230 protein-coding genes, 6 tRNA genes, 8 pseudogenes, 1 riboswitch and 1 other annotated feature (2 of these 246 cut by a window edge) are annotated in these 221275 nt (G+C 63.7%); of the genes and pseudogenes, 140 read left to right on the top strand and 104 right to left on the bottom strand.

From position 1 onward, the window contains the following. The 4 genes in view from BT183_RS00505 to BT183_RS00520 are tightly spaced (at most 60 nt apart) and all read right to left on the bottom strand, a layout consistent with a single transcriptional unit that may run on beyond the window. On the bottom strand, nt 1-2384 hold the 5' portion of the coding sequence (locus BT183_RS00505) for an ABC transporter ATP-binding protein/permease (RefSeq protein ID WP_072338478.1). The gene continues 238 nt to the left of window position 1, outside the view; only the first 2384 of its 2622 coding nucleotides appear in the window; the start codon lies at nt 2382-2384; the stop codon falls past the left edge of the window. Continuing rightward, on the bottom strand, nt 2371-3357 hold the full coding sequence (locus BT183_RS00510; RefSeq protein ID WP_072338479.1) for an ABC transporter permease: 987 nt from the start codon (nt 3355-3357) through the stop codon (nt 2371-2373). Before BT183_RS00510 ends, BT183_RS00505 begins: the two co-directional genes overlap by 14 nt. Before the next feature lie 27 nt (nt 3358-3384). Continuing rightward, nucleotides 3385-4878, bottom strand: coding sequence for an ABC transporter substrate-binding protein (locus tag BT183_RS00515; RefSeq protein ID WP_072338480.1), 1494 nt, complete (start codon nt 4876-4878; stop codon nt 3385-3387). A gap of 60 nt (nt 4879-4938) precedes the next feature. Then, nucleotides 4939-6585: an ABC transporter family substrate-binding protein gene (locus BT183_RS00520; protein WP_143145590.1), complete on the bottom strand. Its 1647-nt coding sequence runs from the start codon at nt 6583-6585 to the stop codon at nt 4939-4941. Nucleotides 6586-6743: 158 nt separating this feature from the next. On the opposite strand from BT183_RS00520, the gene BT183_RS00525 reads away from it, so the two are divergent. Together BT183_RS00525 and BT183_RS00530 are read left to right on the top strand one after the other, a co-directional pair. Beyond that, nucleotides 6744-8081 carry an aminotransferase class I/II-fold pyridoxal phosphate-dependent enzyme gene (locus tag BT183_RS00525; protein ID WP_072338482.1) on the top strand — a complete coding sequence of 446 codons (1338 nt, stop codon included), beginning with the start codon at nt 6744-6746 and terminating at the stop codon, nt 8079-8081. Nucleotides 8082-8739: 658 nt separating this feature from the next. After that, a complete protein-coding gene (locus BT183_RS00530; protein WP_143145591.1) occupies nt 8740-9966 on the top strand; it encodes a hypothetical protein in 1227 nt (408 codons plus the stop codon). 1085 nt (nt 9967-11051) lie between these two features. Here BT183_RS00530 and BT183_RS00535 read toward each other — a convergent pair. Continuing rightward, on the bottom strand, nt 11052-11909 hold the full coding sequence (locus tag BT183_RS00535) for an outer membrane protein (RefSeq protein ID WP_143145592.1): 858 nt from the start codon (nt 11907-11909) through the stop codon (nt 11052-11054). Nucleotides 11910-12299: 390 nt separating this feature from the next. Here BT183_RS00535 and BT183_RS00540 point away from each other — a divergent pair, with 390 nt between their 5' ends. Together BT183_RS00540 and BT183_RS00545 are read left to right on the top strand one after the other, a co-directional pair. Continuing rightward, nucleotides 12300-12752, top strand: coding sequence for a LexA family protein (locus BT183_RS00540; RefSeq protein WP_210185428.1), 453 nt, complete (start codon nt 12300-12302; stop codon nt 12750-12752). Next, the gene (locus BT183_RS00545) at nt 12749-14011 is read left to right on the top strand and encodes a Y-family DNA polymerase (RefSeq protein ID WP_072338486.1); all 1263 of its coding nucleotides are present in this window, start codon (nt 12749-12751) and stop codon (nt 14009-14011) included. The genes BT183_RS00540 and BT183_RS00545 overlap by 4 nt, the downstream gene beginning before the upstream one ends. A gap of 15 nt (nt 14012-14026) precedes the next feature. Here BT183_RS00545 and BT183_RS00550 read toward each other — a convergent pair whose 3' ends face one another. Together BT183_RS00550 and BT183_RS00555 are read right to left on the bottom strand one after the other, a co-directional pair. Further along, nucleotides 14027-14215 (bottom strand): hypothetical protein, encoded by a 189-nt coding sequence (locus BT183_RS00550; RefSeq protein ID WP_072338487.1) that lies wholly within the window; start codon nt 14213-14215, stop codon nt 14027-14029. Continuing rightward, nucleotides 14202-14408: pseudogene (locus BT183_RS00555) on the bottom strand (SOS response-associated peptidase); the annotation flags it as partial. The pseudogene BT183_RS00555 and the gene BT183_RS00550, both read right to left, overlap by 14 nt. Between BT183_RS00555 and BT183_RS21230 the strand changes: the two are divergent. Then, complete coding sequence (locus tag BT183_RS21230; RefSeq protein WP_143145593.1) at nt 14344-14616, top strand: ATP-dependent DNA ligase; 273 nt, start codon at nt 14344-14346, stop codon at nt 14614-14616. The pseudogene BT183_RS00555 and the gene BT183_RS21230 overlap by 65 nt on opposite strands. Nucleotides 14617-15442: 826 nt before the next feature. Here BT183_RS21230 and BT183_RS00565 read toward each other — a convergent pair. Beyond that, nucleotides 15443-15639, bottom strand: a pseudogene (locus BT183_RS00565) (transposase); the annotation flags it as partial. 108 nt (nt 15640-15747) lie between these two features. Beyond that, nucleotides 15748-17367, bottom strand: coding sequence for a glycosyltransferase family 4 protein (locus BT183_RS00570; RefSeq protein ID WP_084603153.1), 1620 nt, complete (start codon nt 17365-17367; stop codon nt 15748-15750). Between the two features lie 194 nt (nt 17368-17561). On the opposite strand from BT183_RS00570, the gene BT183_RS00575 reads away from it, so the two are divergent. From BT183_RS00575 to BT183_RS00585, 3 genes are all read left to right on the top strand, one after another. Continuing rightward, nucleotides 17562-18407: an ABC transporter permease gene (locus BT183_RS00575; protein ID WP_143145594.1), complete on the top strand. Its 846-nt coding sequence runs from the start codon at nt 17562-17564 to the stop codon at nt 18405-18407. 47 nt (nt 18408-18454) lie between these two features. Next, complete coding sequence (locus BT183_RS00580; protein ID WP_210185430.1) at nt 18455-19108, top strand: ABC transporter ATP-binding protein; 654 nt, start codon at nt 18455-18457, stop codon at nt 19106-19108. A gap of 516 nt (nt 19109-19624) precedes the next feature. Continuing rightward, nucleotides 19625-19858 (top strand): glycosyl hydrolase 53 family protein, encoded by a 234-nt coding sequence (locus BT183_RS00585; protein WP_143145595.1) that lies wholly within the window; start codon nt 19625-19627, stop codon nt 19856-19858. Between the two features lie 366 nt (nt 19859-20224). Here the strand turns inward: BT183_RS00585 and BT183_RS00590 are convergent, their stop codons facing one another. The 4 genes from BT183_RS00590 to BT183_RS00605 all read right to left on the bottom strand — a co-directional run bounded on the left by BT183_RS00590 (nt 20225) and on the right by BT183_RS00605 (nt 23035). Continuing rightward, on the bottom strand, nt 20225-20479 hold the full coding sequence (locus tag BT183_RS00590; RefSeq protein WP_143145596.1) for a hypothetical protein: 255 nt from the start codon (nt 20477-20479) through the stop codon (nt 20225-20227). A 147-nt stretch (nt 20480-20626) separates the two neighbouring features. Next, complete coding sequence (locus tag BT183_RS00595) at nt 20627-20866, bottom strand: hypothetical protein (protein WP_143145597.1); 240 nt, start codon at nt 20864-20866, stop codon at nt 20627-20629. Between the two features lie 679 nt (nt 20867-21545). After that, the gene (locus BT183_RS00600; RefSeq protein WP_143145598.1) at nt 21546-21758 is read right to left on the bottom strand and encodes a hypothetical protein; all 213 of its coding nucleotides are present in this window, start codon (nt 21756-21758) and stop codon (nt 21546-21548) included. A 101-nt stretch (nt 21759-21859) separates the two neighbouring features. Then, the gene (locus tag BT183_RS00605; protein WP_072338494.1) at nt 21860-23035 is read right to left on the bottom strand and encodes a zinc-dependent alcohol dehydrogenase; all 1176 of its coding nucleotides are present in this window, start codon (nt 23033-23035) and stop codon (nt 21860-21862) included. Nucleotides 23036-23151: 116 nt separating this feature from the next. Between BT183_RS00605 and BT183_RS00610 the strand changes: the two genes are divergently transcribed. Continuing rightward, complete coding sequence (locus BT183_RS00610; RefSeq protein WP_072338495.1) at nt 23152-23421, top strand: hypothetical protein; 270 nt, start codon at nt 23152-23154, stop codon at nt 23419-23421. Nucleotides 23422-23735: 314 nt separating this feature from the next. Continuing rightward, on the top strand, nt 23736-24314 hold the full coding sequence (locus BT183_RS00615) for a cysteine hydrolase family protein (protein WP_280173896.1): 579 nt from the start codon (nt 23736-23738) through the stop codon (nt 24312-24314). A 15-nt stretch (nt 24315-24329) separates the two neighbouring features. Here BT183_RS00615 and BT183_RS20165 read toward each other — a convergent pair whose 3' ends face one another. Continuing rightward, nucleotides 24330-24722: a hypothetical protein gene (locus BT183_RS20165; protein ID WP_177282332.1), complete on the bottom strand. Its 393-nt coding sequence runs from the start codon at nt 24720-24722 to the stop codon at nt 24330-24332. Nucleotides 24723-25135: 413 nt separating this feature from the next. Here BT183_RS20165 and BT183_RS00625 point away from each other — a divergent pair, with 413 nt between their 5' ends. The 3 genes from BT183_RS00625 to BT183_RS00635 all read left to right on the top strand — a co-directional run bounded on the left by BT183_RS00625 (nt 25136) and on the right by BT183_RS00635 (nt 28195). Further along, the gene (locus BT183_RS00625) at nt 25136-26062 is read left to right on the top strand and encodes a manganese catalase family protein (protein ID WP_072341296.1); all 927 of its coding nucleotides are present in this window, start codon (nt 25136-25138) and stop codon (nt 26060-26062) included. Nucleotides 26063-26144: 82 nt separating this feature from the next. Further along, nucleotides 26145-26918: an exodeoxyribonuclease III gene (locus tag BT183_RS00630; protein WP_072338498.1), complete on the top strand. Its 774-nt coding sequence runs from the start codon at nt 26145-26147 to the stop codon at nt 26916-26918. Between the two features lie 152 nt (nt 26919-27070). Continuing rightward, nucleotides 27071-28195 carry an alpha/beta fold hydrolase gene (locus BT183_RS00635; protein WP_072338499.1) on the top strand — a complete coding sequence of 375 codons (1125 nt, stop codon included), beginning with the start codon at nt 27071-27073 and terminating at the stop codon, nt 28193-28195. Between the two features lie 199 nt (nt 28196-28394). Here BT183_RS00635 and BT183_RS00640 read toward each other — a convergent pair whose 3' ends face one another. The 5 genes and pseudogenes from BT183_RS00640 to BT183_RS21240 form a co-directional block, all read right to left on the bottom strand. Beyond that, nucleotides 28395-28715: a GGDEF domain-containing protein gene (locus BT183_RS00640; RefSeq protein ID WP_072338500.1), complete on the bottom strand. Its 321-nt coding sequence runs from the start codon at nt 28713-28715 to the stop codon at nt 28395-28397. Then, a complete protein-coding gene (locus BT183_RS21235; protein ID WP_425290536.1) occupies nt 28679-28939 on the bottom strand; it encodes a GAF domain-containing protein in 261 nt (86 codons plus the stop codon). Before BT183_RS21235 ends, BT183_RS00640 begins: the two co-directional genes overlap by 37 nt. A 60-nt stretch (nt 28940-28999) precedes the next feature. Next, a pseudogene (gene istB, locus BT183_RS00645) lies at nt 29000-29811 on the bottom strand (IS21-like element helper ATPase IstB). After that, nucleotides 29801-31320, bottom strand: a pseudogene (istA, locus tag BT183_RS00650) (IS21 family transposase). Before istA ends, istB begins: the two co-directional pseudogenes overlap by 11 nt. A 112-nt stretch (nt 31321-31432) precedes the next feature. After that, nucleotides 31433-31543 (bottom strand): annotated as a pseudogene (locus BT183_RS21240) (IS3 family transposase); the annotation flags it as partial. Between the two features lie 751 nt (nt 31544-32294). Between BT183_RS21240 and BT183_RS00660 the strand changes: the two are divergent. Then, nucleotides 32295-32438: pseudogene (locus BT183_RS00660) on the top strand (ATP-binding protein); the annotation flags it as partial. A 146-nt stretch (nt 32439-32584) separates the two neighbouring features. Here BT183_RS00660 and BT183_RS20630 read toward each other — a convergent pair. Beyond that, nucleotides 32585-32722 (bottom strand): hypothetical protein, encoded by a 138-nt coding sequence (locus BT183_RS20630; RefSeq protein WP_177282334.1) that lies wholly within the window; start codon nt 32720-32722, stop codon nt 32585-32587. A 111-nt stretch (nt 32723-32833) separates the two neighbouring features. Between BT183_RS20630 and BT183_RS00665 the strand changes: the two genes are divergently transcribed. Further along, nucleotides 32834-33340, top strand: a complete 507-nt coding sequence (locus tag BT183_RS00665; protein ID WP_072338502.1) for a hypothetical protein — start codon at nt 32834-32836, stop codon at nt 33338-33340. 14 nt (nt 33341-33354) lie between these two features. Here the strand turns inward: BT183_RS00665 and BT183_RS00670 are convergent, their stop codons facing one another. After that, entirely contained in the window at nt 33355-33552 is a 198-nt protein-coding gene (locus BT183_RS00670) for a hypothetical protein (protein ID WP_072338503.1), read from the bottom strand. A 316-nt stretch (nt 33553-33868) separates the two neighbouring features. Between BT183_RS00670 and BT183_RS00675 the strand changes: the two genes are divergently transcribed. Next, nucleotides 33869-34111: a hypothetical protein gene (locus BT183_RS00675; protein WP_072338504.1), complete on the top strand. Its 243-nt coding sequence runs from the start codon at nt 33869-33871 to the stop codon at nt 34109-34111. Between the two features lie 48 nt (nt 34112-34159). On the opposite strand, the gene BT183_RS20335 is transcribed toward BT183_RS00675, so the two are convergent. Further along, complete coding sequence (locus BT183_RS20335) at nt 34160-34399, bottom strand: hypothetical protein (RefSeq protein ID WP_143145599.1); 240 nt, start codon at nt 34397-34399, stop codon at nt 34160-34162. A 120-nt stretch (nt 34400-34519) separates the two neighbouring features. Next, nucleotides 34520-35221 (bottom strand): Crp/Fnr family transcriptional regulator, encoded by a 702-nt coding sequence (locus BT183_RS00680; RefSeq protein WP_072338505.1) that lies wholly within the window; start codon nt 35219-35221, stop codon nt 34520-34522. A gap of 122 nt (nt 35222-35343) precedes the next feature. On the opposite strand from BT183_RS00680, the gene BT183_RS21245 reads away from it, so the two are divergent. After that, nucleotides 35344-35580 carry a DUF6894 family protein gene (locus BT183_RS21245; RefSeq protein WP_425290537.1) on the top strand — a complete coding sequence of 79 codons (237 nt, stop codon included), beginning with the start codon at nt 35344-35346 and terminating at the stop codon, nt 35578-35580. 279 nt (nt 35581-35859) lie between these two features. Here BT183_RS21245 and BT183_RS00690 read toward each other — a convergent pair whose 3' ends face one another. The 3 genes from BT183_RS00690 to BT183_RS00700 form a co-directional block, all read right to left on the bottom strand. After that, nucleotides 35860-36048 (bottom strand): DUF3606 domain-containing protein, encoded by a 189-nt coding sequence (locus BT183_RS00690; RefSeq protein WP_072338507.1) that lies wholly within the window; start codon nt 36046-36048, stop codon nt 35860-35862. Nucleotides 36049-36111: 63 nt separating this feature from the next. Next, nucleotides 36112-36477: a DUF982 domain-containing protein gene (locus BT183_RS00695; protein WP_072338508.1), complete on the bottom strand. Its 366-nt coding sequence runs from the start codon at nt 36475-36477 to the stop codon at nt 36112-36114. A 131-nt stretch (nt 36478-36608) separates the two neighbouring features. Beyond that, entirely contained in the window at nt 36609-37274 is a 666-nt protein-coding gene (locus tag BT183_RS00700) for an SOS response-associated peptidase (protein ID WP_072338509.1), read from the bottom strand. Between the two features lie 274 nt (nt 37275-37548). On the opposite strand from BT183_RS00700, the gene BT183_RS00705 reads away from it, so the two are divergent. Next, nucleotides 37549-37848, top strand: a complete 300-nt coding sequence (locus BT183_RS00705; protein WP_072338510.1) for a hypothetical protein — start codon at nt 37549-37551, stop codon at nt 37846-37848. Between the two features lie 209 nt (nt 37849-38057). On the opposite strand, the gene BT183_RS00710 is transcribed toward BT183_RS00705, so the two are convergent. After that, a complete protein-coding gene (locus BT183_RS00710; RefSeq protein ID WP_280173922.1) occupies nt 38058-38324 on the bottom strand; it encodes a transposase in 267 nt (88 codons plus the stop codon). Between the two features lie 1398 nt (nt 38325-39722). Between BT183_RS00710 and BT183_RS00720 the strand changes: the two genes are divergently transcribed. The 5 genes from BT183_RS00720 to BT183_RS00740 are packed head-to-tail and all read left to right on the top strand — an operon-like array spanning nt 39723 to nt 48969. Beyond that, nucleotides 39723-41807, top strand: coding sequence for a sigma-70 family RNA polymerase sigma factor (locus tag BT183_RS00720; RefSeq protein WP_072338513.1), 2085 nt, complete (start codon nt 39723-39725; stop codon nt 41805-41807). A 2-nt stretch (nt 41808-41809) separates the two neighbouring features. Beyond that, nucleotides 41810-43315 carry an ATP-binding protein gene (locus BT183_RS00725; RefSeq protein WP_072338514.1) on the top strand — a complete coding sequence of 502 codons (1506 nt, stop codon included), beginning with the start codon at nt 41810-41812 and terminating at the stop codon, nt 43313-43315. Beyond that, nucleotides 43312-46164, top strand: coding sequence for a Z1 domain-containing protein (locus BT183_RS00730; RefSeq protein WP_143145600.1), 2853 nt, complete (start codon nt 43312-43314; stop codon nt 46162-46164). The genes BT183_RS00725 and BT183_RS00730 overlap by 4 nt, the downstream gene beginning before the upstream one ends. Continuing rightward, nucleotides 46148-47152: a PD-(D/E)XK motif protein gene (locus BT183_RS00735; protein ID WP_072338516.1), complete on the top strand. Its 1005-nt coding sequence runs from the start codon at nt 46148-46150 to the stop codon at nt 47150-47152. Before BT183_RS00730 ends, BT183_RS00735 begins: the two co-directional genes overlap by 17 nt. 2 nt (nt 47153-47154) lie before the next feature. Then, nucleotides 47155-48969, top strand: a complete 1815-nt coding sequence (locus BT183_RS00740) for an AIPR family protein (RefSeq protein WP_072338517.1) — start codon at nt 47155-47157, stop codon at nt 48967-48969. 3 nt (nt 48970-48972) lie between these two features. Here the strand turns inward: BT183_RS00740 and BT183_RS00745 are convergent, their stop codons facing one another. After that, nucleotides 48973-50541 carry a DNA cytosine methyltransferase gene (locus BT183_RS00745; protein WP_072338518.1) on the bottom strand — a complete coding sequence of 523 codons (1569 nt, stop codon included), beginning with the start codon at nt 50539-50541 and terminating at the stop codon, nt 48973-48975. 100 nt (nt 50542-50641) lie between these two features. Here BT183_RS00745 and BT183_RS00750 point away from each other — a divergent pair, with 100 nt between their 5' ends. The 9 genes from BT183_RS00750 to BT183_RS00785 all read left to right on the top strand — a co-directional run bounded on the left by BT183_RS00750 (nt 50642) and on the right by BT183_RS00785 (nt 59169). Beyond that, nucleotides 50642-51049: a very short patch repair endonuclease gene (locus BT183_RS00750; protein WP_425290550.1), complete on the top strand. Its 408-nt coding sequence runs from the start codon at nt 50642-50644 to the stop codon at nt 51047-51049. A 120-nt stretch (nt 51050-51169) separates the two neighbouring features. Next, nucleotides 51170-51439 (top strand): hypothetical protein, encoded by a 270-nt coding sequence (locus BT183_RS00755; protein ID WP_143145601.1) that lies wholly within the window; start codon nt 51170-51172, stop codon nt 51437-51439. Nucleotides 51440-51732: 293 nt separating this feature from the next. Continuing rightward, nucleotides 51733-52371 carry a hypothetical protein gene (locus BT183_RS00760; protein WP_072338521.1) on the top strand — a complete coding sequence of 213 codons (639 nt, stop codon included), beginning with the start codon at nt 51733-51735 and terminating at the stop codon, nt 52369-52371. Next, nucleotides 52368-52499: a hypothetical protein gene (locus tag BT183_RS21105; protein ID WP_280173897.1), complete on the top strand. Its 132-nt coding sequence runs from the start codon at nt 52368-52370 to the stop codon at nt 52497-52499. Before BT183_RS00760 ends, BT183_RS21105 begins: the two co-directional genes overlap by 4 nt. A 79-nt stretch (nt 52500-52578) precedes the next feature. Continuing rightward, nucleotides 52579-52800 (top strand): UvrD-helicase domain-containing protein, encoded by a 222-nt coding sequence (locus tag BT183_RS20900; protein ID WP_084603154.1) that lies wholly within the window; start codon nt 52579-52581, stop codon nt 52798-52800. Between the two features lie 327 nt (nt 52801-53127). Further along, the gene (locus BT183_RS21250; RefSeq protein ID WP_425290551.1) at nt 53128-53313 is read left to right on the top strand and encodes a hypothetical protein; all 186 of its coding nucleotides are present in this window, start codon (nt 53128-53130) and stop codon (nt 53311-53313) included. A 2864-nt stretch (nt 53314-56177) separates the two neighbouring features. Beyond that, entirely contained in the window at nt 56178-56366 is a 189-nt protein-coding gene (locus tag BT183_RS00775) for a hypothetical protein (protein ID WP_072338524.1), read from the top strand. Nucleotides 56367-56758: 392 nt separating this feature from the next. Then, nucleotides 56759-57373, top strand: coding sequence for a hypothetical protein (locus tag BT183_RS00780; RefSeq protein ID WP_072338525.1), 615 nt, complete (start codon nt 56759-56761; stop codon nt 57371-57373). A 923-nt stretch (nt 57374-58296) separates the two neighbouring features. Further along, nucleotides 58297-59169 carry a universal stress protein gene (locus tag BT183_RS00785; protein ID WP_072338526.1) on the top strand — a complete coding sequence of 291 codons (873 nt, stop codon included), beginning with the start codon at nt 58297-58299 and terminating at the stop codon, nt 59167-59169. A gap of 163 nt (nt 59170-59332) precedes the next feature. Here BT183_RS00785 and BT183_RS00790 read toward each other — a convergent pair whose 3' ends face one another. The 10 genes from BT183_RS00790 to BT183_RS21110 are packed head-to-tail and all read right to left on the bottom strand — an operon-like array spanning nt 59333 to nt 66300. Further along, the gene (locus tag BT183_RS00790; RefSeq protein ID WP_072338527.1) at nt 59333-59737 is read right to left on the bottom strand and encodes a CBS domain-containing protein; all 405 of its coding nucleotides are present in this window, start codon (nt 59735-59737) and stop codon (nt 59333-59335) included. Then, the gene (locus BT183_RS20345) at nt 59734-59895 is read right to left on the bottom strand and encodes a (Na+)-NQR maturation NqrM (RefSeq protein ID WP_143145602.1); all 162 of its coding nucleotides are present in this window, start codon (nt 59893-59895) and stop codon (nt 59734-59736) included. The genes BT183_RS00790 and BT183_RS20345 overlap by 4 nt, the downstream gene beginning before the upstream one ends. Nucleotides 59896-59903: 8 nt before the next feature. Then, nucleotides 59904-60866 (bottom strand): FAD:protein FMN transferase, encoded by a 963-nt coding sequence (locus tag BT183_RS00795; RefSeq protein ID WP_084603155.1) that lies wholly within the window; start codon nt 60864-60866, stop codon nt 59904-59906. A gap of 2 nt (nt 60867-60868) precedes the next feature. Continuing rightward, complete coding sequence (gene nqrF / locus BT183_RS00800; protein WP_084603156.1) at nt 60869-62089, bottom strand: NADH:ubiquinone reductase (Na(+)-transporting) subunit F; 1221 nt, start codon at nt 62087-62089, stop codon at nt 60869-60871. Further along, the gene (gene nqrE, locus BT183_RS00805; protein ID WP_072338528.1) at nt 62086-62688 is read right to left on the bottom strand and encodes an NADH:ubiquinone reductase (Na(+)-transporting) subunit E; all 603 of its coding nucleotides are present in this window, start codon (nt 62686-62688) and stop codon (nt 62086-62088) included. Before nqrE ends, nqrF begins: the two co-directional genes overlap by 4 nt. Next, on the bottom strand, nt 62685-63347 hold the full coding sequence (locus BT183_RS00810) for an NADH:ubiquinone reductase (Na(+)-transporting) subunit D (protein ID WP_072338529.1): 663 nt from the start codon (nt 63345-63347) through the stop codon (nt 62685-62687). Before BT183_RS00810 ends, nqrE begins: the two co-directional genes overlap by 4 nt. After that, on the bottom strand, nt 63344-64141 hold the full coding sequence (gene nqrC / locus BT183_RS00815; RefSeq protein WP_072338530.1) for an NADH:ubiquinone reductase (Na(+)-transporting) subunit C: 798 nt from the start codon (nt 64139-64141) through the stop codon (nt 63344-63346). The genes BT183_RS00810 and nqrC overlap by 4 nt, the downstream gene beginning before the upstream one ends. Beyond that, the gene (locus BT183_RS00820; protein WP_072338531.1) at nt 64134-64931 is read right to left on the bottom strand and encodes an RnfABCDGE type electron transport complex subunit D; all 798 of its coding nucleotides are present in this window, start codon (nt 64929-64931) and stop codon (nt 64134-64136) included. The genes nqrC and BT183_RS00820 overlap by 8 nt, the downstream gene beginning before the upstream one ends. After that, complete coding sequence (locus BT183_RS00825; protein WP_084603157.1) at nt 64928-66172, bottom strand: hypothetical protein; 1245 nt, start codon at nt 66170-66172, stop codon at nt 64928-64930. Before BT183_RS00825 ends, BT183_RS00820 begins: the two co-directional genes overlap by 4 nt. Continuing rightward, complete coding sequence (locus BT183_RS21110; RefSeq protein WP_280173898.1) at nt 66169-66300, bottom strand: hypothetical protein; 132 nt, start codon at nt 66298-66300, stop codon at nt 66169-66171. The genes BT183_RS00825 and BT183_RS21110 overlap by 4 nt, the downstream gene beginning before the upstream one ends. Before the next feature lie 35 nt (nt 66301-66335). Between BT183_RS21110 and BT183_RS00830 the strand changes: the two genes are divergently transcribed. The 3 genes and pseudogenes from BT183_RS00830 to BT183_RS00850 all read left to right on the top strand — a co-directional run bounded on the left by BT183_RS00830 (nt 66336) and on the right by BT183_RS00850 (nt 69353). After that, nucleotides 66336-66902 carry a hypothetical protein gene (locus BT183_RS00830; RefSeq protein WP_143145603.1) on the top strand — a complete coding sequence of 189 codons (567 nt, stop codon included), beginning with the start codon at nt 66336-66338 and terminating at the stop codon, nt 66900-66902. A gap of 157 nt (nt 66903-67059) precedes the next feature. Beyond that, entirely contained in the window at nt 67060-67866 is an 807-nt protein-coding gene (locus BT183_RS00835; RefSeq protein WP_072338534.1) for a universal stress protein, read from the top strand. A 385-nt stretch (nt 67867-68251) separates the two neighbouring features. Further along, nucleotides 68252-69353, top strand: a pseudogene (locus tag BT183_RS00850) (IS3 family transposase). On the opposite strand, the gene BT183_RS21255 reads toward BT183_RS00850, so the two are convergent. Then, nucleotides 69354-69581: a transposase gene (locus BT183_RS21255; protein WP_072338535.1), complete on the bottom strand. Its 228-nt coding sequence runs from the start codon at nt 69579-69581 to the stop codon at nt 69354-69356. It lies immediately after the preceding pseudogene. A gap of 1402 nt (nt 69582-70983) precedes the next feature. On the opposite strand from BT183_RS21255, the gene BT183_RS20360 reads away from it, so the two are divergent. Then, nucleotides 70984-71490 (top strand): hypothetical protein, encoded by a 507-nt coding sequence (locus tag BT183_RS20360; RefSeq protein WP_143145604.1) that lies wholly within the window; start codon nt 70984-70986, stop codon nt 71488-71490. A 393-nt stretch (nt 71491-71883) separates the two neighbouring features. On the opposite strand, the pseudogene BT183_RS20170 reads toward BT183_RS20360, so the two are convergent. Further along, nucleotides 71884-72912, bottom strand: a pseudogene (locus BT183_RS20170) (DDE-type integrase/transposase/recombinase); the annotation flags it as partial. Continuing rightward, nucleotides 72513-72632 (bottom strand) — a sequence feature (AL1L pseudoknot). It overlaps the preceding pseudogene by 120 nt. Nucleotides 72913-73613: 701 nt before the next feature. On the opposite strand from BT183_RS20170, the gene BT183_RS21115 reads away from it, so the two are divergent. After that, nucleotides 73614-74111 (top strand): H-NS histone family protein, encoded by a 498-nt coding sequence (locus BT183_RS21115; protein ID WP_084603158.1) that lies wholly within the window; start codon nt 73614-73616, stop codon nt 74109-74111. An 807-nt stretch (nt 74112-74918) separates the two neighbouring features. Next, a complete protein-coding gene (locus BT183_RS00870) occupies nt 74919-75920 on the top strand; it encodes a tyrosine-type recombinase/integrase (protein ID WP_244545229.1) in 1002 nt (333 codons plus the stop codon). A gap of 114 nt (nt 75921-76034) precedes the next feature. Here BT183_RS00870 and BT183_RS00875 read toward each other — a convergent pair. Beyond that, nucleotides 76035-76108 (bottom strand) — tRNA-Gln (locus BT183_RS00875). 329 nt (nt 76109-76437) lie between these two features. Between BT183_RS00875 and BT183_RS00880 the strand changes: the two genes are divergently transcribed. From BT183_RS00880 to gmk, 7 genes are all read left to right on the top strand, one after another. Continuing rightward, nucleotides 76438-76839 (top strand): DUF2147 domain-containing protein, encoded by a 402-nt coding sequence (locus BT183_RS00880; protein ID WP_177282338.1) that lies wholly within the window; start codon nt 76438-76440, stop codon nt 76837-76839. A 154-nt stretch (nt 76840-76993) separates the two neighbouring features. Next, nucleotides 76994-77947, top strand: coding sequence for an ACP S-malonyltransferase (gene fabD / locus BT183_RS00885; RefSeq protein WP_072338539.1), 954 nt, complete (start codon nt 76994-76996; stop codon nt 77945-77947). 12 nt (nt 77948-77959) lie between these two features. Beyond that, on the top strand, nt 77960-78697 hold the full coding sequence (fabG, locus tag BT183_RS00890) for a 3-oxoacyl-[acyl-carrier-protein] reductase (RefSeq protein WP_072338540.1): 738 nt from the start codon (nt 77960-77962) through the stop codon (nt 78695-78697). A gap of 211 nt (nt 78698-78908) precedes the next feature. Next, nucleotides 78909-79145 carry an acyl carrier protein gene (locus BT183_RS00895; protein WP_072338541.1) on the top strand — a complete coding sequence of 79 codons (237 nt, stop codon included), beginning with the start codon at nt 78909-78911 and terminating at the stop codon, nt 79143-79145. 36 nt (nt 79146-79181) lie between these two features. Then, on the top strand, nt 79182-80444 hold the full coding sequence (fabF, locus tag BT183_RS00900; protein WP_072341307.1) for a beta-ketoacyl-ACP synthase II: 1263 nt from the start codon (nt 79182-79184) through the stop codon (nt 80442-80444). Between the two features lie 134 nt (nt 80445-80578). Then, on the top strand, nt 80579-81688 hold the full coding sequence (mltG, locus tag BT183_RS00905) for an endolytic transglycosylase MltG (RefSeq protein ID WP_072338542.1): 1110 nt from the start codon (nt 80579-80581) through the stop codon (nt 81686-81688). A 105-nt stretch (nt 81689-81793) separates the two neighbouring features. Beyond that, nucleotides 81794-82432 (top strand): guanylate kinase, encoded by a 639-nt coding sequence (gmk, locus tag BT183_RS00910; protein WP_072338543.1) that lies wholly within the window; start codon nt 81794-81796, stop codon nt 82430-82432. 27 nt (nt 82433-82459) lie between these two features. On the opposite strand, the gene BT183_RS00915 is transcribed toward gmk, so the two are convergent. From BT183_RS00915 to thiB, 4 genes are all read right to left on the bottom strand, one after another. Continuing rightward, the gene (locus BT183_RS00915) at nt 82460-83092 is read right to left on the bottom strand and encodes an ATP-binding cassette domain-containing protein (protein WP_084603160.1); all 633 of its coding nucleotides are present in this window, start codon (nt 83090-83092) and stop codon (nt 82460-82462) included. Continuing rightward, nucleotides 83079-84653, bottom strand: coding sequence for an ABC transporter permease family protein (locus tag BT183_RS00920; protein ID WP_084603161.1), 1575 nt, complete (start codon nt 84651-84653; stop codon nt 83079-83081). Before BT183_RS00920 ends, BT183_RS00915 begins: the two co-directional genes overlap by 14 nt. A 44-nt stretch (nt 84654-84697) precedes the next feature. Next, the gene (locus tag BT183_RS00925) at nt 84698-85420 is read right to left on the bottom strand and encodes a tetratricopeptide repeat protein (protein ID WP_072338544.1); all 723 of its coding nucleotides are present in this window, start codon (nt 85418-85420) and stop codon (nt 84698-84700) included. 85 nt (nt 85421-85505) lie between these two features. Beyond that, complete coding sequence (gene thiB / locus BT183_RS00930) at nt 85506-86504, bottom strand: thiamine ABC transporter substrate binding subunit (RefSeq protein ID WP_210185431.1); 999 nt, start codon at nt 86502-86504, stop codon at nt 85506-85508. 68 nt (nt 86505-86572) lie between these two features. Continuing rightward, nucleotides 86573-86670: riboswitch (TPP riboswitch) on the bottom strand. Nucleotides 86671-86877: 207 nt separating this feature from the next. On the opposite strand from thiB, the gene BT183_RS00935 reads away from it, so the two are divergent. Then, nucleotides 86878-87567: a thiamine diphosphokinase gene (locus BT183_RS00935; protein WP_072338545.1), complete on the top strand. Its 690-nt coding sequence runs from the start codon at nt 86878-86880 to the stop codon at nt 87565-87567. On the opposite strand, the gene rsmA is transcribed toward BT183_RS00935, so the two are convergent. The 6 genes from rsmA to BT183_RS00965 form a co-directional block, all read right to left on the bottom strand. Continuing rightward, nucleotides 87550-88410 carry a 16S rRNA (adenine(1518)-N(6)/adenine(1519)-N(6))-dimethyltransferase RsmA gene (gene rsmA / locus BT183_RS00940; RefSeq protein ID WP_072338546.1) on the bottom strand — a complete coding sequence of 287 codons (861 nt, stop codon included), beginning with the start codon at nt 88408-88410 and terminating at the stop codon, nt 87550-87552. The genes BT183_RS00935 and rsmA overlap by 18 nt on opposite strands. Further along, entirely contained in the window at nt 88410-89414 is a 1005-nt protein-coding gene (pdxA, locus tag BT183_RS00945) for a 4-hydroxythreonine-4-phosphate dehydrogenase PdxA (RefSeq protein WP_072338547.1), read from the bottom strand. The genes rsmA and pdxA overlap by 1 nt, the downstream gene beginning before the upstream one ends. Nucleotides 89415-89500: 86 nt before the next feature. Next, nucleotides 89501-90388 carry a peptidylprolyl isomerase gene (locus BT183_RS00950; RefSeq protein WP_072338548.1) on the bottom strand — a complete coding sequence of 296 codons (888 nt, stop codon included), beginning with the start codon at nt 90386-90388 and terminating at the stop codon, nt 89501-89503. Between the two features lie 135 nt (nt 90389-90523). After that, nucleotides 90524-92773 carry an LPS-assembly protein LptD gene (locus BT183_RS00955; RefSeq protein WP_177282340.1) on the bottom strand — a complete coding sequence of 750 codons (2250 nt, stop codon included), beginning with the start codon at nt 92771-92773 and terminating at the stop codon, nt 90524-90526. A 26-nt stretch (nt 92774-92799) separates the two neighbouring features. Then, complete coding sequence (locus BT183_RS00960) at nt 92800-93873, bottom strand: LptF/LptG family permease (RefSeq protein ID WP_072338550.1); 1074 nt, start codon at nt 93871-93873, stop codon at nt 92800-92802. After that, nucleotides 93870-94958, bottom strand: a complete 1089-nt coding sequence (locus tag BT183_RS00965; RefSeq protein WP_072338551.1) for an LptF/LptG family permease — start codon at nt 94956-94958, stop codon at nt 93870-93872. The genes BT183_RS00960 and BT183_RS00965 overlap by 4 nt, the downstream gene beginning before the upstream one ends. A gap of 239 nt (nt 94959-95197) precedes the next feature. Here BT183_RS00965 and BT183_RS00970 point away from each other — a divergent pair, with 239 nt between their 5' ends. The 3 genes from BT183_RS00970 to BT183_RS00980 are packed head-to-tail and all read left to right on the top strand — an operon-like array spanning nt 95198 to nt 97483. Next, nucleotides 95198-96700, top strand: a complete 1503-nt coding sequence (locus BT183_RS00970; RefSeq protein WP_072338552.1) for a leucyl aminopeptidase — start codon at nt 95198-95200, stop codon at nt 96698-96700. A gap of 46 nt (nt 96701-96746) precedes the next feature. After that, entirely contained in the window at nt 96747-97040 is a 294-nt protein-coding gene (locus tag BT183_RS00975) for a hypothetical protein (protein ID WP_072338553.1), read from the top strand. Beyond that, nucleotides 97037-97483, top strand: coding sequence for a DNA polymerase III subunit chi (locus tag BT183_RS00980; protein ID WP_072338554.1), 447 nt, complete (start codon nt 97037-97039; stop codon nt 97481-97483). Before BT183_RS00975 ends, BT183_RS00980 begins: the two co-directional genes overlap by 4 nt. A 200-nt stretch (nt 97484-97683) precedes the next feature. Here the strand turns inward: BT183_RS00980 and ndk are convergent, their stop codons facing one another. Then, nucleotides 97684-98106 carry a nucleoside-diphosphate kinase gene (gene ndk, locus BT183_RS00985; protein ID WP_072338555.1) on the bottom strand — a complete coding sequence of 141 codons (423 nt, stop codon included), beginning with the start codon at nt 98104-98106 and terminating at the stop codon, nt 97684-97686. Between the two features lie 182 nt (nt 98107-98288). On the opposite strand from ndk, the gene BT183_RS00990 reads away from it, so the two are divergent. Genes BT183_RS00990 through BT183_RS01000 form a run of 3 tightly spaced genes read left to right on the top strand, consistent with a single transcriptional unit; the run spans nt 98289 to nt 99718 of the window. Next, a complete protein-coding gene (locus BT183_RS00990; RefSeq protein ID WP_072338556.1) occupies nt 98289-98765 on the top strand; it encodes a hypothetical protein in 477 nt (158 codons plus the stop codon). After that, nucleotides 98765-99235, top strand: a complete 471-nt coding sequence (locus BT183_RS00995; RefSeq protein WP_143145605.1) for a hypothetical protein — start codon at nt 98765-98767, stop codon at nt 99233-99235. The genes BT183_RS00990 and BT183_RS00995 overlap by 1 nt, the downstream gene beginning before the upstream one ends. 3 nt (nt 99236-99238) lie before the next feature. Next, nucleotides 99239-99718 (top strand): hypothetical protein, encoded by a 480-nt coding sequence (locus tag BT183_RS01000; RefSeq protein WP_143145606.1) that lies wholly within the window; start codon nt 99239-99241, stop codon nt 99716-99718. A gap of 25 nt (nt 99719-99743) precedes the next feature. Here the strand turns inward: BT183_RS01000 and BT183_RS01005 are convergent, their stop codons facing one another. Then, nucleotides 99744-100151: a hypothetical protein gene (locus BT183_RS01005; protein WP_072338559.1), complete on the bottom strand. Its 408-nt coding sequence runs from the start codon at nt 100149-100151 to the stop codon at nt 99744-99746. A gap of 94 nt (nt 100152-100245) precedes the next feature. On the opposite strand from BT183_RS01005, the gene BT183_RS01010 reads away from it, so the two are divergent. Together BT183_RS01010 and BT183_RS01015 are read left to right on the top strand one after the other, a co-directional pair. Beyond that, the gene (locus tag BT183_RS01010; RefSeq protein ID WP_072338560.1) at nt 100246-102135 is read left to right on the top strand and encodes an ABC-F family ATP-binding cassette domain-containing protein; all 1890 of its coding nucleotides are present in this window, start codon (nt 100246-100248) and stop codon (nt 102133-102135) included. 162 nt (nt 102136-102297) lie between these two features. Continuing rightward, complete coding sequence (locus BT183_RS01015; RefSeq protein WP_072338561.1) at nt 102298-102657, top strand: hypothetical protein; 360 nt, start codon at nt 102298-102300, stop codon at nt 102655-102657. Nucleotides 102658-102929: 272 nt separating this feature from the next. Here BT183_RS01015 and BT183_RS01020 read toward each other — a convergent pair whose 3' ends face one another. Beyond that, a complete protein-coding gene (locus BT183_RS01020) occupies nt 102930-103727 on the bottom strand; it encodes a potassium channel family protein (protein WP_072341315.1) in 798 nt (265 codons plus the stop codon). 204 nt (nt 103728-103931) lie between these two features. Here BT183_RS01020 and BT183_RS20365 point away from each other — a divergent pair, with 204 nt between their 5' ends. From BT183_RS20365 to BT183_RS01035, 4 genes are all read left to right on the top strand, one after another. Then, nucleotides 103932-104126, top strand: a complete 195-nt coding sequence (locus tag BT183_RS20365; protein WP_143145607.1) for a hypothetical protein — start codon at nt 103932-103934, stop codon at nt 104124-104126. A gap of 67 nt (nt 104127-104193) precedes the next feature. Then, nucleotides 104194-106284 carry a molybdopterin-containing oxidoreductase family protein gene (locus tag BT183_RS01025; RefSeq protein ID WP_072338562.1) on the top strand — a complete coding sequence of 697 codons (2091 nt, stop codon included), beginning with the start codon at nt 104194-104196 and terminating at the stop codon, nt 106282-106284. 236 nt (nt 106285-106520) lie between these two features. After that, nucleotides 106521-106961 (top strand): glyoxalase superfamily protein, encoded by a 441-nt coding sequence (locus BT183_RS01030; RefSeq protein WP_072341318.1) that lies wholly within the window; start codon nt 106521-106523, stop codon nt 106959-106961. 99 nt (nt 106962-107060) lie between these two features. Then, nucleotides 107061-107783: a glutathione S-transferase N-terminal domain-containing protein gene (locus BT183_RS01035; RefSeq protein ID WP_072338563.1), complete on the top strand. Its 723-nt coding sequence runs from the start codon at nt 107061-107063 to the stop codon at nt 107781-107783. On the opposite strand, the gene BT183_RS01040 is transcribed toward BT183_RS01035, so the two are convergent. From BT183_RS01040 to BT183_RS01060, 5 genes are all read right to left on the bottom strand, one after another. Continuing rightward, the gene (locus BT183_RS01040) at nt 107784-108299 is read right to left on the bottom strand and encodes a DUF2147 domain-containing protein (RefSeq protein WP_244545271.1); all 516 of its coding nucleotides are present in this window, start codon (nt 108297-108299) and stop codon (nt 107784-107786) included. It abuts the gene before it with no gap. Nucleotides 108300-108449: 150 nt separating this feature from the next. After that, complete coding sequence (locus BT183_RS01045) at nt 108450-108638, bottom strand: hypothetical protein (protein ID WP_072338565.1); 189 nt, start codon at nt 108636-108638, stop codon at nt 108450-108452. A gap of 50 nt (nt 108639-108688) precedes the next feature. Then, nucleotides 108689-109774 carry a glycosyltransferase family 8 protein gene (locus BT183_RS01050; protein ID WP_072338566.1) on the bottom strand — a complete coding sequence of 362 codons (1086 nt, stop codon included), beginning with the start codon at nt 109772-109774 and terminating at the stop codon, nt 108689-108691. Nucleotides 109775-109777: 3 nt separating this feature from the next. After that, nucleotides 109778-110989, bottom strand: coding sequence for an NADP-dependent isocitrate dehydrogenase (locus BT183_RS01055; protein WP_072338567.1), 1212 nt, complete (start codon nt 110987-110989; stop codon nt 109778-109780). 92 nt (nt 110990-111081) lie between these two features. Next, nucleotides 111082-111420, bottom strand: a complete 339-nt coding sequence (locus BT183_RS01060; RefSeq protein ID WP_244545230.1) for a TfoX/Sxy family protein — start codon at nt 111418-111420, stop codon at nt 111082-111084. A gap of 166 nt (nt 111421-111586) precedes the next feature. On the opposite strand from BT183_RS01060, the gene BT183_RS01065 reads away from it, so the two are divergent. From BT183_RS01065 to rpsD, 4 genes are all read left to right on the top strand, one after another. After that, nucleotides 111587-112198, top strand: coding sequence for a GNAT family N-acetyltransferase (locus BT183_RS01065; protein ID WP_072338568.1), 612 nt, complete (start codon nt 111587-111589; stop codon nt 112196-112198). 82 nt (nt 112199-112280) lie between these two features. Further along, entirely contained in the window at nt 112281-113075 is a 795-nt protein-coding gene (locus BT183_RS01070; RefSeq protein ID WP_072338569.1) for an RNA methyltransferase, read from the top strand. A gap of 66 nt (nt 113076-113141) precedes the next feature. Then, nucleotides 113142-114389: an MFS transporter gene (locus BT183_RS01075; protein WP_072338570.1), complete on the top strand. Its 1248-nt coding sequence runs from the start codon at nt 113142-113144 to the stop codon at nt 114387-114389. Between the two features lie 188 nt (nt 114390-114577). Continuing rightward, nucleotides 114578-115195 carry a 30S ribosomal protein S4 gene (gene rpsD / locus BT183_RS01080; RefSeq protein WP_072338571.1) on the top strand — a complete coding sequence of 206 codons (618 nt, stop codon included), beginning with the start codon at nt 114578-114580 and terminating at the stop codon, nt 115193-115195. 172 nt (nt 115196-115367) lie between these two features. Here rpsD and BT183_RS01085 read toward each other — a convergent pair whose 3' ends face one another. Next, a complete protein-coding gene (locus BT183_RS01085) occupies nt 115368-116045 on the bottom strand; it encodes an outer membrane protein (protein WP_072338572.1) in 678 nt (225 codons plus the stop codon). A gap of 308 nt (nt 116046-116353) precedes the next feature. Between BT183_RS01085 and BT183_RS01090 the strand changes: the two genes are divergently transcribed. From BT183_RS01090 to BT183_RS01100, 3 genes are all read left to right on the top strand, one after another. Further along, nucleotides 116354-117427, top strand: a complete 1074-nt coding sequence (locus tag BT183_RS01090) for a putative transporter (protein WP_072338573.1) — start codon at nt 116354-116356, stop codon at nt 117425-117427. 126 nt (nt 117428-117553) lie between these two features. After that, on the top strand, nt 117554-118414 hold the full coding sequence (gene ttcA, locus BT183_RS01095) for a tRNA 2-thiocytidine(32) synthetase TtcA (protein ID WP_072338574.1): 861 nt from the start codon (nt 117554-117556) through the stop codon (nt 118412-118414). Next, on the top strand, nt 118411-119232 hold the full coding sequence (locus BT183_RS01100; protein WP_072338575.1) for an inositol monophosphatase family protein: 822 nt from the start codon (nt 118411-118413) through the stop codon (nt 119230-119232). Before ttcA ends, BT183_RS01100 begins: the two co-directional genes overlap by 4 nt. On the opposite strand, the gene BT183_RS01105 is transcribed toward BT183_RS01100, so the two are convergent. The 14 genes from BT183_RS01105 to purC all read right to left on the bottom strand — a co-directional run bounded on the left by BT183_RS01105 (nt 119222) and on the right by purC (nt 130796). Continuing rightward, nucleotides 119222-120547, bottom strand: coding sequence for a multidrug effflux MFS transporter (locus BT183_RS01105; RefSeq protein WP_072338576.1), 1326 nt, complete (start codon nt 120545-120547; stop codon nt 119222-119224). The genes BT183_RS01100 and BT183_RS01105 overlap by 11 nt on opposite strands. Nucleotides 120548-120582: 35 nt before the next feature. After that, nucleotides 120583-121809 carry an MFS transporter gene (locus BT183_RS01110; RefSeq protein WP_072338577.1) on the bottom strand — a complete coding sequence of 409 codons (1227 nt, stop codon included), beginning with the start codon at nt 121807-121809 and terminating at the stop codon, nt 120583-120585. 92 nt (nt 121810-121901) lie between these two features. Continuing rightward, a complete protein-coding gene (gene grxD, locus BT183_RS01115) occupies nt 121902-122237 on the bottom strand; it encodes a Grx4 family monothiol glutaredoxin (protein WP_072338578.1) in 336 nt (111 codons plus the stop codon). Nucleotides 122238-122478: 241 nt separating this feature from the next. Continuing rightward, nucleotides 122479-122709: a hypothetical protein gene (locus tag BT183_RS01120; RefSeq protein ID WP_143145608.1), complete on the bottom strand. Its 231-nt coding sequence runs from the start codon at nt 122707-122709 to the stop codon at nt 122479-122481. 4 nt (nt 122710-122713) lie between these two features. Next, nucleotides 122714-123028, bottom strand: a complete 315-nt coding sequence (locus BT183_RS01125; RefSeq protein WP_072338580.1) for a DUF6665 family protein — start codon at nt 123026-123028, stop codon at nt 122714-122716. Nucleotides 123029-123036: 8 nt separating this feature from the next. Next, nucleotides 123037-123270, bottom strand: a complete 234-nt coding sequence (locus tag BT183_RS01130; RefSeq protein WP_072338581.1) for a BolA family protein — start codon at nt 123268-123270, stop codon at nt 123037-123039. 87 nt (nt 123271-123357) lie between these two features. After that, nucleotides 123358-123927: a hypothetical protein gene (locus BT183_RS01135; protein WP_072338582.1), complete on the bottom strand. Its 570-nt coding sequence runs from the start codon at nt 123925-123927 to the stop codon at nt 123358-123360. A gap of 88 nt (nt 123928-124015) precedes the next feature. Then, a complete protein-coding gene (gene purL / locus BT183_RS01140; RefSeq protein ID WP_072338583.1) occupies nt 124016-126232 on the bottom strand; it encodes a phosphoribosylformylglycinamidine synthase subunit PurL in 2217 nt (738 codons plus the stop codon). A gap of 88 nt (nt 126233-126320) precedes the next feature. Next, complete coding sequence (locus BT183_RS01145) at nt 126321-126953, bottom strand: Pr6Pr family membrane protein (RefSeq protein ID WP_143145609.1); 633 nt, start codon at nt 126951-126953, stop codon at nt 126321-126323. A 14-nt stretch (nt 126954-126967) separates the two neighbouring features. Then, nucleotides 126968-127627, bottom strand: a complete 660-nt coding sequence (locus BT183_RS01150; RefSeq protein ID WP_072338585.1) for a Pr6Pr family membrane protein — start codon at nt 127625-127627, stop codon at nt 126968-126970. A gap of 8 nt (nt 127628-127635) precedes the next feature. Next, a complete protein-coding gene (gene purQ, locus BT183_RS01155; RefSeq protein ID WP_072338586.1) occupies nt 127636-128301 on the bottom strand; it encodes a phosphoribosylformylglycinamidine synthase subunit PurQ in 666 nt (221 codons plus the stop codon). A gap of 100 nt (nt 128302-128401) precedes the next feature. Next, entirely contained in the window at nt 128402-129490 is a 1089-nt protein-coding gene (locus BT183_RS01160) for an acyltransferase family protein (RefSeq protein WP_072338587.1), read from the bottom strand. Between the two features lie 290 nt (nt 129491-129780). Then, nucleotides 129781-130023, bottom strand: coding sequence for a phosphoribosylformylglycinamidine synthase subunit PurS (purS, locus tag BT183_RS01165; protein ID WP_072338588.1), 243 nt, complete (start codon nt 130021-130023; stop codon nt 129781-129783). Nucleotides 130024-130031: 8 nt separating this feature from the next. Then, nucleotides 130032-130796 carry a phosphoribosylaminoimidazolesuccinocarboxamide synthase gene (gene purC / locus BT183_RS01170; RefSeq protein ID WP_072338589.1) on the bottom strand — a complete coding sequence of 255 codons (765 nt, stop codon included), beginning with the start codon at nt 130794-130796 and terminating at the stop codon, nt 130032-130034. 206 nt (nt 130797-131002) lie between these two features. Here purC and BT183_RS01175 point away from each other — a divergent pair, with 206 nt between their 5' ends. Further along, nucleotides 131003-131329 carry a DUF1476 domain-containing protein gene (locus BT183_RS01175; protein ID WP_143145721.1) on the top strand — a complete coding sequence of 109 codons (327 nt, stop codon included), beginning with the start codon at nt 131003-131005 and terminating at the stop codon, nt 131327-131329. Nucleotides 131330-131333: 4 nt separating this feature from the next. Here the strand turns inward: BT183_RS01175 and BT183_RS01180 are convergent, their stop codons facing one another. The 6 genes from BT183_RS01180 to rpe all read right to left on the bottom strand — a co-directional run bounded on the left by BT183_RS01180 (nt 131334) and on the right by rpe (nt 135991). Then, nucleotides 131334-132383, bottom strand: coding sequence for a YncE family protein (locus tag BT183_RS01180; RefSeq protein WP_084603169.1), 1050 nt, complete (start codon nt 132381-132383; stop codon nt 131334-131336). Nucleotides 132384-132577: 194 nt separating this feature from the next. Continuing rightward, on the bottom strand, nt 132578-133126 hold the full coding sequence (locus BT183_RS01185) for an RBBP9/YdeN family alpha/beta hydrolase (RefSeq protein ID WP_072338590.1): 549 nt from the start codon (nt 133124-133126) through the stop codon (nt 132578-132580). Next, entirely contained in the window at nt 133123-133533 is a 411-nt protein-coding gene (locus tag BT183_RS01190; RefSeq protein WP_072338591.1) for a GNAT family N-acetyltransferase, read from the bottom strand. The genes BT183_RS01185 and BT183_RS01190 overlap by 4 nt, the downstream gene beginning before the upstream one ends. 1 nt (nt 133534) lies before the next feature. Beyond that, complete coding sequence (gene purB / locus BT183_RS01195) at nt 133535-134851, bottom strand: adenylosuccinate lyase (RefSeq protein ID WP_072338592.1); 1317 nt, start codon at nt 134849-134851, stop codon at nt 133535-133537. 17 nt (nt 134852-134868) lie between these two features. Further along, a complete protein-coding gene (gene fosX, locus BT183_RS01200) occupies nt 134869-135318 on the bottom strand; it encodes a FosX/FosE/FosI family fosfomycin resistance hydrolase (RefSeq protein WP_072338593.1) in 450 nt (149 codons plus the stop codon). Continuing rightward, nucleotides 135311-135991 carry a ribulose-phosphate 3-epimerase gene (gene rpe, locus BT183_RS01205; protein ID WP_072338594.1) on the bottom strand — a complete coding sequence of 227 codons (681 nt, stop codon included), beginning with the start codon at nt 135989-135991 and terminating at the stop codon, nt 135311-135313. Before rpe ends, fosX begins: the two co-directional genes overlap by 8 nt. Before the next feature lie 168 nt (nt 135992-136159). Here rpe and BT183_RS01210 point away from each other — a divergent pair, with 168 nt between their 5' ends. Beyond that, nucleotides 136160-136897 (top strand): cytochrome c biogenesis CcdA family protein, encoded by a 738-nt coding sequence (locus BT183_RS01210; protein ID WP_072338595.1) that lies wholly within the window; start codon nt 136160-136162, stop codon nt 136895-136897. Between the two features lie 111 nt (nt 136898-137008). After that, nucleotides 137009-138196: a GNAT family N-acetyltransferase gene (locus BT183_RS01215; protein ID WP_177282344.1), complete on the top strand. Its 1188-nt coding sequence runs from the start codon at nt 137009-137011 to the stop codon at nt 138194-138196. Here BT183_RS01215 and radC read toward each other — a convergent pair. Both radC and map read right to left on the bottom strand, forming a co-directional pair. Further along, a complete protein-coding gene (gene radC, locus BT183_RS01220; protein WP_072338597.1) occupies nt 138191-138910 on the bottom strand; it encodes a RadC family protein in 720 nt (239 codons plus the stop codon). The two genes, BT183_RS01215 and radC, sit on opposite strands and share 6 nt — an antisense overlap. Nucleotides 138911-138915: 5 nt before the next feature. Continuing rightward, nucleotides 138916-139743, bottom strand: coding sequence for a type I methionyl aminopeptidase (gene map, locus BT183_RS01225; RefSeq protein ID WP_072341329.1), 828 nt, complete (start codon nt 139741-139743; stop codon nt 138916-138918). Nucleotides 139744-139905: 162 nt separating this feature from the next. Here map and BT183_RS01230 point away from each other — a divergent pair, with 162 nt between their 5' ends. The 9 genes from BT183_RS01230 (at nt 139906) to BT183_RS01270 (ending at nt 146054) form a co-directional block, all read left to right on the top strand. After that, a complete protein-coding gene (locus BT183_RS01230) occupies nt 139906-140679 on the top strand; it encodes a competence/damage-inducible protein A (RefSeq protein ID WP_072338598.1) in 774 nt (257 codons plus the stop codon). Between the two features lie 35 nt (nt 140680-140714). Beyond that, the gene (gene gpt / locus BT183_RS01235) at nt 140715-141209 is read left to right on the top strand and encodes a xanthine phosphoribosyltransferase (RefSeq protein ID WP_072338599.1); all 495 of its coding nucleotides are present in this window, start codon (nt 140715-140717) and stop codon (nt 141207-141209) included. Between the two features lie 42 nt (nt 141210-141251). After that, nucleotides 141252-141336 (top strand) — tRNA-Leu (locus BT183_RS01240). Nucleotides 141337-141638: 302 nt separating this feature from the next. Continuing rightward, entirely contained in the window at nt 141639-141974 is a 336-nt protein-coding gene (locus tag BT183_RS01245; protein ID WP_072338600.1) for a hypothetical protein, read from the top strand. 244 nt (nt 141975-142218) lie between these two features. Next, nucleotides 142219-143676: a M81 family metallopeptidase gene (locus BT183_RS01250; protein WP_072338601.1), complete on the top strand. Its 1458-nt coding sequence runs from the start codon at nt 142219-142221 to the stop codon at nt 143674-143676. A gap of 3 nt (nt 143677-143679) precedes the next feature. Then, a complete protein-coding gene (locus BT183_RS01255) occupies nt 143680-143976 on the top strand; it encodes an ASCH domain-containing protein (protein WP_072338602.1) in 297 nt (98 codons plus the stop codon). A gap of 70 nt (nt 143977-144046) precedes the next feature. Further along, entirely contained in the window at nt 144047-144229 is a 183-nt protein-coding gene (locus BT183_RS01260) for a CsbD family protein (RefSeq protein ID WP_072338603.1), read from the top strand. Between the two features lie 497 nt (nt 144230-144726). Next, nucleotides 144727-145725 (top strand): hypothetical protein, encoded by a 999-nt coding sequence (locus BT183_RS01265; RefSeq protein WP_072338604.1) that lies wholly within the window; start codon nt 144727-144729, stop codon nt 145723-145725. After that, on the top strand, nt 145722-146054 hold the full coding sequence (locus BT183_RS01270) for a hypothetical protein (protein WP_072338605.1): 333 nt from the start codon (nt 145722-145724) through the stop codon (nt 146052-146054). Before BT183_RS01265 ends, BT183_RS01270 begins: the two co-directional genes overlap by 4 nt. On the opposite strand, the gene BT183_RS01275 is transcribed toward BT183_RS01270, so the two are convergent. Continuing rightward, a complete protein-coding gene (locus BT183_RS01275) occupies nt 146018-146569 on the bottom strand; it encodes a dihydrofolate reductase family protein (RefSeq protein ID WP_072338606.1) in 552 nt (183 codons plus the stop codon). The two genes, BT183_RS01270 and BT183_RS01275, sit on opposite strands and share 37 nt — an antisense overlap. Nucleotides 146570-146639: 70 nt before the next feature. Between BT183_RS01275 and BT183_RS01280 the strand changes: the two genes are divergently transcribed. Further along, nucleotides 146640-147203 carry a TetR/AcrR family transcriptional regulator gene (locus tag BT183_RS01280; RefSeq protein WP_072338607.1) on the top strand — a complete coding sequence of 188 codons (564 nt, stop codon included), beginning with the start codon at nt 146640-146642 and terminating at the stop codon, nt 147201-147203. Here BT183_RS01280 and BT183_RS01285 read toward each other — a convergent pair. Next, entirely contained in the window at nt 147187-147750 is a 564-nt protein-coding gene (locus BT183_RS01285) for a gluconokinase (RefSeq protein WP_072338608.1), read from the bottom strand. The two genes, BT183_RS01280 and BT183_RS01285, sit on opposite strands and share 17 nt — an antisense overlap. Continuing rightward, a complete protein-coding gene (locus tag BT183_RS01290; protein WP_072341332.1) occupies nt 147719-148489 on the bottom strand; it encodes a glucose 1-dehydrogenase in 771 nt (256 codons plus the stop codon). Before BT183_RS01290 ends, BT183_RS01285 begins: the two co-directional genes overlap by 32 nt. Nucleotides 148490-148645: 156 nt before the next feature. Here BT183_RS01290 and gndA point away from each other — a divergent pair, with 156 nt between their 5' ends. Next, a complete protein-coding gene (gene gndA, locus BT183_RS01295) occupies nt 148646-150064 on the top strand; it encodes an NADP-dependent phosphogluconate dehydrogenase (RefSeq protein WP_072338609.1) in 1419 nt (472 codons plus the stop codon). A gap of 349 nt (nt 150065-150413) precedes the next feature. Here the strand turns inward: gndA and BT183_RS01300 are convergent, their stop codons facing one another. Continuing rightward, nucleotides 150414-150791, bottom strand: coding sequence for a VOC family protein (locus BT183_RS01300; RefSeq protein ID WP_072338610.1), 378 nt, complete (start codon nt 150789-150791; stop codon nt 150414-150416). 10 nt (nt 150792-150801) lie between these two features. Further along, nucleotides 150802-151923 carry a hypothetical protein gene (locus tag BT183_RS01305; protein ID WP_072338611.1) on the bottom strand — a complete coding sequence of 374 codons (1122 nt, stop codon included), beginning with the start codon at nt 151921-151923 and terminating at the stop codon, nt 150802-150804. Nucleotides 151924-152042: 119 nt separating this feature from the next. Here BT183_RS01305 and BT183_RS01310 point away from each other — a divergent pair, with 119 nt between their 5' ends. The 3 genes from BT183_RS01310 (at nt 152043) to BT183_RS01320 (ending at nt 154900) form a co-directional block, all read left to right on the top strand. Next, nucleotides 152043-152621, top strand: a complete 579-nt coding sequence (locus BT183_RS01310; protein WP_072338612.1) for a nitroreductase family protein — start codon at nt 152043-152045, stop codon at nt 152619-152621. A gap of 109 nt (nt 152622-152730) precedes the next feature. Continuing rightward, the gene (locus BT183_RS01315; protein ID WP_072338613.1) at nt 152731-153633 is read left to right on the top strand and encodes a hypothetical protein; all 903 of its coding nucleotides are present in this window, start codon (nt 152731-152733) and stop codon (nt 153631-153633) included. Nucleotides 153634-153697: 64 nt separating this feature from the next. Next, on the top strand, nt 153698-154900 hold the full coding sequence (locus tag BT183_RS01320) for a DUF2336 domain-containing protein (RefSeq protein WP_072338614.1): 1203 nt from the start codon (nt 153698-153700) through the stop codon (nt 154898-154900). 21 nt (nt 154901-154921) lie between these two features. Here BT183_RS01320 and BT183_RS01325 read toward each other — a convergent pair whose 3' ends face one another. Together BT183_RS01325 and BT183_RS01330 are read right to left on the bottom strand one after the other, a co-directional pair. Continuing rightward, nucleotides 154922-155764: an NAD kinase gene (locus BT183_RS01325; protein WP_072338615.1), complete on the bottom strand. Its 843-nt coding sequence runs from the start codon at nt 155762-155764 to the stop codon at nt 154922-154924. Nucleotides 155765-155811: 47 nt separating this feature from the next. Beyond that, nucleotides 155812-155887, bottom strand: a tRNA-Thr gene (locus BT183_RS01330). A gap of 76 nt (nt 155888-155963) precedes the next feature. Between BT183_RS01330 and BT183_RS01335 the strand changes: the two genes are divergently transcribed. From BT183_RS01335 to alaS, 5 genes are all read left to right on the top strand, one after another. Continuing rightward, nucleotides 155964-156428, top strand: coding sequence for a YaiI/YqxD family protein (locus tag BT183_RS01335; protein ID WP_072338616.1), 465 nt, complete (start codon nt 155964-155966; stop codon nt 156426-156428). A gap of 114 nt (nt 156429-156542) precedes the next feature. Then, nucleotides 156543-157817 (top strand): hypothetical protein, encoded by a 1275-nt coding sequence (locus tag BT183_RS20370; protein WP_143145610.1) that lies wholly within the window; start codon nt 156543-156545, stop codon nt 157815-157817. 135 nt (nt 157818-157952) lie between these two features. After that, a complete protein-coding gene (locus BT183_RS01345) occupies nt 157953-159080 on the top strand; it encodes an S-(hydroxymethyl)glutathione dehydrogenase/class III alcohol dehydrogenase (protein WP_072338618.1) in 1128 nt (375 codons plus the stop codon). Nucleotides 159081-159249: 169 nt separating this feature from the next. After that, nucleotides 159250-160323, top strand: coding sequence for a recombinase RecA (gene recA, locus BT183_RS01350; RefSeq protein ID WP_244545231.1), 1074 nt, complete (start codon nt 159250-159252; stop codon nt 160321-160323). 119 nt (nt 160324-160442) lie between these two features. Next, nucleotides 160443-163088, top strand: a complete 2646-nt coding sequence (gene alaS, locus BT183_RS01355) for an alanine--tRNA ligase (protein ID WP_072338620.1) — start codon at nt 160443-160445, stop codon at nt 163086-163088. Nucleotides 163089-163173: 85 nt separating this feature from the next. On the opposite strand, the gene BT183_RS01360 is transcribed toward alaS, so the two are convergent. From BT183_RS01360 to rlmB, 4 genes are all read right to left on the bottom strand, one after another. Beyond that, on the bottom strand, nt 163174-164076 hold the full coding sequence (locus BT183_RS01360) for a DMT family transporter (RefSeq protein ID WP_072338621.1): 903 nt from the start codon (nt 164074-164076) through the stop codon (nt 163174-163176). A gap of 33 nt (nt 164077-164109) precedes the next feature. Then, nucleotides 164110-165150: a glycerophosphodiester phosphodiesterase family protein gene (locus BT183_RS01365; protein ID WP_244545232.1), complete on the bottom strand. Its 1041-nt coding sequence runs from the start codon at nt 165148-165150 to the stop codon at nt 164110-164112. Then, the gene (locus BT183_RS01370) at nt 165141-166721 is read right to left on the bottom strand and encodes a COG3904 family protein (RefSeq protein ID WP_143145611.1); all 1581 of its coding nucleotides are present in this window, start codon (nt 166719-166721) and stop codon (nt 165141-165143) included. The genes BT183_RS01365 and BT183_RS01370 overlap by 10 nt, the downstream gene beginning before the upstream one ends. Nucleotides 166722-166829: 108 nt before the next feature. After that, nucleotides 166830-167582 (bottom strand): 23S rRNA (guanosine(2251)-2'-O)-methyltransferase RlmB, encoded by a 753-nt coding sequence (gene rlmB / locus BT183_RS01375; RefSeq protein ID WP_084603173.1) that lies wholly within the window; start codon nt 167580-167582, stop codon nt 166830-166832. A gap of 152 nt (nt 167583-167734) precedes the next feature. Here rlmB and BT183_RS01380 point away from each other — a divergent pair. After that, nucleotides 167735-167819: transfer RNA gene (locus BT183_RS01380), tRNA-Tyr, on the top strand. 22 nt (nt 167820-167841) lie between these two features. Here the strand turns inward: BT183_RS01380 and BT183_RS01385 are convergent. Beyond that, a complete protein-coding gene (locus BT183_RS01385; RefSeq protein ID WP_084603174.1) occupies nt 167842-169050 on the bottom strand; it encodes a helix-turn-helix domain-containing protein in 1209 nt (402 codons plus the stop codon). A gap of 148 nt (nt 169051-169198) precedes the next feature. On the opposite strand from BT183_RS01385, the gene BT183_RS01390 reads away from it, so the two are divergent. Continuing rightward, entirely contained in the window at nt 169199-171976 is a 2778-nt protein-coding gene (locus BT183_RS01390) for a beta strand repeat-containing protein (protein WP_177282346.1), read from the top strand. A gap of 27 nt (nt 171977-172003) precedes the next feature. On the opposite strand, the gene BT183_RS01395 is transcribed toward BT183_RS01390, so the two are convergent. Both BT183_RS01395 and BT183_RS01400 read right to left on the bottom strand, forming a co-directional pair. After that, a complete protein-coding gene (locus BT183_RS01395; RefSeq protein WP_072338626.1) occupies nt 172004-173167 on the bottom strand; it encodes a glycosyltransferase family 4 protein in 1164 nt (387 codons plus the stop codon). Further along, nucleotides 173157-174359 (bottom strand): glycosyltransferase, encoded by a 1203-nt coding sequence (locus BT183_RS01400; protein ID WP_072338627.1) that lies wholly within the window; start codon nt 174357-174359, stop codon nt 173157-173159. The genes BT183_RS01395 and BT183_RS01400 overlap by 11 nt, the downstream gene beginning before the upstream one ends. Before the next feature lie 86 nt (nt 174360-174445). Here BT183_RS01400 and BT183_RS01405 point away from each other — a divergent pair. Then, nucleotides 174446-174519, top strand: a tRNA-Gly gene (locus BT183_RS01405). A 13-nt stretch (nt 174520-174532) separates the two neighbouring features. Here BT183_RS01405 and BT183_RS01410 read toward each other — a convergent pair. Further along, nucleotides 174533-174784, bottom strand: coding sequence for a hypothetical protein (locus BT183_RS01410; protein ID WP_072338628.1), 252 nt, complete (start codon nt 174782-174784; stop codon nt 174533-174535). Between the two features lie 71 nt (nt 174785-174855). After that, on the bottom strand, nt 174856-175119 hold the full coding sequence (locus BT183_RS01415; RefSeq protein WP_072338629.1) for a hypothetical protein: 264 nt from the start codon (nt 175117-175119) through the stop codon (nt 174856-174858). 142 nt (nt 175120-175261) lie between these two features. Between BT183_RS01415 and BT183_RS01420 the strand changes: the two genes are divergently transcribed. The 5 genes from BT183_RS01420 (at nt 175262) to BT183_RS01440 (ending at nt 178747) form a co-directional block, all read left to right on the top strand. Continuing rightward, nucleotides 175262-175840 carry a helix-turn-helix domain-containing protein gene (locus BT183_RS01420; RefSeq protein ID WP_084603178.1) on the top strand — a complete coding sequence of 193 codons (579 nt, stop codon included), beginning with the start codon at nt 175262-175264 and terminating at the stop codon, nt 175838-175840. A 49-nt stretch (nt 175841-175889) separates the two neighbouring features. Beyond that, complete coding sequence (kbl, locus tag BT183_RS01425) at nt 175890-177104, top strand: glycine C-acetyltransferase (RefSeq protein WP_072338631.1); 1215 nt, start codon at nt 175890-175892, stop codon at nt 177102-177104. A gap of 2 nt (nt 177105-177106) precedes the next feature. Beyond that, entirely contained in the window at nt 177107-178159 is a 1053-nt protein-coding gene (tdh, locus tag BT183_RS01430; protein ID WP_072338632.1) for an L-threonine 3-dehydrogenase, read from the top strand. A 54-nt stretch (nt 178160-178213) separates the two neighbouring features. Beyond that, the gene (locus tag BT183_RS01435) at nt 178214-178621 is read left to right on the top strand and encodes an MAPEG family protein (protein WP_072338633.1); all 408 of its coding nucleotides are present in this window, start codon (nt 178214-178216) and stop codon (nt 178619-178621) included. Nucleotides 178622-178671: 50 nt separating this feature from the next. After that, nucleotides 178672-178747 (top strand) — tRNA-Trp (locus BT183_RS01440). Between the two features lie 31 nt (nt 178748-178778). On the opposite strand, the gene BT183_RS01445 is transcribed toward BT183_RS01440, so the two are convergent. From BT183_RS01445 to BT183_RS01450, 3 genes are all read right to left on the bottom strand, one after another. Beyond that, nucleotides 178779-179213, bottom strand: a complete 435-nt coding sequence (locus BT183_RS01445; RefSeq protein WP_072338634.1) for a hypothetical protein — start codon at nt 179211-179213, stop codon at nt 178779-178781. Nucleotides 179214-179389: 176 nt separating this feature from the next. After that, a complete protein-coding gene (locus BT183_RS20635; RefSeq protein WP_177282348.1) occupies nt 179390-179536 on the bottom strand; it encodes a hypothetical protein in 147 nt (48 codons plus the stop codon). A 171-nt stretch (nt 179537-179707) separates the two neighbouring features. Next, complete coding sequence (locus BT183_RS01450; RefSeq protein WP_072338635.1) at nt 179708-180703, bottom strand: glycosyl transferase family 90; 996 nt, start codon at nt 180701-180703, stop codon at nt 179708-179710. A 181-nt stretch (nt 180704-180884) separates the two neighbouring features. Here BT183_RS01450 and secE point away from each other — a divergent pair, with 181 nt between their 5' ends. The 8 genes from secE (at nt 180885) to rpoC (ending at nt 192900) form a co-directional block, all read left to right on the top strand. After that, entirely contained in the window at nt 180885-181079 is a 195-nt protein-coding gene (secE, locus tag BT183_RS01455) for a preprotein translocase subunit SecE (protein WP_072338636.1), read from the top strand. 41 nt (nt 181080-181120) lie between these two features. Beyond that, nucleotides 181121-181651, top strand: coding sequence for a transcription termination/antitermination protein NusG (gene nusG / locus BT183_RS01460; RefSeq protein ID WP_072338637.1), 531 nt, complete (start codon nt 181121-181123; stop codon nt 181649-181651). Nucleotides 181652-181823: 172 nt separating this feature from the next. Further along, on the top strand, nt 181824-182252 hold the full coding sequence (gene rplK, locus BT183_RS01465) for a 50S ribosomal protein L11 (protein ID WP_072338638.1): 429 nt from the start codon (nt 181824-181826) through the stop codon (nt 182250-182252). A gap of 2 nt (nt 182253-182254) precedes the next feature. Further along, on the top strand, nt 182255-182947 hold the full coding sequence (rplA, locus tag BT183_RS01470) for a 50S ribosomal protein L1 (protein WP_072338639.1): 693 nt from the start codon (nt 182255-182257) through the stop codon (nt 182945-182947). Nucleotides 182948-183279: 332 nt separating this feature from the next. Continuing rightward, nucleotides 183280-183804, top strand: coding sequence for a 50S ribosomal protein L10 (gene rplJ / locus BT183_RS01475; RefSeq protein ID WP_072338640.1), 525 nt, complete (start codon nt 183280-183282; stop codon nt 183802-183804). Nucleotides 183805-183888: 84 nt separating this feature from the next. Beyond that, nucleotides 183889-184260: a 50S ribosomal protein L7/L12 gene (gene rplL, locus BT183_RS01480; protein ID WP_072338641.1), complete on the top strand. Its 372-nt coding sequence runs from the start codon at nt 183889-183891 to the stop codon at nt 184258-184260. A gap of 202 nt (nt 184261-184462) precedes the next feature. Continuing rightward, complete coding sequence (gene rpoB, locus BT183_RS01485) at nt 184463-188620, top strand: DNA-directed RNA polymerase subunit beta (RefSeq protein WP_072338642.1); 4158 nt, start codon at nt 184463-184465, stop codon at nt 188618-188620. A gap of 89 nt (nt 188621-188709) precedes the next feature. Then, nucleotides 188710-192900 (top strand): DNA-directed RNA polymerase subunit beta', encoded by a 4191-nt coding sequence (rpoC, locus tag BT183_RS01490; RefSeq protein WP_072338643.1) that lies wholly within the window; start codon nt 188710-188712, stop codon nt 192898-192900. 88 nt (nt 192901-192988) lie between these two features. Here rpoC and BT183_RS01495 read toward each other — a convergent pair whose 3' ends face one another. Beyond that, nucleotides 192989-193459: a YbjN domain-containing protein gene (locus BT183_RS01495; RefSeq protein ID WP_072338644.1), complete on the bottom strand. Its 471-nt coding sequence runs from the start codon at nt 193457-193459 to the stop codon at nt 192989-192991. Nucleotides 193460-193885: 426 nt separating this feature from the next. Between BT183_RS01495 and rpsL the strand changes: the two genes are divergently transcribed. From rpsL to BT183_RS01655, 32 genes are all read left to right on the top strand, one after another. Further along, nucleotides 193886-194257, top strand: coding sequence for a 30S ribosomal protein S12 (rpsL, locus tag BT183_RS01500; protein WP_072338645.1), 372 nt, complete (start codon nt 193886-193888; stop codon nt 194255-194257). A 12-nt stretch (nt 194258-194269) separates the two neighbouring features. Then, nucleotides 194270-194740: a 30S ribosomal protein S7 gene (gene rpsG, locus BT183_RS01505; RefSeq protein WP_072338646.1), complete on the top strand. Its 471-nt coding sequence runs from the start codon at nt 194270-194272 to the stop codon at nt 194738-194740. Between the two features lie 11 nt (nt 194741-194751). Continuing rightward, a complete protein-coding gene (fusA, locus tag BT183_RS01510) occupies nt 194752-196842 on the top strand; it encodes an elongation factor G (protein ID WP_072338647.1) in 2091 nt (696 codons plus the stop codon). A 120-nt stretch (nt 196843-196962) separates the two neighbouring features. Continuing rightward, the gene (gene tuf, locus BT183_RS01515) at nt 196963-198153 is read left to right on the top strand and encodes an elongation factor Tu (RefSeq protein WP_072338648.1); all 1191 of its coding nucleotides are present in this window, start codon (nt 196963-196965) and stop codon (nt 198151-198153) included. A gap of 67 nt (nt 198154-198220) precedes the next feature. Next, nucleotides 198221-198529, top strand: coding sequence for a 30S ribosomal protein S10 (gene rpsJ, locus BT183_RS01520; RefSeq protein ID WP_072338649.1), 309 nt, complete (start codon nt 198221-198223; stop codon nt 198527-198529). 76 nt (nt 198530-198605) lie between these two features. Continuing rightward, nucleotides 198606-199307 carry a 50S ribosomal protein L3 gene (rplC, locus tag BT183_RS01525; protein ID WP_072338650.1) on the top strand — a complete coding sequence of 234 codons (702 nt, stop codon included), beginning with the start codon at nt 198606-198608 and terminating at the stop codon, nt 199305-199307. Next, nucleotides 199307-199927, top strand: a complete 621-nt coding sequence (rplD, locus tag BT183_RS01530) for a 50S ribosomal protein L4 (RefSeq protein ID WP_072338651.1) — start codon at nt 199307-199309, stop codon at nt 199925-199927. The genes rplC and rplD overlap by 1 nt, the downstream gene beginning before the upstream one ends. Continuing rightward, on the top strand, nt 199924-200217 hold the full coding sequence (locus BT183_RS01535) for a 50S ribosomal protein L23 (RefSeq protein WP_072338652.1): 294 nt from the start codon (nt 199924-199926) through the stop codon (nt 200215-200217). The genes rplD and BT183_RS01535 overlap by 4 nt, the downstream gene beginning before the upstream one ends. A gap of 18 nt (nt 200218-200235) precedes the next feature. Continuing rightward, nucleotides 200236-201075: a 50S ribosomal protein L2 gene (gene rplB, locus BT183_RS01540; RefSeq protein WP_072338653.1), complete on the top strand. Its 840-nt coding sequence runs from the start codon at nt 200236-200238 to the stop codon at nt 201073-201075. 3 nt (nt 201076-201078) lie between these two features. Continuing rightward, the gene (gene rpsS, locus BT183_RS01545) at nt 201079-201357 is read left to right on the top strand and encodes a 30S ribosomal protein S19 (RefSeq protein WP_072338654.1); all 279 of its coding nucleotides are present in this window, start codon (nt 201079-201081) and stop codon (nt 201355-201357) included. A 2-nt stretch (nt 201358-201359) separates the two neighbouring features. Beyond that, nucleotides 201360-201740, top strand: coding sequence for a 50S ribosomal protein L22 (gene rplV, locus BT183_RS01550; RefSeq protein ID WP_072338655.1), 381 nt, complete (start codon nt 201360-201362; stop codon nt 201738-201740). After that, nucleotides 201740-202453, top strand: coding sequence for a 30S ribosomal protein S3 (gene rpsC, locus BT183_RS01555; protein ID WP_072338656.1), 714 nt, complete (start codon nt 201740-201742; stop codon nt 202451-202453). The genes rplV and rpsC overlap by 1 nt, the downstream gene beginning before the upstream one ends. A 15-nt stretch (nt 202454-202468) precedes the next feature. After that, nucleotides 202469-202882: a 50S ribosomal protein L16 gene (rplP, locus tag BT183_RS01560; RefSeq protein ID WP_072338657.1), complete on the top strand. Its 414-nt coding sequence runs from the start codon at nt 202469-202471 to the stop codon at nt 202880-202882. 12 nt (nt 202883-202894) lie between these two features. After that, the gene (gene rpmC, locus BT183_RS01565) at nt 202895-203086 is read left to right on the top strand and encodes a 50S ribosomal protein L29 (protein WP_072338658.1); all 192 of its coding nucleotides are present in this window, start codon (nt 202895-202897) and stop codon (nt 203084-203086) included. Nucleotides 203087-203096: 10 nt separating this feature from the next. Further along, on the top strand, nt 203097-203330 hold the full coding sequence (rpsQ, locus tag BT183_RS01570; protein WP_072338659.1) for a 30S ribosomal protein S17: 234 nt from the start codon (nt 203097-203099) through the stop codon (nt 203328-203330). A 61-nt stretch (nt 203331-203391) separates the two neighbouring features. Further along, nucleotides 203392-203760 (top strand): 50S ribosomal protein L14, encoded by a 369-nt coding sequence (gene rplN, locus BT183_RS01575; protein WP_072338660.1) that lies wholly within the window; start codon nt 203392-203394, stop codon nt 203758-203760. Further along, nucleotides 203760-204071 carry a 50S ribosomal protein L24 gene (rplX, locus tag BT183_RS01580; RefSeq protein ID WP_072338661.1) on the top strand — a complete coding sequence of 104 codons (312 nt, stop codon included), beginning with the start codon at nt 203760-203762 and terminating at the stop codon, nt 204069-204071. The genes rplN and rplX overlap by 1 nt, the downstream gene beginning before the upstream one ends. Then, complete coding sequence (rplE, locus tag BT183_RS01585) at nt 204064-204618, top strand: 50S ribosomal protein L5 (RefSeq protein ID WP_072338662.1); 555 nt, start codon at nt 204064-204066, stop codon at nt 204616-204618. The genes rplX and rplE overlap by 8 nt, the downstream gene beginning before the upstream one ends. A gap of 21 nt (nt 204619-204639) precedes the next feature. After that, the gene (gene rpsN, locus BT183_RS01590; protein ID WP_072338663.1) at nt 204640-204945 is read left to right on the top strand and encodes a 30S ribosomal protein S14; all 306 of its coding nucleotides are present in this window, start codon (nt 204640-204642) and stop codon (nt 204943-204945) included. 12 nt (nt 204946-204957) lie between these two features. After that, complete coding sequence (gene rpsH, locus BT183_RS01595) at nt 204958-205356, top strand: 30S ribosomal protein S8 (protein ID WP_072338664.1); 399 nt, start codon at nt 204958-204960, stop codon at nt 205354-205356. Between the two features lie 55 nt (nt 205357-205411). After that, nucleotides 205412-205945, top strand: a complete 534-nt coding sequence (gene rplF / locus BT183_RS01600) for a 50S ribosomal protein L6 (RefSeq protein WP_072338665.1) — start codon at nt 205412-205414, stop codon at nt 205943-205945. Between the two features lie 12 nt (nt 205946-205957). Beyond that, complete coding sequence (gene rplR, locus BT183_RS01605) at nt 205958-206320, top strand: 50S ribosomal protein L18 (protein WP_072338666.1); 363 nt, start codon at nt 205958-205960, stop codon at nt 206318-206320. 28 nt (nt 206321-206348) lie between these two features. Then, nucleotides 206349-206879, top strand: coding sequence for a 30S ribosomal protein S5 (gene rpsE, locus BT183_RS01610; RefSeq protein ID WP_072338667.1), 531 nt, complete (start codon nt 206349-206351; stop codon nt 206877-206879). A 24-nt stretch (nt 206880-206903) separates the two neighbouring features. After that, entirely contained in the window at nt 206904-207092 is a 189-nt protein-coding gene (rpmD, locus tag BT183_RS01615) for a 50S ribosomal protein L30 (RefSeq protein ID WP_072338668.1), read from the top strand. 58 nt (nt 207093-207150) lie between these two features. After that, entirely contained in the window at nt 207151-207636 is a 486-nt protein-coding gene (gene rplO, locus BT183_RS01620; protein ID WP_072338669.1) for a 50S ribosomal protein L15, read from the top strand. Between the two features lie 90 nt (nt 207637-207726). Next, the gene (gene secY, locus BT183_RS01625) at nt 207727-209061 is read left to right on the top strand and encodes a preprotein translocase subunit SecY (RefSeq protein ID WP_072338670.1); all 1335 of its coding nucleotides are present in this window, start codon (nt 207727-207729) and stop codon (nt 209059-209061) included. Then, on the top strand, nt 209058-209627 hold the full coding sequence (locus BT183_RS01630) for an adenylate kinase (protein WP_072338671.1): 570 nt from the start codon (nt 209058-209060) through the stop codon (nt 209625-209627). The genes secY and BT183_RS01630 overlap by 4 nt, the downstream gene beginning before the upstream one ends. Nucleotides 209628-209882: 255 nt before the next feature. Then, nucleotides 209883-210251, top strand: a complete 369-nt coding sequence (rpsM, locus tag BT183_RS01635) for a 30S ribosomal protein S13 (RefSeq protein ID WP_072338672.1) — start codon at nt 209883-209885, stop codon at nt 210249-210251. 137 nt (nt 210252-210388) lie between these two features. Further along, nucleotides 210389-210781 (top strand): 30S ribosomal protein S11, encoded by a 393-nt coding sequence (rpsK, locus tag BT183_RS01640; protein ID WP_072338673.1) that lies wholly within the window; start codon nt 210389-210391, stop codon nt 210779-210781. Between the two features lie 93 nt (nt 210782-210874). Next, nucleotides 210875-211894 carry a DNA-directed RNA polymerase subunit alpha gene (locus BT183_RS01645; RefSeq protein WP_072338674.1) on the top strand — a complete coding sequence of 340 codons (1020 nt, stop codon included), beginning with the start codon at nt 210875-210877 and terminating at the stop codon, nt 211892-211894. Nucleotides 211895-211955: 61 nt separating this feature from the next. Next, on the top strand, nt 211956-212384 hold the full coding sequence (rplQ, locus tag BT183_RS01650) for a 50S ribosomal protein L17 (RefSeq protein ID WP_072338675.1): 429 nt from the start codon (nt 211956-211958) through the stop codon (nt 212382-212384). 104 nt (nt 212385-212488) lie between these two features. Beyond that, nucleotides 212489-213550: an NAD-dependent epimerase/dehydratase family protein gene (locus BT183_RS01655; RefSeq protein ID WP_072338676.1), complete on the top strand. Its 1062-nt coding sequence runs from the start codon at nt 212489-212491 to the stop codon at nt 213548-213550. 19 nt (nt 213551-213569) lie between these two features. Here BT183_RS01655 and BT183_RS01660 read toward each other — a convergent pair whose 3' ends face one another. Continuing rightward, nucleotides 213570-214112 (bottom strand): P-loop NTPase family protein, encoded by a 543-nt coding sequence (locus BT183_RS01660; protein ID WP_143145613.1) that lies wholly within the window; start codon nt 214110-214112, stop codon nt 213570-213572. 74 nt (nt 214113-214186) lie between these two features. Then, complete coding sequence (locus BT183_RS01665) at nt 214187-215365, bottom strand: type III PLP-dependent enzyme domain-containing protein (protein WP_072338677.1); 1179 nt, start codon at nt 215363-215365, stop codon at nt 214187-214189. Between the two features lie 252 nt (nt 215366-215617). On the opposite strand from BT183_RS01665, the gene BT183_RS01670 reads away from it, so the two are divergent. The 5 genes from BT183_RS01670 to crcB all read left to right on the top strand — a co-directional run. Then, nucleotides 215618-217126, top strand: coding sequence for a Do family serine endopeptidase (locus BT183_RS01670; RefSeq protein ID WP_084603372.1), 1509 nt, complete (start codon nt 215618-215620; stop codon nt 217124-217126). A gap of 3 nt (nt 217127-217129) precedes the next feature. Beyond that, nucleotides 217130-218458 carry a replication-associated recombination protein A gene (locus tag BT183_RS01675; protein ID WP_072338678.1) on the top strand — a complete coding sequence of 443 codons (1329 nt, stop codon included), beginning with the start codon at nt 217130-217132 and terminating at the stop codon, nt 218456-218458. Nucleotides 218459-218617: 159 nt separating this feature from the next. Further along, nucleotides 218618-219241, top strand: a complete 624-nt coding sequence (locus BT183_RS01680) for an OB-fold-containig protein (RefSeq protein ID WP_280173923.1) — start codon at nt 218618-218620, stop codon at nt 219239-219241. Next, the gene (locus tag BT183_RS01685) at nt 219241-220965 is read left to right on the top strand and encodes a flotillin family protein (RefSeq protein WP_072338680.1); all 1725 of its coding nucleotides are present in this window, start codon (nt 219241-219243) and stop codon (nt 220963-220965) included. The genes BT183_RS01680 and BT183_RS01685 overlap by 1 nt, the downstream gene beginning before the upstream one ends. Nucleotides 220966-221058: 93 nt before the next feature. Then, on the top strand, nt 221059-221275 hold the 5' portion of the coding sequence (crcB, locus tag BT183_RS01690) for a fluoride efflux transporter CrcB (protein WP_072338681.1). Its footprint extends 167 nt past the window's final position; 217 of the gene's 384 nt are visible here — the first part of the coding sequence; the start codon lies at nt 221059-221061; the stop codon falls past the right edge of the window.

A 221275-nucleotide genomic window follows, 5' to 3' on the forward strand; every position in this document is an offset into this window, starting at 1 on the left:
ACGGCGATGTCGTGGGCGACGAGCAGATAGGCCACGCCGAGCTCGCGCTTGAGCTCGCCGAGCAGGGCCATGATGTCGCGCTGGATGGAGACGTCGAGCGCCGAGACGGGCTCATCGAGCACCACCAGCCGTGGCTCGAGCATCAGGGCCCGGGCAATCGCGATGCGCTGGCGCTGGCCACCCGAAAACTCGTGCGGAAAACGATCGAGGGCGGAAGCAGGGAGCCGAACCTGATCGAGCACGCGCCGCGCGCGCTCGGCCACGGCACGCCCGCCATGGATCTGGGCCGGTTCGGCCAGAAGCTCCCGGACCGTCATGCGCGGGTCGAGCGAGGCATAGGGATCCTGGAAGACGACGGACATGTCGCCGCTGGCCTTGAGCCTCGCCTTGGGTGCCGCGAGGTCCTCGCCCGCGAAGATGACGCGGCCGGCGCTCGGGGCAAGAAGGCCCAGAACCGTATTCAGAAGCGTGGTCTTGCCCGATCCCGATTCCCCCACGATACCCAGCGTCTCGCCGGGCATCAGATCGAAGGAAACGTCGCAAAGCGCATGGATGACGCGGTCGCTGGCCGACAGTGTCTTGCTGCGCGGGCGCAGGAAGTGGCGCGACAGGCCCTCGAGGCGCAAGAGCGGCTCGCCCGCGCGTGGGAACGCGCCCTTACTGGCAACCTGGTCGAGCCGCGGCGCAAGGCTCAGCAGCCGCTTAGTATAGTCATGCTCGGGGGCGGCAAAGAGGTCGCGAACCGGCTTTTGTTCGACGATGCGACCTTCGCGCATGACGGCGACCCGGTCGGCCACCCCGGCGACCAGCGCCAGGTCATGGGTGATGAACAGCATGGCGGCGCCCGTCTGCTCGCGCGCGATCCGCAGGCTGTCGAGCACCTGGGCCTGCACGGTCACGTCGAGCGCGGTGGTCGGTTCGTCGGCAATGATCAGTTCGGGCTTGTGGATCATCGCCATGGCGATGACGACGCGCTGGCGGATGCCGCCCGACATCTGGTGGGGATACTGGTCGAGCCGGCTTTCCGGATCGCGGATCGCCATGAGCGCCATGAGCTCGGTGGCCCGCCGCCGGCTTTCGGTGCGTGAAATCGGCCCGGCGACCGCCATCGTCTCGTGGAACTGAGCGCCGATGGTAAGGACCGGATTGAGGCTGGTGGACGGATCCTGCAGGATCGTGGCGATGCGCCGGCCGCGATAGCGGCGCCATTGCGCGAACCCGAGCCCCGTCACATCCTCCCCATTGATCCGGACCCCGCCGCTGGCCTCGGCGCCGACGGGCAGCAGCCCTGCGATCGCAAGCGAGGTCAGCGACTTGCCCGAGCCCGATTCGCCGACGAGCGCCAGAACTTCGCCGCGCGCGATGTGCAGGGTGATGCCATCGACCGCCGGCCGCTCCACATTGGGGAAGGTGACGCGGAAATCGGTGATGTCGACGACGGCATCGGGCCGTGTCGCCGGCACTGCCGTTCCGGCTTTTGCCCGCGTCCGATGGGCGACCAGCGGATTGGTGGGGGCTGCCTTGGGGTTGAACGCATCGCGCAGCCCCTCCCCGACATAGTTGATCGAGAGCACGATGAGGATGATCAGGATGCCCGGCGCATAAAACAGCCAGGGGCGCGTGAGCACGGCCGTCTGGGCGTTGGAGATAAGCAGGCCGAGCGAGGTATCGGGCGGCCGGACGCCGAAGCCGAGGAAGGAGAGGCCGGTTTCCGACAGGATGGCGACGCCCACGAGCAGTGCCGTCGAGACGATGATGTGGTCGGCGACATTGGGGATCATGTGGCGCGCCATGATGCGCACCGGCCCCGCGCCCATCACCTTGGCGGCCTTGATGAAGGGCATTTCGCGCAGCGAGAGCGAAACGCCGCGCACGAGCCGCGCCACCGATGTCCAGAACAGCGCGCCCAGAACCAGCGACAGGCCGAGCCACGAAACGCCGGAATCGCTCATCGCATTGCCGAGGAACGCGGCCAGCGCGATGGTGGGAATGGTGAGGACGAGGTCGACGAGCCGCATGATCGAGGCATCGACGAGCCCGCCGATATAGCCTGAAATCACCCCCAGCACGGTGCCGATGAGGCTCGCGATGAGGGCGACGGTACCGGCGATCAGCAGCGATTGCTGCAGGCCGCGCATGGCCATCGCCAGCATGTCGCGGCCCAGCGTATCGGTGCCCAGCGGATGCGCCCAGGATGGCGCCTGCGACAGATCAGGGGTGATTTCGGCATAGCCATAGACCCACCACATCGGGCCGAAAACCGCCACGGCGACCAGCGCCAGGAGAATGGCCAGCCCGATCATCGCCATGGGATTGGCGCGGAAGCGGCGCAGGGCCATGGCGAAGCGCGAGCGGGAACGGGGCGCGGAATCAGGCCTGGCCATAGCGCACCCTGGGATCGACGAAGGCATAGACGATGTCGGCGAGGAGGTTGAACATGACCACGGCGACGGCTGCCACGAGCAACCAGGCCATGACGGCATTGGCGTCTCGATTGGCGATGGATTCGAGCAGGAACCCGCCCATGCCGCGCCACTGGAACACGGTTTCGGTGATGACAGCGCCCGAGAGCAGGGCCGGCAGATCGAGCGCGACCACGGTGACGATGGGAATGAGCGCGGGGCGCATCACATGGGCGCCGACGATGCGGTTGCGCGAGAGCCCGCGCAGCACGGCGAAGCGGACATGGTCGCTCGAGAGCGATTCGACGACGGCCGTGCGCTGATAGCGGCTCCAGCTGGCGAAGTGGATCATGGTGAGGGCGATGGTGGGCAGGATGAGGTGGCCGGCCATGTCCAGCATCAGCGGCAGGAACTCCTTTGGCGCCGGCACGGAGATGTCGCCGACAGTAAAGAGGATGCGCGCATTGGCCATCCTGTTGACGACGATGCCGCCCTGCTTGAGCAGCACCGCCAGCCAGAACGAGGGCAGGGCGATGAGGATGAAGGCGGAGGTCGAGATGAGGTGGTCGGCGATGCGATTGCGATAGAGCGCGGCAATCGTGCCGGCGATGAGCGCAAGGATCGTCGCGATGACGATGGCGGTGGTGACGAGGCGCAGCGTGACGCCGACCCGGGGCGCCAGTTCGGCCCCGATATTCTGGTTGGGCTTGACCGAGGGGCCGAAATCGCCCCGCACGACGCCGCTGAGCCAGGTGAGGTAGCGCACCGGAATGGGCTGGTCGAGGCCGAGGCGCGCTTCCTCGGCTGCAATGACGCTGTCCGGAACCGGCGGCTGCCGGTCGCGCAGCTCGCCGAGCGGGTCGCCCGCCAGGGCGACCAGCGTGAAGACCACGAAGGTCGAGACGAGGAGGATGGCGAGGCTGTTGACGAGCCGTCGGCCGATCAGGGCAAGCATGGCATTCTCCTCGTCATCGGATGCGGATCAGTCCGCCTGCACAGGGCGGATGCGGCCCCAATGCCACCACGGAATGGAGTAGTCGAGCTGGTCGGCCCAGCCGAAGAAGCGCTTGGAGCGGGCATAATAGGTGCCGTACCAGAGGAGCGGCACGAACTCGCAATCGCGCTGCCAGATGGCCTGCAACTCCTTGTAGGCTGCTCCGCGCTCCTCGCGGGTCAGTGCCGTACGCCCCTTCTGATAGGCGGCATCGACATCCTTGTTGTGGTGCAGGCCCATATTGTTGAGGCCGGTCGAGGAATATTTGGTCGCGGTGATCTCGATGTCGGGCGACATGGTGCCGCCCACGATATAGAGGTCGAAATCATGCTCGCGGCGAATGCGCTTCGACCATTCGACCGCCGAAAGCCCAGCATACTCGACCGAAAACCCGACCTCGGCGAGGTTGCGCGTGACGATCTCCGCCAGTTTCTTGTGGCCGTAAAAACTGTCCATGTAGAACATGCGCAGCGTGCCGCGCGAGCCGGTCGCATCGCGCACAAGGCCGCTGTCGTCGAGCAGGCGGTCGGCTTCAGCCACATCATGGCCCGGCGCCTTCGCGTCCGGGTTGAAGGCCCATTCGACGCTGCCCAGCAGATAGTGATCCCACGCAAAGCTGACGCCGGGGTCGGTGATTTTGGCGATATCGGCGCGGTTGACGGCGCGGGCGATGGCCTCACGGCGGCGCTGGTCGGCCCAGAGTTCGCTTCCGTGATTGAAGTCGAGAAGCGCCATGCCCGGGCCCTTGCCCTTCATGACCTCGACATTGTCCGCGCCCTCGACGAGGTGCAGGCGATCATAGGTGAGGGTATCCTGCGGGAAGAAATCGGCTTCCCCGCGCACCACCATTTTCACGCATTCGTCGCGATCGGGCTGGATCTTGAGGATCAGCCGGTCGATCTCGGGCTGCGGACCCCAATGGTTCTTCACCTTTTCGAGGATGATCTGCTTGCCCTTTTCCCATTCGACGAGGCGGAACGGCCCCGAGCCGACGGGCTTGAGATTATAGGGGTTCGTGTCCCAGTCGGTGCCCTCGTAGAGATGGCGGGGCAGGATGTGGGAGAAGATGAAATTGCCCAGCTGAACGAGGAAACCCGAATTCGGCCCGGTGAGGTGATAGTCGACCGTGTAGTCGTTGACCGCCACGATGTCCTCGACATCGGTGAGGAACATGGCGCCGGTATAGCCCATCTTCTTGGCGTGAAGGTGGGTATAGACCACGTCATGGGCGGTCATCGGCACGCCATCCTGCCAGCGTGCCGCCTGGTTGAGGTGGAAGCGCCAGCGGCGCGCACCGTCCAGCATCTCCCAATGGGTGGCCAGATCGGGATACGACCCGTTGAAATTGTACCACTCGGTCAGCACCATACGGTTGTAGATGTTGTTGCAGACGAGGTAGCCGGCGGTGGCGGTGTAATTGCGGTGCACGTCATTGAAATGCACCGCGTCATGGGGCGTCGCCACGACGAAGTCGATGGTCATTGAAAGCTCATGGACTGAGGGAAAAGCGGGAGCAGGACACCTCCCGCTCCCAGGTCAGGATCAGTTGGCGGCCTTGAGGCCCCATTCCTCGACATTCATCGTCGTGCCGTACTTGGACGGGTTGACGAAGATATTGGCGTAGGTGTCCGAATAAACGGCAATGTTGGTGATGGGGAAGAGCGGCACCACGATGCCGTCGGCGAGGAGGGCGCGGTCGAGTTCGTTGGTGAGGCGGGCCGTTTCGGCTTCGTCGAGGGTGACCGAGATCTGGTTGATCAGATCGTCCACTTCCGCCGAGGAATAGCCGAAATAATTGCGGGCGGCGCCCGTCTGGTACCACTGGGCCAGCGAGAGCGCGCCCAGATCGAGCGCCGTGGCCGTGGTGTAGATGTCGAAATTGCCGGCCTGGGCCTCGGGGGTATAGCGCGAGCGGTCGGCGGCATCGATGGTCGCGGTGATGCCGATCTTAGCGAGCTGGGCCTGTGCCAGTTCGGCGAGCTGCACGCGGATCGGATCGGTCGAATAGGTGAGGATCTCGAGATCGCGCACCGGCTTGCCATCCGGCCCGTTGAGCTTGCCATCCACGAGGGTGTAGCCCGCCCCTTCGAGCAGCGCGATGGCTCCTGCGATGTCACCCGTGCCAACGCCGGTCGCGCCGGTATTGTCCTCGAGTTCGGCCTGGCCGGGAATATAGGCCGCGCTGGTCATCGGCACCGTGCCTTCGACATACTGGCCGACGGTGCGGTTGGTCATGTCAGCGATGTCGAGGGCCTTGGTGATGGCCTGGCGCAGCACTTCTTCGCCCATCACGTCGCCGCTGGCCTTGAGGCTGAAGTGGTAATAGGTCAGCGTCGGCCCGATCGCGACGGTGACGCCGAACATCTGGTTGACCTGCTCGACGGTATCGAGGGTGGCCCCGCCATAGACGGCATTGATCTCGCCGTTTTCGAGCGCCGTGATCTGCTCGCTGACCTTGGCGATATAGCGGAAGCGGATGGTATCGAGATGGGCCGGGTTGCCATACCAGGCGGGGTTCTTGACGAGGTTCATCACCACCCCGTCCTCGTAGCTTTCGACCATGTAGGGGCCGCCCGAAACGGTCGGCACGTTTTGCGAAAGCCCCTCGTTGAACGAGGTGGCAAGGTCGCCATAGCTCGCCGCCACATGCGCCGGCAGTACGAACGGGAACAGGGTCTTCCAGGGCGCGAACGGCTTCTCAAAGGTGACGCGGACGAGCTTGCCGCTCTCATTGGTCTCGATCGAGGAGACGAGGTCGTAGCCCTGTGTGAAGGCGGCCGAGCACTCGGCGCAGGCCCGCGGATCCTGCACCTGCTGGGTGTAGCGGAAATCCTCGACCGTGATCGGCGTGCCATCGGACCAGACGGCTTCGTCGCGGATCACATATTCCACCACCATCGGATCGGTGCTCACCACCTCGGCCGAGACGAGGAACTGGCTGTTGAGCGTAACCGCCGCATCGGTGCCCGTCAGGAACGGATGCGGATAGAGCGGCCATTGCTGCTGGCGGTTGGTGGTGATGTCGCCGGTGGCCGAAACCGGGTTCCAGTTCGGCGGGGAATTGGTCGAGGCGATGATCAGTTCGCCGCCCGCCGAGACGGGCACGGGCTGGGCGAGGGCAGGGGCGGAGAAGGCGGCCAGCGCAAGCGTCAGGACAGCCAGCGAGCATGATGTACGGGCAGATGACAACGGAGCTTCCTTTCCCCAGAGGCCTGGGAAATGCGGTGGAACAGGCGGCGGAAGGCCTGTTTCGTGGCCCCTCAGCGCAACATCGAGGCTAGACCTTGCCTTTTGTTTTGGTCAATATAACTATGTTCATAAACATAACATCTGGATGAAGGCGGCACATGCTGGAACGGATCGTCAAGCGCGTGCCCATGCGCAACCCCAGGGCGCTGAGCCGAACCATCATGGAGATGGTCGCCGAAGGGGAATTGTCGCAAGGGATGCGCATGCCGACCGTGCGCGAAGTGGCCGATGCGCTCGGCATGAGCCCGGCCGGGGTCGCGGCCGCCTGGCGCGAGCTGGTTGACTGGCGGGTGCTTGAAACGAGGCGGCGGGGCGGCACCACCGTCCTGGGGCCGGCCGTGCCGCGACGGGCCACCCGCTATGACGTGATGATGAAGGCCTCCGAGGGCATCCCGCTCAATATCGGCCATCTGACGCCCGACAAGACCATCCTGCCGCCGCTCGAGCGCGCCTTTGCCGCCGCCCTCGGCGATGCGCGCGTGCATGACGCGGCGCCCGACCCGATCAGCCAGAGGCTGCGGGAAGCCGTCGAGCCCAACTGGCCGTTCCAGCCCGGTTTCATGATGGCGACCCATGGCGGCATCGCCGCCGCCGAACTGGCCCTCCAGACCTCGGTGCGTCCGGGCGACCGGGTCATCGTCGATGCGCCGACGGTGTCCCGCATCCTCGACATTCTCGAAGCGCTCGGCGCCCGCGCCGTACCGGTGACCTATCGCGAGGGCGGGCCGGATCTGGGAGAACTGCGGACCGCCTTGGCGATGCGGCCGGCGGCCTTCGTCTATCAGCCGGTCGGCAACCACCCGACGGGCTTTTCGGTGACGCCCGAATGGATCGGCCGGGCGGCCGATCTCCTCGCCGAAGCGCATATGCCCATCATCGAACTTGTCCAGGCCCCGCTGATGCATGCCCAGCCCTGGCTGTCGCTGGGCACGCGCCTGCCGCGTATCGTCGTGCACGTGCATGCCTACAATTTCTTCACCGGCACCGATCTGCGCGTCGGGGTGGCCGGGGGCAGCAGCTATTACATCGATCGCATGTGGCAGAAGCTGACCTTCTCGTCGGGCTGGGTCAGCCGCATCCTGCAGAATGCCCTGGCCTTCCAGCTGACCGACGCCACCGCCCTTGCCGAACTCCAGCGCTATGTCGACACCTGCCGCAGGCGACATGCCGACATGCTCGATAGCCTTGCGCGCGTCGGCTTCAGCCTGCCCAGAACCGATGGCCCGACGATCTGGCTGCCCGTGCCCGACGAATATGTGGTGACCAACCAGCTCTCGAGCCGGGGCATCGTCGTGCACCCCGGCAGCTATTTCGCCCCGGCCCCACTCGACATCGACCACGTCCTCATCAACGGCTCTGCGCTGGGCTCCCAGCAGACCCTGGTCGCCGAAACCATCGGCTCAATCGTCTCAGCGATTGTTCCGCGCGGACGATGATGCGGGGGTGAGGAGGGACACGGATTGGGTGAGGGGGTAGGGGGCGGAATGGATGAGGGGGGCGGTGAGGTCGCATCGCGGCGGCTGATAGCGCCTAAAACGGCGCGCCGCAACTCAGCCATCAAAAGGAGACGAGCAATTACAACGACTTAGGGAGGATTGGCTGGGGAACCTGGATTCGAACCAAGATTGACGGAGTCAGAGTCCGCCGTAGGCGATTGATTTATAATGCTTTTTTTTCCAATTCGGCTGAAATGGGCCGTAATCATTTCAATGTGTTACGGCCAAACTCCCAAGTGATAATAAGATCGACGCAGCCTAGATCGACAGGGTATGTTCTAATAAGAGACGCGGAGGACGGGGCCGCGACAATCTTCCTTCCTACGATGCGCAATGGCCGCGCACAGCGAAGTGGGTGATGCGGCAGTTTTGCGGGTGTCCCCTTAAAGTTGCGACTGAAGCGCGGAGCGTATGAACCGATGACCGGGGAGGCGACCGTCAAGCGCGGCCCGTGCGACGATTTGCGATGAGAATGCATATACAAATCTTTAGCTCAATGACGGCGCTACAGGTATGTAGCCTTTGCACTGTTTGAGCCTAGAGGACGAGCATGATCCGGAAGTTGTTAGGGAGGCGTCGGCTGAAGGAAGAGGCTAAGATGGCCCCTCTGATGTCCGAACTAGCCCTCAGGGCCTTCGAGCAGAAGATATTTGAAAAATACTTGCCGGACTATGCTACAGACGATATTTGGGACGACCAGTTCGCTGCCAATTACTTGGATCCGATCCGAAGCCTAATCGTTGCTCGCGCCCAGAAGTGGGAGGCTGAAATTGCTAAGTTCCGCGAGTTACAAGGCCAGGTCGACGATCAGTTGCGATCGTTAAAAATTACTACTTGGAAGAGCCGCATGCCCGGGAAGTTCGACGAGATATTTGAGGCAATGAGAGCTTCCTCAAAATCGCATCTCGAAGCCCAGCGGAAATTCCGTGAGTTGGACCGCGATGGTCTCCAAAATTACTACTGGGCCGAGGCGGGTAGCCTGCTGCGCTTCATTAACCTCGAGACCTCCATCGCAGACCGCCCGTACGACACAGTAGAGAGGAACGGGCAGGACTATTATAAATCCAATTCGTTCATCGTCGATCGTGTCACCGCCGTCGTCGACATGATGGAACTCGCGTGCCTCACACACTTTGCGGCGAGCAGCCCGCCCCAGCCTCCTGGCGACTTGGAAGTGGATCACCCTGGGCTGCACACCAATGACTACGACAATGTGCGTACAGAATACCCCCTGTTAGAGCAGCTTGAGGCGTTAGTGAAAACCCTGCGGGTGCTAGTGAAACAAGAGGAAGACCTCTTCTGGCAGACTAGAGGGCTGCAGGTCGTCCGTGATAGCGCTCATGGCCTCTACGAGCTGTTCTCCCTGCACAAGTTTCCGCACGATGTATCATACCGCTCCTACGACTCCGATCATGAGCGGCTACTGTACCCGACGACTGTTTTCCCCGCCAGCCAGAAGCGAATGATGGATATGGCGGGCGTCTGCGGCGCCGTGCGGGAGATCACTGAGCGCATGTCTGCGCCGCATGCCGCCATGTTCCTCCAGACTCTCACGTATCTAATCTTGAGTGCTATCGTCTCGGGTACCCGTCGATCGAGATTTCCGGCGGTCGCGGCGTTCGGGTATGTGCAGGCAGCAGAGCGTGGATTGGGGCTATCGATTATCGGGGAGGTTGTCGACGAGGAGTTCGCTGGCCGCCTAAGAGCTTCATTCCAGGCATTGAACCATAGCTGGAATGAACGTGACAACGACGTCCGCTTAGCGGAAGCTTACAAGGTGGCCATGGACATGTTGCCTGACAAACCCAAGGTTTACGTCCGCTGATAGCCGCAGCTTCAAAGTGATCCAGAAGCTCTTGATTGGCGCTCAAAGGTGAGCCGGCAACTTTACCCATTAGTAGAATCGGCTGACTCGGCAAGGCACGATTGTTGATCGCCCGTGAGACTTGACCCAGTAGGCCGAGATTTTCCATCGAGATTTTGCACGCCGAAACACAGCCCTTAGCCCTCAAGGGCATTCACAAATGTGGCCCTCACGGCATTGCACTACGCAAAATGCGTGGCAGCGACAATCAGGCCGCACAGCAGAGTCACCGTAACGACGATCTTAAAGTAGACCTGTGCAGTGAAGTGCTGCGTGCTGGGCTGATCCCCACCTGCAGCCGTTACGCTCCGGTGCTGGCTGATCTCTGGCTGGGCCATGCGCATGATTGGGTGCGGTGATCGCGTCGTCTTAGCTGCAGATGGTTTCTCCTGCCTGCGCTGTCGTGGCCTCGGTCGGTCGCCCCCTTCGTCACCGGTCTCCCCGACCGCTCCCACGAGTTGCCTTTGCTCCTGACGCATTCGATAATTCTCACCCAAACATCAGTTTGTTTAGAGCCATGATTGTCGATAATGAAAGTTCTGGTGCCTGAAGACGTGCTTCAGGCCTTCGCCGAGCCAGACATGATGACCTAACAGGCCTATTACAACGTCATCTCTCGGAGGCTTGGGACGCGGAAACGCTCTACAATCCTAGAATCTACGCGCAGGCGAGGACAGGTCCTAGTGAGACTGTGCATTCGTCCGGTCCGAAATTGATGTTTATCGATCAATTGGGGGCTCGGTGCTACACAAATTTAATCCTCGATGCGCGAGTTGTTGACTGCCACACGCGTCACAGCTCAGTTCCAGAATCTGAACGTCAGGCGATGCAATGATTTGCATGCACAAGTGCTGCGACATTTTTTCTCCCCCAAACAGTCACAGAACAAAGGTTACAAGCTCATTGAACTTGAGCAGGTGCTGGATGCATATCAGTTCGAGCAGGCCTACCGCATCAACAGGGCATTGTTCGTTATATCGTGCGAACATCGCACCGGTACAAAACAGACGAGGCCCCCGGCCGCATGTCGAGGGCCCGGTTTACATCTAGAAGTGGAAGTTGAGGCCGGCCCGCACGGTGTGGAACGCGACGGCTGAACTCAGCGTCCCGTCAATCGAACCCTCTCCTCCACCACCGCCGAGAAGCGTGCCCGAGACAAGTTCGGCCGTGCCAAGATCGACATAGCCATATTCGGTCTTGAGCGAGATCTGGTCTGTAACGGCATATTCAAAGCCTGCGCCCACAGTCCAGCCCCAGAGGTCGTTCTCAACGCTGCCGATTTCCGTGCCAAGAAGGCTGATCGCAGAGGTCGTCTGCCCGTAGGCCACACCACCGGTGACATATCCAAGGAACCGGTCATGGGTCATGCCAGCACGGGCCCGCAGCGTCCCGTACCAATTGAGGTCGGTCCCTGCACTTAAGAGATCGGTTGATACGGGTGTGTCGATGCTGGCGGTAACGGTGCCGGAGATGGAGCTGGCCTGGATGTCTGCCTCGATGCCGAGGAGAATCGATTCAGACGCCATGAAGTTGTAACCGGCCTGAAGTCCTCCCACGAAGCCGCCAGCCGTCAGGTCCGCGCTGCCCGTCGCCAGAGAGATAACGTCCCCGCCCTCTAGGGTCTCAGGATCGAGGCCTTCCCCGATTCCCAACGGCAGATCATCGAGGAACTCTTCCTGCTCATCGATGTCGAGGTCCTCAAAGCCGTCGGGCACGATCAGGTCGATGCTGACCGGGTAATTGAAATTGCCACCGCCATAGCCAGCATTAACCCCGACATAAAAGCCGGTCCAATCATAAGCCGCCGGAGCTGGAGCGATCGGATTGTAAATTGGAAAATCGGCAGCCATTGCTACTGAGGCGCTCATCGCCAGTGCAGTTGTTGCCATGAGAATGGTCTTCATCAGAATCCCCTTTGCCCTGAAGTCATCGGACTTTCTGAATTGGATCACATAGAGTCAACGCATGGGATGAATGATAGCGTTACCCAATTTGATTTGTGTCGAATGTGCAACGCCATCTATGAACAAATAATATCCAGCCTGCTGTCGGGGTTGGGAGACGATCGTTGAACTGGCCCAACCATCGCCTTGGCTGCCTCACTTCGTGCGGGCATTCCGCGGAGCGTCAAGTGCGCTTACGCACGTCGATCGAAGTGCGCCTCCTAGCTGAAAATCCCTAGCAGCCCCGCGGCCGCTGCAGCGTGCTGCCAAGCGCTGAACCCCGTGCAACTGCGTTCTTGTTTTGTTCGAATTTCTCGCCCATGCTGAAAGGAATCGTTGTCCGGAGACTGCATGTCCCTCACCGCCACTCTTGCACCCCACCGCATGCCGGTAGCGATCTCGACGCTTATCAGCATGCGCTTACCTATGGTTGGGCGCACAGTGCATGCAGGCTTTCCGTCGCCGGCCGATGACTTCATCGAGGCTATGATCGATCTGAACCAGGTGCTGGTTCAAAATCCTGCCGCGACCTTCCTCTGGCGGGTGGTTGGCGACTGCATGATCGATGTGAAAATCTTTCCAGGCGATGTGGTTATCGTCGACCGATCCATTGCACCCAAGCACCGCTCGATCGTGTTGGCGATCATCGATGGCGAGCCGACGCTCAAGCGCCTCTACCGACGCGGGGGGCTGCTCGTCCTGCAAAACGAGAACGCCAAACTGCCGCCATTCCTGATTTCAGCGGGAACAGAGGTGTCGGTGTGGGGTGTGGTCACGGCCACTATCCGAGATCTCAAGAAATGACAGCCTTCGCATTGATCGATGGCAATTCTTTCTACTGCTCGTGCGAACGGGTTTTCGATCCCAAGCTCGAAAGCCGGCCGGTAATTGTGCTCAGCAACAATGATGGTTGCGCGGTCGCCCGCACCAACGAGGCCAAGGCCCTTGGTATCAGGATGGGCGCGCCCTACTTCAAGATACGGTCACTGTGCGAGCGCGAGGGCGTGGTGGCGCTGTCGAGCAACTATGCGCTCTATGGCGACATGTCTCGCCGCATGAATGAGATCTACGAGACCTTCAGCCCTAGGACAGAGGTCTACTCCATCGACGAGACCTTCCTCGACGTCACCGATGTTCCGCCTGGCGATCGGATGCCATGGGCCAAGGACCTAAGCGCAACGATCAGGCGCTGGACCGGCATTCCAACCTGCGTCGGCATCGGGCCTACCAAGACCTTGGCCAAGCTCGCTAACAAGGCGGCCAAAAAGCTGAGCGATGGCGTTCTGGACCTGACAGATCCCGATGAGAGAGCTCGTGTCATGGCCAATTTTCCCATCGGCGATGTCTGGGGCGTTGGGCCGGCTAACCAGATCAAACTGGGCTCAATCGGCATTGCGTTCGCCGACCAGATGCGAGATCTCGACCCGCGCCGAGCCAGGGAGCTGATGACGGTTGTTGGCGAGCGCATCGTCTATGAGCTCAACGGTCAGCCTTGTCTGCCTCTTGAGGACGTGCCGGCGGTGCGGAAGGGGTGCGCGGTGACCCGATCCTTTGGCGAGCGGGTCACGACCAAGCTCGCCATGGAACAGGCCGTGGCTGGCTACGCCACCCGCCTGGGCGAGAAACTGCGTCGGCATGGTCTGGCCACCGACCATGTCACGGTCTTCATGCACACCAGTCGGTTCGCAGACAACGAACCCCAGCGCAACGTGTCAATGACCGTCGACCTCCCCGAGGCGACTAATGACACGTTGCAACTCATCAAAGCCAGCCGCAGGGCCGTCGATCAGCTCTGGAGATCTGGCTACCGATATAGCAAGGCCGGCATCATCACTGATGACTTGGTCCGGCCAGCGGACCGTCAGCGCGCCCTTTTCGACACCCTCGACCAAGACAAGGCCAGCAAAATTATGCAGGCGCTGGATGAAGCCAACAGACGATGGGGGCGGGCGACGGTGTTTCCCGCTGCCATGGGCGTCACACGCACCGCATTTTCAACGAAATTCGAGCGTCGGTCACCCCGATATACGACACGATGGGAAGAGCTCCCTCAGTGCCGGTAAGATGCTGTTCCCGGACTATGGGCTGGTTCTGCGACCTGCGGCGTTGGTGTCATGGGACTGAGCCATGATCTGAGCGTCCCAAGCCGCCAGAAACGCCCGCGCTGCCTGATGCTCTTCGGGCGTCGCCTTGGTCCAGTCAGCCTTGACCTTAAGGACCTGATAGTCAGGCAGCAGCTGCCGGATCAATTCGTCATGTGCGTCCATCTTCCTTGCTCCCTCTTGCGACGATCATCCGGCTGCTGTCCGGCAGGGGGCGCTGCAACCCTTTCGCCTCGGGCCACGCCGCTGTCATCCAGGTTTTGCGCTCGGCTTCGGACGTCAGGATCACCGGCATGGCCTTGGGATGGATCGGCGCCACTTCGGCATTCGGCTCTGTCGTGAGAAATCCGAAGAGGTCGGCCACATATCGTGCTCAGGTTCATCTGCGTGATGGCGACGCGAGGATTTTCACCCGAAACGGTCATGATTGGACCGCGCGGTTCGGTCGCCTGGCCGAGCGTCTCCGAGGGCTGACCCTAGAAAGCTTGATCCTTGACGGAGAGATTGCCGCCCAGACCAGAATTATAAGGTGGCTTGTGAGGTGGCTGATCGACAGGCAGATGTGAAGCGACAGAGTTCCGCACCGGCCAGCCGCAGCAGGGCAATCCACCGGTTGACGGCCCGCCAAGTCGAGACCGCTGCGGCAGGTCAAGCCTAACCGTCCACACAACATTCTATCAATGCCGTTCCAGCTTGGTTCCACTGGCTCCCGGGCGATCGTGCCCTCTAACGACTCGATCCTGCGGGGTTTGGGAACCTCTCCGGTAGGTCTGAGACCAGTTTCCACACCTGAATGGGTGGAGGTTTCTTGATACCCCCCCCGGGGTCACCTCACACCCACACATCACCCCCCCCCATAACACCACGAACGCGCGCCGCGCGGTCGGGCGGTTTGCTCAGTGACGCCGCGATGTAGATCCACACCAGGGTCGATCTGGATGTCGGAGAGAGGTTGGTGTTAGCGGGCACGCTTCCGCGCCCGCTCTACTCCCGGCAGCATCCCATCGGGTCCTCCGCCGCGCTGCGGACCGATGGGCGCGCCTGCGTTCAAGCGGGCCTGGAAGCGAATGGGTAAGGAAGCAGTGGCTAGGAGGCACCAGGATCCCTCTGAGGCACCTCGGTCACGGGCGCCGATACCAACGCCATCCCTTTTCTTGGCTCTGAACCAAGGAAAGAAAGCCTATGTACCTCGCCTTTGATACTGAAACGACAGACCGTCCGCGCTACCACCTCGCTCTGACCCATCCCTTTCGACCTCATCTGGTTCAGTTTGCCGGGATCGTATTCGACCAGCATGGCTATGAGATTGACCGACTCGTCACGCTAGTGAAGCCGGGACCAGGCGCACTGATGTCTGTTGCAGCGCATCAGGCTCACGGCATGTCGATCGAGCAACCGACCAGTCTCGTCCTCGAGCTGCTTCAGCCGCCGCATCTCCGTCGGCAGCAGCCCGTCGAACTTCTTCTCGTAGTTGAAGTAGGTCGCCTGGCGAATCCCGCCCTTCCACAGATCTCGGCAACCGGCACGCCCTTGGCCCCCTGCTTAAGAATGAAGGCCTTCTGTGCGTCCGAAAACTGCGATGCCTTCATCGTTCTCCGCTCCTTCCAGCCCCAACAAGCTTGTGCGGAAACTCTACCTCACACCGGTCCAATTTCCTGGGCTCGGATCACTGACCTCCTGTGACACGTTTTTCCCCATCACTGGCGGAAAAGGTCCTTGATGCGCTTCCGAATGCCCCAACCGAGCTTTCTTCTGCCGACCCACGCATAGAATCGATAGAGGGCCATTCGCATGGGCGAAACAATCGGACCGCCTGAAACGGGATCGGTCCTAGCGTCGGGCTGGTATGTTGAAGCCGCGTGTGTTGATCGACCCTGCAATCGTCGGAGAGCGCCAGCGATGCGACTTCTGGTTCGGTGGAAATGCCAAGGGCGCCAACCGGCATCGAGCGCCGGAAGAAGCCGGAGATCAAAAAGCCAATACCTGCCCGCCAAATAGGCGCAAACGAAGCCTCCGATAATCCCGCGAAGCGCACTGACGTGAAGGCGATAGCCCCCCGCAGCTTTCGCCTTCAAGGACCGATATAGCGCGTCTTCCTTCTCGACGGTTGTCCGCAGGGTAAATCGGTCCTCCATTAAGCGCCGTCCATTGGCGGCAAGGAGTTTGGCTTTCTCGCGGTCCGTCAAGAGCTCGAGGATTCCGCGAGCAAGGTCAGGAGGGTCCGACGGGTTCACGACTACCCCGGTCTTCCCGTCAACCACGCTATCCACCAAACCTCCCACACGAGTGGCGACGATAGGGCATTCCATGAGTAGAGCTTCTATGGTGCCCCCGAGATTTTCGCTGAGCGAGGCTTGCACCGTCACATCAAGGCTCTTGAGGATGCCGGGTATATCGGAGCTGTAGCCAAAGAACTTGATACTGTCGTCCAGTCCGAGTTCCCGAACCAGGTTCTTCATGTTCGAAAGGTGCTGCTGCCCGGGCTCACCCCAGCCGGAGCCCACAAAGACCAGCTTGGCGTTCGGGACGCGCGCTAAGATAGCCGGCATAGCATTGATCAAGTCGGCCTGGCATTTAATGGACCGGCCGTGAGCTATCGGAGGTGTCCAACGGTTGGCCCCTAGCTCAGCGTAGAAATAGGCCACCATGCCGATGAGGGGAGTGTCGTCCGGCCAACCGTACTGCTCCCTAATCGGAACCGCCTGATGGCCATCAGGATCAAATTTGGTTTCGTCAGGGCCATAATAGATGAGCTTGAGGCGATCCTCCTCGACACCCATGGATTTGTAGATGGACCGAGTGAACTCGCAGGACGGGATCAGGGCGGTTTCCATCCATTGGGTCGAGCCATCGATCCACTTTGACGTGTAAGCCTCTAGGTGAAACGGGCCAGCCACCATGGACAGACGAACTGGCACATCAGCCAACCACGCTGCGAAACGTCCGATGACCATCGAGTGAAAAAGATGGGTTTGCACGATGTCGAACCGCTCACGCCGAAGCAGGCTGGCCAAGCGCAATATCTTCTTTGGCAGGGCGAAGAGATCAGATGAACTGAGATACTCGAAGTCGGCAACAAGAACCGGAATTCCCGCGGCCTTGAACCTGTCCACCAGTGTGCCGGCATCTCCGTTCAGGATCACTGAGACGTCATGCCCGAAGCGGTCTCGAAGATCCCGAAGCTGTTCATAAACCCAGATGCCGCCTTCGGTGGTCGCAGCGATGTGACAAATGCGGAGCTTGTCGCCTGGGGGCGCGCTGGGCCTAGCATCCGAGTCGACGACATCCGTGGCGTCTGCATTTTGTGATAGCGACATGAGATCCCATCGGCTCGGCTCAAAGTGGAAAAGCTATAGCAGCCTGGACGATTTGTCTTGGCGTTAGGCTTATCGGCTTGCTGATGCTGAAACGATGGATTTTAGTCCTCGAGGGATTGGTGGCGCGTCATTCACCCGTTAGCTGCATTAGAAACGACCGGCCACAGAGCTAGGCCGTGGGAGTGCTAAGCCTCGTGAAATCGCAACGGGAACAAAACACCTCGGCCCGCAACTCAGACCGCTGGATTGAGCGAACCCTCTGGTCCGACTTGGCAGTGCTCTACAGGCAGAGGAAGCTCGCATGGTCGCTCTACAGCGCAGAGGTCGCTGAGATGCGGCGTACGTCAGGCCTAGGGCTGTTCGCCCCATTCGTTTCCGTCATCGTCTACACCATCGTTTTGGGAAGCGTAATGGCGCTCGTTTTCGGCGAGCGGATAGATGTCTTCATTCCCTTCTTCGCCATTTCCTTCCCAATCTGGCAAGCTATATCATCCGTGGTGTCGGAGGCCGCCTACGCGAACGAGAAATCGGCCCGGCTGCTGTCCTTCCCTAACCTGGCGGTGTCCCTTGTTCATTTGGTCTCGGCCTATGGGCTGGTTATCAACCTTGTACTGAAGCTTGCGGCTGCCTCTCTTGTTGTCGCAATTATTTCGCCCGCCATTCTGCTCAACGCAAACTACCTTGGTGCGGCTATTGGAGTTCTTTTAACGTCGGTGGCCGTGATTGCTTGGGCGGTGCCGCTGTCGTTCATTTTTGACCGGGTCCGGCTGCTCCGTGGCCTGCTCCCGCAGATGCTTATGGCCATTTACCTCATTACCCCGATACTCTGGCAGCCTGAACGTCTAAGCGCCCACTCCCTCGTATATGAGCTGAACCCCGTTTATCATTTGGTGGAAGCCATCAGAGCTCCTCTGCTCACCGGCTCGATTCCTTTAGGCTCAATCGCGGCTTGTGCAGGTACCGCCTTTGTAGGCTTGCTCGCCTCCGCACTGACCTTCAGCCGCAATCGACGACAAATCATCTACGGATGGATCGCGTAACGGTGGAGCCAAGGCCCGACATCGCTGTGGAAATCCGCGGATGCTCCGTGGAAATTCCCTTGAAGGGTGTGAACGCAAGTTCGCTTGACGATGAACGGTTGGTCGTCAGAGGGCGCCAAAGCTTCCTGCTGGCCCTCAACTCCATCGATTTCACCATGAGGCGTGGGGAGCGTGTTGGCATTTTAGGCAGCAACGGGAGCGGAAAGACCACGCTTCTACGGCTGATCAGCGGATTGCTGCCGGCGGATAGCGGATCAGTCCGGGTCAGTGGAAGCGTTCGTCCGCTGATCACAATCGGAGCTGGAACCTTGCCGGCGCTGACGGGCAGGCAAAACGCCAAGATGCGGTATGGCTTGCTGGAACTGAGGGCGACCACCCTGGCCGAATACGTTTCAAGCGTGGAGAGTTTTGCCGAACTCGGCGGCTTCTTTGACCTTCCTGTCGGCACCTACTCGCCTGGGATGCTTAGCCGACTCCAATTTGCCATGAGCACGATTGAGCCCGCTGATATCCTAATCCTCGACGAATGGCTGGGCGTCGCAGACAAGGACTTTCACGACCGTGCTAGAGAGCGGCTTTTGAGGTTTGCCGATCAAAGCGAGTGTCTACTGCTGGCCTCGCACGACGAGAGACTGCTCGATGAACTAACCACCCGCAAGGTGGTACTTGATCGCGGCCGGCTAATTTCAGACACCATCTAATGGTCGGCGGGTAGTGGCAGACGCATTGCTTCGGCCGCCGGCGTCGCCAAGTTGCACCCCATTGGCTTCCCACGCGGAGTGCGAAATTCGCTGTTGGAGGCGTATTGTTCCGAAATACTAGGTGGGCAGCCGATCAGTACCTTGTCGTCTCCCGAGCCATTTTTGAAACGTCGGGTCAAATGGGTTCGAAGCCGCTATCGCGTCGCTCTTCTCCTCGCCGTTCCCCCATTACATTTATCCCGCAATTTCCCGTCGGCCTGCCTGAAGCTCCCTCACACACTTCAATGGCGACGGACAAAAGGCGCGTTCATGTCGCCACATCCCTCATCCCTTCGTGTCGTCAATCCCAACCACGGTCCCCTCGACCCGCCGCCTGATCCTGTCGTTCATGCCCGTCGTTGCGCTGAGGCTGCTCCGATCAATAAGCCTTTCTGGATCTGCCCGGTCAATGAGCCGGTGATCTACCCCATGCTGGCTGGCATGCCTTAGGTCTCGGCAATCGATCTGGCGCTAACGATGGCGCGCGCCGCAAAGAATCATCATCCCGGTGTGAAGGTGCTGACCACCGACCCCGTCGTGGGTGTTGACGACAGGCAGTTCGCTGCGACGGACCGCCTTGTTGCTGCCGGCCTCGTTGATGTCGTGGGGGTTAACTACTACCCGCATACGGCCCGCACCTCCCTTGGCAAGGTCCTGCTCAATACCTGGCGCCGGTACGGCAAGCCAGTGATGGTCGCCGAGACCAGTTAGCACGACGGGCATCGGGAACAGCATCGACGCTTCCCGGGTTTCAACAAGGCCCACTGGCTCCAGCATGTCCGTGCCGCGGTAGCACTGCGGCCAGCACGGGAGCTCACATCGTCGGCATGTGGTGGTACCCGATCATCGATTGCCCGCCTTGGAATCGGCCCGGCTCGCGTGACCGGTGGAGCCATGGGCTGATCAAGACAGACGGATCAGTCGAGCCGGCCCTTTCCTCCGAGCTGGGGCAAACCCAGCGCCACCAGAGCGCGGCTTGATGCCGAACCGGTCACCTGCCTAGCGCATGGCCTCGACTCCCTCGAGCCCGTCAAGCGCTCCGGGACTGGCGGCGGCAAAAGTTTCGTCCGGTAATCATCAATCCGGCCGGGTAAGATTCGGCGGGTCGCTCGCGGGGAATGTCTGTTCGAGTTCGGCGTCCAATTCATCATCAAGGGCTTTGCGGTTGAGAATCTCTACACCGGTAGCAGTAATGAATGGACCGCCTTCATGCTGCTCAACAAGACCCATAGAGAGAAGTTTTGCATACACCATGGGGTCAACTTCCACGGGCTTGGCTGGGGCATCGAAGCGGGCAAGGGCCTCTGCTTCCTCTTCGGTCAATTCGGTCATCATTGCTCTTTAGGCAGTGGAAACATACAGCAGGCCCTACAGTTGCCATGGGCTAGGGGGGCCACGGAGAGCCTACATTCATGACGTCCGGGTCAAGGGCCGGTCCCCTACTTGGTCTGAGCCAAAGCCTGAGGCAATGTGTGCCGCTCAGTTCTCTACTCGCTGAGTGTCCGGGGGATGTGCTTCCAGCCGATCGAGCGTCTCGCCGGAACGGCGGGCTACTTCCGGGTTGTAGCGGTGATCTGGGGACGTCAACTCGTACCCGCGCAGCTCATCAACGGTTATGCCTGCCGCAGCGGCAAATGCATCGGGCTCCATGCCCAATGACAGCCGGCGGTTATGGTCACCCCTGGGCTGGCGTTCGGCAGGGCTCACAGGAATCGACATGTCGGCCTCCATCTTCTGATGCTTGAACAAGCCTCAAGCGACGGAAAAGTTTCCCGTTCGTCGGTGCTGAAAGTCCTTCTAAAAGGGCGCCGAGTCGACCTGCTTGCGGCGTTCGCCGTGAACCAGCGCGAGGAACGCGGATGGGTGAGGCGCCGCTCGCCCTTTTTATACTCTCCAAACGTAGCGTCAGCTAAGGGACTAGATTCGAGCAGCTCTATTTTTGATGCGGCGCTGGTGCGTAGGGCAGCAACGGGAACGTGCGATTCGCATGGACTGACGATAGGCCTGTTAGCGCGGCAAGGTGAGCCGGCGTGGCAGGAATCGGCTAGGACCAACCTAGGGTAATCCGGCTCTGCGAGCCCGCTTGGCAAGGTTTCGGAACAGAAAAGCCATGCGTTCAACAGCAAAGCCCGCCATACACATGACCTGCCAGCGGGCATTGTAATCGTTCTCGGCCCGGCGGCGCTTGAGCATAATGTTTCCTATCGTTATCTCGTTAGAGCCTGCTCGAACTTGCGGATGATGCCATGGCCCACCACGAAGCGGTCCAGACGCGAACTGCGATCTGTAGCTAAGCGGGAAAGTGCCGACGCGGTAGTCTCTAGAGGTTCGAAAGCAAGATCGGACACTTGTCCTTTGCCTCAGCCTCTCACTCTCCGAAAGCTGTACCGCGGGTTGCTCAGACTATCAGCACCTCACGGAGCAAAAAGACTGCACTACGTTGACCAGCGGCGGCGGCGGGCAAGCGGAGATCACGGCGCTCGCCCAAGGCAGCAAGGCCGTCTAGCAATTGGCTGCGGCTCTCGAGGCAATCAACAGGCTGGTCGAGAAAGATCTGGGCGAGGGCAAGAGCATTTGAGACCGCATCGTCTGGGAGGTCGAGCAGCTGCATCAGGAGGTGCGAAACCTGGCCGAGCGGCTGAGGCCCCACTGACCGGATATGGAGCAACGAGCGCACGATTAGGTTTCTAACGCTCCAACCGGGCAGTCACCTTAAGCTGGCTTCATGACCACCTTGATGCAGCCATCCTTCTTGTCCCTGAAGGTTTTGTAGAGCTCTGGGCCATCTTCGAGCCCGGCACGATGGGTGATGACGAAAGTAGGGTCCACCTTGCCTTGCACCACCATGTCGAGCAGCGGCTTGAGGTAGCGGTGGGTATGGGTCTGTCCAGTCTTGAGCGTCAGGCCCTTATTCATGAACGCGCCCATCGGCACCTTGTCGAGAAACCCCACATAAACGCCCGGCATCGAGATGGTGCCTCCCTTGCGGCAGGCCATGATCGCCTCGCGCAGTACATGCGGGCGGTCGGTGCCCAGCATCATCGCCTTCTTGGCCGCGTCGAGCAGGGAATCGGGGGAGGCATCGACATGGGCCTCGGTTCCCACGGCGTCGATGCAGCGATCCGGGCCCCGCCCGTCCGTCATCTCGAAGAGCATCTCGGGGATCGAGACCTCGTCGAAATTGAGGGTTTCAGCGTGCCCGTGCCGCTCGGCCATCGCCAGCCGCTCGGGGACATTGTCGATGGCAATCACCCGGCCTGCGCCCAAGAGCCAGGCGGACTGGATGGCGAACTGGCCCACCGGCCCACAGCCCCAGATCGCCACCGTGTCGCCCGGCTCGATCTGGGCATTTTCGGCGGCCATGTAGCCCGTGGGGAAGATGTCTGAGAGGAACAACACCTGCTCGTCGGTCAATTCGTCGGGCACCTTGATCGGCCCGACATTGGCATAAGGCACGCGCAGATATTCGGCCTGCCCGCCGGCATAGCCCCCCAGCATGTGCGAATAGCCGAACAGCCCCGCCGGAGCATGTCCCATGGCCTTGCGCGCCACATCGGCATTGCGGTTGGTGCGATCGCAGAGGGAGAACATGCCCTTCTGGCAGAAGAAGCACTCCCCGCAAGAGATGTTGAAGGGCACCACCACGCGATCGCCGGGCCTGAGGTTGGTGACGTCACGGCCCACCTCGATCACCTCGCCCATGGTTTCATGGCCCAGCACGTCCCCGGATTCCATACCGGGCATGAACCCGTCATAGAGGTGAAGATCGGATCCGCAGATGGCGCAGGCCGTGACCTTTATGATCGCATCATTGGCGTGGAGGAGTTTGGGGTCGTCGACGGTATCGAGGCGCACGTCATGCTTGCCGTGCCAGCAAAGGGCTTTCATCGGATCGGTCCTGGAAGGTTGTCGGTGTGAACCAATCTCGCTTGGGCGCGCTGGTTCCAGAAGGAACTGGCCGCTCCTCTGGGTGTTCTCCGGGCGAGGCCACAAGGAGACCGACCATGACCGGCACGGAAAAATCCCAGCGCGACGCGGCATTCCTCGCCCAGGAATTCGACATGCCCGCCACCGATGCGGCGGCACTCGTTAGCGGAAATCCTCGCGAGGATGAAGAGACACAGGCCCTTGCCGACGCGGTTCGAGAGGTGCGCGATCCGCTCGAGGGAATCCCGACGCCCGAGCCCTCGCACACACAATTCATTGCCGACAGCGACGAGGACGCGCTCAAGCCCGTGCTCAGCCGCCGTAATGACCGGCTGGGCGCTGGCTGAGCGGCGAAGAGACGATCACAAGCCGCAGCGACAAGCAGTAGCGCCATGAGCACATATCGCAGCGGGAAAACGCTTCGCGACAGACTAGGATCGGCAGCGCGGGCAGCGTGGACCGTTCCGGAGGGCATGCTGTGTGTCGGAAGTTGCAGCTCAGCGTTGGTCGAGGAAACGCCCGCCGCCTCGGCATCCGTGCCCACTGGCGCGACGGAGGGATGGGAGAAATCAACCTTGTCCCCGATGTCATCCTGCCTAATGGTCTTGCCGGATGAAGCTCATTCGGTAGGCGTGATTCCGGCCAACGGTCGGTGGCATCGGTGACGTTCGCCTTTCATATCTGCGTCGACATGCAGCGCATGTTCGCAGAGGACACGGAGTGGCACGCCCCCTGGATGGCGCGGGTAGCTCCGGCAGTGACCGCACTGGCGGAAGCGCACCCCTCCCGAACCGTATTTACGAGGTTTATTCCGCCCGCGCGGCCCGAGGAGAGCATGGGGGCATGGGAAGACTATTATCGTCACTGGCGATCGATGACACGGGAAGCGCTTCACCCGGAGCTCCTCGATCTGTTGCCGGCCCTCCAACGGCTGGTGCCTCCGGCGCGCATTTTCGACAAGCCGGTCTATTCGCCCTGGCACGGGGGTCGGCTTCACGAAGGACTGAGGCGACAGGGCGTCCGGACGCTGGTGGTAACAGGAGGAGAAACAGAAGTCTGCGTGCTCGCAACTGTGCTGGGCGCCCTTGATCTGGGATACCGCATCGTTCTGCCGATCGATGCACTTTGCAGTTCCGCCGACGAAACGCATGACGCCATGATTAGAATTTATGAGAGCCGCTTCGGGCTGCAAGTCATTACCACGACGACCGACGTCCTGCTCGCAGGATGGCCGGACTAGCGTCCAGCTGGTCTGTCAGGCATCGCGCTCTGCCTCGATGGTCCGGGCGACCAAATGCCGTTCGTCTTCGGTCAGATGATCAGCCGCAGCCAGGATATCGCCCGGCTCCTTGCCAGCGACAATTGCCTGTCGTTCAGGCTTTTCGCGCCCCACCTGGGTTGCCAGAGCGGCGAAGTCCGTCGGGCCATGGGAATTATTCAGGCCAGTTCGCAGAAGCCGGATTGGGAAGCAGATGGCATCGCGATGCGCGTCCGAAAGATCGCGCGGTTCCGCCAATGCCGAACTCTCGGCCTTGGTCAGAGCATCCACGAGGACTTGGCGTGGCAATGCGCCGTTATCGACGAGCGCCCGGCAGATTCCGTCCAGAGCGAGGCATAGCCCGGCCAGCTGCAGGTTAGCGGGGCCCATTTCTTCTCTCCTCGTCCTTAGCATCGCCGGGGAAACGCGCATCTCCGCCATTTTGTGGGGGGCGGGCGCCTCCGGGACGACGTTCGCGATAGGGATGCTCCTCATCTGATGGATGCGGGTCGAACGGCAACTTCCCCGCACGGGAAGTGTTAAGCGGTGCTGTGTGGGGGGCGGAGGCGGGAACCTTAAGCTTCACGATGTTGACCTCTTGCTAGCGACTGGCTGCCTGAGCCCGCAGACCGACGTGCCAGGCCAAGCTCAACCTCGACGTGGCACCCACGTTCCATCGGCGTCGGTTCATCCATGCCGCTGATCGCAGACGCCCTCGTATCGCGACGTCCTGTCCATCGTTGAGAAGGAACGAGGTGCACGGAGGGAGGTTGGCTCAGAACCTCACATTGGAGTGCCTCGAAATGTTTATGCGTGTCGACCGACTTATCACGGAACTTCCGCCGCCGGCCCAGCAAGACCCCAATGCTGCCGCTGCACTGCAGGAGCTACTTGGAGGGAAGTATGGCGAGATGTCGACGCTCGGAAACTACATGTTCCAGAGTTTCAATTTCCGCAGCAAGGACAAACTGCGCCCCTTTTATAGCCTCGTGGCTTCAATCACTGCTGAAGAGCTTGCCCACGTAGAACTCGTGAGCAACGGCGTCGCCATGCTCAACAATGGACCTGATAAGCCCGCCGCTGACCGGAAGCCGGGCGGAGACATTTCCAAAACCCCTCATGAGGCCATGAAGGATATCCGCCTCGCTTCCGCTTTTCTGTCGAATGGTGGCGGCGCAACGCCCGTCAACGCCAATGGGGTTTCGTGGAACAACGATTTTGTCACCACCACCGGCAATGTCATCTTCGACCTGCTGCACAACTTCCATCTGGAATGTGGTGCTCGCCTTCATAAGCTCCGAGTCTACGAGACCGTCAGCGATCCAACCGGCCGGGAGGTCTGCGGCTATCTGCTGGTACGAGGTTCTGTGCACGCCCATTCGTATGCCCTCGCGCTCAAGAAGCTGACCGGCGTCGAGATTGAGAAGATGCTGCCCACCCCTAATATCCCGCTCGCCAAGATTCCCGAGTGCCAGAAGTACCTAGATGAGGGTTCGCACCGACGTCTCTACACTTGGAGCCTTGAGGATTACCGCGAAATTTCCGGCATCTGGTCCAATGACGAAGTGGCGCTCCCTGATGACCCTCCGGGAGCCCTAGAGGTGATCGAAGGCATGCCCGACGGCGGCAAGATTCAGCAGCTGGTCGGCGTACCGTCAGCTTTCACGCCGGACTATGCGCCCGAGGAATTCTACGAAATCGCGGCTAAGCTGTACAAAGCTTCGCGCTGAAAGGGTTGGCGGGGCGCGGCGGCAGTGCAGCCGTGCCTCGCTGCTTCAAGGCTAGACAGGCGCGGAACTCTGACAGGCGGCGATGAAGATTGCGACCTTCAACATCAATGGCATCAATCGCCGGCTGGACAACCTGCTCGCCTGGCTCAAGGCCGCTGAGCCTGACGTCGTTTGCCTCCAAGAGCTCAAGGCGCGCCAAGAGCAGTTTCCTACATCTGCTATCGAAGCGGCTGGCTACGGCGCGATGTGGACGGGTGAGCCGCGGTGGAACGGCGTGGCTATCCTTGCTCGAGACGCGGAGCCGATCGTCACGGCGACGTCACTTCCGGGCGATCCTGCCGATCGGCAGAGCCGGTATATCGAAGCAGCCGTCGGCGGGATCCTCATCGCTTCGCTCTATGCTCCAAACGGCAATCCGAGACCCGGGCCCAAGTTCGATTACAAGCTGGCATGGACCGAGCGGCTGATGTCGAGGGCTGCCGAGCTGATGGCAATGAAGCTTCCGGTGGTGCTGGCCGGCGACTTCAACATCGTGCCAGAGCCGAGGGACATTTACCCGACCCGTTCCTATGACGAGAACGCTCTCGTGCAGCCCGAGAGCAGGGCCCTCTATCGGCGCCTGCTCGATCAAGGCTGGACCGACGCGCTGCGCAAGAAGCACCCCCGCGAGACGATCTACACCTTCTGGGACTACATGCGGCAGCGCTGGGAACGGGACGCGGGACTGCGCCTCGACCATCTGCTGCTGAGCAAGCAGGTCGCCCGTCGCCTGGTCTCGGCCGGTGTCGATCGGGACGTCCGCGGCAGGCCGGGCGCCAGCGATCATGCGCCCGCGTGGATCACGTTGCGTTCGTGAGAGCGATTTTCCTTTAGTCGAAGTGGTCGCTGCCAACGTAGTCGATGCGGTTTCGGAAAGGTAGTTCTCGAACTCGCCGTGCTCGGTGCGGAGGAACTCGCGGCAGTAAGTGAGGTTGGGGTGACGCACCCCGTTTGGCCTCGGAGCCCGTCATGCCGCTGCTTGCTATATTGCGATTTGCCTTTGCCTTGTTCTCGGTAGCCGTCTATGGCGCTTCAGCTTATCTGCTGTGGCAATGGTACCAAGGCGACATCGTACAGGTCGAGGGTGCTCTGATCCGCACCCGGGAAGACTGGCACCTCTGGGTTGGCCTCTTGCTGCTCGCTTGGGGATTGAGCGGCAAATTTCTCTGGCGCTTCATGCTAGCCAAGCCGGATCAAGAGGAGCCCACCAAGGCCCAACACGGTGTCGGCAGACAGATCGCCAGCAGTACCGGAAGCAGCCTCTTCGTCGAAGAAGTGGGCCCGGAAAATGGCCCGATTATCATCTTTACGCACGGTGCGGCCTGCAACAGCACGGTCTGGCAATACGCTAAACGGCAGCTCGCTGACCAATTTCGACTGGTTCTCTGGGATCTGCCCGGGCTGGGGCGCTCCATCGCGGTTTCCGGGCAGCCTCTCGGCCCAAATCACTATGCGGCAGACTTGGCCGATCTCCTGACCAGCCTTGGCCAGCCTGTTGTCCTCGTGGGGCACAGCATGGGCGGGATGACTATCCAGACTTTATTCGGCGATTTCCCTGCCTTAGCAGATCGCTACGTGCGAGGGGCCGTTCTAGTTAACACGACATACACGAACCCGCTCAAAACGATGATCTTGCCGCGAGTGGCGCAGGCTATCCGCTTCCCCCTTATTGAACCTCTGTCACGGCTCGCAATCGGGCTTCAACCACTGGCCTGGCTGTTCGCTTGGCAGAGCTATTTGAGCGGGTCGGCTCATATTGCGAGCAGATTCGGTTTCGGGAAATTCGTTACACGGAGCCAGCTTGAGCACGCGACCATTCTGTCGACGCGCAACGCGCCTGGAAGCATTGCGCGTGGTAACCTCGACATGTTCCGTTGGGATGCTTCAGCGACCCTGCACGGCCTCAATAAACCCACGCTGGTTCTCGCGGGAGAGCTGGACATTGTAACCAAGCCTAACGCCAGCGTCGTGATCGCGACCACTGCCCCTCGGGCGCAGCTTACAATTATCGCAGGCGTTAACCACATGGGCTTTATGGAACAGTCGCGGACATACAACGATGCGATCGCGGCCTTCGTGCGATCGCTAGGATGAAAGCCAGACGATAAAAAGCCTCCTTTGACATGTGGATGGGCGTTCGCCGCCTATTTATTTGATTACTGTAATGAACTTGGACTTAATAATTATATAATTCGTAATTCTTCTATTCGAATCGATCTAGTAACGCCATTTCTATGGCGTCGCGAATTATTTGGGCGCATAATTGTCCGTCAACCCGCCTTGCATGTGCTGTTTAATGTAAAGCCGTCTTTGCCAATGCTTCGACTCTTGCGCTCTCGATGGTGGCGCGGATCCGAGACGCTGTCGAAAAGGCCAGCGTAGGGGAAGCGCCGGGAAGTATGATGCAGAACTCCTCACCGCCATAGGGTCCGACATAATCGGACTCGCGAATGGCACTTTTTAGATGGCGGCCCAGGCTAGCCAGAACTGCGTCCCCCGTGCCGTGACCATAGGTATACTTGATGGACTTGAAGTGATCGAGCTCGACCATTAGGACTGCGAAATTGGTCTGATATTTTACCGCTTCTTTGATCTCCAGTTGGGCGATGCGCAAATCGTGGGTCTATTCAGCGTCCCAGTCAGTGGGTCAATCGACGCCTGTCTGCGCAGCTCAAGGTGATGAATTGCCAGAGCGGCTAAGCTCTCAAGGCTGGACAGCTGTTCGGGCGTCAGTGATCGGGGATTTGGGTTGAACACGCACAACACGCCGAGTGGATAGGCATCGGAGCTGGTTAGGGGAACGCCTGCGTAGAACCGCACCTTTGGCGTGTCGAGCACAAAAGGTATTGATTTCCGCCGAGAACTGACCCGGGATTTCCACGGAGAAGTGACCCGCCTCTAGGTATGTTTCGGGTCGGGTTTGATGGTCAAGGTTCTGGCTTTCTCCTTTGTGGCTTTGGGATGGTGAGCGGAGCTGTTCTTGAAGCGGAAGCTGTCGTTTCCGGTTTCGAGGATGTGGCAGTGATGGGTCAGGCGATCGAGCAGCGCGGTGGTCATCTTGGCGTCGCCGAAGACGCTAGCCCATTCGCTGAAGCTGAGGTTGGTGGTGATGACGACGCTGGTATGCTCGTAGACCGGCTCAGCAGATGGAATAGCAAGGCTCCACCTGAGGCACTGAACGGCAGGTAGCCCAGCTCATCGAGGATGACGAGGTCGGAGTGGGCGAGCCTGCCGGCGATTTGCCCTGAGCGCCCCTGGGCTTTTTCCTGTTCAAGCGCATTAACCAGCTCGACGGTCGAGAAGAACCTGACCCGCTTCTGATGATGCTCGATGGCCTGCACGCCGATGGCGGTTGCGATATGGGTCTTGCCTGTGCCGGGGCCGCCGACCAGGACGATGTTGTTGGCCTGCTCGAGGAAGTCGCAGCCATGCAGCTGTCGCACCAGGGCCTCGTTGACCTCGCTGCTGGAGAAGTCGAAGCCGTTGAGGTCGCGACAGGCTGGGAAGCGAGCGGTCTTGAGCTGGTGGGCCGTGGACCTGACGTCGCGTTCGGCCGTCTCGGCCTTGATCAGTTGCGACAGGATCGGGATGCAGGCTTCGAAGGCCGGCGACCCCTCCTCGGTGAGTTCGCCGACGGCCTGGGCCATGCCGTGCATTTTGAGGCTCTTGAGCATGATGACGATGGCCCCGCTGGCAGGATTATGACGCATGATGCACCCTCCTGAGGGCATCGTATCGTTCGACATTGGCTTGGGGTTCATTAGTGAGCATCAGGGCCTGGGGGGCATGTATGGTCGGCGGCATGATGGATTTACCGTCGACCAGGCGATGCAGCAGGTTGAGGACATGGGTCTTGGTTGGAACGCCTGTCTCCAGGGCCATCTCCACCGCCAGGAGCACGGCATCCTCATCGTGCTGCAGAACCAAGGCCAGGATGTCGACCATCTCGCGGTCACCGCCCGGCTTCTTGAGCAGGTGCTGCTGCAACGTTCTGAAGGCCTCGGGCAGCTCGAGGAATGGCGCGCCGTTGCGCAGGGCACCGGGCTTGCGCTGAACCACGGCCAGGTAGTGCCGCCAGTCATAGACCGTCTTCCCCGGCTGATCATGTGAGCGGTCGATGATGCGGCGATGCTCGCAGATGACCATGCCCTCGGCCGCGACCACCACTCGATCGGGATAGACCCGAAGGCTCACTGGTCGATTGGCGAAGGATGCCGGGACGCTGTAGCGATTACGCTCCAGGTGAACCAGGCAGGTCGGGGTGACCCGCTTGGTGTATTCGATAAAGCCGTCGAACGGACGGGATGCCGGCATCAGAGCCCGCAACTCCTCGGCCCAGAGATCAGCGATGGCGCCCTGCATCTTCCCGTGCGGCGTCTGCGCCCAGAACTCTTTGCATCTGGATTCCAGCCAGTCGTTGAGGGCGGCCAGCGATGGAAAGCGGGGCGTTGGTTGCCAGAGCCGGTGACGAGCATCCTGGACGTTCTTCTCGACCTGTCCCTTCTCCCAGCCTGATGCCGGATTGCAGAACTCGAGCTCGAACAGGTAGTGGCTGGCCATGGCCAGGAAGCGAGCGTTGATGTCCCGCTCCTTGCCGCGACCGACCTTGTCGATGGCGGTCTTCATGTTGTCGTAGATGCCGCGTCGGGGAACACCACCCAGTACCCGGAAGGCGTGATTATGGGCATCGAACAGCATCTCGTGCGTCTGCAGAAGATAGGCCCGCAAGACGAAGGCCCGGCTGTAGCTCAGCTTGGTATGGGCCACCTGCAGCTTGGTGCGTTCATTGCCGATGATGGCCCAGTCCTCGGACCAGTCGAACTGGAAGGCTTCCCCTGGTTCGAACGTCAGCGGCACGAAGGTCCCGCGCCCGGTCGTGTTCATCTCCCGCTGCCGATGGGCCTTCCACTCCCGGGCAAAGGCCGCCACCCGGTTGTAGGAACCGCCATAGCCCAGGCTCACCAGGTCAGCGTGCAACTGCAGGACGGTCCGCTTCTGCTTGCGGGGCTTGTTCGCCTCGGTCTTTAGCCACCCCGACAATCGGTCCGCAACGGATCGAGCTTGCTCGGCCGATCCGGAACCTTGAACGCGGGCTCGACCGTGTCACTGCGCAGATACTTGCGGATGGTGTTCCGGGACAGGCCGGTCCTGCGGCAGATCTCCCGGATCGATAGATGCTCTCGAAAATGCCAGCGTCGGATAACGCTCAACAATGCCATGTCGATCACTCCACGCCCCCGCTCAAACCACGAGGGGCTAGGGTCACACATGGGTCAAATCTCGATGGAAAAATCCCAGCCTGCTGGGTCAGTTCTCAGTGGCAATCAACACGATCGCCTCCTGCAGCATCTCCTTGTCCGGCGACAGGTCCGCCCACAGCTTCCGCAGCCGGCCGTTCTCGGCCTTGAGCAGCTACAGCCGCCGCATCTCCGTGGGCAGCAGCCTGCTCTGCGCAGGCTGCATCAAACCGCAGTTCCCAAGTCCTTAGCCAGGCGCACGCCGGGGCCTTCTCCGTTCTCGGGGATGAAAATGACGCCGGCAGCCTCAAAGGCGGAGCGGATCGAGCGGATTGTGCCTGTGTGGCCCGCAAGCTCCCCCGACATAGCCTCGAGCCTACGTATGGTTGGCTCGGATATTCCTGAGCGCTCTGCCCTAACTGCTCTGAGTGCCCTCGCGGGCTTCTGCTCTTGATCCGCCAAGCCTTCGAGCCCCAATGCGTCTCCTGCTCCCGCTCCTCCGCCGGGCGCTTCCAGTGGGCTCAGGGCAAGGGTAAGGGTAGGGGCTCATTGTCGCCAGTGTCGCCATCCTGAATTAAGCCATTGAAAGATAATGTCTATTTTAGGTCGATTTCCGTATTCGGCTGCGAAACTTCCGTCTTCGGCACTCCCGCAATTTCTCGCCGGCCGGACTGAAGCTCCTTCACACCCGTCAATGGTGACGGGCGAAAGGAGCGTTCATGTCGCCAGATCCTACCGCACTTCGTGTCGTTCATCCCGACCACGATCCCTCCAATCCCCTCGACCCACTGGCGCTGGGCGCGCTCGAGGTCGTGCCCCTGGTGCCTGAATAGGTACTGGCACGGCACAAGGTGCTCGTGACCAACGATAGCCGGTTTCGGGCTGCGGCTCGTCTGCTCCAGGGGCTCTGGCGCCGGGATGTTCCGGCGTGCAAGTTTGACCCCGTGAGGCTGGGGATCTACGAGCAAACCTCGGTCATCGTCACCACCAACCTGGCATTCGGCGAGTGGCCCACGGTCTTCGGCGACGCCGAGATGACCACCGCGCTCCTCGATCGGCTCACCCACCACTGCGACATCGTCGAAACCGGCAACGACAGCTAGCGCTTCAACAACCGCGCCTGAAGCCAATCCCGCTGATCCAACCCGGCTGCGCAACCCCGACCAGCTTCGCCAGGTCGGATCAGCTCATCGCCGTCAGGGGGTCAATATTGCACGCCGATCCGGGGTCAAACTTCAACGCCGTTTCACAGCCCCGAACTGTCGTACTGAACGGCCATGTGAAAAGTGCCGGGGTCGATCGTGTAGAAATCAGAGCGCCATGGCGCCGACTGCGCCGCCACGCTGCCAAGGGCGATGAATACGGCTGTCAGAACGAGGCGCATGCGATAGGCTCCTTGCAGTTGCTGCTATGGGACGCCGCGAGATCATAAGAGCTTGACCGGGGTCTTCAAGCCGAGCCTATTGTTGTCCAGGCCATGCGGAGCCGGCAATAGGTGATCGACCTGACTCCGTCCAACCTCTCTTTCATGGCGGTACGCATCTCCGGCCATTCGAACACTGCACAAGACGCACTCACGGCGCGAATCGGCGAAGCCCCCACTACCATCCGGACCAAAACCATGCCGGCATGGGAGGATCTGATGACCTTGTCCTACATAAATGCTGAGCGGTTTCGAGCCCGGTTTGAGGGTGTGCCACTGTTCTCGACGGGTTCGCTGCGGGGCGATGTCGAACAGCTTTATGGCGTACTGTGGCATGTGCACCGGGAACTCCTGGGCGAGGAACACCCATGGTCGTATCTCGATGTCACCGACCCGATAGAGACGATCCGGCGCATCGCTGCTCATGTCGAGTTGGTCAATGCCGAGCTTCGGCTGCAAGGATTTCGTCCGCCTGACGTGGATTTCTGGGCTGATCCCTTGGGCCTGGTCGAGCATAACGCGCGCTTTCTGGCATCGGTCCGAAAAGTTGTGGCCGAGCCTGACCGGGTATTGCACTGATGGCCAGATGCAAATCACGCATTGCGCGGGAAGGTCGAGCGAACCTTAACCCCTGCCTGAAAAAAAATTAGGGGACCGCTCCTGCAATCCTGCTGAGGTGGCTCGAGCAGAGTGCTGGGGCCGGCCGTTGCTTCCTCATCATGCAGTGCGGTGACCAGCCAAAAGCCGAGCTCGATGCGGCGAGCGGCGAAGTCGGCTTCAATGATGCCCATGATACCCTGACCGTCATCCGCACTGATAATACAGCGAGAAAACAGCGAGCATGTTTGGGGCTCAACCGCCCGAAGCGTAGCAAATCTTCGAATGGGCGCGCGGCTATCCACGGCATGAGCGGCGCTTGGTAAGGCCGCAGGTAAGCTAATCGATGTTCTGAACAAACCTCTCTAGACTGGCTCATTGCATTGAACAATCGCGGAAGTAGGTTCGCATGCAGCGCAAGATGGCCAAGACGCTCCCGACCGATCGGCATCGCGTCGGGGCAGCGTTCGCCGAGACCCGCACCGGAGCCTTCTATGGCGCCTGGGCTATATGGCCGGGCTCGGCCGGGCGGCCAAGAGGATCGCCGAGGAGCTGGGCGGGGAGGTATGCCCCGAATACATCAACGCCACGCCGCGGCGGTGGGGCGTAAGGCGCAACCGGCGACACACCTTCTGCCAAGTGCCGCTGACGCACCAGCAGCGCAATGCAGTGGAATATCCCGTCGAGAAAGCCGGCCTGAGGCCCGAGGACTATCTGCGCAAGGTGATCGCCGACGCGGTGGTGCCCGCTTGACCCGCAAGCTCTGAGGCCCCGAAAACTCTCAGCAAGGAAGTGTGCCGCTCAGTTCTCTACTCGCTGAGTGTTCGGTGGATTTGCCTCCAGCCGATCGAGCGTCTCACCGATACGGCGGGCTACTTCCGGGTTGTAGCGGTGATCTGGGGACGTCAATTCATACTCGCGTAGCTCTTCAAGGGTTATGCCTGCCGCCGCGGCAAATGCATCGGGCTCCATGCCCAATGAGAGCCGGCGGTTATGGTCACCCTTGGGCTGGCGTTCGGCAGGGCTCACAGGAATCGACATGTCGGCCTCCATCTTCTGATGCTTGAACAAGCCTCAGGGGACGGAAAAGTTTCCTGTCCGTCGGTGCCGCAAGTCCTTCTCAAAGGCCGGCCGAGTTCGACCGTGCAAATGTAGCTGGCGTCAAACCGCCGTGATCAGGTTCTCGTCTGCCGTAGAGAAGGAACCCAAAGCTCGCAAACGGTCCTCGGCCAGAATATCCACACGCCTTCCGTCCCAGTTCAATAGCCCCTTCTGGCGCAGGACCTGCAAGGTGCGGTTCGTATGAACTGCCGATAAGCCCGTGAGCGCGGCAAGGTGCGCCTGCGTGGCAGGAAACGGGAAGGACCAACCTTGGGCAATTCCGGCTCTGCGCGCCCGCTCCGCAAGGTTAAGGAACAGGAACGCCATGCGTTCAATTGCAGTGCCCGCCATACACATGACATGCCAGCGCGCGTTGTCATCGTCCTCGGCCCGCCGCCGCTTGAGCATCATGTTTCGGATCGAGTTGTCCCGGTAAAGTCTGCTCAAGGCGGCGCGATCGATCACCAGCACGGACGCCGAGCCCATCGCCGCGACGGCAAAGGCATCGTCATCTCCGGTGCGGGGCGGAGTAATCATCTCACCGCGCGTCGCAAGCCTGGTGATAACCCAGCGCCCGTCGCTCAGCGTAGCGTATTGATAGACCCAGCCATCACACACTAGGTGAAGGTGATCCTGGGAGAAATCTTCAAGGTCCTCCCCGCCCTCCAGTTCCCTGAAGCCCACGGCGGCAGGTCTCAGCATCTCCAGCGCCGGGTCGGACAATTCATCTCCAAGAGCGCTGGTGAGAATGTCTGTCTGCATTCCTGTTCCACTCCTTACGCGTCCGCACGCAAAAAATAGGCTTTCGCTTGAACGTATACCCCCCCGCCTAAGTTGCTCTCACGAGCAGGGGGTCGAGGATGTCCACTTAGTGAGTACGGCAAATGTCTAGATACTACTTCAAGTTTAGCGCCCCTGAAGATTCGACCTTTGAAGAGGTTGAAGTCGAACTTGCGGATGATGCCATGGCCCGCCACGAAGCGGTCCAGACGCTAACTGCAATCTGCAGCGAAAGCGGGAGAGTGCCGACGCGGCAGTCTCTCGAAGTTCGAAAGCAAGATCGGACGCTGGTCCTTTGCCTCAGCCTCTCACTCTCCGAAAGCGGTTCCGCGGGTTGCTGAGATTATCGGCGACCTCAGGGGAGCAAAACGACTGCACTGGGTTGACCAGATGCGGCGGGAGCGAGCGGAGATCGCGGCGCTCGCCTTGGTCAGCACGGCCGTCAAGCAAGTGGCCGCGGCTCTCGAGGCGATCAACATCGCCATGATCGAGCAGAACAAGCTGACCCGGGAAGGTCTGGGGGAGGCGAGAGCATCTCCGACCGCGACGTCCGTGAGGTCGAGCAGCTGAATCAGCAGGTGTTGACTCGGGCTGATAGGCTGAGGGAGCGCTACAGCCGATTACTTTTTCTTCATCGCCTGGGCTAGTTCGTTGGCCTTGTCACGGCTGCCCCCGGCCTGCTGGATGACCTCCCGCGCATCTGCAGCGCTAATGCGGTGCTTTTGCGCAAAGTATTTCACCTCATACTGCTGGTTCGCCGCGACGCGCTGGCGATCCTGCCCGCCAATTTTCGATTTATCGTCAGCCATGATGTCCTCCTGCTACTGCGCGCTCAAACGCTCGGCAAGGCAGAGGGTTCATGCAAGCTGGCTTCACCTTTGCATAGGGTGCTTCGACCCCTCTCTAAATGCTGGGTTGCCCCAGCCACTGGCGAGTATTCCTGCGGCCTTGGCGGCCGCTTCAAAGGCCTCGCGGGCCTCGACTTCAGTGGCGCGACCTTCCTGGGCGGCGAGCAGCACTTGCGCCGCCTTAAGAACCTTCTTTGCCACAGTGCTGTTGCGACCTACCTTGGGCCAGTCAATACTCAATAGACATTCTGCCGCTTCGCGCACGCTGGTGACGTTGCGGATAAGGCCGAGCCTGCCCAACTTGATGGATACGGGTAGGTTGAATTGGTAACGCATGGCCGAGACAATCTGGCTGCCGCCAATCAGTTCCGACCGGCCGTTGCGCTGCATTCCGCGCTTCAAACTGACGATCGAGCTCCTCGAGACACCGGCGGGCCGCCTCCCGCTGTTCGGGCGTCGCACTACTCCAATCTGCCTCGATCCAAATAGCCTCGAGATCGGGCAAAAGCCGCCGCAGGCGATCAAGCTGCTCCATCTTCCTTGCTCCCTCTTGCCACCATCCTCAGCGAACCGTCAGGCAACGGCCGCTGTAGCCCCGCTGCTTCAGCCCATGGCGCTGTCATCCATGCCTCGCGCTCGGCGTCCGTCGTCAGGATGACGGGCATGGCCTTGGGGTGGATCGCGCCAACCTCGGCGTTTGGGTCAATGGTCAGAAAGGCATAGAGGTCGGCCGTTACCTCGCCCTCGGCCTTTTTGTGGGTGGAAGTCCACGCGCGCACGTGAATGCCGGCAAAAAACGCCAGAGGTCGGCTATCGTCTATTGCGAACCAAACGACTTCTTTCCTGCCGTCAGCCAAGGTCTCATATTCCGAAAAACTGGTGAACGGCACGAGGCACCGGTTGGCGGGGCCCAGCCAGCGGCGCCAGTGCCGGCTCGCGACATTGCGGACATTGGTGACGCCGGGATCGGTTGTTCTGCCCTTTAAGACGAACTGTGGCGAGGGCAGCCCCCAACGCGCTAAGGCCAGCTCCCTTCCCTCTGGCGCGTTCCGCACTATTGGAGCGGGGTAGTCGGGGAAGATGCCTGGCAGCGGCGGGAAATTGCCCATGCCCTTCGAAATCCGAAAGGCGCGCGCTAGGTCGACAACAGCCTGCTGCGTCGTTGTCAGCGAATAGAGATTGCACACAGGCCCCTCCCGCAGAAATCCCCGCCCTCTTGGCTGAGCCTATCCTGTCAGCAGTTCCATAGGGAGACGGAAATGCATCTGGTTGTTGCGGCAATCATAGACGCCATGGCTTCATGGCTCGGGCACCTGCTGTCCCGATGGCTGGCGGGATCTGCGCGGACCGAGGCGCTGGACCGCCGGCTTAAGGTGCTAGCGCTTCATCGGCGTCTGCAACAGGCCGGCATCGGGTTAGATGAACTGGACAGACTGGAACCGCGACTGATAGAGAAGCGGCATGAAAGCGACTGTCGACCGCCTGTTAAATTACATGCGGAGCGATTATGCCGACGAATGCGAAAGCATGGTCTGCGGCATCTGGAGTGCCAACGGTCAGATTGAGCTTCGATGTGGCTTCACGCTCCGCTGGGATCACGAGCTGCGGCAGCGCACGTACCGCATACCAGCCGAGAGCGCTGCGACGGACCTAGAGCGGGCGCATCTGATTGCTGCCGCCTTCGCCAGTTGGCGGTCGGAGATTGAGCACGTTATCGTCGGCTTTCGCGATCGCCCGCCCGTTCCGAGCGACCACGAGTGATGGCGGGACACATCCGTCCTCGCGCCCAATGGAACTGCGCACGATTGGCATGTTGACCCGCAGTTCGTTCCATTGATTGGCCATTCCGTGCTGAAAAAATAAGGAGCCGCCTGAACCACGCCAAAAGCCCAGGTGCTGTGACCCGCTCCGGATTTCAGTCTTCGAGGATGTTAAGGCCTGCGATGCGACGCAAAAGAGGCCGCTGGCCGTCATTGCGATACGCAGATTTTGCGCAAATCAACTAAAGGAGCTTCTCGAAAGGCCCACTCGCTGACGGACATGGCGCCGATGCTCAAGCTTCGGATGTCCCGCAGGTCCATTTTCGACGTGGGGCCGAGCCGCTGTCTACCGCCTTTCGAATGTTGGACCGGCACCAGCCTCAGCCGGGGAGCGAAGTTGCGACCGCGCTTGAAGGTGCACCTGGGAAGCGCAAACGCTTTCACCGCCATTGCTGCAATAGGGTCGATACCCGGCAGGGTTTGAAGCGGCGTGAGTCATCTCCACACCGAGTTTCGCGGCGGAGAGTTTTCACCAGCTCAGCGATTTGGGAGCTCAACCGCGCAATGGGCCCGAGGTGGATTCGGCAATCCTACCCCGTTAACAGCCCGTCCCCGGCTGACCGCCTTCGCTCGGTAATTGGTTCGAGAGCGAATGCGCAAATTTGCTGCGGCTCGGTTTGAGCTGTTACCATCGGGTGACCATGAGGAGCTCAATCCTTCCGTGTGACGCTTTGAGCGTCTTTCAATATCTGGTCGAGCTCTACGCATGTGGTCTGCTTGAGCCTCGTCAAGCCGATGCGAGAGGTCATCTCGACGGCCAAGTCTCCTGTGCTTTTCGTCCGGACATCGATCGCCAGCCTGAGCTTCTGCCGGTAAGGTGCTTGAATTACCGCTAGCCCACAGACTGTCCCCCCGCCTAGCCTTACCCTGATCATCGTCGCGTAGCTCCCATCACCGTCACCGGGATGCCATAGACCTCGCCGTAGTTCTTCGGCGGCAATGTCTGCTTTTGGCGCAAGGTGCCTTGGCGCGGTGCCTCGCCGACGTCCACTTCTGGGTAGCGGTCATCCCAACGGTGACGGCTGCAATGGAGCGCATTGTCGGTTTGGCAGTTGCTGACCCCATTGCGTTCTCGGTGAGAGCTGACCTAGAAGAAGACGTAAAGCCAGTCGCTGGCGGTTTGCTAGTGAGCTCTCGCGTTGGCCCGTCGAACCAGCTCATCATCTCTTGATCGACGCCTGTGACCGGAGATTATCGCCTCTTCGGCCGTTTCGAACGCCGGAACCTCCGGCGAGATGGTCTATGATCTGATGATCGCGGCCGTCGACCGTCGTTTCCAAGGCCCTTAGGGTTCCACGCCGGCCTGAATGGCTCTCCGACAACGGCACTGCCTATATCGCCAGGCAGACCCCACAGCTCGCCGCGGCCTTCGGCATTGACCTGCTATTCACCCGGTTCGAACCCCGCAGAGCAACGGCATGTCCGAGGCCTTCGTCAAAACCTTGAAAAGGCACACGCCTCAACCGTTATCCTCGCAGACGCCGACACCGTACTAACCTTGCTGCCCGAATAGACGACTACTGCGAGGTCCACTCGCAATCCGCGCTCAAGTTCCGCCAATCGCGCGAGTTCCTACGCCTCAATGCCTGAAACCCAACCGCCCACTGTCCAGTGAACAGGGGCACTCAAAGGACCGATCGTATTTTCAGTCGCATTTATCATTAGTAGCCTTGCCTCAATCCTTGCGATGAGCAGTGGCACAAGGCAGGACTTTACATAGTATACGACTGCGTCAAGTTTCATGTAACGCGTCCGCTGAGCGATTCCCCGACGAGGAAGCTCGGCTCGGGAGAAGCGCAAGTTTGGTATGGACTGATGGATAGTGAGGTATCTCTTGGGGGAGGTGATACCCTGGCATTGCTGAGGCCACTCGATGCCGCTGAGGTTCGATTACTCGCGGACGCTCAGCTCTCGGACCTTCGGGATTTCGCTCGTTCTGAGAGGGTGCACGCGGTCGACGGCAAGAGCGATACACCGCTCCACATTGCCGCCCGATGCGGCAAGCTGGCCCTCTGCGATCTGCTAATACAACATGGCGCCGACCCGAACGCAAAGAACGCGCTTGGAGAGACGGCAGCTCAAGTCGCCGCTGTCGAAGGGTATCTGGACCTTTCGGAGCTGCTTCAGGCGTTGGAATCCGATGTCCCTGAGGATCAATCCGAACCGCCTGCCGAAAGATCTGTCGAGGACCATCGACCGGCGGCATTACCAGAACTTGAGTTGACGTTCGAGGCAGAAGCGGACCCCGAAGTCTACCGAACGTCGTCTCCGCCGGGGCTTGAAGAGCCGTCTCAGGCACCTTTCACTCCTTATTCCGGCAATCAGGTGGTCAGTGGAGAGGTCGACTGGAACATCGACCTGGCGCCCGCCATAGTGGACGGCGACGGCATGAAAGTCGTCGCTGCCAAGCCTGGTTCGGACGCGCCAGCTGACGACGAGTTCTTGGTTACGCAAATGCGTGGCAAGAAGTCGAAAAAGACCGCCACCTTGCCGGTCGGCACTCGGATGTCGGTTGATGCGACCTACGTGCGGCAAGTGGCTCGAGATTTCCTCGAATGTCATCGAGTGCAAGAAGCGGATGTCGAAGCCCTTGTTACTGCATGCAGCGGCAACGCCGATGCCGACGACAGCTGGAGGAATGCCACCTGCATCCTGGAGGCCGCTGGGCTGGAGCTGGTCGCCGAAAACGACCCAGCGCTTTGGGATGCGCCCACTGTCGTTGACGCAGACGAGCTCGAGGAGGCCCTCGCATCTGCGCTGACCAGGAACAGCCAGTTGCCCGGTCGCGGGCGATTCCGCATGGACCGTGCGGATCAGGAGGCGCTCTTGACCCCCATGCTGCGTGCCAAGGATGGCCTTCACTTGGCCCTTGTCACCAGCAGGGAGGCCGTTCGCATCATCCTCCAGTTCGCCGAGATGGTCATGGCCGGGCAACTCAAGTCTGAGTACTTCACCTTGCTGGCGGTCTACCCGTCCCGTGAAAACGACCCAGGAGTAATGTTGCTTCGGGAGGTTTCCGAAACACTTCGTTCTATATCGGCCGCACACCTTGAGATCGAAGGAAAGCGTCGGCGGCTGGCGATCCAAGGCGTCGAGAAGCTGGACCTGAGTTCGGTCTTTTTCCAAGCCTTGGGCAGGCACCTGTCTGGGCAGCCCGGTCAGGAAGAGATCGCGAGGAACATTCACCAGCTGCTCGGCGATTTGGAGACAATCACAGCCAAACTGATCGACGCTCATTTGCCCTATGCCCGGCGATTTGCGTCGAGGTACGCTGAGGAGGGCGAGGACCTGGAGGACGTCTTCCAAGTCGCCTTCACGGGCCTGCAGAAGGCGACACGGCGCTTCGATCCGGAACGCGAGACTCCCTTCTCACTCTATGCCACTGCCTGGATGCGGCAGACCATAAGCCGGTGGCGTTCCGACGAACGCTCGATGATCCGCATCCCGGTTCATCGGCATTCCGACCTATCCGCTCTTGATGACGCCATGGATAGGCTCTCCAAGCTGCTCGGTCGAACCCCGACCAGTGCAGAACTGGCGGCCGATCGGGAATGGAGCGAGTCTCAGGTCGAGAAGCTGCTCTCGGTGCCAAGGGTTCAAGTCGAATGGGAGGAGATCGGACACGATTGGGGTTCCGTTCCTCCCCCGCAGGAGGCCTACATCGATCAGGTGCAAACAGCCGATGTAATAGCGGAGGCTCTTTCGGAACTGGACCCGCGACAGGCCGATATCCTTCGGAAACGCTTCGGTTTTGACAGTGGCGTTGAAATGACTCTTGAGGAGGTGGGTCAGATCTACGGCGTCACGCGGGAACGCATCCGTCAGATCGAAGCAAAGGCGTTGCGGTTCCTGTCCAACGCTGCCCGGGTGCGTCGCCTTCGCGCATTGGTAGGGATGTGATCATGAACGTCCGCAACGTCCCACCTCACGCCAGCACGATGTTCGAGTCCTTGCGCGGCCTAGGTTACAGTCCAGCCACCGCATTGGCAGATCTCATCGACAACTCGATCGCTGCGCAAGCTTCCGAGGTGGACGTCCGGTTTGAGTGGCAAGGTCCGAAGAGCTCGATAAGGATCGTCGACAATGGCGTCGGCATGGACGACGCCACATTGGAAGCCGGAATGCGGCTGGGAGCGAGCGATCCGCGCGCAAATCGCGCTGCTTCAGACCTTGGCCGCTTCGGTTTGGGTCTGAAGACGGCGAGCTTTTCACAGGCGCGCCGACTGACGGTAGCAAGTCGGCGAAAAGGTGGTGCCATCGTATGCCTGCGGTGGGATCTCAACCTGCTCGACCAACCAGGCAGCCAGGCCCCATGGCCCTTGTTCGAGGGGCCGGCGCCGGGGTCCGAGGCCCTTTTGTCTCCCTTGGAGACTATGGAGCAGGGCACGATTGTCTTGTGGGAGGATCTCGATCGCGTCGTCACCGAAGGATTCACGTCCACCGACATGATCGAAATGATCGATGCCGTGGAAGCGCATCTGGCAATGACCTTCCATCGGCTGCTTGAAGGCGAGGGCGAGCCGTTCCGCTTGCGCCTCAACGACAGAGCAGTGCGGCCTTGGAATCCCTTCCTGATTGGGCATCCGGCAAAAGCTTGGGAGAGCGCCGAGTTCCGGATACTTCACTCACCGGGCACCTTGGTGCAGTGCCACGTGCTGCCGCACCGAGACATGCTGAAGCCCGCAGAACAGGAAGCCGCCGGCGGGCCGGGCGGCTGGACCCAACAGCAGGGGTTCTATGTCTATCGGAACAAGCGCCTCCTGATGGCCGGCGGATGGCTTGGAATAGGTGACAACGGCAAGACATGGGTGCGCGATGAACCTCACCGCCTGGCCCGAATTCGCCTCGACATTCCAAACAGCGTCGATGCCGACTGGAAGATCAATGTCTTGAAGTCCACTGCCAGTCCGCCCGTCCGGTTGCGCGCTCAGCTGCGCAGACTTGCGCTGGAAACTCGTGAGACCGCTCGCAACGTGTTCGCACACCGAGGCCACATTTCATCAGCCTCCGGCGGCCGATCGGACGGCGTCAAGGATGCATGGCAGGTGAGGCGCTCAGCGAACGGAACCTCCTATCGCATCGCTCGGGACAACGATCTCATCGCCTCGGTCCTCGACCGCGCAGGACCGTTGAAGTCGGACATCGTCGCAATGCTGCGACTGATCGAGGAGACCGTGCCGGTTCAGCGTATCTGGCTCGACACTGCGGAGGACAAGGAGACGCCTCGGACTGGCTTCGCTGAGGCGCCGACCGAGGAGATCCGGGAGACGCTCGTCGCCATGTTCGAAGCCTTGGTCCGCTATAGCGGGCTGACTGAGGAAGAGGCCAAGCACCGCCTTCGCAGAAGTGCTGGTTTGGAGCGCTTCCCAGAACTCATTTCATCACTCTCGCTTACGGATATTGCATGAACCAGAGAGCATTCGACTCCATCCTTTCGATGGCTCAAAACATGCTGCGCAGGGCTTCGGAACGCGAGCAGTCTCCCATCACGCCCGAGATGATCGAGCGCGAGCTGAAAAAGCTTGAGCTGGTGGCGGCCGATGACTTCGATGAGATCGATCGCGACGCTCTGGTCGAGGAGCTGATCCGCCGATCGAGCCGAACGGTCGGAGAGAATGCAACCCTATTTAGCGGTGAGGACCATGTCCCTTGGCTGAATGCCGATCGAAAGAAGGGATGGTCATACTGGCGCAGGTACTCCGAATACATGGAGACGCGACTTCCGTGGACCGCTCTCGATGCTCTGGACGTCGCGACGGACGAGGTCTTGGCGCAGCTCGAGGATCCGCTGCGTGAGGGGGCCTGGGATCGTCGAGGCTTGGTCGTCGGCCACGTCCAGTCCGGCAAGACGGGCAACTACGCCGGCCTGATCTGCAAGGCAGCGGATGCCGGGTACAAGATCATCATCGTGCTGGCCGGCTTGCACAATAACCTGCGTTCTCAGACACAAATCCGTCTGGATGAAGGATTTCTTGGGTTCGCCACCATCTCGGACGGCGACGACCTTCCCGCGGTGGGTGTCGGGCTGATCGACTCCGACAGGTCGATCCGGCCGAACGCTGCCACCAATCGCAGCGACAGCGGGGACTTCAATACCCAGTTGGCTGCCAGAATGAACGTCAGCCCGGAACAACGGCCATGGCTCTTCGTCATCAAGAAGAACAAGACCGTTCTCGAGCGGCTGCTGCATTGGATCAGGAACCGGGTCGCGGATCACACGGATCCCGTCACCGGCCGAAAGCTGGTCACGAACCTGCCATTGCTCGTCATCGATGACGAGTCCGATCACGGGTCGGTCGACACGGGCGAGGATGTTGTCGATGAGAACGGCAACCCGGACACCGAGCACCAGCCCACAACGATCAACCGGCTGATACGGTCGGTGCTGCATCACTTCACGCGCAAGGCATACGTCGGGTACACGGCCACGCCCTTTGCCAACATCTTCATTCACGACAAGGGCGAGACGGAGGAGCACGGGCCTGATCTCTTCCCTTCGGCCTTCATCACCAATCTCGCCGCGCCATCGAACTATGTCGGCCCGGGGCGCGTCTTCGGATCGTCATCGGCGACGCCCGAGAACCTGCCGCTGATCCGTCCCCTCGAGGACAGCGAGTTCCAGTCCTGGATGCCGCAGAAGCACAAGAGCCACTGGCGCCCCAGGTGGAATGGCGAAGACCGCATACCGGACTCCCTAGCTGAGGCCGTCCGCTCCTTCATCTACGCATGTGCCGTGCGAAAGCTACGAGGGCAGGGCGCCAAGCACTCCTCCATGCTTGTTCACGTCAGCAGGTTCACTGCCATTCAGTCGACCGTCGTCAATCAGGTGGCCTCGTATGTCCAGGACCTGAAGGGGCGTTATTCGCGGTCGATCGACCTAGCGTCCGTCGAGGACCTTATGCGACGCGAGTACGAGAACGTCTTTCTTCCCGGTATGGCCACCATTCGCGCCGTCTTGGTGGAAGGGGAGAACCTGAAGGATTTCGCATGGAGCGATATCCGCTCAATCCTTCCCGACGTGATCTCCGACATTCGGGTACGTGAGATCAACGGCACGGCCAAGGACGCGCTGGACTATGCCGACAACGAGGCTACGGGGCTCAAGGTCATTGCCGTTGGCGGCGACAAGCTTGCCCGCGGCCTCACCCTCGAAGGGCTTTGCACCAGCTATTTCCTCCGGACCGCGAGGATGTATGACACCTTGATGCAGATGGGGCGGTGGTTCGGCTATCGCGATGGCTATCTGGACGTCTGCCGGCTCTACACGTCCCTGGAGATGATCGAATGGTTCGGGCATATTGCGGACGCTGCTGAGGAGCTTCGGCAGGAGTTCGACAACATGGTGGCAGCTGGTGCCACTCCGAAGCAGTTCGGACTACGCGTCAGATCTCACTCGGTCCTCACCATCACGTCGCGCGCCAAGATGCGCAACGCCAAGGCCATGCAACTGACATATGCCGGCGATCTGCTTCAGACCATCGTGTTCCCCAACGACCCGACCCCACTGCAGGCGAACTTCTATGCGGCCGATCGCTTCTTGTCTCGATTGGGAGCGCCTGTTGACCTGAACATGCAGGCGTATCGGCCGGAGGGACAGCGTTGGAGCGGGTATCTTTGGCGCGACGCGGGCTCGCTGGACGTCATCACCTTCCTGCGCGAATACCAGACGCACAGCGCCAGCTTCCGCATCATGAGCCCGCTGATCGCTGACTTCATCGAGGAGATGAACAAGGATGGCGAGCTGATCAACTGGACGGTGGCGCTGATTGGCAAGGAGGGGGAGGCCGATCGCAGTATCGCCGGCCATCCCATCACCATGCTCGATCGGAAGAAGACGGTCGATCACCCCGACAGGTACTCCATCAAGACCCTGATCTCGCCTCGCGACCAGGCAATCGACCTTACCGAGAAGCAGTGGAATGCCGCCTTGGCCCGCAGCCAGGAGACTTGGCGGAAGGGCGACGCGGAGCGAAACGAAGGCAAGGAGCCGCCGAAGGAGCCGCGCGGCCCGGAGATTCGTCGCGTGCTGGGCGATGGCCATCCCGGAATGGATGTACTGCCACGGCGAGACCGGGGCCTTCTCATGATGTACCTGCTCGACCCGGACAAGGCAGATGTGCCGGTTCTGCGAGGCGGGCCACCTGTTGCAGCTTGGGCGCTCAGCTTCCCATCGAGCACGTCGACGCGGACGGTCTCCAATTCGAAGTACATGGGCAATAGCGTTCTTTGGGGGGAGCTGAATGGCTGGGTGGACTGAAGACGGTCTCGCGACGGCATGGCGAGCATTGGCCAAGCAGGAATCCAATGAGGATTGGCGGTTCGTTCATCTGACGTCGCTCGGTGAGGTCTCCATCGAGGCCGGTTGCCATTTCCCCGCCGGCCGCGAGGCCCTGATCGTCGCGTTTCCGAGGGCTTGGGCGATGAACTCGGCTCGCCTTCCTGAGGGGGCCGGATTCGATGTCGTGCTTGTCACGGACAAGGCGGTCTTTTCGGGGCATACGGCCATTGCACTCGTTCGACGTGCGGAGGGAGCGCCGGCGATCTTTGCAGCGATGACAGTCAATGTGCTGCGCGCGCTCGAAAACGTGACCAACGGTAAGTCACAGGCCATCGTGGACACCTTCATCGACCGGGTGACCGAATGGCAGGCATTCATGGCGCGGCGACACCGCCCGCTATCATCCGAAGCGCAGGTTGGCTTGATGGGTGAGCTATGGATGCTGAACCGATTGCTCGACTCGTCGCTCGGCGAGGATGCGCTCCGCTGCTGGCAAGGGCCCATGCGTGCGGCCCAGGACTTCCACATCCGGGGTGGCGCCATCGAAGTGAAGAGCACAGCAGGGGGTGGCGGGTTCCTCGCACGCATCAACAGCATTGAGCAGTTGGATACGGACCGGGCGCCCCTCTATCTTGGTGCTTTGCGCTTCGAGGAACGCGATGACGGTCAGTCCTTGGTCGACGTGGTGGCCCGACTTCGAGACCGACTGACCGAAACGGGTCACCGTCGTGCGTTCGACAGCCTTCTGCTGATCCTCGGTTACCTCGATGAGCACGCGCAGCATTACGGTCGCGTACTCGCCCTCAAGGAAGCGGGCGCCTACCTCGCCTCAGATGAGATGCCCCGCCTGCGGCGCTCGAATCTCCCCGCCGCGATCAGGTCGGCCGCCTTTGTCCTCGACCTGGACGCCCTCAATGTACCGCTACTGACCGTTGTCGACGTTCTCAACGCATTCGAATTGAGCTGATCATGAGCCTGCAGGACTTCCATCGAGACTACCGCTCCGACGTTCTGGCGACTGTGGTCGAGCGTGTGGCATCTGACGAAGGGCCGTTCCCATCGGAGGAGCTCGTCTTCGCCGAGATGGTGATGGATCACGTATCTCAGGTCGGGATCAGCGAAAGCCCGACGATCTGCCATTGGAACGGAACTGTCGGCAATGCGAAGCTCAGGATCACGGGCTATTCTCTTTCCGCGGACGAGACTGCCCTCGACCTCTTCGTCACGCATTATTTCGGATCGGACGAGCTGATCGAGCTCAGGGATAGCGAGGCCGTGGCCACAGCAAGCGAGGGCGTGAAGTTCCTTTTGAAGGCCGCGGATGGGAAGCTCGAAGCCAAGATCGACCCGACACATCCCGTAAGGGGCCTTGTCGCGACCCTCAGCTCCCGCTGGGGGAGTCTCGATCGATTGCGTGTTTTTGTGCTGACCGATGGCGTGACCAAGAGCAAGCGCTTCGCCAGCAAGGAGGTGCAGGGCAAGATGGTGACCATCGAGGCGATGGATATCGAACGCCTGTTCCGACACACCGATGGCAAGCCCCGCGATGAGATTGCCCTCAGCCTCGTTCAGTCGATTGGTCGGCCACTCCCTTGTGTCCACGTCCCCGACCCGGATGCTGACTACGAGTACGTGCTGACAGCCATCCCCGGCGTTGTCATCCGCGACCTTTACCTCAGGTTTGGCTCGCAACTCCTTGAAGCGAATGTCAGAACATTCCTGGGCACGAAGAAGACAGTGAACAAGGGGATCATCGAGACCCTGAAGTCGGAACCCGAGCATTTTCTCGCGTTCAACAACGGCTTGGTTCTTGTTTGCGATGAGGCGGACTTCGAACGGACGGAAGACGGCAGTCGTGGGTTGTCGTTCCTTAAGGGACTGCAGATCGTGAATGGTGGTCAAACCACGTCATCGGTCTATTTTGCCTCCCGCGATGACAAGACGCTGGACCTGAGCCACGTGATGATCCCCGCCAAGATCATCATACTCAAGGGGAGCAATGACGATGCCCGCGAGAGGCTGATCAGCAATGTCTCAAAGTATGCGAACAGCCAGAACGCGGTAAAGCTCTCGGACCTCTCGGCCAACAGGCCGTTCCACGTCCAGCTGGAAAAGCTCGCCAATGAGACCTGGTGCCCTGATGGATCGACACGCTGGTTCTATGAAAGGGCCGCGGGCGCCTACAACGTCATGCTGCTGCGAGATGGAGCTACGCCGGCACGGCGGAAGAAGCTCCAGGAGATCGTTGCCCCCAAACGCAAGCTGAGCAAGACAGACGTAGCCAAGTATCTGGAGGCTTGGCGAGGGAAGCCAGCACAGGTGGCCTATGCCGGCGAGAAGAACTTCGCAGCGTTCATGTCTGCACTAGACGAGAATCCAGCTCTCGTCCCGAACCCACTTGATGCAAGGTGGTACAAGGGGTTGATCGCGAAGGTCATCCTCTACAAGGCCGTTGAGCAGATGATCAAGACGAAGGAGGCCAAGGAGATCTTCCGTCAGGGCTGGGTCAACATCGCCACCTATGTGCTGGCGGTTGTTGGCGACCGCTTGGGGGATCGCCTGGATCTCGAGCAAATCTGGCTGGAGCAGGACATCTCCCAGCCGTTCCGCGAGTTGCTCTGGGACTGGGCGCTTACCGTCAACGCCGAGTTCGGCCGCATCGCACCCGGTCAGCAGATCTCCGAGGTGGCAAAGCGGACAGCAGTCTGGGATGAGATTCGGGCGGCAAAGTTTGCTGGTCCTAGTCCCGGCATCCCCGAAATGCGCCAGCGTCAATTCGCCTGATCCCTACGCGGGGAGCAGCTCTTGGCAGACGGCTTTAGCCTCCGATTCTTTCGGGTCGATCGCGCCGTAGATCAGTGCCGCGATTTGGCGCGCGAGGAATGGCGGCACAGCATTGCCGACTTGGACGTACTGCTCCGTCCTGCTTCCCATGAACAGGTAGTCGTCGGGGAAGGTCTGCAACCGCGCTGCCTCTCTGACGGTCAGGCTCCGACACTGAAGGGGGTCAGGGTGGATGAAGTAGTGGCCGTCCTTTGAGATGTGGCTTGTGACGGTCGTTGACGGTTCGCCGGCGAGCTGCACCCGGAAGCGATCCTTGAACATGCCAGTGTGCCAATTCTTGTGGTTCGGGACCAAGCTCGCGGGAAAGTCCTCGGCTTTGGGGCTCGTTCCATACTCTTGGCCATAGGCCGCCACGAACAAGTAACGCCCAAGGTCCGACAACATGTGCCCGCGGGTTTCATGCTGGGCGAGAGTCTTCAGCTCAGGTCGCTCGATCCATTGCTTGAGCGCATCGTTAGAGTTGCCGTAGCCCGCCGGCAATGAACGGTCCGCGCGCGCAAGTGACTTGCCGTCAGCAAGCTGTCTTGAGATGGCTCGCAAAGCGCGGGCAAAGTCCACCTGTCCGGAGGAACCTGCTAACAGTAACGACGCCGCGGACTTCACGGCCGCATGCCATTCCTCGAAGCCGTCAGCGCGGCTGAGGCCGCTTCGCAGTTTGGGCAGGTTTCCAATAGCCTCGCTGACATTGAGAGGCGTAGCCACCTCTATTTCGGCATTGGCCATATGCCGCGCTACGTCTGAACGTATCCCCACGATGATCACGCGGTGCCTTCGCTGCGGCACGCCGAACGCTTCTGCCCGGACGATGAAATCGGAAGGCCGCCGGGCCGCCTTCAGTCGAGCTACGCCGTCGGCGACCCGGATCGCCCTGAGCTCGTAGAGGCCCTTGCCGTGCCCGCCTACCGAAGACAGGTCCTCCATGAGCATCTCGAACACCAGACGGCTTTCGACGGTGGAGGATAGCATGCCCTTGACGTTCTCCATCACGAAGACCGCTGGGCGAAGCCGATCGAGCACTCGGATGTACTCTCGGAAGAGGTAGTGGCGAGCGTCTTCCTCGGGTACGTAGCCGATCTTTCCTCTGGATCGCGCTCGACCGACAAGTGAGTAGGCTTGGCAGGGAGGGCCGCCGATCAGGATGGTGTCATCGAAACCTCGGCGTAGCCTGTCAATGGCCTGATCGATGGCTTCTGTGGCCTCTTGAGTGCCAAGCTCGAGACGACGAGCCTCTCGGGACGCATTCATGAATGCCGTGGGATCGACTTCTTCCCAATCAGGCTCATTCCGTGCGCCAGCGTGGAAGTCGATGAAGTCCTTCGGGAGGCGGCCGTGGCGGACCTGATGATCCCGCAAGAAGGCTCGCAGGCTCAAAGTTCGGTGAGCCGAGGCCTCCTTTTCGACCGAGATGCCTATATGGAACGGCGACCGGCCGGCTTCCCTGTAGGAGGCGAAGCCTTCCCCGAGTCCGCCGGGGCCGGCGAACAGATCGACGATTCCAAAGGTCTGGGCCACAATTGATTCTCAGAATTCCAAACCACGTATACCAGCTAGACGATCGGAGACCAGGTAGGCCGTGGCCGACATAGTGGACAAGGCGACCAGATCCCGGATGATGGCCGGGATCAAGGGTGGCAACACCAAGCCAGAGCGGGATCTTCGCGCGGCCCTGCACGCTCGCGGTTTCCGATATCGACTTCACGCCAAGAGCATAGTTGGCCGGCCCGATCTCGTTTTCCCGAAGTACCGCGCGGTCGTGTTCGTCCACGGCTGCTTCTGGCATCGCCACGAGGGCTGTCGGTACGCTACGACGCCGGCAACCAGGCCGGAATTCTGGGAGGCAAAGTTCGCAGAAAACGTCGCTCGCGATGCGCGTGTCCAAGCGGAATTGCTGAGCTTAAGTTGGCGGGTTGCCACTGTGTGGGAGTGCGCCCTTAAGCGGCGTGCTGAAGTCTGTATGATTGCAGACCAGATCGCGCTTTGGCTCATCTCTGTCGATGCTGTGATTGAGGTTGGGGCATGAACCCAAGCGGGTGCTGTTTTCTTGTGCGCGCCGCCGAGTCCGCCGCGGTTGACTGTCGGCTGCGCCTTCTGGATTGACCCCCCCGGGATTTCCAGCCAATCGTTGCAGATGGAATGGTTGGTGGAATTCGAGGGCGAACAACGCCCGCTGCAGACGATCTGGACCCATGAGGCGGCCTGCATAATCGGGCCGTTGAAGGCCACCGTGGAGAACGCGTTGGGCGGCGCTGCAGACCTAGAGGAACTAGAGGGCTTGAAGATCATCGTGTATGTCGAGGAGACTGAGACGGGGGCCGAGTGGGGGTTCAAGTTCAGAGGTCCAGCTGCTGCCGTCAACTATGCGATCTATTTGGTAGGACGTTCGTCGCCCGTTATCGACTTCAGAAATTAACGGGTCGGCACACTCGTGATCATCAAGTTTAGCAGGACTGTACGCCCAATACTTCTTGCTGCAATGCCTTACAGATCCGAATCTCACCCAGACCACTGGTATTATGATCACGGTTGCGATGGGGCGAACAGGGCACCACCAAAGGCGAGCAGCAATATGACGAAGAGGGGCATTCCAACATCGTGCTCGCCGAGGTGAAGCGCCCCGCTCCAGAAGTCGACAAAGGGCAAGAGAGAGGTGAAGGTGATCAACCATCTCGGGGACGAGGTGATGAAGGTGGTGGGGGTTTAGCGGTGAAGCAGCCAAACAATGTGAACGCACTGAGTGAGTTTGGACGGGTCCGACTGTCCAAGACCTTCTTCATGCGCGATTTCCTGTTTTCCGACATTGCCGCAATCCACGGGTTCAACAACGTGCCCGACGATCCCGACCTCGCGATCGCTGCTGGAACCAAGCTCTGCGAAGAACTGCTTGAGCCATTGCAGGATCGGTTCGGGCGTATTGCGATCCGCTCAGCTTACCGCTCGCCTGAGGTCAACGGCTTCGGCAATGTGATGCAGAAGGAGGGCAAGAGCGGCTACACGTGTGCCGACAACGAGTCCAACTATGCGGCCCATATCTGGGACCGCAGGGACAAGGCAGGGCGCATGGGGGCCACCGCCTGCATCATCGTCCCGCGCTTCCATGATCAGTTCTCGGCTGAGGGCGACTGGACGAAGCTGGCGTGGTGGATCCACGATCATCTTCCCTATTCATCGCTGCATTTCTTTCCCAAGTTCTGGGCCTTCAACATCAGCTGGCGAGAGGATCCGGAGCGAAGGATCGATAGCTATGTCGCGCCGCGAGGCTGCCTGACGAAGCCCGGCACGCCCAACCATGAAGGCAGCCATGCGAAGGAATGGGCCGGCATCGAGAGTGCCATGATCGCATGACGCTGCTCTATGCCGCCACCTTCACCAAGGCACTCGACCGGCTAACGGCCGCCGAGCAGAAGCAGGTAAAGATCACCGCGTTCGACCTGGCACAGGACGAGAGCGCCAATGGCATGCAATTGCACTAAGTGGAATCGGCGACGGGATTCTGGACCGCCCGCGTCAGCCAAGACATCCGCATCGTGCTGCATAAGGGTGGCGAGCCGATTGCATTTCACCCACATAGTGGTCGATGAAGCGCAGGACCTGTCCGTCGCCCAGGCCCGGTTCCTAGCTGCGATCGGCAGGGCAGAACGGCCGGACGCGCTGTTCTTCACCGGTGACCTCGGCCAGCGCATCTTCCATCTGCCATTCTCATGGGCCCGGTTGGGTCTCGACGTACGAGGCCCAGCCCACGTGCTCAAGGTCTGCTACCGCACCTCGCACTAGATCCGGAGCACGGCCGATCGCCTGCTCGAACCAGAGATCGCGGATCTCGATGGTAATGAGGAGAGTCGGCGTGGCACAGTATCAGTGTTCGATGGACCGGAGCCCCTTGTGCGGTTGTTTCCCGATGAAGCCGCCGAGACCGCAGGGGTGGCAGAGTGGCTGCGAGCCAGGCGGGACGAGGGGATGGCCGAGCACGAGCTCGCCGTCCTAGTTCGCGGGCAGCAGCAGCTCGGTCGCGCACGTGCTGCCATGAAGGCCGCCGGCATCGAGGTCCGAGCCATCACGATGCACGACGCCAAGGGGCTTGAGTTTCGAGCGGTAGCTGTGATGGCGCTGGATGACGACGTCCTCCCTGACCCTGAGCGCCTTGCCGGCGTCGGAGACGTCGCCGACATTGCCGCCCTCCAGGACACCGAGCGCCACCCACTTTATGTTGCTGCAACTCGCGCCAGGGACCGCCTCATGCTAACGGGTGTGGCCCCAGGATCGGAGTTCCTGGAAGATATTCATTAACGCGAATAGGCTGCTACCGCCTTGATGGACATGCAGCTGGGCGAGGTGTTTCATGGCAATGATCCCCTTCCCGAGAGTTTCAGATGTCCATCGGAGAGACGTGCACCGTGAATTCCAACGGTTATAGGCGGCAGATACACCGGCGGTCGCGCGATTCGGGGCACCCCCTGCGCTCGGTGAGAATTCGACGGTGCCGACCTTATTATAAAGTTAATCTCGCCGGGAATTATTTCGATAATGCAGGTGCCGTAAACATTTGGATCGTTTGCCCGCCCTTGGGCGCATACCGCGACCGCAGGTGATAGTTGTGGCCGGTTTCGTCGCCGATCGTCAACGAACCAAGACTTTTGCTTGCCGGCCACCCACCGGGCTGAACCAGAATGGCAAATGCCTCAACCCTGCTGGTCTCGATGGGGCCGGTCGGATAGCTATTCGGCTGACCGCTGGCTCGACGCGCCAGCCGTGATGCAGTTAGAGGCAGCGCGGCTCAGCCGATAAAAGACGCCATGTGTGGTTTGGGGAAGGGTAATTGGCAGGGCGTGCATCCGCACATGAACCATCCATAACCGACGACATTATCGGGACGATTAACTAGAAAAACCTGTGCGGGGACATTCCGTAAATCATAACAATAATCATTTTCTAGATAATCGTTGGCCTCGGAAGCTAGGGTTTCGAAGTGTCACAGCTTCAATTGGCGCCCTTTTCGAGCCTCGTCGTTGACCCGAGGTCCAAGCCTTCACCTGAGTGTCCGAGGTGCAACTTCCGTGGGCCCGTTATAGATCTGGGTCCTAGTGCGTGCCGAGTCTGGCAAGCTCCACTCACGGCAGTGGTCAAAGCTCCAATTGGCGATCGGCTTCCACCGGGCTCGACACTGACCTCCACTCTCATGGCTATAAAGGGTATGCCTGTCCTAACAGCTGAAAGTGACATGCCGAAGCAGTGATATGCGCTTTCAGACCGTTGACAGACAGTCCCTCGATACTGGGCAAGATGGTGTGCCGCTAGCTTAATTTTATATTGATTATAAAGTTAATCGCTATGGCATTAACATCAATAATATAAATACGTGTAGAGCAGAACAGGCGCAACAGAGCATATACAACCTTGGTAAGGTTCTGCCGTTTCCGCTCGAAGATTTGATGTATCCCACTTTACAATCGTCCGCCTATCGGGGTATACACATTCACTGTCTGCTTCGGGGAACACCCACCCCCTACCTCTGCCGTTTCCATCCGCATTTGCTCTAAGGTCACCCTTAGAAAAAATAAGGGGGAAAACGACGGACGGGCGAAGCTATTACAGAATGAAGAGAATAAACTCTCATATGAATAGAGATGATCAGATTGGATCCAGAATGAACCATGGATCAAGAGCTCAAGGTAATTAGCACTCTATCTTGAAAATCCTTATATAAGAATCCTACCAATATATTTTATAACAATTATCAAATATAATCCCCTCGGATGAGCTTCCCTGGTTCCATCCTTCAGGCAGGCCCACGCGCATTAACAAGATAATGACGTAAGATAATCGGATATCGAATTATGCAGATTATATTATCTATATAATCGCATCGGGTATTTTTGATATATAGGTGCCAGAGGCGGCATCTTTTCCTGGTTCCCGTTGGGAGGGTAGTATTCCGCGTGGTCGGAGTAGGGTTATCAGATAATGGTGTTGCCAGTAATTCGCTGGCCCGTATAACCAACCATACCCCTTCAGCTCACGCTATCGCGCCATGCTCCCTCCCGCTGCGCGGATCGGTCGAGGCGCTTCGCGCTCGCTGAAGGGGTATGGTTGGGAAACTGCCCCGACCAGCGAGAGAGGGGGGTCACCAATGGGATGCCTGTATCATTAGTGACAAGAGTGTATGGCGTCTTGCTTCCTGGTTCCCACAGAGAGGGGCTGCTGCCCCTTTATTATGAAGATAATGACGTAAGATAATCGGATATCGAATTATGCAGATTATATTATCTATATAATCGCATCGGGTATTTTTGGTAGCTACCTCTCAGTTCAGTGTTCACACCGGTCACACCCGCCTTTCTTCGTCCACCCCCCGGGGGTGACCGCATGCCAACGAGCACATCCCCCCACCTTTCTCACTGGCTCCACTTGGCGCTGTGCGCCTTTTGAATGATCTCGAGAATGAACTGCCCCTCGACACACCGTGTCTCGCAGGTACCCAGCGAGCCGGCCCGAGCAGGTTCATCGCCTCGGATTTTTGACGGCGCCGTTCCTCGAGCAACCTCGGCAAGAATCTATCGGTTCGAGCAGATTCTGAGGTTGAGCGTCATGGTTCTCTCTCGCTCGTCGCTGCGAGCTCCTCCCCACGGTCCTACGCTACGCTTCGGACCGTGGGGCTTCGCATCGAGGTTGTTGGGAATATTGGAGAGGAGATGGCGAGCTGTCTTCCTTCTTGGTTCCCGTCGTAAGCGACGGACCGGTTTCCGGCCGCCAACTCTCCTGGGACCGCGAGCAGATAGGCAGGTTCATTCCGATCAACTTGAACGGCCGAGGGTGCAGTCCAGTGCCAAGCGAGCCACAGCGTGGCATTCGTCGGATGCCTGCGTTCCGATAATGCCACGGTAACCCTGTCGACTCGGTTGCGCACATCGCCTTTGCCTACAGCACTAGAGATTCGAAACGTTTAAAGTCGGGCGTTCGTCGATGTAATGTGCCGAGGTCGTGTTGTTGGCTGGGTAGCTCCACCAGGCAGCGACGGATCGGATATATTTGCATGCAGTCGTAGTTCTGACTACGCTTAAACGGCCGGCTCAATCCTTGGATCAAGCTGGCTCGTTGACGGACCAATCGGTAGGCGCAGAATCGGTTCCTACGGATACCGGGGGGAGGGTCTTATGAAAGCTCTGAAGTGGGTAATGATCGCCAGCGTTTGGCTGATTGTCTTCGGTGCTGTTTTCGCACTGAGCGGTCGGGATACAGGTGGAGCCGTAGTTAAAAGCGTTGCGACGTACCTGCCTATTCTCCTCATCGCTGCGGTGCTTTACGGGATCGTCGCAGGCGTGAAGAAGCTCGTCAGGCGCTAACTCGAAAATTCCTCCCGGCTATTCGAGTTGCAGCATCTTAGCGACCTCGGACGATGTGTACCCCAATCGTTTCTGTCGTCCTGTCGTCGCGGCCGGGCCTTGATCCGCCGTTTCAGCCTGTTCCGCTGATACAGGCCCATCTCCTAGCAAATGATAGATTTTCTTGGTGGTCACGTCCCAAGGCGCCCTGCCGACCCGGGACCAGCAAGGCTGATTGACTGACGGGTGAACGCAGAGAACGGGGTAAGCCGTGGAGCGCAGGGGGCTAGGGATAGAATGTCCTGTCAGACCCCGCCGATCCAGGAAGGCTGCCGAATACCGGCTGCCGGCAGCAAAGGCAGCTTGACGAACAATAAGCTATTTGTACCGATGAACGGCAGCTGGAGAGAAGAATGAACATCAAGACCGTTCCCAACCAAACCGACATAGACATTGAAGCGAGCCAGACGCTTGTCGACTTCGATCGGGCTGCCCGCGAATTGGCGGCCAATGTCCTTCGCCTCGTTGCGGGTGGGGGACGAGCCCATGGATTATCAGAAAACGTCGATAATCTTTACGATGCGATCGATCGCTACCACAAAGTCCACCACGCCTACCCTAGTCAACACCAGTGGAACCAAGCGCTCAACGTGAACGCGGCTTGGTTTGAGCTGAATTCTCGTGGAATCGATGAGAGCCTCAGCCCCGAGAACATGGACGAGCGCCAACGGTTGGCCTTCGACCGGGCCATCGCGATATCCGGCATTCGCGATGGCATGCTGCAGATGGCGGCATCTATGCTCATGCACCAGATCCCACAGCAGGCGGCTGGCGAAGCGAAGTTTTACGAGAACTTCCATCATCTGATTGATCTGCAAGAAAGGTCCCGCGACCACCACCATCGGCTACCGAGGCAGCGAGGGGAAAACGACGGCGGTCAGGCCAAATTGCGGCGCGCTTTAGAGGGATCCAATAATGCGAGGCCCAAGAAACGCAAGGCTCCAGCGAAGCCGAACCTTGATACTTAGGGTCCGAATTCTCTCCGCAGACTTTCAGCGTTGATCTTCTCTCGGGTCGAGGCTGATTCGATGTGCCCCACCGGTGGTGGGCGGCTTTTCTGCCCTTGAGCGTCAAAGCCCCCACCTTAGGCCAGTACAAACTTGCCACCGTAGGGGACGCGAGGCGCCGCCACCCCGAGCGCGCAGCGCGAGGGTGAGCGAGCGCTGCAGCGATACCTGTAGATGGCGACATATGGGGTGGTCAGGGATGAAGACCATCCTCTTCCGCGGAGCCAAAGAACAGACCGCTGGATCTTTTCTTGCTATCTCAAAAAAGAGCCGGTCCCACTACCGAGATAATCATCATGAGATAATCCGTTGGGCGGGTCCGTGATAGCTGTCTGTCGTAAAATGTCCACACCTTGGTGGGGCTAGGCACTTAGGCGCATGAACTCGCGTTGTGAGCGGAGTTTGAGTCCGCCGTAGGCGATTGATTTACATTTCTTTTTTTCCAATTGGGCGGAAGTCTACCCCTAATCATTTCAATAGGTTACGTCAAAACTCCCAAGACATAACAAGCGCAGCTCGGATCGACGGGATATGTTAAAACCGAGGGAGCCTCAGAACACGGGCTACGGCAATTGCCATACCTAAAGTTGGGCAATTGGCCGAGCACAGCCAAATAGGACGATGCGCAAGTCCGACGGCTGCTCCCTGAAGATGCGACTTGAACGTAGAGCGGATGAAGCGACTATCAAGGAAGCGACAGTCAAGCGCTTCCACTACGACCGTCACCACCAGTTCCACACGTATGACCACAGCTACGCTCAATCCAGGTGCTACAATGCGCCTGCGCACTTTGCCTAAGGGCGCTGCTCGAGCGGTTGCTAGTTGCCTAAGTCTTGGCGCCCGAGCAGAGTGATATCTGATGGTTCGAAGAAGGGGAGGGTACCATGACCGCGGGACATCGACTTCGCCACATCACGTTGGCTACCGACCTCACGGCGCGAAGCGATCGGGCGACTGAACGGGCCATCCAGCTCGCAGCCCAGTTTCAGGCCAAGCTGCTTGTGGTGCATGCAGTGGAAGCAGCAGTGTCCGCTATCTGGGACGGCGGCCCGTCTTGGCGCCGTGCTCTGGACCTGGCCGAGATGGCCCGGCGTCGCCTGTTCGGGGACCTGCCTTTAAGCCAGAGCGTGGATATCGACGTCGTTGTGGAGCGGGGTGACCCGTTCGAGGTGGTGCTGCGCACTTGCACGGATGCCGGAAGCGATCTGTTGGTGACGGGGGTAGCGCGCGAGGAAATCTATGGAAGCAGCCGCGCGGGTCGTATGGTCGAGCAACTCGCTTCGCGGGCACCCGCACCCTTGCTCGTGGTCAAGCGCAAGGCTGCCCGTCCGTACCGAAACCTTCTGATCGCGATCGATCTCTCCCCCACTTCGGCGGCGGCGCTCCATCGTGCCCGCCAATGGTGGCCGGGCGTCGAGCAGACACTCTTTCACGCCGTGGATCTGAGCTATGCTTCGCTGATTGGCGACCTCGAAAACACACGTCGGTCCGTCGAGGACGGCGCTGCGCGGACCTGCTGGGAATGGGCGAGTGCCGAACTGGGTGAAGAGGAAGCGAAGGCAGTGGCCGTAATTGCCGCCTATGGCGAACCGTCTTCCCTTATCGGCCAGTTCGTCTGGGAAAAGCCGGTCGATCTGGTGGTGACCGGTACGGAGCGGAAGGGCATCCTGTCCCGGGCGCTTTTGGGCAGCGTTGCGGCAGCCGTCGTGGAAAAGGCCCCCGCCGATGTGCTCATCGTCCCCACCGAGAGCGGCTGAATATCGGCGATTTCCGGTCGATCTACCCAGGGCCCGGTGGGAAGGCATCGTCAGCCACGGCATGCGGGGCTGTCTTCGTTGCAGGGGTAATCTTCATAGCTGCTCACCCCCTGCGGCCCTTTGCCGGGCCGATATGAGGTTCGGCCCGAGGCGTGCCCGCACGCTACAACCACTGCACGCTCAGGGCCCGCAGCAGGTCGGTACGGCTGATCTGTCCCGCAAAGCGACCCTCTCGCATGACCGGGAACCGGCGATAGGGGCTGGCGATCATCACCTCGCAGGCGCTGACGAGGTCGAGTTCGGCGTCGAGCACATGCGGGTCCGGCGACATGTAGTCGGCCACCGACCCGCCCCACTGCTTGTAGTAGGAGGCACTCAGCGCCGCCTTGAGACAATCGCGCTTGGAGAGCACGCCGACCAGGTCGCCCTCGCCATCAAGCACGCAGGCCCCCGAAACACCAGCCTCGAGCAGGATCGAGACGGCCCGGACGATTTCGATCGTCGGAGCAAGGGTGACGAGATCGGTCTTCATCACGTCGCCGACGCGGGCGAGATCCGTCTGGGTCATGGCCGATCCTTCGCCCGGTCGGGACAGGCCGCACAGACACCCTGGCAGGCAATGCCGCCGCAGGAGCCCTTGAGGGCCGGACGGCCGAACAGCACCCCGAGTGCGAGGGCCAGCATGGCGAAGGCAACAAGGAGGATGGTGGCGAGGATTGTCGACATGACTTCTCCTATGAGCTGAGGGCCAGCCAGGCCGGGCTGGCCTGCGCAATCAAGCCTTCTGCCGGGTCGCGCAGCAGGAAGAGCACGGCAAGGCCATCCGCATGGGCGCGGGCGAGGCCAGTTTCAGGGCCCATCACCATCATGGCGGTCGCGAGGCCGTCGGCGGTCATGGCGGAACGGTGCGCGACACTGACTGAGGCCACTCGATTGAGCACGGGCTCGGCTGTTCCGGGGTCTATCGTATGGCTGTAGCGACGGCCGTCCACCTCGTAGACATTGATGGAATCCCCAGAGGTGGCGATTGCCAAGTCCGAAATGGGGAAGGAGCATGCCACGCCGCCACTCTGCGGATTGGCGATGCCGACGCGCCAGGCTGGGCCATCGTTGACACTGCCGGCGAGAACTTCGCCGCCGATTTCGATGAACATGTCGCTATGGCCGAGCCGGCGGAGCCTTGCCGCGACGGCATCGACCGCATGACCCTTGGCGATGCCGCAAAGATCGAGTGACATGGCAGCATGGGCCTTGCCGACACGGTCCGCAATGCAGGTCAGCCCCTTGTAGTTGCCACCCCGCTCACCGTGCATTGGCCCGAATCCGTAACGGCCGACCAGTGGCCCGACTGTCGGATCGAACGCCCCGTCGCTCCAGGCTGCCAGCCGCAGCGCTTCGGCGGTGACAGAGGCAAAGTCACGGTCGACGACATGAGATCCGGCGGAGGCCCGGTTGAACCGGGAGAGTACGCTATCGGGGCGGAAAGGGCTCATCGCGGCATCGATGCCAGCGAGCGTCTCTGCAATGGCTGCGGGCTCTTCTGGCCCGATGCCACGCGGAAGGGTCACGGACCAGCCCGTGCCAAAGGCCCAGCCCGAAAGGCGCACCGCATCGCGTGCGCCGGCCGAGGCGGGCAGTGCTGCGACCGTCGTCATGCCAGCGAGGCCAAGCAGGAGGTTGCGTCTGGTGATCGCCATGGTCAGATCCCGAAATCGTCATAGAAGATGGAGTCCGCCTCGACCCCGCAATCATCGAGCATGGCGCGCACCGCCTCGATCATCAGCGGCGGCCCGCAAAGGTAGTACTCGCAGGCTTCCGGTGCCGGATGGTCGCGAAGATAGTGATTGTAGATCACGTCGTGAATGAACCCCGTGGCTCCTTGCCAGCCGTCGCCGCCGACAGGATCCGAGAGCGCCGGGGTCCAGCGGAAATTGCCGTGGCGATCGGCAAGATCGTCCAGTTCATCGCGATAGTAGAGCTCGGTCTGCGAGCGCGCGCCATACCAGAAGCTGATCGTCCGGCCCGTGGCGAGGCGTTCGACCTGATCGAAGATAATAGCGCGCAGCGGCGCCATGCCGACCCCGCCCCCGATGAAGATCATTTCCCGGTCGGTGGCTTGCGCGCCGAAATGGCCATAAGGCCCGGACAGCGTGACGGTGTCGCCGGGCTTGCGGGCAAAGAGCCACGATGAAACGACACCGGGAGGCGCTTGCGGCACGGCCGGGGGCGGGGTCGCAAGACGGATGTTCAGGACGATCAGCCCTGAGTCCCGCGGGCGACTGGCAATGGAATAGGCGCGGGAAATCGGCGCCTTGCTGCGCGCAACCAGCCGATCCAATCCCATGGCCGTCCATTGCTGGCGATGGCCGTCAGGGACATCGATCCGGGACAGGGCCAGTTCGTAGGCCGGTGCGGCAACCTGGACGAAGCCACCCGCCTTGAACGGGAACGGCTGTCCCTCGGGCAGGGCAAGGACGATCTCGCGGATGAGCGGCGTCAATGCGCTGACCGAGACGACACGGCAGTCGATGCTCTCAATGTCCATCATCGCTTCGTCGACGGTGACCGAGACATCGTTGCGAACCACGACCTGGCAGGCGAGGCGCGCCCCCGAGCGCAGATCGGCCACGCTGAGCCGTGCCTGTTCGGTGGGCAGCGCCGCTCCGGCGCCCGTCACGCCCTCGACCCGGCAGAGGCCGCAGGTGCCCGCGCCGGCACAGGCCGATGGGATTGCAACGCCGTTTTCATTGAGGATGTCGAGCAGCTTTCGATTGGCCGAACCGGCGATTGGCATCGTGCCGTTGACGGTGATCGTTATCGACCGGGCGGGCAGGAGCAGATCTTTGGCGCCATGGAGCAGCAAGGCCAGCACCACCAGGAGCAGGCAGACGAAGAGGAGACCAAGGCCCACATCGATCATATTGCCCGCACCCCGGCAAAGGCGGAAAACCCCATGGCGATGAGGCCGGTGACGATGAAGGCCATGCCCAGCCCCTCGAGCCCGCGCGGTACGTCAGCATAACGCAGCCTCTCGCGCAGGGCCGCGAGGGTGACGATGGCGAGGGCCCAGCCGACCCCGCTGCCGATGGCGAACACGGCGCTTTCGGCAAGGTCGTACTGCCGCTCCGCCATGAAGAGGCTGCCCCCGATGATGGCGCAGTTGATGGCCAGAAGGGGCAGGTAGATGCCGAGCGCGCGGTGGAGGGCGGGAACGTAGCGGTCGAGCAGCATTTCGAGCAGTTGCACCAGCGCAGCGACGATGCCGATGAAGGTGATGAGCCGCATGAAGCGGAGGTCGGTCCCCGGCAGTCCGAGCCAGCCCAGCGCATCCGCACGCAGCAGGTGTTGGTACAGCAGATGGTTGAGCGGAACGCTGATGCCCTGCACGATGATGAGCGCAATACCCACCCCGATTGCCGTATCGATCCGCCGTGACACGGCCAGATAGGTGCACATCCCCAGAAAGAAGGAGAGGGCGAGGTTTTCCTCGAAGATGGACCGCTGGAACAGCTCGATCATGGCTGCACCTGCCGCGGCTGCGCAAGCGGAGAAAACTCGGGGGTTTCCTGCTGGCCGGGTCGCAGGCTGCGAATGGCCCAGACCAGCAGCCCCAGGATGATGAAGGCGCTGGGCGCCAGAAGCATTAGCCGCATAGGCTCGTACCAGCCGCCATCGGCGACCAGCGGCAGCACCGGCAGCGCCAGCAGTGTGCCAGATCCGAAGAGTTCGCGGATGCTGGCCACGACGAGCAGTACCAGAGCATAGCCTGCGCCGTTGCCGAGCGCATCGAGCATGGATGGCACGGGTCGGTTCTGGAGGGCAAAAGCCTCGGTGCGCCCCAGCACGATGCAGTTAGTGGCAATCAGGGAGACGAAGACCGACAGGCGTTGGCTCATCTCATAGGCGAAGGCCTGCAGCAGCTGATCTGCGACGACCACCAGCGAGGCGATGATGGTGATCTGCACGATGAGCCGGATCGCGCTCGGGACATGATGTCGGATCAATGAGATGATCCCCGCAGCCAGGGTCAGCACGACGATGAGTGCCAGCGACAGGGTGAGCGCAGTGGCAACCGAGGTGGTCACCGCAAGAGCCGAGCAAATGCCCAGGATGTGCACGGTGACGGGGTTCTTGTCGACCAGCGGGTCGGTGACGATCCTTAGACTTTCAAGCATCATGGGTCCTCGTTCCGCATCGCATCGAGCCAGGGGCCGAAGCCTTTCGGTCCGAGCCAGAAGTGGATCATGTCCGTCACCGCATAGCCCGTGACCGACGCCCCCGAGATGCCATCAACCTCCGTTTCGTTCCCGGCCGATCCGCGCACCACCTCGATGACGATTTCGCCGTCGCGGGATAGCGATTTTCCCGCCCATTGCGCCTGCCACGCCGGTTCGGCGATGCGGGCGCCGAGGCCGGGCGTCTCGCCCTGCTCGTAGACGGTGAAGGCGGCGACGGTGGCAAGGTCCGCTTCGAGTGCCAGATAGGCCCTGATGGTCGACTGGTAGCCATTGCCATAGACCGGCAGGACAACGAGGGCGCGCTCGCCTTCGCTCCGGACGACATAGGCCTGGGCGAAGTTCTCGCGCCGCCCGATGCCAGCCAGATCCTCGGCGCGCGCCAGCGCCGTGCTGGTCGAGGGTTCCGCTGCGACTGCGGCCTGGTCGAAGCCGGCGGGGTCAAAGCCTTCGGCGATGCGCCCCTGGTCGAGATCGATGATCACCGCCTCGACGGCGTCGGCCCCTGCCTGCGCCAGTATGGCGCCAATGCCCGGCAGTCCCGCCAGCATGGCGCTCATGCGCCCCTGTCTATCGGCCTCCACGTTGACGGCGATCAGCGGACGCAGCAGTACCGAGGTGGTGGAGATGCAGAACCCGCAGATGACGGCGACGATGAGGGCGATGCCGACGGTCTTGGTCCGGTCTGAATTCGGGCGCGCAAGGAAGCGCCGCCAGGGGTTTTTGAGCTCAGCCATGGCGCCTCGCTCTGCGCGCAGCGTTGAGGGCCACGACAAGCTGATCGATCAACGGTGCAAAGATCGCTGCCATCAGCGTGGCAAAGACGAGTGCGCCCAGCGCCGGGCCTGCGCCGAGAAACAGCGCGACGAGCAGCCCGAAAAGCAGCCCATATCCGATGCGGCCCCAGTTCGTGGCGGCCGAGGCAACGGGGTCGGCAACGAGCACCAGCAGCACGAGCCAGAAAAGCCCGTCGGCGGGCAGAGCCACAAGCGCCTCCTGGTTCCACAGCCAGCCCAGTCCCATGACCATCCCGACGGCCCCCGGCAGGATGCGCCAGTTCGCATGACCGGATCCCACGAGCAGCAGCAGCGCCGGTGCCAGCGTCCAGAGCGGCAGGGCGATCCCGGCGCGATAGCCTTCGGTCGGAAACGAGAACATCAGAAAGGCGAGAGCCACCACCCCAGGGTGCAGAATGTTGCGCCCATGTCCCCCGAATACGAGAAGCCCGATGACGATGCCGAAAGTACCTCCGAGCACCAGGTGCCAGATCGGCGTCGCTGCGGGCACGAGAAGCGCAATCAGGAGGGCCATGGCGAGGCCTTCGAGGCCGAACCTCTGGCCGCGCGCCCGGGCGAACGCCACCTGCCAGACAAGCGCCACGGCGCCGAGAACGGTGCAATGGCCGATGATGGCCGTGCCTTCGCTGGCAAGCCGGTAAAGGAATGGCAGGAGGAGTGCGGCCAATACCGCCAATTGCCCGCGCAGGAGCGGATGCAGCAGGATTTGGACGAGGCGCGAACCGATCATCGTTCTGCCTCGAGCTGATCGAGCACCTGGCGGAGCATGCGACCATATTCGCCGCCACGACCATCGACATGGCCGAGAAGCGCGAGGTCGTGCTCGGCAAGCTCCAGCGCCCCGAGGCGGCGTGCCGTCTCGACGTCCCCGACACTGATGGCGCGGAGAAACGGAACGGCCAGGACGCCGGGAGGCGCGGCCCGTTCATGCAGCGCATGGGGCACGATCGCGCCGTTGCCGCGCATCAGCCAGTCGGCCGCCCTGGTCGCAAGTCCGCGCCGTTCCGGGGCGGGGGCGTGCCGCAGCACGGAAACCTGCACGTCGCCCCGTGCCAGATGCCGCCCGATCCGGCCATCGATCGGCGAACCCGACATCAACCGGACGGGGGTGGCGGGCAGCCGACCTCGGGTCAGTTCGTGCAGATCGGCGCCCGGCACCGTCTCGACCAGCATGGGCTGGTCGATCCCGTCGCCAGCAACCCCGACGATCCGGCGGGTCCAGATCGTGCCCTTCGCCAGAAGGTGGCCGAGCGCGATGACGTCCTGATATCCGATATGCCAGACTTGGCCGCCGGCGCCCACCGGATGGAGACGATGAATGTGCGTGCCCACAAGACCGGCCGGATGGGCTCCCGAGAATGCTGCCGCCGTCACGCCCTCGGGCGTGGGCAGGCTGGCACCCGCCGCATGGCAGAGATAGGTTCGGCCGGCGCTGAGGTGCTGCAGCGCCGATGCCCCCCGGTCGAACCACTCGGCGCGCGGCGCGATAATCGCTGCCGGATCAGGCGCCAGAGGACGGGTATCAATCGCGGTAATAAAGAGCGCATCCGGATTCTGGTCCGGGCGCGGCACGGCTTCGAAAGGTCGGGTGCGCAGGCAGGGCCATATCCCGGCCTCGATCATCAGCGCCACGAGGCCGGGGCGGTCGAGCGGGTCGGGACTGGCAAAGCGCCGTTCTGCGTCGCCGCCCGTTGCCAGGATCAGGCGATCCACGCCCCGACGCGCGCCGCGAACAATGTCGCTGACGACCCCCCCGACAGGGGCCACAATGCGAATCTCGGGACGCTTCCTGTCCGTGATCAGGAGGTCGCCGGCGGCGACGCTGCTGCCTTCGGTGACGTGCAATGCCGGACGCAGGCGCGGCACGTCGGCGCCGAGCATCCCGCAACTGCTCACGGCGATGCGCGTTTGCTGCCCGTAGGCTGCAGGCCCGAACCATGGAGTCAACCCGCCCGAAATTCTAATGGTCATGCCGCTCCCAATGGAATGTGCAGTGCGTCAACATAGAGAAGTCCAGCAGAGCCGTCTTGATCGAAATCAATTCCCAGCGCCGGACAATGCAGTAAGGTCGTTTCTTCGGCCAGGTCGTCTAGAAACATGCGGGCGCTGTCCGCAGTCAATTCCGGAGACAGAAATGAATTTGACGCTTCGTCCTCCCGCTTCGAGCATCTCCCTTCTTAAAATTGCGCTGGTGTGCGCGGCGACGTTTGCCGCCCTGTCGCTGCCCGCCTTGGCCGACGGCGCCAGCGCGCTCCCCCCCGGTCCCAAAGAGGCGCTGGCGGAACAGGTGGGCGGCGATGCGGATGCGCTTGGCGTCCTTCTCGGCCAGACGAATTCGGTCGAGGCCTGGCAGGCCCAGTTGCAGGGCGATGCCGCCCCTGCCGTGATTGCCGCCCTTGGCGACTATCTCGCCCGGATCGCGCCCATAGTCGTGGTTGGCGATGTCGGTTCGGTCATCGCCACATTGCCTGCCGATGGTAAGCAGCTTTTTGTCGAGAACTGCCTCTCCTGCCATGGTGGCGACACGTACTTCCTCAAGCAGGACAAGGATTTCGAGGGGTGGGTCGCGATCTTCGACGCCCCCTATCACCGGCGCCTGCTGACAGGCGAAGGCGAGCGCGAGATCTTCGCCGGCTACGCTGCCGCCACGACGCCTCTGTCACTCGATCCCGTTCCCGAAGCGCTGGCTGATCGGCCGTAGCGATCGAAGGCCGCAGCGGCTGTTTCGAGGGCCATGGCTGCTGGATGAGTGTCCAAGAGCCCGCGTCAAAGTGCCTGATCAATCCACTGGTGTTGATCCAGATCAGGGATCGGCTCCGGTGGCGTGCGATAATGCGCCGAAATCACGGAGGTAACTTATGCAAGTCGATGTGCTCGTGCCTGTGCTCATGTATCCCGATTTGCCGACCCTCGACAGCGTCTCCGCAGGTGTACGCATGGGGCGGCTGCTGGGCCAGGGCGCCCAGGTGCTCCTTGTTGAAGCCGTGCTTCCCCGGCTCGAAGGGCACTGGGGTTCGAGGCTGGTCGGCGTCTCTGGGATGGCGGCCGAACTGGAGGCCAAGCAGCACGAAGGCGCTCAGGCGCTTCGTCAGCACCTGGAGGCGCAGGCAACGGTGAAAATGGCTCAATTGAGCCAGGCTCAAATCCTGCAGGCAGTATCGGTTGCTGCGCGCACGCACGATCTTGCGGTGGTCAGCGTCGAGACCAGCCAGGCTCGCGAGCTCGGTCAAACCCTGGTTTTCCAATCCGGCAGGCCGGTGGTTTTGGTTCCCGCACAAACCGACGCGTCACGGATCGATCGGATCGCCATCGCCTGGGATGGAAGTCGGGCTTCGGCGCGGGCCGTGCACGACGCCATGCCGTGGATCCGGAAGGCGAGTTTCATCACCATCGTGACTGCATTTGACGACAAGGCCATCGGCCGGCAGACGATTGATCATCTCCAGGCCTATCTTGGGCGCCACGGGCTGGAAGCGTATGCCGAAGATGTTTCCTCCGGCTCGAATGCCGTCGGGACCAAGCTGCAGAATGGAGCGATACGGCACGGCGCCGACCTGTTGGTGATGGGCGCTTTCGGCCATAGCCGGATCCGCGATTTCGTCTTGGGAGGCGCCACCGAAGAAGTCTTCCAGGAGACAAAAATTCCAATATTAATGTCGCATTAAATGAACAGAGACAATTTATTTTGTCTAATTCGCTGCAGGATATGACGAAGACGAGTTAAGTTGGTCAGACTGCCCTAGCAAACTCGAGCGGTGTCCCTTCGGTTTGAATCGCTTGGGATTCCCATCTGGCGCGAGTTCTGATTCAGGATTTATGCCGGGATCATGAGGTCTGCCCGGGTGCCGCGTTTGCTTAGTCTGGACCTTCGCCATCGGGTGGTCGCCGCCGTCGATGGCGGAATGTCGTGCCAGGTGGCCGCCGCGCGGTTTGGCGTCAGCCCGCCGACATGATCATATGATCTGAGCCTGATCTGAGCCCAGGAAACTGGATCGTTTTGAGGTGGAGTTTTCCGCGCTAGCCTGTTGGGGCTGGAGGGAGCGGAGAACGATGAAGGCATCGCAGTTTTCTGACGCACAGAAGGCGTTCAATCTGAAGCAAGGCGCGGATGGGGTGCCGGTTGCGGAGCTCTGCCGGCGGGCGGGGATCAGACAGGCGACCTACTTCAACTGGAAGAAGAAATACGACGGGCTGCTGCGCACAGAGATGCGGCGGCTGAAGCTGCTCGAGGACGAGAACGGCCGGCTGCAGAAGCTGGTGGCGGACCTGTTGCTGGACAAGGAGATGCTGCAGGAGGTGATCCGCCGAAACTGTGAGGCCTGGTCGCAAACGCGAGCTGGTGGCGCAGCTATGCCGGGAGTGGGACGTGTCGATCCGTCGGGCCTGCGGGGTTCTGGAGTTCGACACCTCGACCTACCACTACAAGGCGCGCCGCCGCGACCAGGCCGGCATTGAGGCTCGGATCAAGGATATCTGCGAGACGCGGGTTCGATATGGCTATCGACGTGTGTACGTGCTGCTTCGCCGGGAAGGCCACGACATCAAAGAGAAGCGAACCCGAAGGATTTACAGCGAGTTAGGCATGCAGCTGAGGAACAAGACGCCCAAGAGGCGGGTGAAGGCGAAGCTTCGCGAGGACCGCCAAGACGCCATCGGACCGAACGATGTGTGGGCGATGGACTTCGTCCACGACCAGTTGGCGACCGGGACGAAGCTGCGCATCCTGACGGTGGTGGACACCTTCTCGCGCTATGTGCCCGTGCTCGATCCACGGTTCAATTATCGGGCCGAGAATGTCGTCATTGCCCTCGACGAGGCCTGCTCGCGGATCGGCTATCCTCGGACCATCCGGGTGGACAATGGTAGCGAGTTCGTCTCACGGGACCTTGACCTATAGGCCTATGTGCATGGGCTTACGCTCGACTTCAGCCGGCCAGTAAGGCCTACCGACAACGCCTACATCGAAGCCTTCAACGGTCGCTTCCGGGCCGAGTGCCTGAACGCTCACTGGTTCCTGACCCTTGTGGACGCGGCCGAAAAGTTGGAGGCTTGGCGCAGATACTAGAACGAGGATCGGCCTGACGGGGCGATCGGGCACAAGGCCCCGATCTCGTTGACTAATCACGGCGGTATCACCAGCCCGCCGACGTGATCATAGCCGGAAAACTCTACCTTCCGGCGGTCCGGCGTTCGGTCTCGGATCACCCCCTTTCACGTGTCGGACCGGCACGAGCCTCAGCCAGGGAGCGAAGTCGCGAAAGCGCTTGAAGGTACACCTTGGAAGCGCAAACGCTTCCACCGCCATTGCTGCAATAGGGCCGATACCCGGTATGGTTTGAAGGCGGCGTGCTTGTATAATATTGCTATCCTGAAAATCCATTATATGAAAATATTAAGCAATATTTTTATATAATCATTATCTAGATAATGCCTCTTCCTGGTTCCCCTCGGGATGGGATTGGTATCGCATTATAAAGATAATATTATCTAGATAATATCAGTCTGCATTGGATATATAGCGTCTCCGAAAAATGCAAAATCGGACGCATTATGAGGAAAATATTAAGAGAACATATCCGTAAGATATTGTCCATTTATGCCCGGTAGGCAGTGAAGGATCATCCAATCATCCCGTGGTTCAAATCCGGAAGTGATCTGTGCGATTTCCTCAGGATCAGAGTTTAAGGATGGTTTAGATTTGTGCGGCCGAATCGCCTCTATATCCCAACCATATTCCCCCATCTCGCGCTCTCGCACCTTGCTCCCTCCCGCTGCGCGGTCGGTCGCGGCGCTTCGCGCTCGACGTATGAATATGGTTGGGGTGACTACCCCCATTTTTGGGGAGAGGAGGGCGGGTGGGTTACGGGTGAAGAACCCGTACCGGCAACAAAAGTTGCCGTCAAGTAACAATCGACAGACGTACCAAAATTGCTTCGGTTATATAGAAAGTTATAATACCTGATGTTATCTCCATAATGCCATCTGGCATTATGGAGGTAATGTATATTCATAATTGCATCGAATAAAATCAGGACGTTAGCCTCAGCCCTGCGCTCACACCTAAAGTCCCACTTTCATTCGAATACCCCCCCGGGAGGTGGTGAGCACACCTCTAAGCACACCCCCACCTTCTCCTTGGTTCCATTAGGCGCTGTGCGCCTTTCGAATGTTTTCGAGCATAATTGTCCCTCGACGCACCATGTCCCGGCAGGTTCGCAACTGGCCTGAGATGCCGGTTCATCGCTTCTGGTTCTAGACGCCGCCGCTTCTCGCACAACCTCGTCGGATAGCTATCTGTCGAAGAAAAGTCGCTGAGTGTGAGCGTCTTGGTTCCTCACTCGTGTGTCCCTTGGATTGCCCCCGCAAGCCGACGCTTGCGCCAGACCTTAGGAGGCACTTCGCTCCGAGCTGGGTCGAATAATGGCTTTGGGGAGGGAGGTCATGTTGCTTCTTGGTTCCGTCGATAGACGACGGTGAGGGTTTCGGCCGATGACTCCTGAAACGGCTGCAGATAGGCAGGCATTATCAGTTCATTTCACGCGGCCGAGCGTTGAGCCCCGTTGGCCGGGTCGCACACATCGGCACTGTGAAGGCACTGACAATCAGAAACGCTTATGGTCGGGCGTTCTACAATGTAGTGTGTCGTGTTAGTTTCGTCGTCGGCCAACTGTCCCGGCAGGCCAGGCAGATCCAGGAATAAATATGTCACGGGCCCTCGTAAGCGAAGGAAGCTTGACTACGCATAGGCTGTTTGTGCTGATGAAATAAGCCCGGAGGAAAGAATGAGCAACAAGGCCATGCCTAATCTATCCGACCCAGACATCGAGGAGGATCAGACACTAGCCGATTTTGCTAGGGCTGCCCGCAAGCTAGCTGCTAACGTCCTCCGCCTCGTTGCCGGTGGGGGAAACGTCCATCAACTGGCTGAGAACGTCAGTAGCCTTTATGATGCAATGGACCGCTATCACGACGTCCACCACGCATACCCCAGTCAGCGTCATTGGAACCAGGCGCTCGACGTAGACAAGGATCGGTATGAGGTAAGATATCGTGGGGGCAATGAGAGTCCTGGCTTGGATAGCGTGGACGAGGGTCAGCGATTAGCTTTCGACCGGACGATCGAGATATGTGGGATGCGCAAAGGCCTGTTTCAGATGGCCGCAGCTATGCTCATTCAACAGAGGCCACAGACGGTCGCTGGCGAACAGAAGTTTTACGAGAACTTGCGCCTTCTGGGTGATCTGGAAGAACGAACCCGCGAGCATCACCAACCGTGTTCCAGATCGTGACGGAATGCCAGTGACCAATCAGGTCTTTGCAGTGCCCTGCGTGCCGGACCAGCTGGGAACGATAGGCGTGTGATTGCGCCGTGAAGCCACAGGCACCTGTAACAGGCCAACGGGGATGCGCTCACCACTATGGTTTTCAAGCTACTGCGCGTCATAAAAGCCCACCCGGCTGAATGCTCTTATGAAGGAGCTTTGGGGGGGCAACTTTCTGGTTCTCGCTCTGGGCGCCTTTCGATCGGGAACAGTTGGATTGAATGAAGAGCGAGCCCGACTGGGTCACCCAGCGGCAGCGCATCTAATCGACCGTGAAACTCATAGGCGCCCGCCGACCACAAAAGCTGAGCCTTTGTTTTGACTGAGCCACTCTGGGATTTCCAGACGCTGTTTGGTTTTAGCGGCCATGGCCGGTTGTTCAAGTTCCGCGCAATACGTTGCCTCAGCTTCCGCTGGCGGGACGTTTCCAATGTATTTGAGGAGGCGTCGGTGATTGAACCAGTCGACCCATTCGAGTGTGTTTAACTCGACAGCTACTGTGCTTTGCGAAGGTCCACGCCAATGGACTACCGGGGCCTTGTAGTAGGGTTGATGTTTTCGGCCAATGCGTTGTCGCAACCGCCCCCTACGCGGCCAACCGAGGGCTCGATGCCGGCCTCGGCAAGGTGGTAGGTGTAACGGATACTCACGCATTGCCCGCCGCGGTTCAAATGATGAACCAGCCCGCCATGGACGGGACGTCGCTTGTGTATGCCCCGCTCGAGGGCGTCAAGGACGAGGCTGGCACGGGCAGGGCGACTGACCCGAAAGGCCCACGATATAGCCGGACGTAGACATCGATCTCTACGGCCACATAGGGAAACCCAGCCGACGTTGCCACGTAAGTCGAGACTAAACCGTCCTGACGCCATAGACCGGGGAGTTCTTGGCAAAGACCGGCATAATCTCAGGTTTTAGAGCTTAATTCCGCCGGGCACGATCTGACAGCCATGAATGATCCCAACGTCGGGCCACGTGCTCATGATAGGTGGACAGGCGATCGGCATAACCCGGCAGATCGGCTCGACCCCATAAGCATTCCGGTGCTCATCAATGAAGCCAGTCACCGCTTGACCGGGCGGTCGAGCTTCGCCTGGGCGAAATATGTGGAAGATCAGCGCAGGATCTTGTTAGGCTGTCGCTACTCCCTCTTGTCCCAGGGACTTGTGCTTCTCGGCCATATCCGTATTCACGCTCTGGCACGCTATCGACCTCGGCCTTTTTGAGTTGGTCGTTGAGGTTATGGGCCGAGCACCCGATCTCGCCAGCAACCGATACCACGACTGCCCAGCGGGACGTGCGGTCCTTGCCATGCTCCTGCTCGATCCGCACCGCTCTGGACCGGACCTCGCTCGAAACGCCTTCGTGGTCGGGCTGGTCATCCTCCATCCTACTCATGAGTTGGAGCCTTCGGCAAAGCCGGAGCGGTTCTCAACGCTGCTCCGAGATCACTTTGAAAATGGGGCTCAAGCGACATTTTCCAGAACCTAGCAATAACCTAAAGCTTAACGGGTTTCCCCTCCGACCTACAGAGCCGAATGAACGCCATTGGCCCGCGATGCTATTAGATTAAGTGCTGCGCCACATTCGATAATCAATTTTGATTATTAACTGATAATTGTCGTGAAAAATATGGCGTACATTATTCGAAAATGCGTCTGCGGCTAAAGCCCAGCTGAATTATTCCCTGCGGGGAATGCACACCTCGTCAGCTGATCACATCTCCACTCTTTGTTTTGGTTATGCAGCGTCGAGTTCCCGCTAAGAAGGCTGGTGGTAGGAATTTGCTGTAAGCCAAGCGAAAGCCGGTCAGAAAGAATCCATAAGCAAGTAAATAGGAGGGTATATTGAATGCTAATACGTTTGAGAATTCACATAAAGGGGCTCGTCATTGACTGCACACCACAGAAGATTTCGGTGGCAGGAGTGACCCCTGAAGTCGTGGGGAGCGTAAGGGCAAGGCAAGGCGACCTAAATGCTAAGCGTCTACTTTCTAGCCTATGTGGCAAAGCGATGCCTAAATTCCGCGGCGCCTACCGCATTCATCAGCCGGTCGCCGAACCGAGGATATATCAAGGCAGGAGAGGTCAATGAACGACATGAAAGACCCCGCCGGAACGCCCCGGACCAAGTCGCTGTTTCATCCGCACGGCATGGAGAGGACGGCATCCGGTTCATCGAACGAGAGGCAGGCGCCTTCGATGGATCCGGTCGCTGACACGGTGCCGCGATTGATCTTCTCCGGTAGTGCTGGAGATAACGGGGAGAGCGAACACGATCTCGATGGCCTGAGCATGGAAGCGCTGCAGACGCGCAGGGCAGAAGTGGAGCGAAAGATCCAGGAGAAGCGGGAGGCCGACAGGCGTGCTGCCATCGATCGGATCGTCACGCTGGTAAATACCCACAACATTCCCGTCGACGACCTCGTCCAAGCGCTCGGCGGCTTGAAGCGCAGGTTGGGACCTGCACCTCAGAAGTATCGAGATCCTGAAACGGGGGCGACTTGGTCGGGCCGCGGAAAGGAACCTCTTTGGCTCCGCGGCAAGGATCGAACCCAGTTCATGATCACGTCTGAGCAACCAACCTAGCAACCTTTTGGAAAGCCCCCGGACGATCTCCGGGGCTTTTTCTGCATTATTCGATCACTCGGTTGGCCGACCGCGAGTCGGGATAACGCGCGACACCTTTCCGGCGGCGAGCATGTTCCATGAACGCTGCCGCTTCGTCAAAGCATCCGATGAAGGGGGGCAACAGCAGGTCGAAGGCCCGCTGCTAAGCGGCGGGGCTTGATTTGTTCGCGGAGTACAGGGCTGCGATCGGTAAGAACGTCATCTGCCAATAGGCCGACAACATCCGTTCATAAACGTCACAATAGTTACATTTTTTTATTGAACTAAAGCCGTTTATGTGATACGATTGCAGGTGGAAAGCTGCACATACAGAGAAATGCGAGGATGTGTATTGTATAAAGGTTGTAATTGTAATTTCGTTTTGCGCCGTTGCTCCCTTACGATTGCCATCGAGGCGACCCGCAAGCTGACGTGCTCACGCCTCCCGGCACCTCGCCATCCGATGCGCAATCCGGTGCTCAGTCGGACAGCGATGGTGAGGGCAATCCATGGCTAAGACGCAATCGTCCTTCCGCGAAGTTGATGTCAGGCGTGCAATCGGCGGCGCAGTCTCCGCAGGATTGCGAGTGCATCGAGTAGAGATCGATCCGGCCACGGGCCTGATTATACTGACAACTGGCACTTCAGAGGCAGCTCCAACATCCGAGCCAGTCGATCCTCTGGACGCGTGGATTAAGGTGAACGGCAGTGGCAAGGCCTAAGGCAAACTCGAAGAACCCCTTCAAGGGTCTGAACACGGTCCGATCTCGAACGGCCGATGGCAAGGTGCAAATCTACTACTACGCGTTCAAAGGCGGTCCGAGACTGCCTGACGAATACGGCACAACGGCTTTCATCGCAGCATTCGTTGCCGCGACAGAGGTTAGGGACCGGAAGATGGCGGCTGGTCCCGAAGTCATGCTCTCCCTGTTGAACGGGTATCAGAAAAGCGCTGAGTTCGCGGTACTCGCTGACCGGACCAAGTCCGACTACATCAAGCAGATCAAGAAGATCGAGGAGAGATTTCGCGATTTTCCCACCTCCGCCATGTCGGACAAACGCACCCGAGGGATCTTCAAGTCGTGGCGAGACGAGTTGGCCAAAAAGTCACTGCGGCAGGCCGACTATGCCTTTACCGTGCTTGCGCGTGTCCTGAGTTGGTCGCTCGATAGGGGCATGATCGATGCCAATCCCTGCGAGAAGTCAGGGCGTCTCTACCGTGGTGAACGCTCGGAATCGATCTGGACGATCGACCACGAGGCTGCCTACTGGACAGGGGCCCCGGCGCACCTGCACCTCCCGCTGCTTTTGGGGTTGTGGACCGGCCAGCGCGAAGGCGACCTCTTGAAGCTGCGCTGGAGCGATTATGACGGAACCCACATTCGGCTTCGCCAAAGCAAGACCGGCAAGCGCGTGACCATTCCCGTAGGCAAGCCGCTCCGGCTCGCACTCGATTCTCTCAGAGCAGAGCGGAAGCCCAAAGAGCTCGATGTCATTCTTCTGAACACGCGGGGCAAGCCCTGGACTGGAAACGGTTTCAGCTCCTCATTCCGAAAAGCCACATCTCACTGTGGAATTGAAGGTCTAACGTTTCACGATACGCGGGGTACCGCCGTTACCCGATTGGCACTTGCTGGCGCTTCGGTACCTCAGATTGCTACCTTCACCGGTCATTCGCTCAAGGACGTGGAAGCAATCCTCGAGGTTCACTACCTCAACCGGGATCCGCGAATGGCTGAGGACGCACTGACGAAACTGGAAGCTCGCGTTGCCGTCACCGCATCTTAGTGACAGGCTCAAACGGGAGACGACTCCCAAAAACTTCCCCAAAAGCCCGTTTTGTTCAGGAATTCGCGAAAGGCCAGAAGCAAAAAAATGCTTTTCGATCAGGCAGTTAAAGAGTGGCTGGGGAACCTGGATTCGAACCAAGATTGACGGAGTCAGAGTCCGCAGTTCTACCGTTGAACTATTCCCCAGCAGGAACGGCGGTATGTGCCGGCGTTCCGGGGTCGCGGGCGGTGGGCCGCTGCGACGGGGTGCCTTTTAGACACATTCGGCGGAAGGATCAATGCCTTTTGGTCGATAATTGCACGATCGGGTGTCTGCCGGCGCAGTCCATGGGCTGGGCAGGACCATTGTCCCCGCATTGATTGGCCGGACGGCGGCGAGGGCAGGGCGGAACCAGATCGGGTCTGGCGCATTGAAATCGCAGCCGACATGAGCGTCGTTTTTCCGCAGCCGGCCCTTTCTAGAGTTTCCGCCTCGCACCCTTTCACATGTCCACCAAGGCATGATGGAGCCGATGATGGTTGCTGCCGCTCTGCCACGATCTCTTTCCGGTTTCGCGCTTCTCGGCCTTTTTCTGGCCGGGCCGTCACTGGCGCAATCGAGCCCCTCGCCGATCGGGCAGTGGGAACTCGCCAATGGCGAGCAGCGCTACAAGGTGAGCTATTGCGCCGATGGCAAGAGCCTCTGCGCACGGCTCGTATGGCTGCATCCTAAGGCGCGGACGCCTGAAAACCTTAAGCTCCTCAACACCTTCGTGGTGCAGAATGCCGTGCCGGCCGGCGAGCGCGGCTGGCGCGGCACCGTGACCTATGAGGGCAAGGCCTATAACGGCGAAGTGACGCTGGTGGGCGAGGGCACGATGCGCGTCAATGCCTGTTCGGGCATGCTGTGCCAGAGCTTCAACCTGCGCAGCATCTGACCCCCGGCGCGCGGCCGGACGGCTGCGCCAGCCCATAGACCCCCGCGTCGCCTTGACTTCGCCCCACGGCTCCGGCAAAGCGCCCTCCAACACTGCCCCGGCAGGCCTGCGACGGATGGTTGCAGGATAGGCCGGGCAAACAGAGGGGGTGCGCTTGGGCAAGACCGCTTTCACCTGTCCCGGACAGGGCAGCCAGGCCGTGGGCATGGGCAAGGATCTGGCGGATCGCTTCCCCGAAGCCCGTGCCGTCTTCGACGAAGTCGACGACGCGCTGGGCGAAAAGCTCTCGACCCTGATGTTCGAGGGCCCCGACGAGACGCTGCGCCTGACCGAAAATGCCCAGCCGGCGCTGATGGCGGTGAGCGTTGCGGTGGTGCGCGTGCTCGAAGCCCATGGCGTGCGGCTCGCCGATACCGCCGACTACGTCGCGGGGCACTCGCTGGGCGAATATTCGGCGCTTTGTGCGGCAGGCAGCTTCAGCCTCATCGATGCGGCACGGCTCTTGCGCATCCGCGGGCGCGCCATGCAGCAGGCGGTGCCGGTTGGCGAGGGCGCCATGGCGGCGATTCTCGGGGTCGACATGGCGACGCTGCGCGAGATCTGCGCGCTCTCGGCGCAGGGCCAGGTCTGCGACATCGCCAATGACAATGCCCCCGGCCAGATCGTGATTTCAGGCCATGCCGCCGCCGTCGAGCGGGCCATGGGCCTCGCCAAGGAGAAGGGCGCCAAGCGCGCGCTGCCCCTGCCGGTGAGCGCGCCCTTCCATTGCCGGCTGATGCAGCCCGCTGCCGAGGCCATGCAGGCCGCTCTCGCGGAAGCCGCGATCAAGGCGCCCGTGGTGCCGCTCGTTGCCAATGTCACGGCGCGCCCGGTGAGCGACCCCGACGATATCCGCCGCCACCTCGTGGCACAGGTGACCGGCATGGTGCGCTGGACCGAAAGCGTCGGCTGGCTTGCCGGCGAGGGCGGGGTGACGCGCCTTGTCGAACTTGGCTCGGGCAAGGTGCTGAGCGGGCTCGCGCGCCGCATCGCGCCGGATGCCGAGGCCGTTTCCATCGGCACTCCGGCCGATATCGATGCCTTTCTCGCCAAGCCAGACCAGCAATAAGGAACAGGCCAGATGTTTGACTTGACCGGCAAGCGTGCCCTCGTCACCGGCGCCAGCGGCGGCATCGGCCGCGAGATCGCCAAGGCCCTGGCCGCGGCCGGCGCCAGCGTCGCCATCACCGGCACCCGCGTCGATGCACTCACCGCCACGGCGGGAGAGATGGTGGGCAAGAACATCATGATCCCGGTGGATCTTTCGAGCCGGGATTCGGTCGACAAGCTCGTGCCGCAGGCCGAAACGGCGCTGGGCGGGCTCGACATCCTCGTCAACAATGCCGGCATCACCCGCGACAACATCTTCATGCGCATGAAGGACGAGGAGTGGGACAAGGTGCTCGAGGTCAACCTCACGGCAGCCTTCCGCCTGTCGCGCGCCGTGCTCCGGGGCATGATGAAGCAGCGCCATGGCCGCATCATCTCGATCACCTCTGTGGTGGGCGTGGGCGGCAATGCGGGGCAGGGCAATTACGCCGCCTCCAAGGCGGGGCTCATCGGCATGTCCAAGTCGCTGGCCCAGGAAGTGGCCTCGCGCGACATCACGGTCAACACCATCGCCCCCGGCTTCATCGCCTCGGCGATGACCGACGAACTCAATGACAAGCAGCGCGAGGCGATTCTCGCCAAGGTGCCCGCCGGGCGCCTGGGTACGGCGGCCGAAGTCGCAGCCGCCACGCTCTATCTGGCGAGCGACGAAGCCAGCTATGTCACCGGCCAGACCATCCACATCAATGGCGGCATGCTGATGATCTGACCGGTGCCCGCGGACCTCTGCGCCAAAGGGCAAGACAAAGCCCCTGAACTGTGTTAGGTCGCGGCGAATGGAGGTTCCGGGTCGTCTTGCGAGGGATGGCAAGCGCGCCTAAAGTCAGTCTGAGCCACGGCCCGCAAGAAAGCGGAACACTCCCGGCGGCCGCGCATTCAGGCACTCGAACATTCTGCTTTGTTAACAAGGAAAGCCAAATATGAGCGACATCGCTGATCGCGTCCGCAAGATCGTGGTCGAACACCTCAATGTCGATGCGGAGAAGGTCACCGAAAAGGCCAGCTTCATCGACGATCTGGGCGCCGATTCGCTCGATCAGGTCGAACTCGTGATGGCCTTCGAAGAGGAATTCTCGGTCGAGATCCCCGACGATGCCGCCGAGCAGATCCAGACCTTCGGCGACGCCGTCGCCTTCCTCACCAAGGCCGTCGGCTGATCGCCGGCCCCTGTTGATCGGCTGAACCTGATGGAACTGCGCCGCGTTGTCGTCACCGGCATGGGTATCGTCAGCCCCCTGGGCTGCGGTATCGAGCCGACCTGGGCCAATATTCTCGCGGGTCGCAGCGGCGCCCGGCGCATCGATGATTTCGAGGTGTCGGACATCGCCTGCCAGATCGCACATCGCGTGCCGATCGGGCCGACGAGCGAGGGCAAGTTCACGGCCGACGACTGGATGGACGTGAAGGATCAGCGCAAGGTTGATCCCTTCATCGTCTACGCCATGGCGGCGGCCGAGCAGGCCATCGCCGATGCGGGCGTGGCCCCCAGGACCGAGGCGGAAAAGGAGCGGATCGGCACGCTGATCGGCTCCGGCATCGGCGGGCTGGGCGGCATCTACGATGCCTCCATCACCCTTCACGAGAAGGGCCCGCGGCGCATCAGCCCGTTCTTCATTCCCGGCCGGCTGATCAACCTGGCCTCGGGCTATGTTTCCATCAAGCATGGGCTCAAGGGCCCCAACCACTCCGTCGTCACCGCCTGCTCAACCGGGGCGCATGCCATCGGCGACAGCTGGCGGCTCATCGCCATGGGCGATGCCGACGTGATGGTGGCGGGCGGCGCCGAAAGCTCCGTCAACCGCATCGCGATGGCGGGCTTTGCCGCCTGCCGCGCGCTCTCCACCGGCTTCAACGACCGTCCCGAACAGGCGTCTCGTCCTTACGACAAGGATCGCGATGGCTTCGTGATGGGCGAGGGCGCCGGCGTCGTGATCCTCGAGGATTACGAGCGGGCCAAGGCCCGCGGCGCCAAGATCTATGGCGAAGTCATCGGCTATGGATTGTCGGGCGATGCCTATCACATCACGGCCCCGGCCGAGGATGGCGATGGCGGGTTCCGGGCCATGCAGGCGGCCGTCAAGCGGGCCGGCATCAGCCCGGCCGAGATCGACTATATCAACGCCCATGGCACCTCGACGCCGCTGGGCGACGAGATCGAGTTGGGGGCGGTCACCCGGCTTCTGGGCGATGCGGCATCGTCTGCCGCGATGTCCTCCACCAAATCGGCCATCGGCCACCTGCTGGGCGCAGCCGGCGCAGTCGAGGCCATCTTCTCGCTGCTCGCCATGCGCGACAACATCGTGCCGCCCACCCTCAATCTCGACAATCCCTCGGTCGAGACGGTGATCGACCTCGTGCCGCACAAGGCCAAGCCCCGGACCGTGGACATCGCCTTGTCCAATTCCTTCGGGTTCGGGGGCACCAACGCGTCGCTCATCTTCCGCAAGGTGAACTGAACGCAAACCGACGCCGGCCCGACCGGCGTCCTGGTCTTTTCAACCGGCACAAGTGCCCTGCCGGCCTTGCTTTTGCCGATTTGCCTGAAAGAATGCCGCCGCTTCCACGGGAGCGCGGTTCGGGAGGATTTGGTATGAGCGACAGCGAAGGCCGCAAGACACGCAGGCGCCGGTCGGGCTTTCTCGATCTGGTCAACGCGGTTCTGACCCTCGTCGTCATCGGCATCATCGCCGCGGTTGGCCTGATGCTGTTCTTTGCTCAGCAATTCTATGCCCCCGGGCCCGAACGCGAGGAAACCGCCTTCACCGTCGAGCGCGGCAATGGCCTCCAGGTGGTGGCGGCGCGGCTCGAGAGCGAAGGGCTGATTTCCAACCGCTTCATCTTCCAGTTCGGCGCCATGGCGCTGAAAAAGCAGGGCGAGCTCAAGGCGGGCGAATTTCGCATCGCCGCCGGCGCCCCGATGGCCGATATCCTGCGCGAGCTGACCGAAGGCCGCCCGATCTTTTACGGCGTCACCGTGCCCGAGGGCTTCACTGCCTGGCAGGTGATGGAACGCATCAATTCCAACGAGACGCTGGTGGGCGAGCCGGTGGCCCGGCCGGCCGAAGGCAGCATCCTGCCCCAGACCTATACTTTCGATCGCGGCACCGAGCGCAGCGCCGTCCTGACCCAGATGCAGGAGGCCATGGCCGCCGAGGTGGCCCGCATCTGGGCCAATCGCGCCCCCGACCTGCCGATCTCGAGCCCCGAGGAAATGGTGGTTCTCGCCTCGATCGTGGAAAAGGAAACCGGCCTTGCCACCGAGCGCGCCCAGGTTGCCTCGGTGTTCGTAAACCGGCTGCGGCGCGGCATGCGGCTCCAGTCCGACCCCACCATCATCTATGGCATCACCAATGGCGAGGGTGTGCTGGGCCGCGGGCTGCGGCGCTCCGAGATCGAGCAGCGCACGGATTACAACACCTACCAGATCGACAGGCTGCCCCCGACCCCCATCGCCAATCCCGGTCGGGAATCGCTCGAGGCGGTCGCCAACCCCGCCGATACCGACTACCTCTATTTCGTCGCGGCCGGAGCGGTGCCGTCCGACGGGCACATCTTCGCCGAGACCTATGCCGAGCATCGCCGCAACGTGGCGCGCTACCGGCAGATCGTGCAGGAGGCTGCCGAGGCCGCCGAAGCGGCTGCGGCGCGCGATGCCGTCGAGGCCGAGGAAGCTGGCCAGCCGGCGCCGCAGGGCCAGTAGCGCGGGGCGGGGAAAGCCGTCTCTGGCGGCTTGACCGCGCCGCCCGGTTGGCGCAATGAGCCGGTGCCGCCGGGTCGGGCGGCATCAGCTTGGGTGAAGTGAGCCATGGAATTTCCGCGTCGCGGCGTCATGCTTGTGCTGGCCTCGCCATCGGGGGCGGGCAAATCCTCGATTTCGCGGTCGCTGTTCGGGCAGGACCCCAACATCAAGCTGTCGGTGTCAATCACCACGCGGCCGCGCCGCACTGACGAGATCGAGGGCAAGCATTATTACTTCGTCGACGTGCCGACCTTCGAGCGCATGCGCGAGGATGGCGAACTGCTCGAATGGGCCCGCGTCCACGACAATTACTACGCCACCCCGCGCGCCAAGGTGGAAGAGGAACTGGCCTCGGGCAACGACATCCTGTTCGACATCGACTACCAGGGCACGCTGCAGCTTTACGAGAAATGCCGCGACGACATGGTCACGGTGTTCATCCTGCCGCCATCGATCAAGGAGTTGCGGGCGAGGCTCGAGCGGCGCGCGCAGGACAGTCGCGGCACCATCGAGCGGCGGCTCAAGAACGCGCGCATCGAGATGGACCATTATGACGAGTACGACTATGTCATCGTCAACGAGGACCTCGAGAACTCCGTGCAGCGGGTCCGCTCCATCCTCGCGGCGGCCCGCCTCCAGCGCCGGCGCCTCAGCCATTTGGACAGGTTCGTCAAGGGCTTGCAGGATCAGATCGATTCAATCTGAGAAGTGCCGGCTGAGACGCTTAGCCGCTTAATCCTCTGCGAGAACTCTCTCGCTTAGCCGGTAGCGGCGTTTGGCGATGGCCTCGACGTCGTCGCGATTGTGCGAGACGAGCAGCGTCGCCCAGTTCCGTTCGATGGTGAGCCTTTGGACGAGCGCACGGACGCTTCCCCGCGTCTCATCGTCGAGCGCAGAGAAGGGTTCATCGAGCAGCAGCAGCGGGCGGTCGCGCAAGAGCGTGCGGGCCAGCGCCACGCGCTGCCTTTCCCCGCCCGAGAGTGCCGCCGCCTTGCGGGCATCGAGATGCCCGAGCCCGACTTCGCCGAGGGCGGCGCGGATGGTTTCCCGCTCGCCCTGTCGCGCCCGCGGCAGGCCCAGTGCCACGTTCTGCTCGGCAGAAAGATGATCGAACAGCGCGTCTGACTGGAAGAGGATCGAGAGCGGCCGCGCCTCGGGCGGCAGTGGCACGAGGTCGACGCCGTCCATGGTGAGCCTGCCAGCCTCTGGTGTGAGAAAGCCGGCGATGAGGTCGAGCAGTGTCGACTTGCCCGAGCCCGAGGCTCCGCTGATGGCGGTGACGGCGCCGCGCGGAGCCGTCATCGAAAAGCGATAGGGCAGGGCATCACGGCCATAGCCAAAGCGCAGATCCTCAAGCACGAGCATGGACGAGCCTTTCTGCCAAACGGGGCAGTACCACGAAGGCGATGATGGTGCCCATGAGCATCACCGCCGCGATGGCCGCCGCATCATTGGTGCGATAGGCGCCGAGCGCGCGCAGCATCAGCAGCGGCAGGGTCTGGAAATCCTGCGTGCCGAACAGCGCCACCACCCCGAGATCGCCCAGCGAAAAGCAGAAGGCGAGCGCAAAGACGAGACCTGTGTCGCGCCCCAGAAGTGGCCATTCCACCCTCAGCCATTGCAGCGTGCCCGAAAGCCCGAGCGACCGGATGAGCCGGCCCTGGCGCTCGGCAATGGCGGTCAGCGGCGGCCCGAGCGTCGCGATGGCGAATGGCAAAGCGAGGAGCGCGTTGGCGATGACGACGACGACCGGCGCCGCCAGGCCCGGCGCGATGCCGGCCTGCCGGACGAGGAGGAAAAAGCCCAGCGACAGGACCACGGCGGGCACGGCCAGATAGGCATAGGCCGGGGCGGTGACGGCGAGCCGCCCGATCCGCGATCCCATCGCCGCCCGCCCCATGCCGAGCCCCAGCGCCAAGGCGAGGGTGAGGGCTGCCGAGACCAGCCCGATCGCCATGCTGGTGAGCATCGCCTGCCAGAACTGCGGGCGGGCGAGCAGCGCCGGAAGGCCTTGCGTCAACCCATCGACCAGCACCGAGAGCAGCGGCAGGCCGAAGCCCAGCGCGCCCAGCGCCAGCACGAGCCATTGCAGCAGCCGCGCCATGCCGGCCTCGGGCCAAAGCTGCGCGTCGCGCCCCCCGCTGATCGCGGCCGGGATCGGCGCGAGCGCCGAGGCGCCGATGATGATCGTGCCACAAAGCGCGATCTGGATGAGCGCGAGGATGACGGCGCCGCGCAGGTCGAAATCGAGCCGCACCGCCGAATAGATCGCGACCTCGAAGGTCTGGTTGGCCGGGCCGCCGCCCAGCATCAGCACGATGGGAAAGCTGGTGAAGGCGAGGAGGAAGACGATGGCGCCCAACCCCGGCAGGGTGCCGCGGATCGCCGGCCAGTCGATGAGACGGAAGCGCTGAAGGGGCGAGAGGCCAAGGCTGCGGCCGGTCTTGAGCCGGCCTTCGGGTATCGCTTCGAGCCGCCCGAGCAGGATGCGGGCGCAAAAGGCCGCATCGAGGATGACATGGGCGAAGACGATGCCCGCGAGCCCGAAGACGGGGAACTCAATGCGCGGCAGCCCGAGCGCCATCAGCCCGCCATTGATCCAGCCCGCCCGGCCCCATACGGCGAGCACGCCGAAGGCCACGACCATGCCGGGCGTCACGATGGCGGATGCGAAAAGCCCCACCAGCAGCGAGCGGCCGGGGAAGCGCAGCCGGTCGAGCGCCCAGGCCAGCGCGATGCCGATGATCAGCGACAAAATCGTGGTGAGGCTCGCCTGCACCAGCGTCATGCGCAGGAGGCTGAGGATGGTGCCCGGAGAGATGCGCGTCGGGGTGCCATCGCGGGCTGCCATCAGGATGGCCACGAGCAGCAACGCAACGAGGAGCGCAATGGCGATGCCGATGCCGGCACCTGTGGCGCGTCGCAACGGGCGATGCGGCAGGTGCCGGGGGCTAATGGGCGATGCCGGGATCACGAGGCGTCCGGCGCATCCAGCGCGTCGAGCGCATGGCGCGCCGTGCCATGGCCCTGCGCCGCCGCGAGCCCAAGAAGGCGGCGCGCTTCATCCCTGTCCGAGGCAACCCCGGCGCCGTCGCGATAGAGCATGCCGAGCCGGAACTGCGCTTCGGCATGGCCCTGCGCCGCAGATAGCCCAAAGAGCCGCGCCGCCTCGGCGAAATCGCGCGGAACGCCATCGCCCCATTCATAAAGGAAGCCGAGCGCCGCCTGAGCCTCGGCATCGCCCTTGGCTGCGGCGAGGCCGAACCAGCGGCCGGCCTCGGCGATGTCCTTGTCCACCCCCAGCCCTTCGCGATAGGCGACGCCCAGCGAATAAAGGCAGGCTGCGTGGCCGAGATCGGCGCCCTTGCGGAACCAGCTCAGGGCTTCGGCGTGGTCGCGCGGCACAGCCTTGCCGACGGTATGGAACACGCCCACCACGTAATGGGCCGCTGCAAAGCCCTGCTCGGCCGACTTCATATACCAGCCGAGCGATGCCTTGAGGTCGCGGGGAATGCCCTCGCCATACTGGAGCAGCGCGCCACAATAATATTGCGCCCGCGCGTCCCCGGCTTTGGCGTGCGGCTCGAGAATGCGCATCGCCCGGTCATGGTCCTTGGACTTGTAAGCGGCGACGCCGGCCTCGACGTCAGGCCGCGCGCCGGTCAGCCGGCCAAAAATATCCCTGATGCCCATCCGTCCTGCGCTCCAATCCGTCACCGATCCATAGCAGAACGCCGGCGCCGGCCCATCCCTTTGGTGGAGGGGCCGGCGCACCGTCTCAGCGCAGGGCCTCGAGCGCGGTGTCGATCCAGGCGCGGCTGTTGGCCGCGATTTCGGCTTCTTCGACCGACAAGACCTTGGCAGGCTGGGGCTGGGCGGTGAAGGCGGGGTCGAGCGCCGCGAGCGGCACCACAGGATACATCCAGTTGGTCTCCGGGATCACCGCCTGCCCTTCGGTGGAAACGAGATAGGCGAGGAACTGGCGCGCCAGATCCTGCTGGTCGGAGCTTGCCAGAGTTCCGGCCAGTTCGATCTGCGGCAGGTGACCTTCGGCAAACTCGGCATAGGCATAGCTGTCATCGCCCTCGGAGACGGCGTGATACGCCGGCGAGGTGGTGTAGGAGAGCACCATGTCGGCCTCGCCATCGAGGAAGAGCCCATAGGCCTCGGACCAGCCACGCGTCATGGTGAGGATATGGGGGGCGAGCCCGGCCCAGATCTCGGGGGCGCGTTCGCCATAGGCCGTTGCGATCCAGATGACGTGGCCAAGCCCGGGCGTCGAGGCGCGTGGGTCCTGGATCACCACCTTGAAGTCGTCCGGCAGCGCGATCAGCTCCTCGAACGATTTCGGCGGGTTGGGCGTGCGCGTCGTATTGTAGACATAGGCGAAATAGCCATAGTCGAACGGCAGGAACAGCGGGTCGGTCCACGGCTCGGGCAGCACCAGCGCCTCGGCCGGAACGCCATGGTCGACGAAGAGCCCGCTTTCGCGCGCCTCATGGGCGACGGCGGTATCGAGCCCGACAATGACATCGGCTGTCGTTGTTGTGCCCTCGAGCTGCACGCGGCGCAGGGTGGAGATGGCGTCGTCGGCGGTAACGAAGCTGAGCGTGCAGCCGCATTGCGCCTCGAAGCCGGTCCTGAGCGCGGGGCCGGGGCCCCATTCGGCCGCGAAGCTGTCATAGGTGTAGACGGTGAGTTCGGGCTTCTCCTGCGCCAGGCCCGGCAGGGCGAGGGCAGGGAGCACCGCAAGCGCAAATAGCATCGGCTTGACCATCGGGGTCATCCTCGGCGTTGCGGTCATCTTACGGAAAGGGCGTGCCAATGGTTGGGAGCCCGCGCCGGGCTCCGCCATCTCGAACTTCCTCCGCCAGCATGACCTGGTTCAGGTTCCATGGGTTTTTCTCAGCGCCGCAACCTGCGGCGCACCCCAGCGAGACGCAAAAGAAGTGGCGCCCATGGGCCGCAAAGTCAAGCCGAGGTCACCGTCTCGCCCGATCAACCTCGCATTAGCCTTGTGCGCCCCAAGCGCTGGGGAGAAGGCCGTCATCGGTGGCGAAGCGGGTTTCGCGGCGTGGGCGGGCGGTGTATCGGTCGAGCCACGCAGACGTCCGGCTGAGCGGGCGGGTATCGGGACAACGGGCAGGGTCGTGACTGAGGCACGCCAGATCGAGCTGGAATACAGCGGACTGCTCGTGGTGGTGGGGGCCGGCGATGTCGACCTCGCCCTGCTTGACGAGCTCCGCGCGGCCGGCGGCAAGATCGTCGCCGCCGATGGCGGGGCCGATATTCTCGAAGGCGCCGGTATCGCGCCCGAAGCCATCATCGGCGATTTCGATTCGGTGGCCGATCCCTTCGGCTGGCTCGGGCGCTCGCGGCTGATCAAGATCGCCGAGCAGGACACGACCGATTTCGAGAAGGTGCTTTATTCCACCCGCGCCCCGGTTACGGTGGCGCTGGGGATGACGGGCGGGCGGCTCGACCATACGCTCGCCGCGCTCGATGTGGCGGGGCGCTATGCCGCCGAGCGCTTCATCATCATCGTCGATGCCGAGGATCTGGCGCTGGCGCTGAGCGGTCCCTTCGGCCACGAGGTGGCGCCGGGCGAGCGCGTCTCGGTGCATCCGCTGGGCCCCATCCGCTTTCGCCGCTCGACGGGCCTCAAATACGCGCTCAACGGCCTGCAGCTGGCGCCCGTCGGTCGCGGCGGCACCTCCAACAGCGCCACCAAGGGCGCCTTCACTGTGGTGCCGGAGGAAGACGAGACGGCGCCCTGGCTGCTGATCCTGCCGCGCCGCTACCTGATGGGGCTGATCGAGCGGCTACTGGTTCTGGCCTGAGCCCACGAGCCCATCGAGCGCCTTGGCAAGGGCAAGGAAGGTCGCTACCGGCAGGTCCTCGGGGCGCTCGTCGCCCTTGAGCCCCGCCGCATCGAGCAGGGCCGGCACCGGCGCCCCGGTGCTCTTGAGGCTCTGGCGGACCATCTTGCGGCGTTGTCCGAACGCGGCGCGCGTGACCGCCTCGAGCCGCTTGACCGGCACGTCCCGCGCCTCGGGGCGGGGAACGAGATGCACGACCGCCGAGGTCACCTTGGGCGCTGGCGTAAAGGCGCTGGGAGGCACGGAAAAGGCGATGCGCGCTTCGGTACGCCAGCCGCAAAGCACGCCCAGCCGGCCATAGGCGTCATCGCTGGGGGTGGCCACGATGCGCTCGGCCACCTCGCGCTGGAACATGAGCGTCAGGCTCTCCCAGAAGGGCGGCCAGGCCTCGGTGGCGAGCCAGCCGGTGAGGAGTTCGGTGCCGATATTGTAGGGCAGATTGGCGACGATGCGCGTCGGGCCATCGGCAAGCGCGGCCATGTCGGTTTCCATCGCATCGCCCGAGATCACCTCGAGCCGGCCGGGATAGGCTGCAGCGATTTCGGCGAGCGCCGGCAGCGCCCGCTCGTCGCGCTCGATGGCGATGACCTTGCGGGCCCCTTCGGCCAGCAGTGCGCGGGTCAGGCCGCCGGGGCCGGGCCCGACCTCGATCACCGTCTTGCCATCGAGCGGTCCGCCGACCCGCGCGATGCGGGCGGTGAGGTTGAGATCGAAGAGGAAATTCTGGCCCAGCGACTTCTTGGCCGAAAGGCCATGGGCCGCGATCACTTCGCGCAAGGGCGGCAGGTCGTCGATCCGGGCCATCAGGCGGTCAGCCTGTGGGCCATGCGGATGGCGGCCAGCATCGAGGCGCTCGACGCCTTGCCGGTGCCAGCGAGATCGAAGGCCGTGCCATGATCGGGCGAGGTGCGCACGATGGGCAGGCCCAGCGTGATGTTGACGGCCGCATCGAAGGCGACGGTCTTGATCGGGATCAGCGCCTGATCGTGATACATCGCGATCACCGCATCGAACTGCCGCCAGCGCGGCAGGTGAAAGAGCGTGTCGGCGGGCAGGGGGCCGGTGACGTCGAGCCCCTCGCGCTGCAGATTGACGATCGCCGGCCCGATGATGCGCTGCTCCTCGGTGCCCATGGAGCCGTCCTCCCCGGCATGCGGGTTGAGCCCGCTGAGCGCGAGGCGCGGCGTCTCGATGCCGAAGCGGGTGCGCAGATCATGGGCGACGGTGCGGCAGGTGGCCCCGATGAGCTCGGCGGTGACGAGGCCCGGCACGCTCGAGAGCGGCACGTGCACGGTCAGCGGCACGACGCGCAATTCGTCATGGGCCAGCATCATCACGCTCTGGCGCTGCGGCTGGTCGGGCCAGCAGAGGGCGGCGAGGAATTCGGTGTGTCCGGGATGGCGGAACCCGGCGGTATAGAGCACGGACTTCTGGATCGGCGCGGTGACGACGCCGCGACAGGTGCCGCGCAGCGTCGCGAAGGTCGCCTGGCTGATCGCCTCGACCACTACATTGGCCGAGAGCGGGGTCGAATCACCGGGCTTGTCGGGCACAAGCCCTGCGATATCGGCGACGGGCAGGGCGTTCGGAAATGTCTCTGCGGCGGCGTCCGGCGCGGCGGCGACGAGCGCGATGTCGAGACCCAGTCGCTGCGCCCTTGCCCTCAGAAAATCGAGATGGCCATAAACGATGAAGGCCGGCAGGCCGTGTTGCTGGCGCTCGGCGTAAAGCCTGAGGATCAGGTCCGGCCCGATGCCGGCCGGCTCGCCCATGCTGACCGCGAGGGGCTTTGCACCGGTTGGGTTCATCGTCGCTTGGTCCCCTTGCTCATGCTCGAAAAGCAATTGCCCCGGAAGCGATGTCCGGGGCAATCGAAAAGCGTCGGCGCGACGGCTCAGTGGTAGACGATGCGGGCCTGCTTCTTGAGGTCGGCCATGTATTTTTCGGCCTCGCCCTTGAGCTGCTCGCTGCCCACTTCCTGGCGCAGATTGTTCTTGATGAAGGTGGTGTCCTCGGCGACCGTCTTGGCGCAGACGGCCAGCATCGAAACGCCGCTCTCGGTGGTGCGCGGCTTGGTGATGCCGCCGACATTGAGGCCCGCCAGTTCCTTGGCGAGCGCCTCGGGCAGCTGCGTGGCGTGGCGGCGGCCCATGTCGAGCACGGCGGCATCGCGGAAGTTCAGCGAGGTCTGCACCGCCGTATCGCAACCCTTGTAGGCCGAGCGATAGCGGTTGGCCTCCGAGGTGCGGCCCGAGGCCTGGCCCGGCGTGCCCACGAAGATCACTTCCTTGAGGATATAGTCGAAGCTGTTGGCGGCGTTGACGCGCTGCTCGGCCCGCTTGTCGAGCTCGAGATCGGAGATTTGCACGCGCGGGATGATGGCGGCCTGCGTCACCTGTCCCCAGGCGATATTGGCGCGCAGCCGGTCTTCCAGCGTCGATTTCGGCACGCCGCGGCTGGAGAGGATCTTGAGCAGATTGTCGTAGCTCTGGCGAATGTTGCGCGCCACGTTGACCATGGCGTCATTGACCTGCTTGTCGGTCACCTCGATGCCCAGCCGCTTGGCTTCCTGCAGCATGATGGCTTCGTTCACCAGCTCGTCGCGCGCCGCGGTCTGCCCGCTCTTGCCCTCGAGCTCGAACAGCTTGAGACGCTGCGATATCTGCACATCGGTGATGGCGCTGCCATTGACCGATACCTTGACGGTTGCGGCAAGGGCGGCCGTAACCGGAGCGGCCGCCAAGGCCACGGCGATGAACAGTCCCAGTGCCAGGCGTTTCATGTCAGTCATCCGTTTCTAGTGCCCCGATGCGGGGCCATGTTGGCAACAAATGCGGCCAAATTCGGTGTCGATGCACCGCAGGCCGCCTTCGTGGTCGATCACAGTGCTTATCACCCCGGCCTCGCGCCGCAAGGCTCAGAAGGCGAATTCGCCCGCCGGACCCTTCAACTTGAAGACAACGCCCGCCTCGAAGGCGGTGGGGGTGGCCTTGGTGTTGAGCCCGTAGACGAGGAAGCCATCGTCATAGACCGCCCCGGCGCGGGCTTCGAGCCATGTGCTGTTGGCGATATCCCAGCCGACCGAACCGGTGAGGCGCCAGTAATCGTCGAGCGGAATGCCGAGCCGGCCGATGACCTCGTGCTTGTCGGTGAGCACGCCCAGCGCGGCCTCGGCGGGGAGGTAGACATAGTCCGCCCCGAGGGTCCAGCCATCCTGGGCGAAAGCGACAGCAAGCGCGGCGCGCGCCACCGAGAGATCGCTTGTATCCACCTGCAGCTTGGCGCCGCCCGAGATCGGACCCAGCGCACCCTTGGCGCCCAGCACGGCATAGGAGGCCGCGTCCCCGAGGCCCGTCGCCGCGCCGGTCTGGGCATGATCGGCGATGCCGAGCCCGTTGACCCCGGCGAGATGGAAGCTCTGCCCGGCCATGAGCTCGATCCAGCCGCCATTGGCAAAGCTCGCTTGGTAGCGGCCGCCGATATTGGCGCGCAGCCCGGTCTCCTGCCGGTCGCTTCCCGAAAAGCGATTGTAGGAGAAGAGGTTGGTGTCATCGAGCACGAAGCTCTGGGCATTGTCATTGGTGATGCCCACCGCCGTCTCGTCGCTGCCGCGATAGACCAGCTGCGCGATGGGTTCGAGAAGGTGCGAATCAAGCCCGGCATGGGCAATCAGCGGCCAGCGCACATCGATCGCCGCGATCGGGGTTGCGCTCAGCAGCGACCCGTCGGCGGGTGCGGAGGCTTCGCTGCTGTCGCCCTGATACATCGCGGCATCGGCGCGCAGGCCCAGATAGGGCGTGACCAGAACGCCGGCGGGCGCGATGAACTGCTTCTGCCAGGCCGCTTCGACGCTCAGATGGGTCTTTTCGCCCTCGAGCCCGAAGACGTAGTCGACCGCGCCACGGCTGGTGGCCTGGTCGGCCTCACGCCGGACATTGATGAGGCTCGAGCGCACTTCGAGCCGGCCCATGTCGTTGCCGAGCTCGGTGATGGTCTCGTAGCGCGCATTGGGCAGGGTGGTCGCCTGCTGGTTCTGGGCGGATTCGCTGACATTGCCCAGTTGCAGGAAGTCCTGCACCCGCACATCGGCGAAATGGTCGGCGCTCACATGGGTGGCGTAGACCTCGTTGACGATGCTCGAGGCGTCGGTGATGTCGTAGTCGCCGAGATAGGCAGCGTCGGTAAAGGCTGTGTACGACCAGCCGGCCGTCCAGGTCTTGACCGGCGTGAACTTGCCCGTGCTGCGGATCGCCCCGCGCCAGTCGGTATTGCCCACCCCGCTGAAGGCCGATGGATCGAGCTGGTAGATGCCCGAGCCCGACACCTCGAATTCGCCATAGCCGGGCACCCGCTGGGTCCATTCGGCACCCATCCAGAAGCCCTGCCGCGACATGAGGGTGGGCAGCAGCAGCACCTCGGCATTTTCATCGATGGCGAGGAAATAGGGCACGGTGAGCTCGACGCCGCGCGTGCCGGAATAGTCTAGGCCGGGCAGGCGGAAGCCGGTACGGCGTGGCTGGCTGGGATCGGGCAGCGACAGCCAGGGCAGCCAGGCGACCGGGATGCCGAGCAGTTCGAGCGAAGGCTGCTCCATCTCGACCACGCCGCGCTCCTTGAAGCGGGTCATCTCGGCGGCCTTGACCTGCCAGCCGATGCGGCGCCCCTTGGTATCGATGCAGAGCCCGCAGGGCGAATAGGTCGCCTCGGTCAGGATGGTCTCGAGCTCGCTCTGGTGGTCGGCATTGTCGGCGGTGATGATCGAGCCGTCTTCGTTGACCAGCGTCATCGCCCTGATGGTGGCGCGCTTCATCTCGCCTGCGACCACGATCTCGTCGCCGATATAGACGGTGCCCTGCGGGTCGCGCACCACGGCGCGCCCGGTGAGCCGCATCTCGCCGGTGCGCTGGTTGTAGACCAGCCGGTCGCCGGTCAGGTCATAGCCCGAATAGCGCATCGCCACATTGCCCGAGGCGGTGATGATGTCGGCCACCCCGTCATAGGAGAGCATGTCGGCTTCCACCGCCGCCTGCCCGCCCGGGGCGGGGGGCACGCGATCGAAGAAGCCCGGCGGCAGCAATTGCGCCAGGGCGGGGGATGCCGTCATCGTCGCGGCAGCCGCGACCGACAGCATCAGGGCCATGAGGCCCGTCAGCGAACGCTGTGACAACGCAGAACTCCTGTCACGCCGCCTGATCATCGTGCGCGCCCGTCTTCCTTGTGAAGCAGGATCGTCAACCCGATGACGATCGCAACCCCCGCCGGTCCAACCGCAGCCAGGAGAGGATCGAGCACACCTGCCGATCCCGCCCTGTCGGCCATCTCGGTGATCACGAAAACCACAAAGCCGAGCACGACGCCATACAATACGGCTGCGCCATATTTATTGGTCCTTCGATAACCGGCGGTAAATGCGAAGGCAATGAGCAGTGATCCGGCAAGCAGAACCGGCAAGGATAAAAGTCGCATCAGCCGCGTGGCCATGGCGCTGCGCAGTTGCGGATCGGTGATCTGGGTCGAGAGCATGCCCGAAAGCTCGAAGATCGTCAGATCCTGGGTCGAGGCGAACTTGGCCAGCATGTCGGCCGGCGTGGTCGTGGTGGGCACGGCCAGATCGCTGACGGTCTGGGGCTGGCTGCCGGCGCGGTGAAGGGTGGCTGTTTTAAAGAGCCATGCCCCATCGACGAGCCGCGCATGCGGCGCTGTGATGCGATCGGCCAGGTTTCCCGAGCGGGTAAAGACGCTCACCTCTTCGACCTCGAGCCCCGAACGATGCGGCCGCGCGGCCGAAAGCACATAGCTCAGCCCCTCGGCCCGCTGCTCGAGCCACAAGGTGCCATTGGCGCTGATGGCGCCGGTATCCTGCGGCAGGCTGAGGGAGAGGGCGCGATTGACCTGCACGGTCACGACATCGACATAGACCGCGATGGCGATGCCGAAGATCGCCGTGGCCAGAAGCGGCCAGCGCAGCACCGTCCAGATCGAGATGCCGGTGGCGCGGATCACCGTCAGCTCGCGCCGCGCCTGCAGGTCGAGAAGCCCGATGATCGCCCCGATCAGCACCGTCACCGAGAGCGTGCGGATCGACCAGCGCGCCGCCGAGGTCGCGATGGCAAGAATCGCCATCGGCGCCCCGCCGATGCGGCTCAACTGCTCGAAGCGCCAAGTGTCGAGCGATTCGGCGAGCGCCACGAGCCCGTAGATCACCGCGATGGTAACCCCGATGCGGCTTGCGAGGCGCTTGAGCACCAGCCAGTCGATGCGGCTCATGGGGCGCTCCGCTTCAAGCGCATCGGGCGCAGCAGCTGGAGCTTCCACACCCACATGCAGATGGCGACGAGCAGCAGCACGAGGCTGCCCGAAAACGCATCCCACGGGCGGGGCACGGGCAAAACCATGTTGAGCCCGCGCTCGAAAAAGGCGAGCAGCAGGATGCCGATTTCGAGCGGCAGCTGTCGCCGTGTCCGCCGTCCATGCGGAAAGGCGGCGATCGCCCCGGCCAGTAGCCCGAGCCCGATGACCCGCAGCGCCTCGGCCGAGCGCCGAAAGATTGCTTCGACCGCCGCCGGGCTCAGCCCGCCGTTGGCGGATGCGGCGGCCAGAAGGGCAGGGGTTGCGGTTTCGGCCACAAGGTCGCGGTCTTCTACCGCGCCGGTCAGCCGGTCCACCGCCATATCGTAGCGATCGAAGGCGACCTCGGAATATTGCCCGGTCGCCGTCATGTATTGCAGCTTGCCCTCGCGCAATTGCAGCACGTAGCCGTCCTCGTCCATGCCCACGGTCGCCTGCGCGGCCACATAGGTGCGCCGCTGCTCGGGCGAGCGCGCATCGTCGGCAAAGAAATCGGTGATCTCGCCATTTCCGGCCCGCCCGCCGATCACGACGGTGACCCCCGGCGCCACTTCGACGAATCGGTTGGGCAGCAAGGTCCGCCCCACGAGATCGGCCGCGATGGCCGCCGACCATTCGTTGATGTTGCGATTGGCGACGGGCTCGAAGATGTGGGTGAGCACGAGGACCCCCAGCGCCCCGCCGCCTATGGTCATCAGCAGCGCCTGGAGCAGCGCCGGCACCCGGGCGCTGGCGTGGATGATGTGCAGCTCGTGGCTCGCCTGGAGGCCGCGCAGCGCCCGCCCGATGCCGATGCCGAGACAGACATAGAAGAAGACGATCATCAACGGCGGCAGGGCCAGCGTCGCCTGTCCCAGGAGCGTCAGGATGTTCTGTCCGCGCACCGCCACGAGATCGAAGATGCGCAGGCACTGGATGAGGTACAAAAGGAAGATCGCCACGGCGAAAAGCTGCGCCGTGTCGCTGGCAAAGAGCCGGGCGAGATAGAGCGGCAGGCGCTTCACGCACCGGCTCCGGGCGCGCCGCGCCGAATTGCCCTCTGACTGAACCCCGCCATCGCCCGCCTGCTGCCCGTTGGAGCGGCAGCATCGGCATCTGCGGATGGGAATTCAACCCATGCCGACGCCCCGTCCACGCATCGCTTGAAACTGTTGCGGGATTGACGCGGCCAATATTTGCACCAAGTGTTGCAGGGCGCCGCCCGTCTCCCTCCGCGGCATCCCCAGCAAGGCAAAATCCGAAGATGGCCCAGACACTTTCACTCGCCCTCGCTCCTGTCGCAATTCCGGCCGAGGGCGCGCTGGTGCTTTACGTCGGCGAGGAGCGCGCGCCCGAGGGCCGGGCCGCAGCGATCTGGGCCGAGACCGGGCTCGACTGGGCGAAGGTCGTCGCCGCCTCAGGCTTCAAGGGCCGCCAGGGCCAGGTGATCGACATCGTCGCCCCGCATGGCCTTGCGGCGGACCGGCTCCTGATCCTGGGCAGCGGCAAGCCGGTTCAGGGCCAGCCCGACCCGACCGCGTGGAGCGATCGCGGTGGCTCGCTGATGGGCAAGCTGATGGCGGCGCGCATCGCCCGAGCCGCCGTGCTGCTCGAGGGGCCGGAAGCCGGCGCCCCGGCCATCGGCGAGATCGCCGCCGGCCTCAGGCTGCGGCATTATCGCTTCGACCGCTACCGCGCCGCCAAGCCCGATGCCGGCCCCGACGCCATGACGGTGACCCTGATGGTGCCCGAGGGCGCCGATCTTGCCGCGCTTCAGGCCGCGATCGATGATCGCATGGCGGTGGCCGAGGGCACGATCCTCGCGCGCGATCTCGTCAACGAGCCGGCCAATGTGCTGGGCCCGGTGGAATTTGCCGAAAAGGCCGCCGCGCTCGGCGACCTCGGTCTTCAGATCGAAGTGCTCGACGATGCCAGAATGCAGGCGCTGGGCATGAACGCGCTGCTCGCGGTGGCTCAGGGCTCGCGCCGGCCGGCCCGCATGGTGATCATGCAGTGGAAGGGTGGCGACCCCGGCGATGCGCCGCTGGCCTTTGTGGGCAAGGGCGTAACCTTCGACAGTGGCGGGCTCTCGATCAAGCCGGCCGCCAACATGGAGAACATGAAGGGCGACATGGGCGGGGCCGCCGCCGTCACCGGGCTCATGCAGGCGCTCGCGACGCGCAAGGCGAGGGTCAATGCCGTTGGCGTCATCGGGCTCGTCGAGAACATGGCCGACGGCAATGCCTTCCGCCCCGGCGACATCATCCGCGCCATGTCGGGCACCACCATCGAGGTGATTTCCACCGATGCCGAAGGCCGCATGGTGCTGGCCGACGCGCTCTGGCACACGCAGCAGGCGTTCAGGCCGCGCCTCGTCATCGATCTGGCGACGCTCACCGGCGCGGTCCTCGTTGCGCTAGGGCAGGAATATGCCGGGCTCTTTTCCAACGACAACACGTTGTCGGCCCAATTGGCGGCTGCCGGTCTTGCGTCGGGCGAGAAGGTCTGGCGCCTGCCGATGGGTGCAAGCTACGACAAGATGATCGAAAGCCGCTTCGCCGATATCAAGAACACCGGCGGCCGCAATGCCGCCTCGATCACGGCGGCACAATTCCTTGCCCGTTTCGTCAAGGATGTGCCCTGGGCCCATCTCGATATTGCCGGCATGGCCTTTGCCGGCAGCAACAGCGAGACCAATACCAGCTGGGGTCCCGGTTTCGGCGTCGCGTTGCTGGACCGTTTCATCCGCGACAATTATGAAGGCTGACCGGGGCAGCCTGCTTGGCTGCCGCAACCACAGGGGGTGAGGCCGGATGGCGATGCTGTTCTACGTTCTGGGCTGGATCGGCACCGGCCTCGGCGTGCTGATGACCGGCATCTCGATGGTCTCGACCATCATGGCCATCCGCTGGAGCGAGAGCAATCTGGGCTACGGGTTCGCGGAGCTGCTCATTCGCGCCGCTCCCGCGCTCTGGCTGATCCTGGGCGGCCTCTTTGTGCTCGCCATCGGCCGCATCCTCGCACGGCTCGACGAGATCGCCCTCAACACCGCTGTTCGGACGCTTGATGACGATCCCGGCTTCCCCGAGCGGGAGCCGGACTATTGACCGAAATCCTGTTTTACCATCTCGAGACGCGCCCGCTCGAAAAGGTGCTGCCCGTGCTGCTCGAAAAGACGCTCGAGCGCGGCTGGCGCGCGGTCGTCGAAACCGGCAGCCCGGACCGGGCGCGGCTGCTCGACGACCTGCTGTGGACCTGGCGCGACGAGAGTTTTCTGCCTCACGGGCTGGCGGGTGAGCCCAATGAAGCCCATCAACCGGTGCTGATCGCCACCGGGCCGGACAATGCCAATGGCGCCAATGTCAGGTTTTATGTCGACCGCGCCGTGCCGCGCGAGGGCGGGGCCTACCAGCGCATCGTCTTCATGTTCTCGGGCCACGATCCCGACGCCCTCGCCGAAGCCCGCGCCGCCTGGAAGGCACTGCGCGATGGCCACGACCTCACCTATTGGCAGCAGGACGCCGAGGGACGCTGGGTCAAGAAGGCCTGAGGGGGAGGCTCGTGCGCGCGCGGCAATACGCCAGTCTATCATGTCGTCCCTGCAAAAGCAGTGACCTCTGTTTGCGAATGCGCGCCCGGTAAACGGAGATTCCTGCTTTGCGCAGGAATGACGCCGAGCGCGCGTCGCCTCCCGAGGCAAATCCACCCTCATCCTCGGCAAAGCCTAGCGGACGAGGGTGGGGCCGTGGCTTAGCCGACCAGTTCTTCGTCCTTGAAGAAATACTTGATTTCCTGGGCAGCGGTCTCGGGGGCATCCGAGCCGTGCACCGAGTTCTCGCCGACCGAGAGGGCGAAGAGCTTGCGGATGGTGCCTTCGGCGGCGTTGGCCGGGTTGGTGGCGCCCATGATCTCGCGGTTCTTGAGGATGGCGTTTTCGCCTTCCAGAACCTGCACGATCACCGGGGAGGCGATCATCTGCTCGACCAGCTCGCCAAAGAACGGGCGTTCCTTGTGGACGGCATAAAAGCCCTCGGCCTGGGCGCGGGTCATGTGGATCTTCTTGAGCGCGATCGGGCGAAGGCCGTTCTCTTCGAACTTGGCGATGATCTGGCCCACGAGGTTGCGGCGAACCGCGTCCGGCTTGATGATGGAGAAGGTGCGTTCGATGGCCATGCCGTGCGTCCTTTTCGAGCGATGATGCTTTGGGTTGAAGGGTGGCGCCTTGTATCGTCGGGGCGTGACGGAGGCAAGACGGCGGATTATCCTCGCATGGCGTTGTCTCGCCCCAAGGTATTTGCCACCCTGGGCGTCGAACCGCAGGCAAGCCCGAAGACAGGGCTCGATCGGGGAACTCCATGCGCCTTCCATCCAAGCGACATCTTGCGCCGGTTCTGGCTCTCCTGCTCTCGGCCAGTCCGGCCCTGGCCTGGACGCAGATAAAGACGGACGAATTCGTCGCCGCCACGCAGCTCGATGCCGACGAAACCTACATCCTGTCCTATTCCTGCGACATGGCGTTCGGCCTTTACGTTCTCGCGATAGAGACGGGCGAGCCGTGGGATGCCGAGGCCGAATACCAGGAGACGGTGGAGGTGGTGTTCACCGTCGATGGCACCGCGCTCGAACCGGTCGCCATCCCGGTTACCGAACTCGGCGGCAATATCGGCCTGATGCTGACCGAGATCGATGACGGCTTCGACATCGTCTATGACGGGCTCCTCGCAGCCACCGCCCGCATCGATGCCAGCCTTCTCGACACGACGCTGACCTTCGACGGTTCGGAAACGGCCCCTGCCTTCGACGATGTCGATCTGATCTGCTGGGACGAATGATGCGCACCCGCCAGCGGACCTGCCTTGCCCTCATCGCCCTGCTTGCGGGCTGCATGCCCGCCGCCGCCTGGACGGTCGAGGAGAGCGAGGGGTTCTTTTACACCTACCAGCCCGATGAAACGGGCGAGTATTATCTCACGCTCGATTGCGATATCGACTTCGGCTTCTATTCGATCTCGATCGAGGGCAGCGAGCCCTGGGAGCCGACCACCAGCTACGCCCCGCAGGTGCCGACGCGCTTCATCGTCGATGGCACCCCACTTCCTGAGACTGTGCTGCAATTTACCAACGTCGAGAACACCGTCGCCGTGATGATCTCCGAGGCACAGGATGGGTTTTCGGAGCTGCACGAGGCGCTTGCCGCTGCCACCGCGACGGTTGACGTGAGCTATTTCGACAAGGCGATGCGCTTCGATGTCACCGGCATCGCGGATGCCTTCGCTGCCATCGATACGCTCTGCTGGGGGTAAATGATGCGGTTTCATTCAGCAATGAGTGTCGTCGGGCTGCTGCTCGCCGCCTCGGCAAGCCCGGCTCTGGCGTGGACGCTCGAGAACAATGTCCTGGTCGAGATCGCCACCCAGCGCGATCGCGATGACCGGCTGCGGTTCGATGTCGCCTGCGACCAGTCGACCGGCGAGTTCTGGGCGCAGCTGACGCTCGACGAGAGCTGGGCGGAAACGACGCTCGATCCCGAGGAGAAGGTCGCGATCAGCTTTGCGGCCTCGGGCGAGAGTTTTACCACCGAGGCGTTCAGCCTTGTCGACGATGGCGGCATGGTCGCGCTCAGCCTCGGGGATTGGGACGATCCCCAAGCGCTGCAGTCCGTGCTCGTGATGCTGCAGACGGCAAACGATACGCTCGACGTCGGCCTGCTCGACATCGAGGCGCAGTTTCCGGCCGCCGGGTTCAGCGATGCGCTTGAGACCCTCGTGGCCACCTGCTGGGGATAAACCCGCCGGCCGGTTTCGCGGAGCTCTATTCCGTCTTGGGCTCGGCGCAGCCTTCGCTGCCGGCGATGGCGGTTTCGCCCATCGCCTGTACGCTCTCATCGGGGTTGAGCACGGCGACGGCGAGGCTCTCGGGTCCCTCGGGCACCGCGACGGCGCCTGACCATGTGATCGGCACGATCTGCATGGTGCACACCTCGGCGGTGGAAACGGTAGCGAGGCTGATGTCGTACGCGCCCATTTCATCCTGCCCGACCGTCATCTCGCCGGTTTCCTGGCACGCGCCGCCCTCGAAGGTCAGGCTCACTGCAACGCGTTCGGCATCGAGCCGGCAGGCTGAAAGATCTGAAAGCGCCGCTGCCTCCTGCGCCATGGCGGTGCCGCCGGCGAGCACGAGGGCGAAGGCTGCGGAGAGCAGGCGGGTGGGCAGGGGCATTGGACTTCTCCATTCCAAATCTATATTGGCTGGCGCCTGAACCAGACCGAGAATAACGGGAACGCGCGTCCGCACCGGCGGATGCATTGATGCCATGCTGACCATCACAAACCTCACCTACCGCATCCAGGGCCGCGAGCTGTTCGAGGGCGCGAGCGTCGTTTTGCCGACCGGCTCGAAGACCGGCTTCGTGGGCAAGAACGGCACCGGCAAGACCACGCTCTTCCACCTCATCCAGGGGCATATCGGGGCCGATTCCGGCTCCATCGAATTGCAGCGGCGGGCTCGCATCGGCGCGGTGGCGCAGGAAGCGCCCGCCGGCGACGAGACGGCGCTCGATGTGGTGATGGGCGCCGACACGGAGCGCACCGCGCTTCTGGCCGAGGCCGAGACGGCGACCGACCCGCACCGCATCGCCGAAATCCACACCCGCCTCGCCGATATCGATGCGCACACCGCCGAAGCGCGCGCCGCCACCATCCTCAAGGGCCTCGGCTTTTCCGAGGAGCGGCAACTGGGCCCCACCCGCAATCTATCGGGCGGCTGGCGCATGCGCGTGGCGCTGGCCGGCGTGCTGTTTTCCCAGCCCGACCTGCTGCTGCTCGACGAGCCGACCAACTATCTCGATCTCGAAGGCACGCTGTGGCTCGAGAAATATCTCGCCACCTATCCCTACACCGTGTTCATGATCAGCCATGATCGTGACCTGCTCAACAAGGCGGTGAGTTCGATCATCCATCTCGAGCACCGCAAGCTCACCTTCTACAAGGGCAATTACGACACGTTCGAAACCACGCGTCGCATGCAGATGGAGCTCAACAACAAGAGCCGCGAGAAGTCGCTCGACCAGATCGCGCATCTGCAGAAATTCGTCGATCGCTTCAAGGCCAAGGCGACCAAGGCCAAGCAGGCCCAGTCGCGCATGAAGATGATCGAAAAGCTCAAGCCACCGGCGGCGATGTTCGACGAGCATTCGGCCCCGTTCCGCTTCGAGCAGCCCAAGGTGGAACAGCCCACCCCGATGATCACGCTCGAAGGCGTCTCGGCCGGCTATGACGGCAAGCCGGTGCTGAGCCGGCTCAACATGCGCATCGATCCCGATGACCGGCTGGCGCTGGTGGGCGTCAACGGCAATGGCAAGTCGACTTTCGCCAAGCTCCTGGCCGGCGATATCGCGCCGCTCGGGGGCCAGCTGCGGCTGGGCCGCAAGCTCGAGATTGCCCATTTCGCCCAGCACCAGATGGACAAGCTCAAGCCCGAATGGACCCCCCTCGAGCACGTCGCCGAGCTGATGCCGCTCGACAACGAGGCGCGTCGCCGCTCGCGACTGGCGCAGATGGGCCTCACCACCTCGCGCATGGATACGCTCGCCAAGAACCTCTCGGGCGGCGAGCGCGCCCGGCTGCTGATGGGTCTCATCACCTTCGGTGGTCCGGGCATGCTCATCCTCGACGAGCCGACCAACCATCTCGATATCGACAGCCGCGACGCGCTGGTGCATGCGCTCAACGAGTTCGAGGGCGCCGTGCTGATCATCAGCCATGACCGCCACCTGATCGAGGCCACCTGCGACACGCTCTGGATCGCCGAGGGCGGCACCGTGCGCGAGCTCGATGAGGATCTCGACAGCTATCAGCGCTCCATCGTCGGCCAGTCGGGCAGGGCCTCGGGTTCAGCCAGCGGCCCGGTTCCGGCCCAGCCGGTCGACCGCAAGGCCCAGCGCCAGGATGCCGCCGCCCGCCGCGCCGAGACCGCGCCTTTGCGCAAGAAGATCAAGGACGCCGAGAGCAAGCTCGAGCGGCTGCGCCGCGAAGTGGAAAAGCTCGACGTGCTTCTCGGCGACCCCAAGATCTATGATGGCGCGCCCGAACGGCTCATCCACGTCACCAAGGAAAAGGCCCGCTTCACCGCCGAAGCCGCAGCGCTTGAGGAAAGCTGGCTCGAATGGAGTGCCGAACTCGAGGACGCCGAAAAGGCCGCGTGAGGGGGCCTCGCCCCCGTCCTTCGAGGCTCGGCTCCTGCCGCGCACCTCAGGATGAGGGCGAGGCCGAAGAGTGTTCAGCCCTCATCCTGAGGCGCCTTGCGCAGCAAGGCCTCGAAGGACGAGGGCCTGCCGCGGACGATAGGTATTGACCGGGAGCCACCCATGCCGCAGTTCAATCGCCTCTGGCGCTTCGTGTTCAAGGCCGCGTCGCGGGCTGAAAGCCAGGATGGCGCCGAGATGGTGGCCGAACGCCTCGGCATCACCCTGCCGCCCGTCAAGCCCTACGAAGTCGCCGACGAGTGGATGACGGACGAGGTGGAGATCGTCGAGGCGGCCGACGCCGCGACGCTTCTGGGCGCAACCCTCGCGCTCTCGGGCCGGCTCGGCAACAGCTGGATGGTCGAAAAACTGTCCGGCTTAGAGGATGACGGCAATGCCTTCGGCACCTTCAACCCGAAGGCCGGCAATGCCTCGAGTGTCCCCGAACTGATCTGGGGCCATTTCGAGATCTGGCCGGCGTGAGGCTTTTGTGGTCGGGACCTCATGGTGAGGTGCTTTTCCGGCCCTCCTTCGAGGCTCGCTGCGCTCGCACCTTAGGATGAGGCCGGAAAAGCCTCGAACCACGAGGCCCGCCGCGCCGGACTTGCCACCCAGCTTCATCGCCACTCGATCCCAACCGCATCGCCATCCCGTCGTCCCCGCGAAAGCGGGAATCTCTGTTTGGTTCAGCGGGGACGCAAGTGAAACAGGGATCCCTGCTTTCGCAGGACTGACCCTCTGCTAACGCGCCTCCCTCAATCCCCCTCATCGGGAATGTTGAGCAGGTGCCCGCAGGCCTTGCAGTGAACGGCGTCGGGCTCGTGGCGCTGCAGCCCGCATTGCGGACACGGGAAGAGCACCTTGTGCGGCCGGAAGATCGCCTGGGCCAGCCGCACGAAGAGCGAAATGCCCACGATCATCGCCACGATCGAGGTGAGCTTGCCCAGCGTGCCGGGCAGGGTGATGTCGCCAAAGCCGGTGGTCGTCACCGTCGCGACGGTGAAATAAAGCGCATCGACATAGCCTTCGATGCCCGATCCGGTGCGCGCGAACACCGTGTAGACGAAGCCCGTGACCACGAAGAGGAAGGTGAGGAGGTTGACCACCGCCTGCACCTGCTCCTGATAGTCGCCGAACCCGTATTTGCGCAGAGGCCGCCACAGGAACCCGCTCTTGGAGAGCGTCCAGAGCCGCAGGATTCTGAGGAAGCCGAAATTGGCCAGCCAGGCCGGCGCCAGCAGTGTCGCCAGAATCACGAGGTCGACGATCACCGTCGGCTGCCGCAGCCAGCGCAGCGGATCGGTGGCCGCCAGCCCGCGTGCCGCAAGGTCGGCGATCAGCAGCAGCGCCACGGCATAATCGATGAGAATGAAGCCCGGCGCGTCGCGCAGAAGCGGCGTTGCGATGAAGAAGGCGAGGATGGCGATGTCGACGAGCAGCACCGCCGTCTGGAAGCGCAGTGCGCCCGGCGAGTGCCCGTGATAGAGCAGGCGCAGCCTGTTCCGCAGCCTCTCGATGCCAGTGACTTCAGTCGGTTCGGCCGATTTGCTCATGCGGTCTTCATAACGCCTCAGGATGTGCTGCACCAGCATCGCGGAGGCTGTGGCGATTGTGCAACGCAAGCTTCACGAATGCCTGAAGCGGGCAAAAATGTGATGGAACCTTGCCGCGTTTGGCCTAACCTCATCTGCGTCGGCAGGGGGCCGGCATCCCAGATTTATGTCCGGTTGCGTCGCCGGTTCTCGATGGAAGGTCACGTGTCCGCCATGCCATTCCGCATGTCCGAAGTTTGCGCCGCACTCACGCTGATGATCGCGCTCATCGGCGCCAAATATTTGCCGATGCTGAGCTTTCTGCCGCTGTCGCAGATGGCCGGCATCACCGCTTTTTCCTTTGCCATCTTCCTCGCCCTGCGTCTTTACCAATACGAGCTCGCCCAGCTCGATAGCTGAGGCCATGCTGGCGAACCGGGCCCGGGCGCGCTAAGGTCGCGCCCGTTAAGTCCTCTTCCGGTCCGCCATGAACAAGCCCCTCCTCGCCCGCTCCGTCTGCCCGCATGACTGCCCGTCGGTCTGCGCCCTCGATGTCGAGATCATCGATAGCCGCACCATCGGGCGCGTGCGCGGCGCCAAGGACGATCCCTACACGGCCGGCGTGATCTGCGAGAAGGTGGCGCGCTATGCCGAGCGGATTCATCACCCCAACAGATTGACTCAACCCCTTCGCCGCATTGGCAAAAAGGGCGAAGGCCGGTTCGCGCCCATCAGCTGGGACGCGGCGATGGACGAGATCGTCGCCCGCTTCCGGCAGATCGAGGCCGAATGGGGCCCCGAGGCCATCTGGCCCTATCATTATGCCGGCACCATGGGCCATGTGCAGCGCGACGGGCTCGACCGGCTGCGCAATGCCATGGGCTATTCCCAGCAATACGACACCATCTGCACCGGCACCGCCTGGCCGGGCTATATCGCCGGCACCGGGCTTCTGGGCGGGGTCAATCCCGAGCAGATGGCCGAGAGCGACTGCGTCGTCATCTGGGGCACCAATCCGGTGCATACCCAGGTCAACGTCATGACCCACGCTATCCGCGCCCGCCGCGAGCGCGGGGCAAAGCTCGTGGTCATCGACATCTACCGCACCCCTACCATGGAGCAGGCCGACATGCCGCTCCTTCTGCGGCCGGGGTCCGATGGCGCGCTGGCCTGCGCGGTGATGCATGTGCTTCTGCGCGATGGTCTCGCCGACCGCGCCTATATGGCCACCCACACCGATTTCGACGCCGCGTTCGAGGCGCATCTTTCCACCCGCACGCCCGAATGGGCCGCCCCCATCACCGGGCTTTCAGTCGAGGAGATCGAGGCCTTCGCCCGGCTGGTCGGCACCACCCCGCGCAGCTTCTTCCGGCTGGGCTTCGGCTTCACCCGGCAGCGCAATGGCGCAATCAACATGCATGCGGCGCTGTCAATCCCCGCCATGACGGGCGCCTGGCAGCATCGCGGCGGCGGCGCCTTCCACTCCAATTCCGGCACCTGGAAGCTCGACAAGCGCCTGCTGACCGGCGCCGATCTCGCCCGCACCAGCGTGCGCGAACTCGACATGTCCGAGATCGGCCCGGTGCTGACGGGGGACGAGAAGGCGCTGTTCGGCGGCCCGCCGGTCAAGGCCATCTTCATCCAGAACACCAACCCCGCCAATGTCGCGCCCGATCAGACCTTGGTGCGGCAAGGCTTCGAGCGCGAGGACCTCTTCACCGTCGTGCATGAGCAGTTCATGACCGACACGGCCCGCTATGCCGATATCGTCCTGCCCGCCACCATGTTCCTCGAACACAATGACTATTACACCCGCGGTGGCCATACCCGGGTGCTGTTCGGGCCGGCGCTGGTCGAGGCGCCGGGCGAGGCGCGCTCCAACTTTGCCGTCATCAACGAGTTGCTGGAGCGTCTCGGCGTCTCGCACGAAACTCTCGGGCTCACCGATCGCGAGGTCGTGGCCGAAACCTTTCGCGCCTCGGGCTATGGCGATCTCGAACCCATCGCCGCCCAGGGCTTCATCGATCGTGAGCGCCCCGATGCCGAGGCGCGCTTTGCGCAGGGCTTCGCCTGGCCCGACCGCCGCTATCGCTTCCGCCCGGACTGGCCGGCGGTGGCTGCGCTCAAGGCCTATCGCTGGGCCGGCGAGCCCTCCCAGATGCCGGTCTTCCCCGATTACTGGGACGTCAACGAAAAGACGGACGCCGAGCACCCCTTTCGGCTCGCCACCAGCCCGGCGCGCGCCTATCTCAACTCCTCCTTCGCCGAGACCCCCGGCAGCAAAAAGCGCGAGGGCGATCCGAGCCTGCTCATGACCTCCGCGGACGCCGAGGCGCTCGGGCTGGCCGAAGGCGCGGCGGTGCTCGTCGGCAATCATCGCGGCGTGGTCGAGCTGACGCTGCGCCTCTTCGATGGCATGCGTCAGGGCGTAGTGATCGCGGAAGGCATCCAGCCCAATGGCGCCCATCGCGGGGGCAGGGGCATCAACACATTGATCGGGTCCGATCCGGTCAAGCCCTTCGGCGGCGTCGCCTTCCACGATGCGGCGGTGTGGATCAGGCCCTCGGCGGCACACTGATCGCCCTCGGCGGGACGCATGGCAGACCTGCGTCGCCGTCGCCGTTGACACGGAGGGCCTGCTGCCCCATCTTGGCGGCAGGTTGCTGACGCCTGCCGCTCGCCGGGTATGACCCGACGGTGAAGCTCAGCCGGCAGATTGCCGCTCCCCCGAGATCGCTCTTCCTTTGCAAGGCGCATCACGGCAAGGCGAGCCCCGTGACGAAAAGACGCCTCGCTGATGGCAAGAGGTTCACCATGTCTTTTTCTCTCGATACCCCCAGCCCCGCCACGCTCAAGGCCGAGGCCCGTGCCCTGCGCGCCGAGCGCGACAAGGCCGGTACCCCCATCACCCATTCGGCTGCGCTCGAGGAAGTGGCGCACCGCCACGGTTATCGCGACTGGAACACCGCCCATGCGGCGCTGCCCGATCGTATCGCCACCCCGGCGCAGGTCGGTCAGCGGGTCAAGGGGCACTATCTCGGCCAGCCCTTCACCGGGCTCGTCATCGGTCTCAAGCTTTTGTCCGACCCCAATTATTTCGAGGTCACGGTGAAGTTCGATACCCCGGTCGATGTCGCCCGCTCGACGCTCTTTAATGCCTTCCGGCACCGCGTGGTCGCAACCATCGACATCCATGGCGTGTCGCCGGCCAAGACCAGCGACGGCAATCCGCACATGCGGATGCGCCGCGCCTGACGCCTTCTCGCCCGGCCTCTTCGTGTGGAGGGGCCGGGTTGAATTCCATCGTCAGTTACCGATATAGCCTGGGGCGAGCAACCTCCGGAGATTTCCCCCGTGACGACACAGACCAAGCCGATCGACGTCTATTTCTTCCCCACCCCGAACGGGAAGAAGGTCACCATGATGCTCGAGGAGCTCGGCGTGCCCTATGTCCTGCACGCGGTGCATATCGGCAAGGGCGACCAGTTCAAGCCGGAATTCCTTGCGATTTCGCCCAACAACAAGATCCCCGCCATCGTCGATCCTGAGGGTCCGGGCGGCGAGCCGATCGCGCTGTTCGAGAGCGGCGCTATCCTCAAATACCTGGCGCAGAAATTCGGCCGCTTCTATCCCACCGATCCCCGCGAGCAGGCCAAGGTGGATGAATGGCTGTTCTGGCAGGTCGGCGGCTTCGGCCCGATGCTGGGGCAGAACCACCATTTCGCACTCTATGCGCCCGAAAAGATCCCGTACGCCATCAAGCGCTATCGCGACGAGACGCACCGGCTTTACGGCGTGCTCGACAAGCAGCTCAAGCGCCAGAAAGAGGCCGGCTTCGACTATGTGGCGGGCGATTATTCCATCGCCGACATCGCCATTCTCGATTGGTCGAACGGCTATGAGCGGCAGGGCATCGACATCGCCGAATTCCCGCATTTTGCCGAATGGAATGTCCGCCTCAATGCCCGCGAGCCCATCGCGCGGGCCAGCGCCGTCAAGCTCGACGAGGCCGGCAAGCTCGATCTGGGGACCGACAAGGATGCCCAGTCGGTGCTGTTCAACCAGCGTTCGCTCTGATCACTGCTTTGCGAGCACGGGTGCGGGTGCGATCACCCGCGCCCATTCCTGTTCGAGGCAGATGACATAGAGCGCGCAGCCCTTGAGCTTGATCCGGTCGGCGTCCACGACCTCGACCGATCCGCCATAGGTGTTGCCGTGCTCGGGGTGATAGACCTCGCCATCGAAGCGCCAGGGGCTCGCCGTGGGGCTGAGCCTAAGGATCTGCAGGCCCTGGATCGGCCGGCCACGCAGCGCCGGGTCCTTGTTCATCATGTCGGTATAGTTGGCACCGATGGCGGTGAGGTCCCCGCCATACTGCTTCATGATGTGCTCGGGCACCACGATCTTGCTGATGAGCCCGCAATAGCCCTGCGGGCAGGCGATGATGGTGATTTCGGACCCGTCCGCCGTCGCCCAGGTGCCCTCGATCATCGCGGGCGGTTGGGCTGGTGGGCTGCCCGGCAGGACAGGGCTCGGTACGCCCTGCGCCGCCGCCGGCGAAGCCATGGCCAGTGCCGCCACGGCGATGAGCATAGTCACGATCGATCCAGCCATAGCCCGCCTCTTTGTCCCAAACCCTGATGACAGGCTAATACGGCGCGGGCATGCGGCTGGACGCGATTCCTTTGCCGCGCTTCATCTTGGGCGCCGGCCGCGGCAATTCTGCATCACTGCGGCTGAATGTCAGGCCGCCTGAGGCACGACACAACGGCCCAGCGACGAAATCACGAGGCCTGGGCCGGCGCGCTCGGCAAGGCCGAGATTGCGCAACTGCTCGCAGATTTCCTCCGAAACGCGAGCATTGGGGCTGTTGGCCATATGCAGCAGCGCCCGCCGCTGATCAGGTGTCAGGGTGGTCCATTCGATGAGCATGAAATTGTCCTCCGCGGAGGCAGAAACCTGCTCACGCGCAGAGGGTTCCCCTAGATCTTGCGCCCGAGCCCGATTGTTTCGAGACGGCGCCGGAGGGCCATCGCCTCGCTCCGGAAGGAGAGGTCGGGCAGGGGCGTCGGGGCCGCGCGCGGCAGCCACCAGCGGGCCGCCACATACCCCTCGCGCAAGGCGCGGGCCTCGGGCGCATGCCGGGCGTAAAACCACCACTGACCGGCAAATTTCGGAGCAAGGATGCTCTCGTCGCGCGGCAGCAGCCAGGGCTTGCGCGGGCCGGTGAAGTGGATGATTCCAGGCTTGCGGGCTGCGGCGTCGAACAGTGCGCGGCTCGCAGCGTCGGCCCGCCGCCGATAGGCGTAGCCGAACCCCGTCGCCATCAGGTTCCAGCGCAGGTCCAGCCGGTGGATGTGATCGGGGAGCACTGCATTGAGCACGCATTGGTCGGCATAGATGAGCTCGGTGCTGAAGCGCTCGAGATGGTCGCGCGCATGATCAGCGAGACCGAAGGCGCGCAGCCTGTCGAGCTGCATCAGCATCACGCCCGAATTGACGTAATTGAGCGGGCCGGACATCGGGTCGAGCCCGAGGATCTCGGCGCAATAGTCCGAGAACGTCCCGCGGAACCGCCCGACATCGAAGACGCCCCAGCGCTTGAGATTGCGGATCGGTATGTCGGTCGCCATCCCGATCATCGCCGCGCCGAGATCGAGATCGAAGAGGCCCGAGACGTCGTCGCGCACCAGCACGTCGCCATCGATATAGAGCACCCGGCTGAATTCGGGCAGCAGATCGGGCAGCATCAGCCGCAGCAGCGTCGCCGGCGGCAGGGTGGTGATCAGTGGAAAATGCGCAAGGGGATTGGCGACCGGCCGGATCTCTACCCGGACCCCGCCATGATCAAAGCCCGCGAGCCGCTCGGCCACCGCATCCATCTCGCCATCGAGCAGGATGATGTAGCGGATGCGCCGACCTTGGGGTGCGTGGGCGGCGAGCGACGTGGCGATCACACCGGCCTGTGCGAGCAGCCGGTTGTCGATGGTGGAGGCGACGACGATGTCGCCGCCGCCAAGGGATGAATCAGCGCTCAGGCGCGGCGCGCCGGACCCGAGCGCTGGCATGGATCAGGCCATGGCCTTCTGCAGATTGGCGTCGACGGCATCGAGGAAGCCGAGCGTCGAGAGCCACTTCTGGTCCGGCCCGACGAGCAGCGCCAGGTCCTTGGTCATCTGGCCGGCCTCGACGGTGTCGACGCAGACCTTTTCGAGCGTCAGCGCGAACTTGGCCAGTTCGGCATTGCCGTCGAGCTTGGCGCGATGGGCGAGGCCGCGCGTCCAGGCGAAGATCGAGGCGATGGAGTTGGTCGAGGTCTCCTTGCCCTGCTGGTGCTGGCGGTAGTGGCGCGTCACCGTGCCATGGGCCGCCTCGGCCTCGACGATCTTGCCATCGGGGGTCATCAGCACCGAGGTCATCAGCCCCAGCGAGCCGAAGCCCTGCGCCACGATGTCGGACTGCACGTCGCCGTCATAGTTCTTGCACGCCCAGACATAGCCGCCCGACCACTTGAGGGCCGAGGCCACCATGTCGTCGATCAGGCGATGCTCGTACCAGATCTTGAGGGCATCGAACTTGGACTTGTATTCGGCGTCGAAGATCTCCTGGAAGATATCCTTGAACCGCCCGTCATAGGCCTTGAGAATGGTGTTCTTGGTCGAAAGGTAGCACGGTACCTTGCGGTTGATGGCGTAGTTGAACGAGGCATGCGCGAAATCGCGGATGGATTCGTCGAGGTTGTACATGGCCATCGCCACGCCCGAACCGGGCGCCTTGAACACTTCGTGCTCGATGACCTTGCCGTCTTCGCCGGTGAACTTGATCGTCAGCGTGCCGGCGCCGGGGAAGCGGAAATCGGTGGCGCGATACTGGTCGCCGAAGGCATGGCGGCCCACGATGATCGGCTGGGTCCAGCCCGGCACGAGGCGCGGCACGTTCGAGCAGATGATCGGCTCGCGGAAGATCACGCCGCCCAGGATGTTGCGGATGGTGCCGTTGGGCGACTTCCACATCTTCTTGAGCTTGAATTCCTCGACGCGCTGCTCGTCCGGAGTGATGGTGGCGCATTTCACGCCCACGCCATATTCGCGGATGGCATTGGCGGAATCGATCGTCACCTGATCGTCCGTCCGGTCGCGGTTCTCCATCCCGAGATCGTAATATTTGAGGTCGATATCGAGATAGGGATGGATCAGCTTGTCCTTGATCGCCTGCCAGATGATGCGGGTCATCTCGTCGCCGTCGAGTTCGACGACCGGGTTGGCGACTTTGATCTTGGACATGCTGGGGCTCCCATGCGACGATTTTCTGGCCGATTGGCCGGGCTCGCGCCCCTATAGCATCGGCATCATCGCTGGCAAAGCCGCGTGCGCTGCTATTTCGCGGGCAGGGTGGCGACGAAGGCCAGCGCCCGGTCGATCCAGTCGGCAAGCGCCGCCTCATCCTCGATCGCTTCGGCGTCCACCATCACGAAGCCCGACATGGTCTTGTCGCCCATGGTCATCAGGCGCACACCCGGCCGGGCCAGCGCCTCATCCTGCCCGGCCCTGCCCACGCGCACCATCAGGTCGCCGCTCTTCATGGGCGCCACCACCATGTTGCCGTCGCGCATGAAGGCGATCGAGCCGAACATCTTCTTTTCGGCAAGGCCCGGCCCCTCGCCCAGATGGGCGCGGATGCGGTCGGCCAGATCGATGAGAAGGCTCGAAACCACCGCGATCCTGTCCCCTTTGCGGCGAGCGTGGCACGGCTTTGCGGCAGCCTGCAAGAGCCTGACCGCAGGGCCCGATAAGGGGCATTTTATTTTCCCAGCGCCGCGGAACCGGCCGTCACCACCTCCGTTGTCACCTCGGGCTGACACGAGATGCGGGAGTGGCGTGATGACCAGGGTGGAAGTATTTCCTGTCGAAACCGAACGTCTGGTGCTGCGGCACCTCGAGATGACCGATCTCGATGCGGTGGTCGCCTATTTTCTCGCCCCCGATGCCCAGCGCTACCTCGAAAGCCGCGTCCACGATCGTGCCGATGTGTCGGCGGCCCTCTCCGCCATGTCGCGCCAGCGCTGGCTCAGCCGCCCCGGCGATGCGGTGATCTGCGGCATCGAGCGCAGCGAAGATGGTCGGCTGGTCGGCCAGGCGTCCCTGCGCTGGACCGACGCGACCGCCTCGCAGGCCGAGCTGCGCTTTATCATCGCCCCTGATTGCCGCAATGCCGGTCTCGCCACCGAGGCCGTGCGCGCCATGGTCGATGCCGGCTTCAACGACTTCCAGTTCCACCGCATCTTCGCCCGCTGCGCCGGCCAGAACCGCGCCGCCGCCCGCCTGCTGCGCGGGCTGGGCATGCGGCTTGAGGCCCATTACCGCGAGCACGCGCTTTATGACGGCGAATGGGACGAGGAATTGCACTTCGCCGTGCTCGACCGCGAATGGGCCCGTGGCCCCGCCGTCCGCGCCCTGCCGGTCATCCAGCCCGATACGCGGCTGACCGCCTGAGCCGCTGCCGCCCCCGGGCGGCCGGCTTGATCTTTGTGCGTGGCCGGGCTAGCTGCCTGCCTCACAGGCAGGGGAGACCAGCATGGCCGGCACCGACACCACCCAGTCCATCGTCTATCGGCCGAGCCCCGCCATCATCCTGTGCGAGCCCCAGCTGGGCGAGAACATCGGCACGGCGGCGCGGGCCATGGCCAATTTCGGGCTCTGGGACCTGCGGCTGGTCAACCCGCGCGATGGCTGGCCCAATGAGCGGGCCGTCGCCGCCGCCTCGCGCGCCGATCACGTGCTCGACAAGGTGCGCGTCTTTGCCACCACCGAAGAGGCGGTCGCCGATCTCAGCCTCGTCTTCGCCACCACCGCCCGCCGTCGCGACATGCAGAAGGAAGTGGTGGGGCCCGAGGAGGGCGCGCGCCGCATCATCTCCCATATCGGGGCCGGAGCCGGGGCAGGGCTCCTGTTCGGCCGCGAGCGCTGGGGGCTCTATAATGAAGAGGTGGCGCTTTCGGATGCCATCGTCACCCTGCCGGTCGAGCCGGCCTTCGCCTCGCTCAATATCGCCCAGGCGGTGCTGATCCTTGCCTATGAATGGCGGCGCCAGAGCGATCTGGGCGAAGCCCTGCCGTTCGGCGACGGCCGCGCGGAGGCCGCGCCAAAATCGGAACTCATGGGCCTCTTCGAGCATCTCGAGGGCGTGCTCGACCAGACCGGCTTCTTCACCACCCCCGACAAGCGCCCCAGCATGGTCAACAATCTGCGCACGGCGCTGACCCGCGGCAGCTTCTCGAGCCAGGAGATCCGCACCCTGCGCGGGGTGATCTCCTCGATCGACCGGCGCCACGAACGGCCCAATCCCAACCGGCAGAAGCCCGAGAGTTGACCAACTAGTCTTTGACGGCGGCGCTGCGGCATGCGATTGCCCGGTGCCTCCACAGAGTCTTCCGATATGTTTCCCTCTACTCGCGGTGCCGACGCCGGCAAGATCGCGTTCACCTACCTCAATTTCCGCTTCTTCTGGCTCACCACCCTGCTTGTGAGCTTTGCGGTGCAGATCATGTCGGTCTCGGTGGCCTGGCAGATCTACGACATCACCGGCAATGTCTTCCTGCTCGGGCTCGTAGGGCTCTGCCTCTTCCTGCCGGCCCTCGTGCTCATCCTCGTCACGGGGTTGACGGCCGATCGCTTCAACCGGCGCGGCATCATGGCGGTCTGCCTTGTGATCGAGCTCGGCTGCGCGCTCGGTTTCCTCATGTTTTCGAGTGCGGAGGAGCACGAGGTCTGGCCGATCTTCGTCATCCTCGTGATGCTGGGCACGGCGCGCGCCTTCTGGAGCCCGGCCGCTCATTCATTGGCCCCCAATCTCGTGCCGCCCCAGGCGCTGGCCAATGCCATCACCGTCAATGCCTCGGCCTGGCAGTTCGCCTCGATCATGGGGCCGGCGGCGGGTGGCCTCCTCTATGGCGTCGCGCCGGCCGTCGCCTTCGGCACGGCAGCGGCGCTGCTCTGCTGCGCATTCGTCTCGGTGCTGATGATCCAGAAGCCGGCCCAGCGCGAATCGCACCAGGCCACGAGCCTCGAGACCATCACCGCCGGCTTCCGCTACATCTTCTCCAACAAGGTGGTGCTGGGCGCCATCTCGCTCGATATGTTCGCGGTGCTGATGGGCGGGGCGGTGGCGCTGCTGCCCGTCTATGCCAAGGATATTCTCAAGGCGGGGCCGGAAGAGTTGGGCCTATTGCGCGCCGCGCCGGGCGTCGGCGCCATCGTCATGGCCATCGTGCTCACCCGCTTTCCCATCCGCGACCATGCGGGCAAGATCCTGTTCCTCTTCGTCGGGCTCTTCGGCGCCTTCACCGTGCTTTTCGGCGTTTCCACGACGGTCTGGATCTCCATTCCCGCCCTGGCGCTGGTTGGGGCCGCCGACATGGTCAGCGTCACCATCCGCGAGACCATTATGCAGCTCTGGACGCCCGAGGCGGTGCGCGGGCGGGTGAATGCCGTGAACTCGGTCTTCATCGGCGCCTCCAACGAACTGGGCGAATTCCGCGCCGGTACGGTGGCGCATTTCATCGGCCCGATGCCGGCCGTGGTGATGGGCGGGGTGGGGGCCATCATCGTGGCTGTGGTATGGAGCCGTATCTTCCCCGGCCTGCGCAACCAGCGCAGCCTCGATGCCAAGATGGTGGCGGACTGACGGGGTGGAGCGGGTTGACTTTCCAGCCTTCCGCCCGTATCACCCGCCCACCTGACGCTCCTTTTGGAGCCTCGGGCGCACCCGGGATTGCCTGAACTCATCCGAGATCAACGAGCAGTCTGTCGGCCCCGCCAGCGGCGGGGCAGAGGAGGGCGCGGTCCAGCCAACGCTTTAGAAAAGGACACGCGATGTCGAAGCGCCATAATGCCAAGTACAAGATCGATCGTCGTCTTGGCGAAAATATCTGGGGTCGTCCCAAGTCCCCGCTCAACGCCCGTGCCTATGGCCCCGGCCAGCACGGCCAGCGCCGCAAGGGCAAGACCTCCGACTATGGTCTGCAGCTGCGCGCCAAGCAGAAGCTCAAGGGCTATTACGGTTCGATCACCGAAAAGGCCTTCAAGCGCCTCTACACCGAAGCCGCCCGCGTCAAGGGTGATACCGGCGAGCGCCTGATCGGCCTGCTCGAGAGCCGTCTCGATGCCATCGTCTACCGCGCCAAGTTCGTGGCGACCGTTTTCGCGGCCCGCCAGTTCGTCAGCCACGGCCATGTTCTGGTCAATGGCAAGCGCGTCACCATCCCGTCCTACCAGGTGCAGGCCGGCGACAAGATCGAAGTCCGCGAGCGTTCGCGCCAGCTGGCCTTCGTGCTCGAGGCCACCCAGCTCGCCGAGCGTGAAGTGCCCGACTACATCGAAGCCGATCACGGCAAGATGACGGCCACCTTCGTGCGCGTTCCGGCCCTGTCGGATGTGCCCTATCCGGTGCAGATGGAACCCAACCTCGTCGTCGAATTCTACTCGCGCTGAGTGCTGCGCTGCCGGTTGCGGCAGCGTTTGCAGGAGATCGGGGGCAATCGCGGAAACGCGGTTGCCCCTTTCCTTTTGAGGCTCGCCTGCCTGCCGCCCTCGAATATAGCCCAAAAGAAAACGGGCGACCCGAAGGCCGCCCGTTCCCCAATGCAGTGACGATGTCGACCGATCAGAACGAAAGCTTCAGGCCCGCGTCGATGATGCTGGCGGAGGCCGAACCGGTGTTGAGGTCGCTGTCCTCGTCGACCAGGCTGACTTCGCCCGTCGTCAGGTAGCGATAGCGGCCGGTCAGCGCGATGTTGTCGGCCACGTTGATGCTGACGCCCGCACCGACCTGGGCGGCCCAGGTGGTCTGGGTATCATCGATCGACTCGGTGGTGAACGCGAAGTCGGCGTCGACGGACACAGCGGCGGCACCGATACCGGCGCCGATGAACGGGGTCACGCCGCCCAGGTCGATGCCATACCAGGCGTTGACCATGGCATAGGTGATCGAGGCAGTGCCTTCGACGTCGAGGTCGTTGCCATCATAGACGAGGCCGTTCGCCGCAGCGCTGAGATAGCCGACCTGGCCTTCGACCGACAGGCCGTTGCCGAAGGAATAGCCGATGGCGCCATCGACGCTGTAGCCGGTATCAAAGCTCATCGAGCCGGGCGTGTCGCCGACGCTCGACACGAAGTCGAAATCGTTCAGGAAGGCGGCGCCACCGAAGATCGAGGCGTAGAAGGCACCCACCGAAGCGGGCTCGCTCATCATCGGCGCGACGGGCGGCACATAGAGATCGGCTGCAGTGGCGGTACCGGCCAGCAGTGCCATGGCGATGATGGAATAACCGAAGGTCTTCATTGGGAGCCCCATTGATTCGTAAGGCCCCAAAGAGGCGCCCGAAGCGCGTCGCGGTCAAAACAAAAAGTCCGGTTCACCGCATTGGCGACTCCCCCCGTGGCAGCCCTGCCACACCGCTCTTCCCGGAGCCATCGGGCACGCCTTCTCCTGCCCCTCGCCGCAACCGCACTGACGCGAAACGTGCGTCCTGCTCGCGTCCGACCCCGGCGGTTACATTTTGGTAAGCCTCGGCGCGGCCCCTTGCGCTCGCTTGCGTTTTTTGTGACGCATTGACGACGTCCACAGCCGGCGCCGCCGCGGAGACTGCCATGATCAAATCCTTCTTTGCCAACCGCAAATGGGCGCCATGGGCCTATGGGGGCGGGCTGTTCCTCATCCTCTCCATCTACATCCAGGTGCAGTTCACGGTCTTCGTGAACAGCTGGTACGGCACCTTCTACGACATGCTGCAGAACCCGGCGGGGCGCGACATGTCCGAGTTCTGGAATGCCATCTTCGGCTGGAATTTCGAGTGGGTGACCTGGTTCGGCTTCCTGCCGGTGCCCGTGCCGCGGGCCTTCTTCGTCATCGCCATTCCCTATGTGATCCTCGCCACCGCCACGAGCTACATCACGCGCCTCTATGCCTTTCGCTGGCGCCAGGCGATCACCGAGGATTACATCCCCCGCTGGCGCAAGGTGGAGCACGAGATCGAAGGCGCCTCCCAGCGTATCCAGGAGGATACGCAGCGGTTCGCGCTCATCGTGCAGGGGCTCGGCCTTGCCATCGTCCGCGCGATAATGACGCTCATTGCCTTCATCCCCATTCTCTGGACCCTCAGCGCGCAGGTCGACCTGCCGGTCATCCGCGACATTCCCGGTTCGCTGGTCTGGGCGGCGCTGGTCATCACGCTGGGCGGCATGGTGATCTCGTGGTTTGTCGGCTATTTCCTTCCGGGCCTCGAATACAACAACCAGAAGGTCGAGGCGGCCTTCCGCAAGGAGCTGGTTTATGGAGAGGATGACAAGGTCAATCACGGTCAGCCGGAGACGCTGTTCTCGCTCTTTACCGGCATCCGCATCAACTACCACCGGCTCTATCTGCATTACGGCTATTTCGATCTCTGGGCCAATCTCTATTCCCAGGTGACGCTCCTGACGCCGCTGATCATGATCGGGCCAGGCATGATGGCCGGGGCGGTCACCTTCGGCACCTTCCAGCAGGTCTCGAACGCCTATGGCCGCGTCGATGGCGCCATGTCGATCATTCTGGACAACTGGACGACGCTGACGGAATTGCGCTCGATCTGGAAGCGCCTGCACGAATTCGAGGACAATCTCGACCGTTTCGACACCGGCCACGATGTGGGCGATGGGCTGCCCGAAGCCAGCCCTGCCCAATAGAGCGTTTCAAGCAGAGGTGGGCACCGGTTCAACGAAACGGTGAAAAGCTTCGGTTTTGCTGTATAAGCGGGGCGCGCCGGCCAAAGGCGCGCCCCTTGCATTGCGCGCCTGCGATAAAGAGCTGCCATGAACGAGATCGCCCCCATCACTGCCGATGCCGAAGACCTCTCGGGCGGGCATCCCATGTTCCGCGATGCGCCATCGAGCGTCGGCTTCAACAAGCTGCGCAAGCGGCTGGTGCGCAACACGCGCGAGGCGATGGATCGGTTCGGCATGGTCAGGCCCGGCGAGCGCTGGCTGGTTGCGCTTTCGGGCGGCAAGGACAGCTATGGGCTCCTCGCCGTGCTGCTCGATCTCAAATGGCGCGGGCTGCTGCCGGTCGATCTCCTCGCCTGCAATCTCGATCAGGGGCAGCCGAACTTTCCCAAGCACATCCTGCCCGAATTCCTCACTGCCAATGGCGTGCCGCACCGCATCGAGTATCAGGACACCTATTCGATCGTCACCGACAAGCTGCCGGCGGGCGCCACCTATTGCTCGCTCTGCTCGCGGCTGCGGCGCGGCAATCTCTATCGCATCGCGCGCGAGGAGGGCTGCTCGGCTTTGGTTCTCGGCCACCACCGCGAAGACAGCCTCGAAACCTTCTTCATGAACCTTTTCCACGGCGGCAAGCTCGCGGCCATGCCCGGCAAGCTGCTCAATGACGAGGGCGATGTCGAAGTGCTGCGCCCGCTGATCTATTGCGCCGAGGACGACCTTGCGCGCTTTGCCGAGGCCATGGCCTTTCCCATCATCCCCTGCGATCTCTGCGGCTCGCAGGAGGGGCTCGAGCGCAACGCCATGAAGGCGATGCTCGACGACATCGAGCGCCGCATGCCCGGCCGCAAGGACGTGATGATCCGCGCGCTGGGCAATGTCCGCCCCAGCCACCTGCTCGATCCCAAGCTCTTCGACTTCGCCGCCCTTGCCGCAGGAGCCGCCTCGTGATCACGCCCGATATCCTGCATCTGGCCGACATCCTGCGCGATGCGGCCCGGGCCGAGATCCTGCCGCGCTTCCGCCGCCTCGAGACCGCCGACATCAAGCTCAAGACCGAGGCCATCGACATGGTCACGGCCGCCGACGAGGCCGCCGAGCGCATGATCGCCAAGGCAGTCGCCACCTACGCCCCCGATGCGCTGTTCGTGGGCGAGGAGGCGGTCGCCGCCGATCCATCCCTGCTGCAAAAGCTCGCCGAGGCCGATCTCGCCATTGTCGTCGATCCTGTCGATGGCACCGCCAATTTCGCCGCCGGCGTGCCGATGTTCGCGACCATGGCCACGGTGGTCAAGGCGGGCGAAGCCATCGCCGGCATCATCTACGATCCGATGGGCGATGACTGGGTGCTGGCCGAGCGCGGGGCAGGGGCGTGGCTGCGCCGGCCCGATGGCTCGGGGCATCGCCTTGCCGTCGCCGAGCCGCCGGCGCGCCTCGATCGTATGGTGGGCTCGCTCTCGGTCGCCTTCCTGCCCGGCGATCGGGCCCGCATCATGGGCAATGCCGCCAAGGCCCGCGTCATCGCCAATTATCGCGTCGCCGGCCATGAGCACCGCCTGATGGCGAGCGGGCATCTGCATTTCGCCATTTTCGGCAAGCTCACTCCATGGGACCATCCGGGCGGCGTGCTCATCACACAGGAGGCGGGCGGCCATGTCGCGCGCTTCGATGGCTCGCCCTATCACTTGACCCACGAGTCGGGTGGCCTGCTCTCGGCGGCCTCGAAGGCCTGCTGGGATGAGGTGGCCGCCGAAATCCTCAGGGCCTGACCCGCGCCGCCTCGCCGCCCTCGCCGAACAGCCGGCCACGCTCGGCAAAGAGAATGCAGACTAGCGCGAGCGCCCCACAGACGAAATAGCCCGTCGCGGTCGGGGTCACCGTGCCGTTGAACTGCTGGCCGATGATCGTGCCGATCACCGCCCCGCCCACCGTCTGCGAAAACCCGAATACCGAGGAGGCGGTGCCCGCCACGGCGCCCAGCGGCTCCATGGCAAGCGTGTTCATGTTCGAAAGCGACGTGCCGAAAAAGAACATCACGGCCACCAGCAGCACGAAGAACGTCCAGAAGGGCAGGAGGCCGATAACGCTCAGCACCGTCCACACGAGGCTCAGCCCCGTATAGAACAGCATCGACACATGGCTGATGCGGCGCATGCCATAGCGGCTCACCAGCCGCGAATTGAGAAACGCCGCCACCGCGAGCATGCCGGCCATGCCCGCAAACGCGATGGGGAAATAGACCCCGAGCCCGTAGATATCGACGAAGATCTGCTGGGCCGTAGTGATGAAGCCGTAAAGCGCGCCGAAGACGAACATCCCCGCCAGCCCGTAGCACAGCGACTGCCGCGTGCGCGCCACCAGCACGAAGCCTTCGGCGATGACCTTGGCGCGCAATGGTCGCCGGTTCTCGGGCCGCAGCGTTTCGGGCAGCCGCAGCCAGGTCCATACGAGCACCGCGGCACCCAGCAGCATCATGAAGAGAAAGATCGTCTGCCACGGCCCGGTCAGCAGCAGCACCTGCCCGATCGAGGGGGCGATGATCGGTACGGCCATGAACACCATGAAGGTCAGCGACATGATCTCGGCCATGTCGCGGCCCGAATAGCAGTCGCGCACGATGGATTGACCGATGACGCGCGCCCCCGCGCAGCCCACCCCCTGCAGGAAGCGCATCGCGAGCAGCGTCTCGAAATCATTGGCCAGCGTCGCGCCCAGCGAGGCCGCCACATAGACCACCATGCCGATGATCAGCGGCATGCGCCGCCCGAACCGGTCCGAGAGCGGGCCGATCAGCAATTGCGTCGAACCGAGCCCGATCATGAAAGCGGTGATCACGAAGTGACGGTCGTTTTCCACCGTTACGCCGAGGCTTTCGCCCATATAGGGCAGGGCGGGCAGCATCACGTCGATGGCTAGCGCGTTGAGCGCCATCAGCGCGGCAATAAGGGCAATGAACTCGGTGCGGGAGAGACCCCGCGCCGGGTTTGAAAAAGTCGTCATCAATGGCTTTCCATGGGCGCGGGGGGGGGGGGAGGGGAGAAGCGCCCTGCAATGGGTGTGAACATGAACCGCCCGGACTGCCATGGCAAGCCGGAGAGCCCTTTTCGGCGTACGCCCGGTCAGGCGGGACGCGGCAGCGCCGCGCCGAAGCCTTCATCCTTGCGCTCGCGGATCGGCAGGTGCAGGGCCGCCGAGCCCAGGCCGAGCAGGATGCCCAGATACCAGACGAGGTTGTACGAGCCGGTCTGGTCGAACACGAACCCGCCCAGCCACACGCCCATGAACGAGCCGAGCTGATGCGAGAAAAACGCGATGCCATAGAGCAGGCCCATATAGCGCGGCCCGAAGAAGAGACTCACGAGCCCCGCCGTCAGCGGCACGGTGGAGAGCCACAAGAGCCCGATCACCGCGGCAAAGACATAGGCGGTAAGTTCCGAAACCGGCAGGAACACAAAGAGCGCGATGGCCACCGCTCGGGTAAAGTAGATCGTCGCCAGCATCATCTGCTTGGGCAGCCGTCCGCCCAGATACCCCGCCGAGAGCGAGCCCACGATGTTGAACAACCCGATCACTGCGATCGTCCAGCTGCCCGTTTCCGGGCTCAGCCCGCATTGCACCAGATAGGCCGGCATGTGCACGTTGATGAAGGCGATGTGGAAGCCGCAGACGAAAAACCCGATCACCAGCAGCCGGTAGGACGAAAAGCGCCAGGCGCTCCTGAGTGCTCCCAGAAAGCCCAGATCGACATCGGCCACCGACCGGGCCGCCGTACCGCGCAGCGCATAGCTCAGCGGCAGCAGCGCCAGCAGGATGAAGGCAAACAGGAACAGCGCCTGCTGCCAGCCATAGGCGGTGATGAAGCCCTGGCCCAGTGGCGCAAAGAGGAATTGTCCGAAAGAGGAGGCGGCCGTGGCGATGCCGAAATAGAGGCTGCGCTTTTCGGCCGGCACGCTGCGCCCGAAGGCGGCCATCACGATGGAAAAGGACGACACCGAGATCGCCACGCCCACCACGATGCCGGCCGTGAGCGTGAGCATGCCGGCATCGGGCGACAGCGCCATCAGCGCCACGCCTGCCGCATAGAGCAGGATGCCGCCGGCCACGACGCGGGCCGTGCCGTACCGGTCGGCCACGGCGCCGGCAAAGGGCTGGGCGATGCCCCAGGCAAGGTTCTGGATGGCCATGGCCATGCCCCAGCCCTCGCGGCTGATGCCGAGGTCGCCGGCCATGGGCAGGGTAAAGAGCCCGAAGCTCGTGCGGATGCCATTGGTCACCGCTGCGATGAGGCAGCCGGCTATGACGATCGCAAGCAGGGGGATGGCGGCAGAGCGGCTGGCGGCGGACATGGCATCATCCTTTTGGGATGATCTTTGTATGCCCGCCGAACCGGGGCGAAAAGCGAAATCAACTGATCCCGCCCATCACCGAAACTGATGGATCAGGCGGTCTGCTTGACCGCGATGCCCTTCTCGGAGAGGAAGCTCTGCAGCTCGCCGGCCTGGAACATCTCGCGCACGATATCGGCGCCGCCCACGAATTCGCCCTTCACATAGAGCTGGGGAATGGTCGGCCAGTTGGTATAGGCCTTCACGCCCTCGCGCAGTTCCTGGCTTTCGAGCACGTTGGCGCTGCCATAGTCGATCCCGAGATAGTTGAGGATCTGCACGACCTGGCCCGAAAATCCGCACTGCGGAAAGTCCGGCGAGCCCTTCATGAACAGGAACACGTCGTTGCTCTTGACCTTGTCGTCGATGAAGGCGGTGATGTCGCTCATGGGAGAACCTTTGGGGAAAACCGTTGGGAATAAGCCTGCCGGAAACGAGACGGGCCCGTCATCGCGCGCCTGCATCGTCTTTGGCCGATAGATAGGTGATGAATAGGGCCGTGTCGAGGCTCCGCCCTATTCTCCGGCACCCGGATGACGGCCGGCGCGGGTATAGGACACCCAGGCATAGACCCCAAGGGCACCAAACACCAGCGCGGGCCAGATGAAGAAAGCGTAGAGTTCCATAGGCTTACTCCAGTTTTCCCAATAGTCTCACGGCAAACAGGTGGATGATGAAACCCACCACACTCCAGAAGCCGCACGCGGTGGCTACCACAAGGAAGTTGATCGAGCTCATTTCGATCGCTCCTATAGATAGGCCAATTGCAGGCGTTATCACAGAGGCTACAACGCTGCTCGAGCCGATGGCGTTCAGGAAGCCCGCGCGCAGTTTGAGTTGCTCGGTTTCTGCCGGGCTCATCATCTCACCGCCGCATTACGCCCAGGCCGAGCAGCACCGCATCGGGGATGCCGAGATCGCGGATCACGTCGGCATGCCGGCGAAAGCCGCAGAGTTCGCGCTGCACGAAATAGGCCCACACCGCATTCCGGCTCGCCGCCAGCGCGACTGGCCGGTCAGCCTCGGTGGCAGCGGCGAGCGCCGCAAGCGTGGCCTTCACCTTGGCGTCGGCCGCGCCCATCGAGCTGGCGCGTTCGGCCATGATCTCGGTCTCGATGGCCTTGAAGCCTGCCTCGGGCTTGACCGCCTGGATCAGCTCGATGGAGTCGCGCAGCGACATGGATCGGCTCAGGCCGGCGCGCTGGTCGTCAACGCCAGGGCATGCAGGGCGCCGCCCATGTCGCCCGAAAGCGCGTTGTAGACGAGCTGGTGCTGCTGCACGCGCGTCTTGCCGCGAAACGCTTCCGAGACCACGGTTGCCGCGTAGTGGTCGCCATCGCCGGCGAGGTCGCGGATATCCACCTGCGCGTCGGGCAGGGCGGCCTTGATGCGACGTTCGATTTCGGCTGCGGCCATCGCCATGGTCAGTCTCCGGCTGGTTTCAGTCAGCCCGAGATATGGCACGGGGGCCGGGGGGCTTCAATAGAAGGCCGGTCAAAGCCGCAGTGCCTATTGCCGCGGCGCCGCGCAGCATTCGGCATCGGCGCGGGTCGAAAAATTGGCGATCATGAACGCGATCGCGGTTTCCGACTCTTCGGCGATGGCGAGGTCCATGAGGCATTCGAAGATATAGGTGCGCCCCTGGTCGGCCGCCTCGGCATGGGCGATGCGCACCGGAAAGCCGAGCGGGGATTGCTGCGCCTCGCCCTCGTAATAGAGCGCCGGCCCGCTCTGGAAATCGCGCGTGCCGCTCTCGGTCACGGTGAAATCGGGGAACTGTTCGCGCCAGGTGGTTTCCACCGCGCCCTTGTCGAACGCCGAAAGCGCGCTCTCGGCCGTCCAGCCCTCGGCCTGCCCGTCGGCGATCATCACATCGCACTGGATGGGCGCCCCATTGTGCTGCAGCGTCAGCACGGTCACCTCGTTGCCGTCCTCCACCTGCTGGAACGACTGCGGATAAATCGCCGTGAAGGGCCGCGTTTCGAGCACGCCGCGATCGATATTGACCGTCACCTCCTGCGCGAAGACGGAGCCGGTGGCGCCAATAAGCGCAAGAACGGTAACGATGGGATGACGCATGGCACGAAGGCTCCGGAGGGCGGGATATCGAGGGCAGCGCCAGACGCCGCCCCGCGCTGCCGGGTTCCGATGGCCGATCGGCCCGCGATCAGGCGCCCATGAAGCGGGGGAACCAGCCTTCATGAGCCTCGCGGAGTTCGGCCACGGGAATCGACCGGGCCTCGCCCAGCGTCAGCGCAGTGCCACCGGTAACCCCGATCCAAGGCGCAAAAAGGGCGGTGGGCGGCAGCAGCTCGTCGAAGAACCGGTCGACATCCGATCGCCGGATGGTGATCACGTAGCGCCCTTGGTCTTCCCCGAAGAACCAGGGCAGCGGATCGAGCCCGTCGAGCTGGTTGATGCGGGCCCCGATGCCCGAGGCCATCGCCATTTCGGCCAGCCCCACGGCCAGCCCGCCATCGGAAAGATCGTGCACAGCGGTGGCGATATTGTCCCCGATCAGCGCGCGGACGAAATCGCCGGCCTTGCGCTCATGGGCGAGATCGACCTGGGGCGGGGTGCCTTCGCGGCGATCGAACAGGTCGCGCAGATAGAGCGACTGGCCCAGATGCCCGCCGCCATCGCGCCGCCCGCCAATGAGGATCACCGCCTCGTCCTCGGCCGCAAAGCCGATGCGCGCCATGCCGTTCCAGTCTTCGAGCAGACCCACCCCGCCGATCGTGGGGGTGGGCAGGATGCCCTTGCCATTGGTCTCGTTGTAAAGCGACACATTGCCCGAAACGATCGGGAAATCGAGGGCCCGGCAGGCTTCGCCAATGCCCTGGATGGCGCCCACCAGCTGGCCCATGATCTCGGGGCGCTCGGGATTGCCGAAATTGAGATTGTCGGTGGCCGCCAGCGGCAGAGCGCCGGTTGCCGTCAGGTTGCGCCAGGCCTCGGCCACGGCCTGCTTGCCGCCCTCGACGGGGTCAGCCTCGCAATAGCGCGGCGTCACGTCCGAGGTGAAGGCAAGCGCCTTGGTCGGGTGCCCCTCGACCCGCACCACCCCGGCATCCCCGCCGGGCCGCTGCACCGAATTGCCCTGGATCAGCGTGTCATACTGCTCGTAGACCCAGCGGCGCGAGGAGAGCGAGGGTCCGCCGATGAGCCGCAAAAGCGCATCGGCGATATCCATCTGCGGCACGTCGTCGGGGCGCAGGGCGGGCTGCTTGCGCGCCGGGCTCCACGGCCGGTCATATTCGGGCGCCTTGTCGCCCAGATCCTTGATCGGCAGGTTCGCCACTTCCTTGCCCTGCCAGAGCACGCGGAAGCGCAGGTCGTCGGTGGTCTTGCCCACGGTGGCGAAATCGAGTTCCCACTTCTCGAACACCGCGCGCGCCGCCGCCTCCTTTTCGGGATGCAGCACCATGAGCATGCGCTCCTGGCTTTCCGACAGCATCATCTCATAGGGCGTCATGGCGGTTTCGCGCACCGGCACGGCGTCGAGATTGAGCTCGATGCCGAGATCGCCCTTGGCGCCCATTTCCACGGCCGAACAGGTGAGGCCGGCCGCGCCCATGTCCTGGATGGCGATCACGGCGCCGGTCGCCATCAGTTCGAGGCAGGCCTCGAGCAGCCGCTTTTCCGTGAACGGGTCGCCCACCTGCACGGTGGGGCGCTTCTCGTCGATATCGTCGCCGAATTCGGCCGAGGCCATGGTGGCCCCGCCAACCCCGTCGCGCCCGGTCTTGGCCCCGAGATAGACCACCGGCAGGCCGACGCCCTCGGCCTTGGAATAGAAGATCTTGTCGGTATCCACGAGCCCGGCGGCAAAGGCGTTGACGAGGATATTGCCATTGTAGCGGGCGTCGAACTCGACCTCCCCGCCCACGGTCGGCACGCCGAAGCTGTTGCCATAGCCGCCGACGCCCGCCACCACGCCCGAGACGAGGTGCCTGGTCTTTTCATGCTCGGGCGCGCCGAAGCGCAGTGCGTTCATTGCCGCGATGGGGCGGGCGCCCATGGTGAACACGTCGCGCAAGATGCCGCCAACCCCGGTCGCCGCGCCCTGATAGGGCTCGATGAAGCTCGGATGGTTGTGGCTTTCCATCTTGAACACCACCGCCTTGCCATCGCCGATATCGACGACGCCGGCATTCTCGCCCGGTCCCTGGATGACGCGCGGGCCGGTGGTGTGCAGCGTGCGCAGCCACTTCTTGGAGCTCTTGTACGAGCAGTGCTCGTTCCACATCGCCGAGAAGATGCCGAGCTCGGTATAGGTCGGGGTGCGGCCCAGAAGGTCGAGGATACGCAGATACTCGTCCGACTTGAGGCCGTGATCGGCGACAAGCTGCGGGGTGATCTCGATATGGTTGTCGAAGCTCATGGGGTCGTTCCGGCTCCCGCCGATTCCGCTGCCGAAGGAATTGGCCCCTCCTTATCGCAACGGGGCTCAGCCTTAAACGCCAAAACGGTCAGGCCGGCACTCTTTTGCCCATCAGGCGGTCGAGCCCGATGACGATGAGCGAGAGCACCGAGAGGAACACCACCATCATCAGCGCATTGAGCCCCACCTGCCCATAGCCCAGCCTGTCGGCTTCGAGGATCGGATAAGGATAGGCGCCCACCAGCGCGCCACGCGCCATGGCGTAGAGAAAATAGACGAAGGTGGGCAAGAGCATCATCGGCAGGTCCTGAAGCCGCAGCGTCCCATGCCGGTTGAAGCCGATCCACCACACGATGAACAGCGTCGGCGTCACGTAATGGAGGCCGATATCGGCCACCTTGAACAGCCCCTGCGGGTCCCAGATCGGGGCGAGCACGAAATGATAGAAGATCATCACCATGGCGATCGCCGCCGCCAGCATGCCGCGCGTCTCTGGACGCCGGAACCAGCTGAGCCAGCGCCAGTCCGTCACCTCCGACCCATAGGCCGCCACCAGCGCCATGTTGGAGAGGATGGTGAAAAAGGAAAAGAAGAACCCCAGTGCGCCGGGCAGATCGTCGTCTAGTGCCAGCCGGGCCGGAATGGTGAGCGAAAACTGCAGCACGAGCAGAGCAAGCCCGAGGAGACATCCGGAAAGCGCAACCACTCGACCCGCGCCCAATCTCGTCTCCCCGTTCAGGCCTTTTGTTTATCGCGCCCCAGAAGCCTGTCGGCAAGCACCAGCAGCACGCAGAACACCGCGACCGCAATGACGATCACACCGGCCCCGATCGCCACCTGCCCATAGCCGCCGATGCGCGGATCGAGCAGGTCATAGGGATATTCGGAAACCATGGCGCCACGGATCAGCACCAACCCGAGATAGACGAGCCCCGGCACCAGCATCAGCGGCACCTGTTTCAGCCGCAGCCCGCCATGGGGCGCAAACATCGCCCACCAGCCGAGATAGAGCAGGGGCGACACATAGTGCAAAAGCACATTGGCCGCCGCCAGCGCTCCGGTGAAGGTAAAGAGAGGCGCCAGCATGAAGTGGTAGTAGACCATCACCAGCGTGATGTTGCCCGCCATGGCCGCCATGCCCAGCGGCGTGCGGAACCAGCCCAGCCACCGCCACCCGACCAGCGTCCCGAGCCAGACCAGCGCCAGCCCCAGATTGCTGAGATGGGTGAAAAAGCTCCAGAAATGCACGAACATCGCCAACGGGCCGAGCGGCGCCGGATTGGTCGGGCTCGCCACCATCATCGCCGGGGCGATGACGGAAAAATTGAGCCCGAGCCCGATCACCGCCACGAGAATGCCGGCAAGCGCCCAGATGCGACCGAACCCGTCTGGCATGGCCGGTCTCAGGCTGCCTTGAGCAGCGCCTCGAACAGCGGCCGCCCATCGATGCCGCCATGGGCGTTTTCGATGAGGTTTTCCGGGTGCGGCATCAGCCCGAGCACGGTGCGCCTGTCGTTGAACACCCCGGCGATATCGTTGCGCGAACCATTGGGATTGGTGCCCTGGGCATAGCGGAACGCCACCTGGCCCTCGCCCTCGATTCGGGCCAGCGTCTCGTCATCGGTGAAATAATTGCCGTCATGATGGGCCACCGGGCAGCGGATCACCGCGCCCGGGCGATAGCCCGAGGTGAACACCGAATCGGTGTTTTCCACCGAGAGCTTCACCTCGCGGCACACGAAGCGCAGCGAGGCGTTGCGCATCAGCACGCCCGGCAGCAGCCCGGCCTCGGTGAGGATCTGGAAGCCGTTGCACACGCCCAGCACCGGCACGCCGGCCTCGGCGCGTTCGCGCACCTTCTGCATGATCGGCGAGCGCGCCGCGATGGCGCCCGAGCGCAGATAGTCGCCATAGGAAAAGCCGCCGGGCACGACGATCAGGTCCGAGGGCGGCAGTGCGTCGGACTGATGCCACACCACGCGCGGCGGCTTGCCGCCGATGGCGGTGAGCGCGGCGATCATGTCACGGTCGCGATTCGAGCCGGGAAAGACGATGACGGTGGCGTTCATCGGCACAAGCCTTTCGTGGGCGGGGTTAGGGGATGCGCCCTTTGACCAGCCTTGGCCGAAAAAGGCAAGCCTTGGGCCGCCTTTTGCCAGAACTCGCGACTTATTGCGCCGGCTGGCGCTGCGTCCGGGCCGCGATGTCCTGCCGGCTCCCCGGCGTGCCCGGAATATGGGCCCAGGCCGGCCGGGTAAAGAGGAACCGGCCGATGCCGGTCTTTTCGGTCAGCCACCAGAGGATGAGCGGGGAGACGATGGCGACGGTCATCACGATGGTCGAGAGCAGCCCCACATCCTCGATGATGCCCAGCCGCACCAGAACCGTACGCGTCACCGCCATCGGCAGGGCGAAGGCCAGATAGACCACGATCGACTTGCCGCCGAGCCAGCGCAGCCAGTCCATCGCCGGCACCCTGGCGAGCAGCCCGGCCGAAACGCAGAGCGCCGCCGCCCCGGCAATCGCCAGTACCAGATGCAGCCCCGGCAGCCCGGCCAGCCCCATCTCGACATGGTCGGGCATCACCCGATGGCCGGGTGAAAAGACCAAGAGCCCGTTGATCACCGCCCAGGCGGCGAGCCCGGCCAGCGCCAGTCCCACGCGCCCCTGCGCCTTTTCCACCAGCGCAAAGAGCATCGGGGCCAGCGCGTAGCCGGCATAAAAGAACACGAAGAACTCGGCGAACTGGTCGATCACATAGGCGCCGGTGTGGATCGGCGCCATCTGCAGCACGGCCCCCAAGGTCAGCACCGCCCAGTGCGGCAGCCTGAGGTCATGGGCTACCTTGCTCGCCACTGCCACCACGGCCAGCATGTAGATGAACCACAGGACCCCATAGGGCTCGATCACCGCCCAGGCGAGATACTCTGCCGCCAGCACCGGGTCGCGCTCGCCCAGCCCGACCTTGAACAGGATGTGGATCACCGCCCAGACGACGTAGAAATAGAAATAATGCACCACCCGCCGGTCCGCGAAGCGCGGCCACGGCCGGTCGATCACCTGCGAGAGGAAGAGCCCCGAGATGAGAAAAAACTCGGGCATGCGGAAGGGCGCCGCCCAGCCGATGACATAATGGAGATAGCCCACCCCGCCGGTGTCGGCCCCGACCCCGAAGGCCGAATGCATCATCACCACGAGGATGATCGAGAGGCCCTTGGCCATATCGACCCAGCCCAGCCGCTCGCCACTGCCCGTCATCGCACGCTCCTGCTCGATAGGAGCGGCACGATAGCAGCTTTGCACGCGGCAGGCTGCATCTGCGACGCGAGAGCCTTAAGCGACATGCTTAACGCCACGCATTTGAAGCAGATGCAACGAAAGGATCGAGGAGGCCTCGGCCCCAATCAGACGGGAACGGAGGCGTAGGCGGCAAACAGCACGCCGAGCGAGAGGAAGAACAGAACCGAGAGGGAAACGGCTTTGAGCATGATCACAACATGGAGATCGGGCCGCACGACGCGGCACCGGCCAATCATAGGGGAAAGGAATTAAGGGACGATTTCGATCGCGTAATTTTCGATCACGGTGTTGGCGAGGAGTGCCTCGCACATGCGCGTGAGGTCGGCCCTGGCGGCCGCTTCATCGGTACCTTCGAGCAGGATGTCGAACACCTTGCCCTGGCGCACCGCGCCGACCCCGGCAAAGCCGAGGGATTTGAGCGAGCCCTGGATGGCCTGACCCTGGGGGTCGAGCACACCGGCCTTCAACGTAACGGTGACGCGAGCTTTCATGGCGCGCGCTATTGCACGAGTCGCGGGCCGGTGGTCAATGCGTTGTCGGTTTCCACGAGGATGCCGAGCCGCTGCGCCACTTCCCGATAGGCGTCGACCAGCCCGCCGAGATCCTCGCGGAAGCGGTCCTTGTCGAGCTTGTTGCGAGTCTTGATGTCCCACAGCCGGCAATTGTCGGGCGAGATTTCGTCGGCCAGAACGATGCGCATCACATCGCCCTCATAGAGCCGGCCGCACTCGATCTTGAAGTCGACGAGCTGGATGCCGACGCCCATGAAGAGCCCGGTCAAAAAATCGTTGACGCGGATGGCAAGGCTCATGATGTCGTCGAGCTCGGGCGGGGTGGCCCAGCCGAAGGCGGTGATGTGCTCTTCGGAAACCAGCGGATCCCCGAGCGCATCGTCCTTGTAGTAGAACTCGATGATCGAGCGGGGCAGGGGCGTGCCCAGCTCCAGCCCCAGCCGCTTGCACAGCGAGCCGGCGGCGACATTGCGCACCACCACCTCGATCGGGATGATCTCGACTTCCTTGATCAGCTGCTCGCGCATGTTGAGCCGGCGCAGGAAATGCGTCGGAATGCCCATGCCGTTGAGTCGGGTGAAGATGAACTCCGAGATCCGGTTGTTCAGCACGCCCTTGCCGTCGATGATCTCGTGCTTGGCGCCATTGCCGGCAGTGGCATCGTCCTTGAAGTACTGGACGAGAGTGCCGGGCTCGGGACCCTCATAGAGGTCCTTGGCCTTGCCCTCATAGATTTTCCGCCGACGGTTCATCAGAGCTGCCCAATGTCGATGTGGGGGGTGTGCGATTGCGCCGTTTCATGCGCCAAAAGACTTCCACAATGCAAGCTCTTTCCGCGCCGGTCCCCTCGGGGCGCTCTGGCGCGGCCGGCCCTGCCGTTGATTTGGGGCCTCCCCTCGCTTATGTCGAAGGCGGAACGATGCTGGCGCTGCCGCGCCGGCCAATGGAAGCGGAGACGATTATGGTTGGTTTTGACGACCGCAAGAAGGGCCAGGAAGCCAAGTTCGCCCATGATGCGGAGCTGCGCTTCAAGGCAGAGGCCCGGCGCAACAAGCTCCTGGGCATCTGGGCTGCCGAGCTGATGGGCCTTTCGGGCGATGCCGCCAAGGCCTATGCCGCCGAAGTCGTGGCCGCCGATTTCGAGGAAGCCGGCGACGAGGACGTCTTCCGCAAGGTGTCCGCCGACATCAAGGCCAAGGGCCTGTCGATCGGCGACGACGTGGTGCGCCAGAAGATGGACCAGCTGCGCGAAGTCGCCCGCGACCAGGTGCTCTCCGAAGGCTGATGCCTCAGCGGGGGCGCACCGCCGCCCCCGCCAGTTCCGGCACGTGGAAAAAGGCCAGTGCCTGCTCCTCGCAGGTCATCGCCATCACCGTGCCCGTGGCATCGAAATCGAGCCCCTTGGGCCCGCCCTCCTCGATATTGCTGCGGCCCTTTTCGAAGGTCGCCTCATCGAGCACGCGATACAGCGCCGTCGCATCGCGCGGGCCGGCCCAGTTGCCGTCCGCGCTCTCGAACCGTGCGAGAATCGGCGCCCCGGCATCGGCGACATAAAGCGTCTTTCCGTCGGGCGAAAACCTCAGTCCGTGCGGATAGCTTACCCCGAAGGCGCGCCCATCGGGCTCGCGATTGCGGTCGAGCCTCAGCCTGCGATCGTAGATCATCACGCAGCGCGTCAGATGGCTGCTGACCGCGATCCAGCGCTGGTCGGGGCTGACCGCCACGCCGTCCGGCACGAGCAGCCCGCGCTCGATCACGATGCTTCCGCCGCCCGGCCGGATCGCGCTGCCCTTGAGCGACAGCGGATGGCGCGACACCCTGTGCTTGTAATTGTGGCAGACGAGCAGTTCGGCACTGTCGGGCCCGGTCCTCACCACCGCCACCGATCCGGGGGAATGTATCGCGCTCAGAAGGCCTGCGCGCCCGATCACGGTCTTTGGCGCCCGCGTCATCACGCGCTCTCCCTGCTGGCGCCCCGAGATATCGAAGAGGCTGACAAGCCCTTCCCGGTTGGCAACGACCAGCGTGTCCTCGTCGATGAAGTCGAACCCATGCGGCGCCTTGAGCCCGGCCGGCGAGCGCAGCTCGACATAATCGTTGATGCGCACCACCGGACGCTCGCCGCGCCGGTCGATCACCACATCGAGAATGAAGCACGAGGCATGGGCATAGCCGGCAATGGCGATGCGGTTGTTGCTGGGCGAGAACCGGATGTCCTCGGTCCGCCCGATCCGCTCCAGAGCCTCGCGCGCGATCGCCGAAATCTCGAGATCGAGCGCGGCGCCGAGCGCGTCGCTTATCGGCAGGCTCGGCTTGGGCGGCGGCGGGATGGCGAACATGTGGGGTCTCGAAAGAAATCGGGCGACCTGTGCTATCGCCCTACTGACATCCGCCGCAATATCGGCTGAATGTGCCGACCCAACATCGCCACCATGTGTAACAGGCCGGGCACAGGGCGGCACACCTAAGCCCTCTCCGCACCCGACTCACATTGGAGCAAGCGCCGGCAACAGACTGAGCCGGCGGCAGGATTTCAGATCCGCTGCATCAGCCGCGTCAGCATCATCAGCCCCTCGGGCCACGGGCCGTGCCCCGATGCGGCGTTGATGTGGCCCGCGTCATTGGCGAAGTGGATTTCCGAGCCCCAGGCCGTCGCCATGTCCACGGCCCGCTCCACCGAGCAGAGCGGATCGTTGGTCGAAGCCACAAGCAGCGAGGGGAAGGGCAGGGGGTCGCGCGGCACGGGTCCGAAGGGTTTGGAGGCCGGCGATATCGCCTCGCCCTCATGGTCGGGCGGGGCCACCAGCAGCGCCCCTTTTACCTTGGTGTCCTTGATCCGCTGCGCGGCATGCACGGCGGCCGAAACCCCGAGCGAATGAGCGATCAGCACTACCGGCCGGGTCGACATCATGATCTCGTCGAGGATGCGCCCGGTCCAGTCATTGAGCTGGGGCCGCTCCCACTCCTCCTGCTCGACCACCCGTGCGGTACCGATCCGGCCCGCCCAGCGGCGCTGCCAGTGGTCGGGGCCCGAATTGCCGCGGCCGGGGAGGATGAGGATGTCGGCTTCGGCCAGTCTCATGATTTGTCTTCCCGCGTGCGATAAAAGCCCGCTTCCCAGCGCGTCATGCCGGCCGCTTCGTAAAAGCCCACAGTGTCGCGCTCCGAGAGCAGCGTGAACCCGATGCGCGGGCCCAGGAGCCGCCAGCAGGTTTCGAGGATGCCCCGGCCCACCCCGCGCCGCTGCGCGCTCTCTTTCACCGCGAAATCGGAGCAAAAGCACACCCAGGCATGGTCGGTCAGGCAGCGGGCAAAGCCGAGGATCTCGCCATCTTCCCGCGCGGTGACGATGAAGTTGGCGCCCCGCAGCATTTCCTCGAGCCGGTCGAGATTGTCCACCGGCCGCTTGTGCCGCATGGCGCAGTTGCGCAGCACCTCGGCATAATCTTCTACGCGAAGATCGTTCTCCTGCGCGAAAACGATGGCCATGCTAGGCTCCGAACACGCGGGCAAAGATCGTGTCGACGGCCTTGAGATGATAGGCATCGTCGAACATTGCGTCGATCGCTTGCGGATTCAGTTTCTCAGCGATTTCCGCGTCGGCCTTCAAAAGGCACGCGAATTGCCCGGTCCGGTTGCCGCGCATCTGCCACACCTGCATGGCGTTGCGCTGCACCGCCGCATAGGCCTCCTCGCGGCTCATGCCGGCCTGCGTCAGCGCCAGAAGCACGCGCTGCGAGTTGTGGAGGCCGCCGAGCAGGTCGAGATTGCGCTGCATGTTCTCGGGATAAACGAGCAGCTTCTCGATGACGCCGGCAAGCCGCGTCAGCGCGAAATCGAGCGTTACCGTCGCATCGGGCCCGATCATCCGCTCCACCGAGGAGTGCGAGATGTCCCGCTCGTGCCAGAGCGCCACATTCTCGAGCGCCGGGGTCACCATGCCGCGCACGAGCCGCGCCAGCCCGGTGAGATTTTCGGTCAGCACCGGATTGCGCTTGTGCGGCATGGCCGAGGAGCCCTTCTGGCCGGGCGAGAAATATTCCTCGGCCTCGAGCACCTCGGTGCGCTGCAGATGGCGGATTTCGGTCGCCAGCCGCTCGATCGAGGAGGCGATGACCCCGAGCGTCGCAAAGAACATCGCATGCCGGTCGCGCGGGATCACCTGCGTCGAAACCGGCTCCACCGTGAGCCCGAGCTTGTCGGCGACATGGGCTTCCACGCGCGGATCGATATTGGCGAAGGTGCCGATGGCGCCCGAAATCGCGCAGGTGGCGATCTCGGCGCGGGCCGCTACCAGCCGCGCGCGGTTGCGGTCGAACTCGGCATAGGCCTGCGCCAGCTTCACCCCGAAGGTCGTCGGTTCGGCATGGATGCCGTGGCTGCGCCCGATTGTGATAGTGTGCCTGTGCTCCATCGCGCGCGTCTTGAGCGCGGCGAGCAACCGGTCGATATCGGCGATGAGGATGTCGGCGGCGCGGGCCAGCTGCACCGACAGGCAGGTGTCGAGCACGTCCGACGAGGTCATGCCCTGATGCAGGAAGCGCGCCTCGGGCCCGACGATCTCGGCCACATGGGTCAGGAACGCGATGACGTCATGCTTGGTGGTGCGCTCGATCTCGTCGATCCGCTCGACGTCGAAGCTCGCACCGCCCGCCTTCTCCCAGATCGCCGCGGCGGCCGCCTTGGGCACCACGCCCAGATCGGCCAGCGCGTCGGTCGCATGTGCCTCGATCTCGAACCAGATGCGGAACCGCGTTTCGGGCGACCAGATGGCGGCCATTTCCGGCCGGGAATAGCGGGGGATCATCGCTCAGAAGCCTTCCGTCATGAAGCCGTGGCCGGCACGGGGCCGGCGGCGTAGCGCACCAGCCGCTCGTGCAGCGTGCCGGTATGGAGTTCGAAGAGGTGGTTGTCGGCATCGTGGAAATAGAGCGAACGGCCTTCCCCGTCCACCCTCGGCCGGCTTTCCTCGAGGTCGAGCCCGAGATCGGCGATGCGCTCCCGGTAAAGCTCGAGATCGTCTTCGGCAATGCGGAAGGCCACGTGGTTGTAGCTGCGCTGGGGCAGGGGCTCGCCCTTCATGATCGCGACCCAGATATCGTCCTCGCCCACGAGGAAGAATCGCTCCTCGGAGACCGAAAACGTCGCCTCGCCGCTGTCATAAATCTTCCGCGCCCCCAGTACGCCCGCCAGAATTTCTTCCATCCGATCGAGATCGGAGACGATGAAGGTCATGTGGCTGAGCCCGCGCGGCTGCGGCACCCGCTCAGGCATTGATGGTGCTCCCGGCAGTGCGGATCGCCGCGATCCGCCCCGCATAGGTCCGCGCATCATTGCCGGCATAGACCGATGAGCCCGCGACCAGCACGTTGGCACCCGCCGTGATGATGTCGCCGGCGTTCTCGGCCGTCACCCCGCCATCGACCTCGAGCAAAATCGGCCGCCCGCCGATCAAATGGCGCGCCTGCCGCAGCTTTTCGAAGGTCTGGGGGATGAATTTCTGCCCCCCGAACCCCGGATTGACGCTCATGATCAGCAGCAGGTCGATATCGTCGATGACATGTTCGAGCGCCGAGACCGGCGTTGCCGGGTTGATCGCGGCCCCCGCCTTCTTGCCCTCGGCGCGAATGGTCTGGAGCGTGCGGTGCAGGTGCGGCCCGGCCTCGGCATGCACGGTGATGAGATCGGCGCCGGCCTTGGCGAAGGCGGCGACATAGGGGTCGACCGGGGCGATCATCAGATGCACGTCGAAGGGCTTTTGCGTCTCCTTGCGCACCGCCTGCATCACCGCCGCGCCGAACGAGATATTGGGCACGAAATGCCCGTCCATCACGTCCACATGGATGAAATCGGCCCCTGCCGCGTCGATAGCGCGCACTTCCTCGCCCAGCCGCGCGAAGTCGGCCGAAAGGATGGAGGGGGCGATGAGGATCGGGCGTGCGGACATGGCAAGGCTCCGGGGAAAAACGCTGCTGCCCTTTAGACCCGCCGCCCCGCCTGCCACAAGGGGCCTTTGGTCGAGGGCGATTTGCCGTTCACGTGCTGGGGAGCGACCAGAGCAGGCATTGCGCTTGCCGCCACAAGGGCTACAACGACGCCCGACGGAGGCGCGCGCATGGATGGCTTTTCCTTCTGGCTGGTGTTCGGGGCCGGGGTTCTGAGTTTCCTCAGCCCCTGCGTCCTGCCGCTCGTGCCGCCCTATCTCACCTATATGAGCGGGGCGAGTTTTGATCAGCTGCGCAGCGATGGCGCCACCGCCGGCCTCGTCTGGCGCCGCAGCGTCGTCACCTCGCTGTTCTTCATTCTCGGCTTCTCGCTCGTCTTCATCGCGCTTGGCGCGACGGCCACCGCCTTCGGCCAGCTCTTCCGCCAGGCCCTGCCGATTCTCACCCCCATCGCCGGCATCGTCATCATCGCGATGGGGCTGCACTTTCTCGGGGTCTATCGCATCGGCCTGCTCGATCGGCAGATGCGCCACAATGGCCCGGGCGTTGCCAGCGGGCCGGGCGGCGGGTTCCTGCTGGGTCTTGCCTTCGCCCTGGGGTGGACGCCCTGCATCGGCCCTGTCCTGGCCGCCGTGCTGTCGGTCGCGGCCGGGCGCGAGACCGCGTGGGAAGGGGCGGGGCTCCTCGCCATCTATTCGGCCGGGCTTGGCGTGCCGTTCCTCCTGGCCGGGGTCGCCATCGGACCCTTCCTCACCTTTTTCCAGAGCTTCCGTAAACATCTGGGCATGGTGGAAAAGATCATGGGCGGGCTGCTCGTCATAACCGGCCTGCTGTTTGTCACCGGCCAGTTCACCCGCATCTCCTTCTGGTTCCTCGAGACCTTCCCGGTGCTGTCCACCTTCGGTTGAGCCCGTCTTAACCCTGTTATTTGAAACGTGGTATTGTTGGTCGACTGACCGATACATTGTAAGTGTGCTTAGGGTCTCGACCGCTATGGTGGCGGCATGGAGGATCTCTGCATGCAGCACGACCCGAGCCTTGCCGCGCGCGGCAGCGCGCCCGCTGCACTCACTCCGCGCTTCCGCCGGCTGGCGGGCTTCGCCGAGGCCGAGGCCACATGGCGCGCGCTTGAGGCCAAGGGCGGGCTCGTCTCTCCCGGTCAGAGCTTTGATGTCTGTCGCCTGTGGTGCGAAACGCTCGGCGTGCCGAAAGGCGAGATCGTGCTGCTGCTCGCCGAGGCCGGCGACCAGCCCCTGGCGCTTTTGCCGCTGCGTCGCATTCGGGTGCGCGGCACGCATGTGCTCGGGTGGATGCTGGGCAATCATGTCGGGGCCAATGCCCCGCTGCTCGATCCCTGCCGCTTCGGCGTGCTCTCGTCCGAGGCGCGTGCCGATCTCTGGGCCGGTCTTGCCCGCCTCAGCGGGGCGGACCTACTGTTCCTGCGCGACATGCCCATCGAGATGCCAGACCGCCTGGTGCTCGAAGCCGAGCTTGGCTCCACCGTGCCCTCGGATACGCTCTATCGCGCCCATTTTTCGTCATTTGCCGAAGCCGATGCCGTGCAGCGTAACAAATCCCGTCGCAAGCACGATCGTCAGCAGGGCGACAAGCTTGCGGCGCTGGGAAGCGTCAACTTCGAAACCATCGCCAATGGCGATCCGGAATTTCCCCATGCGCTCGAAACCCTGTTCCGGCAACGTGCCGAACGTTTCGCGCAGATGGGCATCTGCGATCCCTTCGCCGAGCCTGGCATCCGCGCTGCCTATGCCGCGCTTGCTGCGCCAGGCTCGGGGGTGGATGTGCGCATGGCGCTGCTTCGGCTCGATGGCGAGATCGTCGCGGCCCGCTACTGCATCCATAGCGGCGCGGTGTGGTACTGCCTCATCTCCTCGATGAGCACCGAGCCGCGCCTGCAGCCGGGTTCGCCCGGCAAGCAGTGCCTCCTCAATGTCATGCAGCGGCTCTTCGAACAGGGCGAGGCGGTGCTCGACATGGGCTCGGGCCTCAACGACGAAAAGCGCCACTGGTGCAACGAGCAGATCCAGCTTGTGCATCGCTATCTGCCGGTCACGGCCAGGGGCCGGCTGCTCGCCGCCGGCCACCGCCAGGTCAGCGCGCTGCGCCGCCTCGCCAAGGACAACGACACGGTCCGCAGTTTCGTCTACCGGGCCCGGGCGGCGCTGGCCCGCCTCAGGGGCCGCTCATAGCAGCTTGAGGCTGCGCAGCGATGTGTGGCCCGATTTGCCGATGATCACATGGTCATGCACGGTAATGCCGAGCGGCCGCGCGATCTCGGTGATCTGCCGCGTCATCTGCACATCGGCCGATGAGGGCGAGGGGTCTCCCGAGGGGTGGTTGTGCACCAGCACCAGCGCCGTCGCCGACAGCTCCAGCGTGCGCTTGATCACCTCGCGCGGATAGACCGGAGTATGGTCCACAGTGCCGGTCTGCTGCACCTCGTCGGCAATGAGCCGGTTCTTCTTGTCCAAAAACAGGATGCGGAACTGCTCCTTGTCCTCATAGGCCATGGTCGAGCGAAAATAATCGAGCAGCGAGGACCATGAGGAGAGGATCGGCTTCTTGAGGTCGATCTGGTCGCGTGCGAACCGCTGCGCCGCCGCCTGGATGATCTTGAGGTTGGTTACCGTCACGTCGCCCAGCCCCTTGCACTGGGCCAGTTGCGCCGGCTGCGCCGCGAAAACCGCCGAGAACGTGCCGAATCGCGCCAGCAGGTCCTTGGCCAGCGCCTTGGTGTCGCGCCGTGGGATCAGCAGCTGCAGCACCAGTTCGAGCAGTTCGTAATCGGCGAGCGCCTGTTCGCCCGCCGACAGAAAGCGCTGCCGCGCCCGTTCGCGATGCCCCAGATAATGCGGGGTCGCTTCGTTCAGTCCGTCCGCCTCAGCCTTGTCCCCCCGCGGCATCGGCGTCAGCGCCGGGCGGAGAGCGGATTGAACAGCCCCTGGGGCGATGCGGTGAAGATCTCGCATCCGGTTTCGGTGATGCCGATCGAATGCTCGCACTGGGCCGAAAGCGTGCGGTCGCGCGTCACCGCCGTCCAGCCATCGGGCAGGATCTTCACGTCCGGTCGCCCGAGATTGATCATCGGCTCGATGGTGAAGATCATGCCCGGCTTCAGCATCACTCCGGTGCCCGGGGTGCCGAAATGCAGGATGTTGGGCTCGTCGTGAAACAGCTGCCCCAGCCCGTGCCCGACGAAATCGCGCACCACGCTCGTGCGCTCCGCCTCCGCCAGCGTCTGGATCGCGTGGCCGATATCGCCCGTGGTGTTGCCCGGCCTTGCCACGGCGATGCCCGCCGCGAGGCAGTCATAGGTCACCTCGATCAGCCGCTCGGCTTTCCGCCCGATCTCGCCCACCGCATACATGCGCGAGGAATCGCCATACCAGCCATCCACGATCAGCGTCAGGTCGATATTGACGATATCGCCCTCGCGCAGCGGCCGCTCGTCGGGAATGCCGTGGCACACCACATGGTTGATCGAGGTGCAGATCGAATGCCGGTAGCCCTTGTAGAACAGGGTGGCCGGCACCGCGCCATGGTCGCGCGCGAACTCATAGGCGATGCGGTCGAGGCTGGCGGTGGTCACGCCCGGCTTCACATGCTCGACCAGCAGGTCGAGCGCCCGCGCCGTCAGGTTTCCGGCCTTGCGCATGCCGGCAAAGCCCGCCTCGCCATGCAGCGGGATCACCCCGGAGGTGCGGCGGCTCTTGGTTTCGGCATCGACATAGGTGATCATTGCGCGCTCCGGCTGTTGGCCCAAAGGTAGTCGCTGCCTGCCGCGATGAAAAGAGGCGCCGCGCCGTCCATTTCCCCTGCGACGCCGCCATTCTTGACCTTTTCGGGCCGGGAAGGCATTGCATGGAGCCACCGTCATCTCCCGAGCCCCGCACCGATCATGAGCGCGCCCGATACCGTCACTGCCGGCCTCATCGTCATCGGGGACGAAATCCTCTCCGGTCGCACCAAGGACGTCAATATCGGCACCATCGCCGATTTCTGCACCGAGCTGGGCATCGCTTTGACCGAGGTGCGCGTCGTCTCCGACGTGCATGAGGATATCGTGGATGCGGTCAACGCGCTGCGCGCCCGCTACACTTATGTCTTTACCACGGGCGGCATCGGCCCCACCCATGATGATATTACCGCCGATGCCATCGCTTCGGCCTTCGGCGTCGCCCTGCCGATCAATCCCGAGGCCCGCGCCATGCTCGAGGCGCGCTGGGCCACCACCAATACCGAGGCGACCGAGGCCCGGCTGCGCATGGCCCGCATCCCCGAAGGCGCCGACCTCATTGTCAATGCCGTCTCGGCGGCGCCCGGCTTCCGCATCGGCAATGTGCATGTCATGGCCGGCGTGCCCAAGATCATGCAGGCCATGCTCGAATCCATCGCGCCCACGCTCGAGGGCGGGCGCCGCATGCTCTCGGTCACCATTGCCTGTCGCGTGGGGGAGGGCGCCATCGGCGGTCCGCTCGGGCGGCTCCAGGCCGAGTATCCCGACGTCAAGATGGGCTCTTACCCGCAGATGGGCACCGGTGCCGTCCATACCGAGCTGGTCTTGCGCTCGCCCGATCCGGACCGGCTGGCCGTGGCCGCCGACGCCGTGCGCGCCATGGTCTCCGAAGCGCATCGCGCCGCCGGCCTGCCCGCCGCCGACGAACCCTATTGATCCTGTTCCCCCCGTTTTCCGAAGGACCTCCGAGAGTGAACCAGAGCGCGCAGAAAAATTTCCCCGTCACCTGGGACCAGTTCCATCGCGACAGCCGCGCGCTGGCCTGGCGCCTGCAGGGTCTGGGGCCCTTCGATGCCGTGGTAGCCATTGCCCGCGGCGGCCTCGTGCCCGCCACCATCGTGGCGCGCGAGCTCAATATCCGCGTGGTCGAGAGCGTTGCGGTCAAATCCTATGACCACAAGAACCAGGGCGAGATCCGCGTGCTCAAGGCCGTCTCCCCCGAAATCCTCGAGAAGGACCGCACCGGCCGCGTCCTCATCGTCGATGATCTGGTCGATACCGGCAACACCGCCCGCGCCGTGCGCGAGATGCTGCCCAACGCCCATTTCGCCACTGTCTATGCCAAGCCCAAGGGCCGCGACCTCGTTGACAGCTTCATCACCGAAGTGAGCCAGGACACCTGGATCTTCTTCCCCTGGGATCTCGACGTCGCCTATGTGCCCCCCATCTCCGGCGGCACCGACTGACCCTAAGCGTCGCGCCCCACCCGGGCGCGACAGCCACCCTTTGCGGGCGTGGTGAAATGGTAGACACACGGGACTTAAAATCCCGAGGGCCTGGCCCGTGCGGGTTCGAGTCCCGCCGCCCGCACCACTTCAGTTGTCATCAGATGATCGCGGCCGGCGCTCGATCTCGAGCCTATGGCTCTGACGCTGAGCCTTCAAAGGCCCTCATCCTGAACTCGCCCCGGCCCTGATCCTGACTTAGCCTCCTGCCCTCATCCTGAGCCCGTCGAAGGACGAGGGCCGCCACCCCGGTACAAGCCTTCCCGCCGGCGCAAGCATAATTTCTCGCCGGTAACGTCGCTCAAGCGCGGCAATCCCGCTTGGGTGCTCGCAAAACTGCTGCCAGCCTCGCGAGATCGGCACAAGCGCCGGCTCTCGGGGAAAACTCTTATGCGCCTAAGGTCTTTCAGCCTCGCCTTCGTCCTGCTGCTCGGGGCGATGTCCGCCGCATCGGCGCAGTTTCCCGTTCCCGGCATCGATTGTCGGCTGAATGCGGACAGCTCAGCGCTCTCGATCGTCGCCAGCAATCCCGGTGGCCAGCGCTATCAATGCATTGCCCAATGCAAATATTCGGTCAAAGGCAGCCCGGCACTGCTCACGCCGGACTGCACGCGGTTCAACCTCGCCGCCGGAACGTCCGAAAAGACCGTCTGCAGCGTCAAGGGCAACGGGCCGGGGCATTTCACCCGCATCGAGCCCTCCGGCTACACATGCTCGCCCTACTGATCGGCACCAAACCGAATCATCGCTGGCGGATCGGCGCGGCCTCTGGCACACTGATGGATGCGGCGGAACATGTACCGCCTTGCTGGCGCCGGCTGTGACCTCCCGGCCGGCGCTGGCAGCCGCATTGCTCTAGCGCGATGCCACCGATCCTGCCCCGTTCCGGCGCAAGGAACGTGCCCCGCTTGACGCCCATGCCTGCGTGCCGCCCCATGCCGCCTCCGCCCCTTGCTCCGGATCGCGCCCCGTGAAGCTCTTCATCGCCGCCATCGGCACCGAGACCAACACTTTTTCGCCCATCCCCACCGGCTGGGCCGCCTATCGCGAAGACCTGTTCGTGCGTCGCGATGGTTCGCTCACCTCGCCGCACTGGTTCGCCGGTCCCCTGCGTGTCTGGCGCCGGGCCGCCGAGTCCGGTGGCCATGAGGTGATCGAGAGCGTCGCCGCCTTCGCGCAGCCTGCCGGGCCCACTCGCGCCCGCGTCTGGGCCGAGATGCGCCAGATGGTGCTCGACGATCTCGACGCCGCCGGCACCCCCGACATGGTGCTGCTCAACCTGCATGGCGCCATGGTCGCCGAGGGCGAGGATGATTGCGAGGGCGACCTGGCCAGCGCCATCCGCGCCCGCCTGCCCGGTGTGGTGATCGGGGTCGAGCTCGATCTCCATTGCCACATCTCGGACCGGCTGGTCGCGGCCGCCGATATCGTCGTCACCTACAAGGAATATCCCCATACCGATGTCGATGCCCGCGCCGCCGATGTCTACCGGCTCGCTGCCGCTACGCGCTCGGGCGCGATCCGGCCGGCCGTGGCGGTGATCGATTGCCGCATGCTGGCGGTGTGGCGCACCCCGCGCGAGCCGGTGCGCAGCCTCGTCGATGCCATGAGCGCCGCCGAAGGGCAGGGCGGGGTGCTCTCGGTTTCGTTCGCGCACGGCTTCCCCTGGGCCGATGTGCCCGACGTCGGGGCGCGTGTCATCGCGATTGCCGATGGCGATCCGGCGCTTGCCGACCGCACCGCCCGCGCCTTCCAGCAGCGCATCTGGGATCTGCGGTTCAAGACCCGCGATACGCTCCTCACCCTTAATGACGCCATCGGCCGCACGCTTGCGCCCGAGCCCGGGCTCACCATCTTCGCCGATGTCTGCGACAATGCCGGCGCCGGCACCTCGAGCGATGCGACCTTCCTCCTCTCGGCTTTAGTCGAGGCGAGGGCGCGGAACGTGCTCACCGGCCTGTTCTGGGACCCTGTCGCGGTGCGCCTCTGCTTCGAGGCCGGGGAGGGCTCGCGCCTGCCGCTGCGCATCGGGGGCAAGGTCGGACCGTTCTCGGGCCAGCCCGTCGATCTCGATGTCACCGTCCGCGCGCTGGCGCCCGAGGCGTCCCAGACCTACGGCACCGGCCGGCAGGCGATGGGCGATGCGGCGCTGGTGTCCGCCGATGGCATCGATGTCGCGCTCATCAGCCTGCGCACTCAGACCTTCCACCCCGATGCCTTTGCCGCGCTCGGCGCCGACATCCGCGCCTATCGCTCGGTCTATGTGAAGTCGGCCCAGCATTTTTCGGCCGGCTTTGCTCCGGTGGCGGAGCGAATCCTCTATGTTTCGGCAGGCGGTGCGGCGGATCCCGATTTCGAGAGGATTGCCCTGCCGCGCGCCGGCCGGCCGCTCTGGCCGCTGGTGGAGGATCCATTTGCGGGGAACTGAACCATGCTCCTGAAGCGCGAGGTGCTCGAAGCCATCAAGGCCGGCGAGATCGACCTGCAGTTCCGCCGCTGGAGCCGCCCCAGCGTCAAGCCGGGCGGCACGCTCAAGACCAAACTGGGCCTCCTCGCCATCGGCCGCATGGACGAGATGGCGCCCGAGGATGTCACCGAGGCCGATGCGCGCCGCGCCGGCTTTGTCGACCTTGCGGCCTTCCACCGCTGGCTGTTGACGATGAAACAGGGGCCGATCTTCCAGCGCATCGAGGTGCGCTATCTCGGCGAGGCACCGGAGCAAGAATAAGACGTTTCCCTCAGGAACTTCGCTCGGGAGCACCGCGTTGTTAGCAAATACAACAACAAGGGAGCCTCAAATGCATAAGGACGAAGTCAAGGGCGTTGCCAAGCAGGCCGGCGGCGCGATCAAGGAAGCCGCTGGCAAGGTCACCGGCAACGAGCGCCTCGAAGCCGAAGGCAAGATCGACAAGGCCGAAGGCAAGGTCCAGCAGAAGGCAGGGCAGGTCAAAGACGCAGTCCGCGACGGCCTCAAGCACTGAGGCTGGCGTCGCCAGCGAGTCCTGACCCGACAAGGCCGTCCGCAAGGGCGGCCTTTTCTTTTTCGCGGTGGCTGGCCCCAACCCCATGCGTCATTCCGGCGAATGCCGGAATCCAGTTTCGATTTCAGCAGCATGCGGAAGCCAGCGCCCGTGGCCAAGGCCCCCTCACCCGGCGCTCGCGCGCCGACCTCTCCCCCGAAGGGAGAGGTGAGGAGCGGTCATCCACATCCCGAGACCCTGAAACCCCCTAACTCTCCCCCAGGGAGAGGTGGGGAGGGGCCGTCCACGTCCTGAGGGAGAGGTAAATAAGACCACCAAACGCCTCTAATGCGCGGCCGAGCCCCTCCTTACCTCTCCCTTCGGGGGAGAGGTCGGCCGCAGGCCGGGTGAGGGGGTCTTGCCGCTTGCGCCTCAGCTAGACCCCCAGCCCACATTGCCCAACGCCCCGCTCTGCCGTAACCTCGCGTCCTGCGGGGTGCGTCTCAAGGGGCTGATCAATGTGGGACTTTTCGATTCCGCGGTCGCTGTCGCTGATGGGGCAGACCCTGCCATTCATCCTTTTCCGCATCATCGTCTATGCCGGCATCGCCATCGCCTATGTGCTCGTCACCGGCGTAGGGGCCGGCATCGGCTGGGGCGTGGGCGCGTTCGGTGATGCCGATTTCCAGGGCGCCTCCACCTTCTGGGGCGGGGCGATCGGCTTGGGGCTCACCGCCGGGGCGCTTTATTTCGCGCGCGAGTACATCCTCTACATCGTCAAGGCCGGGCATATCGCCGTCATGGTCGAACTGCTCGATGGCGGCAGCGTGCCCCAGGGGCGCGACCAGATCAGCCACGCCACCGAGGTCGTGAAGGCGCGCTTTGCCGAAACCCATGTGCTCTTTGCGCTCGATCAGCTGGTCAAGGGCGTGCTGGGGGCCATTATCGGGCTCATCCAGGGCATCACCGCCATCCTGCCCATCCCGGGGCTGCAGAACATCGTCGGGCTCGTGCGCGCCTTCCTGCGCATCGCACTCGGCCTCGTCGACGAGATCATCCTCGCTTATGCCATTCGCACCCGCTCCACCAACCCGTGGGAGTCGGCACAGACGGCGCTGGTGCTCTACACCCAGAACTACAAGACCATGCTGCGCAATGCCGCCTGGCTCACCCTCATCACCTGGGGCCTGTCGCTTGTGGTCTTTCTCGTCATGCTGGCGCCGGCGGCGGCCATTGTCGCCCTCATCCCCAATGCCTGGTCGGCGGGCGGGCTGGTCTTTGCGCTGATCTTTGCCTGGGCGGTCAAGGCGGCGCTGATCGAGCCCTTCGCGCTGGCCTGCCTCATGCAGGCCTATTTCCGCACCATCGAAGGCCAGGCGCCCGATCCCGCGTGGCATTCGCGCATCTCGTCGGTCTCGGGCAAGTTCCGCCAGCTGGGCGAACGGGCCGTCGGCTGGGTCGGCGCCCGCAGGCCGTCGGGCTTTTCCACGGTCCGTCCGGGCGGCGCGACGCAGTGAAGGAGGTTCGGCTCGTCCTCGATTTCCGGCTGGTGGCGCGCGGCTATGCGCCACTCGTTGTCGATGGCCAGCTGACGACACTCGCCTTCTGGGGCTTCCCGCGCGATCTCAACCGCCGGCTCGAACGTCTCAACCTGCTCTATGATCGGCAGGTGAACTGGAAAAACCTTGCCGATCCCACCTGGCACCTGAGCGAGCGCGACCGGCGGGAATTCAACGCATTGCTCGATATCGTGGTCGCCGAGCTTCTGGGTGAACTCGGCGGCGCCTGGGCGCTGGTGGTCGATACGCCCTATCTCGCCCCGGCGGCGGAGGACGACAGCCGGTAGTGCAGGCGCACGCAGCCCGGGCCGCTGGGCCGCGCCGAAACGAGTTCGACCGTCGCTGCGAAGCCGGTGGGCGGAAACAGCGGCACGCCGCCCCCCAGCAATTCGGGAATCACATAGATCTCGATCTCGTCGAGCGCGCCGCGTTCCATGAAGGCCATTTGCAGCCGCCCCCCGCCCAGCATCCACGCATCCCCATCCGGCAGCGCGCGCAATTCGGCGATCAGCGCATCGATATCGGAACGCGCGATGATATCGACGCCCTCGGGCGCCGCGAGGGCACGAGAGGTGACGACATAGACGCGCTTGCCCTCATAGGGCCAGGGCCCGCCCTCGCGGATCAGCCAGTCATAGGTGCCCCGGCCCATCACCAGCGTCCTGATGCGCGCCAGAAACAGCGCGGGGTCATCCTCTCCGAACGCCGTGGTATCGTATTTGAACAGCCAGTCGAGGCTGTCGTTCGGGCCGGCGATATAGCCATCAAGGCTCGCCGCGATATATCCCAGGATCCGCGCCATGACCCACACTCCTTGCCAGGATCGGTCCTGGATATATATAAACGAATGATCGTTTACAATAGAGGTCCGCTTGCCCCGCCCCCGCTCGATCAGCGATGAAGCCCTTCTCGATGCAGCCCTCGGCCTGATGGCGAGGACCGGGCCGGAGGGGCTGAGCTTTGCCGCCCTGTCGTCGGCCTCAGGCCTTGCGCCGGCGACCCTCGTCCAGCGCTTTGGTTCGCGCGATCGGCTGATGGAGGCGGCCTTGCTGCGCGCCTGGGATCGGCTCGATGCCGAAACCGCCGCCGCCGACGCGGATTGCCCCGTCACGCCCCAGGGCGCCGTGGCACTTCTCGTCCGGCTCTCCGGCGCGCCGGATGGGCCCGATACGCATGGCGAGGGGCTTTTGCTGCTGCGCGAGGATTTTCGCCGCCCCGTGCTGCGGGCACGGGGGGCGGCATGGGGCACGGCTCTGGCCACGGCGCTCGGCCGACGCATCGCTCCGGGCAACCCCAAGTCCGTGGCGCTGGGCCGGCTGATGGCGAGCCAATGGCAGGGCGCGGTCATCTGGTGGGGGTTTTCCCGAACCGGCACGCTGGCCGAGACAGTCTCGGCCGAGCTCTCCGCCTGGCTCCGCCTCACTGCCCGCGCTTGAACGACCTGAGGTGGTCGACGGCCTTGACCGCGCGCGTCGCAAGCGTTTCCACCGGCTCCCGCACATCGAGCACGAGTACATTTTCGATGGCCGGATCGGGTTCTTCGAGGGTGGCGAACTGGCTCTCGAGCAGGCTTTGCGGCATGTATTCGTGCTGCCGTCGCGCCATGCGCTCGGCGATGACGCTGCGATCGCCCTTCAGATAGACAAAGAGGATCGGCTCGCCGGCCTTTTCAACGAGGTAATCGCGATAGCTCTTCCTCAGCGCCGAGCACGCGCCGACCGCCGCGCCCTTCTGCCCCGCCGCCTCGTGCAGCGCCTGCGCCAGCCTTTCGAGCCAGGGCCAGCGATCGGCATCGGTGAGCGGGGTTCCCGCCCGCATCTTCTCGACATTTTCGGGCGGGTGATAGCCGTCGCCATCGAGGAACGGCAGGTGCAGGCGGCGGGCAATGGCCTTGCCCGTCGTCGATTTGCCGCTCGAGGAGACGCCCATCACGATGATGAGGCGCGCCGCCTCAGACCGTCGCGGAGAAGGCGCCGTCGACATAAAGAATGTGTCCGTTCACGAAGCTTGCCGCATCCGAAGCGAGGAACACGGCCGCCCCGCCGAGTTCGGAAGGGTCGCCCCAGCGCCCCATCGGCGTGCGCCGCTCGATCCAGGCGTTGAAATCGACATTGGCCACCAGCGCCTCGTTCATCTCGGTGCGGAAATAGCCCGGCGCGATGCCGTTGACGTTGAGCCCGTGCTTGGCCCAATCCGTCGCCATGCCGCGCGTCAGATTGGCGATCGCCGCCTTGCTCGCCGCATAGGGGGCGATCGAGGGGCGCGACACATGGCTCATCAGCGAGCAGATATTGATCATCTTGCCGCGGCGCCGCGCGATCATGCCCTGCGCCACCGCCTTGCCCACGATGAAGGCCGAGGTCAGGTTGGTCATCATCACGCGCTCGAACTGGGCGAGCGGAAAATCCTCGAGCGGGCTGCGATGCTGCACCCCGGCATTGTTGACGAGAATATCGATGGGCCCGATCTTGTCCTCGCAATGGGCGATGGCCTCGTTCACGCTCTCCTCGCTCGTCACGTCGAAAGCGAGCGCCGAGACCTTGCGGCCGCCTTCGGCGAGCCCGGCCGCGGCGGCGCCGAGCGTCTGCTGGTCGCGCCCGTTGAGTACGATTTCCGCGCCGGCGCCGGCCAGCGCGGTGGCAATCGCCAGCCCCAGGCCCCGGCTTGAGCCGGTCACCAGCGCCCGGCGCCCGGCAAGGCTGAATTGTGCGAGCGTGTTCAAGGCAGATCCTCCGGAAAGCGCACCCGGCCCCTGGCCGTTGGCGCCATTGGTAAGGGCCCCGGCGATGCGCCGCAAGTCCGCTTTAGGGTGGCAATCCGTCTGATCCCGTGCCAGAAAGCGGCCCATTCGACTTCGTGCTGAAATGGAATTGCGATCATGGCATCTGCCGATATCGGGCTTGTCGGTCTGGCGGTGATGGGCTCGAACCTCGCGCTCAACATCGCCGAAAAAGGCTACACCATCGCGGTCCATAACCGCACGGCCGCCCGCATCGATGATTTCGTCGCAGAGGCGAAGTCCCAGGGGCTTTCCGAGCGTGTCGTGCCGGAGGCCGATCTCGCCGCCTTCGTCGCCTCGGTCAAGCGTCCGCGCTCGATCATCATCATGGTCAAGGCCGGCGCCCCGGTCGATGCGATGATCGCGCAGCTGCTTCCCCATCTCGAGCCCGGCGATGCCATCCTCGAATGCGGCAATTCCCTTTATGCCGATACCGACCGTCGCTTTGCCGCGCTCGAGCCGAAAGCCATCGGCTATCTCGGCGTCGGCGTCTCGGGTGGCGAAGAGGGGGCCCGCCACGGCCCCGCCATCATGGTGGGCGGGTCCGAGGAGCAGTGGCACAACGCCCAGCCCATCCTCGAAGCCATCGCCGCCAAGTTCAAGGGCGAGCCCTGCTGCGCCTATCTGGGGCGCGGTGGCGCCGGCCATTTCGTCAAGACCATCCATAACGGCATCGAATATGGCGACATGCAGATGATCGCCGAGGTCTATGGCGTCATGCGCGACGGGCTGGGCATGAGCCCCGCCGCCGCCTCCGAGGTCTTCCGCAAATGGAACGAGGGCCCGCTCAACTCCTATCTCATCGAGATCACCGGCCATGTTCTGGCCGCCATAGATGAGGAAACCGGCACGCCGCTGGTCGATCTCATCCTCGACAAGGCCGGCCAGAAGGGCACCGGCGTCTGGTCCGCCATCGTTGCCCAGCAGCTGGGCGTCCCCGCCACCGCCATCGAGGGCGCGGTTGCCGCCCGCTCCATCTCCTCGCGCAAGGATGAGCGCCTCGCCGCCGAGGCCGTCTACGGCCAGCGCGGCGGCGGCTCCGTCTCGGTTTCGCTCGAAACCCTTGAACAGGCGCTTCTGGCCGGCAAGATCGTCTCCTACGCGCAGGGCTTTGCCGTGATGGCCAAGGCCTCGGAGGACAAGGGCTGGAACCTGCCGCTCGCCACCATTGCCCGCATCTGGCGTGCCGGCTGCATCATCCGCTCGCGCTTCCTCGATCAGATGTCGGCGGCCTATGCCCGCGGCGAAGCCACCAACCTGCTGATGGTGCCCGATTTCGTCTCGGTGATGAAGGCCAGCCATCCGGCCCTGCGCGAGGTCGTCGCCGCCGGCGCCCGCGCCGAGTTGCCGCTGCCCTGCCTCTCCGCCGCACTCTCCTATTTCGATGCCTACCGCCAGGGCCGCGGCACCGCCAACCTCATCCAGGGCCAGCGCGATTTCTTCGGCGCCCACGGCTTCGAAATCCCCGGCCGCGGCACCAACCTCCACGGCACCTGGCCCTCGACGTTGGGAAAGTAGGACAGAGCAATCCACCCACGGCGTGATTCCGGCGAAAGCCGGAATAACATCGTCAGTGGGGGGCGGCTACGTGTCTGGCTCACGCGCAAGCGGCAAGGCCCCCTCTCCCGGCCTGCAGCCGACCTCTCCCCCAAAGGGAGAGGCAAGGGGTGCGCGGGCCTCGGGATGCGGGTCGGGCCCTCTTCACCTCTCCCTTTGGGGGAGAGGTCGGCGCGTAGCGCCGGGTGAGGGGGCCTTGGCCACAGGCGCTGGCTTCCCCATTCTGCTGAAATCCAAACCGGCTTCCGCCATTCGCCGGAATGACATCGCGATCGCGGCCAGCATCGCCACCCCCAGACGTCATCCCCCCTCACCGCGGCGTAACCGTCTCCGCCAGCCACCAGGTCGTACCCGAGCCATCGCGCACGCCGCCGCGGCGGTCGCCATCGCCCTTGTCATCGAGCGGCTGCACCACTGTGCCGCCCGCCGCGAGTGCCCGGGCGAAGGCGGCGTCCAGGTCGGGCACGTAGACATGCAGGTTGATGGCGCCGGCGCCCGGCGCTTCGCCCAGCATCACGATGGTGTCGTCGATGCGGATTTCGCAATGCCCGATGCGACCGGCCGCGGTGCGGTGCACCATCAGCGGGTCGGCGCCGAACACCGCCTTGATGAAGGCCAGCGCCGGCCCGGCATCGTCCACGATGATATAGGGCGAGAGCGCGGTATACCCCTGGGGCTTGTAGCTCACGGCGTCCTCCTCAATAGACGGTGGTCAGCACTTCCACTTCGCGCGCCTGTCCGGGCTGCACCTGGAACTGCCGATTGAACACCTGCTCGCCGCGCTTGGCCAGCACCAGATAGTCGCCCTCGGCCAGAACCGTGGTCGGGAAGGCGCCGATCGCGGCAAAGATCGTTTCCCCGTCCTCGGTCTTGATCGTCCAGTCGATATCGGCGATGGCCTCGCCGCCCGCCTGCGTCACGAGCTTGAACGACACCTGCGCCGCCTGGTGATAGAGCGTCGCATCGGTGAGCTGGCCCGGCTCCACCCGCAGGTCGGCCCGCACCACCGCGTTGATGTCGCCGAAATGCGAGACAACGTGATAGGTGCCGGCGTTCAGCGTCACCACATCGTTGGGCGAGAGGTTCTGCGCCACGATCCCGCGCGATGTCTCGTCATTCTCGTTGAAGATGTCGAAGCGCAACAGGTTGATCGGGATCGGCACGTCGCCGCTGATGGCCGCGTTGAGCCGCATCGCTCCCGCATCGAGAATGATGGCCTTCTCGGTGTTCTCGCTGCCCACTTCGAGCGGCTCGCTGGCCTGGGCGCGCCCATAGGCGACATGCACCACATAATTGCCCGGAGCGAGCTTGAATGTGCCTTCCGGATCATAGGAGCTTCCGGCCAGCTGCAATTCGCCCTGCTGGTTGGTGCGCGTCTCGAACACCCGCCAGATCAGCCCGTCATTGATGGGCCGGCCGCCATCGGTGATCATGGCGCTGAGCTTCACATCCTGCAACGTGGTCGCCACGGCGCGGGCGGCGTCGGTCGCTGTCAGCGCGTTGCGCAGGCTTGCGGGCGCCTGGCTCTGGGCCGGATCGGGAAAGGCGGCAAGCGGCGCGGCGAGTTCGGGCGAGGGGACGGGCTCCACCGGCTCCTGCGGCGAAATCTCGGCCGGCACCGGGGCGGGCCGAAAGCTCGGCCAGGGCGCGGGCATCACCTGGTCCTGCGCCAGCGCGGGCAGGGCTGTAACGAGCGCCAGCGCAACCATGGTCGCGCGTCCCGGATGCCCCCCACGAAACCGCACCAGGCAGCGCAGGGCGTCGCCGAAAATTCGGCTGGCGGACGCGATGGTGAGGGCGCTGCGCGGTGAGCGGCTCATGACTCGTCGGCCTTTCTGTCGATACCCCTGACAAGCGCTCGGTAGCGCTGGATTGCGGAAAAGCTGTGTCATATGCAAAGCCATGCGGCAAGCTGCCGTTCCCGCCTCGAGGAGTTCCCATGCCCGCCGATCCTGCACTGCGTGATTACCTGCTCACCCGGCGTTCCGTCGGCATGGCCTTCCTGCGCGATCCCGGCCCCGACGCGGCCGAGCTCGAAACCCTGCTGACCATCGCCACCCGCGTTCCCGATCACGGCAAGCTCGCGCCCTGGCGGCTGGTGCTGTTTTCGGGCGATGCGCGCGCCGAGGCCGGCAACCGGCTCGCCGCCTTGGTCAAGGCGCGCAATCCCGCCATCGACGAGGCGGCCCTCGATATCGAGCGGCGCCAGTTCCTGCCGGCGCCGCTGACGGTGGGGGTGATCTTTTCCCCCAAGCCGGTGCCCAAGGTGCCCGAGCTCGAGCAGCTGCTTTCGGCCGGCAATGTCTGCTTCAACCTCGAACACGCCGCCAATGCGCTGGGCTTTGCCGCCTCCTGGGTCACCCGCTGGTTCGCCTTCGATACCGAGGCGCAGGCCCTGCTCGGGGCTTCCGCAGGCGAGCGCTTCGTGGGCTTCGTGCATATCGGCACGCCCACCATCAAGCCTGACGATCGCGATCGTCCCGCGCTCGAGGCCGTGGTCTCGCACTGGCAGGGTTAACCGGCCGTTAACCTTGCTGCGCCATTGGTTAACGCTGAGTTTATGAGCCCGGGTCTCGTCCTTGCCGCCAGTATCGGGGGCAGGGCGCCCGGTCTGCAGCGGAGACGTCATGGGCGTGACCCCGATTTCGGTGCCCCAGGGCATCGCCCAGGTCATCGACCGGGCCGGCTCCAGGAATGGCGTCGATTTCGACTATCTGTTGCAGACCGCCATCCGCGAAAGCAGCCTCGATCCCTCCGCCAAGGCCCGCACCTCGTCTGCCACTGGCCTCTTCCAGTTTCTCGAAGGCACCTGGCTGCAGGTGATGAAAACCGAGGGCCCGCGCCTCGGCTATGCCAAAGAGGCCGCTGCCATCAGCGTTGATCGCGAGGGCAATTATATCGTCGCCGATCCGGCGCGCCGTCGCGAAATCCTCGATCTGCGCAAGGACCCGGCAATCGCCTCCGATCTCGCGGCGGCCTTCACCAAATCCAATGGCGACTATCTGCTCGACCGCTTCGGTCGCATGCCGAGCCCGGGCGAACTCTATATCGCCCATTTCCTCGGCGCCCGTGGAGCGGCCACCTTTTTCGAGGCAGGCCTGTCCAATCCCGATCAGAGCGCGCCGGCGCTTTTTCCCCGCCAGGCCGAAGCCAATCGCTCGATCTTCTATGCGGGCGGCAAGCCGCGCTCCATCCGCCAGGTCTATGAAGTGCTGGTCGCCAAGCACCGACCCGACGACGCCGTCGGGGCAGGGGCACCGAGCCCGACTTTCGTCGCCCAGCAGATGGCGGGGCCCGTCGCCCGAGCCATGGCGGTGCCCCCTCCGGCGCCCGATCTCATCCCGTCCCGGTTCGGTCCCGACGACCTTTCTTTCACCGCTCTGTTCTCGACCGAACCGGCAACAGCCCCGCGGCCCCTGGTCGTTCCTGTGACTTCATCGACACCCCACACGAATCCACACGAGCCGGCACAGTTATTCTCGAGATTTTACGTTCAGCCTCAGCCGGATGAAGGTAAATCATCCCCTTAAGGGCATGGTGAACCGTTCCTTAAGCCTTCGCGCCTAGCCTTGAAGCCGTTGTGCGGAGTGCTTCATGGTTGCCTATGCCGATTTCGTCGCGCTGAGCGGATCCAGTGGCAGCGACGCGCGGGGACAAGCCGCGCATCTGGCTGCCCAGGCGTATAGTTTCCACTCCGGTCCGGCCGACGAACAAGCGGCGCTCTATGCCGCGCTCATCGGATTTCTCGATGATCCTTCGGTCCGCGTGCGCGCGGCCCTCGCCTATGGCTTGCTGCATGCGCCCGCCGCGCCACGCCCGATCCTCCTCGCGCTCCTTCACGATTCTCCCATCATTTCGAGGGCGATAGCGCAATATTCCCCGGCCGTTCTCGATGCCGATCTGCTGCCGCTGGTGCCCGATGCCGACCTCGCCATGCTGCTCGCCATTGCCGAGCGGCCCGCCATCGGCCCCCGCCTTGCCGAAGCCCTCATCCGGCGCGATCAGCGTCCCGTTCTGGCCCGCCTGCTGGCGCGCCGTGAAGTTCGGCTGTCTGCGCAAGTCTTTGAAGACATTGTCGAAAAGCATGCCGATGATGCCGGGCTGCGCGGGCACCTGCTCGATCGCAACGACCTGCCGGCCTCTCTCCGGCTCATCCTGATCGACCGCTCGGTCGCAGCCATTGCCCGGACCCGCATCGTCTGCGGCGCTATCGCGCCAAGGCGGCTCGAGCGGCTTTTAGGCCAGTTGCGCGATGCTGCCCTGACCAGTTTGGGCGAAGCCGAGGCAGGGGCCGGCAGGGCGCCCTATGCCGTTGAAGCCATTGAACAAAACCGGGTCTCGACGCGGGTCATGCTGCACGCCGTCATCCATGGCCGGGTGCTGTTTTTCGCCGATTGCCTCGCCGCGCTCGCCGAATCACCGCGCACGAAAGTGTTCTCGATTCTCGAATCGGGCAGCCGGCCGGTGCTTCTGGCGCTGCTGCGGCGCGCCGGCCTGTCGCCCAATGTCGCCAACCTCTTGGCCCGGCTCGTTTTTCTTGCGCGCACCGCCGATCTCGCCGACGATGTCGCGGCCCGCCACTACGTCGTCACCGCCCTGACCGAAGAGCTCATCGTCGACCATGCCGGCGACATCCCCGCCGAACTCGACGCCGCCTTCACCTATCTCTCTGAACAGAATGTGGTTTTGGCCCGGGCGGCCGCACGTGGCGTGCTCGCATCCTTTGCCGCCGAAGATGGCGCGCACGTGCTGCCGGTTCTGCCCGCAGAGCCGCGCATGGCCTTGCCGGCTGCCTGAAACATCAATTTAATCAGGTGGTTAGTAGCGGAACTGTTCGCTCAATACCCGCTCCTCCAGGCTGGTGCCCGGGTCGAACAGCAGCGTCACCCGGCAGTCCCGCCGTTCCCGGATCGTGACCTCGCGCACATCGCGGATTTCGACATTGTCGGCCACGGCATTCACCGGCCGCTTCTCGCCCTCCAGCGTCCTGAAGCGCACCCGCGCATCATTGTGCAGGATAGCACCGCGCCAACGCCTTGGACGAAAAGGAGAAATCGGCGTCAGTGCGAGGAGCGGAGAATCGATCGGCAGGATGGGGCCATGCGCCGAAAGGTTGTAGGCCGTGGACCCGGCCGGCGTTGCCACCAGCACCCCGTCGCAAATCAGTTCGGCCAGTCGCACCTGCTCGTCGACCGCAATCTCGATCTTCGCCGCCTGATAGGTGGCCCGGTAAAGCGAAACTTCGTTGAGTGCCAAGGCTTCGTGGCGCTTGTCCCCGGCATCGATCACGTCCATCTGCAGGGGATAGATATGGGTCGGCTTGGCCGCCTCGAGCCGCGCGGTGAGCCCATGCGAGGCATAGCTGTTCATCATGAAGCCGACCGAGCCGAAATTCATCCCGAACACCGGGATCGGCCGCTCCATCGTGCGGTGCAGGGTCTGGAGCATCAGCCCGTCGCCCCCCAGCGCCACGATGGCTGTCGCGGCTTCGAGCCCGACATCCCCGTATCGATTCCGCAGCGTCTCGGCCGCCGCATCCGCTTCCGGCGTGCCGCTCGAAACAAATGTGATGCGATCGATCACTACCGGCTGCACCTGCGACTCTCCCCTGTCGCGCGACGCGCGCTGCATCGATCCGGCTTCGCCAACCGGATTCATCATCTCATTGTCTGCTGATAAGTAATTGAAATCAATAGCCCCAAACAGGCTGGTGCCGGCAACAGGGATCGAACCCGTGACCCCCTGATTACAAATCAGGTGCTCTACCAACTGAGCTATGCCGGCACAGCCGCCTTGCTAACATCGCTTCCCGATTGCATCAAGGTATCTGGGCGGGGCAGCACCTGCCGAAAGGACCGAGATGAGCCGAAAGCCTATGATCTATGTCGACGCCGATGCCTGCCCGGTCAAGGCCGAGGTGGAACGCGTCGCTTATCGTCATGGCCTCGTCGTCACCCACGTTGCCGGCCGCGGCATGCGGCCCTCGCGCGATCCGATGATCCGCGTCGTGGGCGTGCCGCAGGGACCCGATGCCGCCGATGACTGGATCGTCGAAGCGCTCGAGCCCGATGACATGGTCATCACAGCCGATATCGGGCTGGCCGCACGCGCCATCGAGAATGGCGCGGCCGCGCTGTCCCCGATCGGCAAGCCGTTCACCGCCGAGAGCATCGGCATGGCGCTCGCGATGCGCGACCTCAACAAGCATCTGCGCGAAACCGGCGAGAGCGACGGCCACAATCCGGCCTTTTCGGCCAAGGATCGCTCGCGTTTCCTCGTCGCATGCGATGAAATGGTCTCGCGGGTACTGGCCCGAGCAAAATGAGCACAATCGCGCTCTTGCCGGTCCCAAACGGCCGTGGCTCTGCTATAGGAAGCACGAAACTGGCCGCTAGCGGCCCCGGGTCCCATGCATAGGTCCAAGAAGGATAGTGTCACCATGAAACTCAAGACCAGTCTGGGGCTGCCTCTGGCGCTTTCGGTCGGCCTGCTCGTGGCCGCCTGCGACAACAGCCCCAACCCGCCGCCTCGCCCCGCCAACACCACCGCGCCCGCCAACACGACGGCACCGGCGAACGCCACGGCGCCATCCAACACCACCGCTCCGGCCAACGCCACGGCCCCCACGAACGCCACGGCGCCTGCAAATAGCAGCGCGCCCGCGAATGCAACCGCGCCAACCAACACGCCCGCAAACGCCACGGCTCCCGCCAATAGCAGCGCACCCGCCAACTCGCCCGCGCCTGGCAATGTGACGGCACCGAGCAACACTACCGCTCCTGCGAATAGTGCAGCACCGGCCAACGCGACGGCCCCTGCAAATACCACGGCACCGGCAAACACCGTCGCTCCGGCCACCACCGCCGCGCCGTCGAATGCGCCGGCTCCCGCCAACACGACGGCTCCTGCCAACGTCGCCTCGACGACTGCCCCAGCCAACGCAGTTTCGGCGCCGGCGACACCGGCGAACACAATGGCTGCCCCCGCCAACAGCGTGGCAGCGCCTGCGGCCCCCGCCAACGCAACCGCTCCGGCGAACGCGACGGCTCCCGCCAACGCGATGACGCCTGCAAACGCCATGTCGACGCCAGCCAACACCGCAGCGGTGCCCGCAAACTCGGCGGCTTCGTCGACGAGCGCCGCGCCTTCCAATGCGGTGGCGTCCTCCAATGCCGTCGCTCCTGCAAATGTCGTCGAAGCGCCGGCGAATGCTGCGGCGCGTTCGGCCGCTCTGGCCAATAACATCGCTCCGGCGAACGTTACGGCTGCGCAGCCCTCGAACGCGACGGCACCGGCGCCAGCCAATGCCGTAGCCGCTCCGTCGCCCGCCAATACCGTCGCGGCGACCGAAGATCCTGCGCCGGAGGCCGAGACGTCCGCGGAGGCGATGGACAAGGGCCTGTCCGACGTCGCCGCAGCCATCGCGGCCGCTGCTGCCCGCTCCGAGGCGCCCGAGGCTCCCGCTGCGGCCGCGCCAGCCGAGGCACCCGCTCCGGCAAATGCCGTCGCCCCGGCTCCGGTCGCTGCCCCGGCCAACGCAACCGCCGCGCCCGCGGGCGCAGCTGATGCCGCGGCCAAGGGCGCGGCAGATGCTGCTGCGGCCGCAGGTTCGGCCCAGGCGCCTGCCGCGTCGGCCCCTGCCGCGGCGCTGCCGGCCGATCCGGCGCTGCGCAAGGGCGTCGAGGATGCGCGGTCCGCCACCGGAACCCGCTGAGCTTCATCGCGATATCAAGGTGAAGCGGGAGGAGCCCAGGCGGCCCCTCCCGCTTTTTCATGTCCGGCGGTTGTCCCGGCAGGCCCCGGCATGGCATCTTTGGGCCACCAGAACGCTTTGATGAGGCAACAGGATATGAAGACCCGGGCAGCCGTGGCATTTGCGGCAGGCAAGCCGCTCGAGATCGTCGAGGTCGACCTCGAAGGCCCAAAGGCGGGCGAAGTTCTCGTCGAGATCAAGGCCACCGGCATCTGCCACACCGATGAATTCACGCTGTCGGGGGCTGATCCGGAAGGCCTTTTTCCCTCTATCCTCGGCCATGAAGGCGCTGGCATCGTCGTCGATGTCGGGCCGGGCGTGACCTCGGTCAAAAAGGGCGATCACGTCATTCCGCTCTACACGCCTGAATGCCGCGAGTGCCCGTCCTGCCTGTCGCGCAAGACCAATCTCTGCACCGCGATCCGCGCCACCCAGGGGCAGGGGCTGATGCCCGATGGCACTTCGCGCTTTTCCTTCGAGGGCAAGCCGATTTACCACTACATGGGCTGCTCGACCTTCTCGAACTACACGGTCATGCCCGAGATCGCAGTGGCGAAGATCGATCCGGCCGCGCCGTTCGACAAGGTCTGCTATATCGGATGCGGCGTGACGACGGGGGTGGGCGCCGTACTCAACACCGCGAAGGTCGAGGCTGGCGCCACCGCCATCGTCTTCGGGCTGGGCGGCATCGGCCTCAACGTCATCCAGGGCCTGCGCCTGGCCGGCGCCGACATGATCATCGGTGTCGATCTCAACGATGACAAGAAGGCCTGGGGCGAACGCTTTGGGATGACCCATTTCGTCAATCCCAAAGAGGTCGGGAAAGACCTCGTTCCCTATCTCGTCAACATGACCAAGCGGGGCGCCGACCAGATCGGGGGCGCCGACTACACCTTCGATTGTACCGGCAATGTCACCGTCATGCGTCAGGCCCTCGAAGCCAGCCATCGGGGCTGGGGCAAGTCGGTCGTCATCGGCGTTGCCGGCGCCGGACAGGAGATTTCGACCCGCCCGTTCCAGCTGGTGACCGGTCGGACCTGGATGGGCACGGCTTTCGGTGGCGCACGCGGCCGCACCGATGTGCCCCGGATCGTCGACTGGTACATGTCGGGTAAGATCGAGATCGACCCGATGATCACCCACACACTGCGGCTCGAGGACATCAACAAGGGCTTCGACCTGATGCACAAGGGCGAAAGCATCCGCTCGGTGGTGCTTTACTGACGAGGCTCGGGGCGCGCCGGCAGCGCGCGCGTCCCGTACCCGTCGCAGCGTATAAGTCCCTTGACAGGGCGAAAACAAAATGAGAACAAAAGAGGATCAATAACGGCACCATAGACGCCCGGCAGGTGCATTGCGCCGCTGTCGCGACCATGAAATAAGGAGACGAACAATGGTCAGTACATCTACCGCGCTGCGCGCCGTCGAGGGGTCAATGGATAAGGACAAGGCGCTGGCCGCAGCGCTCAGCCAGATCGAGCGGAATTTCGGCAAGGGCACGGTGATGCGCTTCGATGACAGCGCCATCATGCAGGTCGAATCGATTTCCACCGGTTCGCTTGGCCTCGATATCGCGCTGGGCATCGGCGGGTTGCCGCGCGGCCGCATCGTCGAGATTTTCGGGCCGGAAAGCTCGGGCAAGACCACGCTGGCGCTGCATGTGATTGCCGAAGCCCAGAAGGCAGGCGGCATCTGCGCCTTTGTCGATGCCGAGCATGCGCTTGATCCCACTTATGCCCGCAAGCTCGGCGTCAAGGTCGATGACCTGCTGATTTCCCAGCCCGACAGCGGCGAGCAGGCGCTCGAGATCGCCGATACGCTGGTGCGTTCGGGCGCGATCGACGTGCTGGTGGTCGATTCGGTGGCGGCCCTGACCCCCAAGGCCGAACTCGAAGGCGAGATGGGCGATTCCCTTCCGGGCTTGCAGGCGCGCCTGATGAGCCAGGCCATGCGCAAGCTCACCGCCTCGATTTCCCGCTCCAAGGCGATGGTTATCTTCATTAACCAGATCCGCATGAAGATCGGCGTGATGTTCGGTTCGCCGGAAACCACGACGGGCGGCAATGCGCTCAAGTTCTACTCCTCTGTCCGCCTCGATATCCGCCGGATCGGCGCGATCAAGGAGCGTGACGAGGTCACCGGCAACCAGACCCGCGTAAAGGTGGTCAAGAACAAGCTGGCACCGCCGTTCCGGCAGGTCGAGTTCGACATCATGTATGGCGAAGGCATCTCCAAGACTGGCGAGCTTCTCGACCTCGGGGTCAAGAGCGGTATCGTCGAGAAGGCCGGGGCCTGGTTCTCCTACGAAAGCCAGAGGCTGGGGCAGGGGCGCGAGAATTCGCGGCAGTTCCTCAAGGACAATCCGGCGGTCGCCAACGAGATCGAAAAGGGCATTCGCGAGAGTTCCGGCCTTCTGAGCGAGGCGCTCCTCGCCGGGCCCGACGATGACGGCCCGATGGAAGACTGATCGCGCCCAGCCTGCTTCTGGACAGAGGCAGGGCGTGCGGGCTAGAAGGCATTGAAGTGCCGACGAGGACGCGGGGCCGACGCCCCCGTCCTTTTTTGTGACGAAAGCCCGAGAGCCCCATGAGCAGCGTCAACGACATCCGGTCGAGTTTCCTGAACTATTTCAGCGCGAACGGGCATGAGAAGGTGGCGTCAAGCCCGCTCGTGCCGCGCAATGACCCGACGCTGATGTTCACCAATGCCGGCATGGTGCAGTTCAAGAACGTCTTTACCGGGCTCGAAAGGCGCGACTATCTGCGCGCCACCACGGCGCAGAAATGCGTGCGTGCCGGGGGCAAGCACAACGATCTCGACAATGTGGGGTATACGGCGCGCCACCACACTTTCTTCGAGATGCTGGGCAATTTCTCGTTCGGCGACTATTTCAAGGAGCATGCGATCCATCTCGCCTGGAACCTGCTCACCAAGGAGTGGGGGCTACCGGCCGCCAAGTTGACGGCAACGATCTACCAGGACGACGACGAGGCGTTCGCGCTCTGGAAGAAGATTGCCGGCCTGCCTGAAGATCGCATCGTGCGGCTCGGCGCCAAGTCCAACTTCTGGCAGATGGGCGATACCGGTCCCTGCGGGCCGTGCACCGAGATCTTCTATGACCATGGCGAGAAATACTGGGGTGGCCCTCCCGGTTCGCCCGAGGAAGACGGCGATCGCTTCGTCGAGATCTGGAACCTCGTGTTCATGCAGTTCGAACAACTGCCGGATGGGTCGCGGGTGAGCCTGCCCAAGCCTTCCGTCGATACGGGCTCGGGCCTCGAGCGTGTTGCTGCGGTGATGCAGGGCACCAACAACAATTACGAGATCGACCTCTTTCGCGCCCTGACCGGCGCAACGCAGCAGGCCATCGGCTTCGATGGGGATCGCGCAAATCCCAGCCTACGGGTTATTGCCGATCATCTGCGCTCAATGAGCTTTCTTATTGCAGAGGGCGTGCTGCCATCCAATGAAGGCCGTGGCTATGTACTGCGGCGCATCATGCGGCGGGCGATGCGGCATGCGACGTTGCTTGGCGCCAGCGACCCCGTGATCCATAAGATCGTACCGACCCTGGTGCGCGAGATGGGGCAGGCCTATCCTGAACTGGTCCGCGGGGAAGGCATGATCGCCGAGACGGTGCGGCTCGAGGAACAGCGCTTCCTCAAGACCTTGAGCCGAGGCCTTCAGATTCTCGATGATGCGACGAGCGAGCTCAAGCAGGGCGACATGCTCGAGGGCGTCACCGCATTCAAGCTCTATGATACCTACGGATTCCCGTTGGATCTTACGCAAGACGCGTTGCGTAACCGTGGAATCTCGGTGGATCTGTCCGGCTTCGAGGACGCCATGGCGCGCCAGCGCGCCGAGGCCCGCAAGAGCTGGACCGGATCGGGCGCGGCCGGGGAAGAGAAGGTCTGGTTCGCGGTGGCCGACAAGGTCGGGCCCACCGAGTTCCTGGGCTATGAAACCGAAGTCGCCGAGGGCGCCGTCACCGCTCTGGTCAGGGCCGGCGAGATCGTCGAAGCGCTGGGTGAGGGTGAAGAGGGCTTCGTCGTCGTCAACCAGACTCCCTTCTATGGCGAAAGCGGCGGTCAGGTCGGCGACACCGGCACGATGGCGGGCGAGGGCGTGGCGCTCGAGGTGCTCGACACCGTGCGCAACAATGGCGTTTTCGGCCATAAGGTGCGGGTGCGCTCGGGCGTTGTGAAGACCGGTACGGCCCTGACCCTGATCGTCGACCACGACCGACGCTCGGCCATCCGCGCCAATCATTCGGCTACGCATCTGCTGCATGAGGCGCTGCGCATCGTGCTTGGCGATCACGTGGCCCAGCGCGGCTCGCAGGTTTCGGCCGACCGGCTGCGCTTTGACTTCGTGCACACCAAGCCGATCTCGCCCCAGGAGATGGCACAGGTCGAAGACCTGGCCAATGATATCGTGCTGCAGAACGGCCCGGTTGAAACGCGCCTCATGGGCGTCGAGGAAGCCAAGGAGTCCGGGGCGCGGGCTTTGTTCGGCGAAAAATACGGCGACGAGGTTCGGGTGGTGTCGATGGGCGACCCCACCGGCAACGCCGTGGGCTGGTCGGTGGAATTGTGCGGGGGCACGCATGTGCGCCGCACCGGGGATATCGGGCTCATCAGCGTCGTGGGGGAAACCGGCGTTGCGGCGGGCGTGCGACGCATCGAGGCGCTGACGGCGCGCGGCGCGCGGCATCACGCACGCACCAATGCGAACCTGGTCGCCAGTGCCGCCGAGGTGCTGCGCGTAGGCCCGACGGAAATCCTCAACCGCATCGAGGCGCTGCAGGAGACGATCAAGAAGACCGATCGGGCCCTGTCGGACGCCAACAAGAAGCTGGCGCTTGGCGCCGGTGCAGGCGCGGCCGCTCCGGCCGATGAGGTCGTTGCCGGGGTGACCTTTGTGGGCCGCGTGGTCGAGGGCATTGCCGCCAAGGACGTCAAGGGCCTGGTCGACAGCGAGAAGAAGCGCATCGGCTCCGGCGTCGTCGCCGTGGTGCTCAGGAGCGAGGACGGACGCGGCACCGTTGCTGTGGGCGTAACCGCAGACCTGACGTCACGCTTTGCGGCAGGTGACCTCGTCAAGCTCGCCACCGCGGCGCTGGGCGGGCAGGGCGGTGGCGGCCGGCCGGACATGGCTCAGGGCGGCGGGCCCGACGGCAGCAAGGCCGAGGCGGCGATTGCTGCAGTCAAGGCGGGGATCGCCGGCTAAGGCTTTCCGCCGTTTCCGAAACGGCGGAAGGATCCATGCGCTTTCCGGCGAAGCGACGAGCTGCGAGACTCTGTCGAACGGAACTTCAGCGGCGAATGTCGTCGCTGTCGTCCGGCCTCAGGATCGGCTCGGCCTGCACGATGCGGGCGGGTCGGTCGATCAGGAGATTGAGAAGTCCGGCCGTCACGACGACGCCCATGCCGCCCAGCGCCAGCGGGTCGGGCCGCTCGTTAAAGAGCAGCGAGCCCAGCAACACCGCCCAGATGATCTGGCTGTACTGGGTTGGCGAAGCCTGGCTGGCTCCGACGCGCTTGACGGCGGCGATCAGAAGCAGCTGCCCGGTGCCCGCGAGGCCTCCAACGGCCAGCAGCAACGCCCATTGCTCGATCGTCGGCATGACGAAATGCGTGCTCATCACCGCGCCGTTGATCACCAGCGCATAGGTGGCGGCGACGCCCACGAGGCTGACGCGCTTTTCCGTGCCGGCCAGCAGCCGCAGCCCGATGGTGTTGAAGGCCGAAAGCCCTGCGCAAGCGAAGGCGGCGATATGGCCCGGATGCAGCTCGCGGAAGCCGGGGCGCACGACCAGCAGCACACCGATGAAGCTGGTGAGCAGCAGCACCCAGCGCCGGCGCGGCACCGTCTCCTTAAGAACCAGCACCGAGAGGATCGCAACGAAGATCGGGGCGGTGAAGACCGCCGAATAGACTTCGGCGAAGGGAATGGTGCTGAAGGCGAAGATGACGAGAAGCGCCATGATCACCGAGCTGATCGAGCGCATGTGCAGCAGGATCGTGCGCCGGGTCTTGAACGCATCGCGCCAGCGCTCGCCCTTCGTGCCCGCAAGCACGGCCGGCGCGACGCTGAACAGGGCGGCGAAAAACCCGATCTGGAAGGGCGAAAGGCCGCTGCCGACCGCCTTGATGGCGGCGTCGCCGCACGAATAGAGGCAATAGGCGGCAAACGCCAGAAGCACGCCGGCGGGCAATTGAAAGGTCCGATCGCTTGAAATACGGCCCTTCTATAGGGCTGGCGGCGAAGCGCGTCGATGGGGATTTTGCCGCGCCAGTTCAGGCCCGATAAGCTCGATGCGATTGGTCCACAAATAGCCGGAAAAGCCTGCGGGAACCGCGGCAAGCTGATCGAGCGCGTCGATGCCTGCCGTGCCCGGATCACCCGCGCCATAGGGGCCGAGCAGGATGACGCCGCTGCCCGCATCGGCCATGCGCTTCACGAAAAGCTCGGGCCAGCCCCAGAGAAAGGGGGCCATATTGATGGGCACCATCACCATGGTGTCGCGGCAGGCCTCGGGTACATGGCCGATCCAGCCCAGACCGGCATAGCCAAAAAGGCAATCCATCAGTCCGCGCCGGGCCCAGACGTGAATGCCGGGCAGGCGATCGTTAAGCCGGTAAGTCGGCGGATCGCCGCCATAGGCGCCCCAGATCCGCTCCTGCCAGTCGGGCCGGCCGGCTACGAGATCGGCGACGAGATCGCCCTCGCGCGCTTCATTGCTCTTGAAGTTGACGAGAAAGTGCCGGTCGGGAAAGGCGTCGAGCACCTCGTCGAGGCTGGGCATCAGCCCGATGCCGCTGCCGCGAAAGGGAAATGTCGCACCGGCGTCGGCGGTATATCCATGGCCGATGTCGAGCGATTTCAGCACCGCCATCGTCTGTTCGCGCGTGACCCCGCTGCCCTCCGTCCGGCAATCGATAGTCCAGTCATGAAAGACCGCGAGCTTGCCGTCTGTGGTGGGGTGAACGTCGAGCTCGACGACATCGGCCCCCGCGTCAAAGGCCGCCTGCATCGAGTGCAGGGTATTTTCGAGATAGTCGTGGCGCGGCGCCTCGATCCGTTCCGCCGTGCAGGTGTCGTTGGTCAGCCCCTCACGCGGGTATGTCTGGTGCACGCCGCGATGCGCGATGAGCCCGAGAAGGCCGGGCTCGGGCTGGCGGGCCCAGAACGGGGCATTGAAGACGAGGACCGCGACGATGAACCCCGCGAGCGCGGCTGTGCCATAGGCCAGCGGGCGCTGCCAGGGGCGCAGGCCCTTCACGGGCACGGCGCGGTGTTGCCATTGAATTGGAGCCCGCACACCACCTGCTGAAGCTGCGCGATGTCGTCCTCGCTTGCCTCCCCGCCATCGGGACGCAGGATCAGCGCGGTTGCCACCGTCGTGCCGAACTCCGCCTCGATGCCCAGCTGCGCGAAATAAACCCCGGTGCGATCATAGATACCTTCGCGAACAAATCCGGTGGCATCGATGCGCTCATCGCGGATGGTGCGCCCGCTGGTTGGCGCGAGGAAAGCGCTTTCGAGCAGCAGGCCCGGTCCCACCCGTTCGAACAGCCAGACATTGCCGCTGTTGGAGATGCGCGTGCCATTGCCGGTGCTGGCGATCTCCATGCCGTCGGGCAGGCCCGCCATCAGCGGATAGAGCCGCATGACGAAGCGATTGTCCTCGATGGCCTTCTCGCCGGGCAGGTCGAGGTCATCGACCGGAACGCCGAGCGGCAGGAAATAGTGGTTCATCGGGCCCTTCTGCAGGATCCGCTTGGTGGGGTTGCGACCCGTTCCGGCCGAGGACCAGCCGTCGTGACGGTTGAAGAAGCTGAGGCCGGCCCCGGCATAGCCCAGATCCGGATAACCAATGGCTCGGGCCCGCTCGGCGCTGAGCATGGTGTTGAAGTAGAGCGCGATCTCGTAGTCGCCATCGGTGGCCAAGGAGGCGTCCGTGACGCTGCAATGGCCGATGGTCAAGGGCTGGTCAGAGAGGCGGAAGCCCGAGAGCAGCCCGACATATTCGGCTTCGGCAATGCCGCGCTCGAAGGGACCTGAGACGGCGCCGACCATCTCGGCCGGATCGGTGCGCTCGTCGAGCGCCAGCAGCCGGCGGCAGACATTGGCGATGGCTTCGGGCACGTCGGAAATCCAGCTCGCGGTGGGCGTCGGCGGCAGGGCGATGCGGGCGAGGTAGTAGTCGTCGGCCGTCACGATGTCATAGGTTTCGTTGGGACCCATGCCGACCATGTAGAACAGCACTTCGGGGTCGACGTTGAACTTGACCAGTTCCTTGACCATCAGCGCCAGGCTGTCGCGGGTCTGGCCCTGCGCATCCATGGCGCCGCGTTCGTTGATGGCCGCGAGGAAGGACTCTTCGTCTCGATAGGGCGCGTGAAAGCCCAGGATGCCGCCGGGCTCCACCATGCGATCGACATAGGTGCCCACGCCCTGCAATTCGGCGTAGCCCGACCCGCCCATGAAGGCGAAGGCGCAGGCCGAATAGCACTTCATGCCGCGCTCGACGACGGTGGCGATGTGGTTCTCGCGCAGGAAATCGGCGATGGCGAGCCCTTCGTGATAGTCGCCGCCGGGGCCGTTCATGGTCAGCACCGCCGTGGCGCTGCCCTTGCCATCCATGCATTCGGTGCGGCACTGCACGAAGGTGGTGTAGATCTGCCGCAGAGCCTCGAGGTCGCCGGCGTCGGTGCCGCCCTCGTAATGCAGGTGGGGCACCGGATGGGCGGCCGAATACTGCATGGAGACGATGGAAACGAGCGCGGCCGATGCGCTGCCCGCTCCTGCCAGGCTGGCACACCCCGCCAGCGCCACGATTGCCAGACCCCTCAGCATCACACTCCCCTTTTCCTCGTCGGCTCCCGCCTCAGCGCCTCTCACTGCCGATTGAGACGCCGTCGCCGGACCCTGCCTTGGGCGGGAAATGCATGGCCCTCGCCTGTCTCAGCTGCGACCGGCCGTGGCGGCAAAGAGCGCGATGGCGGCGGCGTTCGACACATTGAGCGACTTGATCGGGCCGGGCATGTCGAGGCGCACCATCTCGTCGCACAATTCGCGCGTGCGCTGGCGCAGGCCCTTTCCCTCGGCGCCCAGCACGATGGCCAAGGGTGTCGTGCCGTCGCGGGGGGCAAGCCGCATCTCCGCCTCGGAATCAAAGCCCAGAATGGTCACGCCCCGCGCCTTAAGATCGAGCAGCGAATCGGCGAGATTGCGCACCTCGACGAGCGGCACGAGATCGAGCGCGCCCGATGCGGCCTTGGCCATGACGCCGGTTTCGCGCGGCGCATAGCGCGAGGTGGTGACAACGGCGTCGGCGCCAAAGGCGCAGGCGGTGCGCAGGATGGCCCCGACATTGTGCGGGTCGGTGATCTGGTCGAGCACAACGAGCAGGCGCGGCCGCGAGATGTCGGCGAGGCCGAAGCGCGACACGGCATCCACTTCGAGCGCAAGGCCCTGATGCACGGCCTCCCCGCCCAGGAGCTTGTCGAGGTCGCGCGGCGTGGTCTCGGAGACCGGAATGCCCTCGACCGGCCCGGTTTCCTTGAGCCGCGCCAAGGCGTTGGGCGTCGCGAGAAGGCGCCGCTTGATGCGGCCGCCATTGTCGAGCGCGGCACGCACGGTGTGGATGCCATAGAGATAGACCGGACCCTCGTCGGGGTCATGTCGCGGCTTGGGCGGAAACTTGTTGCGGCTCATGGCCAAGCGGTATCGCCTTTGTCGCATCGCCACAAGCGGCCGCAGCGCGATTGCTGCGATAACCCGCGCAGAGGGTGTTGACAGGCCGGGCCGGCTTCACCATAAACCGCCCGACGGTTCGGCCAAGCGCTGATCCGGTCTCCGAACTCCGTGGAGGGGTGGGAGAGTGGTTAAATCCGGCAGACTGTAAATCTGCTCGCTTAGCGTACACTGGTTCGAATCCAGTCCCCTCCACCACCTCCTCCCCAAAGCTCTGATTTCATTGTGCTCTGTCGGGCATGGCCGAGATGCCAGCTCGCGGATGAAGCACGCCCGGGTCTTGGATCGCGGTGCCCTCCGCTGTGCTCGCACCGGCCCGAAGGGCAGGGGCGAGGGGGATGAAATGCTGGAGCGGTTTTGCCGAAATGACGAGTTCCGCCTCGGGCGGACGGGACGCGCGCGCCAATGCCTGCACCTCCTTCGGCGACAGGCCGAACGCATCCCTGAAGGCCCGGGTGAAGGCCGAAGGGTGACTGTATCCCAGCTGTCGGGCGAGCGCCGAGATGCGCCCGCGCGGCTGCTGCGTATCGGACAGCATGCGGAACGCAAGGCTGAGCCGGCGACGCCCGATATAGGTGCTGACCCCATCGAGCGGTTCGAACAGCCGGTAAAGTGTCGAGCGCGTGATGCCGAAGCGATCCATCAGCACGAGCGGACCCAGATCGGGGTCCAGCAGATGCTGCTCGATATGGGCCTTGAGATCGACCAGCGAAACGATGTTGCGGCGCGCTTCGGCCGCGGCCCGCGAGACCGGCTCGAGGCACGCGGCGGCCAGCGAGATGAGCGCGCTCGAGACGCCGCGCGCATCCACCACCGAAAGCTCCGGCCCATTCGCGGCGATCGCCTCCATCAGGGCGCGCAGCGTGCGTGAGAGCGCATCGGCGGGCCGCACGAAGCCATGGGCGGCCTCGAGGAACGGCACCAGCGGCTCGAGCCGTCGCCGGGAAATGGCGAGGCCGACATTGGCCACGGCAGGTGCCTCGATCAGCAGTTCGCATGAGAGATCGATGAAGGCGAGCTCGCCCGCCTCGACCCGCCGCGTCACCCCATTGGCCGTCATGTCGAAATAGCCGCGCGTGTAGCAGACCACGAGGATCTGGTCGGTTCCGCGCGTGGCGATGGTGCGCACTGTGCGGCTGAGGCGGCTCGCGGTCGTTTCGGCGGTCGAAACGGTCACATCGGGCAGGAGGAAGACCTCGGCGCGGGCCGCGAAGGGCAGGTCCGCGGCGTAGTCGGGAATGGAGAGGTCGAAGGTCGGCGAGACCACTTCGGCGAAGGCGCGGGGTCCGTCAGGATTGTCGGGGCCGAACGCCGTGCGGTAGCAGGCGATGGTCTCGGAATCAGGGGCTGAAGCCCCTCGGCTCATGCCCGTGGCCATGCTCTCCCCGAACGCGCCTGCCGCCGGCCCGGCGCCTTGAGATATACCCATCGTCGCTATTCCTTACCCCCGCGTCCCATGCGCGACATTGTCGTTGAAGCGCTGGGAACGCTGATGGAATAGCCGGATGCCGCACCGAGGCAAGCGCCTGCTGCTGCCGCAAAAGGCCGCGCGGGTGCCGAGAAGGGGGAAAGAGTTCATGCCGGTCATATCGCGTCACCGCTGGTTCCGAATGGGCCCGGTCTCCCTCCTCACGCTGCTCGTGGCGGGACTGACAGGGCCAGCCCTTTCGGCGGCGATTGTCGGCACCAACGGCGCCAATGGTACCGATGGCGTCGACAGCACCACGGTTGGCGTTGGGGGCGACGGGGCCGGCAACATCGGAAGTGGGGGCGCGGCGATGACCTCCGCATTGCCGCCGGGCGCCGGTGTTGCCGGAACCGGCGGCACGGGCGGCGGCGGCGGCGGCGGCGGGCGCGACTACATCTTCAGCCCCACCCTGTACCCCGCTAATGGCGGCGCGGGCGGCGATGGCGAATTCGGCACGGGCGGAGCAGGGGGCACCATTACCTCGGCGGCCGGAGGCGGTGGCGACGAAGCGGGCGGTGGCGGCGGATTCGGCGCGTCGGCATCCGGCACCTCCGGGGGCGGTGGCGGTGGTGGTGGCGGACGCGGCCAGACGATCACGACCACCGATGGCAGCATCGATGCCGGCGACACGGTGACCGGCGGCACGGGCGGCAATGGCGGGTCGGGCACGCCCAATCCCTATGCCGATGGCGGTGGCGGCGGTGGCGGCGGCATCGGGGTGGTCTTTACCGGCACCGGCACCCTGACCGTCGATGGCGATATCACCGGCGGCGCGGGCGGCGATGGAGGCAATGGCGGCTATGCTGGCTCGGGTGGACGGGGCGGCACCGGGCTGCGCGTCACGGGTGTCGGTGCGGGCATCGTCATCAATGGCACGGTCACCGGCGGTGCCGGTGGCGAGCGGGCCGAAAGCCTTTACCAGCCGACCAAATCCATCAACGGGGCGGGCGGTGCCGGTCTCATCGCCGAAGGCATCGACCTCACGATCGGCGCCGAGGGCGAGATTTCCGGCGGCCTTTCGGGCGATGGCACGACGCGGGCCAATGCCGTGACCTTCACCGGCGGCACCAACAGCTTTGCGCTCCTTGCCGATACCGCCTCGATCGTCGGTACTGTCGCTGCGGGCGGGACGAGCGATACCTTCCGCCTCTCGGGCACGAGCGACGGCAACAGTTTCGATACGAGCCTGATCGGAAGCCAGTTCACCGGATTCGAGGCCTTCGAAAAGACCGGCTCCGGCACCTGGAACTTGGGCGGCGCGCCGAGCACCGCCACGCTCTGGACCATCAGGGAGGGCACGCTGGCGCTGCCCGGCAGCACCACGGGCGACATCACCACGACCGAGGATGGCACGTTCCTCTTGTCGGGCGGTACGCTCGATGGCGCGCTGGACAATGCCGGCACCACCGTCGCGACGGGCGCGATCACGGGCGCCGTGACCAATCGCAGCACCGGAAACCTCAACCTTTCGGGCGACCTCGAAGTGGCCGGCCTTGTCAGCAATGAGGGGCGCGTCACCGCGTTCGGGGAGAGCGTCCCTGGCACCATAGCGGTTTCGGGTGGGGGCGGCTTCAGCAATGCCGGCATCCTGTCGCTGAGCCAGGCCGCGGGCCTTGCCGGCGATGTCCTCGATCTCACGGCCGCCGGCACCTTCACGGGCGTTGCCGGGGGCGAGGCGCTCCTCGACATCGATCTCTCCGATGCGGGCGCCGTCGCGGCCGACCGCCTGCTGCTCGGCGCCACGCAGGGCACGCTGGCGCTGCGCTTTTCACCCGATCCGTCGCGCTACGGCGCCCTCACCCCCGGCGTCCTCGTCGTCAGCACCAGCGATGGTGGCCTCGCCGCCACTGCGACAGGGCTCGAGGGCCGCGGGCTCGTGAGTTACGCGCTGCAGCAGCAGGGCACAGACTGGTATGTGACAAGCCAGCTCAACGCCGCGCCGCTCGGCGGGATGGTGGCCGGAATGCGCGCGGCGCAGGCGCTCGCCGACATCGCCCTGCCGGGAGAGGATGCCTCCTGCCGGCCGGGGGTATCGGCCAGCGTCGCGGGCGGCGGCTTTGCGACATCGGCATCCTCCGCTGGCGGCGGGCTGGCGACCGGGACCAGCGTTGACGGGGCCCATGGCGGCGCGCGCTTCGAGGTGGGGCTCGGCTGCTTCACACCTGGATCCGGCGATACGACGCTGCGCCTCGCACTGGTGGGCGGCTATTCCACCGGGACGTTCGAGCAGGCCGACACGCTGCCCGGGGGCGCGGTGTTCGCTGCCGCGAGCGGCTTCGAGACCGGGCTTCTTGGCCTGACCCTTGCGGCCGATGCCGGGCCCTTCATTGCCCGGGCAGCGCTCGGCGCTTCGGGCACGATTTTCGATCTCGAGGCAGGCATAGCCGGCGGCGCGGGGCAGGTGCTCGATGCGCGCGACCTTGCGGCGGGACGCATTACGGCTTCGGGCTCGCTCGGCTACCGCATCCTCGCCGATGGCATCACCATCACGCCCATGATCGGGCTCTCGGCCTCGCGCTCCTGGGTCGACGGCATTGATCTCCTCGACCTCGGTGGGCGCATCGATGTGGCCGACCACGCCGCCTTTGCCGCCTTCGCCGGAGCAGAAATCAGCGGTCGGGTGGCGATCGATGGCGAGGCCGGCCTGCGGTGGTTCATGTCCGGCCGGATCGAGGCCGATTTCAACGCAGAGCAGGCCTTCGTTTACAGCGACGCCATCAATGCCCCGGTCGAGCTCACGACCACGACGCCCTTCGGTCGCGGCAGCTTCACGGCCGGGCTTTCCTACGAAACGCAGGCGGCATCGCTTGGCGTGCGCGCCGGTCTCGACGTGACCGGCGAGACCGTCGATACGAGCCTTTCGGCCACCGCCCGCTTCTCGTTCTGAGGCGGCGGTCCCCGCGGTCGCGTCTGCTCAGCGCACGGGCTGGCGGGCCGCCACGGCTTGGAGAAATGCGGTGACGCCGGCAGCGGCCCTGTCGGCGCGAAATTCTTCGGAGATGAGGTTTCGCCCCGCCTCGGCCCGCCGCCGGGCCTCGCTCGGGTTGCCCAGCACCTCGGCGATGGCCCGAGCCAGCGCCGGCGGATCGCGCGGCGGCACCAGCCACCCGGTCTCTCCGGGCCGCACGATATCTGGAAAGCCGCCGACGCTGGTCGCCACCGTCGGCACGCCAAGAGCCAGCGATTCAATGGCGGCGCCGAGATTTTCGGAATGGGACGGATGGACGGCGACATCCATGCCCGGATAGAGCGCTGCCACGTCCTGCCGCGAGCCCAGCATCGTCAGCCGGTCGCCAAGCAGGCGGTGGCCAAGGGCCTTCAGCTGTTCATAATAGGCCTCCGCGCCTTCAGCCGCGCCCCCGACCACCACCAGATGCGCATCGGTGCCTTGGGCGATCAGAAGGCGCATCGCCTCGAACAGGTCTTCATGGCCCTTGAGCCCGCGCGGGCGGCCGAGGAACGGGCGGGGCGGGTAGGCGAAGGCAACCATGCCGACGATCTGTCGACCAGCGGCGGCAGGCCCCAGCAACCGGCGCAGCGTCTCGGGCGGGCCCTTTGCGAAGGACTCGTCCGGCAGGCCGAAATAGCCCAGCCCCAGCCTTTCTGCGTCGATGCCGGCCGCGCGATAATGTCCGCGCGTCGCCTTGCAGGTCGCGAGCCAGAAATCGGAGGGTCCGGCCGTCGCGATCTCGAAGCGGCGGGGGCCCCAATGCTCCAGATGCAGCGGGCCCGCCACCTGAAAGACGCGCGGCACGGCATGGCGTCGGCCGAGCGCCAGCCGCGCAAAGATGATGCTGCCGACGAAATGACCAAGGATGATGTCGGGCCGGAAGACGTCCATGGCCGCAAGCAAGTGCTGCCGCGCGGCGAGGAACTGGGCTGGCTGCACGACCGCCTTGATGTCGTTGCGGCCAAAAAAGACCTCGGCTCCTGCATCGACAATCGGCTGGTGATTATCGCCTCGCACAGGCACCAGCACGGCGGAGGCCACCCCAGCCCGGGTCATTGCAGCGATCTGGCGGATCGGGAAGGGCGCGCCCCGGGCGGTCTTGAGCAGGTGGAGGACCCTAAGCGTCATGCCGGGCCGCCTCGACGAACGCGTGGTAGAACGCCCGCCGTCGCCCGGCCAGCGTATCGGGCAGGAAGTCCTGCGCCCGCGTGACGCTCGCTGCAGACATGGCTGCGCGGATCTCGGCCGGCCAGGCTCGGACGATGGCATCGGCCAGCGCCTCGGGATCGTCGCTGGGCACCAGCCATTCGTCCGGCACCAGTTCAACGAGCCCGCCGACCCTTGTGGCGATCACCGGCCGTCCCGTCGCCATCGCTTCGATCACGGTGCGCGCGAGGCCCTCGGTGCGCGAGGGCTGGATGTAGAGATCGCAGGCGCGCATCGCCATCATCACCTGCTGCCGATCCTGATGCCCGAGGCAGTCGACATGGTCGCAGAGCCCCAGCGCTGCCACCTGATCGCGAAGCGGCGCAAGGAACGCGCCGCCCCCGATGATTGTGAGCCGGACCGGCCTGCCCTCGGCAACGAGGCGGCCGACAGCGGAAACCAGCACATCCATGCCTTTGTAGCGCGTTTCGAGCGAACCCACCGAGAGAAGGCGCAGCATGGGGCTCTCGACCGGTCCGGCCGGAGCTGAAAACCAGTCCTTCGACAGCACGATCGAGGAATAGGCCGAAACCGGCCTGCCCGGGCTTGCCGGATACTGGCGTTGCAGAACACGCTCGGTCACATAGGCCGCTCCGCTGGCCTGCCTGACCAGAAGCTGCGTGCCCGGCACGAAGATCCGGCGCAGCAACGGCGCCATCCTGCCGCCGACGCCCGCGCCGAAAACGCTGTCGGGGTCCCCGACAAGCTCGACGAAATACGGCTTTGGAAGCCTTGCCCGCAGCAGCCCCGCGACCATGCCCAGCGTACCGGGCAGGCGTAGGGCGAGGCAGTCGACTTCTTCAATGCCCCTCCCGACCGAGGCGAGAACCGAAGGAAGCCGACGCACGAACCCGCCAATGCCCAGATAGGGCGATACGGCCGCAAAGCGGACGCGCGGATCGCGGGTGACCGCGCCGACCGGCGTCGTGCCGTCCCACGGCTCGATGCGGGCGATGACGACGACGGCATCGAACACCTCGAGATAGCGCTGCCAGAAGGCATCGCCGAAATTGCCCGTGCTCCAGATGCTGCCGTCCGGCTTGCGCCTGAAGCGCTCCTCGAGCACGACGCCCAGGGTGCGGAGCGGATTGGGGCGGGAGGGTGCCGGGGTCATGACCGGGACCGTTGCGTCGCGCTGGCGTTCATGTCACGCGAGGCCGGTTGACGCGGCAAGTCCCGGGCGGATATGAACGAGCCCGCGCGGGTGTAGCTCAATGGTAGAGCAGCAGCCTTCCAAGCTGAATACGAGGGTTCGATTCCCTTCACCCGCTCCAGTCCCCCTCGCGATCAGTCGGCCGAGAGCGACGCGACAGCCATCGTCACCAGCCGCGTCAGCGCGTAGATGCCCACCGCGCCCAGCCCCACGAGCCAGAGCGCCTGATAGCCGAACCAGAAGCGGAACGAGCGCGGCTGCCGCGCCTTTTCAAAGGCGCCACCGCGCATCGGCAGCACGCCGTCGCGGCGCGCGCGCAGCAGGTGCCAGGCCCAGAGCCATCCCAGCCCGACCGACAGGCAGAGCGCCAGGGCTGAGGCAATCATGTCAGTGATCAATCACGCGCCCCCGAAAATGCCCCGACCCGCAGGCCGGGGCATCGCTGCTGAAATCCCGTCTATTCGTAGGTGCAGTCGAGCAGGGCCTTGCCGCTGGTGGATTCGGTGCAGCGCACGAGGCGGATGGTGGGGCTGGCCGCGGCAGTCAGGGCAGCGGCCGGAGCGGCAACGGCCTTGCTGACGCCGGGCGACACGGCGTTGATGCAATCGGCGGTGAACCAGAGCAGGGCGCATTTGGCCGGCAGCGGCGCGGCAAGTGCAGGGGCTGCGGGCGCGGTGAACATCGCCGCGGCAAGCACCGCGGCTGCGAATACTTTGTGCATTTCCAATATCCCTCTGACGCTGACGCATGGGCGTCGCGATCCACGCTATTAGGTAATCTTACGTACTGCAACGGGGCGCCGGGATGGGCCTGTTGCCGCAAAGGCGCAAGCTGCTATGGATCGGCCGGGAGGGAGATCCGCCATGACCACGTCACCACCGGAAATCGGTCCGGCGCTGCTCAATGCGCGCAAGGCGCGCAGACTGACGCTGGAGCAACTGGCGCAGCTCTCCGGGGTATCGCGCTCCATGCTGAGCCAGATCGAGCGCGGCGAGACCAATCCCACCTTCGCGGTGCTGTGGAACCTCACCCAGGCTCTAGGCATCGACTTCGCCGATCTGATCGCCGGCGGGCCCAATGCCAGCCAGCCGGCCATCGCGACGATGACGCCGGCCCAGACCCCCGAGATTATCGGCGGAGGCGGATCGTGCCGGCTGCGCATTCTCTCGCCTGCCCGGCTGGCAGGCCTGTCGGAATGGTATTTGCTCGATATCGATGCCGGTGGCGTGCTCGAAAGTGCGCCCCATCCCGATGGCGCGTTCGAGCACTTCACCGCGCTGTCGGGACGGTTCGAAATCCGCGCGGGCGACGAGGTCCGCACCCTGAATGCGGGCGAGACGGCGCGCTATCCGGCCGATCGCGAGCATGCCATCGCCAATGCCGGACCGGAGCCGGCCAGCGGGCTTCTGGTGCTGCTTTACGGGCGCAATGCCGGCGCTTGACGAAATTCCGATATAGTGGAATTATCATCCAGTATATCGGGAGGCCCTCATGGCTCACAGTTTTCTCGCCCATGCTCAAGCCGAGCTTGCTGCCATTGAAGAAGCCGGCCTCAGGAAACGCGAGCGCGAGATTCTCGGGCCGCAGGGCGGACGCATCCGGTATCGCGGACAGGACGGCGCCGAGCGCTCGGCGATAAACCTCTGCGCCAACAATTATCTCGGGCTTGCCAACCATCCCGAGGTCGCCGAGGCGGCGCGTGCCGCGCTCGAGAGCCATGGCTATGGCATGGCGTCCGTGCGCTTCATCTGCGGCACGCAGGATCTCCATCGCCAGCTCGAGCAGCGCATCGCGCGCTATCTCGGCAAGGACGACGCCATCCTCTTCGCCGCCTGTTTCGATGCCAATGGCGCGCTGTTCGAGACGCTGCTGGGGCCGGAGGATGCGGTGATCTCCGACAGCCTCAACCACGCCTCGATCATCGATGGCGTGCGGCTCTCCAAGGCGAAGCGCTACCGCTATGCCTCGGGTGACATGGATGCGCTCGAAGCCGAGCTCAAGACTGCCGTGGACGACGGCAGCCGCTTCCGGCTCATCGTCACCGATGGCGTGTTTTCGATGGATGGGCATGTGGCGCCGCTCAAGGCCATTGCCGACTTGGCCGAGCGCTATGGCGCGCTGGTGGCGGTGGATGATTGCCACGCCACCGGGCACCTGGGCGAGAAGGGCAGGGGTACACCGACGCTGACAGGCGCCGGGGAGGGGGTCCACATCATCACCGGCACGCTCGGCAAGACGCTGGGCGGCGCCATGGGCGGCTTCATCGCCGCGGCCCAGCCCATCATCGACCTGTTGCGCCAGCGGGCGAGGCCCTATCTCTTTTCCAACAGCCTCGCCCCGGCGCTGGCCGGAGGCGCCATAAAGGCCATCGACATCGCCGAGGCCGCCGATGACCGCCGCGAAACCCTGGCCCGCCATGCCCGCCGCTTTCGCACTGGGATGACTGCGGCAGGCTTCACGCTCGTGCCGGGCGACACCCCGATCATCCCCGTCATGCTGGGCGAGGCCGAACTGGCCCAGCGTTTGGCTGCGGCCCTCGACGAGCGCGGGGTGTTCGTGGCCGGCTTCTTTTATCCCGTCGTGCCCAAGGGCAAGGCGCGCATCCGCACGCAGATGTCGGCGGCGCTCAGCGATGCCGATATCGACGAGGCGATCACAGCATTCACCGATGCCGGGCGCGACCTGGGCATCATCGGGAGGATTTGACGATGAAGGCGCTGGTCAAGGCCAAGGCCGAAAAGGGCATCTGGCTCGGAGACGAGCCCGTCCCCGAAATCGGGCCCAAGGATGTGCTGATCAAGGTCAACCGCACGGGCATCTGCGGCACCGACGTGCATATCTACAACTGGGACGAGTGGGCCGCCCGCACCATTCCCGTGCCGATGGTGGTGGGCCACGAATTTGCCGGCGAGATCGTCGCGCGGGGCAGCGAAGTCACGCACCTCGCCATCGGCCAGCGCGTTTCGGGCGAAGGGCATGTGGTGGGCAACACCAGCCGGGCCTCGCGCGCCGGCAAGTTCCATCTCGACCCCGAAACCAAGGGCATCGGCGTCAATCTGCCGGGCGCCTTCGCGCAATATCTGCGCCTTCCCGCCTTCAATGCCGTGCCGCTCCCCGACACGATCGACGACGAACTGGGCGCCATCCTCGATCCCCTCGGCAATGCCGTGCATACGGCGCTGGCCTTCGACATCGTGGGCGAGGATGTGCTCGTGACCGGCGCCGGGCCCATCGGCATCATGGGCGCAGCGGTGGCCCGTCATGTGGGCGCGCGGCATGTGGTGATCACCGACGTCAATCCGCGCCGGCTGGCGCTTGCCGCCGAAGTGGCGGACATCACCCCGGTCAATGTCGCGACCGAGGATCTGCGCTCGGTGATGCAGCGGCTGGGGATGAAGGAAGGCTTCGATGTCGGGCTCGAGATGAGCGGTGCGCCGGCGGCGCTCGACCAGATGATCGCGCACATGGTGATGGGCGGGCGCATCGCGCTGCTCGGCATTCCGTCGCAGCCCTTTCCCTTCGATCTGGGCAAGGTCGTGTTCCGCATGATCACGCTCAAGGGTATCTATGGGCGCGAGATGTTCGAGACCTGGCACAAGATGATGGCGATGCTCGAAAGCGGCCTCGATATCCGCAAGGTGATCACGAAGCGCATGCCCGCATCGGACTATGCCCAGGCCTTTGCCAGCGCCGCGAGCGGGGAGGAGGGCAAGATCGTGCTCGACTGGACGGGATGGTCGGATGGCGGCTCCTCTGCGTAAACTCGCAGATGATGGGCCGAATCTGATGGGCCCCAACTGCTTGCGGGTGAACCCATGCTGCTTCTCGCCATCTTTCTCGTTCTCGCATTGGCCTTCATCCAGGCCTTCCTGCCCGGCGCCTATCTCGCCAAGCAGGTCGGCCCCGAAGTGCAGATGGGGCCGCGCGACAAGCTGCCGCCCCCGACCCCCGAGCTCTCGCGGGCCCAGAACGCGCTGCGCAATCTGCACGAAACGCTGCCGATCTTTCTGACGCTGGCGATTCTCTCGATCGTGCTCGGCGAAGCGGGTTGGCTGACGCTTCTCGGCGCGTGGATCTTCCTCATCGGGCGGATCGGCCACGTGATCTGCTACCTCAAGGGCCTCAGCCCCTGGCGCTCGATTGCCTTCACCGTGGCCTTTCTCGGCCTCGTGCTTCTTGCTTTGCCGCTGCTGCCTTATATCTGGAATGGCACGGGAGCGTGATCGGGCCCTTGCGCGCGAGACGCTTTGCCTCTAGAGAGCATCTCGCCTGAAGGGGTATAGCTCAGTTGGTAGAGCATCGGTCTCCAAAACCGAGGGTCGTGGGTTCGAGTCCCTCTGCCCCTGCCAGGCAAAACGCGGCGCTGCCGCCCACTGCTCCCTAGTTCGAAACGGGAGCAGCTTCCGACTTTTCCGCCTCGGCAATATCTGCTGCGACAGGCTTGGCCCCGATGTCGATCGAACCGTCAGCGGCGGGGTTGGCGATGGGCAGGCCCGAATGCACCGAATACATGCCGGTGCCGAGCTCGGTGATCTCGAGCAGGATCAGTTGCAAGGCATTGCCCACATCCGAGAGCTCCGCGGCCGCTGCCGGGCTCGCATCTGAGATCTCCGCGACGATGGCGTCGAAGGTCTCGATCTCGCGATAAATCTGTCCGGCGATCTCTTCGACCTGCTGCAACCGGGCCTCTTCAACCGACTGCGACGCGTAGGTCTCGTCGGTCATGGCGCGGATGCGGACCGCCTCGGCGCGCCAATGCTGGATGCGCTCGCCAATGGGCCGCAGCTTCTCGATCAGTTCCTGCACATTCGTCATCTGATACCCCCAAGTATCGCCGGTCGAAGACCTGTTGCGGAGCGAAAATCGCACGCGTTGGGGCGCTAACGCGCGAGCAGGGGTGGACGTTGCGCTGCCGTGCAATTGGGGAGCCGGAAAAGAAACAGGCGCCCCTTGCGGGACGCCTGTCACAAGCCGGGAGAGGCTCGATAAAATCAGAACTGCGGGGTCGGGCGCTTCAGCCGCTCGATCTCGGCTTCGCTGACACCGATGTCGCGCAGCTGATGGCGGCTCATATAGCGGAAGCGGTCGTCACGGCTCAGCCCGACGAACAGGGAGTCGATCAGAGCAAGAATCTTCATTTGGTTTTCCGGTCCTGCGCCGGTGCCCGGCGCTCATCTCGTGTTCAGTGCGCTCGATATATGAGCGCCGGACGACCGGGAAAACCGCTGGTTTTGCAAGGCTGCCATGCAGCCATGCATCAATTCTCCTCAGCGCGATGAAACTGTGGGCAATCGTAGGCAGATATCGGTTCAGCCTAATCTTTGAGCAATCTTTTCCGCCGCCCAGCGGGTTTCGCTCTCGAAGGTGAGGCTGCGGGCAAATTCCTGTCCGGCCCGGGCGACTTCGCTGCTTCGCGTGGGATAGGTGCGCGCCCAGTCGATCTTCTCGCCGAGGTCGGCCATGTCGGCGCGAATGGGGATGTAATGCTGCCACGGCTGCAGCCGGTCGTAATACCATTGCCGATATCCGAAGGCGCTCTCCACTTTGAGCACGCAGCAGCCGTAATGAAGACGGCGCAGCAGATTGGTCCAGGTGTTGGTCCATCCATCGATATCGATGGCGAACTTGTCGCCCAGCCACTCCGCTTCCGGCCGCGCAGGTCGCCGCAGCCCCAGTCGGTCGAGCGCGTCATTTGGCCAGAAGGGGTGCCCGCTCTCATATATTCCCGCATCGAGGCCCTCGATCTCGCGGGCGAGGAGGCACAGGCTGACACGAGGCGCGAGGCGCGGATTGTCAGGCGGCGAGCCCGGCCAGGGCAGGGCACCGATGCCGTTGCTGCCGCCCCGCCAGACGATCGCGTCGCGTCGATCGTTCCAGGAGATCGCGGTCTCGTCGGCGAGGCGAAGATCGGCGGCAAACCCACGATGATCGAAAAAGAAGGCATCGGGCAGGAGCTGCACGCTCGGGTCGTTGGAAGAATAGGCGAAGTCGGCCTGGGTCGGCTCCTGTCCGTCGCTTGTCGCGACGGTAAAGCATGCGCTTTCAAGGCCGCTCTCGAGAAGGTAATGGATATAGGGCGCAAGCCGTCGCCGCACATGCCAGTGCAGCAGCAGCCTGTCGTGGAACGTAATGCCGATCGCGAGCACATCGCCCGTGCGGCGCAGCTCGACGTCATAGGGGTACCCGCCTTGTGGGCGGATATCGACCGCGAGTCGCGGCAGCGCGTGGTTGAATGGCCTGAGCTGCCGCCTCACATAAGAGGCGACGCGCAGGCGGTCGCGCAGATGGCGCAGATAGTGTGTCATGGCGTACCCCCGTTCGCTGACGGGCGCTCCCTAGCACGCGGGCGCATCCTCCGTCAGGGTGGGAATAGTTCCCGAGCCTCTTGCATGAGCGGCCCCAAGTCGCTAGATACGGCCATCCGAAGCTGCGCGCCGACTCGCGCGGCTATTTGACGTTGCTTTTTTCTGGAAGCTGATCCCGCCCATGGCTGCGACCAACCCGTTCAAATTCCTGCAGGAAGTCCGGCAGGAAGTCAGCAAGGTGACCTGGCCGTCGCGCAACGAGACGGTGATCTCCACCATCATGGTGCTGATCTTCGCCACGCTGGCCAGCTTCTTTTTCCTCGCGGCCGACCAGATCATCGCCTGGCTCGTGCAGCTCATGCTGTCGATCCGCTGAGGCGGGCCGGACCAAACCAATTAGTGGAGCGAGAACGCGGCATGGCCAAGCGCTGGTACATCGTCCAGGCCTATTCGAACTTCGAGCGCAAGGTCGCCGAGGACATCCGTCAGAAGGTCGCGCAGAAAAAGCTCGAAGACCTGTTCGATGACGTCATCGTGCCGACCGAGAAGGTCGTTGAGGTTCGTCGCGGCCGCAAGGTCGATACCGAGCGCAAGTTCTTCCCCGGCTATGTGCTGGTGAAGATGGAGATGACCGACCAGGCCTTCCACCTGATCAAGAACACGCCAAAGGTCACCGGGTTCCTCGGCTCGGGCGACAAGCCGATGCCGATCTCCGAGCGCGAGGCGATGTCGATCCTGCAGCAGGTGCAGGAAGGCGTCGAGCATCCCAAGCCGTCCGTCAGCTTCGAGATCGGCGAGAAGGTGCGCGTCGCCGACGGCGCCTTCCAGAGCTTCGAAGGCATCGTCGAGGAAGTCGACGAGGAGCGTTCGCGCCTCAAGGTCGAAGTGTCGATCTTCGGCCGGCCGACGCCGGTGGAACTCGAATACGGTCAGGTCGAAAAGATCTGATCGCCCTGACCTCCCGATCCGGGAGGTCTGGCCGGCCCCCGAGCCGGCCCGCGAGGCCCTCAGGGCTTTCGCAAAACCCGTGGGAGAGGGCAGGGCGGCCAGCCCTGGTCAAAGCCTCGCACCACGGCGTCGCAATCCTCCGGCCAGCCGGAGACAGTAAGGAAGGACGACGATGGCCAAGAAGATCGTTGGTTACGTAAAACTGCAGGTGCCCGCGGGCTCCGCCACGCCCTCGCCCCCGATCGGGCCGGCGCTGGGTCAGCGCGGTCTCAACATCATGGAGTTCTGCAAGGCGTTCAACGCCCAGACCCAGGAGATGGAAAAGGGCGCCCCGATTCCGGTCGTGATCACCGCCTATGCGGACAAGAGCTTCACCTTCGTGATGAAGCTGCCGCCGGTGACCTACTACCTCAAGAAGGCCGCCGGCCTGAAGTCCGGCTCCAAGCTTCCGGGCAAGGAAAGCGCCGCGACCATCACCATGGCCCAGGTGCGCGAGATCGCCGAGAAGAAGCTCAAGGACCTCAACGCCTATGACGTTGATACGGCCGCGACGATGATCGCCGGCTCCGCCCGTTCCATGGGCATCCAGGTGGAGGGCTGATCATGGCGCATGTCGGCAAGAGAATCACCGGCGCCCGCCAGGGCATCGATCGCAAGAAGCTCTACCCGCTGGGCGACGCGCTCAAGATGGTCAAGGAGCGCGCCAGCGCCAAGTTCGACGAGACCATCGAGGTCGCGTTCAACCTGGGCGTTGATCCCCGCCACGCCGACCAGATGGTCCGCGGCGTCGTGAACCTGCCCAATGGCACCGGCAAGACCGTGCGCGTGGCCGTGTTCGCGCGCGGCGCCAAGGCCGACGAGGCCCGCGCCGCCGGTGCCGACGTCGTGGGCGCAGAAGACCTGGTCGAGCAGATCCAGGGCGGCAAGATCGATTTCGATCGCTGCATCGCCACGCCGGACATGATGCCGCTGGTCGGTCGCCTGGGCAAGATCCTGGGCCCGCGCAACCTGATGCCGAACCCCAAGGTCGGGACCGTGACGATGGATGTCGCGGGCGCCGTCAAGGGCTCCAAGGGTGGTGCGGTCGAGTTCCGCGTCGAGAAGGCCGGTATCCTGCATGCCGGTATCGGCAAGGCCTCCTTCTCCGAGGATGCTCTGCTCCAGAACATCAAGGCGTTCTCGGATGCCGTGACCCGCGCCAAGCCGGCCGGGGCCAAGGGCACCTATATCAAGCGCGTCGCCGTGAGCTCCACCATGGGCCCCGGCGTGCATGTGGATCCTTCGTCGGTCCATTGATCCCATTCCGGGCGGCTTTGGTCGCCCGGTCTGCCGGCCCCTGACGATCGGGTCCGGTTAAGTCCTGTCCGAGACTGCCGGTGCGCCTCCGGGCGCTTAAACCCAGCCGAGTGTGCCGCCCTGCGGCACGATGAAGCGAGCGGGCCTGCAATAGACGGGGAGAAGACCAGAGGAATTCCACTCTTGGAGCCTCGGTTCGATCCAGGCCATTTGCCGCTGTCGGGCTTGCCCGAACGTGGAGTTGGTTGACAGGCGTTAACCGCCGTCCCCCCGGGGGTGGCAATTGGCACCGGTCCGGGCCTTCGGGCTCCGGGCCAAATGTGGAGACAAGTATGGAAAGAGCGGAAAAGCGTGAGCTCGTCGTCTCGCTCCAGGCAGCCCTTGCGGGCGCTGGATCGATCGTCGTCGCGCAGAACGCCGGTCTGACCGTTGCGGACTTCGAAAATCTGCGCAAGCAGATGAAGGCCGCTGGCGGGCAGGTCAAGGTTGCCAAGAACCGCCTTGCCAAGCTCGCTCTCGAGGAAACCGCCAACGCTGACATGTCGGCCCTTCTCGTGGGTCCGACGGTCATTGCCTTTGCGGACGATCCCATGGTCGCGCCCAAGATCGCGGCCGGCTTTGCCGACAAGAACCAGAAGTTCGTGGTTCTCGGCGGTGCGATGGGTGCGACCGCTCTCGACGCCAACAACGTCAAGGCGCTGGCTACCATGCCTTCGCTCGACCAGCTGCGTGCAACGCTCGCCGGGATGCTCAAGCAGCCCGCGACCCGCATCGCATCCGTCGTGCAGGCCCCTGGTGCCCAGATTGCGCGGGTCCTGTCCGCTTATGCGGACAAGGACAAGAGCGAAGCGGCATAGCTTTCAAACCACACTCCGCCGGTGGACCCCGATGTGGCGGCCCATCCCGGCTCGAACCGAAACCCAAAGAAAAGAGATATCTAAATGGCTGATCTCGCCAAGCTCGTTGAAGACCTGTCGGCTCTGACCGTTCTCGAGGCTTCTGAACTCTCGAAGATGCTGGAAGAGAAGTGGGGCGTTTCCGCCGCCGCTCCGGTCGCCGCTGCCGCCGCTCCGGCCGCTGCCGCTGCCCCGGTCGAAGAAAAGACTGAATTCGATGTGATCCTCGCCTCGTTCGGCGAGAACAAGATCAACGTCATCAAGGAAGTCCGCGCCATCACCGGCCTGGGCCTGGGCGAGGCCAAGGCCCTCGTCGAGGGTGCTCCCAAGGCGATCAAGGAAGGCGCGACCAAGGCCGAGGCCGAGGACATCAAGAAGAAGCTCGAAGGCGCCGGCGCCAAGGTCGAGCTCAAGTAATTATCGGATCGTTTCGATCCTTCCGGGGCGGCTCGCCGCCCCGGATCTGCGGCCCCGCCGGCCGGGTGGAGACCAAGTCGTCCCGCCAACTGCGGATGCTGATAGTTTAAAGGGCGGGCAGATTTCCTGAGGGCCGACGGCTGATAGTCGGCGCTTTGGACATCTGCCTCCGAGACATTCGAGAGAAAGAACAGGAGCGGGTATGGTTACCACGTTCAACGGTCGTCGCAAGGTACGCAAGTCCTTCGGGTCCATTCGCGAAGTCACGGAGATGCCGAACCTGATCGAGGTCCAGAAGGCCTCCTATGATCAGTTCCTCCTCGTGGACGAGCCCAAGGGCGGGCGTCCCGACGAGGGCCTCGAGGCGGTTTTCCGCTCGGTCTTCCCGATCACCGACTTTTCCAACACTGCATCTCTCGAATTTGTGAAGTACGAATTCGAGCAGCCCAAATACGACGTTGACGAGTGCCGTCAGCGCGACATGACCTTCGCCGCGCCGCTCAAGGTGACGCTGCGCCTCATCGTGTTCGAAGTGGACGAGGAAACCGGCGCCCGCTCGGTCAAGGACATCAAGGAGCAGGACGTCTATATGGGCGACATGCCCTTCATGACGTCGAACGGCACTTTCATCGTCAACGGCACCGAGCGCGTTATCGTCTCGCAGATGCACCGCTCGCCGGGCGTGTTCTTCGACCACGACAAGGGCAAGACCCACTCCTCGGGCAAGCTGCTGTTCGCCGGCCGCATCATTCCCTATCGCGGCTCGTGGCTCGACATCGAATTCGACGCCAAGGACATCGTCTATGCGCGCATCGATCGGCGCCGCAAGATCCCGGTGACCTCGCTGCTCAAGGCCCTCGGCATGGACGCCGAGGAAATCCTGCGCACCTATTACGGAATCAACACCTATACGCGGAACGGCAAGGGCGGCTGGAAGAAGCCGTACGACCACGAGGCGATGAAGGGTGCCAAGCCGCTGCTCGACCTCATCGACGCCAATACCGGCGACGTGGTGCACGAGGCCGGCAAGAAGCTCACCGCGCGCCAGGCCAAGAAGCTCGCCGAAAACGGGCTCACGCACCTGCTCGCCACCGATGAGGACCTTTACGGCAATTACATCGCCGAAGACCTGATCAGCATGCAGACCGGCGAGGTTTATGCCGAGGCCGGCGACGAGCTCGACGAGAAGCTGCTCAAGAAGCTGATTGACAAGGGCTTCGACGAGCTGCCGATCCTCGACATCGACCATGTCACCATCGGCGCCTATCTGCGCAACACGCTGGCCGTGGACAAGAACGAGAGCCGCGAGGACGCGCTCTTCGATATCTACCGCGTCATGCGCCCGGGCGAGCCCCCGACGGTCGAAACCGCCGAAGCCATGTTCAAGTCGCTGTTCTTCGACAGCGAGCGCTATGACCTGTCGGCCGTCGGCCGCGTCAAGATGAACATGCGCCTCGAGCTCGACGCCCCGGACACCATGCGCATCCTGCGCAAGGAAGACATCGTGGAAGTCGTGCGCACGCTGGTCAACCTGCGCGATGGCCGCGGCGAGATCGACGACATCGACAATCTCGGCAACCGCCGTGTGCGCTCGGTCGGCGAGCTGATGGAGAACCATTACCGCCTCGGCCTGCTGCGCATGGAGCGCGCGATCAAGGAGCGCATGAGCTCCGTCGAGATCGACACGGTGATGCCGCAGGACCTGATCAACGCCAAGCCGGCAGCCGCCGCGGTGCGCGAGTTCTTCGGCTCGAGCCAGCTCAGCCAGTTCATGGACCAGACCAACCCGCTCTCCGAGATCACGCACAAGCGGCGTCTCTCGGCGCTCGGGCCGGGCGGTCTCACCCGTGAGCGCGCCGGCTTCGAGGTGCGCGACGTGCATCCGACCCATTATGGTCGCATCTGCCCGATCGAGACGCCCGAAGGCCCCAATATCGGTCTCATCAACTCGCTCTCGACCTTCGCGCGCGTCAACAAATACGGCTTCATCGAAAGCCCGTATCGCAAGATCGTCGATGGCAAGGTGACCGACGAGGTCGTCTATCTCTCGGCCATGGAAGAGGCCAAGCACTACGTCGCCCAGGCCAATGCCAAGGTCGACGCGGCCGGTGCGCTGGTCGAGGATCTGGTGGTTGCCCGCCATGCCGGCGACAACGGCCTGACCCCGCGCGAACTCGTCGACCTCATGGACGTGTCGCCCAAGCAGATCGTCTCGGTGGCGGCCGCGCTCATTCCGTTCCTCGAGAACGACGACGCCAACCGCGCGCTCATGGGTTCGAACATGCAGCGCCAGGCCGTGCCGCTGCTGCGTGCCGAGGCCCCCTTCGTGGGCACGGGCATGGAGCCGGTGGTGGCCCGCGATTCCGGCGCCGCCATCGTGGCCAAGCGCAAGGGCATCGTCGACCAGGTGGACGCGACCCGTATCGTCATTCGCGCAACGGAAGAAACCGATGCGTCGAAGTCGGGCGTCGACATCTACAACCTGATGAAGTTCCAGCGCTCGAACCAGTCCACCTGCATCAACCAGCGTCCGCTGGTGGTTGTGGGTGACCACGTCGAAAAGGGCGACATCATCGCCGACGGTCCCTCGACCGAACTGGGTGATCTGGCGCTCGGGCGCAACGTGCTCGTCGCGTTCATGCCCTGGAACGGCTACAACTTCGAAGATTCCATCCTGCTCTCCGAGAAGATCTCGATGCAGGACGTCTTCACCTCGATCCATATCGAGGAATATGAAGTGATGGCCCGCGACACCAAGCTCGGGCCCGAGGAAATCACGCGCGACATTCCGAACGTCTCGGAAGAAGCGCTCAAGAACCTCGACGAGGCCGGCATCGTCCATATCGGTGCCGAAGTGCAGGCCGGTGACATCCTCGTGGGCAAGATCACGCCCAAGGGCGAAAGCCCGATGACGCCGGAAGAGAAGCTCCTCCGCGCCATCTTCGGCGAGAAGGCCTCCGACGTGCGTGACACCTCGCTGCGCGTGCCCCCGGGCGATGCGGGCACGGTGGTGGAAGTGCGCGTCTTTAACCGCCACGGCATCGACAAGGACGAGCGTGCCATGGCGATCGAGCGCGAGGAAATCGAGCGCCTCGCCAAGGACCGTGACGACGAGCAGTCGATCCTCGACCGCAACGTCTATGCGCGTCTCAAGGAGATGCTGTTCGGCAAGTCGGCCACGGCTGGTCCCAAGGGCTATGTGCCCGGCACCCGGCTCAACGATGCCATCTTCGATGCCCAGCCGCGGTCCAAGTGGTGGCAGTTCGCCATCGAGGACGACAAGGTGATGGCCGAGATGGAGGCGCTCCACGCCCAGTACGAGGAGAGCCGCAAGCTGCTCGAGCAGCGCTTCATCGACAAGGTCGACAAGCTCCAGCGCGGCGACGAGCTGCCCCCGGGCGTGATGAAGATGGTCAAGGTCTTCGTCGCCACCAAGCGCAAGCTGCAGCCGGGCGACAAGATGGCCGGCCGTCACGGCAACAAGGGCGTGGTGTCCCGCATCGTCCCGCAGGAGGACATGCCCTATCTCGACGACGGTACGCCCGTCGACATCGTGCTCAACCCGCTCGGCGTGCCCTCGCGCATGAATGTGGGGCAGATCCTCGAGACCCATCTGGGCTGGGCCTGCGCCGGCGTCGGCAAGAAGATCGACGAGATGGTCCGCCGTTACCACCAGAAGGGGGATCTCACCCCGCTCCGCGTGGAACTGGGTTCGCTGTTTGCGGGTGACCCGCAGATGGAAGACCTCGACGACGACAGCCTGGTGCGCATGGGCGAGCACCTGTCCAAGGGCATCTCGATCGCCACTCCGGTGTTCGATGGCGCCAAGGAAGCCGATATCGTCGACATGCTGGAACGCGCCGGGCTCGACAGCTCGGGCCAGTCGATCGTCTATGACGGCCGGACCGGCGAGCGCTTCGACCGCAAGGTGACGGTTGGGTATATCTATATGCTCAAGCTTCACCACCTCGTGGACGACAAGATCCACGCCCGTTCGATCGGCCCGTACTCGCTCGTTACCCAGCAGCCGCTGGGCGGCAAGGCGCAGTTTGGCGGCCAGCGCTTCGGCGAGATGGAGGTGTGGGCGCTCGAAGCCTATGGCGCCGCCTACACGCTGCAGGAAATGCTGACCATCAAGTCCGACGACGTGGCTGGCCGCACCAAGGTCTACGAGGCCATCGTGCGCGGCGACGACACCTTCGAAGCCGGCATTCCGGAGAGCTTCAACGTTCTCGTCAAGGAAATCCGGTCGCTCGGGCTCAATGTCGAGCTCGAGATGGGCGAAGGCGCCGATGGCGGCGAGCTGAACGACAACACCGCAGAGGCGGAGCTCGCTCCTCCGCAGGCCGCGGCGGAATAAACCCCGCCGGGCCGCAGCTTCCCCCTCAACCTGTTCCGATGGCGCTTCGGGCCTGGCCCGCCCGAAGCAACGGAACGAGGAGATGAACGATGAATCATCATCAGCACGTGATGGACCCCTTCAATCCGCAGATGCCTGCGCAGATGTTCGATCAGATGAAGATCAACATCGCCAGCCCGGAGAAGATCCTCAGCTGGTCCTATGGCGAGATCAAGAAGCCTGAGACCATCAACTACCGCACCTTCAAGCCCGAGCGCGACGGCCTGTTCTGCGCGCGCATCTTCGGGCCTGTGAAGGACTATGAATGCTTGTGCGGCAAGTACAAGCGCATGAAGTTCAAGGGCGTCATCTGCGAGAAGTGCGGCGTCGAAGTGACGCTGAGCCGCGTGCGCCGCGAGCGCATGGGCCATATCGAGCTGGCCGCGCCCGTCGCCCATATCTGGTTCCTCAAGTCGCTGCCGAGCCGCATCGCGCTTCTGCTCGACATGACGCTGAAGGATATCGAGCGCATCCTCTATTTCGAGCACTATGTCGTGCTCGATCCGGGCCTGACCCCGTTCACGCTCAACGAGTTGCTGACCGAAGAGCAGTACCTCGACGCCCAGGACCAGTATGGGGCCGACAGCTTCACCGCCAAGATCGGCGCCGAGGCCATTCGCGACATCCTGCTGGCGCTCGACCTCGAGAAGCTTGCCGCCGACCTGCGCGTCGAGATCGCGGAAGCCACCACCGAGCTCAAGCCCAAGAAGCTGGCCAAGCGTCTCAAGATCGTCGAGCAGTTCATCGTTTCGGGCAACAAGCCGGAATGGATGATCATGACCGTCATTCCGGTCATCCCGCCCGAGCTTCGTCCGCTCGTGCCGCTCGATGGCGGTCGTTTCGCGACCTCCGATCTCAACGATCTCTACCGCCGCGTCATCAACCGCAACAACCGGTTGAAGCGCCTCATCGAGCTGCGCGCGCCCGACATCATCATCCGCAACGAGAAGCGCATGCTTCAGGAAGCGGTCGATGCGCTGTTCGACAACGGCCGTCGCGGCCGCACCATCACGGGCGCCAACAAGCGTCCGCTGAAGTCGCTCAGCGACATGCTCAAGGGCAAGCAGGGCCGGTTCCGCCAGAACCTGCTCGGCAAGCGCGTCGACTATTCGGGCCGTTCGGTGATCACCGTGGGTCCCGAGCTCAAGCTGCACCAGTGCGGCCTGCCCAAGAAGATGGCGCTCGAGCTCTTCAAGCCCTTCATCTACAGCCGCCTCGAGGCCAAGGGGTTTTCCTCCACGGTCAAGCAGGCCAAGAAGCTGGTCGAGAAGGAAAAGCCGGAAGTCTGGGATATCCTCGACGAGGTCATCCGCGAGCATCCGGTGCTGCTCAACCGCGCCCCGACGCTCCACCGCCTCGGCATCCAGGCCTTCGAGCCGCATCTGATCGAGGGCAAGGCCATCCAGCTGCACCCGCTCGTTTGCGCGGCGTTCAACGCCGACTTCGACGGCGACCAGATGGCCGTGCACGTGCCGCTTTCGCTGGAAGCCCAGCTCGAAGCCCGCGTGCTGATGATGTCGACCAACAACATCCTGCACCCGGCCAACGGCCAGCCGATCATCGTGCCGTCCCAGGACATCGTGCTCGGGCTCTACCATCTCTCGCTGATGTATGAGAACGAGCCGGGCGAGGGCATGGCCTTTGCCAGCATGGGCGAGATCGAGCATGCGCTCGCCAGCGGCGTCATCACGGTCCACACCAAGATCCAGGGCCGCGTCGCGGTCGTGGATGCCGATGGCAAGCGCTCGACCAAGATCGTCGAGACCTCGCCGGGCCGCATGATGATGGGGCAGCTCCTGCCGCTCAGCGTCGCCGTCCCCTACGAGACGTGCAACCAGCTGATGACCAAGAAGATGATCTCCAAGATGATCGACACGGTCTACCGTGGCTGCGGTCAGAAGGAGACGGTGATCTTCTGCGACCGCATCATGGATCTGGGCTTCAAGCATGCCTGCCGCGCCGGCATCTCGTTCGGCAAGGACGACATGGTGATCCCGGCCTCCAAGTATAAGATCGTGGAGGACACCAGGAAGCAGGTCGAGGAGTTCGAGCAGCAGTACAATGACGGCCTGATCACTCAGGGCGAAAAGTACAACAAGGTCGTCGACGCCTGGGCCAAGTGCGGTGACAAGGTCGCCGAGGAGATGATGAAGGGCATTGCTGCCGTTCACATCGACAAGGAAACCGGCCGCCAGAAGCCGATCAACTCGGTCTATATGATGAGCCATTCGGGCGCGCGTGGTTCGCCGGCGCAGATGAAGCAGCTCGCTGGCATGCGCGGCCTGATGGCGCGTCCGGACGGCTCGATCATCGAGACCCCGATCACCGCCAACTTCAAGGAAGGCCTGAACGTGCTGGAGTACTTCAACTCCACCCACGGTGCCCGCAAGGGTCTGGCCGATACCGCGCTGAAGACGGCGAACTCGGGTTACCTGACGCGGCGTCTCGTCGACGTGGCGCAGGACTCGATCATCACCGAGCTCGATTGCGGCACCGAACGCGGCCTGACCATGGAGGCGATCATCGACTCCGGTCAGATCGTGGCCTCGATCGGTCAGCGTATCCTGGGTCGCACCACGGCCGACGACATCTTCCATCCGCTGTCGGGGGATCTGCTGGCCAAGCGCGGCACGCTGCTCTCGGAAAAGGACGTGGATGCCATCGAGGCCGCCAAGATCCAGACCGTGCGCATCCGGTCGCCGCTGACCTGCGATCTCCGCCAGGGCTGCTGCGCCGCCTGCTATGGTCGCGATCTGGCCCGCGGCACGCCGGTCAATATCGGCGAGGCCGTCGGCGTCATCGCTGCCCAGTCGATCGGGGAGCCGGGCACCCAGCTCACCATGCGCACCTTCCACATCGGTGGCACGGCGCAGGTGGTGGACTCCTCGTTCCTCGAGGCCGGTGCAGAAGGCAAGGTGGTCATCCGCAACCGCAACGTGGCCAAGGTCTCGGGCGGTGCGCTCATCGCCATGGGCCGCAACGTCACGATCGCGATCGTCGATGCCGAGGGCAAGGACCGCACCACCCACCGCGTGACCTATGGCGCGAAGCTCCGCGTCGATGATGGTGACGAAGTGCGTCGTGGCCAGCGTATCGCCGAATGGGATCCCTACACCCGTCCGGTGCTGGCAGAAGTCGACGGCGAGGTGGCCTTCGAAGACCTCGTCGACGGGTCCTCGGTTGCCGAGACCACCGACGAGACGACGGGCTTCACCAAGCGCGTCGTCATCGACTGGCGGTCCAACCAGCGTGGTGAAGGCCTGCGTCCTGCACTGGCGATCACCCGTGGTGGCACGGTGGCCAAGGTCGAGCGCGGTGGCGATGCCCGCTATCTGCTCTCGGTGGATGCGGTTATCGCTGTCGAGCCCGGCGAGAAGGTTGCCCCCGGCGACGTTCTGGCTCGTATCCCGCTCGAAAGTGCCAAGACCAAGGACATCACCGGCGGTCTGCCGCGCGTGGCCGAGCTGTTCGAGGCTCGTCGTCCCAAGGATCACGCCATCATCGCCGAGATCGACGGCACGATCCGCTTCGGACGCGACTACAAGAACAAGCGTCGCGTCATCATCGAGCCGACCGAGGAGGGTGCTGATCCGGTCGAATACCTGATCCCGAAGGGCAAGCCGTTCCATCTGCAGGAAGGTGATCCGATCGAGAAGGGCGAGTACATCCTCGATGGCAACCCGGCTCCGCACGACATCCTTGCCATCAAGGGCGTCGAGGAACTGGCACGCTATCTCGTCAACGAGATCCAGGAGGTCTATCGCCTGCAGGGCGTGCTGATCAACGACAAGCACATCGAGGTCATCGTTCGCCAGATGCTGCAGAAGGTCGAGATCACCAATCCCGGCGATTCCGGCCTGCTCAAGGACGAGCAGATCGACCGACTCGACTTCGACGAGCTCAACGACCAGCTGGTGGCCGATGGCCGCAAGCCGGCCGAGGCCGTCCCGGTGCTGCTCGGCATCACCAAGGCGTCGCTGCAGACCCGCTCGTTCATCTCCGCCGCCTCCTTCCAGGAGACGACGCGCGTGCTGACCGAAGCGGCCGTCTCGGGCAAGGCCGACCTGCTCGAGGGTCTCAAGGAGAACGTCATCGTGGGCCGTCTCATCCCGGCCGGCACGGGCGCCTCCACGTCCTCGATCAAGCGCGTTGCCTCGCGCCGTGACGACCTCATCCTCGAGGAGCGTCGCCGCCAGGCCGAAACCGCCGCGATCCCAGCGCCCGCCGAACCGGCCGAGTGATCGGACGATCCATGCAATAGGAAAGGGGCCCCGCGGGGCCCCTTTTCACGTCCGGATATCGATGAGCGACGAGAAGAGCAGGGGCGGCTTACTCGTAGCCGATATGGGTGCGGAACTCGGTGAGCACCGTCTCCCAGACCAGGAAGCCGGCGTCGAGATTGTCGGCAGTCACGCCATATTCGAGATTGATATCCATCTCGATCACGGCGTCGTCTTCGTAGTCGATATAGGCCTTCCCGAAGCGGCGGTCGCGATTCCATTCGTTGATCGATTCGAGCGTCGGCTGCGATTCGCTGAATCCGGCGTAGAAATTGATGTCCTCGCAGACGCCCTCCGAATCGCAATTGACGAAATAGATGTAATAGTCGGTGTCGGCCATGCGCCCGCTGATGCCGGGATTGCCATTCATCTGGTGTTCGCGAGTCGCATCGCCATGGCGCTGGGCAATCGCGAGAACGGTGTCGACGGCCCCGCCATCGATGATCTGCTCTCCGGCGGCCTGCGCCTGGACCGACGAGGGGAGGGCGATGCTCGCAAGGAGCAGGGCCACAGAGGCCATTTTGTGCTGCAAAGCGTTGAACTCCCTGCTTTTATGCCAAAAGACCCGATCGGGGCCACGCCTAGTCTTACACTCTTGGCAGGGGTCGCACAAAGAGCCGTTGCCCGCCCCGGACAGCCCAGCCTTGCTGCGATTTCATGAAAACTCCCTTGACGGGGGCGGCCAACACCAATAAACAGCCCATACCTTAACGGTCGGTCGTGAGGGTCTGAGTGGTGTCTGCCGCCTGCGCGGGCATCCGAGAGCCTCAAACACACTGGTTCGGTAGAGACGACAGCAAATCTATGTGCGCATGAACGCACTCCCGCGTGGGGTGTGGTCCGCTGCATGAGAGGCGTCGCGGTTCCCGTGTGGGGATCGATCGGGCGCCGCTTTGGTTTGCTTGCGTCTTGGTAAGTGCGAATTTGGACGGATGGAAAGAGCGCAATGCCGACCATTAATCAGCTGATCCGCAAACCTCGGACCACCAAGCCGAAGCGGAACAAAGTCCCGGCGATGGAGGCGAACCCGCAGAAGCGCGGCGTCTGCTCGCGCGTCTATACAACGACTCCGAAGAAGCCGAACTCGGCGCTCCGCAAGGTTGCGAAGGTTCGTCTGACCAATTCGCGTGAAGTGATTTCCTATATCCCGGGCGAAGGCCACAACCTCCAGGAGCACTCGGTCGTGCTCATTCGCGGCGGTCGTGTGCGTGATCTTCCGGGCGTTCGTTACCACGTGCTGCGCGGCGTCCTCGACACCCAGAGCGTCAAGGATCGCAAGCAGCGTCGTTCGAAATACGGCGCGAAGCGGCCGAAGTAAGGAGAGCCTCCCATGTCCCGTCGCCACCGCGCCGAGAAGCGTGACGTCATCCCCGATCCCAAGTTCGGCGATCTGGTCGTCACCAAGTTCATGAACTCCCTGATGCAGGACGGCAAGAAGTCGGTCGCCGAGTCGATCGTCTATGGTGCCTTCGATATCGTGCAGCAGAAGACCCGCCAGGATCCGATCAACGTCTTCCACGGCGCGCTCGACAACATCCGTCCGGCCGTCGAAGTGCGGTCGCGTCGTGTTGGTGGCGCCACCTATCAGGTTCCGGTGGAAGTGCGCACCGATCGTCAGCAGGCCCTGGCCATTCGCTGGCTGATCGAAAGCGCCCGCAAGCGCGGCGAGAACACCATGCGCGAGCGCCTTTCGGGCGAGCTCATGGATGCCATGAATGGTCGCGGCCAGGCCGTGAAGAAGCGCGAAGACACGCACCGGATGGCCGACGCCAACCGCGCGTTCTCGCACTATCGCTGGTAGGAGAGACCGTTATGGCCCGCGAGTACCCGATCGAACGCTACCGCAATTTCGGCATCATGGCCCACATCGATGCCGGCAAGACCACCACGACCGAGCGCGTGCTCTATTACACCGGCAAGTCTCACAAGATCGGTGAAGTTCATGATGGCGCCGCCACCATGGACTGGATGGAGCAGGAGCAGGAACGCGGCATCACCATCACTTCGGCTGCCACCACCACCTTCTGGAAGGGTCGTGATGGCGTGATGCACCGTTTCAACATCATCGACACGCCCGGCCACGTGGACTTCACCATTGAAGTCGAGCGTTCGCTGCGTGTTCTCGATGGCGCCATCGCGCTGCTCGACGGCAACCAGGGCGTCGAGCCCCAGACCGAGACCGTCTGGCGCCAGGCCGACAAGTACAACGTTCCGCGCCTGATCTTCGTCAACAAGATGGACAAGATCGGCGCCGACTTCTACTTCTGCCTCGACACCCTCGACAAGCGCCTCGGCATCAAGCCGGTGGTGATGCAGCTTCCGATTGGCGCCGAGAACGACTTCAAGGGCGTTGTCGACCTGATCGAGATGAATGCGCTCGTTTGGCGCAATGAAGAGCTGGGCGCCCAATGGGACGTGGTCGCCATTCCGGAAGATCTCCAGGCCCGCGCCGAAGAGTATCGTGAGAAGCTGATCGAGACCGCGGTCGAGATGGACGACGAGGTCCTCGAGGCCTATCTCAACGGCGAAGTTCCGGACAATGACACGCTTCGCCGCTTGATCCGCAAGGGTACCTGCGCCGTGACGCTGTTCCCGGTGTTCTGCGGCTCGGCCTTCAAGAACAAGGGTGTTCAGCCCCTGCTCGATGGCGTCGTGGAGTTCCTGCCCTCGCCGATCGACATCCCTGCCATCAAGGGCATCGACGTCAAGACCGAAGCCGAGATCGAGCGTCACGCTGACGACAACGAGCCGCTGTCGATGCTGGCGTTCAAGATCGCCAACGACCCGCACATGGGTTCGCTGACCTTCTGCCGCATCTACTCGGGCAAGATCGAGCAGGGTGCGATGCTCGAGAACACGGTCAAGGAAAAGCGCGAGCGCATCGGCCGCATGTTCCAGATGCACGCCAATTCGCGCGAGCAGATCACTGAAGCCTTCGCCGGCGACATCGTCGCCGTGGTGGGCCTCAAGGATACCACGACCGGCGACACGCTTTCGGATCCCAACAACAAGGTGATCCTCGAGCGCATGGAGTTCCCCGAGCCGGTGATCGACATCGCCGTGGAGCCCAAGTCGAAGGCCGACCAGGAGAAGATGGGCCTGGCGCTTGCGCGCCTGGCTGCCGAGGATCCGTCGTTCCGCGTCAAGACCGACGAGGAATCGGGCCAGACCATCATCTCGGGCATGGGCGAACTGCATCTCGACATCATCGTCGACCGCATGCGCCGCGAGTTCAAGGTGGAAGCCAATATCGGCGCTCCGCAGGTGGCCTATCGTGAAGCCGTGTCCCGCAAGGTCGAGCACGACTACACCCACAAGAAGCAGTCCGGCGGTTCGGGCCAGTTCGCCCGCATCAAGTTCACCATCGAGCCGAACGAGCCCGGCAAGGGTTTCGAGTTCAAGTCGGCCATCGTCGGTGGCTCGGTGCCCAAGGAATACGTGCCGGGCGTGTCGAAGGGCGTCGAGTCCGTCATGGGCTCGGGCATCCTGATCGGCTTCCCGATCGTGGACGTGAAGTTCACGCTCCTCGACGGTGCCTACCACGAAGTGGACTCCTCGGTCCTCGCCTTCGAAATCGCTGGCCGCGCGGGCTTCCGCGAGGCGCTGCAGAAGGCCGATCCGAAGATCCTCGAGCCGATCATGCGGGTTGAAGTCGTGACGCCGGAAGACTATGTCGGCGACGTCATCGGCGACCTGAACTCCCGTCGCGGCCAGATCCGCGGCACGGAGTCTCGCGGTATCGCTCAGGTGATCGACGCGATGGTGCCCCTGGCCAACATGTTTGGCTATGTGAACTCGCTGCGCTCGATGAGCCAGGGCAGGGCGCAGTACACCATGACGTTCGACCATTACGAGCAGGTTCCGACGGCTGTGGCCCAGGAAGTACAGGCCAAGTACGCCTGATAGACAAGCGGTCGATCCGGGACGGTTGGGGTTCGCCTCGCTCGCCCGGCTCGCCATGAGCCGATAACGACAATTGAGATACTGCCGGCCTCTGCGACCGGCGCATTACGGAGAAGAGCGATGGCTAAGGAAAAGTTTTCCCGCACTAAGCCGCACTGCAACATCGGCACCATTGGTCACGTCGACCACGGGAAGACGTCGCTGACCGCTGCGATCACCAAGGTGCTGGCTGAGACCGGTGGCGCGACCTTCAAGGCCTACGACCAGATCGACGCTGCCCCCGAAGAGAAGGCCCGCGGCATCACCATCAACACCGCGCACGTCGAGTACGAGACCGAGAAGCGTCACTACGCTCACGTCGACTGCCCGGGCCACGCCGACTATGTGAAGAACATGATCACCGGCGCTGCCCAGATGGACGGTGCGATCCTGGTCGTGTCCGCCGCCGACGGCCCGATGCCCCAGACCCGCGAGCACATCCTGCTCGCCCGTCAGGTCGGCGTGCCGGCCCTGGTGGTCTTCCTCAACAAGTGCGACATGGTCGACGATCCCGAGCTGCTCGAGCTCGTCGAGCTCGAAGTGCGCGAGCTGCTCTCGTCCTACGAGTTCCCCGGCGACGACATTCCGATCGTCAAGGGCTCGGCCACCGAGGCGCTCAACAATGGCGATGCCAAGCTCGGCCACGATGCCATTCTCGAGCTGATGCGCAACGTCGACGAATACATCCCGCAGCCGGAGCGTCCGGTTGACCTGCCGTTCCTGCTCCCGATCGAAGACGTGTTCTCGATCTCGGGCCGCGGTACCGTGGTCACCGGCCGTGTCGAGCGCGGCATCGTGAAGGTCGGCGAGGAAGTCGAAATCGTCGGCATGAAGGCGACGCAGAAGACGACCGTGACCGGCGTCGAGATGTTCCGCAAGCTGCTCGACTCGGGCCAGGCCGGCGACAACATCGGTGCCCTGATCCGTGGTATCGACCGTTCGCAGGTCGAGCGCGGCCAGGTGCTCTGCAAGCCCGGTTCCGTTACCCCGCACACGGACTTCGTTGCCGAAGCCTACATCCTGACCAAGGAAGAGGGCGGTCGTCATACGCCGTTCTTTGCGAACTATCGTCCGCAGTTCTACTTCCGCACCACCGACGTGACCGGCATCGTGACGCTGCCGGAAGGCACCGAGATGGTGATGCCGGGCGACAACGTGAATATCAACGTTCAGCTGATCGTGCCGATCGCGATGGAAGAAAAGCTCCGCTTCGCTATCCGTGAGGGTGGCCGTACGGTGGGCGCCGGCGTCGTCGCCAAGATCCTGAAGTAAGGCCTGGACATCCAGGGCGCGGCGCGCCTCGTTGTGCGCCGCGTTCATTTTTCGCTAGGAAAGCAAGATGAACGGTCAAAATATTCGCATCCGGCTCAAGGCGTTTGACCATCGCGTCCTGGATAGCTCGACCCGTGAGATCGTGAACACGGCGAAGCGGACGGGTGCGCAGGTGCGGGGACCGATCCCGCTGCCGACGCGAATTGAGAAATTTACGGTCAACCGCTCCCCGCACATCGACAAGAAGTCGCGCGAGCAGTTCGAGATCCGGACCCACAAGCGTCTTCTGGACATCGTGGATCCCACTCCGCAGACCGTGGACGCGCTGATGAAGCTCGATCTCGCCGCCGGCGTCGACGTCGAAATCAAGCTCTGAGGGTTTTCGCGCTGATCATCCATAGGGTCCTCTTCGCAATGACCCGATCAGTGCCAATGAAAGAAGGTAACAACCGATGCGTTCTGGTGTGATCGCACAGAAGCTGGGCATGACCCGGATCTTCACCGAGGATGGCGCCCATGTGCCCGTCACGGTGCTCGGGCTGCAGAACTGCCAGGTGGTGGGTCAGCGCACGCAGGAGAAGGATGGCTATACCGCCCTCCAGCTCGGCGCCGGCGCCGCCAAGGCAAAGAATACGGCGAAGGCGCAGCGCGGCCAGTTCGCCATTGCCAAGGTCGAGCCCAAGCGCAAGGTCGTCGAGTTCCGCGTCGATGCCGACAACCTGATCGAAGTGGGCGCCCAGATGCAGGCAGACCATTTCCTTCCCGGCCAGCTGGTGGATGTCACCGGCACCTCGATCGGCAAGGGCTTCGCCGGCGGCATGAAGCGCTGGAATTTCGGCGGCCTTCGTGCGTCTCACGGCGTGTCGGTTTCGCACCGTTCGCACGGCTCCACCGGTCAGCGGCAGGATCCGGGCAAGGTGTTTAAGGGCAAGAAGATGGCCGGCCATCTCGGTGACGAGAGGGTGACCACGCAGAACCTCAAGGTCATCAAGACCGATGTCGAGCGCGGCCTGATCATGGTTCAGGGGTCGGTTCCGGGCGCCAAGGGCGGCTGGATCATGATCCGCGATGCGGTGAAGCGGAAGGCCCCCGAAGGCATTGCCGTGCCTGGCTCGTTCAAGCCGGCAGCCGATAGCACCGGGGAGAGCAAGTGATGGAACTTCAGGTCACAACCCTGGATGGCGCGTCGGCCGGTTCGGTGACGCTGAGTGATGCTGTGTTCGGCCTCGAGCCGCGCATCGACATCCTGCACCGTATGGTCCGTTACCAGCAGCTTAAAGCAATGTCTGGTACCCATGACGTCAAGAATCGGTCAGAGATCGCTCTGACCAAGAAGAAGTTCGGCAAGCAGAAGGGTGGCGGTGTTGCCCGTCACGGCGCTCGCTCCGCTCCGCAGTTCCGCGGTGGCGGTCGTGCGTTCGGCCCGACGCCGCGCAGCCATGCCATCGATCTTCCCAAGAAGGTCCGTGCACTGGCCCTGCGTCATGCCCTTTCGGCGAAGGCCCAGGCCGGCGAGCTGATCGTGGTCGAGACCGTCGCTCAGTCCGAGCCCAAGACTGCCGCGCTGCGCCTGCAGTTCGGCAAGCTCGAATGGCTCAACGCGCTGATCATCGACGGGGCCGAGGTGGACAAGAACTTCGCTCTGGCGGCGCGTAACATTCCGCAGATCGACGTTCTGCCCGTCCAGGGCATCAACGTGGTCGACATCCTGCGCCGGAACAAGCTGGTGCTGACCAAGGCTGCGCTCGAAGCGCTGGAGGCGCGGTTCGCATGAGCAAGTACACCCACTACGACGTGATCCGCGCGCCGGTCGTCACCGAGAAGTCGACGATGGCCTCCGAGAACGGGCAGGTCGTGTTCGATGTCGCGATCGATGCCACCAAGCCCGAGATCAAGGATGCCGTCGAGGCCCTGTTCTCGGTGAAGGTTAAGGCGGTCAACACGCTGGTCCGCAAGGGCAAGCACAAGCGTTTCCGCGGACGTCCCGGCGTGCGCAACGACGTCAAGAAGGCGATTGTCACTCTCGTGGACGGCCAGTCCATCGACATCGCTTCCGGCGTCTAAGGCGAGGGAGAGAGCAGAATGGGTCTCAAGACTTACAATCCGACCTCGCCGGGCATGCGGCAGCTGATCACCACGGATCGTTCCGAACTGTGGAAGGGCAAGCCGGTCAAGGGCCTTACCGAAGGTCTCAACGGCACCGGTGGCCGCAACAATCGCGGTCGCATCACGGCCTATCATCGCGGCGGCGGGCACAAGCGTTCCTACCGCATGGTCGACTTCAAGCGCGTTCGTTTCGACGAAGTCGCGACGGTCGAGCGCCTGGAATATGATCCGAACCGCACCGCCTTCATCGCCCTGGTGAACTATCCCGATGGCGAGCAGGCCTACATCATCGCGCCGCAGCGTCTGGCGGCCGGTGACAAGGTCATCTCCTCGCTGTCCACCGTCGACGTGAAGCCCGGCAATGCCATGCCGCTCGAGCGCATGCCGGTCGGCACCATCGTGCACAATGTCGAGATGAAGCCCCGCAAGGGCGGTCAGATCGCGCGCTCTGCCGGTGCCTATGCACAGTATGTCGGCCGCGACAGCGGCTGGGCCATCCTGCGCCTCAACTCGGGCGAGCAGCGCCGCGTGCATGGCTCGTGCCTTGCCACGGTCGGTGCCGTGTCCAACCCCGACCACGCCAATACCTCGATCGGCAAGGCCGGTCGTAATCGCTGGCTCGGTCGCAAGCCCGTCAACCGCGGCGTGACCATGAACCCGGTCGATCACCCGCATGGTGGTGGTGAAGGCCGTACCTCTGGTGGCCGTCACCCGGTGACCCCGTGGGGCAAGCCGACCAAGGGCAAGAAGACGCGTTCAAACAAGGCGACGGACAAGTTCATCGTTCGCTCGCGCCACGTGAAGAAGGGCCGTTAAGCCATGACCCGTTCGCTTTGGAAGGGCCCGTTCGTCGACGGCTATCTGCTCAAGAAGGCGGAGAAGTCGCGTGAGAGCGGCCGTAATGAAACGATCAAGATCTGGAGCCGTCGCTCGACGATCCTGCCGCAGTTCGTGGGCCTGACCTTCGGTGTCCACAACGGCCACAAGCATGTGCCGGTGAACGTCTCCGAAGACATGATCGGCCACAAGTTCGGCGAGTTCGCGCCCACCCGTACCTATTACGGGCACCAGGCCGACAAGAAGGCCAAGAGGAAGTAACGATGGGCAAGCCGAAAAACCCGCGCGGGCTCAAGGACACTGAGGCCAAGGCCGTGCTGCGCATGCTGCGCACGTCGGGCCAGAAGCTCAACCTGGTCGCCCAGCTCATCCGTGGCAAGAAGGTAGACAAGGCCCTGGCCGAACTCTCCTTCTCGCGCAAGCGGATCGCCGGCCCGGTGCGCAAGACGCTCGAGAGCGCCATTGCCAACGCCGAGAACAATCATGGTCTGGATCCCGACGCCCTCGTCGTCGCGGAAGCCTATGTCGGGGACTCGCTCGTCATGAAGCGGTTCATGGCCCGTGGCCGCGGCCGGTCGGCCCGCGTGGAGAAGCCCTTCTCGCACCTGACCATCGTCGTCCGTGAAGTGCAGGAGAGCGCATAATGGGTCAGAAGATCAATCCAATCGGTCTGCGCCTCGGCATCAACCGGACCTGGGACTCCCGCTGGTATGCCAGCAAGGGTGAGTACGGCAACCTGCTGCAGGAGGATCTCAAGATCCGCGAGACCCTGATGAAGGATCTCAAGCAGGCCGCGGTCAGCAAGATCGTCATCGAGCGTCCGCACCGCAAGTGCCGCGTGTCGATCCACACCGCCCGTCCGGGCATTGTGATCGGCAAGAAGGGCGCTGACATCGACAAGATCCGCGCCAAGGTGAAGAAGTTCACCGACAGCGAGGTGCACATCAACATCGTTGAAGTGCGCAAGCCGGAGACCGATGCGACCCTCGTGGCCCAGGGCATCGCCCAGCAGCTCGAGCGTCGCGTGGCATTCCGTCGTGCCATGAAGCGCGCGGTGCAGACCGCGATCCGCATGGGCGCCGGTGGTATCCGCGTCAATGTCGGGGGCCGTCTCGGCGGGGCCGACATCGCCCGCACCGAATGGTACCGCGAAGGCCGCGTTCCGCTGCACACGCTGCGTGCGGACATCGACTACGGCACTGCCGAAGCTGCGACCACCTATGGCGTCATCGGCGTCAAGGTGTGGATCTTCAAGGGCGAAGTGCTCGAGCATGATCCTTCGGCGCATGAGCGCCGCGCGACCGAAGGCGGTGGCGAAGGCCAGGGACAGCGCCGCGAGCGCGCGTCCGCCAACTAAGAAGGCACCGGGAAAATGCTGCAACCAAAACGCACCAAGTTCCGCAAGGCCCACAAGGGCCGCATCCACGGTGTGGCCAAGGGTGGAACCGAGCTCAATTTCGGCCAGTTCGGCCTCAAGGCCCAGGAGCCCGAGCGCGTGACCGCGCGGCAGATCGAGGCGGCCCGCCGCGCGATCACCCGCGAAATGAAGCGCCAGGGTCGCGTCTGGATCCGCGTCTTCCCGGATGTGCCGGTTTCCAAGAAGCCGACCGAAGTCCGCATGGGTAAGGGCAAGGGTTCGGTGGAATACTGGGCGGCGCGCGTTAAGCCGGGTCGCATCCTCTTTGAGGTTGACGGGGTGGCTGAAGATGTGGCCAAGGAGGCGCTGCGCCTCGGTGCCATGAAGCTGCCGATCGTAACGCGGGTCGTGACCCGCATCGCCGACTAAGGAACGAGAGACATGGCTGCCAGTGATCTCCGGGCAAAGACCCCCGACGAGTTGAAGGACGCTCTCCTCTCGCTCAAGAAGGAACAGTTCAATCTGCGGTTCCAGCGTGCTACCCAGCAGCTCGAATCGCCGTCCAGGGTGCGTGAGGTCCGTCGCGAAATCGCGCGGATCAAGACGATCCTGGGCGAGAAGGCCGAGAAGTAAGGAGCCAGCCATGCCCAAACGCCTGCTGCAGGGGACGGTGGTCTCCGACGCCAATGAGAAGACCATCGTGGTGCGCGTGGAGCGTCGCTTCACCCACCCGGTGCTCAAGAAGACGGTGCGTCGTTCCAAGAAGTACCATGCCCATGATGACGCCGGTGTGGCGAAGGTCGGGGACACGGTATGGATCGAGGAATGCGCTCCGATCAGCAAGAACAAGCGCTGGACGCTCGTACCGAACGCGTGAATGAGAAGAGGGGCCGGCCGGGTGGCGCGCGCCTCAAGCAGAACCAAGAAGGCATCCAGTCATGATTCAGATGCAATCCAATCTCGACGTCGCGGATAATTCCGGCGCGCGTCGTGTCATGTGCATCAAGGTGCTGGGCGGCTCGCATCGCAAATATGCGTCGGTGGGCGACATCATCGTTGTCTCCGTCAAGGACGCTATCCCCCGCGGCCGCGTGAAGAAGGGCCAGGTCATGAAGGCCGTCGTGGTCCGCACCGCGTTCCCGGTGCGTCGCGCTGACGGCTCCATCATCCGCTTCGACCGCAACGCCGCCGTGCTGATCAACAATCAGTCCGAGCCGATCGGCACGCGTATCTTCGGGCCGGTGCCGCGTGAATTGCGCTCGCGCAACCACATGAAGATCATTTCGCTGGCACCGGAGGTGCTGTAATGGCTGCTAAGATCAAGAAGGGCGACAAGGTCGTCATCCTTGCCGGCAAGGACAAGGGCAAGACCGGTCAGGTGATGCAGGTCATCCCCACCGAGGATCGCGCTGTCGTGCAGGGCATCAACCTGGTGCGCCGCCACACCAAGCAGACCGCATCTCAGGATGCGGGCATCTATACCCGTGAAGCGCCCATCCACATCTCGAACCTCGCCGTGGCCGATGCCAATGGCAAGCCGGCCCGCGTCGGTTTCAAGATCGAGGATGGCAAGAAGCGTCGTTTCGCCAAGACGACGGGAGATCTGATCGATGGCTGAGGCCTACATTCCGCGTCTGCGGACCGAGTATGACAACGCCATTCGCGCCGGCCTTGTGAAGGATTTCGGGTACACCAACCCGATGCAGGTGCCCAAGCTCGAGAAGATCGTGCTCAACATGGGCGTTGGCGAAGCCGTCAACGACACCAAGAAGGTGCGCGCTGCTGCCGCCGATCTCGAGCGCATCGCCGGCCAGAAGCCAGTGATCACGCATGCCCGCAAGTCGATCGCCGGCTTCAAGGTGCGCGAGAACATGCCGCTTGGCGTCAAGGTCACGCTGCGCAAGACGCGCATGTACGAGTTCCTCGACCGCCTGGTGAACGTGGCGTTGCCCCGCGTCCGCGACTTCCGCGGCCTCAACGGCAAGGCCTTCGATGGTCGTGGCAACTATGCCATGGGCATCAAGGAACACATCATCTTCCCCGAGATCAATTATGATCAGATCGATCAGGTCTGGGGTATGGATATCGTGATCTGCACCACCGCGCAGACCGACGACGAGGCCCGCGCGCTGCTCAAGGCGTTCAATTTCCCCTTCCGGCAGTAACGGTAGGCAGAGGAAGAGTTCATGGCAAAGACCAGCTCCATCGAGAAGAACAATCGCCGGGCCAAGCTCGCCAAGCAGTATGCCGCCAAGCGCGCCGCGCTCAAGGCCGTCACCAAGGATCAGGGCCTGCCGCTTGAAGAGCGTTTCGCGGCCCAGCTCAAGCTTGCCGAGCTTCCGCGCAACTCGTCGCAGACGCGCGTGCGCAATCGCTGCGAAGTTTCGGGTCGTCCGCGTGGGTATTACCGCAAGCTCAAGCTGAGCCGCATCGCCCTGCGTGAGCTTGGCAATCTCGGGCAGGTGCCCGGCATGGTCAAGTCGAGCTGGTAAGGAGAGAAGAGAATGGCCCTTACTGATCCGATCGGCGATATGCTGACGCGCATCCGCAACGCGCAGATGCGTCGCAAGACCTCGGTCTCCACCCCCGCCTCGACCCTTCGCGGTCGTGTGCTTGACGTGCTGAAGTCGGAAGGCTTTATCCGCGGCTACTCCGATGGCGCTCTCGAGAATGGCCAGCCGGCCTACGAGATCGAGCTGAAGTATTCCGACAACGAGCCGGTCATCCGCACCATCGAGCGCGTGTCGCGTCCCGGCCGTCGCGTCTATTCGTCGGTCAAGAATATTCCGTCCGTGGCCAATGGCCTGGGCGTTTCCATCCTGTCCACGCCCAAGGGCGTGATGGCGGACCATGAAGCTAAGGCCCAGAATCTGGGCGGCGAGGTACTCTGCCGCGTGTTCTAAGGCTCAGATGCCTTGGACCACGCTGGTAAGACGATGACTCAAAGGGTTTAGAACGATGTCCCGTACCGGCAAGAAGCCGATCCCCCCCGTCAGCGGCGTGACGGTTACCATTTCTGATCGCACGGTCACTGCAAAGGGACCCAAGGGCGAGCAGAGCCTGACGCTGATGGATGTCGTGAACGCACGGCAGAGCGACGATGGCATCGTCATCGAACCCACCAACGACACGGCCTTCGCCCGTGCCGCCTGGGGCACCACTCGCGCCCTGATCAACAACATGGTCCAGGGCGTCAGCGCCGGCTTCCAGAAGAAGCTGACCATCCAGGGCGTCGGTTACCGCGCTGCCATGCAGGGCAAGGATCTCAAGCTCTCTCTGGGTTATAGCCACGAAGTGGTGTACGAGACCCCGGCGGGAATCACGATCTCGACGACGACTCCCACGGAAGTCCTCATCGTCGGTTCGGACAAGCAGCAGGTCGGCCAGGTTGCGGCCAATATCCGCGCCTATCGCAAACCCGAACCCTACAAGGGCAAGGGCGTCCGTTATACGGGCGAAGTCATCTTCCGTAAGGAAGGCAAGAAGAAGTAAGGAGCGCCCGCAATGGCCACCAGTCTCAAGGGATCGGAACGCCGTAAGGCTCGGGTTCGGCGCGCCATCAAGGCGCGTGCCAACGGGCGCCCCCGGCTCAGCGTTTTCCGTTCTGACAAGAACATCTATGTGCAGATCATCGACGATGCGTCCGGTCGCACCCTCGCGGCCGCCTCGACCCTCGAAAAGGATGTGCGTGGCGAGCTCGCCAATGGCGGCACCGCCGAGGCTGCTGCCCGCATCGGCGCCCTGATCGCCGAGCGCGGTCTTGCAGCCAATGTGAGCGAAGTGGTCTTCGACCGCGGCGCCTATATCTATCATGGCCGGGTCAAGGCCCTCGCGGACGCTGCCCGCGAAGGCGGCCTGAAGTTCTGACCCAGGCAACGAGAAAAGAGCTGAACCGATGAGAGACGTACAAGAGCGCGAGAGCGAGTTCATCGACCGCCTGGTGCACATCAATCGCGTGGCCAAGGTGGTCAAGGGTGGCCGGCGTTTCGGTTTCGCCGCGCTCGTGGTCGTGGGTGATCAGAAGGGCCGCGTCGGCTTTGGTCACGGCAAGGCCCGTGAAGTTCCCGAGGCGATCCGCAAGGCGACCGAGCAGGCCAAGCGCCAGCTCATCCGCGTCCCGCTGCGCGAAGCCCGCACGCTGCACCATGATGTGGTGGGCCGTCACGGGGCAGGGCGCGTCATCCTGCGCGCCGCCGTCCCGGGTACCGGCATCATCGCCGGTGGTCCGATGCGCGCCGTGTTCGAGACGCTTGGCATCAACGACATCGTCGCCAAGTCGCAGGGCACCGCCAATCCCTACAACATGGTGCGCGCCACCTTCGATGCGCTGAAGCGCGTCGATAGCCCGCGTTCGGTTGCGGCCCGTCGTGGCCTCAAGGTGTCCGAGCTGCAGGCCCGCCGTGGCGAAGCTTCGGCTGAAGCCTGAGCCCCGGGGTAAGGAGTTACGACCATGGCCGAGAAGACCGTGACCGTTGAGCAGATCGGCTCGCCGATCCGCCGCCAGAAGGACCAGCGCGCCACCCTGGTGGGCCTGGGCCTCAACAAGATGCATCGCCGTTCGACGCTGAAGGATACTCCGGAAGTGCGCGGCATGATCGGCAAGCTGCCGCATCTGGTTCGCGTCGTCAGCGAGAACTGAGACCTGTTTCGCCGGCCCTTTGGGGCCTGGCGACTTGAAGACCTGAAGGGTGACGCAAATGACGCGTTTGAACGACCTCCGCGATAATCCTGGTGCCAACAAGACCCGCGTCCGCATCGGGCGCGGCATCGGCTCGGGTGTCGGCAAGACCGGTGGCCGCGGCGGCAAGGGCCAGACGGCGCGCTCGGGCGTTGCCATCAACGGCTTCGAGGGTGGCCAGATGCCGCTCCACATGCGCATGCCGAAGCGCGGCTTCAATGCGCACAACCCCAAGAAGTGGAATGCCGTTCGCCTCGACCGGCTCCAGGCCTATATCGATTCCGGCAAGCTCGATGCCAAGGGCGTCATCGACGCCGAGGCTCTGGTCAAGGCCGGCGTCATCCGTCGCCCGCTCGATGGCGTGCGGCTGATCGGCGGCGAGGGCTTCACCGCCCAGAAGCTGTCGTTCAAGGTTGCCCATGCCAGCAAGGGCGCGCTCGCTGCTATTGAAGCGGCCGGTGGCAAGGTCGATATGCCTGTGGCAGAAGAGCCTGCTGAGGCGTGATCCGCACCTGGCTCAACTGTGCGCAGTCGACGGGCGCCCTTAGTGGCGCCCGTGGCATGATTGCGCATCACGCAGGATAGGAAGCGACTCATGGCCTCCGCAGCCGAGCAACTCGCCAGGAACCTCAGTTTCGGCACCTTCTCCAAGGCCAAGGCCCTTCAGCAGCGCATCTGGTTCACGCTAGGCGTGCTGCTGGTGTACCGCCTGGGGACTTATATTCCGGTTCCGGGCATCGATCCTGATGCCTATGCGGCCACTTTCGAAACGGCCCGTCAGGGCGTCGTCGGCATGTTCGACATGTTCGCCGGCGGTGCCGTCGAGCGCATGGCGATCTTCGCGCTCAACCTCATTCCCTACATCACCGCCTCCATCGTCATACAGGTGCTCGCCACCTCGGTGAAGCGTCTTGAGGACCTCAAGAAGGAAGGCGAGGCGGGTCGCCGCAAGATCAACCAGTACACCCGCTATCTCGCCGTGGTGTTCTGCGCGGTCCAGGCCTATGGCATCGCCATCGGTCTCGAGGCGAGCCCGGGCGTCGTGCTCGATCCCGGTTGGTTCTTCCGCATTTCCACCGTGATCACCCTTGTAGGCGGCACGATGTTCCTGATGTGGCTCGGTGAGCAGATCACCGCCCGCGGGATCGGGAACGGCATTTCGCTCATCATCTTTGCCGGTATCGTCGCCAACCTGCCGGCGACCATCGCCCAGACCCTCGAGCTCTCGCGAACCGGCGCGCTCCCGACCCTTGCCGTCGTCGGCATGCTGGTGCTTGCCATCGTCGTCATCGCGGTCATCGTGTTCTTCGAACGCGCCCAGCGCCGGCTGTTGATCCAGTATCCGAAGCGCCAGGTCGGCAACAAGATGTTCCAGGGCGACACGTCGCACCTACCGCTCAAGCTCAACACCTCGGGCGTGATCCCGGTGATCTTCGGATCGTCGCTGCTGCTGCTGCCGGCCACCATCGCGTCCTTCGCCAGCCAGGGCGACGCACCGCAATGGCTGCAGGTGACGGCGGCGCTGCTCGGGCGCGGCCAGCCGCTCTATCTGGCCCTGTTCGCGGTGTTCATCGTCTTCTTTGCCTTCTTTTACACCTCGATCGTCTTCAATCCGTCCGACACGGCCGACAACCTCAAGCGTTCCGGCGGCTTCATTCCGGGCATCCGTCCGGGTGAGCGCACCGCCCAGCACATCGACTATGTGCTGACCCGCATCACCGTTGTCGGCGCGGCCTATCTCACCGTCGTGGCGCTCATCCCCGAGGTCATGTTCAGCCAGCTCAACATCAGCCAGTTCATTGGCGGAACGTCGCTGCTGATCATCGTGACGGTGACACTGGATACGGTCAGCCAGATCCAGAGCCACCTCATCGCTCAACAATATGAGGGGCTCGTGAAGAAGTCGCGTCTGGGAGGGAAGCGGAGATGAGGGTTATTCTTCTGGGGCCACCCGGGGTAGGCAAGGGTACGCAGGCGAAGATCCTCGTCGAAGCCTTCGGCATTCCCCAGCTGTCGACGGGCGATATCCTGCGCTCGGCCATTGCTGCCAAGACCGATCTCGGTCTTGCCGCCAAGGCGATCGTCGATCGCGGTGACCTTGTCTCGGACGATATCGTCAACGGCATCGTCTCCGAGCGCCTCGATGCGGAAGATTGCCGTCCCGGCTTCATCCTTGACGGGTTTCCCCGCACCATCGCCCAAGCCGAGGCGCTGGGCGAGATGCTGGCCGAAAAGGGCATGACGCTCGACGCGGCCATCGAGATCACGGCAGATGCCGATATCCTCGTCGGCCGTATCGCCAAGCGGGCCCAGGAATCGGGCGGCGCGCGTGCCGACGACAACGAGCAGGTTCTGCGCAACCGGCTCCGCGTCTATGGCGAGCAGACGGCGCCGCTGGTGTCCTACTATCGTGGCAAGGGTATGCTGCGTTCGGTGGATGGTACGCAGCCGGTCGAGGCGGTCACCGCCGCAATTCGGTCGGCCGTCGGTCGATAGGGGAGGCGGGGTCGCGTTCGGCCCTGTCGCCTGGATACAGAATCGTGCGACGGGGTCGAGGGGCCGCGTTGCCGAAACGTTAATGACGGGTCGGCCGGCAGTTGACATTGTCGGCATGGCCCCTTAAGAACCGCGCCAGTCTCATGGATTCATAGGGCTGGGTTCGGTTCCCCGTAAGAGCGGGGATCGGGGTCCGGTCCCTTGTTGTTGTTATTCGGCGCGGGGCCTCCCCGGACCGGTAGAAGGAGAGCGGACGTGGCCCGTATCGCTGGCGTCAATATCCCAACCAACAAGCGCGTGATCATCGCGCTTCAGTACATCCATGGGATCGGCGAGCAGTTCGCCGCCGAGATCTGTGAGAAGGTCGGCATTCCGGCCGATCGTCGCGTCAACCAGTTGACCGACGCCGAAGTCATCCAGATCCGTGAGACCATCGATCGCGACTATGTCGTGGAAGGTGATCTGCGTCGTGGCGTCGCCATGAACATTAAGCGGCTGATGGATCTCGGCAACTATCGTGGCCTGCGTCACCGTCGTGGCCTTCCGGTCCGCGGCCAGCGCACCCACACCAATGCCCGCACCCGCAAGGGTCCGGCCAAGCCGATCGCCGGCAAGAAGAAGTAAGGCGTCGCCGGCGGTTGCCGGCTGCGTCTGTGATGATGGGTTGCGGCCACAAGGGCCCCGTGCATGTGCCGGGGCAGGCTCGACCCGGTGGAGCCGCTGGTGCTACGGCGGCGCAGATATCGAATTGAGGAAAAGAATTGGCAAAAGCTGAAGTCGCTCGCGTTCGTCGCAAGGAACGCAAGAACATCACCAATGGCGTCGCGCATGTGAATGCGTCGTTCAACAACACCATGGTGACCATCACCGACGTGCAGGGCAACACCATTTCGTGGTCGTCCTCGGGCGTGATGGGGTTCAAGGGGTCGCGCAAGTCCACCCCCTATGCCGCCCAGGTTGCGGCTGAAGATGCCGCCCGCAAGGCGCAGGAACATGGCATGAAGACCCTCGAGGTCGAGGTTCGCGGTCCCGGTTCGGGGCGTGAATCTGCACTGCGCGCGCTGCAGGCTGCCGGCTTCAATGTCACTTCCATCCGCGACGTCACGTCGATCCCGCATAATGGTTGCCGGCCGCGCAAGCGCCGCCGCGTCTGATCGTCGGGTCTGGCTCCCGGCCGGCCACTGCCGGGGGCGGCGTTAGCCTTTGCGGATAGCGGCCTGCGGCCGTGCAATTGAAAGGATCACACCGTGACCATCCAGAGGAACTGGCAGGAACTCATCAAGCCGACCAAGCTGGAGATCGTTTCGGGGGCTGATAACCCGCGCGTCGCCTCGGTCATCGCCGAGCCGCTGGAGCGCGGCTATGGTCTGACTCTGGGCAATGCCCTGCGCCGCGTTCTCCTGTCGTCGCTGCAGGGTGCTGCTGTCACCGCCATGCAGATCGACGGCGTGCTGCACGAGTTCTCGTCGCTGCCCGGCGTTCGTGAGGACATTACCGATCTCGTGCTCAACGTCAAGGAAATCGCCGTCAAGATGGGCGGCGAGGGTCCGAAGCGTCTGGCGCTCTCCAAGCAGGGTCCCGGTGCCGTGCATGCCGGGGACATTCGCGTTTCGGGCGATATCGAGGTGCTCAACCCCGAGCTCGTGCTTTGCCATCTCGACGATGGTGCCGAGATCAACATCGAGTTCACGGTCAACACCGGCAAGGGCTACGTCCCGGCCGATCGCAATCGTCCCGATGATGCCCCGATCGGCTATATCCCGGTCGATGCTCTGTTCTCGCCCGTTCGTCGCGTCTCCTACAAGGTGGAGGCGACCCGCGCCGGCGAGAGCCTCGACAAGGACAAGCTGACCCTGCAGGTTGAGACCAATGGCTCGATTTCGCCCGAGGATGCAGTGGCTTACGCTGCGCGCATCCTTCAGGATCAGCTGACCGTCTTCGTCAATTTCGAAGAGCCCAGCAAGGAGAAGGCCCAGGACGCCGTCCCGGAACTCGCCTTCAACCCGGCTCTGCTCAAGAAGGTCGACGAGCTCGAGCTCAGCGTCCGTTCGGCCAACTGCCTCAAGAACGACAACATCGTTTATATCGGCGACCTCATCCAGAAGACGGAAGCCGAGATGCTGCGCACGCCGAATTTCGGTCGCAAGTCGCTCAACGAGATCAAGGAAGTTCTCGCCCAGATGGGTCTGCACCTGGGCATGGACGTGGCCAACTGGCCGCCCGAGAACATCGACGATCTGGCCAAGCGCTACGAAGACCATTATTAAGCGCCACAGCTACCAACCACAAAGCGCCTTCGTGGCGCGCCCGATTGAGGGAGACTAGAAAATGCGCCACGGATTTGCCAACCGCAAACTCAACCGCACTGCCAGCCACCGCAAGGCCATGTTCGCCAACATGTCCGCCGCGCTGATCAAGCATGAGCAGATCGTCACGACCCTGCCCAAGGCCAAGGAACTGCGGCCGATCGTCGAGAAGCTGATCACACTCGGCAAGCGTGGTGATCTGCATGCCCGCCGCCAGGCCATCGCCCAGATCCGCGACGAGGCCCAGGTGGCCAAGCTCTTCGCCGTCATCGGCCCGCGCTACAAGGATCGTCAGGGTGGCTACACCCGCATCCTCAAGGCCGGCTTCCGCTATGGCGACAATGCCGAGCGCGCCGTCATCGAGCTGGTCGACCGCGACGTCAACGCCAAGGGCCTCGATTCGGGTCCGGTGCAGGAACGCGTCTCCGACGATGAGACGGAAGCCGCGTGATCTGCGCGGCAGGGGAGCCGCTCCGTCGCGGCTTCTGCTAGAGTTCGGGCGGCTTCGGAGCGATCCGGAGCCGCCTTTTTGTTTTCGCGAGGGAGGACGCCGTCATGGCAGGCGAGGGCAGGGGACTGGTGCTGGTCACGGGGGCCAGCGGCTTTGTCGGCAAATGGACGGTCATCGAACTGCTCCGCGCCGGATTTTCGGTGCGCGGAACCGTGCGCAGCGAAGCCAAGGCTGAGCAGGTGCGCAAGGCGGTGACAGTTGAGGTGGGCGGAGACTCCCTGTCCCGGCTGTCATTTGCGTATGTAGACCTGCTGGCCGACAAGGGCTGGCCCGATGCCATGCGGGGCGTCGCCGCCGTCATGCACGTGGCCACCGTCATTCGTGGCGATGAGCCGCGCGATTCGAGCCTCGTCATCCGCCCCGCCGTCGAGGGCACGGAGCGGGTTCTGCGCTTTGCCCGCGATGCCGGCATCACCCGCATCGTCATGACGTCCTCGATCGCCACCGTCGGCTATGGCCATGGTCAGGTGAGCGGCAAGAAGGTCTATGACGAGACCTTCCACACCAATCTCGATGGCATGAAGTTCACCTGGGCCTATTGCATCGGCAAGACGCGGGCCGAACAGAGCGCCTGGTCGTTCTGCCGCGCCAATGGCATCGACCTCACCACCATCCATCCCGGTGCGATCATCGGGCCGGCGCTCGACGATGATGCGTCCATTTCCATCCAGATGGTTACCGGCCTGCTTGATGGCACGACGCCGGCTATGCCGTCCAACGGCTTTGCGGTCGTCGATGTGCGCGATGTGGCCGCTCTGCATGTGGCGGCCCTGCTGCGGCCCGAAGCGGCAGGAGAGCGCTATCTGGCCACCGCCGAATATGTGCCCTTCACCGGCGTCGGTGACGTGCTGCGCGAGGCCTATCCGCAATATGAGGTGACGATCCGCACGGTACCGGATTGGCTCATCGGCCTTCTTGCGCGCTTCGGCGGCCCGGCCCGCCAGATCATCAACGATATCGGCAACGAAAAGCACTACGATCGGACAAAGAGCGAGGCGCTGCTGGGCCGCCCCTATCGCTCCGGTAAGGAAGCCATTCTCGCCTCTGCCGAAAGCGCGCTGCGCCTCGGCCTGTGCAAGCCCAAGCCGAAGGTGGCGAAGGCCTGATCGTGCAGGGCATCCAAGTCTACCGTGGCGGTGTCAGCCCCCACGCGATGTAAAGCATCCTGACATCGGCCAGCGACGCGCAGAAGTGATGGGGCAGGCCCGATTGGCGGGCCATCTGTCGATATTTTTCCACCGTGTTCCGGGTCACCCAGATCCAGCGGATCATTTCCCATTTCACGCTGTCCCGCGCACCCGCGAGGCCCCCCGCTCTTGCTCCTCCCGAAAGCGTGCGGCGGAAATATCGTCCGAGCCGCAGCCAGTGATTGTCATCGAGCACGATGATCCCCGTTGCCCTCCGCATCCGGCTGGGGAGCAGGACGGAATAGCCGCCATCCATCACCCATTCTGGCCGGGCGATTGCCTCTTCGTGCAGGGCAATGAAATCGGACTCGGGGCGCTGCTGCCAGTCGGTTCCCGGTTGGTGGCGAAACTGGTCGATGTGGAAGGCCGGCACGCCGAGCCTTTCGGCGAGGGCCACGGCCAGCGTGGATTTGCCAGCATTCGACGGGCCCAGAATGGCGATGCGGCGGCCGAGTGTCTCAAGGGGCGGGATGTTAGCCATTGGCAGTCGATCCACAAAAGCAAGGGCCCGCCCGGGCGGTCACGGGCAGGCCCTCTTGGTCAACACAAGGCGGCTTACTCGGCCGGGGCCACGTCCTTGCCGGTATAGACTTCGTCAACCCAATACTGATCGCGGCGATCGAAGCCGTTGAACGGGGTCAGCGAGGCCTGGGTATAGGCGCCCATCAGCCCGAACTCGATCCAGTCGTCCTCATCGATGTCCGACGGCAGCATGAAGGTCTGCGGCAGCACGTCATAGCTGTCGCAGGTGGGCCCGAAGATGGTGAAACCTTCGAACTGCCCGTCATTGTCGTGCACGCGCGCACCGCGCCACACACGCACCGGCGGGGTGAAGTCCATGAACTTCACTTCCATCAGCGCGCCATAGGCCCCATCATTGACATAGACCGAGAGCCCGCCGCGCTGATGCTTGACGCGCAGCAGCAGCGAGGTCGAGGACGTCACCATGGCGCGGCCCGGCTCGGCGATGAGCTCGGGCGCGGATTTGCCGAAATTGTCCTCGACCGCGGTGCGGATGGTGTCGAAATAATAGTCCATCGGCGGGGCCGAGCTCGTGGGGTAGGGCGCCGGGAAGCCGCCCCCGATATTGAGGCGCTTGAGCTCGATGTTCGATTCGCTGGCAATGCGCGCCGCTGCCGCGATGTGCCGCTCATAGGCATAGGCATCTTCGCACTGGCTGCCGACATGGAAGCACAGGCTCGGCGCATAGCCCATCTGCGAGACCATCTGGGTGATTTCGACAGCGCCTTGTTCCAGCACGCCGAACTTGGTGCCGAAATCATAGGATTTGAGCGCTTTGCCGGCCTTGAACCGTGTGGTCACCTCGACATCGCGCGACGGCGCCACCACGGCGGCCAGCTGGTCCAGCTGGGCCGGATGGTCGATGGTGAACGAACGGACCCCGAATTCCTCATAGGCGCGCTCGATCTCGCGGCGCGACTTGATGGGGTTGTTGTAATGCATCACCGCGCCGGGCGCGTATTTCTGGATCAGCGCCATCTCGGTGTTCGAGGCGACGTCGAAAGCCTTCAGCCCCTCGCGATGCAGCACCTCGATGATGTGGGGCGAGGGGTTGCACTTGACCGCATAGGTCAAAAGCCCGTCAAAGCCCTTCTTGAACACCTTCTTGGCCTTCACCAACTCTCTTTCCGAGAACAGGAAGCTGGGAAAGTCCGGGGCCTCGGCGGCAATCAGCGCCGATGTACTGGGATAGACCGTCTTCGGTTCACTCATCGGGCTGGGGCCTTTCGTGGGCTGTGTGGTCGTGTGTCAGGGGCTTTCGGAGCTGGCCTGTGGGGATGGTTTGCCTTGATGCGCCGGTTGTCGGGTCCGGCGAAACGAGCGCTGCATATAGGGATCAACGCCCCGCTACGCAAACGATAATTCCGGCCAAATTATAGGATGTGATCGGCGCTGTCGGTGCGATAACTCTGAGGCGGCAAATGACCGCCCGGGAAGCTGGCCGACCGTCGGGAAGGATATGTGATGATCGGCACAAACAATGTCCTCTTCGGGCTCGGGGGCGCCCTTTTCGGCATCGCCCTGGGCTATTTCGCCCTGTCGCCCGTCAACGGGCAGAGCGAGGGCACGCTCGTGCCGGTCGCACCGGTTGCGATCGCCCCCGTGGCGGTGCCCGCAGCACCCGTCGAGCCGCCGCGCGAGGTGCCCGGCAGCCGCGAGCAGATGCAGCTGAGCTTTGCACCGGTGGTGCGCGATGTGACCCCCGCCGTGGTCAATGTCTATGCCACCACGCGCACCCAGCAGGCGCCGTCGCCCTTTGCCGCCGATCCGTTCTTCCAGCGTTTCTTTGGCGGTTCGAACCCGATGTTCGCGCCGCGCGAGCGTGAGAGCCAGTCGCTGGGCTCGGGCGTCATCATCGATCCTTCGGGCGTCATCCTCACCAATGCCCATGTGGTGGAAGGCGCCACCGATATTCGCATCGCCACCGCCGATGGGCGGGAATTTCCGGTGGATATGGTGCTCGACGATGCCCGCTCCGATCTTGCCGTGCTGCGCGTGCGCGATGCCGACGCGGCGACGTTCCCGGCGCTGAGCTTTTCGGATTCCGATGCGCTCGAGGTCGGCGATCTCGTTCTCGCCATCGGCAATCCGTTCGGGGTGGGGCAGACGGTGACCAGCGGCATCGTCTCGGCGCTCGCCCGCACCGGGGTCGAAAGCTCCAACTACGAATTTTTCATCCAGACCGATGCGGCGATCAATCCGGGCAATTCGGGCGGTGCGCTGGTTGATCTCTCCGGCCGGCTGGTGGGTATCAACACCGCCATCTTCACCCGCTCGGGCGGCTCGATCGGCATCGGCTTTGCCATTCCCGCCAATATGGCGAAGGTCGTTGCCGAAGCCGGCATTGCCGGGGGGCAGCTGGTCCGGCCGTGGCTTGGTGCCCGCACGCAGGAGGTTTCCGCCGATATCGCCGCAAGCCTCGGGCTCGAGCGGGCACGGGGCGCGCTCGTCACCGAACTGGCAGCCGATGGCCCCGCTGCCCGCGCCGGGCTCGCGGTCGGCGATGTCGTGCTGAGCCTCGACGGACAGGCAATCGACCAGCCCAGCGCCCTCGATTTTCGCCTCGCGACGCGGCCCGTGGGCGGCAGCGCCGAGCTCGTGTTCTTCCGCGATGGCCAGCAATATCGGGCCAGCCTGCCGCTCGCCGCCGCGCCCAGCGCCGGGGATGCCGCCATCGCCGATATCTCCGGCAACACGCGTTTTGCCGGCACAAGCGTCGAAACCCTGGGCCCGGCGGTCGCTCAGGAGCTCGGCCTGCCCTTCGAGGCGCAGGGCGTCGTCGTGCGCGCCGTCGATCCGCGCTCGCCGGCGGCCCGCCTTGGCCTGAGGCCGGGCGACATCATCCTCAGCCTCAACGACACCGAGATCGTCGATGCGGAGGGTTTCGCGCGGCTCGTCGATCAGCGGCCAGAGGCCTGGCGCATCGTGCTCCAGCGCGGCGGCCGCGTGCTGCGCTCCATCGTCAGCGGGTGATTCGTGGTTGATCTCTTTGGCCCCGATGCTCCGCCCGACCGTCGGCCCGAGGCCGACGATCCCGGCCGGCCGCTTGCCGACCGGCTGCGGCCGCGCAGCCTCGACGATGTCATCGGCCAGCAGCACCTGCTCGGTCCCGGCGGTACGCTGCGCCGCATGATCGCGGCCGGCCGGCTGGGCTCGCTGATCCTCTGGGGGCCGCCGGGCACCGGCAAGACCACCGTGGCGCGGCTTCTGGCCGATGCGGTGGGCTATCGTTTTGAGCAGATCTCGGCGGTCTTTTCGGGCGTCGCCGATCTCAAGAAGACTTTCGAGGCCGCCCGCACCGCCCGCCGGGCCGGTGCCACGACATTGCTGTTCGTCGATGAAATTCACCGCTTCAACCGCGCCCAGCAGGACAGTTTCCTGCCGGTGATGGAAGACGGCACTCTCGTGCTGGTGGGCGCCACCACCGAAAATCCGAGCTTCGAGCTCAACGCCGCGCTCATGTCGCGGGCCCAGGTGCTGCGCTTCCAGTCGCTCGATGCCGAAAACCTCGAAGCTCTCGTCACCCGGGCCGAGGCGGTGATGGGCCACCCCGTGCCGCTGACCCCGGAGGCGCGGCAGATGCTGATCGGCTTTGCCGATGGCGACGGCCGCGCGCTGCTGGGGCTGGTCGAAGAGGTCTCGAGCGCCGCAGCGCCGGGCGAAACGCTCGATGAAGCCGGCCTCATGGATGTGGTGCAGCGCCGCGCGCCCATCTATGACAAGGCGCAGGACGGGCACTACAACCTCATTTCTGCGCTGCACAAGACCATTCGCGGCTCCGACCCCGATGCCGCGCTCTATTATTTCGCCCGCATGATCGTGGCGGGCGAGGACCCGCTCTATCTCGCCCGCCGGCTCATCCGCATGGCGGTGGAGGATATCGGGCTGGCCGATCCGCACGCCCTGCCGCAGGCGGTCGCCGCCCGCGATGCCTATGAGATGCTTGGGTCGCCCGAAGGCGAGCTGGCGCTGGCGCAGGCCGTCGTCTACCTGGCGTCCGCGCCCAAGTCGAACGCCGTCTATACCGCTATGAAGGCCGCCATGCAGGTGGCCAAGGCGAGCGGCTCGCCGCTGCCGCCCATGGCCATTCTCAACGCCCCGACCAAACTCATGAAGGGCGAGGGCTATGGCGCGGGCTATATCTACGATCACGATACGCCCGAAGGCTTTTCGGGGCAGGAGTACTTTCCCGAAGCGCTCGGCCGGCAGAATTTCTACGCTCCGGTCGAGCGCGGTTTCGAACGCGAAATCAAGAAGCGGCTCGATTATTTCGCCCGCCTCCGCACCCGCCGGGGGGATCAATAGAGCTTTCGTCCCCGCATGGGCACCGAAGTCTGTGAGCATCTTGTGGCGATCCCCCGCTTTGTCTTGCGAATGACCAACAAGTTGCGCACTCTCTCGCTCTGATACGGATCGGGGGAGGGGTGGCTGGTCGTCTTCACGCCGGAATGGGCGCCATTCACCATCGCTCTGCTCGTCATGCTCGCCATTGGCGCGCTGGAAGTGCTCGCACTGCTTGCGGGTTTCTCGCCCTCAGCGAGCATTGAAGCAGCACTTCCCGAAATCGACCTGCCCGACGCCCCTGAACTGAGCGGCGCCGAATTCGGGCCGTTCTCGCTGATTCTCGGCTGGCTCTCGGTGGGGCGGCTGCCGCTGCTGGTGCTGCTGATCATCTTGCTCTCAAGCTTTGCGATCACTGGCTATTCGCTGCAATGGGCTACCATCGCGGCCACGGGCGCGGCCCTGCCGCCGCTGCTGGCCAGCCTCGTCGCACTGGTCGGCGGTGCCTTCGGCATGCGCCATTTCGGGCGCTGGCTCGGGCGCATCTTCCCGCGCGACCACTCCGAGGCTGCCAGCCAGGCCGAGCTCGTGGGCAGCTACGCCACCATCATCCGGGGCGAGGCGAAGCCGGGCCAGCCCGCCGAGGCCAAGGCGCAGGATCTGCGCGGGCGCACCCATTACCTGCTCGTGGAGCCGCGCGATGCCGACGCTCGCTTTGCGGCCGGCGCGCGCGTCTTCATCGTTTCCCGCAATCGCACCATCTATCGAGCGGTCGACCGACTCGATCCCACCGAGGACCCGTCCTGATGTTCGATCTGGTCTATGTCGCCACCATCGCCGCCATCATCGTCTTTGCGCTCTTTGTCATCGGGATGGTGCTATCGCGGCTCTATCGCCGTGCCTCGAAGGAAATCTCCTTCGTGCGCACCGGGTTTTCGGGCCAGAAGGTCATCGTCAATGGCGGCGCCCTCGTGCTGCCGGTGCTGCACGAAATCATCCAGGTCAACATGAACACGCTGCGCCTCGAGGTGCGTCGCACCAACGAGCAGGCGCTGATCACCAAGGACCGTATGCGCGTCGACGTGCAGGCCGAGTTCTATGTGCGGGTTCAGCCCACCGTCGAATCGATCGCCAATGCCGCCCAGACGCTGGGGCGGCGCACGCTCGAGCCGGGCGCGCTCAAGGAGCTGGTCGAGGGCAAGTTCGTGGATGCCTTGCGCGCCGTCGCCGCCGAAATGGCGATGGAGGAACTGCACGAGCAACGCGTCAGCTTCGTGCAGAAGGTGCAGGCTGCCGTCTCGGAGGACATTCTCAAGAACGGCCTCGAGCTGGAATCGGTCTCTCTCACCGGGCTAGATCAGACCAATCGTGAATTCTTCAACCCCAACAACGTCTTCGATGCCGAGGGTCTCACCAAGATGACCCAGGCCATCGAGGATCGGCGCAAGCTGCGCAACGATATCGAGCAGAACACGCAGGTCTCCATCGAGCGCAAGAACCTCGATGCCGAGCAGCAAAAATTCACCATCTCGCGCGACATGGAGTTCGCCCGGCTGGAGCAGGAGCGCGAGATCCAGATTCGCCGCGCCGAGCAGAACGCGCTGATCGCCCAGCAGGAGGCAGATCGCGACCGCGAGGCCCAGCAGGCCAAGATCGTCGCCCAGCAGCGCGTGCGCGAGGCCGATATCGCCTCGGGCCAGGTGGTCAAGGAGCGTGAGATCGCTACCGCCCTCGCCGTCGAGGCCGCTGCGGTGGAAAAGGAAAAGCAGATCCTCCTCGCCCGCCAGGCGAGCGATATCGCCGTCGCCATCAAGAGCCGCGAAAAATCCGTGGCCGATGCCGAAGCCGACAAGGCCCGCGCACTCGCCGCGCAGGCGTCCGAAGAGGTCACCACCGCGCGCGAAACCGCCATTGCCGACCGCGACAAGCAGATCCAGCTGATCGAGGCGCGCAAGGCCGCCGAGCAGCAGGCCATCGCCATCACGGTGGCCGCCGATGCCGACAAGAAGGCGGCGCTCGACCGGGCCGAGGCGCTGCGCATCGAGGCGGAAGCCGAGGCCGAAAAGGCGCGGCTGACCGCCAAGGGCCAGTCCGATGCCGAAAAGCTGCGGGCCGAGGCGCAGGCGGCGCTCTACCGCGTCGAGGCCGATGGCAAGCTCGCCGTCAACCAGGCGGCCAATACGCTGAGCCCCGAGCAGATCGCCATGCAGGTGCGGCTGGCCCTCATTGCGGCGCTGCCGGCCATCATCGCGGAATCGGTGAAGCCGATCCAGAACATCGACGGCATCAAGATCCTGCATGTCGACGGGCTAGGGGGCGGCATGGCGACCTCCACAGGCAGCGCGGGCGGCGGGCAGGGCGGTGGCATTGCCGACCAGGCCGTCGATGCCGCCCTGCGCTTTCGCAGCCAGGCCCCGCTCGTCGATGCGGTGATGAAGGAGTTGGGGCTTTCGGGCGGGTCGCTCGAAGGGCTGGTCGGCGGGGTCACGCAGACGGGCGCTTCACCTTCCGCATCCACCGCCGCAGAGTAAGTCGGCAGCGACGCCCCGGGCGCATGCCCGCCCTGCTGCCGGCCCGGTGAAAAGAGGTTTCCACTTTTTCGGGAAAGGCACTAGAAGGCGGGGATGAACGCTTTCCTTCTCGTTGGTCTCGGCGGCGCGCTCGGCGCCATCGCCCGCTATGGCTCGGGTGTCCTTACCGGACGCTTCTGGCCCAGCGCCTTTCCGATCGTCACCTTGTCGATCAATGTCCTTGGCTCATTGCTGATGGGCCTGCTGATCGGCGCGCTGGCGCGCTTCACGCCCGCCTGGCAGGCAGAAGCGCGGCTTTTTCTCGCCATCG

Source organism: Devosia enhydra (assembly GCF_900119845.1).
Taxonomy (GTDB): Bacteria; Pseudomonadota; Alphaproteobacteria; order Rhizobiales; family Devosiaceae; genus FPKU01.

Excerpts from the sequence above, each read along its gene's own strand:
- BT183_RS01335 (WP_072338616.1), top strand. The coding sequence starts at position 155,964 with ATGAGCCGAAAGCCTATGATCTATGTCGACGCCGATGCCTGCCCGGTC.
- purQ (WP_072338586.1), bottom strand. The coding sequence starts at position 128,301 with ATGAACGCCACCGTCATCGTCTTTCCCGGCTCGAATCGCGACCGTGAC.
- BT183_RS01285 (WP_072338608.1), bottom strand. The coding sequence starts at position 147,750 with ATGTCGACGGCGCCTTCTCCGCGACGGTCTGAGGCGGCGCGCCTCATC.
- BT183_RS01310 (WP_072338612.1), top strand. The coding sequence starts at position 152,043 with ATGCCCGCCGATCCTGCACTGCGTGATTACCTGCTCACCCGGCGTTCC.
- BT183_RS00630 (WP_072338498.1), top strand. The coding sequence starts at position 26,145 with ATGAAGATTGCGACCTTCAACATCAATGGCATCAATCGCCGGCTGGAC.
- rpoC (WP_072338643.1), top strand. The coding sequence starts at position 188,710 with ATGAATCATCATCAGCACGTGATGGACCCCTTCAATCCGCAGATGCCT.
- rplK (WP_072338638.1), top strand. The coding sequence starts at position 181,824 with ATGGCCAAGAAGATCGTTGGTTACGTAAAACTGCAGGTGCCCGCGGGC.
- mltG (WP_072338542.1), top strand. The coding sequence starts at position 80,579 with ATGAGCGACAGCGAAGGCCGCAAGACACGCAGGCGCCGGTCGGGCTTT.
- BT183_RS01385 (WP_084603174.1), bottom strand. The coding sequence starts at position 169,050 with ATGGGTATATCTCAAGGCGCCGGGCCGGCGGCAGGCGCGTTCGGGGAG.
- purS (WP_072338588.1), bottom strand. The coding sequence starts at position 130,023 with ATGAAAGCTCGCGTCACCGTTACGTTGAAGGCCGGTGTGCTCGACCCC.
- thiB (WP_210185431.1), bottom strand. The coding sequence starts at position 86,504 with ATGGTCAAGCCGATGCTATTTGCGCTTGCGGTGCTCCCTGCCCTCGCC.
- BT183_RS01265 (WP_072338604.1), top strand. The coding sequence starts at position 144,727 with ATGTGGGACTTTTCGATTCCGCGGTCGCTGTCGCTGATGGGGCAGACC.
- BT183_RS00510 (WP_072338479.1), bottom strand. The coding sequence starts at position 3,357 with ATGCTTGCCCTGATCGGCCGACGGCTCGTCAACAGCCTCGCCATCCTC.
- BT183_RS01030 (WP_072341318.1), top strand. The coding sequence starts at position 106,521 with ATGTCTTTTTCTCTCGATACCCCCAGCCCCGCCACGCTCAAGGCCGAG.
- recA (WP_244545231.1), top strand. The coding sequence starts at position 159,250 with ATGGTCAGTACATCTACCGCGCTGCGCGCCGTCGAGGGGTCAATGGAT.
- BT183_RS01005 (WP_072338559.1), bottom strand. The coding sequence starts at position 100,151 with ATGCCCCTGCCCACCCGCCTGCTCTCCGCAGCCTTCGCCCTCGTGCTC.
- BT183_RS20345 (WP_143145602.1), bottom strand. The coding sequence starts at position 59,895 with ATGTCGACAATCCTCGCCACCATCCTCCTTGTTGCCTTCGCCATGCTG.
- BT183_RS00585 (WP_143145595.1), top strand. The coding sequence starts at position 19,625 with ATGGCGCGCGCCGCAAAGAATCATCATCCCGGTGTGAAGGTGCTGACC.
- BT183_RS01190 (WP_072338591.1), bottom strand. The coding sequence starts at position 133,533 with ATGGCCATCGTTTTCGCGCAGGAGAACGATCTTCGCGTAGAAGATTAT.
- BT183_RS00915 (WP_084603160.1), bottom strand. The coding sequence starts at position 83,092 with ATGCTCGTGCTTGAGGATCTGCGCTTTGGCTATGGCCGTGATGCCCTG.
- tdh (WP_072338632.1), top strand. The coding sequence starts at position 177,107 with ATGAAGGCGCTGGTCAAGGCCAAGGCCGAAAAGGGCATCTGGCTCGGA.
- BT183_RS01185 (WP_072338590.1), bottom strand. The coding sequence starts at position 133,126 with ATGAGACTGGCCGAAGCCGACATCCTCATCCTCCCCGGCCGCGGCAAT.
- BT183_RS01660 (WP_143145613.1), bottom strand. The coding sequence starts at position 214,112 with ATGGCTAACATCCCGCCCCTTGAGACACTCGGCCGCCGCATCGCCATT.
- BT183_RS21245 (WP_425290537.1), top strand. The coding sequence starts at position 35,344 with ATGTCTAGATACTACTTCAAGTTTAGCGCCCCTGAAGATTCGACCTTT.
- BT183_RS01325 (WP_072338615.1), bottom strand. The coding sequence starts at position 155,764 with ATGATGAATCCGGTTGGCGAAGCCGGATCGATGCAGCGCGCGTCGCGC.
- BT183_RS00610 (WP_072338495.1), top strand. The coding sequence starts at position 23,152 with ATGACCGGCACGGAAAAATCCCAGCGCGACGCGGCATTCCTCGCCCAG.
- BT183_RS01685 (WP_072338680.1), top strand. The coding sequence starts at position 219,241 with ATGTTCGATCTGGTCTATGTCGCCACCATCGCCGCCATCATCGTCTTT.
- BT183_RS00600 (WP_143145598.1), bottom strand. The coding sequence starts at position 21,758 with ATGCAGCTGCTCGACCTCCCAGACGATGCGGTCTCAAATGCTCTTGCC.
- rplN (WP_072338660.1), top strand. The coding sequence starts at position 203,392 with ATGATTCAGATGCAATCCAATCTCGACGTCGCGGATAATTCCGGCGCG.
- BT183_RS20635 (WP_177282348.1), bottom strand. The coding sequence starts at position 179,536 with ATGAAGATTCTTGCTCTGATCGACTCCCTGTTCGTCGGGCTGAGCCGT.
- ndk (WP_072338555.1), bottom strand. The coding sequence starts at position 98,106 with ATGGCCATCGAACGCACCTTCTCCATCATCAAGCCGGACGCGGTTCGC.
- BT183_RS01320 (WP_072338614.1), top strand. The coding sequence starts at position 153,698 with ATGGTTGCCTATGCCGATTTCGTCGCGCTGAGCGGATCCAGTGGCAGC.
- rplC (WP_072338650.1), top strand. The coding sequence starts at position 198,606 with ATGCGTTCTGGTGTGATCGCACAGAAGCTGGGCATGACCCGGATCTTC.
- nusG (WP_072338637.1), top strand. The coding sequence starts at position 181,121 with ATGGCCAAGCGCTGGTACATCGTCCAGGCCTATTCGAACTTCGAGCGC.
- BT183_RS00950 (WP_072338548.1), bottom strand. The coding sequence starts at position 90,388 with ATGAAACGCCTGGCACTGGGACTGTTCATCGCCGTGGCCTTGGCGGCC.
- rpe (WP_072338594.1), bottom strand. The coding sequence starts at position 135,991 with ATGTCCGCACGCCCGATCCTCATCGCCCCCTCCATCCTTTCGGCCGAC.
- rplL (WP_072338641.1), top strand. The coding sequence starts at position 183,889 with ATGGCTGATCTCGCCAAGCTCGTTGAAGACCTGTCGGCTCTGACCGTT.
- BT183_RS01025 (WP_072338562.1), top strand. The coding sequence starts at position 104,194 with ATGAACAAGCCCCTCCTCGCCCGCTCCGTCTGCCCGCATGACTGCCCG.
- BT183_RS20630 (WP_177282334.1), bottom strand. The coding sequence starts at position 32,722 with ATGCGCCTCGTTCTGACAGCCGTATTCATCGCCCTTGGCAGCGTGGCG.
- rplR (WP_072338666.1), top strand. The coding sequence starts at position 205,958 with ATGGCCACCAGTCTCAAGGGATCGGAACGCCGTAAGGCTCGGGTTCGG.
- rpsN (WP_072338663.1), top strand. The coding sequence starts at position 204,640 with ATGGCAAAGACCAGCTCCATCGAGAAGAACAATCGCCGGGCCAAGCTC.
- BT183_RS00695 (WP_072338508.1), bottom strand. The coding sequence starts at position 36,477 with ATGCAGCGCAACGGCCGGTCGGAACTGATTGGCGGCAGCCAGATTGTC.
- BT183_RS01210 (WP_072338595.1), top strand. The coding sequence starts at position 136,160 with ATGGATGGCTTTTCCTTCTGGCTGGTGTTCGGGGCCGGGGTTCTGAGT.
- ttcA (WP_072338574.1), top strand. The coding sequence starts at position 117,554 with ATGAACGAGATCGCCCCCATCACTGCCGATGCCGAAGACCTCTCGGGC.
- BT183_RS00970 (WP_072338552.1), top strand. The coding sequence starts at position 95,198 with ATGGCCCAGACACTTTCACTCGCCCTCGCTCCTGTCGCAATTCCGGCC.
- BT183_RS01045 (WP_072338565.1), bottom strand. The coding sequence starts at position 108,638 with ATGCTCATCGAATGGACCACCCTGACACCTGATCAGCGGCGGGCGCTG.
- BT183_RS00790 (WP_072338527.1), bottom strand. The coding sequence starts at position 59,737 with ATGACCCAGACGGATCTCGCCCGCGTCGGCGACGTGATGAAGACCGAT.
- purC (WP_072338589.1), bottom strand. The coding sequence starts at position 130,796 with ATGAACCGTCGGCGGAAAATCTATGAGGGCAAGGCCAAGGACCTCTAT.
- radC (WP_072338597.1), bottom strand. The coding sequence starts at position 138,910 with ATGCCGCGGGGGGACAAGGCTGAGGCGGACGGACTGAACGAAGCGACC.
- BT183_RS01085 (WP_072338572.1), bottom strand. The coding sequence starts at position 116,045 with ATGAAGACCTTCGGTTATTCCATCATCGCCATGGCACTGCTGGCCGGT.
- rplJ (WP_072338640.1), top strand. The coding sequence starts at position 183,280 with ATGGAAAGAGCGGAAAAGCGTGAGCTCGTCGTCTCGCTCCAGGCAGCC.
- BT183_RS21105 (WP_280173897.1), top strand. The coding sequence starts at position 52,368 with ATGACGCTGCTCTATGCCGCCACCTTCACCAAGGCACTCGACCGGCTA.
- BT183_RS01055 (WP_072338567.1), bottom strand. The coding sequence starts at position 110,989 with ATGTCCAAGATCAAAGTCGCCAACCCGGTCGTCGAACTCGACGGCGAC.
- nqrF (WP_084603156.1), bottom strand. The coding sequence starts at position 62,089 with ATGATCGATGTGGGCCTTGGTCTCCTCTTCGTCTGCCTGCTCCTGGTG.
- BT183_RS01125 (WP_072338580.1), bottom strand. The coding sequence starts at position 123,028 with ATGTCGCTGCGCGACTCCATCGAGCTGATCCAGGCGGTCAAGCCCGAG.
- BT183_RS00785 (WP_072338526.1), top strand. The coding sequence starts at position 58,297 with ATGACCGCGGGACATCGACTTCGCCACATCACGTTGGCTACCGACCTC.
- rpsJ (WP_072338649.1), top strand. The coding sequence starts at position 198,221 with ATGAACGGTCAAAATATTCGCATCCGGCTCAAGGCGTTTGACCATCGC.
- rplF (WP_072338665.1), top strand. The coding sequence starts at position 205,412 with ATGTCCCGTACCGGCAAGAAGCCGATCCCCCCCGTCAGCGGCGTGACG.
- BT183_RS21230 (WP_143145593.1), top strand. The coding sequence starts at position 14,344 with ATGGCCTTGGGATGGATCGGCGCCACTTCGGCATTCGGCTCTGTCGTG.
- BT183_RS21115 (WP_084603158.1), top strand. The coding sequence starts at position 73,614 with ATGAACGACATGAAAGACCCCGCCGGAACGCCCCGGACCAAGTCGCTG.
- secY (WP_072338670.1), top strand. The coding sequence starts at position 207,727 with ATGGCCTCCGCAGCCGAGCAACTCGCCAGGAACCTCAGTTTCGGCACC.
- rpsG (WP_072338646.1), top strand. The coding sequence starts at position 194,270 with ATGTCCCGTCGCCACCGCGCCGAGAAGCGTGACGTCATCCCCGATCCC.
- alaS (WP_072338620.1), top strand. The coding sequence starts at position 160,443 with ATGAGCAGCGTCAACGACATCCGGTCGAGTTTCCTGAACTATTTCAGC.
- BT183_RS00590 (WP_143145596.1), bottom strand. The coding sequence starts at position 20,479 with ATGACCGAATTGACCGAAGAGGAAGCAGAGGCCCTTGCCCGCTTCGAT.
- BT183_RS01065 (WP_072338568.1), top strand. The coding sequence starts at position 111,587 with ATGACCAGGGTGGAAGTATTTCCTGTCGAAACCGAACGTCTGGTGCTG.
- BT183_RS00795 (WP_084603155.1), bottom strand. The coding sequence starts at position 60,866 with ATGGCGATCACCAGACGCAACCTCCTGCTTGGCCTCGCTGGCATGACG.
- BT183_RS01415 (WP_072338629.1), bottom strand. The coding sequence starts at position 175,119 with ATGCACAAAGTATTCGCAGCCGCGGTGCTTGCCGCGGCGATGTTCACC.
- BT183_RS01040 (WP_244545271.1), bottom strand. The coding sequence starts at position 108,299 with ATGCTCATCGCCGTGGCGGCACTGGCCATGGCTTCGCCGGCGGCGGCG.
- fosX (WP_072338593.1), bottom strand. The coding sequence starts at position 135,318 with ATGCCTGAGCGGGTGCCGCAGCCGCGCGGGCTCAGCCACATGACCTTC.
- BT183_RS01105 (WP_072338576.1), bottom strand. The coding sequence starts at position 120,547 with ATGGCAGTCCGGGCGGTTCATGTTCACACCCATTGCAGGGCGCTTCTC.
- BT183_RS00605 (WP_072338494.1), bottom strand. The coding sequence starts at position 23,035 with ATGAAAGCCCTTTGCTGGCACGGCAAGCATGACGTGCGCCTCGATACC.
- BT183_RS20335 (WP_143145599.1), bottom strand. The coding sequence starts at position 34,399 with ATGTCGATTCCTGTGAGCCCTGCCGAACGCCAGCCCAAGGGTGACCAT.
- rpsS (WP_072338654.1), top strand. The coding sequence starts at position 201,079 with ATGACCCGTTCGCTTTGGAAGGGCCCGTTCGTCGACGGCTATCTGCTC.
- BT183_RS01090 (WP_072338573.1), top strand. The coding sequence starts at position 116,354 with ATGATCAAATCCTTCTTTGCCAACCGCAAATGGGCGCCATGGGCCTAT.
- BT183_RS00535 (WP_143145592.1), bottom strand. The coding sequence starts at position 11,909 with ATGAAGACCATTCTCATGGCAACAACTGCACTGGCGATGAGCGCCTCA.
- BT183_RS01255 (WP_072338602.1), top strand. The coding sequence starts at position 143,680 with ATGCTCCTGAAGCGCGAGGTGCTCGAAGCCATCAAGGCCGGCGAGATC.
- BT183_RS01110 (WP_072338577.1), bottom strand. The coding sequence starts at position 121,809 with ATGTCCGCCGCCAGCCGCTCTGCCGCCATCCCCCTGCTTGCGATCGTC.
- BT183_RS01050 (WP_072338566.1), bottom strand. The coding sequence starts at position 109,774 with ATGCCAGCGCTCGGGTCCGGCGCGCCGCGCCTGAGCGCTGATTCATCC.
- nqrE (WP_072338528.1), bottom strand. The coding sequence starts at position 62,688 with ATGATCGAGCTGTTCCAGCGGTCCATCTTCGAGGAAAACCTCGCCCTC.
- gmk (WP_072338543.1), top strand. The coding sequence starts at position 81,794 with ATGGAATTTCCGCGTCGCGGCGTCATGCTTGTGCTGGCCTCGCCATCG.
- fabG (WP_072338540.1), top strand. The coding sequence starts at position 77,960 with ATGTTTGACTTGACCGGCAAGCGTGCCCTCGTCACCGGCGCCAGCGGC.
- BT183_RS00960 (WP_072338550.1), bottom strand. The coding sequence starts at position 93,873 with ATGAGCCGCATCGACTGGCTGGTGCTCAAGCGCCTCGCAAGCCGCATC.
- BT183_RS00530 (WP_143145591.1), top strand. The coding sequence starts at position 8,740 with ATGGCCCCTCTGATGTCCGAACTAGCCCTCAGGGCCTTCGAGCAGAAG.
- rplD (WP_072338651.1), top strand. The coding sequence starts at position 199,307 with ATGGAACTTCAGGTCACAACCCTGGATGGCGCGTCGGCCGGTTCGGTG.
- BT183_RS01445 (WP_072338634.1), bottom strand. The coding sequence starts at position 179,213 with ATGACGAATGTGCAGGAACTGATCGAGAAGCTGCGGCCCATTGGCGAG.
- rpsL (WP_072338645.1), top strand. The coding sequence starts at position 193,886 with ATGCCGACCATTAATCAGCTGATCCGCAAACCTCGGACCACCAAGCCG.
- BT183_RS00545 (WP_072338486.1), top strand. The coding sequence starts at position 12,749 with ATGACAGCCTTCGCATTGATCGATGGCAATTCTTTCTACTGCTCGTGC.
- BT183_RS01390 (WP_177282346.1), top strand. The coding sequence starts at position 169,199 with ATGCCGGTCATATCGCGTCACCGCTGGTTCCGAATGGGCCCGGTCTCC.
- rplQ (WP_072338675.1), top strand. The coding sequence starts at position 211,956 with ATGCGCCACGGATTTGCCAACCGCAAACTCAACCGCACTGCCAGCCAC.
- BT183_RS00705 (WP_072338510.1), top strand. The coding sequence starts at position 37,549 with ATGAAAGCGACTGTCGACCGCCTGTTAAATTACATGCGGAGCGATTAT.
- BT183_RS00670 (WP_072338503.1), bottom strand. The coding sequence starts at position 33,552 with ATGGGCATCATTGAAGCCGACTTCGCCGCTCGCCGCATCGAGCTCGGC.
- BT183_RS01655 (WP_072338676.1), top strand. The coding sequence starts at position 212,489 with ATGGCAGGCGAGGGCAGGGGACTGGTGCTGGTCACGGGGGCCAGCGGC.
- nqrC (WP_072338530.1), bottom strand. The coding sequence starts at position 64,141 with ATGGCTGAGCTCAAAAACCCCTGGCGGCGCTTCCTTGCGCGCCCGAAT.
- BT183_RS00525 (WP_072338482.1), top strand. The coding sequence starts at position 6,744 with ATGCTGGAACGGATCGTCAAGCGCGTGCCCATGCGCAACCCCAGGGCG.
- BT183_RS01230 (WP_072338598.1), top strand. The coding sequence starts at position 139,906 with ATGAGCGCGCCCGATACCGTCACTGCCGGCCTCATCGTCATCGGGGAC.
- BT183_RS01395 (WP_072338626.1), bottom strand. The coding sequence starts at position 173,167 with ATGACGCTTAGGGTCCTCCACCTGCTCAAGACCGCCCGGGGCGCGCCC.
- pdxA (WP_072338547.1), bottom strand. The coding sequence starts at position 89,414 with ATGAACCCAACCGGTGCAAAGCCCCTCGCGGTCAGCATGGGCGAGCCG.
- BT183_RS20360 (WP_143145604.1), top strand. The coding sequence starts at position 70,984 with ATGAGCAACAAGGCCATGCCTAATCTATCCGACCCAGACATCGAGGAG.
- BT183_RS00820 (WP_072338531.1), bottom strand. The coding sequence starts at position 64,931 with ATGATCGGTTCGCGCCTCGTCCAAATCCTGCTGCATCCGCTCCTGCGC.
- rpsD (WP_072338571.1), top strand. The coding sequence starts at position 114,578 with ATGTCGAAGCGCCATAATGCCAAGTACAAGATCGATCGTCGTCTTGGC.
- BT183_RS00830 (WP_143145603.1), top strand. The coding sequence starts at position 66,336 with ATGAATTTGACGCTTCGTCCTCCCGCTTCGAGCATCTCCCTTCTTAAA.
- BT183_RS00995 (WP_143145605.1), top strand. The coding sequence starts at position 98,765 with ATGCGCACCCGCCAGCGGACCTGCCTTGCCCTCATCGCCCTGCTTGCG.
- BT183_RS01075 (WP_072338570.1), top strand. The coding sequence starts at position 113,142 with ATGTTTCCCTCTACTCGCGGTGCCGACGCCGGCAAGATCGCGTTCACC.
- BT183_RS00680 (WP_072338505.1), bottom strand. The coding sequence starts at position 35,221 with ATGCAGACAGACATTCTCACCAGCGCTCTTGGAGATGAATTGTCCGAC.
- BT183_RS00635 (WP_072338499.1), top strand. The coding sequence starts at position 27,071 with ATGCCGCTGCTTGCTATATTGCGATTTGCCTTTGCCTTGTTCTCGGTA.
- BT183_RS01215 (WP_177282344.1), top strand. The coding sequence starts at position 137,009 with ATGCAGCACGACCCGAGCCTTGCCGCGCGCGGCAGCGCGCCCGCTGCA.
- BT183_RS00825 (WP_084603157.1), bottom strand. The coding sequence starts at position 66,172 with ATGACCATTAGAATTTCGGGCGGGTTGACTCCATGGTTCGGGCCTGCA.
- grxD (WP_072338578.1), bottom strand. The coding sequence starts at position 122,237 with ATGAGCGACATCACCGCCTTCATCGACGACAAGGTCAAGAGCAACGAC.
- BT183_RS00780 (WP_072338525.1), top strand. The coding sequence starts at position 56,759 with ATGAACATCAAGACCGTTCCCAACCAAACCGACATAGACATTGAAGCG.
- rplA (WP_072338639.1), top strand. The coding sequence starts at position 182,255 with ATGGCGCATGTCGGCAAGAGAATCACCGGCGCCCGCCAGGGCATCGAT.
- BT183_RS01410 (WP_072338628.1), bottom strand. The coding sequence starts at position 174,784 with ATGATTGCCTCAGCCCTGGCGCTCTGCCTGTCGGTCGGGCTGGGATGG.
- BT183_RS01160 (WP_072338587.1), bottom strand. The coding sequence starts at position 129,490 with ATGACGGGCAGTGGCGAGCGGCTGGGCTGGGTCGATATGGCCAAGGGC.
- BT183_RS01535 (WP_072338652.1), top strand. The coding sequence starts at position 199,924 with ATGAGCAAGTACACCCACTACGACGTGATCCGCGCGCCGGTCGTCACC.
- BT183_RS00720 (WP_072338513.1), top strand. The coding sequence starts at position 39,723 with ATGGATAGTGAGGTATCTCTTGGGGGAGGTGATACCCTGGCATTGCTG.
- rpmC (WP_072338658.1), top strand. The coding sequence starts at position 202,895 with ATGGCTGCCAGTGATCTCCGGGCAAAGACCCCCGACGAGTTGAAGGAC.
- BT183_RS01495 (WP_072338644.1), bottom strand. The coding sequence starts at position 193,459 with ATGGCCTCTGTGGCCCTGCTCCTTGCGAGCATCGCCCTCCCCTCGTCG.
- rplX (WP_072338661.1), top strand. The coding sequence starts at position 203,760 with ATGGCTGCTAAGATCAAGAAGGGCGACAAGGTCGTCATCCTTGCCGGC.
- rplO (WP_072338669.1), top strand. The coding sequence starts at position 207,151 with ATGACGCGTTTGAACGACCTCCGCGATAATCCTGGTGCCAACAAGACC.
- BT183_RS00550 (WP_072338487.1), bottom strand. The coding sequence starts at position 14,215 with ATGGACGCACATGACGAATTGATCCGGCAGCTGCTGCCTGACTATCAG.
- BT183_RS01120 (WP_143145608.1), bottom strand. The coding sequence starts at position 122,709 with ATGAGCCCGGCAGAAACCGAGCAACTCAAACTGCGCGCGGGCTTCCTG.
- BT183_RS01130 (WP_072338581.1), bottom strand. The coding sequence starts at position 123,270 with ATGGCGATGGCCGCAGCCGAAATCGAACGTCGCATCAAGGCCGCCCTG.
- BT183_RS20370 (WP_143145610.1), top strand. The coding sequence starts at position 156,543 with ATGAAACTCAAGACCAGTCTGGGGCTGCCTCTGGCGCTTTCGGTCGGC.
- BT183_RS00990 (WP_072338556.1), top strand. The coding sequence starts at position 98,289 with ATGCGCCTTCCATCCAAGCGACATCTTGCGCCGGTTCTGGCTCTCCTG.
- fusA (WP_072338647.1), top strand. The coding sequence starts at position 194,752 with ATGGCCCGCGAGTACCCGATCGAACGCTACCGCAATTTCGGCATCATG.
- BT183_RS01315 (WP_072338613.1), top strand. The coding sequence starts at position 152,731 with ATGGGCGTGACCCCGATTTCGGTGCCCCAGGGCATCGCCCAGGTCATC.
- BT183_RS01180 (WP_084603169.1), bottom strand. The coding sequence starts at position 132,383 with ATGTTCGCCATCCCGCCGCCGCCCAAGCCGAGCCTGCCGATAAGCGAC.
- BT183_RS01450 (WP_072338635.1), bottom strand. The coding sequence starts at position 180,703 with ATGACACACTATCTGCGCCATCTGCGCGACCGCCTGCGCGTCGCCTCT.
- tuf (WP_072338648.1), top strand. The coding sequence starts at position 196,963 with ATGGCTAAGGAAAAGTTTTCCCGCACTAAGCCGCACTGCAACATCGGC.
- BT183_RS00775 (WP_072338524.1), top strand. The coding sequence starts at position 56,178 with ATGAAAGCTCTGAAGTGGGTAATGATCGCCAGCGTTTGGCTGATTGTC.
- BT183_RS00735 (WP_072338516.1), top strand. The coding sequence starts at position 46,148 with ATGGCTGGGTGGACTGAAGACGGTCTCGCGACGGCATGGCGAGCATTG.
- BT183_RS01370 (WP_143145611.1), bottom strand. The coding sequence starts at position 166,721 with ATGCTGAGGGGTCTGGCAATCGTGGCGCTGGCGGGGTGTGCCAGCCTG.
- BT183_RS01010 (WP_072338560.1), top strand. The coding sequence starts at position 100,246 with ATGCTGACCATCACAAACCTCACCTACCGCATCCAGGGCCGCGAGCTG.
- BT183_RS01420 (WP_084603178.1), top strand. The coding sequence starts at position 175,262 with ATGACCACGTCACCACCGGAAATCGGTCCGGCGCTGCTCAATGCGCGC.
- BT183_RS01400 (WP_072338627.1), bottom strand. The coding sequence starts at position 174,359 with ATGACCCCGGCACCCTCCCGCCCCAATCCGCTCCGCACCCTGGGCGTC.
- rplP (WP_072338657.1), top strand. The coding sequence starts at position 202,469 with ATGCTGCAACCAAAACGCACCAAGTTCCGCAAGGCCCACAAGGGCCGC.
- purL (WP_072338583.1), bottom strand. The coding sequence starts at position 126,232 with ATGAGCTTCGACAACCATATCGAGATCACCCCGCAGCTTGTCGCCGAT.
- BT183_RS21110 (WP_280173898.1), bottom strand. The coding sequence starts at position 66,300 with ATGTTTCTAGACGACCTGGCCGAAGAAACGACCTTACTGCATTGTCCG.
- BT183_RS00725 (WP_072338514.1), top strand. The coding sequence starts at position 41,810 with ATGAACGTCCGCAACGTCCCACCTCACGCCAGCACGATGTTCGAGTCC.
- BT183_RS01665 (WP_072338677.1), bottom strand. The coding sequence starts at position 215,365 with ATGAGTGAACCGAAGACGGTCTATCCCAGTACATCGGCGCTGATTGCC.
- BT183_RS01305 (WP_072338611.1), bottom strand. The coding sequence starts at position 151,923 with ATGAGCCGCTCACCGCGCAGCGCCCTCACCATCGCGTCCGCCAGCCGA.
- gndA (WP_072338609.1), top strand. The coding sequence starts at position 148,646 with ATGGCATCTGCCGATATCGGGCTTGTCGGTCTGGCGGTGATGGGCTCG.
- BT183_RS00625 (WP_072341296.1), top strand. The coding sequence starts at position 25,136 with ATGTTTATGCGTGTCGACCGACTTATCACGGAACTTCCGCCGCCGGCC.
- BT183_RS01015 (WP_072338561.1), top strand. The coding sequence starts at position 102,298 with ATGCCGCAGTTCAATCGCCTCTGGCGCTTCGTGTTCAAGGCCGCGTCG.
- rlmB (WP_084603173.1), bottom strand. The coding sequence starts at position 167,582 with ATGAGCCGCAACAAGTTTCCGCCCAAGCCGCGACATGACCCCGACGAG.
- BT183_RS01345 (WP_072338618.1), top strand. The coding sequence starts at position 157,953 with ATGAAGACCCGGGCAGCCGTGGCATTTGCGGCAGGCAAGCCGCTCGAG.
- BT183_RS00675 (WP_072338504.1), top strand. The coding sequence starts at position 33,869 with ATGGCCGGGCTCGGCCGGGCGGCCAAGAGGATCGCCGAGGAGCTGGGC.
- BT183_RS00895 (WP_072338541.1), top strand. The coding sequence starts at position 78,909 with ATGAGCGACATCGCTGATCGCGTCCGCAAGATCGTGGTCGAACACCTC.
- BT183_RS01070 (WP_072338569.1), top strand. The coding sequence starts at position 112,281 with ATGGCCGGCACCGACACCACCCAGTCCATCGTCTATCGGCCGAGCCCC.
- rpsH (WP_072338664.1), top strand. The coding sequence starts at position 204,958 with ATGGCCCTTACTGATCCGATCGGCGATATGCTGACGCGCATCCGCAAC.
- BT183_RS01435 (WP_072338633.1), top strand. The coding sequence starts at position 178,214 with ATGCTGCTTCTCGCCATCTTTCTCGTTCTCGCATTGGCCTTCATCCAG.
- BT183_RS00810 (WP_072338529.1), bottom strand. The coding sequence starts at position 63,347 with ATGATGCTTGAAAGTCTAAGGATCGTCACCGACCCGCTGGTCGACAAG.
- rpsC (WP_072338656.1), top strand. The coding sequence starts at position 201,740 with ATGGGTCAGAAGATCAATCCAATCGGTCTGCGCCTCGGCATCAACCGG.
- rsmA (WP_072338546.1), bottom strand. The coding sequence starts at position 88,410 with ATGGCCCGGATCGACGACCTGCCGCCCTTGCGCGAAGTGATCGCGGCC.
- BT183_RS00690 (WP_072338507.1), bottom strand. The coding sequence starts at position 36,048 with ATGGCTGACGATAAATCGAAAATTGGCGGGCAGGATCGCCAGCGCGTC.
- rplB (WP_072338653.1), top strand. The coding sequence starts at position 200,236 with ATGGGTCTCAAGACTTACAATCCGACCTCGCCGGGCATGCGGCAGCTG.
- purB (WP_072338592.1), bottom strand. The coding sequence starts at position 134,851 with ATGATCCCCCGCTATTCCCGGCCGGAAATGGCCGCCATCTGGTCGCCC.
- rpsE (WP_072338667.1), top strand. The coding sequence starts at position 206,349 with ATGAGAGACGTACAAGAGCGCGAGAGCGAGTTCATCGACCGCCTGGTG.
- BT183_RS00570 (WP_084603153.1), bottom strand. The coding sequence starts at position 17,367 with ATGTCGCTATCACAAAATGCAGACGCCACGGATGTCGTCGACTCGGAT.
- BT183_RS01000 (WP_143145606.1), top strand. The coding sequence starts at position 99,239 with ATGCGGTTTCATTCAGCAATGAGTGTCGTCGGGCTGCTGCTCGCCGCC.
- BT183_RS21250 (WP_425290551.1), top strand. The coding sequence starts at position 53,128 with ATGGCGCTGGATGACGACGTCCTCCCTGACCCTGAGCGCCTTGCCGGC.
- BT183_RS01275 (WP_072338606.1), bottom strand. The coding sequence starts at position 146,569 with ATGGCGCGGATCCTGGGATATATCGCGGCGAGCCTTGATGGCTATATC.
- BT183_RS01245 (WP_072338600.1), top strand. The coding sequence starts at position 141,639 with ATGCGCCTAAGGTCTTTCAGCCTCGCCTTCGTCCTGCTGCTCGGGGCG.
- kbl (WP_072338631.1), top strand. The coding sequence starts at position 175,890 with ATGGCTCACAGTTTTCTCGCCCATGCTCAAGCCGAGCTTGCTGCCATT.
- BT183_RS01135 (WP_072338582.1), bottom strand. The coding sequence starts at position 123,927 with ATGCGTCATCCCATCGTTACCGTTCTTGCGCTTATTGGCGCCACCGGC.
- BT183_RS00925 (WP_072338544.1), bottom strand. The coding sequence starts at position 85,420 with ATGGGCATCAGGGATATTTTTGGCCGGCTGACCGGCGCGCGGCCTGAC.
- BT183_RS00880 (WP_177282338.1), top strand. The coding sequence starts at position 76,438 with ATGGTTGCTGCCGCTCTGCCACGATCTCTTTCCGGTTTCGCGCTTCTC.
- rplV (WP_072338655.1), top strand. The coding sequence starts at position 201,360 with ATGGGCAAGCCGAAAAACCCGCGCGGGCTCAAGGACACTGAGGCCAAG.
- BT183_RS01630 (WP_072338671.1), top strand. The coding sequence starts at position 209,058 with ATGAGGGTTATTCTTCTGGGGCCACCCGGGGTAGGCAAGGGTACGCAG.
- rplE (WP_072338662.1), top strand. The coding sequence starts at position 204,064 with ATGGCTGAGGCCTACATTCCGCGTCTGCGGACCGAGTATGACAACGCC.
- BT183_RS00740 (WP_072338517.1), top strand. The coding sequence starts at position 47,155 with ATGAGCCTGCAGGACTTCCATCGAGACTACCGCTCCGACGTTCTGGCG.
- BT183_RS00515 (WP_072338480.1), bottom strand. The coding sequence starts at position 4,878 with ATGACCATCGACTTCGTCGTGGCGACGCCCCATGACGCGGTGCATTTC.
- BT183_RS21255 (WP_072338535.1), bottom strand. The coding sequence starts at position 69,581 with ATGGATTTTCAGGATAGCAATATTATACAAGCACGCCGCCTTCAAACC.
- BT183_RS01260 (WP_072338603.1), top strand. The coding sequence starts at position 144,047 with ATGCATAAGGACGAAGTCAAGGGCGTTGCCAAGCAGGCCGGCGGCGCG.
- BT183_RS00540 (WP_210185428.1), top strand. The coding sequence starts at position 12,300 with ATGTCCCTCACCGCCACTCTTGCACCCCACCGCATGCCGGTAGCGATC.
- BT183_RS00975 (WP_072338553.1), top strand. The coding sequence starts at position 96,747 with ATGGCGATGCTGTTCTACGTTCTGGGCTGGATCGGCACCGGCCTCGGC.
- BT183_RS01150 (WP_072338585.1), bottom strand. The coding sequence starts at position 127,627 with ATGCCAGACGGGTTCGGTCGCATCTGGGCGCTTGCCGGCATTCTCGTG.
- BT183_RS01020 (WP_072341315.1), bottom strand. The coding sequence starts at position 103,727 with ATGAGCAAATCGGCCGAACCGACTGAAGTCACTGGCATCGAGAGGCTG.
- BT183_RS20165 (WP_177282332.1), bottom strand. The coding sequence starts at position 24,722 with ATGGGCCCCGCTAACCTGCAGCTGGCCGGGCTATGCCTCGCTCTGGAC.
- BT183_RS00835 (WP_072338534.1), top strand. The coding sequence starts at position 67,060 with ATGCAAGTCGATGTGCTCGTGCCTGTGCTCATGTATCCCGATTTGCCG.
- BT183_RS00750 (WP_425290550.1), top strand. The coding sequence starts at position 50,642 with ATGGCCGGGATCAAGGGTGGCAACACCAAGCCAGAGCGGGATCTTCGC.
- BT183_RS00595 (WP_143145597.1), bottom strand. The coding sequence starts at position 20,866 with ATGTCGATTCCTGTGAGCCCTGCCGAACGCCAGCCCAGGGGTGACCAT.
- BT183_RS00730 (WP_143145600.1), top strand. The coding sequence starts at position 43,312 with ATGAACCAGAGAGCATTCGACTCCATCCTTTCGATGGCTCAAAACATG.
- secE (WP_072338636.1), top strand. The coding sequence starts at position 180,885 with ATGGCTGCGACCAACCCGTTCAAATTCCTGCAGGAAGTCCGGCAGGAA.
- rpmD (WP_072338668.1), top strand. The coding sequence starts at position 206,904 with ATGGCCGAGAAGACCGTGACCGTTGAGCAGATCGGCTCGCCGATCCGC.
- BT183_RS01670 (WP_084603372.1), top strand. The coding sequence starts at position 215,618 with ATGATCGGCACAAACAATGTCCTCTTCGGGCTCGGGGGCGCCCTTTTC.
- rpsQ (WP_072338659.1), top strand. The coding sequence starts at position 203,097 with ATGCCCAAACGCCTGCTGCAGGGGACGGTGGTCTCCGACGCCAATGAG.
- rpoB (WP_072338642.1), top strand. The coding sequence starts at position 184,463 with ATGGTTACCACGTTCAACGGTCGTCGCAAGGTACGCAAGTCCTTCGGG.